Here is a 230686-nt window from a genome sequence, read left to right on the forward strand (position 1 = left end):
AAACCTACAGAACCTGGCTCCAAATCGCTTGACATCAATAGGAGCATCAAATCTCGGACCCACAGTTCAGGCAGGCACGATGACGGTGAGATCGTTGCCTTTCCGCTCCACCCGCATACGGGCGCGCCGCGCGATCGTCGCGACGCCACCGGCGTCATCGGGTTCGGCCCTGGAAGCCGCGAGGATTCGGGCGAGTCTGCCTTTGTGCGCCTTGTTGAAGTGGGTGACCGCCTTGCGGGTGCCGCCGGAGTCTTCGGCGACGACGTCGACGCGCACGGCATCGGCAAGCCTGCCGAGCGAGACGTAGGAGCCGGAGCGTAGATCGACCACCAATTGGGTTTCGGCCAGCTTGGCGAGGACCGGTTCCAACAGTGGTCGCCATTGTGCGGCGAGCGCCGGTCGTCCCGGCAGCTTCGAGGTCGCCGACAGCCGGTATGCGGGAATCGGGTCGTCCGCGCGCAACAGCCCGAAGAGGGCGGAGCCGATGACCAAGCGGTCTCCGGCGCGAGCCGCTGCGGTTCCGCGCAGCGACCCGATGTCCAGCGCGTCGTACAGCACCCCGGTGTAGCGACGGATCGCCGGCAGGGTCGCCGCGGTATGGAGCTCGGCGTTCCGATCGATCTCGGCATCCTGCGATGCCGACAGCCCGAGCGCCTTTCGACACGCTGTGCGGTCGCGCGCCAGTTCCACGAGGTCATCGACCAACGCGGTCCGCACAGGCGTCAACTCGGAACAGCTCAGCGATTCCAGTCGCAGCACTGGTCCGTCGCCGCCGGCTCGCTTGGTCTCCGACGGCGGCAGTAGGACGATCACGCCGCAGAGGTTATCTGGGCGAGCGCCGGGGTCAGGCCGGCGGCATACCTGGTGCCGGCGGTGCGCCGGGCGCGGGAGGTGGCGGCGGCGTCCCCGGAGGCGGCGGCGGAGGAGGAGCGAACGGGTCGCCCGGCGGTGGCGGCGGCGGGGCCATCTCCGGCGCCGGTGGCGGTGGCGGCGGTGCGAACGGATCCGCGGGTGGCGGTGGCGGCGGTGGCGCCATCCCGGGTGGCGCCGGATGTTCTGCTCCCACCAGCACCACGGGGGCCGGCGGCGCGTCGGGAGCCACAGGCTGTTCGGGCGGCATGGGCAGGAACATGTGCTTGGTGAACTGCTTCTGGTATGCGCCTCCACCACCGATCTTCACCCCGCCACCTTCACCAGCGGAGACGGGAGTGCCATCGGGCAGTGTCACTGCGGTGTGTCCGCTGTTCCAGCCGACCACCAGTGCGCCTGGCTGCGCGCCGTACTGAAACCCACGTGCGAGCAGCGCGTTCTCGATGTTCCCGGTGTGGAACCGGTCGCCGTAGATCGGTCGTCCTGTTGCCGCGTTCGTGACCCAAGAGACCAGCCCCGAGCAGTCCGTACCGGCGGGAGAGTCCCCGCCAGTGACGTACGGCGTGCCCGACACCTGGTTCACAAGCGTCAGCAGCGTCGCGATAGCAAACATGCGGCCGGACGTTAACAGAGGAATTTGCCGGGCTGCAAAATCTGTGATGTCCTTCACAAACCACAATGTGTATTGCGCAGTTCACGAATGGCATTGAGTTCAACAGTATTTCGACTTCACATAGCAAAATCGAATACCAGCATCCAATCAGCAGCTCCTTCAAGCCAATTGCATTAGTCCCTGGTTCAGGAGAAATGAAAGTCGTTTTATACCCGATGAATTCGATACCGGAGCAGTATCGGATCAGCCGTACGCGAGCAGAAGAGGCACCATCTGCTCAGCGAACGTCAGCGACCCGTGATGTCCGATCAGCGAGGACTCCATCGGTTCGACATCACGCCGAACCATCGCGGCCGAACCTCGCGCGGCGGCCACCACGTCGCCGATGCGCGGCCTGACCGCATCGCTGACCCGTTCACCGAACCAACCAGCCTCGATCGCCTGGTCCCGAGACACCACCCAGGCTCGATCCGCCAACGTCTCCTGCCAGGTCGCGAGCACGTCGGCCAGCGCACCGTCGTCGACGTAGACGTGCCGGGCCCGCGGCTCACCGCCCACGGCCTCTACACCGTTGATCAGCGCTTTATGGTTATCGATGTCGACGATGTCGTCGGGGTCGACGCTGACCATGCCGTGATCCGCCACGACGGCGAGCAACCCGCCTGGCGGCATCTCCTCGAGAATCGACTCCACCAGCCGGTCGACGTGGCGTAACTGCATCCGCCACGCTGGTGAGCCAGGCCCGTACAGGTGGCCCAGCAGGTCGAGCTCGCTGTGATAGGCATAGCAGAATCCATTGGTGGACAGAGTTTTTCGCACCTTCGATGCGAGGTCGCCGAGAGCATGCACGCCGACGTACTGTCCGCCGCGCAGCGCCGCACGAGTGAGACCCGAATTGGTGAACTGCGCGCCGGAGATGATGTTGACCGCGACACCGGCGGACGTCGCTCTCTCGAACACCGTCGGGTGCGGTTGCACGTCCTCCGGTGGCACGTCACCACGAAGGTCGTCCCCCCACGGGTGCGGTCTCCAACGCAGCGGGTTGATGAGCCCCACATCGGGCAGCCGGAAGGAGTAGCCGACCAGGCCGTGCTCGCCGGAGCGGCAGCCGGTGCCCAAAGTCGTCAGCCCGGCCACCGTCGTCGACGGAAACCCAACCTGCAGCGTCTGCCCTCGCAGCCCCGCCAACACGGGGGCGTCGGCCACATGGGCGTCGAGCAGTTCAGCACCGAGACCGTCGATCAGCAGCACACACGCGCCCGCGATGCCGTCGCGCAGCGGGAGCCGGCGGTCGAACCCCTCACTTCCCATCGCGGCGAGGACGGACGGCACCACGTCGGCCAGGTGAGGGACGTCGGGATCGGGCTGCGGCAGGTCCACGAGCCGAGCCTGCCACAGCCTGCCCGCCAGGGTCTTTGACTAGGCAATCGGCTGCCTTTACCCGGCCTTGACCGTCTGTTGAATCGCCGTACTGACGATGCTCAGGTGATTACGCTTCAACAGGTGGAGCTGGGGGTCCTGGGTCCTCTCCAGGTCCGGCAGTACGGCCTGCCGGTGACCATCCCGGGCGCGAAGCCTCGCGCCGTCCTCACGATGCTCGGATTGCACGGCGGCACGGTCGTGTCCGCAGACGTGCTCCTCGAGTTGCTGTGGGGCGACGAGCCGCCCCGCACCGCCGCGAAGGCCCTGCAGACTCATATCTCTTCACTTCGGCGTGCCCTGGGCGACGGGTTCATCGTCACGGAGGGCGCCGGTTGGACGCTGTGCACGGCGGAGGTCGATGCCACCCGGTACAAGGCGGCGATCAGGAAAGGGCGCGACGCCATCGCCGCCGGAGATGCCGGCCAAGCTGTCGCGCATTTTGACAAGGCGTTGGCGCTCTGGCGCGGCGTTCCCGAACTGCCCGACGGCCCACGTGGAGCGTCCGAGAAGACACGCTGGCTCGAAGGCCACGCCTCGCTGGTGGAGGATCGCGCCGACGCGGTGCTTGCGACGGGGCGGGCCGCCGAGATCATCGGTGAGCTCGAAGCGGCCGTCGCCGAAGCGCCGCTGCGCGAAAGGCGCTGGGGTCAGTTGATGCTCGCCCTTTACCGAGCGGGCAGGCAGGGTGAAGCGCTCGGCGCCTATCAGAGGGCTCGATCGCTGTTGGCCGACGAACTCGGGGTCGATCCCGGCCCGGATCTTCGCCGCTTGGAAGCCGCGATCGTCGCGCAGGACAGCGCACTGGAAGTTCCTGTGGCACCGCAGCTTTCAGTGACACGTGCGGTGACCTTCCTGCTCACCGACATCGAGGGGTCGACGGCGGCGTGGGAGGCTGACGCGGAGGCGATGGCGGTCGCGTTGGCGCGGCACGACGAGATCGTCGAGCAGGTCGTCACCTCCCGCGGAGGGCGGCTGATCAAGACCCGCGGCGAAGGAGATGCGACGTTCTCGGTCTTCGACCGGCCTTCCGGGGCCGCGATGGCTGCTGTCGATCTGCAGGAAGCGATTCGCCTGGAGCCCTGGAATCTCGCGCAGCCCATGCGTGTTCGCGTCGCGCTGCACACCGGCGAGGTCGAGCTTCGCGACGGCGACTACTTCGGTCGAGCGGTCAACCGCGCCGCCCGGCTGCGTTCCCTTGCGACCGGCGACCAGATCCTGTGTTCGGGGGCCACCGCCGAACTGGTCATCGACTCGCTCCCCGAGGACGTTGTGCTGGCCGATCTCGGGACGCGCCAGCTGCGCAACCTCGCGCGCCCGGAGCACGTGTTCGAACTTCGTCTGCAGGCCGACGAATCTCCCTCGGTGACATCCGAAGAGCCCTTCGAACGCCCAGCGCTGCCTGCCGTACTGGCCGGCCGCGGCCCGTTCGTCGGGCGTGGTCACGAGCTCGGTCGACTTCTGAGCTCATGGCAGGTGACGCTCGCCGCAGGCACGCGCGCCGTGCTGATCGCCGGAGAACCGGGTGTCGGCAAGACGCGACTCGCCGGCGAGTGGTCACGCCAGGCCTACGAGCAGGGCGCCGTCGTGCTCTACGGCCGGTGCGACGAGGATCTGGGTGCGCCGTACCAGCCGTTCGCCGAAGCGCTTCGGTCGCTGGTTCCGTCCCTCGGCACCGACCGCTTGCGCGGGCTACGCGGCGTCGAGGCTCTGCTTCCGCTGGTTCCGCGGCTCACCGATGCGTTGCCCGATTTGGCGGCGCCGCACCACGCCGACCCGGACACCGAACGCTATGCGCTCTTCGACGCAGTGGTCGGGCTGCTGGGAATCGCCTCCGCCGCCGCGCCCATCGTCGTGGTCCTCGACGATCTGCACTGGGCCGCCAAACCGACCCTGCTGCTGATGCGCCATCTGCTGCGGTTCGGCGAGCACGCTCGTGTCCAGATTGTCGGCACGTACCGCAGCACCGACCTCGACCGCTCCCATCCACTGGCCGCGATGCTCGCCGACCTTCACCGTGACGGCTCCGCCGATCGCCTCGCGCTCGGGGGACTCGACGAAGACGAGGTCACCGAATATGTCGTCGAGGCCGGCTACGACGAGGAGCTAGCCCAGGCATTGGCGTCGGTCACAGGCGGAAACCCGTTCTTCCTCATCGAGGCACTACGTCACGTCGACGAGAGCGGCGGCCATTGGGATCCCAGCACCTTGCCGCAAGGTGTCCGGGAGGCTGTGAGTCGCAGGCTTTCTCGTCTTCAGTCCGAGACCAACAAGGCACTGGCCGCGGCCGCGGTCGTGGGCAGCAGATTCGCCATCGACCTCGTCGAGCGGGTGATGGATCAGGACCTCGTCGACGCGTTCGACGAAGCGTGCAAAGCCGGCATCGTCATCGAAGAGCAGGGCGGCCGCTACCGGTTCAACCATGCCCTCGTGCGGCAGGGTTTGCTCGCCGAGCTTCCGTCGGTGCGGCGCATGCGGCTGCATCAGCACATCGCCGCAACGCTCGAGGCCGAACCCGGCGCCGACGAGGACCTCCTTGACGAACTCGCCTATCACTACTTCGAATGCGCGTGGGCGGGCAATGCGGCCAAGGCTGTCCACTACTGCCGACGGGCAGCGGACCAGGCGATGGCGCGGCTGGCTTACGAAAGCGCCGCCGATCATTACGACAGAGCATTACACGCACTCGATGAGCTCGACGACGAGCTGCCCGACCGCGACGATTTGCAAGCCGAACTGCTCATTGCTCGCTGTGAAGCACTGCTCGCCGCCGGTGATGTGGTGTCGGCGAAGGGGGCAGTCGCCCAACTGCAGCAGGCCGCAGGCGATTCCGCGCGGCTGGCGGCGTGGGGGACCAGCTTCGATGGTCAGGTCTCGATGCTGACCGACCCGGAGCGTCTGGACGAGATCGAATCGGCAGTCGCCTTGGCCGCCGAAACGCTGGCCGGACTGGACGACGCCGCCGGCGAGGCGAACGCTCACACGGTACGGGCCGGATGCCTAGCTCGCCTAGGGCGAGTTGCCGACTGCGAATCCGCGTTGGACCAGGCTCTCACGGCAGCGCGACGCTCGGGCGAGCACCGGCGGGTCAACGCGGTGCTGGCCGGTGCTCCATTGGCCGCGCTCTGGGGCCCCAATCCGGTTCCGCGCGCGGGCGGGCGGTGTCTGGACGTGGTTCGGCTGCTGCGGATCACGACGGGTTCGCCGGTCGTGGAGGCGACGTCGACCAGGTGCCAGGGGGTGCTGGACGCGTTTCGCGGACGCGCTGCGGCGGGCCGTCACCTGATCGAGTCGGCACGACGGACGCTGACCGAACTCGGTATGCGACACGCATTGTTGGAAGTTGACCAGTTCGCGGGCATCGTCGAACTGGTCACCGACGACCCCGCGGCAGCCGAGCCGTATCTGCGCCGGGCCTACGACGGCTTTCGGCGGATGCGCCTCGATGCCGACACGGCCGAGAGCGCCGCGTTGCTGGCCCGCGCATGCCTCGCACTGGACAGAGCCGCCGAAGCCGACGAACTATGCACGGAGAGTGAACGTCTCGCCGGCCACGCGCTGAAGCCGTCGATCGCCTGGCGCAGTGTGCGAGCACAGTTGCTGGCGCACAGCGGTGCCCACGACGAGGCACGCCGGGTGGCCGAGGAAGCGGTCGCGTTGGCCGGCCGCACCGATGCTCTTGTCGATCACGGCGACGCGTGCCTGGCGCTGGCGACAGTACTGGGAGCGGCCGGCGATGTCTCGGGGGCACGAGCGGCCGCACAGGAAGCGCTGGAGCTATATGAACGCAAAGGCGCCGCGGCACTTGCGGAGAAGGCCCGGACCGCCTTCGGCGCGCAACCTCCGACAGCACCGACTTCTGCGGACACCACGACCGTCGCGCTAGACAACGCCTGCGTGCGTGCGCTTGCCCGGCTGGATGCCGCGATCGCTGAGGGAGCCTGGGACGAAGTCGACCGGCTGGTGTCACAAGGCATCTCCATTGAGAGCCGACGGAAGATCGTCGGCTTTCCCCGTGTCGAACTACGGTCCGTCCCTCAGCGCGAAACCAGTCGCTACCGCGAACTGTTACCGCGCCGACACCGTCGCGTGATTGTTGCCACGCGAGGTGACCGCGTCGCACTGACCCGAGTAGAGCTGCGCACTTCCGACCAGACCCCAGGGGCACCGCGGGACGAGATGCTCCAACTGTTCGCCGTCGATGAAGTGGGCCGCATAGCGCTGTCCGTGTGGTTCGACACCGACGACATGGACGCTGCTGTCGCCGAACTCGACGTTTTGCACACCCGGTTCCAGGCGACAGAACGGCAAGTACCGCTCGAGAACACCGCGACTCGCGTCGATGATCGGTTGATCGGTCTCTATGTCGACAATCGCCTGGACGAGGCCGGTGCACTGTTCGCGGAGAACATGCAGCTCGACGACCGGCGGCAGGGTCTTCGCAGCGTGACCAGCGGCCGCGAAACGATGGTCGAAGATGTTCGCGCGATCGCAGCCTTAGGCGCCAACATCACCAAGACGACGATCGCACTGCGAGGCGATCGTCTCTGCCTCAGCCACATGCGTTTTGAAAAGCCCGCCGCAGGAAGCGCCCCCTTCTGGGCCGAAGCACTCGAGATCACCGAAGTCGGCGCTGACGCGTTGATCGTCGCCAAGATCGACTTGGCGCCCGACGATCTCGATGCTGCCTTCGCCGAACTCGACACTCGATACGCCGCAGGCGAAGCGGCCGAGCATTCAGGCACGTGGTCGACGATCGCGGCTATGTTCGTCGCGCACAATCGGCGCCAACTGCCGTCGATGACAACGGATGTGATCAGCGCCGGGTGGGATTTCGACGAGGGCATCAACGTCTACGTCGAGTCAGTGCATCGAATCAACGAACTCGGCGCCGTTGTCACCTGGACAGCACATGGAACGTCGCACATCGGGTTCAACGCGGAGTGGCGGGGTGTCGACCTGGTGACGGTCGACGGCGGCCTCGTCAGCCGTGCCGAAGTGTTCGACGAGGCAGATCTCGACGCCGCGCTTGCGCGCTTCGACGAACTCAGCCGACCGCCGCAGGTCGTGGAGAACACGGCGGCCCGGGTGCTTGAACGACTATTCGAGTCGTTCGCAGACCGGGACTGGGTCGCCATGGCAAGCCTGTTTGCCGACGACTTCCACGGGCACGACCGTCGATCGGTCGTGAAACTCGATATTCGTGAGCCGGACGCTCTCATCGAAAGTCACCGTGTGGGACTTGAGTTCGGGATCAGTGCGGCGTCGCCAACCACGATAGCGATCCGCGGAGAGCACCTGGCTCTGGCGCACGTCCACTACGGGGTAAGCGACGAACAGCCGGGCGCATTTGAGGTCCATGTTCTGCATTTGGTGGAGGTCGATTCCGATGAGCGGATCGCCGCAATTGTGGCGTTCGATGTCGACGACATCGATGCCGCCATCGCCGAGCTGAATGAAAGGTACGCCGTCGGGAGGCGGCACCGTACGCCGAGACGTGGTCAGTCCTCACACAGGCTTACGAGGCACTCAACCGGCACGAACTCCCGCCCGCAACACCGGGTTGGGCGGACCAAGATCGTCGTCGGATCGCGACGATTCAGTCGGGCGCCATGGCAACATACCTCCGGGACTCCTGGGCTGCCATGTCGCACGGCCGCATGTACATCAAGCGGGTCCATCGGATGACCCAAAACGGAGCGGTCCTGACTCACGCCGGGTACGGAACGACCACCGAAGGCTTCGACGCGGAGTGGCAGGTCATCATCGTTGTCACAATCGACGGGCAGTTGATCGACCGTTGCGAGCTATTCGATGCCGATGACCTCGACGCCGCGCTGGCTCGCTTCGATGAACTCAGTCGACCGGTACCGCGACTGGAGAATGCGGCCTGCCGCGTGGGTGACCGCTTGCTTGCCGCCTACGCAACACGCGACTGGGCCATAGTGGCGGACAAAGTCGCCGACAACTTTCACGGCGACGACCGCCGTCGGGTGGTGAACGCCGGCCTTCATGGCCGGGACGCCTTCGTTGAAGCTCTACGTGCGACCGTCGAACTCGGCGGCCCACAAGCGATATCAGACCCCGTCGCGATCCGAGAAGAACGCCTCGTCCTCACTCGTGTCCGATACGTGCTCGGTGATGACGATCCCGATGCGTTCCGCGTCGATCTTCTGCAGATCGTGGAAATCGACGCCGACGACCGGATCGTAACGGTTGTCACGTTCGACCCGGACGACATCGACGCCGCGTTCGAGGAACTCGACGCGCGTTACCTCGCCGGCGAAGCGGCCCCCCACGCCCGGACGTGGTCAGTGATCGTCAGCGCCTACACCGCCTTCAACCGGCGAGAGATCGCCGCGACGACACCAGAATGGGAAAACGTCGACCATCGTCGCGGAGCGGCCTTCGCCCCCGGCGAGATGGCGGCGTACCTCCAAGCCGCATGGGACGATTCGCCCGACACCAAGATCTACATAGCGGACGTACATCGACTCAGCGATGTCGGAGCGGTTGTCACACATGTCGCGCACGGGCTCTCGCGAGAAGGCTTCGACGCCGAGTGGCGCGACGTTCATCTTGTCAAAGTCGACGGTGATACGGTCAGCCGCTGCGAACTCTTCGATGAGGCCGACATCGACGCCGCGCTCGCGACATTCGACGAACTCGAGCGTTCGGCATCCCTGCCGGAATACGCGGCACACCAGGTGTACGAGCGCTTCAGGGAATGTTTCGCGGCCCGCGACTGGGACGCCATGCGCCAGCTCTTCACTGACAACTTTCTCCTTGACGATCGGCGGCGGACCGTGAACGCCGGTGTACGCCACGGTCCGCACGCCGAGATCGAAGACTTGCAGGCGGCCGCCGAAGTCGGGTTCACCGACATGGCCATGGCCACGATTGCGACCCGCGGTCCACGCCTGGCCCTCGCGCGCGTCCATTGGTCGCGCCAGGACGACCACTCCGAGGCGTTTCACAACGAGTGGCTGGGCGTTTTGGAGATCGATACAGACGAGAGACTCCACGCGCTCGTCATGTTCGATCTCACCGACATCGAGGCAGCCGTTGCTGAACTCGACGCACGTTACCTCGCCGGCGAAGCCGCCGCGCACGCCCGGACGTGGTCGGTGATCGCGGATGCCTACGCCGCATTCAACAGGCACGAGCTGCCCGCAACCACACCTGACTGGGTGAATATCGATCACCGGCGGATGACCTCAATCGCGCCGGGTGAACTGTTCGCATATGTCCAAACCTCGTGGGAGCTCGCACCGAACATCTCCAATCACATTGAAGTTGTGCACCGACTGAACGATCAGGGAGCAGTCCTTACGCGAGTCGCAACGGGAACGTCTCAGGGCGGCTTCAACGCCGAGTGGCGCCTCATTTGTCTTGTCATGTTCGACGGCGAGTTGCTCAGTCGGGTGGAGCTGTTCGATGAGACAGACCTGGACGCGGCGCTCGCGAGATTCGACGAGCTCACCAGAAGGGCATCGCAGCTCGAGAACAAAGCGATCCACAGCCGGCTCTTGGTCGCCGCCGCGTTGAACCGCCGCGACTTCGATGGGGTGATCGCACTCGGCACGGCTGACGGACACTATGAGGATCGGCGTAAGGGTCTGCGTCACGAGGCTCGGGGAACCGAATTGCACAGGGTGACATACGGGTTGAACAAGGTTCCGGCAGGCTGGATACTCGAGGTCGTCCCCCTTGCGACAAGAGGATCGCGCTTAGCGCTGACCCGCGACATTTTCCGCGATACCACGGAGCCCGACCAGCCGATCACGGCCGAGCATCTGACGCTCACCGAAGTTGATGACGGCGGCTTGGTCAGCCGTTCGCTGCTTTTCGATGCCGATGACGTCGACGCGGCATTCGCCGAACTCGAGATCCGCTACCTCGCAGGCGAAGCGGGGGAGTATGCGTCGACATGGTCGGTGATCGTGAGCTCATTCAACGCGGTCACCAACCGTGAGCTACCCCGAGTGACCCAGGACTGGGTGAACATCGATCACCGGCATGGAAGCGCATTCGCGCCAGGGGATCTGATCGCTTTCCTCGGCGCATCGTGGGACGACACCTCCGACATCTGCATCTACATCGAAGCCGTGCACCGCCTCACCGAGGCCGGGGCGGTGATGACCCACGTAACGCGGGGTACCTCACGCATAGGTTTCGAGGCGGAATGGCGGGATGTCAGCCTGCAGACGGTCGACGACGGAATGATCAGCCGCTGCGAACTCTTCGACGTCGCCGACATCGACACAGCGCTCGTGCGACTCGATGAACTCAGCCGGCGCACGACGCCGCTCGTGAACGCCGCCACGCTCGCCTGGACACGGATCGTCGAGGCAACCAACCGCCGCGACGTCGACGGCTTCCTTGCGGTCGCGGCCGCCGACAACCGTTACGAGGATCGGCGAAAAGGTCTACGTGACGAAGGAACAGCTCAGCCGGAAGTGGTGCGCGCGCTGTTCGAGATCACGAAGGGAATGCGGCTGGAAACCGCGCCGCTTGCCATAAGGGGAGCTCGGCTCTCACTGACCCGAGACACATACCGCGATGCCACGGCAACGGATCAACCGATTACCGGCGAGCACCTCACGCTGACTGAAGTTGACGATGACAACCTCGTGCGTACCTCGATACGTTTCGATCCTGACGACATCGACGCGGCCGTCAGGGAACTCGACGCGCGTTACGTGGCGGGCGAGGCGGCCGCCTATTCGGACACCTGGTCAAAAGTCACTGACGCTTACGCCGCACTCAACCGGCACGAACTACCCCTCACCACACCGGATTGGGTCAATCTCGATCACCGCGGTGCGACGGCATTCGCATCCGGTGACCTGGGCCCATACATCCGTGCCGGGTGGGATCTCGGCGAGGAGTTCAAAGTCGACATCGAGGCCGTCCATCGCCTGACCCACCTCGGGGCCGTTGTCACCACGGCGGCTCGGGGGATCTCGGGAACCGGGTTCGACGCAGAGTGGCGGCAGGTGGTCCTGCTGACTTTCGAAGGTAGCCGCATCAACCGACTCGAGGTGTTCGAAGAGCCAGACATCGACGCCGCGCTGGCACGGTTAAATGAGCTCAGTCGGCCCTCGGAACCAGCGGGCAACGCTGCCAGCAAGATGTTCGAGCGGATCTGGATGCACTGCGCCGCACGCGAGTGGGACGCGATGGCAGAGTTACTCGCCGTTGACATATTCGCCGACGACCGCCGGCGTGTCATCAATGACGGGTTCCGACGGGGTAGGGAAGCCTTCGTCGCGAATATGCGTGCGGTTGTCGACATCGGGACGGGTGACATCACATCGGCGGCGGCCGCTACACGTGGGCAGCGCCTCGCCGTCAACCGTGTACGCGCCCAACGGTTTCACACCGAGGTACTCCAACTCGTCGAGCTGGACGCAGACCAGCGCATCGTGACATCCACTGTCGTTTTCGATGTCGACGACACCGACAGCGCCTTCGCAGAACTCGACGCGCGCTATGTCGCCGGCGAAGCGGCGGAGCACGCCCGGACGTGGTCGGCGGTCGCAGGATCAATCACGGCCGTGAACAGTCATCGGCTACCCGACGTGACGCCCGACTGGGTGAGCATTGACCACCGGCGGGGCGCGATCGCGTTCGCACCCGGCGACCTGCAGACGTACCTCCGAACACTCTTGGATGACTCACCGCAGTTCAGGGTCCACATCACGGCCGTGCACCGCCTGAACGGCAGGGGAGCTGTCGTCACCTACACCGGATGCGCAACCTCGACACACGGCTTTGAAGTCGAGTGGCGAGAGATCGCCTTGTCGACCGTCGACGGTGACCGGATCAGTCGATGCGAACTATTCGACGAGATCGATCTCGAATCGGCCCTGGCACAATTCGACGAACTCGACGAGACGGCCTGAACCATTGACATGCAGCCGCCCGGCTGCCTATAGTCACACATGCAGCCAAATGGCTGCGTAAAGCAGGTGATGACATCGATGGATGAGGTGTTCCGGGCGCTCGCCGACCCCAGCAGGCGCCTGCTGCTCGACAACCTGAACGTCCGCAATGGGCAGACCTTGCGCGAGTTGTGCGCGGGGCTGTCGATGGCGCGGCAGTCGGTCAGCAAGCACCTGGCGGTGCTCGAAGCCGCCAACCTCATCACGGTCGTGTGGCGGGGCCGCGAGAAGCTGCACTACCTCAACGCCGAGCCGATCAACGCCATCGCCGACCGCTGGATCAAGCAATACGACCGCGCGCGGGTACACGCCCTTGCAGACCTCAAAACGGCATTGGAGACCGAACAGATGAGCAGCGCCGAATTCGTCTACACCACCTACATCCGGACCACTCCCGAGCGGCTGTGGCAGGCGATCACCGACCCCACCTTCTCGACCCGGTACATGGGACACGCCATGGTCTCCGATTGGCGGAAGGGCTCAACCTACGTCTGGATAACCGACCCCGCCGGACTGGAGATCGCGCACCCCGATCAGGTCATCCTGGAGTCGGACCCGCATCGCAGGCTGGTCTTCACCTTCCACACGTTTGGACCCGAACTGACCGCGGTGGGCCTGGACGAAGAGACCATCGAAAAGGCGGCGGCCGAAAAGCGGTCCCGGGTGTCGTTCGACATCGAACCGGTCGAGAACGGCATGGTCAAGCTGACCGTCATCCACGACGACTTCCCGCCGGAAAGCACTGTCCGCGAACTCATCTCCGGGGGTTGGCCGTGGAAGCTGTCCAACCTGAAGACGGCACTCGAAGCCTCATAGCACCGAAGAAGGAAAGGAGACAGCGCGATGAAAGCACCAGCGATCGTGTCCGCGCAGGAGTGGGAGCACGCTGTGGAGGAGATGCTCGTCGAAGAGAAAAAGGTTCAGCGGGCCCGTGATGCACTGGCCGCGCAGCGGCGCCGGATGCCCTGGACGCCGGTGGACAAGGAGTACACATTCGACGGCCCGGACGGCAAGGTGAGCCTGCTCGACCTGTTCGGCGGTCGGCGCCAACTGATCGTCTACCGCGCGTTCATCGAACCCGGCACCGGCGACTGGCCCGAGCACGGCTGCGTGGGTTGCTCGTTGATGGCCGACCATGTGCCGAACCTCGCTCACCTCAACGCGCGGGACACCTCGTTCGTGTATGTCTCCCGCGCATCGCAGGCCGACCTCGAGCGGATGAAGTCCAAGATGGGTTGGCGCCACCCGTGGTTCACGATCACCGACGACTTCGACAAGGATTTCGGGTGCGACGAGTACCACGCCACCAACGCGTTCATCCGCGACGACGACGGCCGCGTGTTCCGCACCTACCGCATCGACGGCCGCGGCGACGAGGTCTTCGTCAACACCTGGAACCTTCTCGACATGACTGCGCTCGGGCGACAGGAGACCTGGGAGGACTCGCCCGAGGGTTATCCGCAGACCGCGCCCTATGAGTGGTGGATCTGGCACGACACCGGAACCGGTGAGTCGTAGGCCGGCGCCTTGTCGACAGCAGCGAATTCCACGCCAGGGTCGTGATCACTCGAAAATCACAGCCCTAGTGCAGAATTCGCGAGACCCGCTACGACGGCACGCTGGCCAGCGCCTGCGCGACGCACTCCGCCCAGCGTGTGGCGTCAACTGTTTCGAACGCCGTGTCGCCGCCGAACGCACTGGAGATCACGACGTCCGGCTCGAGCGTCCCGAGTAGTTCGACACTCCGTCGGAGCTCCCCGGCGTCACCGCGACCGGGCACCAGGAACGTCGACCACGTGCCCTCCTTGGTGGGAAACATGGTGTCGCCGGTGAACAGATATTTCGCCCCGTCCACTCCGGTCACCAGGTAGCAGGTGCTGCCCGGCGAATGTCCCGGTGTGGGAAGCACTTCCACACCGTTCTCATCGACATGGCGCTCATCGCCCAACGGCACGTCGACGTGACCGTGCGGCGAGATCACCGCCAGCTCGGCCGCGGGCGCATGTAGCCGACGGCCGAACCGCTCGGCGATCCGCGCCAGGTTTGGGCCGGCCTCGTCTTGATGCGAGAGATACTGCGCGCTCACCCCGCCCAGCGCGTCGATCGCCTCGAAGTCTGCTTCGCTGGCGGGGTTGTAGAACAGCACGTTGCCCGTCGGCCCCCGCCACACATAAGCATGCGTGGTCAAACCGGGGAACGGCGAGTCCATTCGGGTCTGGAAGAGGTCGTCGCGAATCTGGGTCAGTGTGTGTGTCGAAGTAGCCATGACCCCACTCTGCGTCCTCAACCATTGTTGAGGTCAAGGGTCAGATCACGAAGCGGCGGCGGCGATTCGGGCAGCCACATCGGTCGCGACCTCCAGCGCCTGCTGGTCTTCGGCGGGGATGTAGCGATCGGCGAGCGGGTCGTGCGCCGCACCGGCGATCGCCGCGTGGTCGGTGTCGAGTTCCACCAGCTCGACGGGCCACTCGTTCGCGCGCAGCACCTCGGCGAAGTCCCGGCTGATCGTCACCGGAACGACATGGTCGCCGACCCCGTGCAGAAGCGTGAACGGCGAAGGCGTCAGCCCCGTGAGGTCGGTGGGCAGTGCTTCACCGGAAATCGGGTCGGCCACGACGAACGCGCCGGCCAGGCACACGGTGTGGGCGAACCGGACGCCGAGCTGGTCGGCGTGCAGCGTCGCGCCCGCTGCCGCCAGCCCGCCCAGCGACCATCCGACGAGCACCAGCGCATCCGGATCGGCGCTGCGTGACCGCGCGAACTCGAGCGACCGCAGCAGATCGGCGCGGCCTCGGTCATCGGCGTTCGAATTCCAGTCGGGCACCACCACCGCGAAGCCGTGACCGGTCAGCCGTTCCGCCAGCGGACCCATCGTCGAGCGGGCGTCGGTCTGGGCACCGTGCCACATCAGGGCCGTTCGTGGTGCGTCTTCGCCCCAGAGGTCGGCGAGTCGGCCCGGGGCGTATTCGGCAGTGTTCATGGGCACAGGCATTCCCCGCCGACGCGGATAACTAACGAACGAGCACGCGACGCACCAGGGCGTCCCGGGTACTTGCGAGCAGATACCTCGCCATCGCGGCCTCCACGCTGCGACCGGGCTTGGGTGTGCGACCCCGGCTGATGCGGCGGATCTGCTCGGTGTACCAGATGGTTTCGGCGGCTCCGGCCAACCTGGGGATACGACCGCGGCGCGGTACGGCGCTGCTGACCGTCTTGTCGGAGGCCAAAAGTCGCTGCGCGATATCGGGTTCCAGCACCAGCGGTCTGGCCACCCCACAGACGTCGATGGCACCCGACTGCAGCGCCGCCTGCATACCCGCAGCGCTTCGCAGGCCGCCGGTGAGCATCAGCGGCATCCGGGCGCGGGCACGGACCCGCTCGGCGTAGTCGAGAAAGTAGGCTTCGCGTGCGCGCGTCGATTCGCCCGCACCGGTCATCATCGCCGTCGACTCGAATGTGCCGCCCGATATCTCGAGCAGGTCGACACCGGCATCGCCGAGGCTGTCCACAACGGCCATCGACTCGTCTTCGTCGAAGCCGCCGCGCTGGAAGTCCGAGCTGTTGAGCTTGACCGCCACCGGCACCTTCGGTCCGACCGCACCACGGACCGCATCGATGACGGCCAGCAGGAAGCGCCTGCGCCGTTCGGGGTCGCCACCCCATGCGTCGTCGCGCTGGTTGGTGAGGGGCGACAGGAACTGCGAGATCAGGTAGCCGTGGGCCGCATGGATCTGCACGCCGTCGAATCCGGCGCGCACCGCGATCTCCGCGCTGCGTGCGAAACGCTGTATCAGCTCCTCGATTTCAGATGCGGCCAACGTTCGTGGCGGGGCGAACCCGCCGCGCAGCGTCGTCATCTCCTGCGCGGACGGCGCCACCGGGCGCCCGGACAGTGTGCGCGGAATCTGGCGGCCCGCATGGTTGAGCTGCATCCAGCAGTGCGCCCCGTCAGCCCGCGCGGCGGTTGCCCAGGTCCGTAACATCTCGATGTCGCGCTCGTCCTCGAGCACGACCTGACGCGGCTCGGAGACCGCGCTTCGGTCGACGATCACGTTCCCGGTGACGATCAGCCCGCATCCGCTGCGCGCCCAGGTGTCATACAGCCGCACGTGCGCAGGCGTGGGCCGACCTGTGACGGTGGCCAGTTGTTCGCTCATCGCCGCCTTCGCGATGCGGTTGGGCAGCATTGCACCGCAGGGCAATTCGAGTGGCTTTGCGAGCGTCATGCCGGTCGAGTGTACCTCTCGACGAACCGTCGCAGGATCGTCTGAGGATGCCGCACATCCCATTGCCGCGCAGCTTTTTTCAATTCCTCTGCGGATTCCGGTGCGAAGTAGCCGTGGTTCTTGTAGACGGTGATGCGGGTGTGGATGCCGTGGATGTCGAGTTCGGGATGAAACTGTGTGGCGTAGACGTTCTCGCCGACGCGGAATGCCTGCACGGGACAGTCCGGCGAGGACGCCAGACACGGCACGCCCGGCGGGAGATCGGTGGCCGCCTCTTTGTGCCCGCCGTACGCGTCGAAGGCATCGGGCAGATCGGCGAACAACGGGTCGTCGCGGCCGGCCGCGGTGACGCTGACGCGCACCCCGCCGACCGGTTCGGTATACGTCCGGTCGACGGTTGCCCCGATCACGGTGCCGAGCGTGCCGACACCGTAACAACATCCGAGAAACGGAAAGTCCTGTTCGACCATGCGCTCGATCAGCGCCAGCAACTCCGACTCAGCGCGTCGCTGCTCGGGGAATTTGGTGTCGGCCGGGTCGCTGATGTTGTACGGCCCGCCACCCAGGATGACGCCGGACCAGTCGGCGAGGTCGACCGGTCCCATCGGGCGGTGAGTCAACCGGATTCGACGCAGGCTGGTGGTGTCCAGGCCGCCGAACCGCATCATCGCGAGGTATTCGTCGTCGGCGGCTTCGTCTTCACCGCGGACGGACAGCAACAGAAAAGGACGCTGTCCAGAACGCACGACACCCCGCGAGCCGGATGAGCCCGCGGGGTGTCGCACCCGTCTATTGTCGGTCAGGCACCGGTGTTACTGGTGCAGGTCGAACCGATCGTTGTTCATCACCTTCGCCCAGGCGGCCACGAAGTCGTCGACGAACTTCTGCTTGCAATCCTCCTGTGCGTACACCTCGGCCAGCGCCCGCAGTTGCGAGTTGTGGCCGAACACCAGGTCGTTGGCGGTCGCGGTCCACTTGGTCTGCCCGCTGTCGCGGTCCACACCCTCGTAGACGTTCTCGGCCGTCGAGCCCTTCCACTCGTACCGCATGTCGAGCAGGTTGACGAAGAAGTCGTTCGTCAGCTTGCCCGGCTGGTCGGTCAGCACCCCGTGCTTGGTGCCGCCGTAGTTGGCGCCCAGCGCACGGAGCCCGCCGACCAGCACCGTCATCTCCGGCGCGGTCAGGTTGAGCATGTACGCCCGGTCCACGAGCAGCCGCTCGACCTGCGTCTTCTCGTTGGGCCGGATGTAGTTGCGGAACCCGTCGGCCCGCGGCTCCAGCACCGCGAACGACTCGACGTCGGTCTGCTCCTGCGAGGCGTCCGTGCGTCCCGGCGCGAACGGCACCGTGACGTCGAACCCGGCGTCCTTGGCCGCCTTCTCGACCGCCGCGGAACCGGCCAGCACGATCAGATCGGCCAGCGAGATCTTCTTGCCGCCGGATGCCGAGCCGTTGAAGTCCTGCTGGATCTTCTCGAGCACGGGCAGCACCTTCGCCAGCTCGGCGGGCTCGTTGACCTCCCAGTTCTTCTGCGGTTCCAGGCGGATGCGCGCACCGTTGGCACCGCCGCGCTTGTCGGTGCCGCGGAAGCTCGCCGCCGCCGCCCACGCCGTCTTGATCAGCTGCGTGCCCGACAGGCCCGACTCGAGAACCTTAGCCTTCAACGACGCGACGTCGGCATCGTCGACCAGCGGATGGTCCACGGCAGGCACCGGGTCCTGCCAGACCCAGGTCTCGTTCGGCACCCACGGCCCGATGTAGCGCGACACCGGACCCATGTCGCGGTGCAGCAGCTTGAACCACGCCTTGGCGAAGGCGTCGGCCAGCTCCTCGGGATGGTCCAGCCACCGCCGGGTGATATCGGCGTAGATCGGGCTTTCCCGCATCGACAGGTCGGTGACCAGCATGGTGGGCTTGCGCTTCTTGTTGGGGTCGAAGGGGTCGGGGATGACCTCTTCGGCGTCCTTGGCGACGTACTGCCAGGCGCCCGCCGGGCTCTTGGTGAGCTCCCACTCGTAGCCGTACAGCGTCTCGAGGAAGGTGTTGTCCCACTTGGTCGGCGTCGGGGTCCAGACCACCTCGAGACCGCTGGTGATCTGGTCCGGGCCCTTGCCGGTGCCGAATGAGCTCTTCCAACCAAGCTGCTGCTGCTCGATCGGCGCGGCCTCGGGTTCGGGGCCGACGAGGTCGGCGTCGCCGGCGCCGTGGGTCTTGCCGAACGTGTGGCCGCCGACGATCAGCGCGGCGGTCTCCTCGTCGTTCATCGCCATGCGGCCGAACGTCTCGCGGATGTCGATTGCCGCCTTGATCGGATCCGGTTCGCCTTCCGGGCCCTCCGGGTTGACGTAGATCAGGCCCATGGTGGTCGCGCCGAACGGTTCGGCCAGTTGACGCTCACCTGAGTAGCGCTTGTCGGTGCCCAGCCAGGTGTCCTCAAAGCCCCACAGGGTCTCCTCGGGCTCCCAGATGTCCTCGCGGCCGAACGCGAAGCCGGCGGTCTTGAAGCCCATGTCCTCGAGCGCGACGTTGCCGGCCAGCACCAGCAGGTCGGCCCAGGACAGCTTGCGACCGTACTTCTGCTTGATCGGCCACAGCAGCCGGCGGGCCTTGTCCAGGTTGGCGTTGTCGGGCCAGCTGTTGATCGGCGCGAAGCGCTGGGCGCCCTGCCCGCCGCCGCCGCGGCCGTCGTGGATGCGGTAGGTGCCGGCGGAATGCCAGCTCATCCGGATCATCAGGCCGCCGTAATGGCCGTAGTCGGCGGGCCACCAGTCCTGCGAGGTCTTCAGCACCTCGGCGATGTCGCGTTTGAGCGCGTCGAAGTCGAGCTTCTTGACTTCCTCGCGATAGTTGAAATCTGCTCCCAGCGGGTTGGCCTTCTCCGTCTGAGCGTGCAATACCGAGACGTCGACCTGGTTGGGCCACCAGTCCTGGTTACGAAGCGGAGCGCCGGCCTTCGGCGTGGGCGATGGGATCGCCGGGTTTTCACTTTCGCTGGTGCTTTGAGTCTTGTCCGCTGAATGAGGCGGGCGAGCGTCGGATGTCACAACATTCCTTCCGGTGGGGTTATCGGGCTGTGATCACGGTTGTGATCGGGAAACATGTGATATCGAGCATTCAGGGCACAGACCCCAGTAGATGACTTCCGCTTCGTCGAGAACGAAGCCGTCGAGCGTGCCGTCGTCAGACGGCGTGAGACAGGGTGCGTCGCCGACCGCACAGTCGACGTCGGTGATGACGCCGCAGGACCGGCACACGATGTGATGGTGGTTGTCGCCGACCCGCGACTCGTAACGCGCGACAGACCCGGAGGGCTGAATCTTGCGCACCAGCCCCGCGCTCGTCAGCGCGGCGAGCACGTCGTACACGGCCTGCCGTGACACATCCGGCAACAACTCGCGGACGGCGCCGAAGATCGTCTCGGTGTCGGCGTGTGGACGCGCATACACCGCCTCGAGAACCGCCAACCGCGGGCGGGTTACGCGCAGTCCGGCCCTCCGGAGCTGATCGGCGTAATCCGAGGTAGAGGACACTCACCCAATATGCCGCCGTATCTGGAATGAGTCAAGAGTTGATCTGCGGGGAGTCGCGCCGCGGCGGCGCGCAACGCCGCACCGAACACTGATTGCTGGTGTCGTCAAAGCACCCGGTTACCAACGATTTTCGCCTTCACCGCGGTCGCCGCACCGGTTTCCGGTGCCGCGATCACGACCCCGGCGCTGGTACCCTGCGAAGCTGCTGTCCGGTGGCGCGGGGGAGGCGCCGACCGGCAGCCAATCGCTCGAATGAACACCCGCCCGTCCTCGCGAAGAGAGTCTTGTGCGCAGCGGAGAGATCAGAGCCCTGTCTGGTCTGCGCATCGTCGCTGCCGTATGGGTGGTGCTGTTTCACTTCCGTCCGCTGCTCGAGCAGGCCGCGCCCGGATTCCGGACGGCGCTGGCGCCCCTGCTCGACTGCGGCGCCCAGGGCGTCGATCTGTTCTTCATCCTCAGCGGCTTCGTACTGACCTACAACTACCTGGACCGCATGGGGCAGACGTGGTCATTGCGGTCGACGCTGCACTTCCTGTGGCTCCGGTTGGCCCGGGTGTGGCCGGTGTACCTGGTGACCATGCACCTGGCCGCGCTGTGGATCATCTTCACGCTCAACATCGGGCATGTGCCGTCGCCCGCTGCCGAGTCGCTCACGGCGATCAACTACATCCGTCAGTTCCTGCTCGTGCAGCTGTGGTTCCAGCCGTTCTTCGATGGTTCGAGCTGGGACGGTCCGGCTTGGTCGATCAGCGCCGAGTGGCTGGCCTACCTGCTGTTCGCGGGCCTGGTGCTGATCGTCTTCCGCATCGCCCGGTCGACCAGGGCCCGCGGCCTGTTCCTACTGGCGATCGCCGCCGCGATGCCGCCGATCCTGCTGCTGTTGGCAACGGGCCAGTTCTATACGCCCTGGAGCTGGCTGCCGCGGATCGTCATGCAGTTCACCGCGGGCGCACTGCTGTGCGCCGCCGTCGTCAAGCTGCAACCCTCGGAGCGGACGCGCCGCCTCGCCGGGTACGGGGCCGTGCTGCTGGCCGGCACGATCGTCGGCAGCCTCTATCTGTTGGACGCCCACCCGCTGGCCAAGATCCCCGATTCCAACGGGCTGGTCGACGTGCTGTTCGTGCCGTTGGTGTTGACGCTGGCGGTCGGCGCGGGCACCCTGCCGGGGCTGCTGTCGATCGGGCCGATGGTCTACCTCGGGCGCATCTCGTTCAGTCTCTACATGGTGCACGAGCTGGTACACACCACATGGAACTGGATGGTCGATCAGTTCGAGCTGCGCCTGCACGCCGACCTCAGCGGCAAGCTGACCATGCTCGCCATCATCGGCGTCGCGTTCGCCGGCGCGGTGCTGCTCTACCATCTCGTCGAGGAACCTGCCCGCCGGTGGATGCGAAGCATGATGAAGGACAACGAGCGGGCGCGCAGGGATTCGGCGCCCGGCAAGCTCGCACCGATCCACGTGCAGCGCGAAGAGCGGGCCAAGACGGTTTCCGCCCGCGCGGTGTGATCAAGGTTCGCGCGTTCGCGCCATACGCTGTACCGGTGAGACGTCTGGTCACCGTCATTACCGCGCTCGCGCTGCTGGCCGGCTTGGGCTGCCCGCCGGCACAGGTCAGTCACAAGGAGATCGTCGCACTGAACTTCGCGCTGAACCGCGTTGCGGTGATCAGCGACTCCTACACCACGGGAGGTGACGAGGGCGGCCTGGGGGAGAAGGGCTGGACCACCCGCGCCTGGCAAATCCTGGCCCAGCAGGGCATCGCCACCACCGCCGACGTCGGCGCCGAGGGCGGGGCGGGTTACGGCACCCGGGGTAACCGTGGCAACCTGTTCGAGGACCTGACCGCCGCGACGGTAGAACCCGACGACACGCTGGTGATCTTCTTCGGCTCGCGAAATGACATGGACGTCAACCCCGCTCAGCTGTCGATCCTGGTGTACGGCACGTTCCAGTTGGCCCGCCGCATCGCTCCTTCGGCGAAGATGTTGGTGATCGGGCCGGCGTGGCCCACCGCGGATCCGCCGGGGCAGATCCTGCGGATCCGCGACATTCTCGCCTATCAGGCCGGGTTGGCCGGCGCGACGTTCGTCGACCCGATCGAGGCGGCCTGGTTCGTCGGACAGCCCGGCCTGATCGGCGCCGACGGCGTGCACCCCACCGATGCCGGACACGTCTACATGGCGGAGAGGATCGCGCCGCTCATCCGCGCTCAGTTGCCGAGGCGGGTGTGACGATGACTCTTCGGGCTCGGCTGTGGGGGCTGCTGACCCGGCTGATGTCGCTGCGGGTCATCGTGATCGTGGCGGCGCTGTCGGTGGTCGCCCTGGTGATCACGCTCGGCGCGTGGGTCTGGTTCGGGGTGACCAACGATCAGTACAGCCAGCTCGACCGGCGACTCGACTCGGTGAGCAGCCTCGGCGACATCTCGGCGATGCTGCGCTCGGCGCAAGAGGACGACGCCGTCGCGCCGGTGCCCAGCGGCGGCCTGGTGCGCACCGCCCGGGTGGGCGGCTCGACGGTGTCGGTTCCACCCGACATCGTGCTGCCGCACTTCGACGTCGGCTACACCAACACCACCATCGACGGTGTCGAGTACCGGGTGCGCACCTTCGCCGCGGGTGACGCGTCGATCGCGGTCGGCGCACCGCTCGCCGACACCCAGCGCCGTATCGACGAACTGCACCGGCGGGTGTTGCTGATCTGCGGCGGCGTCATCATCGGCACCGTGCTGGTGGGCTGGGTGATGTGGCTGATCATGATCAACCCGTTCCGGCTGCTGGCCCAGCAGGCCCGCGCCATCAACGCGCAGTCGGCTCCCGACGAGGTTCAGGTCCGGGGCGTACAGGAGGCGGTGGAGATCGCCGAGGCGGTCGAAGGGATGCTCGCGCGCATCGGTGACGAGCAGCAGCGCACCAGAGCCGCGTTGGAGTCGGCTCGGGACTTCGCCGCGGTGGCCTCCCACGAGTTGCGCACCCCGTTGACCGCGATGCGCACCAACCTCGAAGTGTTGTCCACCCTCGAGATGCGCCCCGACCAGCGCGACGAGCTGATCGCCGACGTGATGCGCACGCAGAGCCGCATCGAGGCCACGCTCACCGCGCTCGAGCGGCTCGCGCAGGGGGAATTGACGACGGTCGACGACTTCGTGCCGTTCGACATCACCGAACTGCTCGACCGCGCCGCGCACGACGCGAGGCGCAACTATCCGGGCGTCGACGTGTCGCTGGCGTCGTCCACGACAGTCCTGATGGTCGGACTCCCCGCCGGGCTGCGCTTGGTCATCGACAACGCGATCACCAACGCGGTCAAACACGGCGGTGCCACCGAAATCCGGCTCAGCGCAGTCACTTCCGGCGAGGGCGTGGAGATCACCGTCGACGACAACGGTACCGGCGTTCCAGAAGAGGAACGCGCGGCGGTGTTCCAGCGGTTCTCGCGGGGGTCTACGGCGGCGAGGTCGGGTTCGGGACTCGGCCTCGCGCTGGTGGCCCAGCAGGCCGAGATCCACGGCGGGACCGCAGCGATGGAAGCCAGTCCGCTCGGCGGCGCACGGCTGGTGTTGCGATTACCGGGACCGCGTTGACGCGCTCGGTCGCTCGTCGCTTCCGGCGGTTCGAGGACACGTCCGCCAGGTGACACCCGAGGTGTTTCAAACCGCCGAACTGCTCGACGAGCTCACAGAATTCAGCAAAGACTTGGTAAGCGTTCGAAACGAGTGCCCGACCGCGCGATATCCCGTGGGACGGGCGTATCGGATTCGCGCCAAGCTAATTAGCGCGTCGTCGCTTATCCCGTGCGCCAACGGGTTTTTGACGTTTTTGTGAAATTTCCGTGTTGATCATGCAAATCGCCGGGTACCCGAGCGGCACTTGACCGGTTGACGCCACAGCCGTCTTCAGCAACGTCGGAGACACGGAGAGGAACTACGGCGATGACGAACCAAGGTTTGACCCCAGAGGAATTGGCGGCGGAGATGGCCGTCGCGCTTCCGGACAAAGAGGTGGTATCCATCCTCGATCTCGACGTCGACGTCGACGTCTTTCTCGATGTCGCGTCGCCGATCGACCTCGCGGTGGCCGCCCAGCTCAACGTCGCCGCGCCGATCGACGCCGCGGCCGGCGCGAACGTGCTGGCGTTCAACTCGACCGCGGGCGCCATGGTCGACCAGACGGCACAAGTCGACCAGATCATCGAGGCCGACGCGTTCGCTGTCGCCGATCAGGACAGCTCGATCGACCAGAGCGACGTCGCCGACGGTGATCCCACGGAGCCGGATGATGACGACGACGGCGACGTGCAGGTCGGCAACCTGAGCACCTTGCAGGGCCCGTTGCTCGACGTGAACGTCAACGTCGATGTCGACACCGATCTGACGGCCCCGATCGCCGGTGCCGTGGCCGCCAACGCCAACGTGGCCGCGCCCATCAGCGCCGCGGTGGCCGCCAATGTGTTGACGATCGATTCCGATGCGGACGCGATCGCCTACCAGGACGCCGTCATCAACCAGGAGTTGCGCGGTACGACCAGCGCCGAGGCGATCCAGGTGTCCGACGTTGCCCAAGGCACCGCGCAGCCTGACACCGACACCGACACCGTAACCGGCACGGCCAGTGGTGAATCCGCCGCCACTGGTGGCGCTGACGGCGGGTCCGACGGCGACGGCGGCGGGTCCGGTGGCGACAGCGCCGGGTCCGGCGGTTCCGGCGGCGACGGCGGCGGTTCGACCGGCTGATCCGCCCCACGTGTGATGAAACCCGCTGAACGTGGGGAGTACTGACGTGACTGTGACGACCGAGGGTATGGGGGCGACTCAAATCGCACCGCGCCGTGCGGACGGTGTCGAGTTGATCGGAGAACTCGCGGGTTCCGGTCACCGAGTCGCCCCCGCCCTCGTTCGTCGCGCCGACGGCCAGACGGTTGCACTGACGCCGTTGTTGTACGCGATGCTTCGCGAGCTCGACGGCGAGCGGACGCCCGCCGACGTGGCCGATGCGGTATCGGCGTCGACGGGCCGAACCGTCAACGCGGACAACGTCTGTCAGCTCGTCGAGCAACGCCTGGCGCCCCTGGGTCTGACTGCCCGTCCCGACGGCAGCCAACCCGAGGTGAAAAAGCGAGATCCGTTGCTGGGCTTGAAGCTACGGCGCACCATCACCGACCCGGCGGCCACCCGGCGTCTCACCGACCCGTTCCGGTTCCTGTTCCGGCCGTGGATGGTCGTCGCCGTACTGGCGGCGTTCGCGGTCGTGTGCTGGTGGGTGTGCTTCCACAAGGGCCTGGCGGGGGCGGCGTACGACGCGTTCGAACGCCCGGGACTGCTGATCCTGGTGTTCGTCGTGACCGTGCTCTCGGCCGGCTTCCACGAGTTCGGTCACGCCGCCGCCGCCAGATACGGCGGCGCGACCCCCGGTGTCATCGGCTTCGCCCTGTACCTGGTGTGGCCGGCGTTCTACACCGACGTCACGGACTCGTACCGGCTCAGCCGCAGGGGACGGTTGCGCACCGATCTGGGCGGGTTGTACTTCAACGCCGTCGTCGCGGTCGCGATCACGGCACTGTGGCTGGTGCTTCGCTACGACGCGCTGCTGCTCGTCGTCGCCACCCAGATCATCCAGATGATTCGTCAGCTCACCCCGCTGGTCAGGTTCGACGGCTACCACGTGCTGGCCGACCTCACCGGCGTGCCCGACCTGTACGGGCGCATCAAGCCGACGCTGCTGGGCATGCTGCCGTGGCGGTGGGGCGAACCGCAGGCCAGCCAGCTCAAATGGTGGGCCCGGCTGGTGGTGACGGCCTGGGTGATCATCGTGGTGCCGTTGCTGATCGGCATGCTGGTGCTGGCCGTCATCGGCCTGCCACGCCTGCTGGGCTCGGCCTGGGCGAGCCTGAACAGGCAGCACGACGTCCTGAGCGGCGCGTGGGCGGACGGCGACCTGGTGCAGGTCATCGCCCGGGTGCTGGCGATGATCGCGATCGTGATCCCGATGGCCGCGATCATCTACCTGCTGTGGCGGGTCGGGCACCGCATCGTCACCACCGCGTGGCAAGGCACCGCGGGCAAGCCGGTGAAGCGTGTTCTGGTCGGCGTGCTCGGCGCCGCCGCGCTGGCCGGTATCGCCTACGCGTGGTTCCCGGACGAGCAGAACTATCGACCGATTCAGGCGTCGGACCGCGGCACGCTCAGCGACATCGTCTACGCGCTGCGGGTCGAGAAAATGGGGGAGCGGCCGCAGCGCGCGGTCGACGACGTGTCGCGTCCGGTCGCTGCCACCCGGTCGCTGGCCGCGGGTCAGCGCGGTGTCATGCAGGCGCTCTGGGACACCCGCACACCGCCGCCGACGTTCAACTCGCCACAGCTCGCCGTCATCGTCGTTCCGCGCAAGGTCACGACCGCCGCCAACGGCGGTGGGTACGGCCCGCCGGCCGCGGCGGCACCGGCTGCCCAAGACGACGTCGGCTGGGTCTTCCCGTTCGACAAGCCGATCGCCCCGGAACCCGGCGACGGCAACAACCAGGCGCTCGCGGTGAACACCACCGACGGCACCATCGTCTACGACACGGCGTTCGCCCTCGTCTGGGCCACCGACGAGGAGTACGCGATGAACATCAACGAGGCGCACGCGTACGCGTCCTGCAATACGTGCGCCGCGGTGGCCGTCTCCTACCAGGTGGTCTTCGTCATCGACCAGGACGAGACGAACGACAACGTGGCGGCGCCGCAGAACCTGTCCGGCGCGCTGAACTACAAGTGCGTCAACTGCATGACGGTCTCGATGGCTCGACAGCTGTTCGTCACGCTCGACGAGGACCTCTCACCGGAGGCGAAGGCCGAGCTCGAGGCGCTGTGGGAGGAGATCGACCAATACGGCGATGACATCGCGGCCGGGAAGGTGCCGTTGAACGAAATCGACGCGCAGCTCGACGAATACACCACCGAGATCATGTGGATCGTCGAGAGGGACCAACCGGGAACCTTCCCGTCGCTCACGCCGACGACCGCCCCACCCAGCCCGACACCGGTCTCCGTTGAACAGCCCACGCCATCGCTGACCAGTCCGCTGCCCAGCAGCACCACCCCGGAACCGACACCTTCCGCGGACCCCACGGAGTCTGCCGAAAGTACCGCCGAGGAAACGGCTTCCAGCCCGACAGCGACGAACGATCCGACACCGACCGAGGATTCGCTTCCGAGCGAACCCACCACCGACACCACCACCGCCGAAGACTCCACCACGACAACGGATTCGACCTCGGATACCACCGACACCACGTCCACTGACGGCACCGGCTCGGACAGCACGACCTCGGACAACTCCGCGTCCGACGGCTCAGGTTCCGACGGGTCGGGCTCCTCTGACGGGTCGGGCTCCGGCGGGGCGACGTAGCGACGTCAGCTCCGGGGCTGATCCTCCTTGCGGATGAGCCGTTGCAGAGCTTCGCGGTCGGGTGCCAGCAGCTCGTCGATGCGCGGCTTGTTCACCTCGGCGACGATGATCTCACCGACCTCCTGGTGCACATCGCTGAAGATGCCGTGCGACTTCATCTTCTCGGTTTGGTAGATGTTGTCCTCGGTGGGCGTGACGTAGTAGACCACCTCCGCCTTGAAGCGGTGGATCAGCCACAGATGGAGGATGTCCATCAGTCGCTTCTGCCGCAGCTTCTCGGCGAAGGTGTTCTGGTCGCGCACCGTCAGGATGCTGCGCCCGTGCCGATCCTTGATCGGATCGACGATCGCGTTGGCCACCTTCTCGCTTCTGCCGTCCTCCCGTTCGCCGTAGATTCCTAGTTCCAGCACGTCGGAGCCCGGACGGGTGGGACGCAGCTGAACACGCAGCGTCTCCTCGAGCTGATAGTGCTTGCCCCACAGCGCCAGCCACTCCTCGAGCAGCTTCTTGGGCACCTCGGTCTGCACGAGGTGCTGATGCTGTGTGGAGCCCTTGCCCATGGCCTTCGTGGTCGCCGTACGGCCCGACGACGCGGCCAGCGCGGCATCGCTACGCGGCCCGCCGACCAGTGTTTGCGGTGTGCGGTAAGGCGATTCGACCAACCGCATCTTCCGCTGCAGCCGCGCCAGCGCCAACATGCCGTCCTGTTTGAGCGCGGTCGCGAACTCCTCGGCTGCCACCCCGTCGACCTGGTGCCCGCCGTAGGTGATGAAGTTGAAGACGAACCCCATCTTGGCCAGTTCCTCAGGGAAGGCCCGCATTTCGTCGTCACTCATCCCCGTGGTGTCCCAGTTGAACGAGGGGGACAGGTTGTAGGCCAGCATCTTGTCGGGAAACTCCGCGTGGATCGCCTCGGCGAACTCCCGCGCGTCGGTCAGATCGGCCGTCTTAGTCTCCATCCAGAGGATGTCGGCGAACGGCGCCGCGGCCAGCGACTTGGCGATCGCATACGGGATGCCGCCACGGACCTGGTAGTAGCCCTCCGGCGTCTTCGCCAGCTCGCAGTCCCATCCGACGGCCGCGCCGATCTCGCGTGCCTTCTCGCGCGCGGTGTACAGCGGAGCGCGTGTCGCGAACTCGCGCCACTCGTCGACGCTGACGTCGAGCGGTTCGCCTTCGCTCTGCCGGAATTCGAGTAGCTCGGCCACCGCCTCGCCGTACGTCATCAGCCCGGCGTCCAGCTGCCAGGCATCGACGAACTGCGACTCGACCTGGTCGAACACGGCGTCGATGGACTGCTGCGCGTCGCTCTGGTAGGTCGCGCACGCCTCGGCGACCGCGTCGGCGATGCCGTGGTGCGCCAACCAGCCGTTCGCGGCCTCATATTCGCCTTCGGGCAGCGCGTAGAGCAGGTGGCCGTTGAGTTCGGTGACGCCCAACTCGTAGAAGCGCCGCATCATCGCCAGGTAGCACGACTTGTAGGACGGAATCCTCAGGTTGGTAACGCCCAGCAGGAACGGCTGGTCCCGCTCGTCGGCGCGGCTGTCGATCAGGTTCGCCGCCTCGGCGTCCGTGCGGGCCACGATGATGCCCGGCACGCCCATCACGTCGAGCTGGAACCGGGCGGTGTTGAGCCGCTTGATCTGTTCGTCCGATGGCACCAGCACCTTGCCACCCTGGTGACCGCACTTCTTGGTGCCCGGGCGCTGGTCTTCGATGTGGTATCCGGGCACACCGGCCTCGACGAACCGGCGGATCAGGTTGCGTACGTGCGGATCTCCACCGTGGCCGGTGTCGGCGTCGGCGATGATGAACGGGCGGAAGTCCGTCGCGGGGGTCGCGGCGCGCTGCTCTTCGGTCATCTGCAGCCGCATGTACCGCTGGTTGCGGTCGGCGGTCAGCAGGGCCCGCACCAGCCCCGCGGCCTCCTCGGGCACCTGGCTCAACGGGTAGCTGGCCAGGTCGGGACCCGGGTCCTCGGTGGTGGACCCCTTCGCCGACGTCGCCCACCCGCCGAGATAGATCCCCTCGATGCCGGTGCGCTTCATCGCCACCGCCTGACCCGGCGAATACGGACCGAAGGTGGTGATGCTCTTCTTCTGGGCGAACAGTTCGCGCAGCCGGGCGTAGAACGCGGTCGCCGCCTCCCGCGCGGTGATGTAGTCGAACGGGATCGTGCCACGCTGCTCGACGACCTGTCGGGCCGTGTAGAGCCGGATTATCCCGTCGAATCGTGGGCTGTCGAAGTACTTCTGAGTGGCGGCAACGTCGCGCTCGAACGGTGTCTGAGGCGCTGCATCCGCTTCCATGATGGCCATGAATTCAGCGTACGGCGCGTGCTTCGACGGCGGTGCGTATTCACTGCGTAATCACGCCGACGGGCCCCGCCACCAACGTGGCGAGGTGCCGTGTGCCCGGCGGAACACCCTGGCGAAATATCCGGGGTCGGCGATCCCGACGCGGCGGGCCACCTCCTGGAGGGGCAGGTCGGTGTCGGCCAGCAGCCGGCGGCTCTCAGCCATCCGGCGCTCGGTGATCCACTCCCGGACGGTGCGCCCGGTGCGGCGGCGCACGATCGTCGTGAGATGGCCCGGCGTCATGCCGACCTCGCGCGCCACGTCTCGCAGCGACAACGGCTCGCAATACCGTCGCTCGATCACCGCCAACACCTCCGCCAGCACCGTCTCGCCGCGGTATCGGAGATGGCCCACCACGTCACCCGCGACGCGGGCCAGGTCGATCAGCAGCAACGTCAGGTGAGCGACCGCGGCCTGCCGGTACCCGTCCCGACGCGCTGCCAACTCGGTCTGGATCGCGCTGACCGCGGCGTCCCATACCGGTCGACGGTCGCGGGGGAGCCGCAGTTCGAGCATGCCGCCGGCCTCGGCATGCAGAAACGGATACAGCAGCGGGTGCCCACGCCACGCCGGCCATGACGCCTTCACGTCCACCCCCAGAGCGGTCGGGTCGAAGAACACCCCGACGCCTTCACTCGAGCGCTCGACCCGGGTCGGGTCCACCACCTCACCGGGCGCCGCCACATAGACCAGGCCGGCCGACGACGCGTACCACAGGGCGGGGAAGTCGTGAATATGCAGACCGCGCTCCAGCACGTCTCCGGTTTCTGCGAACACCACCGACACCGGCGGCGCATCCGGCCCCTTCGGATACGCGTACATCGGCACGCCGCCGCGGTGCCGCAGCAGCCTGGATTGTGCAACCATGGCCCGGGCGCGACGCAAAGCCCGCGGACTGGCCGGGATTCGGTTCGACCGCGGCTACGCCCAAGAGCTTCCGTATGCCGATGGCGAGTTCGACCGCGTGCTGTTGTCGATGATGTGGCACCACCTCGACGACGACGTGAAACCCCAAGCGGCAGCGGAGGTTTTCCGGGTGCTGCGGCCCGGTGGCCGACTGTACCTGCTCGACGTCGGCGGCCCGATGAGCGTCGATGACGGGCGTGCGGCGCCCCGGATGCTGCGCGGAGCGCACCTCGCCGGCAACCTCGGCGACGCGATCCCGCGGCTCATGCGCAGTGTCGGCTTCGACTGCACCCAGATCGACACGCACCAGCAGCGCCTGGTCGGCAGGCTCACCTACTACCGGGCTGTGCGATCGTCGTGACGATGTGCTCGGCGATCGCGAGCGAGGACGTCGCCGCCGGTGAGGGCGCGTTGCGGACGACGACGACACGGTCACGGAAGCTGAGCCGGAAGTCGTCGACCAGGCTGCCGTCGCTGTCGAGCGCCTGCGCCCGCACGCCGGCTTTGCCCGCGACGACGTCGTCGTCGGTGAGTTCGGGTACGTAGGCGCGGGCGGCGGCGAGGAATCTGCGTCGGCTGACCGATCCGTACAACTCGCGGACCCCGGTGCGCCAGTGCTGCCGGGCGAACCGCCAGAAGGCGCCCGTGGCGGCGATCTCGACGAGATCGCGCACCGAGACCGTCGTCCAGGTGTAGCCCTCGCGGGCAAGGGCGAGCACGGCATTCGGTCCGATCAGCACCTCGCCGTCGACGCGCGGGGTCAGGTGCACGCCGAGAAACGGATAGCGTGGATCGGGCACCGGGTATACCAGCCCGTTCACCAAATGGCGCCGCTGCGGCTTCAACGCGTAGTACTCGCCGCGGAACGGCACGATCACCGGGTCGGCGCCGTCACCCACCAGCGCCGCCAGCCGATCGCTCTGCAGTCCGCCGCACACCACGACACGGTCGAACGCGTCATCACGAGCGGTTTGTCCGCACCGTGCGGTGACGATCACCTCGTCGCGCACGGTCCGCATCCCGACGACCTGGTGGCCGAGCAGGATCGTCGCTCCGTCGACGACCGCATCGGCGGCCAGCGCCTCGGTCACCTCCGCGAAGTCGACGATCGATGTCGACGGCGAGTGCAGCGCCGCCACCCCGCTGACGTGGGGTTCGAGTTCGCGCAATTCTCGGGGGCCGATGATCCGCACGCCCGGAACCCCGTTGGCGCGGGCCCGGTCCGCGATGTCGTCCAGCCTGGCGCGTTCGGCGTCGTCGAGCGCGACGAGCACCTTGCCGCAACCGATCCGGCGGATGTCGTGCTCGGCGCAGAACTCCTCGAGCAGGCCGACGCCGCGGCGGCACAGCAGCGCCTTCTGGGAGCCGGGTTGGTAGTACAGACCGGCGTGCACGACGCCGGAGTTGCGTCCCGTCTGGTGTGCGGCCAGCCGGTCCTCTTTTTCGAACAGCGTCACGGCCGAGTCCGGCTGCCGGCGCAGGATTTCGCGTGCGACGGCGACGCCGACGATGCCGCCACCGACGACGGCGATCCGCGAACCTGTCACCACGATCACAATCTTGCCTCATCCGCTGCTTCCCGCCGCGTTCAACGCCGGCCAGGGTCACCGTTCGGTCACGGTCTGGTATCTCATTGGTGTTGTGCCATACCGCAATTGGACTAATTGACACTTCTGGCAGTACAAGTGGACTTACGACTGCTGTGCCCAACGGCGGGCACGGGCTGCTCGCGCCGATGTTCGAGAAAGTTGAATTCCGATGAGACGCATACTGGCCTTGATGCTGGGTCTGGCCATGCTGGGGACAGTGCCGGGTGTCGCGGCTGCTCAGCCGGCGACGCGGTCCGCCGTCAACCAGAAGGCGATCGATTTGGTGATCGCGCGCGGACTCTCGCAGCGCGGCGTGCCGTTCTCTTACGGTGGCGGCGATGCGACCGGTCCGACGCGGGGCAGCGGAACCGCCGAGAACGTCGCCGGACTGGACCCCGATGGCCGCATCGTCGGGCTGGACCCCGCGGTGAGCACCGTCGGTTTCGACGCCTCCGGTCTGATGGTCTATGCGTACGCCGGCGCCGGGGTCAAGCTGCCGCGGTCATCAGGCGCGCAGTACAAGGTCGGCCAGAAAGTCGCGCCGTCACAGGCTCTTCCCGGCGATCTGATCTTCTACGGTCCCGAGGGAACCCAGAGCGTGGCGATGTTCCTCGGCAACGGGCAGATGCTGGAGGCGACCGAACCGGCGGTCACCGTCTCGCCGGTCCGCACCAACAACATGGCGCCGTATTTGGTCCGCATCATCGCGTGAGGACCTCCGGCGTGCGCCATACGTCAGGCTGCACGGGATAGGCGATCGCCGCGCGTACCGAGCCGGCGATGTCGGCGCCCCGTTCGCGGTGCACCAGCCACAGCGCCAAATCGATGCCCGAGGTCACCCCGCCCGCGGTCACCACGGTGCCGTCGTCGACGACACGGTGCCGCCTGACGGTTGCACCGTAGCGCGAAAGCTCCTCCAGCGCAGCGTCGTTGGTCGTCGCATTGCGACCGTGCAGGAGGCCGGCCGCCCCGAGGATCAGCGCGCCGGTGCAGACGGACGCCACCCAGCGCACCGACGGTGCCAACTCGGCGATGACGCCAGGCAGCGCACCGCGCCGAATCTCCTGTCGCACACCGGTATCCGTCGCGTCCACCCAGCCGCCCCCGGGCACCAAGACGGCATCCGGGGTGCCCAGCGTCTCGTCGATCTGCATCCGCAACCCGTACGCCGTGGTCACCGGGCCGGTACCGTCGGCGCGCACCAGGGCCACCTCGAGGCCGGCGTCGAGCGCGGCGGCCCGCACGAACACCTCCCACGGCGCGATCACGTCGAGGGGATCGAACCCGTCGAACACCACGATCTCGATGCGCACAGGTTCTAGTTGAACATGTCCAACACGAGCAGCACGCCGGTTGCGACGAACAACAGCACCGTCGAACCCGGCGGGATCAGCGGCCCCGCCAGTTGGGTTTGCGCCGCTCGCGCCACGCCGTGAGGCCCTCGGCGACGTCCTCGGTGGCCCCGGCCACCTTGCGCATGGTCTCGCCGAAGCGCACCGACTCGATCCATCCCATGTTCTGGGTCCGCCAGGCCACCTCCTTGGTGGCCCGTTGCGCCAGCGGCGCGGCCTCGGTGAGGGTCTGCGCCCACGCCAGCGCCTCGGCCTGCAGGTCGTCGGGTTCGACCAGCTTCCAGACCAGCCCCATCTCCTTGGCCCGCTCGGCGCTGATCGGCTTACCGGTCAGCAGCAGTTCCATCGCGTCGGCCCAACGCACCCGTTGAGGGAGCCGGATCGCGCCGACGATGGTGGGCACGCCGATCGACACCTCGGGGAAGGAGAACGTGGCCTCGGTGCTGGCGATCACGAAGTCGCAGAACAGCACCCCGGTCAGCCCGTAGCCGATACAGGGGCCGTGCACGGCGGCGATGGTCGGCTTGAACAGCTCCATGCCGCTTTCGAAGGAGTTGATCGTCGGTTTCTCCCAGAACGTGCCCGCGAAAGTGCCCACCGAGCCCTCGCCGTCCTTGAGGTCCCCGCCCGCGCAGAACACGTCGCCGTTTGCGGTCAGGATCCCCACCCAGGCGTCCTCGTCGTCGCGGAACCGGTTCCATGCCGCGTTCAGGTCGTTGCGCAGCGCGCCGTTGATCGCGTTGCGGGCCTCGGGACGGTTCAGGGTGATGGTGGCGATGTGGTCTTTGCACTCAAACGTGACGAGGCTCATGGCTGCACCTTAATCTCATGGGACCTTTGCCTGCCGTGATGGGAGTACGCGATGACATCAACTGTGGACGCGACCGATCGGGTGTCCGGGCTGGCCCGCGGCATGCGCGAGCTGGTCGCGGCCGAGGCGGCCGAATCCGAGCGCATGCGCACCCTCACGCCGCCGATCGTCGACGCCATGTGGGACACCGGGCTGATGTCGGCGTTCAATCCGATCGCCGCGGGAGGAGTCGAACCGTCCTTCCCCGAAATGATCGAGACGTGGATCGAAATGGCTTGGCAGGACGGGTCTTTCGGTTGGATCGGCATCGCCAACCTGCCGTCATCGTTCGCCGCCGCCACGTACCTGCCCGACGAGGGATTCGCGGAGGTGTTCACGGCCCACGACAACCGGGTCACTTTGGGCGGGCAGTTCTTCCCCAACGGGCAGGGCCAGGCCGTCGACGGCGGCTACCGGCTGACCGGGTCGTGGAGTTTCGGCTCGGGAACGGGTCATTCCCAGTACGTCGCCGCGGGCTTTCTGCCGATGGACGAGGGGGAGGTGCGCTGGGTCAGCGAGGGGGTGCCCGACATGCAGGTCGCCGTGGTGCCCCGCGACCAGATCAGCTTCAACGACGGCTGGCATGTCCAGGGACTGAAGGGCACCGGCAGCTACGACTACAGCGCCGAGGACGTGTTCGTTCCGGCCTACCGGACTTTCCCGCTGTTCACCCGCGAGCCGCGCCGGGGTTCGTCGCCGGCCACCCGGATGGGACTGATGGGAATGATTGCGGCCGGGCACGCGTCGTGGGCGCTCGGGGTCGCCAAGAGCATGCTCGACGACGTCGAAGAGCTCGCGGCCACCAAGTTCCGGATGAGCGACATGGCGTCGCTGGCCAGTAGGCCCACCTTCCAGAAGGGCCTCGCGCACCATGTGGCGGCGTGGCGCGCCGCGCGGCTGCTGGTGCTGCAGGCGTTCGGTACGGCCGAAACCGCCGTCGCCTCCGGTGAGGAGCTGACGCCGACCCTGCGTGCGGACATGCGGGTGGCCGCCGTCTACGCCACCGACGTGGCCCGCCAGTGCGCCGAATGGGCGCATCTGGTCGCGGGCACCAGCGCGATCCGCGAGGGCACGCGCCTGGAGCGGGCGTTCCGCGACATGTACACCGGCACCCAGCACGCCTTCATCAGCGAGAAGGTCGCCATCGACGCGGCGCAGGTGTGGCTGGGCATCGTCGAGGACCAGTTCGGGCTCTGATCAGCCGGTGCGCGCGACGAATTCGGCGACGACGCGGCCGAGTTCGGCGCCGCGCTGCTCCTGAACGAAGTGGCCAGCACCCTCGATCGTCGTGTGGGGTTGGCCCTTCGCACCAGGAACGTGGTCGGCGAAGACCTTGTCCCATCCGCGTGTCGCCGGATCACCGTCGGAGTACGCCGTGAGAAACGGCCGCCGCCAGTCACCGAGCGCGGCCATCGTCGCGCGCCCGATCGCGGCGCCGGGGTCGTTGCGCGTCAACGGAATCAACGCCGTCATCTGCCGCAGGCCGGCGGTGAACGTGCGGTCCGGGAACGGTGCGTCGTAAGCGGCGAGGACGTCGGGGCAAAGCGGGCCTGCCACCGCGTCGAGGAAGAAACTCGGAACGAGTTCCGGTGAGCGTTGATAGAACGCCACGTAATCGAGGAGGGTCTCCTGGTGGATGACCTGACCGTCGCCGACGGCGTGGTGCGGCCATTCGAGCCGGCCCGCGAGTCCGGGGTCGCAGGTGTGCAGGATCGTGTTGGTCGCGACGACGCGGGCGAACCGGTCGGGCTCGCGCGCGAGCACGCTGAGCCCGATGGGTCCGCCCCAGTCCTGCACGACCAGCGTCATATCGGTCACGTTCAGCCGGACGAGCGCGCTGTGCATCCAGTCGACGTGGCGTTTGAAGGTGTAGTCGGTCGGGTCGGCGGGCTTGTCCGACCGGCCGTAGCCGATGTTGTCGGGCGCGATCACGCGCAGGCCCGCGTCGAGCAGTACGCGGATCACGTGCCGATACAGGTACGACCACGTTGGTTGACCGTGTAGCAGCACGACGACGGGCGCATCAACCGGTCCGGCGTCGACGTAATGCATTCGCAGGGGCGCGATTCCGCGTGTCTCCACGTCGACATAGCTAGGGACGAACGGGTAATCGGGCAGCCCGGCGAAGCGCTCGTCAGGTGTTCTCAGCACAGCCATGTGCTCAGCCGGCGACCGACTCGAAGACGCCGTCGGCGACCATGTTGCGCAAGGCCTTTCGGTCGAATTTGCCGCTCGCCAGGGTGGGGATCTGGTCGCTGGTGACCACGGCCCAGCGGGTGGGCACCTTGTAGGCCGACAGTTGCGCGCGGACGCGTTCGGCCAACGAGCCCACGTTGACGGCGGTGTCGGCGGGCACCACGACGGCGCACACCTGCTCGCCGCGCACCGCGTCGTCGACTCCGACCACCAGGCACTGGGCGACGTCATCGAACTCCTCGATGACCGCCTCGACTTCGAGCGGCGAGACGTTGGCGCCCGCGGCCTTGATGAGTTCGGTGCTGCGTCCGACGTAGAACAGGCGCGGATCGCCGGTTCGGCGGTAGACGCGGTCGCCGGTGTGGTACCAGCCGTCGTCGTCGAAGGTCTCCCATCGCTCGCGTTTGTTGTAGCCCGCCATGACACCGATTCCGCGGACCAGTAATTCGCCGACGGTGCCGTCGGGTACCGGTTCGCCGGCGTCGTCGACGATGCGCATGTCGGTGAACACGAATCCGCCCGCGGTTTCAGACATTGTGCGGTGCACGGGATATCCGTCGGGCACGTCGACCATCGCGACGTCCAGCGGCCCGTCTCGCAGCAGCGGTGCGCTGGACAGGTCGCGGTCGGCGAAGGTCGGGTGGTCACGCAGCTTCTGGGTGAACGCCGGCCACCCGATCACGCCAGTGGCCCGTTCGCGCTCGACGAGGTCCAGCGCGGTACCGGCGTCCAGCCGCGGCATGGCGATCACCGTGACGGGTTCGTGCAGCGCCCCGGTGACCGCGAGCAGCCCGCCGATCCAGAAGAACGGCATCGCCGACAGAATCCGCGGCGGCCCTTCGGATTTGGTGACCAGCCGTACCGCGCTGGGCCAGGTCGACGTCTGGCGGACCAGGGTGCCGTGCGTGTGCAGCACGCCTTTGGGGTCGGCGGTCGAGCCGGAGGTCTGCACCATGACGGCGAGGTCGGCGGGGGAGACCTCGGCCTCGGCCGCGGCCAGCACCTCAGGTGACACGCCTGTGGCGCCGTCGTCGTACCCCGTCGCCCACACCCGCCCGGTATCGGTGGTGAACACGATGCGACGCAGATACGGGGCGGCGGCCAGCGCCAGCCGTCCGCCGGACTGGCCCGACAAGGACGGCCACGCCGTTTCGAAACGCTCGGCGACGTCGATGCTCAGCACCTCGGCGGGTGCCACCAGCAGCGCGATGTCGGCGAGCCTGGCGACTTTGGCGATCTCGGCCGGGGTGTAGAGGGTGCTCAACGGCACCACCAGCGCGCCGATGCGCGACAGCGCAAGCCACCAGGTGACCCACTCGACACCGTTGGGGAAGAACAGCCCCACGCGGGTGCCCTTGCCGACACCCTGGCCGAGCAGCCACCGGGCAATCTGCGCCGAACGCTGCTCGGCCTGAGCGTAGGTGAGCCGTTCGGTCGGGGTGACCAGATAGGTGTGTTGGCCGAACTCATGCGCACCGCGCTGCAGTAGCGCCGGAACGGTCGGTCGGGGAAGCGTCACCTACCGATTGTCACCCCGACCATCTCTCGACGGCTCAGGCGCCCAACGTGCGCTGGATGTCGCCCTTCATCGCGGTCAGCTGCGAACCCCAGTACCCCCACCCGTGGGTGCCGTTGGCGGGGAAGTTGAACGTGCCGTTGGAACCGCCCGCGGCCTGGTACTGCCGCTGGAAGTTCTTGTTGCTGTCCAGGGTGATGCTTTCGAGCACCTGGGCCGGGATGTCGCCACCGCCGCCCAGGTCGCCGGGCCTGCCGCTGCCGCAGTACACCCAGATCCGCGTGCCATTGCTGACCAGCCGTCCGACGGTGGCGGTGGGGTCGTTGCGCTGCCACGCCGATGACCCGCCGGGTCCCCACATCGCGGTGGCGTCGAACCCGCCCGCGTCGCGCATCGCGAAACCGACCAGGGTCGGCCAGAGCCCCTCGGAGAGGTTGAGGAAGCCCGACAGCGAGGCGGCGTAGCGGAACTGGCCGGGATGGTACGCCGCCAGGATCAGCGCCGAGCTACCCGACATCGACAGACCCACCACGGCGTTGCCGGTCGGGGAGACGCCCTCGTTCGCCGACAGGTACGCGGGCAGCTCCGAGGTCAGGAACGTTTCCCACTGGTAGTTGTAGGTGGTGCCGTTGCCGACGGCCGGCTGTTGCCAGTTGGTGTAGAAGCTGGACATGCCGCCGACGGGCATGACGACGGACAGACCCGATTCGTAGTAGTTCTCGAACGCGGCCGTCTCGATGTCCCAGCCACTGTTGTCGTCACGGGCGCGCAGGCCGTCGAGCAGATACACCGCGTGCGGTCCGCCGCCCTGGAACTTCACCGGGATGTCGCGGCCCATCGCCGCGGACGGCACCATCAGCGTCTCGACGGGAAGCCCCGGACGGGAGTAAGCCGACGCGGTCGCGGTCGAACCCGCGACCGCCGCGAGGCCGGGCAGCACCAACGCGACGACCGCCCCGACGAGCAGCCTTCGAACAACGCCGGGCACAAAACTGGATAAGAACGTCATATCTGTGAACCTCGAGAAATGCCGCACGAGGGCGGCGGTGTGCGTGTGAAACGCGGACCGGCGAACCTGGCGGTGCCGGATCAGGGCCGTTGCTTGACGCCTGCCGCGAAATTTTGTCGCAGCCCTCAGCGGACTGCTGCACACCGTTAGTCGGCGATCGCCGTCACCGCGTTACGGCGCGTTCTCGAGTTCAGCAGCCGAGTTCGACGACCGCGGTGCTGACCACATTGCCGGCGGCGGAAATTGACAGACCGAGGTTGTCGCGGACCATGACGACGACATCCGATGCGGGGGTGCCCTGACGGGTGGCATTGCAGATCCGGTTGCCTTCGGCAAGCAATTGCTCGGAGCTCAGAAATGGCAACCGGTCTTGCAGTTTGCGCAGGTATTCGTTTTGATCCGCCGCGGCCTGGGGCGCGAAAATCACCGAAGCGGCAAACAACACGGTCAGCGCGCGCACTAAATGCGCCACACAATCACCTCCGAGGAATGCTTCCCGAACGTCAGATGTCGAACGACGTGAGCGAGTCATACATCTCACAGCCCCGAAAAAAAACGGACTGTTTCGTAGCGCTAACGATATCCGTTCAAATCCGGATTTTGCAATCGACGCATCCGTCACCCGCGAAGCCGAAACTGCGTTCGGGATGAGGCGTCAGTATCCTCCTGATGAATGGCGCATGATCGAATCGGCGGCTCGGCCCGCCTCCGCCGTGGAGTGCAGATTGCGCTTCGCGGGCGGCGTGACCCGGCACCCGTCGCCGGTCAGCGCCGCCGCGCCGCCAGCGGCGTCGACGAGATTCACGCCCGCAAGGTTCTCGACCTGACGATCCGCCTCGCCGAGGTGATGTTGTCGTCCGGGTCGGGCACCGCGGACGTCGTCGCGACCGCGCAGGACGTCGCCCAGGCGTATCGGCTCACCGATTGCGTCGTCGACATCTTCGTCACCACCGTGATCGTGTCGGCCCTGCCGACCGCGGACAGCCCGCCGGTCACCATCGTGCGCAGCGTGCACACCAGGTCCACCGACTACACCCGGTTGGGCGAACTCGACCGGCTCGTGCTGCGCATCACCTCCGGCGGCGTCTCCGTCGAACAGGCTCACGAGGCCATGGACGAGCTGACCGAGCGTCCGCACCCGTATCCACGGTGGCTGGCGACCGTGGGCTGGGCGGGGTTCGCCCTCGGCATCGCCATGCTGCTCGGCGGCACCTGGGTGACCTGCATCCTGGCGGCCACCACCTCGGCGGTCATCGACCAGGTCGGCAGGCGGCTGAACCGCATCGGAACCCCGTTCTTCTTCCAGCACGCGATCGGCGCGGCGATCGCGACCCTGGTGGCCGTCGCGGCGTACTACTTCGGCGGCCAGGGACCGACCGCCCTGGTCGCAACGGGAATCGTGATGCTGCTGTCCGGCCTGACGTTCGTCGGCGCGATGCAGGACGCGGTAACCGGGTACATGCTCACCGCCATCGCCCGGCTCGGGGAAGCGGTGCTGCTCACCGCCGGGATCGTGGTCGGCATCCTCGCGGGGCTGCAGATCGCCACGATGGCGGGCGTCGTCATCGAACTGCACGTCGACGCGACCGAGTCGTTCGTACCGCCCCACGGGGCGTTGGCGATCGCGCTCGCGGTGGGGGGAGCCGGGCTGGCGGGCGCTTCTCTGACCGTGACGAGCTACGCACCGCTGCGGGCGATCGCGACCGCGGGGCTTGCGGCGGCCGCTGCAGAAGTGGTGTTGATCAGCCTCGGAACCGCGGGCGCCGGCCAGGTGTTCGCCAGCGGTGTCGCGGCCGTCGGCGTCGGTGTCATCGCGACGCTGATCTCGATTCGGCGACAGGCGCCGGCCCTGGTCACCGCGACCGCCGGCATCATGCCGATGCTGCCGGGCCTCGCCGTATTCCGGGCGGTGTTCTCCTTCGCCGTCGACGGCAATTTCGACAACGGTCTGCGCCAGATGATGGCCGCGATCGCCACCGCGCTCGCCCTGGGCAGCGGCGTGGTGCTGGGGGAGTTCCTCGGTTCTCCGCTGCGCTACCGCGCCGGCCGCATCGGCGACCTTCTCCGTAAGGAGGGACTGCCCGGCCTGCGTCGTGCCATCGGGCCGGTCGTGCACCTGCGACCGACCGAAGCCGCCCACACGACGAGCACCCACCATCCGCAGTCGCGAAGCGTCGCGCTGGAGCCGACCCCCGCCGACCAGGAGTCGCGCGCCGACGGCGGCGATGAATCCGAATCTCCAGAGGGCCAAGTCGACCGACGCGATGGTCAGCGCGACGAGCAGTAGCGGCAACCGACAAGACGGCGCGCGCCCGAACCGTTAGCCTTGCTCAGATCGGGCCGGACCCATGGAGAGGACAACCGGAATCTCATGACTCGACGACGACGCGCGATGCCCACCGCCGTGAGGCTCGCGGCCGCCAGCGTGCTGATCGTGGGCGGCACGCTGGGCGCGACCGGTCAGGCAGGCGCCGATCCCGTACTGCCCGAGCCGGGTGCACCCACGCCCTCGGGGCAACCCGTGGTGGACACCTCGAACGAGCCGATGGGTCCGCAGCCGCCACCGCCCGTGGGCCCGCCGCCGGTACCGGAGATCGCTCCGGTGTACGGCCAGGGGCAGTCGGAAGGTCAATTCGGTTTCCTGAGGGATATGTGGCACATGTTCCACAGCGGCAATCCGCTGGCCGAGCTGACCGCACCGCCGCCGGTGGCGGCCGGCCCGGGCACATCTCGCTGACGGCTCCGGAGTCGTCCACCCCGCCCGCCTCACCGCCGGGCGCCGCGCCCGAAGCGGTGCCGGCGCCGCCGGTCGAGCAGCTGCCGCCGACGCCGTAACCGGTGCGATGAGTTCTGGGCCCACGCGGGGTCTGGATAGTCATGGTCATTGTCGCCGGACACATCACGGTGGCGCCCACGCAGCGTGAGGCCTATCTCGCGGGGTGTGTGAGCGTCGTCGAACAGGCCCGCCGCGCACCCGGCTGTCTGGACTTCACGATCGCCGCCGACCTGCTTGATCCCGGTCGCGTCAACGTCTTCGAACGCTGGGAGTCACAGTCGGCGGTCGAGCGCTTCCGTGGCGGCGGACCGTCGGATGACCAAGGCGCCGCGATGGTTTCGGCGTCGGTCGCCGAGTATGACGTCGCCGCCGCCCGGTCGTTGGTGGAGTTGGGATAGTCGCGTCAGTTCGCGGCGTCGATGATCTTGATCGCGAAGATCAGCGAGTCGCCGGGCTGGATACCCGCGGCCGGTTGGCCCTCGGGGTAGCCGTCCTCAGGGGTCATCGCCACGCCGACGGTGGATCCGACGGTCTGCCCGGCGATGGCCTTCTGGAAGCCCGGTACGACCCCGGTGAGCGGAAAATCGACCGGGGCGCCCCGCTCGTAGCTGTTGTCGAACACGGTCTTGTCGCGTCCGTTGACGCCCATGTAGCAGACCAGCACCGTGGCCGTATCCGCGACGACCGGTCCGTCACCGGCCTGCAAGGTCTGCACCTGCGTCTCGGAGACGCTGAACGGCGCGTCCACGACGATGTTCGGCGCCGTCGTCTCGGTTGATCCCGTGACCGCGACGTTGCCGGTGTCGCCGGCGAGGTTCCATTCGGCCGGGGCAGCAGCGTCCGGTGCCGCGGTCGGGCATGCGACGGCCGGCTCGGGCGGGGCCGTTTCGGTGGGGGACGGAGCGACCAGTTCGTCGACCGAGGGCGCGCTGGTGGTTGTCGCGGTGGTTTCGGTGTCGGAGCCACATGCGGCCAGCGTGACGGCAAGCGCCGCGACAGAAGCCGTGAGGACGGCGGACGAAGACATACGAGAGAAGTTCACGCTGCGCCACGCTACATCAGCCGCCAAGAACACCTGGACCGATTCCGACTTACCAACGCGTCACCTATTTGAAACAAGTTGAGTACCGTTCTCTTTGAAAATGCAACGTCTTGGCCATAAGGAACGCAAGGGTAGGGTGCGATGGTCCGATGGGGCGGACGGTGGTGGAAGCAACCGGACCAATATGACTGGATCAGCGCTTATCTGGACGAGCGTGGAATTCAGAATGCCTGGCGATACGCGACGTTCGGCTTCACCCTCGCCATAACGGCGTTACCGATCATGCTGCTGTGGAGCCCGGCTGGGCCGAACCACACCGCGACCGTCATCGTTGCGATCGGCGCCGCGGCAGTCGGAGTCGGCGGTGCGCTGCTGTGGTTGGTGCGGTGGCCCACTCGGCGGCAATCGGTGGTGTATTCGTTGGTGGGCGCCTTGGCGGTTGGCGCGATGTGTTTGGCGATGTCCAACCCGTACACGGGATTGATGGGCTGCACCATCTTCACCATCCTCGGTGGCGTCGTCGCGTACTTTCACACCGTTGGACTGATGCTCGCCAATCTCGGCCTGGCCACAGTGTGTTCGGTGATCCTCGCGTACCGGCTCATCGCCGCCACCGGCGACGTCGCGCTGACAATCGGGTCGTTGATCACGGTGGCCGCGCTCAACGTCGGCATCCCGTTCGGCATCCAGTCGTTGATGCACACGTTGCGAACCGACTTGCGAGGCTCTAACCGGGATTCGCTGACCGGGTTGCACAATCGGCGCTCCTTTCACAACACGGTCTATGAACGGATGATGCTCGACCGTGACCGGGGCCTGTATCTGGTGATGCTGATGATCGACCTCGACAATTTCAAGCAACTCAACGACACCCGGGGCCACGCCGCGGGAGATCAAGCCTTGGTGGACGTCAGCGCAGCGCTTGAGGAGAACTGCCGCTCGGCGGCCGTGATCGGCAGGGTGGGGGGAGAAGAGTTCCTGGTTGCCGACATCGATACCGGCCCGAACCCGGCCAAGCTGGCCGAACGGCTCCGTCAGGCGATCGCCGACGTTCCCTCTCCGGTGACGGCCAGTATCGGCACCGCGGGCGCACCGCTCGGAAGCTCCTCGGCCAGAAGCAATCTCAAACTCATCGACGACCTGATTCGCACCTCGGACACGGCGATGTACGAGGCCAAGCGCGCGGGCGGGAATCGTGTCTGCCACCACCCGACGCTGGTGTCAGCCCACGATGCGCTGAACACTCTCGAAGTGCGTGGCGATCAATAATCCCAGACGGCGGGCACGCATCGAAAGACGTCACCGGCAGCTGCTACGCGGCAGACGGACGGGAACGGCAGGTGGGTGGCCACCATCGACTCGCCGGTCGCCGCAAGCTCGCGCAGCAGACCGATGCGGACGCGCACCGACTCCTCGGGATCGTGTTCAAAGCCGTTGTGCCATTCGGGGTTGTCGAACCCTGGCGCGAACACCGCGTCACCGGCGAACGTCAGCCGGTCGCCACCGGAGGCGAGCCGCACAATGCTGTGCCCAAGGGTGTGGCCGCCGGTCCGGGCGACGAGGACACCGGGTGCCACTTCGTACTCCGTCTCGAACGTCCGCATCTGGCCGCGGTATTCGTCGAGAAATTGCGCGGCAACCCTGCGCAGCACCTCCGGCACCGGCGCCGGCATCTCGGTGTGGGAGAAATCTGGCGACTCCCAGAACTCGGCCTCGCGGCTCGCCACGTGGATCTGCAGATCCGGTCGAAACCGTTCTTTGAGCCCCTCGGTGAGCAGGCCGCCCACGTGGTCCATATGCAAGTGGGTGATCACCACGTCGGTCACCGCCGCGGGATCGATGCCGGCGGCCTCCATCCGGCGCGCCAACCGCCCGGCCCGCGGGAAGTCGGGGAACTCCAGGCCCAGCCCGGCGTCGACAAGGATGGTGCGGTCGGCGCTGCGCACCACGATCACGTTCAGCGGCCAGTCGAGCACGTCGGCAGGCAGGAACCGCTCGTCGAGCCAATGGCCGAACGCAGCCGCATCGGCGTTGGTGGCCATCGTCTTGCTAGTGATGGGGAGGACACCGTCGCTGATCACCAGCACGTCGATATCGCCGACCCGCACCGCGTAGCGCGACGGAACCAGCTCGTCGAGCCCCCGAGTACCGAGGGAAATATTGTCCAAGCTCATGGTTCTCCTCCTGAGCGTCCTGAGACGGATTGACCTGTCGTCTCGTAGAACGCCCTGCGGCGCCGGGAATTATCCGGCCGCACAGAAGTGGGTGGCCAGGTTGTCCGGCTGGGGCCGGCATCCGCCATATCGGCGGCCCTAGTGGCGAATCCAACTCATATCGTTGCTGCTACGGCGTGACAGCGGTGATGAAGTTCTGAATCGCCTCAGCGACACGTGCCGGTGCTGCGGCGATCGCGAAGTGCGATTGGTCCGGCCAGGAGACACGCTGCGCATGGGGCAGGGCGGCGGCCAAGCGGTCCATCGCGTCGGGGAGGGGAGGCCAGCTCAGACCGCCCTGCATCAGCAGCACGGGCACGTCGATCGACGCCCATCGCAGGGTGTGATCGGTGTCGGTGGCCATGCTCTCCAGGTCGGCTCGGACGGCGACAGTCGCAGCACGGTTTGCTCCCGGATCTTCTGCAGGCTGCTGAGCTTCCGCCAACACCGCCGGAGGAATACGTGCGGCCTCGCGCGCGAAAAGCTCGAGCGCGCTGTCGAACTGTTCGGCAGCGCAGAGCTGGCGGAACTCTTCGAGCACAGGGATCAGATGCTTACCTGTCTGGAGCAGCGGTGGCTCGAACAGCGCCAGCGACGCGATACGCTCCGAACTGTCAGCCGCGGTGTGAAGCGCCACGGTGGCACCGTAGGAACCGCCGACGACATGCACACGTTGCCCGTTGCGTTCGGCCAAAAGGCCAAGCACTGCTTGGAGATCGGCGGCCTCCGTGGCGAAGCTGTTCGGCGAGGGCCCGGTGCCGCTGGGTGCGTGATTGCGCCGAGCGTAGTACGCGAGCTGATGGCCTGTGAGCCGCGAACCCACATCGGCCCAGGTGTCCAAGCTGCCACCGGTCCCGTGCACGAACAGCACCAGCGGGCCGGCGCCCGTCACCTCCACGACGAGCCGTGTTCCGTCCGGTGCGGTCAGTTCGGTAGCCATAGCGTCCGAGTATCGGCAACGTTGGTGCTCGCGTGCAAGGCGGTTACTGTCGAAAGAAAGTGCAGTTTTTCCTTTGTTTCCAATGTGTTCGAGCAGGCAAACCAGGGAGGAGGGCCATGTCCACGAATCACCTGGCCAGTGACGTGCAGCAAGTCGAGGTCCACGCGGCTGACGCTGACCTCGAAGACCTGCGGGCGCGGTTGGCCGCCGCGAGGCTGCCGGAAGCCGAGACCGTCTATCGCGCCCCACCTGATCCACGCCGATGGGACCAGGGTGTTCCCCTCGCCGACCTCATCGATGTCGTGCACTACTGGCGCACCGAGTACAACTGGAGGGCATTCGAGGAACGGCTCAACCGAATTGGCCAGTACCGCACGGCAATCGACGGCCTGGGAATCCATTTTCTGCACCGTCGATCCGCGCGGTCCGATGCTGTCCCGTTGGTCATGACCCACGGCTGGCCGGGCAGCATCGCCGAGTTCGTCCACGTGATCGACGATCTGGCGGATCCGACGGACGCATCCGCGCCGGCGTTCCACGTCGTGGCGCCGTCGCTACCCGGCTTCGGCTACAGCGACAAGCCGGCCACCACGGGGTGGGGGACCGGGAAGATCGCGGCCGCATGGGTGGAACTGATGGGACGGCTCGGCTATGAGAAGTTCCTCGCCCAGGGCGGCGACTGGGGAGGCAATATCACCACAGTTCTCGCCGGCAGGTATCCGGAGCGTGTTCTCGGCGTCCACTCGACGTTCGCCGAAGCGCCGCCCGGCTTGTCGATGGATGAACTGACGGCAACCGAGCGCAAGTGGGCCGAGGATACGCAGCATTTCTGGCAATACCGCGCGGCGTACGCGAAGCAGCAGGCGACCCGACCGCAGACCATCGGTTACTCGCTCGTCGATTCACCGGTGGGGCTTCTCGCGTGGATCCTCGACAAGTTCGCGGAGTGGTCGGATACCGAAGACAGCCCGTTCGAGTCGATCTCCATCGACAGAGTTCTCGACGACGTCACGCTGTACTGGCTGACGCGGACCGGCGCATCGGCGGCACGCATCTACTACGAGAGCCACAACTCGCTCGACCCCGACCTTCGCGTCGATGTCCCGTCGGCAATCACGATGTACCCCCGCGACATCGAGAAGACGCCGCGGCCCTGGGCGCAGCAGCGGTACCGCAACATGGTGCGGTGGAATTCGCCCCAAGCCGGCGGGCATTTCCCGTCGCTGGAGGTACCCGAGTACTTCGTCAAGGATCTGCAACAGGGGTTCGCAGCGGTGCTGGCCGCCAGCCGCTGAAGGCGTTGACCGATCCGACGCGTTTGCCGATATCCGACGAACCGGAGGCGTTTGTTGTGAGACTCTTGGCCTGTGGTGGAGGTTCCGCGCAGGACGGTGCGTCGTGGCGCGAAGTTGGCGGGACTGCCGGTGCGGGCGGCCGGGCGAGCAGTGCTGGGATGGGGTCAACGACTGGCCGGCGGCGATGCGGACCTGATCGCTGAACAGTGGTCGGCGCGCAGTGCCGAGCAGGTGTTCGCGGTGCTGGGCGAACTCAAGGGTGGCGCGATGAAGTTCGGCCAGGCCATGAGCGTCTATGAGGCGGCCATCCCGGATCAATACGCGGCCCCGTACCGAGACGCGTTGACCAGACTGCAGGCGGCCGCGCCACCGATCTCGGCAGCCCGGATCCACCGAGTGCTGGCAGAGCAGCTGGGGACGCGATGGTCGCAGCGGTTCGCCGAGTTCGATGACGAGCCGGTCGCCGCGGCCAGCATCGGGCAGGTGCACCGGGCGGTTTGGCACGACGGTCGACCGGTGGCGGTCAAGGTGCAGTATCCGGGTGCCGACGTCGCGTTGATGGCAGACTTACGTCAACTCGGACGATTCAGCCGACTGATAGCCCCGTTGTTTCCCGGGCTGGCGGTACGCCCGATGATCGATGAGCTGTCGGCTCGGATGGCCGAGGAACTCGACTATCGCCATGAGGCAGACACTCAGCGCGCGTTCGCCGCGGCCTTCGCCAATGACCCGCAGTTCCTGGTACCCAACGTGGTCGCATCGTCACCCAAGGTCTTGGTAACTGAATGGGTGAGCGGACAACCGATTTCGGAATTGATGAGAACCGGTGATCAAGACACCAAGAACGACGCAGCCAGGCTGCTCTTCGAGTTCAGCGCCGCTTCGATGGCGCTGCTCGGCGCGCTCCACGCTGACCCGCATCCTGGCAATTACCAACTCGACGCAGACGGCCGGCTGGTCGTGATCGACTTCGGCGCGGTGGCCACCGCCGATCGTTCGGCGCTGGTGTTCTTGGACAGCATCCGGCTGACCGAGATCGCCGATTCCGTGCAACTGGTCGACATACCTGATCCGCAGATGCAGGCGTTGGTGTTGTCCGAACTCAACAACGAGCTGAGTGCGCTCGGGTTCAGCGGTTCGAACACCCAGATCCACCCCGAGGATGTGCTGTCCTATTTCGGCCCGTTCACTGAACCGCTTTTGGCGCAGCGGTTTCAGTTCAGCCGAGATTGGCTGCAGCAGCTGGGGCCTCGCGTCCCGGGATTGGCACGCGGCCAAGACTTTCTCGACGGCGCAGTCCTGAGCATTCCACCAGAGCACGCGCTGATGTTCCGCGCCCTCGCCGGCATCGTGGCGGTCGCCTGCCAGCTTGAGGCCGAGGTGGCCTTGCGCGACATCGTCACCCACTGGTACCCCGACTTCGAAACTCCGAAGATCCCGCCGAACCTGGCTGCAGCGCTGGGGATCGACTGATTCAGCCCGATCGGTCAGTTCGTTGTCGACGTTTCATGGATCGACAGCGACGCCATTCGTGGGTACAGAATCGCCGGGCCCAGCCACCGCGCAACGAAGCTGCGCAAGGCGCGTTCGCTCCGCGGCGGTTCTCCGGGGTCGATCAGCATCGACTGCACGGTGCGCAGGGTCATTTCGGCGAGCTCGTCAAGCGCGGCGCTGTCGAAACCGTGAAGCCGCCAATCGACATCGAGTCGGTGGAGGAACGACAGGCAGAATGTTCTCGCGGTATCGGAGGTCAACGAGGTGACGGGTTCGCCCTCCTGTTGCCGGGTCAAAAGACTTTCTAGCTGAGGGTCTCCGGTGAGGGTCTCGACCGCGAACGAAACGCATTCAACCAGCGCGGACACCGGGTCGTTGACGCCGCGGACGTGCTCCACGATCTGGTCGATGAATCCGTCGACCGCGCGCATTGCGCTGGCGATGAGCAGCGCGTCGGCATTGGGGAAGTAGCGGTACACCGTCTGGCGGGTGACCCCGAGCTTGCGTGCGACGTCGGCGAGGCGTATCGCTGATCCGTGTTCGGCGACCACCTCGTCGACCGCATCCAGAATCCGGGCAATGGCCTCCTCATCCGAGGCAGGTGTCACACCTGACCAGCCGCGGCTACGCATGCGCGGTCACATGTCTTTCTCCGTCGAATTGGATCGGAAGCGTTGTCGGACCGGTGATTCCCAACAGCGATTTCCACGGTGCGGGTCCGACGCGACGCGGCGCAACGAGACGGCGGGTCAGGACGACGAGGGCTTCCGCCAGCTCGCGGCGGGCAAGGTTGGCCCCCAGGCAGTAGTGCGCACCACCGCCGAAGGTCAGGATCGGGGGAAGGTCCTTGCGCGTGATGTCGAAGCGGTCAGCATCTTGATAGATTGCCGGGTCGCGATTGGCCGCAAAGGTGTTCACGAGTATGAACGTTCCTGCCGGGAACAGGTAGCCGCCGAATTCGACGTCCTCGATGGCTGCACGCGGCGCGATACTTGCGGCCGGAGAATGGCGCATGCTTTCCTCGACGGCCTGCATCGCCAGCTCGGGATGGTCGCGCAGCTTCGCCCATTGGTCGGGGTGCTCGCAAAGCACCTGCACTGAGGCGGCAAGTTGGTTTCGCGTGGTATCTGTTCCCGCCATCAGGAAGCCGGCCACCAGCATGCGCAGTTCGTCGAGATTCAGTCGGTCGCCGTCGCTTTCAGCGCGAATCAGTTCGGAGAGAAGATCATCGGTCAGGCTGTTTCGGCGGCTGGCGACCATGCCGTCGACGTAGGCGTCGAGTTCGCCCCAGGCACGCATGATCTCGGCCTCGTCGAAGTTGACGTCGGGCTGGAAGTGGAGCGCCTTGAACACTTTTTCGGTCCAATCAACGAAAAGGTGCCAATCCTTCTTGGGCGCACCGATGAGCGCGCACATGATCGGGGTGGGGTAGGGCCGTGCGATGTCGGTCACGACGTCGCAGCGTCCGGCGTCCACCACCCGATCGACCAGTTCGTTAACCACTTCTTGGATCGTGTCTTGAAGACGCGATGTCGCGCGGGGGGTGAACGCCTTGGACACCAGTTTGCGTAGCCGGACATGTGCTTCGCCATCGAGACCCAGCAGACTGTTCGCCATCTTGTCGAACAGTGGACCCGATGTGATTCCCTGTGCGGCCAGAGTGATGCCGGGGGGTAGGCGGAACCGGTTGTCGCGCAGCATATCCCTGGCGAACTCATACGACAGGACCTCGGGACCGAAGGGACCGATGGCGATGGGTGCACGTGCTTGCGCGGCTCGGACGTCGTCGAGAATGTCGTGTGGCGAGGCGGCGAGGGTGTAGCTGAAGCTCGGGAGGTCGGCGTCGAAGACGCTGGGAGCAGTGCTGGTCACGGTCATAGTGGCTCGCCTTCCGCGGGTACCGGACATCTTTGTCTAAAGCGTATGACCATGAACGATGCGCGTCAACGAATTCGCAGAGAATCTCACGATAATCTGTTCCTGCCCCTACACAGGTCATACGAATTGCTAACGAACGTCCCACGATGTTTCTAGCAGCCAGAACCCGTGGGCGCCGCGAGGGTGATCAGCTGGGAAATACTGCTTCATGGCGACCGAAGACGAGGGAAAATCGCTGTATGTCGACCGCGCTCTGGATCATCGTGGCTGTGTTCGCAGTGGGGACGGTGGCCGGTGGGCTGCTGCGGCTGCGGGCGTGGTTGCAGAAGCCGGTGCCTCCTGAGGTGATCGAAGCTGCGCACCGCGACGACGACAAAGACACCGATCGATGACCTCGCATGATCCGCAAGGGAATTCGGCGCTGCCGGCGTGATCCGCTGACTAGGGACCGGGGTCGCGGCTGACGGCTGTAACGTATGCGTATCCCAGAATCGCTGTGCACAGACACGGACGCCACTAGGCTGGCGGCGCGGGCCTTTACGCCAGGCTGACTGCTTGGACGATCAAACGCGAGCTTCTGACGAGCCCGAAGGGGTGCCCATGCATCAATCCGCGGCCATGTCGGAGGCCGACCGCGCATGGATGGTCGACACGCTGGTCGCGCTGCTGGAGACGCCAAGCCCGACGGGTCGTACCGACGCGGTGATGCAGTTGATCGGCGAAATTTTCGATGACTTCGGCTTGCCGTTCACGCTGACTCGGCGCGGGGCGCTGATCGCCGAACTCGAGGGGGAGTCATCGACTCCCCACCGGGCGCTGGTGGTTCACGCCGACACCATCGGCTGCATGGTGCGCGTGCTGAAGGACAACGGCAGGCTGGAGGTTATTCCGGTCGGCTCCTTTTCGGCACGGTTCGCCGCGGGCGCGCGCGTGCAGATTTTCTGCGACGACGTGGGGCAGGTGATCACCGGCACGATCCTGCCGCTCAAGGCCAGCGGGCACGCGTTCGGCGACGAGGTCGACACCCAACCGACGGACTGGCAGCATGTCGAGGTCCGCGTGGACCGCAAGGTGTATATGCAAGACGACCTGGAGCGCCTCGGCATCAAGGTCGGTGATTACGTCGCGCTGATCGCCAGTCCGGAAGTCACCGACGACGGTTTCGTCGTCTCGCGCCATCTCGATGACCAGGCGGGCGTCGCGATCGCGCTCGCACTGACCAAACACATCGTCGAAAACGGCGTGGTGTTGCCGCACCGCACCGCGATCATGATCACCATCTCCGAGGAGGTCGGCTACGGTGCAAGCACGGGGCTGCCCGCCGACATCGCCGAGCTGGTTACGATCGACAACGCGGTGTGCGCGCCGGGCCAATATTCCATCGAGGACGGCGTGACGGTCCCGATGTCCGATCTGCACGGCCCATACGACTACCACCTGACCCGAAACCTGTGCCGGCTCGCCGAGGAGCGGGGAATTCCGTTCGCGCGCGACGTGTTCCGTTTCTACCGCTCGGACGCGGCGGCGGCGATCGAGGCGGGTGCCAGCACCCGGGCAGCGCTGGTCGGCCCGGGCGTCGACGGCAGTCACGGCTGGGAGAGGACTCACATCGAGTCGATGGAGGCGACGTACCGCTTGCTGCAGGCGTGGCTGCAGACACCCCTGACGTTCGCGCATTGGGATGCCAAGCCCTCGGGGACGGGCAACCTGCGCGACTTCCCGTCGTCGAAGCAGCCCGCACCGCGCGGGCGCAGCAGATGACCTCCCACTGGGATCTGGCGTCGAACACAGGGTGCTGCCAGGCGGCCATATGGCGCAAATCACCGACTCTCCCAACCGATCCGGATGCGAGCACCGCGCGTCCCATAGCGACCTGACTACACCCCCGGTGGGCTGGTCGGATCAGATGCCGAGGACCTCACGGGCGCGGTCTATTTCGTCTGGATCGGCGGTTGTCGGGATGAGCCGGAGCTCGTCGAGTCCCGCTTCGCGCGCGCCCTCCACCGCGGCGATGAGCGCCGATGGCCCACAGTTGAGCGTCCCTGCGGTAGGAGCCGTCAGGTAGGAGCCGGCAGGACCGGAGGCGACGACCTCTTGGTCCCAGAAGTCCCGTACATGCTCGCGGAGCTGGCTCTCTGGGTCCGGACCGAGCGCGAACCAGATCGGCGTGGAGAAGTGCGGCTTTTCTGTCCTGCCGGCCGCCTGCCAAGCCTCGATAACGCGCTGACGCTGCGCAGCCAATCCCTCGGCATCGAAGTGAAGTGAATTCGCCGGATCGCTCACCCCGACGGCCCATTGCGCGGCCCGGGCGAGCGCCTTCGGGCCGACCACACCGGCGACGAGGGGGATGCCCGCGGCCTGGTTCGGCGCGGGTCCTACGGGATGGTGTCCCTCGACGGGGGGTTGCTGGGCCCACACCCGGCGCATCGACGCTACCGCTTCGTCCATGCGTTGGCGCTTGCGGTCGAGCGGGCTGCCGACGGCGATGTAGTCCTCATCCCATGCGCCGATGCCAACCCCGAGCGTCAGGCGCCCGCCGGACAGTACGTCTATGGTCGCCAGCTCTTTCGCGAACATGATCGGGTTCCGCATCGGGAGTGTGACGACATCGGTCCAGAGCCGCACGCGCTCGGTCACCGCTGCCGCGGCGGCGAGTTGCGGGACGACCGACCAGCTGTGCGGATAGAGCAGCCGTTCGTAGGTGACCAGCCCGTCCCACGGCCCTTCGTCGATCTTGCGGTACCACGCGAGTTCGGTCTCGCGTCCGTGCGGAAAGAGGGTCGGAAGTCCCATACTGATGCGCATTCGAGCTTTTCGTTCCTTTCCGGGACTGTGGCCAGCAGCGTCGCCGTCGGGCTAGTTCATCAGATCGTCGCGTGCACACATTGCCGTCGGACCACCCAGCGGGAAACGGTGACACTTATTCCAGGATCGCCCGTGCAGCACGCTCCGCGATGAGCATGACTGGCGCGTTGGTGTTGCCGGACGTGATGGTGGGCATCGCCGAAGCGTCGACTACTCGAAGGCCGGCGACGCGGTAGACGCGGCAGTCGGTGTCGAGCACGGCCTCGGCGGATCGTGGAAGACCTTGTGAATCAAAGGCTCCCATCGCACACGTGCCAACCGGATGGAAGATCGTGGTACCGAGTTCGCCGGCGGCCTGCTGCAGGTCTTCGTCGCTCACCAGTTGCGGGCCGGGAAGCATTTCTTCGGGGCGGTAGCGGGCCAGGGCCGGTGCGGCCATGATCTGGCGGGTCATCCGCAGGCCGCGCACCGCGATTTGGCGATCGACGTCAGTGGACAGGTAATTACAGGAGATTCTCGGGTGGGTCAGCGGATCTGCAGCGGCCATCCGCACGTGGCCGCGTGAGGTTGGGCGCAGGTTGCAGACCGAGGGTGTGATCGCTCCGAAACGATGGAGAGGTTCGCCAAACTTGGCCAACGACAGGGGCTGCACATGCCACTCCAGATCGGGACTGGCCAGCGTGGGGTCGCTCTTGGCGAACGCGCCCAGCGTGGAGGGCGGCATGGTCAGGGGCCCTGAGCGCAGCAGTGCGTACTGAAATCCCATGCCCCCACGGGTGATCCAGTTGCGGTACAGGCTGTTGACCGTCCGGGCGCCCCACACCCGGTAGATGGTTCGAAGCTGCAGGTGGTCCTGGAGGTTTTCGCCCACTCCTGGCAGGTCGACGGCCACTGGCACGTGATGCTGGGAGAGTAGCTCGGCCGGGCCCAGACCCGAGACCTGCATGAGATGCGGCGAGCCGATCGCCCCGGCGCTCAGGATCACCTCGCGGTGAGCACGGACGTCGACGATCCGGTTGTCTTTTAGCAGCTGCACGCCGGTGGCGCGGTGTGCAGCCGTGGTCCAGGCACCACGTCGCTGATGCTCGTAGACCTGGTCATCCATTAGCAGGCGCAATGCCTGGGTCTGGGTGTAGACCGTGAGATTGGGTCGGTGGGAGATCGGATGCAGGAACGCATCGGCCATCGACCAGCGCCGCCCGCGCCGTTGATTGACGTGAAAGTATGCGCTGCCGGAGTTGTCGCCTCGGTTGAACTCCTCGATCGGGGCGATACCCAGCTCAGCCGCGGCGGCCTGCCAGGCGTCGAGGATCCTCCAGCGCACCCGGGGCCGTTCGACACGGATCTCACCGCCAGCGCCGTGCCACTCGTCGGCGCCGCCGAAGTAGTCCTCCAAGTCTTTGTAGATGGCCAGTGTCTCGCCGGGCCCGTCCGGGCCGCCCCACAGCCACCGGTCGTCACCGGTGGCCTGCGCCCAGAGCTCGTAATCGCTTGACTGTCCGCGCATGTGGATCATCGCGTTGATCGACGAACAGCCGCCGATCACGCGGCCCCGCGCGTAGTGAATGCTGCGGCCCGCCAGACCTGGATCGGGCTCGGTTTTGAAGCACCAGTCGGTGCGGGGGTTGGCAATCGTGTAGAGGTAACCCACCGGCACCTTGATCCAGAACCAGTTGTCTGTGCCGCCGGCCTCGATCAACAGGACTCGGTGATCCGGGTTGGCGCTGAGCCGATTCGCGAGCAGGCAGCCCGCGCTACCCGCCCCCACGATGATGTAGTCGAATTCGGCCACAGGGCTCATTTGCGGCACCGTTCCTCCTTGCGTCGCGTGTCCTAGTGTGAGCGATGACGGCCCGGTATAAGCGGACGACGTCGAACCTCGGGGAGTCGTCGATCACCGCCAGGTGGCCCAGTCGCTCGACCCGGCCCTAGAACTTGAGGTAGCCGCCATCGATACGCAGCACGTCGCCTGTGTGGTACCGGCTCGCTGCACTGGCCAGGTACACGGCCACGCCGCCGACGTCGTCGGGGGCGCCCCAGCGGCGCAATGGAACCCGTGGCAATACCCGCTCGCGGAACCGCTCGTCGGCCAGGCCCGCCGAGGTCATGTCGGTGTCGAACCAGCCGGGAGCCACCGCGTTTGCGCGGATTCCGTAACGGGCCAGCTCGACTGCCATGCTGTCGATCAGCGACGTGACACCGGCCTTGGAGGCCGCGTAGGCCGGTTGGCGCGGCATACCCTGGAATGCCCCCAAGCTGGACACCGCCACCAGGCTGCCGCCGCGGTCGGCCTCGATCATCTGGCGGGCCGCTTCGCGCAGCGTGACGAATACGCCGTCGAGGTCGACTCGGGTGACTTCCCGGAATGCCTCTAGCGATGTCTCCAGCAGGGGAGTGAAGCCGCCGCGCACCCCGGCGTTGGCGAAACACGAGTCGAGATACCCGAATTCGCTGCGGATCCGGGCCATGGCTGCCGTGATCGCGTCCTCGTCGGCGACATCGCAGACCAGTGGCAGAACAGGTCGGCCGTGGCGGCGGAGTTGTTCGGCGGCGGAGTCCAGCCGGGGGGCGGAGCGGCCGAGTATGGCTACGGATGCCCCTGCGCGGGCCAGGCCGTCGGCGAACCCCAAGCCGATGCCGGAGCCACCGCCGGTGACGACCGCGACGTGGCCGGACAGATCGAAGGGGTTGGTGAGTGCTGTGTCGGTCACGAGCCGACCCTACGCAGCTGTGCGCCGCGCAACCGCCCCGCCCCTAGGTGTTATTCGCGACGTCCGACCGGCTGGGCCGCCCGGACGGTCAGTTCCTCGCGCCGCACGTGGGGATCGCCGCCCAGCAGCTGCACCACCACATCGGTGCCCTTGCCCAGCAACCACACCACCGGGGCGGCCAGGGTCGACATTGAGTTGAGCGGCGAGGCGACGATCACCGCCCACCGGCGCGCGTGCTGCATCACGAGCCGTTTGGGCGCCAGCTTCCCTGCCGCCAGCGTCGATGCCGTGACGATCACCGTCACGACGGCGATGCCGACGACCGGCGCGGCGGACCCGAGGAAGTCCAGTCGGGCGGTCAACGGCTCGGCGAGGGTGACAGCGGCAGTCGCCGAGGCGAGGAAACCCGCGAGCGTGATTCCGGGCTGGATTGTGGCCAGGAAACGGTTGGGTTCCCGCGCGAGTCGTGCGACGAGTAGATCGCGACGCCCGCCGCGGCGTTCCAGCTCCCGGATCTGCCCCTCGCGTCACGAGATGAACGCGGCTTCGCTACCGGCGAGCAGGCCGTTGACCAAGACGAGAAACGCCACCAGCGCGAGATCGAGCCAGTAGCCGTGCACCGGGCGTCAGCCTACCCGCCGCACCGGCTAGCGATGCCTGATCGCCGCTTCCACCTCAACTTCGGGCAGGTCCTTGGTGCAGAAGAACCAGTCCGCACACTCGAGGCCCTCGTCTTCGCCGTCCATCCGGTCCTTGGCGGTACCGCAGGACCCCGCCGGCGGAACGATCACCCGGTCACCCGGACGCCAGTCGGCCGGGGTGGCCACATCGAAGTGGTCGGCGGTCTGCAAAGCCTTGACGACGCGAAGGAGTTCGTCGAAGTTACGGCCGGTGCTCTGCGGGTAGTAGATGATCGTTCGGATGACGGCCTTCGGGTCGATCACGAACACCGCGCGCACGGCCTTCGTGGAGTCCTCGCCGGGCATGATCATGCCGTACTTCCGCGCGACCTCCATCGAGATGTCCTCGATGAGCGGGAACGTGACCTCGACGTCACGCATGCCTTTGAACTCGATCTTGTCCTTGATGGTGCGCAGCCAAGCGATATGACTGTAGAGACCGTCGACCGACAGCCCGACCAGTTCGGTGTTGTAGGCCGCAAACTCTTCCTGCATCGAGGCGAAGGTCATGAACTCGCTGGTGCAGACCGGGGTGAAGTCGGCGGGATGGGAGAACAGGATGACCCACTTGCCCGCGTAGTCGGACGGGAAGTTGATGTCCCCCTGGGTGGTTGCCGCGGTGAACGACGGTGCCGGATCGCCGATCCGGGGCATCGTGAAGGCGGGCGTGGGCGTATCGACGACGGTCATGATGGTCCTCTCTATTGAACTCTCAGTATCGAACCAACCGGTCCCCACCTATATACCCCCACGGGTATATAACGCTAGGGGGTATATGAGGCCGAAAGGCTCTCGTACCACTGGCCGAAAGACACCGGGATCGCGTCGCCGGTTGCCGCCAGACTCACCCCGGACAGCCGACCAGGAGGGAAGGCATGACGACCAAGGAACCGGCAACAGGGCCGATCATCGTGGGCGTCGACGCCTCCGAATCGTCCCGCGCGGCCGTCGCCTGGGCGGCTCACGACGCCGAGTTGCGGGGACTGCCGTTGCGGTTGGTGCAGGCGAGGACCACGCGCCGTTCGACGTGGTCCACACTTTGCTGTCGAACACCTCAAGCGCGCCAAGAGATTGACCCGCATGACGACGCTATCCGTCACGCGCGGTACCGGCTGCGCGACATCGCATTGGTGCGATTGCGTCGAGGTGATCGACCGGTCCTGCTCAATAGTCCAAGGTGAGGATTCTGCCGTTTGTGAACGAGAAGAACTTCTGCTTGTCGGCTAGCTGGATTCCTGGAGCCAAGTCGGCCGCACTCTTTCCCGCTGCGGTGAGGCATCCGGGGCACGCCATCAACGGGACACCCTTGCTGAGCAGTGTCGCGATCTGGGTCTTGGACGACGGGAACTGCGCGTACGTGAGATCCGGGGCGTCAGCAAGGACGACGTTGACGCCGTCGATGTCGAAGTAGACGGCCACGTCGCGGTCCTCGGACATCATCGTCGCCATGTTCAACGCCATCAGCACTCGATGCGGGTCCTCCCGCCCGTGGCTGATGTGAATGAACACGCCGTCGCGGGCGGCAGGATCGGCGCACCCTTCGCGGTCTCTGCACGCCCCGGTGCCCGTCGGGCGTTCGGACCGAGCATCACACCGGTCGCTCGACGGCCAGGACCTGTATTGCGCCCAGCCACGGGGCTGCGGTAAACAGCCGGCCACTCACTCGTACTCGGCCATGGCGGCTACCGAGGCGCCTGAGCTCGTCGCGGGTGAGGTAATCAGCCGTCGAGAACAGGGCGCGGCGGGTGGGCTGGTCGAGCAGCCCCGACAGGCTACCCGAATTAAGGGCGAGGGCGATGATTCGTCCACCGGGGCGGGTGATGCGGTCAAGTTTTGGCGAGAACCATTGGTGTATCGGTGAATTCGAGTGTCGCGATGGTGATCGCCACGTCGGCGACACCGTAGGGTAACGGTAGCCGTCGCCCATCGGCGCAGGCGAGGAGTTGATTCATCCGATGCAATATGCAGTGGTTGACTTGACATAATGTCGCTTATCGGCATTTTATGATTTGGAGGTCGCCAGGTCGCCGGGTTGGTGTAGCGTTCTAACCTTCGCTTGCTTGCGGGCGGAGTCGCTCAGGAGAAGGTTCCATGCCCAACCATCATCCGTCGCGTTCCTGGCGCGGGTGCGCCTTGTGCAAGCCGCACAAGCGTCGCGGCCACGGGCGTTCAACCAAGGATCCCGTGGCGGTCAAGCGCCGGCTCGGCTTCAGCCGACGGTACTCACGTCGCACTATCGAGCGCGACTGACCCCCACCGATTCCCCACCGCCCCTTGGCATTACGTCACTGTGACGAATTGGCTCTTACACGGCGGGAGCGGTCTGCGCTACTCGCATGCGGACCACTCGGCACCCTGAGTGCCGAATGACAGCCACCAGTCCGCTACAACGGTCGGCGCTCGGTTGGCTGAACATGCGAAGCAGTCTCGGTGAACCGTGGGCGAGTCTTTGGCGCGTGGAAGTGCCTGCCACTACCCGACCGCTTCAAGCCCGGGGGCTGCTCATTTCATCACGTGACGAAATCCGGCCTTCGGGCTGCCGAACTCCGCCGAGAAGCCGGCGTGTTCGTCGGGCGGGATCACCGCCGAAATCCGACGTCGCGTCGCTACGATAAGGCGACTCCGCGTGGGCAACACCACGACCTGTGTCTCAAGTCGAAGGAGCACATCGGTGGCAGATTCGACTCTCCGCAGCACAACGCGCGTCGCCGGGTTCGAGGATCCCGAGCTGGATTTTCAGCTGCTCCGCCAACTCGGGGCGGCCGCCTACGGTGGGGCGTCCGTCGGCGAGTGCCTGGCTGCGGCTGCCCGGATCCGCAAGGCCGGCTCGCACAGCTGGACCGATGTCTTCGCCGAACTCGGCGACCGACAACACAGCGATGCCCAGCGACTGGCCGGGCTCGGGCACCGCTTCAGTGCGCGTGATCGCTATCTGCATGCGGCCAACAGCTACCGCGCAGCGGAGTACTTCTCGCCGTTCGGAACGGACAGGCACGTCGAGTTGGGCCTCGCCAGCCGTCGCGCGTTCCTCGCCGCCATGGCCGAAAACCGCACTGACATCGAGGAGTTGTGGCTTCCGTGGCGAGGGCAGCGGCTACCCGGCTACCGCTTCACCCCCGAGAACGCGTCCGGACGCGGGCCCACGCTGATCGCCACGAGCGGATTCGACGGAACACTCGAGGAGACATACTTTCAGGTCGGCGCGGCGGCACTCGAGCGTGGCTTTCGGGTGCTGCAGATCTGCGGACCGGGCCAGATGGATACGGCCCGCACCGAACCGACGACATCCTTTGTTCCGGATACAGAAAGCTGGGTGTCGCCGTGGATCGACGTCGCGCTGGAGCAACCAGGCGTGGACCCCGACCGGCTGGGATTACTCGGCATCAGTTTCGGTGGATACTTCGTGCTGCGGGCCGCCGCCCACGAGCCACGCATTCGCGCTGTGGTGGCGAACTCCCCCATCATCGACCTGCGGGCCTATCTGGTGTCGTTTGTGGCGGGCATGGGCGGAGACCCCGAGGAAGTACTGACACCCGAGCAGGACTTCAGCATCGATGACATCGATCAGATCTCGGACGCGGATATGCCGCCTCCGGTCAAAGAGATGTCCCGATCGTTGATCCGGCGGTTCGGACAAACGATGTTCCTCAACGCTTTTCACTATCTGCGGGAGTTCAACCTCGACCCGGCTTCGATCCGCTGCCCTGCCCTCGCGCTGGTCGGTTCCGGCGAGGGCGGCGAGCCGATGCGCCAGTACGAGGTGTTCGCCGCGCGGTCTGGCGGCCCTGTGACACAGCGGGTGTTCACCCCCGACGAAGGCGCCGACACTCATTGCCAGCTCGGCAACCTGGTCTTGTCCAACGCCGTGACGCTGGACTGGCTGGAGGATGTCCTCGGACGGTAGCTACGGACAACGTGCGCATACTCGCTGACAATTGCAGCGCCGCAACATCATAACGGCAGCGAGCTATGTCGTTGCTCGATCAAGCGGCGCGCTTGGCACCAGCATCCGCTCGAGGAACCTGACCTGATCCTCGACGACGCGCTCGTGCCACTCCGCCCCTGGATACACGTCGAAGTGGTCACACGGATAGTGATGGACCGTCGCTCGCATCCGCGTCGCTGCCGTGGTGGCCGCGGCCGGTGGCGCGGTACGGTCCAGGTCGGCGATCTGTACCAGCGCTGGACAGCGGACACGTTTGGCGCTCGCGATCGGCCGATGGTTGCCCATCACCAACACCATCCGCGCGGCAAACTCGTTGCGCCAGGTGGGCCCGGCGATGCGCAGCATCTCGTCGACAGCTCCCTCCGCACCCAAGCCGGCGACTTCACCGGGCGCACCCACGATCGGGATGAGCACGGGCGGACGGCGCCGCAGCTGCGCCGCGACATCCCGTATGCCCCAAGCCATCACACGCAGCATGTGCCACGGGCCGAACGTGCGCAGCATCTCGGAAACCACGGACAGCCCGTCGGCCGCGGGCGTGAGCGAGATGACCCCGGCCAACTGCGGGTCGTCCGCGGCCACCCGAATGACGTGCCCGCCGGCCAGCGACACGCCCCATGCGACGATCCGGGCCGGGTCCACCCCGTCGAGACGACGGGCATGGTCGATCACCGCGCGATAGTCGGCGACCTGGCCCCCCAGGGAAACCAATTGTCTTGGCTGTCCGGAGGACTCACCGAAATTTCGGTAGTCGAACGTCACGACCTCAGCGCCCGCACCGGCCAGCGCCTCGGCGAAAGCGAACAGCCCGCTGTCCTGGGTGGCGCCGAAGCCATGCGCCATGACGACGCACGGCCGGCCCGCCGGACCGGTCAGCGCATCCGACACCGCGCCGAACCGTCGCGCGACGATGGTGTCGCCGTCGACTTGAACCTGGATCCGCGTGGATGTCATTGCGTAGCCCCTCCGAACAGCGTTGTGTGCCAGATATGGACGATCGCCGCGAGAAGCGGGGCGGCGGCCTCCGGACCGTCATCAGACCGGATGTGCCGGTCGAGCACCCGCTCGTTCATCGAGATCAGCGCGTGGGCAATGGCTTTGGGCTCAGGAATGTCGATCGTGGGCTGAGTCGCGATGAAATCGCAGACGAAGTCCTCGTAGCGCTGCAGCCACTGCTCCCAAATCGCCCGCGCCTCGGGGTCGGAGTCGCGGGCATCGAGCATCGCGCGGAACAGGGTGCGGTGCGCGTGCCACGACTCGAACGTCCGCGTCATGGCCTCCGTCACCGAGGCACGCGGATCGCCACCGCCGGCCAGGAAACCGCCGATGGTGAAGACGTCGTCCTGGAATATCCGGGTGAGCAATTCGGTGACGATTTCGTGCTTGCCGGCGAAGTAGAAGTAAAACGCCGGCCGTTTCAGGCCCGCCGCTTTAGCCACCTCGGCGACGCTGATATCGGCGAGCGAGTGGGTCTGTAGCTGTTCCTCGAACGCCTCGAGAAGCCGCTGCCGCCGCTCGTCGCCGCGCGGTTGCGGTCGGCGCGCGCTGCGCCGTGAGCTGGCCGCCTGCTCAGGCGGCACCGGCCGCCTCACGCGCCCGGCCGGCCAGCTGTACCGGCCCGAACTTCTCGACCCGGCGCCGCCCGGCCGGCAGCTCCCGCGTGCGCATGTTGCGCTCGTAGTGCCAGTAATCGACCTGCTGGGTGTGGCGCGGCTTGTCGACGAAGTGCCCGACGTACCGGCGCTCGTCGGCGGCGATGACGCGCCACATCTCGGTCTCGGACGGCGGCCGGTAGGTGCCTGCGAGATACGCGGCGGCCAACCGGGCCTGGCATTCGACGAACGGGAACAACGTGGGTACCGCCTGTGCGAATCCGATGAAGAGCAGATCGTCGATGCCGGGTTTGAAGATCCGCTTGTACAGCGGGAGCCGGTTGTCGGGCGCCTCGAGGAAGCTGCGGTCGAAGAACGGGAACGTGATGTTGTAGCCCGTCGCGTAGATGATGACATCGGCTTCCACGGTCGAGCCGTCTTCGAACCGCACCGAACGGCCGTCCAGCCGTTCGATGTTCGGCTTCGCGATCGCGTCCCCCGAGCCCAGCCGCATGAGCAGCTCGGCCGACTGTGTGGGGTGCGCCTCGAGGAACCGGTGGTTGGGCTTGGGCAGGCCGTACTTCTGCGGATCGCCGAACATCAGGCGCGCGAACGGCTGCATCGCCCGGCGCTGCCACGACAGCGGGATCACGGGCAGCGAGTGCGCGATCTTGTCCGCCGTCACCCCGAAGATGTACTTCGGTACGACCCACGCACCGGACCGGGTCGACAGGTAAACGGTGTTGCGCCAGGACTTCTGGGAGAGCTCGGAGACGATATCGGCCGCCGAGTTGCCGATGCCGACGACGACGATGCGTTTGCCGCGCAAGTCCAGCGGTTCGGTGGGGTCGATGTAGGCGTGGGCGTGAATGCTCTCGCCGGTGAACTCACCCGGAAAGTCGGGCAGGCGCGGATCCCAGTGATGCCCGTTGGCGACGACCAGGGCGTCGTAGCGTCGCGTCAGCCCATCCGCCGTGTCGAGTTCCCAGCCGCCGTGCGGAAGACGCCGTGCGTGCTTGACGGCGTTCTCGAAGTGGATCCGCTTCAGAAGTCCGAAGGCATCGGCGTAATCGTCGAGGTACTCCTTGATCTCGGAGTGATGCGGGTAGTCGGGAAGGTCGGCGCGCATCGGGTAATCCCGAAACGACAGGCAATCGCGCGAGGTGTCGATGTGCAGCGACCGGTAGGCGCTGGAGTGACCGTTCGGATTCCGAAAGGCCCAGTTGCCCCCGATCCGGTCCGACGACTCGAAGCAGTCGTACTCGATGCCGGCGTCGGCGAGGTTCTTGCCCGTGGTCAGGCCGCTGATGCCGGCCCCGACGATCGCCACCGTGGGTGATGAAGCCATGTTCCCTACCCGTTCTATGAGCTGCGTCACCGACAAGCTACCAAAATTCTGACAGCTGTCAAAGAATGGCGGTTCTCGCGCCCTACGGGACCTGGCGCACTGTTACCGGGTAGATCTCGGCACCCACAAGGATGAGCGCTCGGCACCTAGATAGCCAGCCAGTCGTTGCCAGCGAGGTTCAGCACTGCCACGTCGAGACTCGGCGTGATATCGGACTGCAGTACCACGCCGTGCTTTTCGAGCACCGAACGCAGGGTTTCCGCGGCGTCGATGTTCAGCGGGCTGGAGACCCACATGGCATAAGGAAGGTTGACGAACCGGCTCTCGCGGACCGCCTTGAGGTTCCTGCTGGCCAGGGTGCTGCGCAGCACCTCGATCTTCTCCTCGACGGACTGGCCCGGGTAGTCGACGAACACGATGAGGTCCGGGTCGGCGGTGGCGATCCGCTCCCAGCTCACGGTCGTCCAGGTGTCGTGAATGTCCTCGGTGGCGTTGCGGGCCCCGGCCGCGTCGATGATCCCCTGCGGCCCGCCGAACGCGCCCGACGAGAAGATGGTGTCGGTCCCACTGTCGAACACGAAGACCGTCGGCGTGTCCTCGGGTTGCGGTGCGGCACGCAACCTTTCCAGCCTCGCGGCGATGTCGTCAGCGGCCCGCGCGCCCTGTTCGGCGTTCCCCGTGATGGCGCCGATGTTGCGCAGATCGGTGTCGAGTGCGACCCACGGGTCCATGGTTCCGCGGACCGACTGCCCCTCCACCTGCCGGCACGCCTCGGACAACTGGTACACCGCGATCCCGTGCCCCGCGAGGATCTCCGGAGTGATTCCTCGTTCCTCCCCCATCCCGTAGTTGTAGCCCGCGAAGAGCACCTGCGGCCTAGCCCCGACGATGTTCTCCAGTGACGGCTGCGCAGGCGCCACCTCGTTGAGATCGTCGACCTGCGAACCGAATTCGAGGCGTAGCACGTCGACGTCGCGGGCCATGGAGCTGACGACGCCCATCTGTTCGCGCGCCCCGGCGGCCAGCGCGATGGCGATCATCCCGCCGTCGTTGACGAACAGGCGCTCGAGCGGTTGCTCGAAGCTGACTTCCTCACCGCAGTTGGTGACCGTCACCGTGTCGGTGGCCTCCGAGGTTACGTCCTGCGAGCCGCAACCGGTGACCAAGGCCAGCACAACGCCGAAGATCGCCGGTGTAGCGCATTTCCGTGCCACTGTCATTTTCCTCATCGTTGGTGAAACGCCGGGTACGCGTGAGTGAGCAGAAGGTGGGAGCTACGGCGTCCGGCCCAGCCCGACCGCCTCGGCAACCGTCAGCTCACCAGATGGCCGCTCTTCCTGGCCGACGACGGCGATCGTGCATGCCCTGCGCCGGGCCGGTATCCGGTGCAGATCCTCGCCGTCGATCCGTACCGACCCGTCCGCCGGGGCATCGAGACCCGAAAGCGTCCGCAGCAGCGTCGTTTTGCCCGCGCCGTTCGGGCCGACCACAGCCAGCCGGGTCGCGGCGGGAACCATCACGTCCACACCGGACACGATGGTCCTGGTCCCCCGCCGACACGCGACCCCGTGCGCGCTGAGCACGGATGCGCTCGTATCTGAACGCGAGATACCGGTGGACTCAACGAGAACGGCAGGTCTTCGGACTCGGGATGTTCCGGACTCGACGCCTTCCCGGAAGCCTTCATGACCTCCAGTGACCTGTGTCGAGTCCAACTCCCATACCGCTGCGCGCCAGTCCCGGATTCTCACCGGGTTCCCTGGCATCCGCTAATGGCACGGATGCGACCGTCCTCAGCGGCTGAGCCTATCAAGCCCTGTTATGCGCAAAAACTGTTCTTAGCCGGACCGTGTCAGCTAACCTCTGACAATCGACTACACCGCGGTGAGCTGGCAGGTGAACCGCGATCGGCTCTTGGGGGAAACATGATCAGGCTCTTCGCGGTCGCCGCGGCCACCGCTGCGCTGACCTTCATCGCGGTTCCGACCGCTGCCGCGCAAACCGATCCGAAGATCCCCAATGGGGAGGCCAATTGGTGTCCGGGCGGGCAGAAATCGGGACAGGGCGGGCAACGGTATTGCCTCGGAGAGCCGTTCCCCGATGGCTCGTTCTACTCGCAGACGTGGAGCTTGGGCACGGGCGGCCCCTTCGGACCGGGCTCCTGGAACCGCATGGCGTCCTGCAGCGTGTTGATCAACGGGCAGCCCCAGGGCGGTCGGCCCTACGGCGGTGCGCCCGAATGCGGGGGCGGTCCGCGCGTCATCTACTTCTAGCGCCGCCCGTTCACCGACGCGCGTAGCGCAGGTAGACGACGCCGGTGTCGAAGGTGCGCGTCTCTTGGAGCTCGAGTTCGATTCGTCGCTCCAGCGCGGTGAAGTACGGTGTGCCGCCGCCGAGGACGGCCGGGGCGAGGAAGATGCGGTACTCGTCGATCAAGTCGTGCCGCATCAACGTCGCCGCCAGGTCGGCTCCCCCGACCGCCAGCGGCTCCCCCGGCTCCTGTTTGAGCCTCGCGACTTCCGTCACCGGATCCTCGGTCGAGAGCCTCGTGTTGCCCTCGACCTCCGTCAGCGTGGTCGAATACACGATCTTGGGCAGCTTCTGCCAGATGCGCGCGAACTCGAGTGAATATCGCGGAGCGTCAGGCTCGCGTTCCTCGAAGCCCTCCCAGTAGGTCATCACCTCATAGAGCCGACGCCCGAGCAGATGCCCGCCGAGCGCCGCCACCTGGTCGTTATGAAAGCGGTGCAGCTGTTCGTCCGGTACCGCCCAGTCGTCGTGCTCGCCGCGCGGCCCCGAGATGTAACCGTCGAGCGAGAGTGTCATCGAGTAGATCAGTTTGCGCATGTGCGGGTTCTCTCCTTTGTGGGTGTCCACACGTATGACCTTCCATCCGACCCGAGCTCATCGGACGTCTTCGATAGATTGCCCCTCGGGAGGCACGATGAACATCGACACGGACGTCGCGGTGATCGGCGCGGGACTGGCCGGATTGACGGCCGCACGCGAACTGCGCCGCGCCGGCGTCGACGTCGTCGTATTGGAGGCCCGCGACCGCGTCGGCGGGCGCACGTTGAATCACCGTCTCGGTGACCGATTCGGCGATGCGGTTGTCGAGGTCGGCGGGCAGTGGATCGGACCGAACCACACGCGCATCCGCGCCCTGATCGACCAGCTGGGCATCGCCACCTTCGACACCTACGACGACGGCGCGAAGCTGTGGGAGCACGACGGCCGGGTCCGCCGTTATCGCGGTGAGGTTCCGAAGGCGGGTCTGGTGCGACTGGCCGACGTGCAGATCGCGTTGACGCGGCTGGAGCGGATGGCACGCCGGGTCGATCCCGCGGCGCCGTGGTCGGCCAAACGGGCACTGGACTGGGACCGCCAGACCGTCGCGTCCTGGGTGCAACGTCACGTGCGGACCTCGCTGGGCCGCTCGTTCATCGGCCTGGCGTGTGAAGCCGTGTGGGCCGCCGACGCCGCTGACTTGTCGTTGCTGCATCTGCTGACCTACACCAGCTCCAACCATGGCCTGGCACAGTTGATTTCGACGCGAGGTGGCGCGCAGCAGACCCGCATCGTGGGCGGGGCGCAACAAATCTCGTCAGCGATGGCCGCCGAGTTGGGCGATGCGGTGCACCTCGGTGTCGCGGTGCGCTCGATACGGTGCCGCGACGGCGTCGAAATCCGTGCTGACACTGCGACGGTGCGCGCCAGACGGGCGATCGTGGCCATGAGCCCCGCGCTGGCGGGTCGGCTCAGGTACGACGAGCCGCTGCCGGCCGACCGCGACCAGCTCACCCAGCGCATGCCCAACGGTTCGGTGATCAAATGCATGGCGGTCTACGACGAACCGTTCTGGCGCGCCGACGGGTTGTCCGGTCAAGGGGTGTCGCTGAGCGGGCCGGTGAAGGTGTTCTTCGACAACTCCCCACCGTCCGGCACGCCCGGCGTCCTGCTCGGCTTCCTCGAAGGCAACCAGGCGCGCGCGTACGCGCGCCTCGATCCGGCGGCCCGCCGCGGCGCCGTCGTCGACTGCTTCACCCGGATGTTCGGGTCGCGGGCCGCGCAGCCTCTCGACTACGTCGAAAAGATCTGGGCCGCAGACGAATGGACGCGCGGCTGCTACGGCGCGTTCATGCCGCCGAACACGTGGACGACACACGGCCACGCCCTGCGCGAGCCCGTGGGGCCGATCCACTGGGCCGGAGCGGAGACGGCAATCGAGTCAATGGGCTACATGGACGGCGCTGTGGCCTCGGGTGAACGCGCAGCGGCGGCAGTGCGTGCCGCGCTGTGACGTCCGGATCATCCGGGTTCCTGCGGGACCATGCGTGCCCACCCCTCGGTGAGCCGCACCCGTGAGGGCGGCAACTCCCCTACCCCCAACACGGGTGGAATCGGCACCTCCGGGAACTCCACGTCGTCGTCGTGGACGAACGCCGCGCGCAGCCCCTCGATGAACGGTGCCGGCATCACGGGCACGATCTTCTCGTCGCGCTCGAACCCCAGGATCGGCCCCACCCGGAAGGTCGGCCGCAATCGGGCGAGGGCGGGTTCGATGAAGTCCTTGGGCATCACGATGTTCTTGCGTGGGAGCATCCCGCAGGTGGCGTATATGCCGCCCCGGGCGTCAGCCAGCACGACGAGGTCGAGCGGTTGGTTCGCGGGAAGGTCGAACTCCGAGACCTGGCCGGCGACGAACGGGTGGGTGATCGGCCGAGTTTTCTGGACCCCCGCGCTCGTCACCATCTGGTTGAGCACCGCCTCCTCGGCGGCCTGCAGGCTCGGCGGCGCGAACCGTGCGTCGGCCGGTGTTGCCCCCTCCACGAAGCAACCCAGCACGCCGTCCTCCGGGCGGGTCACATCACCGATGCGTAAGCGCAGCACCGGCAGCGACGATGCATCGGTGATCGTCGATGGTCCCTCTCGTAGCTGTGTGACCGTCGCATCGGACGCTTCGAACACCGCCCTCGCGCGAAGGACAACGACGGGCTCGCCGAGCAGCCGCACGCGACCGTCGGCATGCTTGGGTCCGGGCTCGAGCGTCGACCGGACCGTGTCGAACACGCGAAGCATTGCGGTGAAACCGGTTTCGTGCCAGCCGGGTGCACCCGCCGACACCGCGAGGGTCTGCGCAACCAGCGCCTCGACCAGCCGGCGCAGGGTCTCGTTGGTGATTGCCGCGGTCGACGGCTCTCCGCTGGGCACCGTGACCCACGGCAACGGCGTGAAGCTGACGGTTAGGGTCGCGGCCGCGACCGGAGCCAGGTCGCCGTCGATCGGGTCAGTCGCGGTGATCTGGCCGACCGGTCCACCGTCGGCGTCGTAGACCTCGAGTGCTTGATCCACGAAATCCGGCAGCAGGAAACCGCAGATCGGTGAGACGAACGGAGTGGCCTCGACGTCGGGGGCAGCGGCCGACTGTAGTCGCAGATGGAGCCGCCCCCAGCTGGTGAGCCGGGCAGGAACCGCCGTGGCCCACTCGGGCAGCGGATCCAGCGTCGTGCTGGCGCTCGACCAATCGGCAGAGGCCCCGAAGGTGTCGTAAACGCGGATGCGATTCATGTGCAGGTATCCGCCCTGTTCCCGCTGTCCTTCGGCGGCGAGTGCGTCGTCGAGTCCGGTCAACGAAGCCGACACCACATCGAGCGCGTCGAATGTGCCGGCGTTCACCCCTTGGGGCGCGGGCGTTTTCGGAATCGGATTGCCGTCGGGCCCGTTCACAGTTTCGGTGACAAGTGTCTCGCGCAGCACGTTGGCGACCGTGACGGTCGCGACATGACGCTCCCGCACTACCTGTTCGCGGTCCGGCGCGACGACCGGGTCACGGTCCACCGTCTCGACATGCTCCGGCGGCAGTGTCCACGCGTCGTTGAATCGCTTGCGCCGGTGGGTGGCTTCGGTGTCGAGGAAGAGCGGGCCGTACCAGTCGCGCCACGCCTGGAGCCCGACCCCACTCGGTGGCGTCCCGATCGGTTCGATCGCGCCGATCGCCTCGGCCTGCTCGTCGTCGAGGAGACCGCCGCGGTTGAGCCAGATCGAGCGTGCGGCCGCAGTCAGTTGAGCCGCAGTGGGTTTCCGACCGCGGTCGCCGCTGCGGTGCGCGGTACGCGCCATGATCGGCGCGTTTGCCGCGTCGGCGAGCGCGTGCTCGGCGACCAGACCGGACACCAAATCGGGCACACCCGGGGCGCTGAATGCGCCGCTGTCGGCGAGCAGTTCGTTGCCGAGCACGGTGTGGTTGCCGACGCGCAGACCCACCATCAGCTCACCGGCGAATCGCGTGTCGAGGTGCCCGTCGAGCCGGAAGCGCCCGTCGGCACCGTGCCGGAACTGGCGCTTGGCGCCGTACAGCACGAGGTGCGGCGCCCACGGCCGGTACCACCGTGGGCCGGGGACCTCGAAGAGGTGGTCGGCGTCCGGGAGGTGAATCCGGGCGCCGGCGATCGCGCGATACAGCTCAGCGAGCACGCGATGGCCGGGGTTCTGCGCGATGTCGATGGGGGCGTTCGGATCGCCGAGGTCCAGCCACCAGCCCGCCTGCGCGGGACCCGATCCGTCGGCCGACGGTCCCAGCGCGCTCGGCGCGGCGTTTCGGCGATGGTCCTGCACACGCACCAGCCGGGGGTCGATCGGATGCGTTGCGGTCTGCTGGGCGGCAGCGAACGCTTCGCGGAGATCGCCTATCCAGTCGACGATTTCACTGTCGCTCGGCCCGGACGGCTGCGCCGCAGGGGGTTCGCTGAGCACGGCATCCGCGATCGGGTTCTGCAGCTGATCCGCGGTGGCCGCTGAGATCGCGGCGGACCTCGCCAGCAGGCCGGGCCAGTTTCCCGTTATGGGCGCTGTCGCTGAGCCGCCGAGATCGGCGAGGGCGACGCCGAGGTTCTGCAGGTTCAGCTTCGGGTAGATGTCCAGCCGTGCAAACCATGTCGAGCGACCGGGAACACCCTGGAAGGTGCGGGCATGCTGGGCGCCGGGCAGATCGATGACGCCGCCGGTCGTGCCCGACTGCTGCCCGAGCTTGCCGAGCATCATGTCGAGGTAGTCGACTTCGGTGTCGGCCCCCGTGCGCGCAGCGACTTCTGCCATGGCCCGCTGCAGGTTTGGATACAGGACGACCCCGTCGGTCTTGAGTGACGAGAAGCCGATCAAGCTCGCCTGCCGAACCGGCACGTCGATGATCGAGCCGTGCAGCACGGTGTGAGCCCGGTGTGACTCGGGCATGATGGCGTCGACGACCACGTGTTGTGCTGTGTCACCGCCTGATTGGAAGGCGTTCTTGAGCATCTCCGTGGCTGCGATGCCGGTGCGTAGCAGCTCACCGGTGAGATTGGCGCTGTTGAGCAGCATCGTCGTCTCGGCGGCCGGGGGCGCCGGCATATCCTTGACGCTCAACTGCGGGGTCCACGCCGGCTCCGCACCGGTCTTCCCGGTGGCGACCGGCGCCGCGATCTCGGTGAAGCTCTTCAGTTCGGCGCGGTGCCCGAGTTTGTCGAGCCGACGCAGCAGCCCGCGGTAGAACGGGTCGAACGACGTCGACGAGTACCAGCCGACCACGGCGTAGCTCACAGTCCCCGTGGGTGACGGTCCGAGATCGGCGAGATCGTCGTGGAATCCGAGGCGCCTGCGACAGCTCGGATAGTACGCCGTGGTGAGTTGATCGAACGGTTCGTCGAGGGCCCACTCGCCCCACCCGGACGAGATCCGGGTGAGCACTCCGGGCGCGGTGTGGATGCGCTCGGTTGCGCGGTCCGTCGGCGGCTGCCACTCGGCCAAGGGCGTCACCGTCTCGGCGACCGAGTCGACGATCCACTCCCGGTGCGTGCGCGGCGCATCATCCCGGACGGGGTTGAAGCGCACGACAAGCCACAGGTCGGGAACACCACGGAACCTGGGCGGGCGCGACTCATGCGCGTCTGCTTTGACCAGCGCGTCCGGAAGCGCCCAGTGCAGGTGGATTCCCGGTTCGAGTTCACCGGTCGCGGTGAACGGCAGGTCGCCGAGCATCGGAACGGTCGTCGTGGCGCGGACCACGCGGGCGGCGACGTCGATCGGGATCGCCTTCGTCGGCTTGGACATCGCGGCTTCTCCTCAATCCGTTTCGCTTTGGAAGAGCGCGTGCTCGGCGAATTCCAGCGCGACAAATCGGCCGTTACGCAACCGCAGCCCCTCCGGAGGAGCCGGTTTCGATCCGGCCCGCTCGGCGGTCGGCTGCGTGAACACCTGGATGTAGGGCCGCTGCTCGAGGTGCAGCGCGACGGCACGCGGATCGCCGACAGCAGACCCGGGAACGATGTCGTCGCTCAGCTTGCGGATATCGACCGTTCTGCGTTCCTGATCGTGAAAGCTGATGACGAGCGATGACGGACCGGTCGCCGCGCTCCCGTCGGGATTTCGGCGGTCGACGGTGTATTCCTGCCCGGCGGGACGGTTGTCGTCGAACTCAACGCCGTACCGGACGCCGTCGAACGGCTCACGAAGATGCACCGATGCCGGCTCGCCGTCGAACAGGGCGATGAACACATCACGCGAGACAGGTTCGGCGCGTAGGACATCGACGACGTTCTGGTCGGAATCCTCTTCGGCATCGACAACGCTGTATGCCCGGACGATCATCTTCGGCCAGCGGCGCACAAGCTCGGAGCGGATGAGCATGCCGGTCATCTGCCCCTCGGCCGGGTTCACCTGCTCGCGGATTGCTTGCAGCACCGTGAGCGAGCGGTGAAAGTCCACCGTGCCGAGGTTGGTGTTGGATACCACCCCATCGATGACGCGGTCGACCCACGTCTGGTTGACGTGAAAGAACCTGATCGATTCGGGGGGCAGCAGCAGGGCGTCGGGCACCAGGTAGCTCAGCGGGATGCGCCGGAGCAGGCGGATGTCGGTGAGAAACTCAAGGAGCCCCTCCGACAACTTGATTCCCTGGATGAACCAGTCGGGAGTGCTTGACGGCGAGGCGAATTCGAGGCCGTCAGTGGTCGCGGTGACCGTGTACTCGCCGACCGTTGTCACGACGGCGTCGACGCCGGTCTGCGGCGACAGATGCTGGGTCTGGGCCATGTCGCTACTCCTGTGCCGCTTCGGCGACGTCGGCGAAATCGACCCCGAGTTGATCAGCGGTGATCACGCCGAGATCGATCGCGGTGACCGGTGTGCTCACGACTGCGCCGATGCCGGTCACCGTCGAGACGACGTCCTCGAGGTTCCAGCGATCGAGATGGTCCACCAGTCCGCTCGGGTCGGCGACGCCCTGGTCGAGGAACTGAGCCTCGTTCTTCACCAGGCTTTGGCCGCCGAAGTCCTGCCAGGGCTGGTCGACCCACTGGGGATTCTGCACCCAGTCGGGCTTCTGCAGCGCATCGGGCAACTGGTTGACCAGGCCCGGTGGCTCGATGGGTTGCTTGGCCGTCGCGCGGATGTCGCGAAGATCCTCGAGCACGGCCGGGTTGTTCAGCGCGAGCAGCCGACCCAGCTCGAACGCCGTGGCGTGCGAGTACTCGAGCGGGGCGCCTTGTGGGGCATTTTCGAATTCACTTGGCGCCGCGGCGATCGCGAACGCGGAACTGCGCGGCTGTGGCCCGAACGGCCGCAGCGGCCCACGGTAGGTGGCGACACCGACATCCTGGTCGTGCTCGAGCGGCGTGATGAACGTGCCGCTCGGGTTGAGCAACGATTGGAAGTCGCCCGACAACGGCGCGTCCTCGCCCTCGGAGACGTCGGCCGGGAGATTGCCGAAACGCAGCACACCCCCGTTGGGCCGGTATCGGATCGCCTTCACCACCTGTTCGAAGTCGCCGCCGGCGTGTGGCCGGAATGTCCAGTGGTGCAACACGAGCAGCGTCGTGCTACCCGTGATGATGAGAGGCTGCGGCCCCACCGGGAACAGCTGCGGCCACCGTTCCACCGAGACGAGCACGGCGAGGTGGATCGGTGCCCGCTCCCCCTCTGGCGCGGTGGCGTTGGGCAGCCGGTTCGCGACGACGATCGCGTGGTCGGTTTCGACGCCGTCCACGACGCTGCGTTTGACGTGGCACAGCAGCGGGAGTTCGTTCGGCTTGGGCATCACCTTCCGCAGCACACTGTTGGGTACCGTGAGCGTGCTGACCTGTGCATCACCGGGGATGCCGAGCGTGTTCATGAGGTGGTCACGCGTCGGCTCGGGAGTGTCGACGACCGCGGACTTGTCAACGCTCACCGTCGGCGCCTGGCGCGGTTGACCCCGGAACGGACCGCCTCGGACAGGCGGCGTCGCGGTCGCGAAATCGGTCTCGGAGAACACCAGCAGCGCCAGCCACGGCATCTCCCTCTCCGGTTGCGGCCCCTGCCGTTCCCATGGCAGCGTGCGCCGATTGAACGCGATGTGCGGAAGGAACTCGTCCGGTGAGGTTTCGCTGCCCGGGGCCGGATAGACCCCCGCGATGAGGTCGGCGGTCAGCGAGATCTGGGGACCGTCGATGTGGACGTGGATCGTGTCGGGTCCGGTCAGCTGGAGAAGCGAGCTGTCCTGTGCTTCCGAGGTTTTCGGATCCAACGTCTGTGTCGGCGTGATCGTCACAGGGACTCCGGCACGAGCGACCGGCAACATGCTCGAAAAGACCTGGTTCATGCTCGCGCCTCCACATTCACCTTCGTCAGGCCGTCAGGCGGTGCTATCGCGTCGTCGACGAGGTCACGGCCGGCGCCGCGACGCAGTTCAGCGACAAGGCGGTCCGTACCGCCGGGGACGACCGCGATGCCGTCGAGCCGCCACTCGGGTCCGAGGTCGACCTCGAGGCGCCATGCCCGGTCGGCGGTGACTGCCATCGTGAGGCTCACCGCGTCGGCGCCGACAACGGGAACGAGGTCACGCAGACGTGCACCGATCGCCCGCCAACGCACCTGGCGCTCAGCGGGCCCCGGACGCTCGACGAGGGGAACGACCCGAATGACGAGGACCGCGGCCTTCTTCGTCGCGCGGAACGCCACATCCACCGAACGTGCACCGGCGAAGAGCTCCGCGCCGGGCATGCCGTCGAGCGCGTGAACGACGGTGTGCAGCGGGGTTCGCGTCGTCACGACGCAGCCGGGGGCAACGAAACTTCGGGGGCTGACCGCGAGCAGTGTCGTGTCGCTGTCCACACCGGCCGTGGCGTGCGCCGCCGCGCTTCCCGTTCCGACGAGGACGGCCGTGGTGGTGCCCGCCGGCAGCTTCAGTGCACCGCCGCCACGCGCGTGTCTGTCGAGCAGGACGCCGCCCCCGCCGTCGAACGCGACCGTCCGCACGTGTTGATCACCCGACATGCGAAGCGCCACCGCTGCCGCGCCGCCACCGCCGAATTCGAGCCGCTGGGCTTCACCGGCGGGCAGTTCGACGTCCGTGCGGATCACCCCGCGCGCGCCGGAGGCATCGGTGAGGTGGCGCTCGCTGAAGTTGACCGCCGGCGTGACGGTTTCCAGCTTGCGGTAAGGGGTGGCGTGATCCGAGCGGATCGACAGCACCCTGAGGGACACCGGCTGCAGTTCAAGCGCGCGTGCCGGCGACAGCGGTGGTGAGGTGCGCGGTATGGGTGCGGCCGCGGTACCGGCGACGCTGAACCTGGCTCCGGCGGAAAGTTTTACGGTGTTGAGCAGCGCGGCGCTCTTGAGGTTCAGGGTAAGTGGCCGGCGGGTGCGGCCGCGCAGGGCTGTCAACGCTGAGTTCCGGCGGGATCCACCGCTGGGCAGCGTGGCCTGCAATTGGGTCGCTCCGAAGAAGAAGCGGTCGTTGACGGCGATCAGCGGTCCGGGTGCCTCGTCGCCGAGTGGCAACGGGTAGGCCTCACTGCTGGTGGACTTCTCGGAGCGGGACGCGTTGAGCGCCGGAGCCGGCGGAATCTCGGGGCCGCAGTCGACCATCATGCCCTCGACGAGGGGTACCGACGGCGTGGCCGAGTCGAGCTTCGCCGCGGCCTGAGTTCCGGTCTGTCCGGTGTCGAGCAGCGAAGGCCCGAATGTCGCCGCCGGGTGAAAGTCGGTGATCCAGGAGCGGCCCACTGCATCGGACACCTCGGGATCGTCGAGCGCGGCCGAGGTGACCGCGAAGCGTGAGGTGAGCCCCAGTTGCCGGCAGAGCGGCAGGTTGACCTCACCGGCCACGACGGACGGGAAGGCGTCGCCGTCGCCGGGCACATCGTCGGGGTCGAGCGGAAGACGGGTCCGCACAAGGAAGCTCCACTCGGGGCCGAGCCGAACCGGTGCGGACGGGTCGGTGCCTTCTTGTTGCTCGGCGTCCTCATCCGGTGCCACACCGACTCTGCCGCTGAGGAATTCGACGCGCAGCAGGCCGGGGCTGTCGGCGGTGTTGAAAGCCGGTACCCGCGCGCCGGCTTGTTGAAGTCCGGTCGCGGGCGGCAGTTCGGTGGCGGGTAGTGCCAACTGCTTGCCCATGAACTCGTGAATCGCCGGTGCGGGCGGCTCGGCGATCTCGGCGCCGAACGCCACCTCGAACGAGACGATGGCCAGGTCGATGGTCGCGGTGCCGCCGAACTCCGGTGTGTAGATGTCAAGATGAACACCGATCTCGTGCCTGCCGAAGAACTCGAACCACAACACCACCCCGAGGCCGGCGCGCAGGAAGAACGGGTCCCACGTGATGAGCACGTCGACGTAGACCTCACAGCCCGCGGCGATGCCCATGAACTCGCCCCACAGCGCCGCTTTGGCTCCGGCCATCAGTGCCTGCGGTGTGCAGGCGAAGAACACCTCGACGGACAGATGAACGAATTCGTACAGCGTGGCCTTGGCTCCGACGCGGACGAGCTCGGGGTAATGCTCGGGTTTCTTGAACTCCGGGTGGTACCCGCCGATGCTGAAGAGAAAGTCGCCGTCGTGCGGCGGGGCGTACCACGCGCACAAGGCGATGTCGCCCTGCAGGCTGAAGATGTCGGGATGCAGGATATAGCTGTTGGGCGACAATGACGCCCGCAGCACGAACTTCTCCTCGTCGACTGTGGTGAGGATGCCGATCTCGATGTAGGCGATCGGTTCGAGGCTGAACGAGGCCATGCCGAGGATCGAGAACGAGAACTTGTGGCCGAACGCGATGGCCACGACGACGCGGCCGTTGATGAAGCCGAAGGAGATGAACTGGATGCCCGCGGCGATCCAGAACTGGCCCTCCTCGGCGGCGAACTGCACGCTCAGTTCCTTCAGCGCGGTCGCCGCGTCACCGCTCACCGCAAGCTCGCCCCGCATGACCTTGAGGAACGGATGGTCGAGCATCAGCTCGGGGTTCGGCAGCGCCCGGTTGAAGCCGAAGCCGCCGGCGACTCCGGTCATGAAGAACCACGGTGGCCCGCCCAGCGGCGCGACAAGCGACGCGAAGATGAACAGCGACGGGTCAACGTTGGGCAGCTGGGTGTAGCCGCCGATCGCCGACAGCTCGAAATAGCCTGCGACCGAGACGACAGCACCCCCGACGTAATCGGTCTGGCCCTGCGCTGTCTCCATCGCTGCGAAGAAGCCACCCAGCTTGATCATGTCGGTGTCCATCGCGAGGCCCAGCCCGTGCAGGAACGGTGTCACCGCGCCGTCGTCGAAGCGCACCTCCAGGCCGAGTTCGTAGGCGGCGACCACGATCGGGCCGAGCTCGAACCCGAGATCCAGTCCGATCGCAAGGGACTTCTCGCGCAGATCGACCAGCAGCGCCGCGATCTCGAGTGGGCCCACGGTGCGTTGAATCGGGATCTTTCCGCCACCGGTGAGCGTGATGGGCGGCTCCACCGACGCCGAGTACGCCAATTGGAGGCCGAATCCCGGCATTTCGCGCATGTCGGGGATGAGGCTCGCCACGATGCCGCCGCCGGAGCCGCGGTCACCGAGGCGCATGTTTTCGAAGCCGAGGTGGAATCCGTCGAGTACTCGGTCGTCGCTGCCCAGCACGATGTCGACCCCGGCGCTGAGCTTCCCGATCACCAGATCGGGATTCTCGCCACCGGAGTCGACGGGACCGTAGGCCACGCCGGCGGTGAGGTGGTCGGTCCCTGCGAGATCGAGAGTGAGCTCGACGTCGTCCACCGGTAGTACCACGTCAGTGCCCGAACCGCCGACAGCTTGCGACGCGATTGCGACGAGAGCCGCGAGCAACGTCGGTCCACTGGCCGGCTGGCCGGTGATCGCGTCGTGCACCAGGGCGGCGAGCGCATTGGTGAGCGGCTCGAACTCGGTGCCGTCCGACGCGACGGTGACGATCGAGGACGTGAGGTCGGCGGCCAGCGTCGTCGCATCGGGTGGAAACGAGAGATCGGGGAACGCGGGTGGGGTCTTCAGCACGATTGCAGGCGGCTGGTTCTGTGCGAGCGCGAGTGCGATCGCGAAGTCACCCTGCAGCGGTCCGTCGGCCACAGTGTGGGAGATGAGGGCCAGCTCCCCGGAGGCGAACGCGATCTCGGGTGTGCCGAATCCGATGAGGTCCAGTGGATTCAGTTGCAGAGGCGGACGCGTGAGAGTGGAACCGTCCCACTTGGCGATCGGGATCCGGCACCGCTGCGACGCCGCGTTCCACAGGTCGATCACGAACGTGAAGGCGTCGGGCGGGTCGGTCAGCACGCCCACCCATGCTCCAGCGCCAGGGGCTGCCGGCGGGTACTGCTGGTCGTCCAGCGCATCCGCCATCGTCGGAGGGTTCCCATTCGGTGTTCCGTCGACGAGCGGGAAAAACATTGACCCTGGCCAGAATTGCGGGTCTTCATTGCCGGTCAGCAGCGCGCGCAGATGCCACAGGAAGGTCAGCGGACCGGCTGCGTCCTCCCCCTGAAGGACACTGTCGCTCCAGTCGGTGAAGTCGGCCGGCTGGCCCATCTCGTCGACGATCGGAAAGGGCATGATCGGATCGGGCGGGTCGCCCAGCATCGGAAACAGGTGCTCGAGCACCCGCTCGAAGAAGGGCTCGGTTCCCGTGGCGGCACGCTGCGCGATGAACGCCTTGAGCACGAACACCGCCAACCTCGCGGCGTCCCACCCCAGGATCTCGGGCGAGGTTTGGCCCGAGGTGTACGACATTGTTCGCGCGTCCGGCTCGGGCAGGGTGGCCGCCTCGGTGGTGAGGTCGACCGACACCTCGAGCGGATTCTGCGTGGCGGTGATGGCCCCGTCGATTTCGCCCGAGGCGAGGAAATCGGGCACCGGAAACGTCCCCGCGAACTGCACATCGCCGAGTGCGTGATCGGCGGTCCCGGCGTCGATGCGCAACACCTTCGCAAGCACGGTCAGGCTTACCGGCTGGCCGCCGATATCGCTTGCCTTCGCGCCGATGCCGACGACGAGGGGGTCGTCGACAGGCATGCTCCACGTGATTCCGAAGCCGCCGTTGATCGCGTCGATGATCAGTACGGGTTGCCACTCATGATCAGGATCGTCTTGAGGGCCGGTGAACGGGCCACCTTCCGGCACCGGATCGGGCAACAGGGCCCGCAGCATCGCGCCGATGCGGTGCCGCTGCGCGGGGATCGCCTTGAAGGCCTCTTGAATCGGCCCCCCGAACCAGACCCAGCGCACAGTCCCCTCGTCAGTGCCGTCCGCATCGAAGAATCCGATCAGCTTGCCGAGTTCGATGAGCGCAACAGAGAAGTCGGCCATCAGCGTGCCCCGCTCACGACCTCGACCGTGAAACCCTCACGGCCGGCGTGAAACCCGCGAAGCACCAGCGGCTGACGCGGTTCCTTGCGCCGCACCGCGGTGAGCGCCGCCTCGACCGCGTCGAGCACCGCGTCCCACACGACCCGCTGCAGATCTGCGCCCCACACCTCGGCGAGCGCAAGGGCCTCGGGTGTGGCGGCATTGATCTTCGCCGCCGCACCGGTTCCGCCACCTGACTTGGATGTGCCCAAGCGGTAGACGAGTTCGACCTGCCGCCGCCCCGTCTGGTCGGTTTCGAGTTCGATCTTGACCACCAGCCACCCCTCGAGCAGCCGCGTATGGATGCGGTCGCTCCGCAGGAGAACGGCGTGATCGCCGACCTGCCACACCACAGCGCGCGTTGTGGCACCGACGCCCATCAGCCGCTGCCGAATCCGCGACTCGAGGTCCGTCGCGGCGATCGTGAGCGACCGAGCGCGCATATATTCCTCGACAATCCGTCACATCCTGCCTGTGCACAGCAGTATCGCGTCGGCACACGCGGGGGTATTGGGGTAGTCGACTACCCCATTTTTGGTGCGGCACGGCTGAATTCGGCACCCCGGCATCGCGAAGGGCCGCCAAACCCGGGGCTCGAATTCGCTGTCACGAACCGTTGCAAACAACGACCGGACCGCATCGGCTGGCCAGGGGATCAAACCGGCCGATCCGCGAACATGCACACCTTGCCAACCCGAGCCCCCGATCAGGCGGCTACGCCCACGCCGCATGGTCCCCGCCTTAGGGCCATTGGTCCCTGCGGGGTCCTGCTTTGGTCCCTAGAGAATTCCACGCCCAGTCGGCATAAATGGAGACATGACTCTACGTTGGTATCGACGCCCCCGAATGGTGGTTCTCAAGCCCAGTGACTCGGTGCTCGAAGCGGCTCGCGCCATCGAGCACAACCGCATCGGCGCGGTGGCTGTCCAGAAGGACGGCCGCCTGGTCGGCATCGCGACAGATCGCGACCTCACCGTGCGCGTGTTGGGTCAGGGACTCGACGCGTCCTCGACCGCAATTTCCGAGGTGATGTCGTCGCCCCCGTTGACCCTCTCGCCGCGCGACGACACGGCAGACGCGCTGCGGCTGATGAAGGAGCGCAACGTGCGGCGCATTCCGCTCGTCGAGGACGAGCGAATCGTCGGCATGGTGACGCTCGATGACCTCATCCTCGACGAGGCAGCTCCCCTCGAGGAGATCGCCGAGGTCGTGGAAGCTCAGATCGGCGAGGGCGGTCCCGCCGACAGCGAGCGTGCGCCGGGACGTCGGCGCAGCCTCGTGCGCGCCGAGACGACGCTGAACCGGCTGGTCAATCTCATTCAGGAGGAAGCCGACCTCGACTACCGCGACCAGGCGCGCACTGCCCTCGACGTCGTCGTAGCCGCTCTGGTTCGGCGGCTCAACGCGGGCGAGGCGAAGGACTTCGTGTCACAGCTGCCGTCGCTGCTCAAGCCCCACCTGCGCGCACTACCGCCGGGCCCGGACCGGTCCGTCACCCAGAAGTACATCGAGGCCGAACTCATCAGGCGGGCGGGCATCGAGGAAGACCGCGCCACATCGGTGTTCGTCACGGTGGCCAACACGGTCCTGGACAGCATCAGCCCCGGGGAGGCCGAACAGGTCCGCAGCCAGCTGCCGAAGGAGATGCAGAAGCTCTTCGAAACCTACTCGTAGTTGAGTTCGGCGATCGGGAACTGCCGGGTGCTGAAGTCGATCTGGGCGGCCGGATTGGCCACCGCGGTCACCATTCCCGTGCCGAACGCGCCGTGATGGTCGAACAGCGTCGCGGTGCCGACCGAGATGCCGTCGGCCGCCCAGTGCGAGTCGGCCTGTACGACGAGCCAGTCGTCGAGGGGCAGCCTGGAGAGCGCCACCGTCAGGTCGCCGTTGATGTAGCCGATCCCTTTGGTGCCCAGGTTGGTCACCAGGCTGGTCGATTCGGCGGTCATGACGGCCCGCACGAACGGTGAGTTCTTCTCCCCCGCGACCACAGCGATTCCGTCGTTGAAGAAGCACTTGCGCGACGTGTTCTGGTGCGCGGCCGGCGAGCGCGTCCAGCCGGCCTCCTCGCTGCCGACGTAGGGCAGCATGTCACCGTCCGGCACCGGTGGTTTCGGGACGGCGATGGGTGCGATCCACTCCTCGCCGGGTGGCGGCGCAGAGCGACGGTACTGCAGCAGCGTTGCCCGGGCCACCGTCTTACCCTCCTGGCGCACATCGCATTCCGCGCTGCGGACGCGGCGGCCGTCGCGCAGCACGCGCACCTCGACGGTGGTCGGCACCCCGCGGGCGGCCCTGAACAGATCGGTCGTCAGCCGCGCGGGCATGAAGTCTTCGGACCCGCAGTGGTTCTCCAGCACCCGCGCGACCAGGCCGACGACCGCCGGCCCGTTGAGGTGATCGTCGCCCCAATGGCTCTGCGCGAAGGGGGTCGGCAGGTATGCGCCGTCGTCGGTCAGCGTGAAATGCGCCGGTTCCGTGCTCATTTGCGGATCTTCGCACAGCCGCCGACGGCGGCGGTGATCAGGTGTTGCGCCCGCCGTTGAAGCGCAGGCAGCGGCGATGTCCTCGGGCTATCCCGTCGGCGCAAAGCTAGCCGCTCACCAGCAGCAGCCCGTCCCCGGTGCGGCCGACCGCGGTGCCGAACTCCCGGCTCGTCTGCTCGAGCGTGACGCGCAACCACTCGGCGTCGTCGTGGGGTGCGTGTTCCAGGCGCATCCGCCGCATTCTCATCGGGGTCATCCGGAGTTCGGCGAGCTGGCCGCTGGATCGCTCGACCGACGCGAAGTACAGCAGTCGCAGTTCGTGGCGAATGGCCTCATAGCCGCCGATACCCTCGTAGTCGTCGATCGTGTCGCCGCAGCCGTAGAGGATCAGCTTGCCGCGGTACACCTCGAGGGGACGCGGATGATGCGACGAGTGACCGTGCACGACGTCGACACCCTCGTCGATCAGCCGGTGCGCGAAGCGGATGTGCGCGGGATGGATCTCGTAGCCCCAGTTGGAGCCCCAGTGCACCGAGGCAATCGTGATGTCGCCGTGCCCCTTTGACTCCAGCAGCCGATACGCGAGTGTCGCGGCGGTGCGCTCGGAAAGGTCGGGCAGCAGCGCGACGCCGGGACGGTCGTCGGCGGCGACCCAGCGGGCGGGGATGCCGCTGGACATCGATCCGACCGACGCGATCACCGCATGCCCCGCCACCTTCGCCGGCCGGTTGGCCTGCTCAACGTCCGAACCCGCTCCGGCACAACCGATCTTCGCGTCGGCAAGTGCGGCCAAGGTGTCGGTAAGGCCGCGATAGCCGAAGTCGAGGACGTGGTTGTTGGCCAGCGCGCACACGTCGGGTCGGACCGCGGCCAGGCATCCGACGTTGTCCGGGTGCATGCGGTAGTGCACCGCCTTTCCCGGGGCGAACTCGCTGCTGGTGGTGATGCTCGTTTCCAGGTTGATCAGCCGGACGTCGGGGCGGTGATCGTCGAGAACCTCGAGCGCCTCACCCCACGGATACGCGAAGTCGACCGGAGCGGGTATGGGGCCGTTGACTCGCTCGGCGAGCGACACATACCTTCGCGCGTCCGACACGACGGCTTCGTGCAACGTCGGATCGCCGGGATGCGGCAGGATCTGGTCGATCCCGCGCGCGGTCATCACGTCGCCGGTCAGGAAGGCGACGACTTCGGTGTCCGGCCTCGGCGCCACAACACCAGTATCCGCCGGTTTCCGGCGACTGGTCAGCTCTACGGGCGGCGGGCCCGCACCACCCACACCGGGCGTCGGCCGGCGTCGTCGCTCTCGACCACCGCGTCGCTGAAACCAGCCGTGTGGCATTGCGCGGCAAAGGATTCAGCCTGTTGACGGGTCCATCCGTGGCTGGCGAACCCGGTCGCCCCCGGCTCCGTCTGGCGCTCGATGGCGAGCAGACGCCCACCCGGTGCCAGCACCCGATGCGCCTCCTGCAGCCCGGCGGTGACGTCCTGCCAGTGGTGCACGGTGGCCAGCGACCACAGCACGGTCGCCGACTCGTTGCGCAGCGGGATGTTCTCCGCGGTGCCCTCGACCCAGGTGACGTCGGCCGACCTCGGTGTGACGGCCCGCGCGATGCGCAGAAACATCGACGACGGGTCGACGCCGGTCGCCCGCGCGCCGCGCCGCGCGGCCAGCCGAACCGCGCTTCCCGGCCCGCAGCCGACGTCGACGACGTGGTCGTTCTCCGACACCCCGGCGAGTTCCACCGCGAGGCGCGCGTTCTTGCGCCCCATCAAGAGGAACGCCAGCCCGCACAGCGCCCCGATGACACCGGAGAAGCCGGGGTGGTCAGCGTGATGGTTGACCGGCAATGCTCCCGATGTGTCCATGGGTCCAGCTTGCCTCAATCGCTCCCACGGCCAGGTCATCGCCGCCCACACGGTGAAGACGAGGACCGCCGCGACGACGAGGTACCACGGCCACGGCCCCATCACATCCAACAGCGACGCCGTGGAGGGTTTGCCGTTGAGGAAGCCGTAATTGGATCCGGCGACGGTGTTGAACGTCATCGTGATCGCCACCCACACCAGCGTCACCGTCATCACGATGCGGTAGCTGCGCCAGCGCGGCCGCATGCGCCGGCCCCAGGTGAGATAGATCGCGGTCCACACCACCACCAGATGGATCGCCCAGAACGCCAGGAACCGGTAGTGCGGAAAATCAGGCCCGGTCAGCGCCGGTGAGATCAGCGCCTGCGCACTCAGCACCAGGCCCCAGTAGTAGGTGACCGCGTACGCCCAGTGCTTCTGCGACCACAACGCGTACGCGGCCACGAGGGTGGCCAGGTCCGTCAGCTGCAGCGGCATCGACCAGCGCACGTCGAACGGGACGAGGCCGTAGACCAGCACCCCGGCGTAGATCACCGCGGTGATGGCACCGGCGATGCGCCCGAAGCGACGGGACTGCAGTTCGCTCTGCCGTCTCCCCAGCCACACCAGCAACGCGGCGCCGGCGGCGAAGACGGCCAGCACAGCCCAGTGCGACGGCCCGTACGCGGTGAACTCGTGTTGTGCGGCGATGTCACAAGTCTGGCGGCTGGATGCGTCTGGTGTGTGTCCCCCCTCGACACCGACCGGAAGGAACACACGATGAACGAGATCCTCATTCTCGGCGCCGGCTACACCGGAATGGCCGCGACCATGGGTTTGGCGGGCCGGACCCGACGCCGCGACGACGTGCACATCACCCTGGTGAACCCGCAGGCGCGTTTCACCGAACGGCTGCGACTGCACCAGACCGCGTCCGGGCAGGCGCTCGACGACCTCGAGATCCCTGACCGGCTGGCCGGCACCGGCGTCGACTTCATCCAGGGCTGGGTCACGGGCATCAACGCCGGCGCCCAGACCGTACAGATCGACGACCGCGTCACCCTGCGCTACGACACGCTGGTCTACGCGCTGGGCAGTGTCACCGACACGTCCGGGGTCGCCGGGGTCGACGAGTTCGCGTACACGTTGACCGACGCGCAGCACGCCGTCCTGCTGGCGGCGCGGCTGGACGCGATGTCGACCGGCACGGTCGTGGTGGCCGGCGGCGGCCTCACCGGTGTGGAATCGGCCGCCGAGATCGCCGAGCGGCATCCCGACCTCGACGTGGTTCTGGTGAGCAGGCAGACACCAGGGGCCATGATGGGCGAGAACGCCCGCGCCCGCCTGCACCGCGGGCTGGACCGGCTGGGCGTGCAGATCCGCGCCGGTGCCGACGTCGTCAAGGTGATGGCCGACGGCGTCGCGCTCGCCGACGGTGAGGTCGTCCCCGCGCAGGCGGTGCTGTGGACAACGGGGGTGCGGGTCTCCCCTCTGGCGACGGCGGCCGGCCTGACAGTCGACGACCGCGGCCGCATCGTCACCGACGAATCCCTGCGCTCGGTGTCGCATCCCAACGTGTACGCGGTCGGCGACGCCGCCGCGATCCGGCAGGGCTACGGCGTCATACACGGCACCTGCCAAAGCGGCATCCCCAGAGACGGTGACCTCCAGCCCATGGCAGACCTATCGCCTGATCAACGCGTTTCCCGCCCTGGGCACGGCGACTTGGCGGAGAGGCGGTCGGCTGACCCGATGAACACCGACCAGCAGACCTTCGCCGAGCACCGAAACCTGCTGTTCTCGATCGCCTATCGGCTGTTGGGCTCCGTCGCCGACGCCGAAGACGTGGTCCAGGACGCCTGGTTCAAGTGGTCGGCCGAGGATCGGTCACAGGTCGCCGACCCGAAGGCCTACCTGGCCCGCATCGTGTCCAACCTGGCCATGGAGCGGCTGCGCTCGACGCGGCGCCAGCGCGAGACGTATGTCGGCCCGTGGCTGCCGGAGCCGATCCTGACCGAGTCCGACGTCGCCGAGGACGTCGTCGCCGCCGAGTCGATCTCGATGGCCATGCTCGTCGTGCTGGAGACCCTGAGCCCGCTGGAACGGGCGGTGTTCGTGCTGAAAGAGGTCTTCGACTTCAGCTACGCCGAAATCGCCGAGGCCGTCGAGCGCTCGGAGGCGGCGGTGCGGCAGGCCGCGCATCGGGCACGCGAACACGTCCGGGCCCGACGGCCGCGCTTCGAAGCCGACCATGAGAAAAGACGTGCGGCCACCGAACGGTTCTTCGCCGCGACCATCGGCGGTGACGTCAACGCGCTGATGGAACTGCTCGCACCGGACGTCAAGCTGTGGACCGACGGGGGCGGCAAGGTGCGTCAGGCGATGCGCCCCGTCGTCGGCGCCGCCAATGTGCTGCGCTGGATCGCCGGCAACGTCAAACGACCCTACGAAGGTGTCGAAATCGCCGACATGACAGCCGAACTCGTCGACATCAACGGCGGGCCCGGCATCGTCATGCGCGGCGCGGGACGCATCATCGCCACCATCACCGTCGACCTGGACGCGCAGGGCCGCATCGTCACCGTCCACAACGTCGCCAACCCCGACAAGCTGCGCGCCGTCGCCGAGGGGGCCAGGCGACTGTGACCGCCGCCGCACACCCATAATCGGAAAGAACCGAAGATGAGCTAACGAACGGAGTGGGCGTGGTCGGAGCGGACGCGACGCGCGCCTCGCCCGCCGGTGACCCACCCGTGCGGTCGCCTCGCCTGCTGGTGGCCGGGCTCTCGGTGGTGGTCATCACCGTGGCCGTCCTGCAGACGGCGGTGGTGCCGGTGCTGGGCGTCATCGCCGAACAACTGCACGTCTCCACGATCAACGTGAGCTGGGCCGTCACCGCCAACCTGTTGGCGGCGGTGGCCGCGACGCCGTTGGTCGGGCGCCTCGCCGATCTGCACAGCAAGAAGCGGGTGCTGCTCTGGGTGCTCGGGATCGTGCTCATCGGCTCTGTGCTCGCCGCGACCACCTCCTCGCTGCCGCTGCTGATCGTGGGCCGCATCCTTCAGGCCGCCTCCTATGCCCTCTACCCCGTCAGCATCGCGATTCTGCGCGAGGAGTTGTCGCACCACCGGCTGATGTCGGCGATGGCGGTGATGTCGGGCGCGCTGGGCTTCGGCGGCGGCGCGGGCCTCGTGGTGGTCGGGCTGCTGATGAGCGGCGACGCCGGTTATCACCGGGTGTTCTGGCTGACCACGGCCTTCACGATCATGGTCATCGCGATCGTGGTGCTGGTGGTTCCCCGCCGCCCGCACGCCACCACCGGAACGATCGACTGGCTCGGCGCGGCCGGGCTGGCGGCCGGCCTGTCGGCGGCGCTGCTGGCGATCACGCAGGGCTACACGTGGGGCTGGGCGTCGCCGGCCACGCTGGGCTGCGCGGCCCTCGGCGCCGGTCTGCTCGTCGGCTGGTGGCAGTGGGAGCGACGGGCCCGGCAGCCGCTGGTGTCGACGGCGATGCTGGCCCGGCGACCCATCCTGCTCACCAACCTCGCCACGAACTTCGTCGGCATGGGGTTGTACTTCGCGTTCCTGGGGTTGACGCTGTTCGTCCAGATCCCCAGGGAGACAGCCGGTTACGGTTTCAGTGCGACGGTGTTGGAAGCCAGCGTGGTGTACCTGCTGCCCGGCGCGGTCACCGGCTTTCTGGTCGCGATGGCCGGCGGCAGGTTCATCGACCGGTTCGGCGCCCGGCCGGTGCTCACCGTCGCGGCCGTCGCCGGAATCGCGGGTTTCCTGTTCGTCGCGTTCGCCCATTCGCAGGCCTGGCAGGTCATCGTGGCCGGCATCCTGGCCAACGCCTACATCAGCCTCGGCTACGGCGCGCTGCCCGCACTGGTCGTCAGCGAGGTCGACGCCGGCGAGACCGGTGTCGCCACGGGCATGAACGCGATCGCCCGCACCATCGGCAGCTCGATGGCCGCCGCCGTGGTCGCGATGCTGCTGGCGCGCACGATGGCCGGATCCGATGTACCCGTGCAGAGCAGCTATGTCGCGATCTTCATCGGCGGTGCGCTCACCGCCGCCCTGGCGCTGATCCTCATCGCATTCACGGGTCCACGCAGGCAGGCCGCGAAATCCCTGGAGGCGCAATACGAAACACGCGCCATGCACCACGAGTGGGGCTAGCGCAACGCCGCCAGGTTGTTGACCGACTTGCGGACATCGGATTCGACGACCTTCGCGACCAGGTTCCCGATCCTGGTGTTGAGCAGACCGCCGCTGAGTTCGGCCACCACTCGAAACGTCGTCCCGGGATCGTGGCTCTCGACGTGCAGGCACAGCCGGATGCAGACGCCGCCGCGGCCCTTACCGATCAGCTCGATCAGCTTGGGTTCGTCGTAGCGCGTCACATGCCAGTGGATGACGTTGCGGAAGCCCTTGACCTTGATCAGCGACGACACGCACTTGCCCACCTCGATCTCCGACGGCACCTCGCTGCGCCAGCCGCCGAAGATGGTCAGCCATTCATCGAAGCGCCGCAGGTCTGAGGCCAGCGCCCAGGCCTGATCGGGAGTCAACTCTGAGGACACCGCCACATCCACCGTTGCCATGCCCCTTGCACTACCCGGTGACGCGGGCGGGGTAAACGCCGAACCGACCACGCCGGCGTGGTGGATTCCTTGGACACACCCGACGCCGACGAAGGATTCCATTGTCGTTACGTAAATTCGTTGCGGGATCGCTTGCGAAGGTCCGGCTGATCGGCGATTGTTTACCCACAGCTTTCAGGCTGTACTGAGGAGGATCCCGCTGACCGGCTCACGAACCACCGCGGTAGACAACCCGGCGGGATACGACGGCGCGGCCCGCGCCACGGGTGGGCCGGTCATCGAGATCGACCATGTCACGAAACGGTTCGGTCACTACGTCGCTGTCGCGGACGCCGACTTCGCCATCGCATCCGGGGAGTTCTTCTCCCTGCTCGGACCGTCCGGTTGCGGCAAGACCACGACGTTGCGGATGATCGCCGGGTTCGACGGCCCCACCGAGGGCGCGATCCGGCTCGAGGGCGTCGACGTGTCGCGGGTCCCGCCGCACAAACGCAACGTGAACACGGTGTTTCAGCACTACGCGCTGTTTCCGCACATGTCGGTGTGGGACAACGTCGCCTACGGACCGCGCAGCAGGAAGATGGACAAGGCCCACGGAAAGGGCACGGTGCGCAAGCGCGTCGACGAGCTGCTGGAGATCGTGCGGCTGACCGACTTCGCAGAGCGCCGACCCGCCCAACTGTCCGGTGGCCAACAGCAGCGCGTTGCGCTGGCTCGTGCACTGGTGAACTATCCAAGCGCGCTGCTGCTCGACGAACCACTCGGCGCGCTCGACCTCAAGCTGCGCCAGGTCATGCAGTTCGAGCTCAAACGCATCCAACGCGAGGTCGGGATCACGTTCGTCTACGTGACCCACGACCAGGAGGAGGCGTTGACGATGAGCGACCAGATCGCGGTGATGAACGCGGGCAACGTCGACCAGATCGGCACGCCCACAGAGATTTACGATCGCCCCTCGACGGTGTTCGTCGCCAGCTTCATCGGCCAGGCCAACCTGTGGGCGGGCACCCAGACCGGCCGCGCCAACCGCAACTTCGTCGAGGTCGACGTGCTGGGAACGACGCTGAAGGCCCGCCCCGGTGACACCACGATCGAACCCGGCGGTCACGCGACGCTGATGGTGCGCCCCGAGCGCATTCGGGTGTCGATGGAAGCCCCGACCGGCGATGTCGCGACGGTGGGCGCGACCGTCACCGACCTGACGTTTCAGGGACCGGTGGTGCGGTTGTCGCTGGCCGCCCCGGACGGGTCGACGATCGTCGCGCACGTCGGCCCCGAACAGGACCTTCCCCTGCTGCGGCCGGGAGACCACGTACACGTGTGCTGGGCACCGGACGCGTCGCTGGTCCTTCCCGCCGCCGACATCCCCACCGCCGAGGATCTCGAAGAGATGCTCGACGACACCTGAGCATCGATCCGCCTGTTCCCCCTCGCCCCTCGACGAAAGGCGCCGCCGTCATGCCGTCTCACCACGACGCACTCGACCCCCGGGTGCTCTCCCGGTTCGCGACGAACCGCACCTCGCGGCGCCGCTTCATCGGTGGGAGCGCCGCGGCCGCCGCGATGGTGCTCGGCCCGTCGTTCGTCGCGGCGTGCGGATCCGAAAGCGGCACTTCGGAAACCACCACCCAGGCGGGCGGACCGGCCGGCGGCACCCTGCGGATCTCGAACTGGCCGCTGTACATGGCCGACGGCTTCATCGCCGCGTTCCAGGACTCCTCGGACATCACCGTCGACTACAAAGAGGACTTCAACGACAACGAGGAGTGGTTCGCCAAGGTCAAGGAGCCGCTGTCGCGCAAACAGGACATCGGCGCCGACCTCGTGGTGCCCACCTCGTTCATGGCGACCCAGATTCGTAACCTCAACTGGCTTAACGACTTCACCGAGGGCAGCGTGCCCAACAAGAAGAACCTGCGGCCCGACCTGCTCAACGCCCAGATGGATCCGGGCCGAAAGTTCAGCGCGCCCTACATGACCGGCATGGTGGGGCTGGCGTACAACCGGGCTGCGACCGGACGCGACATCACCACGATCGACGACCTGTGGAATCCGGAGTTCAAGGGAAAGGTGAGTTTGCTCTCCGACGTTCAGGACGGCCTCGGCATGATCCTGCTGTCCCAGGGTGGCGATCCGGCGGCGCCGACGACCGAATCGGTGCAGAAGGCCGTCGACCTGGTCCGCGAACAAAAGGACAACGGCCAGATCCGCCGCTTCACCGGCAACGACTACGCCGAGGACCTGGCCGCGGGCAATGTCGTGATCGCCCAGGCCTATTCGGGTGATGTGGTGCAGCTGCAGGCCGACAACCCGGATCTGCAGTTCGTGGTCCCCGAGTCCGGCGGCACCGACTTCCTCGACACCATGGTGATCCCCTACACCACGCGAAACCAGCCCGCGGCCGAGGCGTGGATCGACTACGTCTACGACCGGGCCAACTACGCCAAGCTCATCGCGTTCACGCAGTTCGTGCCCGTGCTCTCGGATATGACCGACGAGCTCAACAAGATCGACCCGGGATTGGCGAACAACCAGCTGATCAACCCGCCGCAGGAGACCATCGACAAGATCACCGCGTGGGCGCCGCTGGCCGACGAGCAGAAGCAGGAGTACGCCTCCATGTACGCAGCGGTCACCGGCGGTTAGCCGATGGCGGGCGTCGCCGCCAGCGGCCGACAGCGCAGCAGGATCGCTCCCTATCTGATGATCCTGCCCGCGATGGTGTACCTCGCGGTGTTCTTCGTCATCCCGTTCGTCTCACTGGCGCGCATGTCGCTGTCGACCGCCAGCGGCTCGATTTTCCTTCCCACACTGACGTTCTCGTGGGACTTCGCCAACTACGCCGAAGCGTTCAGCAGGTATCAGGACCAGATCCTTCGCTCGTTCGGCTACGCGATCACCGCGACATTGCTGTGCGTGCTGCTGGCCTATCCCCTGGCCTACGTGATCGCGTTCAAGGCGGGCAGGTTCAAGAACCTGATCCTCGGCTTGGTGCTGTTACCGTTCTTCGTGACGTTCCTGATCCGCACCATCGCCTGGAAAACCATACTGGCCGATGACGGTTGGGTGGTCAGCGCGCTGGGCACCGTCGGCCTGCTCCCCGGCGAGGGACGGCTGCTCTCGACGAGCTGGGCGGTGATCGGGGGCCTGACCTACAACTGGATCATCTTCATGATCCTGCCGCTGTATGTCAGCCTGGACAAGATCGACCCGCGGCTGCTCGAGGCGTCCAGGGACCTGTACTCGTCGAACGTGCGCAGCTTCACCAAAGTGGTTCTGCCGCTGTCGATGCCGGGCCTGCTGGCCGGCAGCCTGCTCGTCTTCATCCCGGCCTCCGGTGACTTCATCAACGCCGACTATCTCGGCAGCACGCAGACCACGATGATCGGCAACGTGATCCAGCAGCAGTTCCTGGTGGTCAAGGACTATCCGGCGGCCGCCGCGCTGAGCATGGTGCTGATGGCGATCATCCTGGCGGGTGTGCTGCTCTACACCAGGGCGCTGGGCACCGAGGAGCTGGTATGACGATCTCGGCGGTGGCGTCGGCCACCAGCCCGGCCCCGCCGAAATCCGTCAAGGGCGACCGCAAGTGGGGCGACATCCTGCTGCGGATCGTGGCCGCGCTGGTGCTGCTGTACCTGTTCCTGCCGATCTTCGTGATCGTGCTGTTCTCGTTCAACGACCCGAAAGGCAAGTTCAACTACACCTGGCAGGGTTTCACGCTGGACAACTGGGCGGACCCGTTCAAGTATCCGGCGCTGACACAGGCGCTGATGCTGAGCATCAACGTCGCCGCGGTGTCCACCGCCGTCGCGCTGGTGCTCGGTTCGCTGGTGGCCATTGCCCTTGTCCGGCAACGGTGGCGCGGACAGCGGGCCGTCGACACCTTCCTGGTGTTGCCGCTCACCGCCCCGGAAGTCGTGATGGGGGCCGCGCTGCTGGTGCTCTTCCTCGACCTGGGCTGGGCCACCGGCTATCTGACGATCGTGTTGGCGCATATCGCCTTTGAGGTGAGCTTCATCGCGATGACGGTGCGGGCGCGGGTGCGCGGGTTCGACTGGACGCTGGAGGACGCGTCGATGGACCTGGGCGCCAGCCCGACCCGGACGTTCTTCAAAGTGACGCTGCCGCTGGTGGTACCCGGCATCGTCGCGGCCGCGATGTTGTCCTTCGCGTTGTCGCTCGACGATTTCATCATCACCTACTTCGTCAGCGGGTCCACGGTGACCTACCCGCTGTACGTGAACGCGGCGGTGAAGGCCGCGGTGCCGCCACAGATCAATGTGCTCGCGACGGCCATCCTGGTGATCAGCCTGGCGCTGCTGGCCGCCGGAACGTTGTACCGGCGCAGACGAATCGACGGCTAGCGCCTTACGACCCGACTTCGGCGGGAACGGGCGCGGGCCGGGCGCCTCTGCGTGCCGCGCCGATGCCGGCGGCCACCACGAAACAGATACCGACCACGCCCAACGCGTGCGGCACCTGACCCAGCACCGCCAGGCCGACGAGCATCGCGAACGCCGGTTCGAGCGCCATCAGCGTGCCGAACGCCGCAGTGGTCAGGCGCCGTAACGCCAACATTTCCAGTACGAACGGCAACAGCGGCAGCAGGATCGCCAGGCCGATGCCGATCAGCAGGAGGTCCACCGTCATCCGCGGAATCACCACGGGCCCAACGCCGGCGGTGGTCACCAGGGCGGCCACCGGCATCGACACCGCCAACCCGTTGATGCCCGCGACCTTGTCGCCGACGCGCTGGGTCAGCAGGATGTACCCGGCCCAGCAGACCGCGGCGCCCAGCGCGTACAGCACGCCGACGGCGTCGGCGGCGCCGTCCCACGGCCGGGTCAGTAGCACCACGCCCAGCGCCGCCAGCCCGGGCCACAGCACCCGGTCGCGGCCCCGGCCGTAGGCCACGGCAACGCCGAGCGGCCCGAGAAATTCGATGGCGCTGGCGGTGCCCATCGGGATGCGGTCGAGCGCCGCCATGAACAGCAGCGTGATGCCCGCCGTGACGACCCCGAGCAGCGCGCAGATGCCGAACGTGGCCCAGGTGAACGCCGCCGGGCGCGGCCGGACGACGACGAGGATCAGCACGCCGGCCCACGCCAGCCGCAGCCAGGCGGCCCCCTCCACGCCGATGCGGTCGATCAACGTGACCGCGATGGCCAGGCCCAGCTGGACGGACAGCATCGACGTCAGCGCCATCAGCGCGCCGGTGCGTACCTGCCTGGCAGCCATCCATGCATTGAACGTGACGGGCGCTGCCTGCGTCTACGCGATATCGGTGCCCGCCGGTTGTCGCTGACCGCCGGCTGTCGCGGGGTGGCGCGCGGTGAGGTGCGGCACCAACATCGGCACGCTTCGGCGGTAAAGCTGGTATTCGTTGCCGAGTGTGCCTGCCAGGTCGCGCTCCTCGAGCTGGATGCCCACCAGGATGTAGCCGGTGGTGACCGCGGCGAACAGCAGCCGCCCGCCCGACATCGTCGGCGCGGCCCAGAACGCGATGAGGAACCCCAACAGCAGCGGGTGGCGCACCAACCGGTACAACAGCCGGACCTGGAACGGCACGTCGGTGTAGGGCTGTCCCCGCCACGCCAGATACACCTGCCGCAGACCGAACAGGTCGAAATGGTTGATCAGGAATGTCGCGGCGAACACCATCGCCCAGCCGAGCCAGAACAGCGTCCAGATCGCCAGCCGGCCTGCGCTCGACGTGACGTCCCACACCGCGAACGGCACGGTGCGCCACTGCCAATACATCAGCAGCAGCGCCGCGCTGGCCAGCAGCACGTAGGTGCTGCGCTCGATGGCCGGCGGGATCACCCGGGTCCACCACCGCTTGAAGGCCGGTCGGGCCATCACGCTGTGCTGGACGGCGAACACCGCGAGCAGTGCCACGTTGATCGCCACCGCCTGGCCCAGCGGCGCCGCGATGCCGTGTGACACGCTGCGCGGAACGGCGATATCGCCGACGAACCCGATGGCATACAGGAATGCGACCACGAAAACGGCGTAGCTGACCACGCCGTAGCTGACGATGAGAATTCGGCTCACGGCCTTATTACGGTTCATACGGTGATGTTGGTTCAACGCAGCGCGTCAAAACATGAGGCAAGTGCCTCAAATGCCGCGATCGACCTCGTCGACCAAGCCCTGCTGCAGGGCATACATGCTGGCGCCGATACGGTTTGACACCCCGATCTTGGCGTAGGTGCGCTCGACGTGATTGCGTGCCGTCTTCTCGCTGATCACCAGCGCTTCGGCGATCTCCCTGTTGGAGGCACCGCGGGCGACGAGGCACAACACCTCGATCTCGCGCGGGGTGAGGCCGCCGGGACGGCGCACGGGGCGGTGCGCACGTTGTCCTGCGGCATGCAGAACCGCCTCCACCGCCGTCGCATCGAGTTCGCCCACTCGTACCCGCTCCTCGAGCCTGCGCGCCGCGGATGAGGAGGACAGTTGTTGGCGGTAAGGGCGTGGCTCACAACCGGATTGGTAGCTCACCGCGGCCGCCAGGATGCGGTCGGGTCTGCTGAGCGCGGCGCCGGAGAGGCCGCGCGGATACCCGGTGCCGTTGACACACTCGTGGTGGTTGCCCGCGAGTTGCGCAACGCGTTCCAGGCCTCGCACCTGGCTGAGGATGCGCACCGTCAGATACGGGTGCAGCCGAACCCGCTCGAACTCGGCTGCGGACAAGGGGCCTGGTTTGGACCACACCTGGTTGGACACCCCGATGCGCCCCAGATCGTGGACGTGGCCCGCCCGCCGGGTCATCGCGACCGTGTCGGCATCGAGCCCGCACGCCGCCGCCGCGTCTCCGGCGAGCTGACCCACCCTTCGTGAATGCCCCAGCGTGAACGGACATTTCAAATCGACGAAGTCGCCGAGCGCGATGAGGATCTTGTCCAGCGCGTGCTCATCCAAGCGCTGGCCATGTTCGGGTGCCTCGCGTAGCGCCGCGCCCCACGCATCGCCGGCCGGTGGGCCGGCCAGGATATCGTCGGCGTGCGCGACGAACGTGTCGACAAGATGCGGGTCGAACTGTCCGCCGCGTCTGCGGCGCGCCATCGCGACCGCGCCCTCCACACCCCTGATCCGGTGGTGGACCTCGGCCAGTTCGGCGAGCTGGGCGACGCGCGTCTGCACCGGTATCGCGTCGCCGTGTGCGCCCGCCGGTAACCCGCCGCCGTCGTAGCGTTCGAAGGCGAAAGCCAAGGCCGACTGCACATCCGGGCCCAGCCCGATCCGGTCGGCGAGCAGGGCCGCCGAGGTGCAGTGCGAGTGGATCAGTTGGGACAGGCGCCCTCTGGCGTTGGTGAACAAGGTCGTCATGACGCTCAACCGGTGCATCAACGGCTGACCGCGGCCGACGTTGCTCATCAAGAACCACAGATACGGCAGCCCCGACCAGTCCAGCAGGTGGGAGTCGCGGCGCACGGCGATGTCGTCGCCGAACCAGCCGGCGTACTCGTGGGAGTCCGCGTGGCATCCGATCCACAGGATCAGGGTCGTGTAGTACACGCAGTCGCGTTGGGCGGGGCTCAGACCCAGCCGGTCGGCCAGCCGGGTGGCGATCAACGCCGAACGCAACATGTGCTCGGCGGGCTGCCCGAGGCCGAGGTCGATCGCCACCGACAGCGCGGCCAGAAGCTCCGCCCGGCGCGGCAATTCGGCCGTCTCCGATTCCGGCCGGTGCAGTGCCATGGGCTGATTGTGCACGTCTCGGCCGGTGTTGATCACCGGATCGAGATCGTGGTTTCGGCGGCCCGGTGCCGTGCCGGGTCGAACGACTCGAAATGCCCGGAGCCGACGACGAAGATCCCGCGCTGCGGAGGACGAAAATCGGCGAGCCGATCCTGCCGGTCGAGCGGCCCCACCGGTCCCAGGTCCTCACCTCGCCACAACGCGCGTGACCCGGCCACCGCCCACAACTGCGTCGGCGCGATCATGAACCGCTGACCGTTGGGAGCAAGACCGGCAAGCCTGACCCGCCCGCTGCGTAGCACCGGCCCGGCGACCCGCCCGAGCACCGCGAGCGCCGACCGGTTCGTCCAGGTCCCGGCCGGCAGCCGCCGTCCGATGCTGCTCATCAGCCGCGTGCCGGGGGTCGTCTCCAGCTCGATCGTCCAGTCGAGCAGCCCCGCGATCCGCACCAGCAGCGACCACGGCGTCAGCCAGGCGACGTCGATGTCGCATTCGATCGGGTCCCGCGTCGCGGCGCTGAAGTACCGCGAGCAACTCTGCTGGCCGGGCGTGGTGGCATAGAACGACCACTCTCCTGACGGATCGCGATGCCACACCGATCGGTAGGCGGGTGAGAACGAGGTCGCCGGGAAATCCCGCAGGGCCAGGTAGTGCCCGCTTCTGAACGGCAGGCCCATCACGCCGTAGCCGACAAACCGTTCGTCGTCGCCCGGGGGCAGGGTGGCGTTGCGCACGACGGCCCCGGCCGCCTCTGAGGGTGTGAGTGTGTTCGTCATACCCCGCATGGTCGGCCGCCCGCCGGCCGCGGCGCATGGGGCGTCTGCCTCATCTCGGGATGACGGTAGCTACGGAGATCTGCATGACGGCTGCGATCGCCCGCCGGTTCACGACCCCTTCGCAGATCTCGCGGCGATGCTGCTCCGTCAGGCGACCTGGCCCGCAGCACCGCGGCGGTGCGTGTCCGTCGACCACAGATGGGCGCAGCCCGGGCACTGCATGTGCACCACGGTGGCGTCGTTGCCCAGCAGGTATTGCCAGTGCTCCGAGCAGTTGCGGCCATTCTCGCAATCCGCGCATCCCACGCCGTGGCGGCAGTTGGGACAGTCAAGCCAGACCCGACGGGCGCGGTCGGCGGTGGGATCAATCGGCAGCATGGTCCACCGTCCGATCGGGCAGCACCCCGGCAGCGACCAGGTCGTCGTAGATCCGCTGCTGGTCGGCATCCAGATCGGAGTACAGCATCTCGTATGCGCGCTGTTCCTCGGCGAGCACCGCGATGGGGTCCCAGTCGTCGCCGACGGCCTCCAGCACCGCGGTCCGCCGCCTGGCCTCGTCGAGGGTCAGGTCATAGACGAAGTCGAGACCTGCCATACCGGTACCTCCAAACCATTCGTGAATACAGCGAAAGGTTAGGGTGCCCTAACTAGAGGTGGCCGGGCAATGACGCACGTCACATGTCATCGCCGATTGCGTCACACGTGGGCGGTCAGCCAGTGCCGCTGACGGCGGACGAACTCCGCGTCGACGACGGCGCCGTGGCCGGGCACGTAGATCGCGGCGGTGCCGCCCACCTCGAGCAGCCGCTCCAGCGTGACGGGCCAGGCCGCCGGATCGGAGTCGTCGTCGATACAGGGGTCGCCGGATTCCTCGACGAGGTCACCGCAGAACACCACGGTGACCTCGGATGCCGGCACGATCGCGATCAGATCGTGGTCGGTGTGACCCCGCCCGGGGTGGCCGACTGTGACGGTGACGTCTCCCAGGTCGACGGCGGCGCTGTGGACAAGGTGTCGCGGTTCGGGCAGAGCGGCGATCGCGCGGTCCACCTCTGCGGCGTCGGCACCGTACCTGGCGGCGTCGGTGCGCAGGTGGTCACGACGATCCGCCATGGTCGCCGCCACCTGCGGCGCGCAGTAGATCTCCGCGTCCGCAAATGCGCCCGATCCGAGGATATGGTCAAAGTGGTTGTGGGTCAGCAGGATATGGCTGACGGCGCGGTGTCCCATCGCCTCGACGTCGGCGGCGATGGCGTCGGCTTCGGTCAGGGTGGTGCCGGTGTCGATCAACAGGGTCCCGGCGCTACCGGCCACCAGCCCGATGGTGACGTCGAGAAACGGTAGGCGGCAGCGGAATACGGCGTCCGCCAGACGCTCCCACGCGTAGTTCACCGCAGCGTCAGCGGTTGCGCCGAGCGGTATTGGTCGAGCACCTGCGGAGCGGGTTCGGCGGTATAGGGCGTCGTCACGCCGTATGACCATACCGGTGGTGAATCCTGTTGTGTCAGAGTCCACGCCGCCTGCCTGGCCGCGCCGAGCGCGACGTACTCGGCGGGTTCCGGCACGTGGACGGGCCTGCCCCACACCGCGGGCGCGATGCGGCGAACGGCTTCCGAGCGCATGGCGCCACCGACCAGGATGAGACGCCTGACGTCGACGCCCTGCGCGGAGATCTTTTCGAGGCAATACGCCATCGAGGCGAGCAGGCCCTCGACCGCGACGCGGGCCACGTTGGCCGGCACCAGGTTTCGCGTGGTCACGCCGTGCAGCGCACCCGCCGCTTCCGGCAGGTTCGGTGATCGCTCACCCTCGAAGTAGGGCACCAGCGTCAGCCCCTCCGCGCCGGGCGGCGCCGACAACGCCAGCCTGTCGAACTCCGCGAAGTCCACGTTGAGCATGCGCGCGACCGCGGCCAACACGGGTGCGCCGTTCAGCGTGCACACCAGCGGCAGTTGCCGTCCGGTGGCGTCGCCGAACCCGGCGACCAGACCTTCGGCGTCGTGCGGGGCGGCCTCGCTGACCGCGCTGACCACCCCCGAGGTGCCCAACGACACGACGCCGTCGCCCAGCGCCGCCCCGAGCCCCAACGCCGCGGCGGCGTTGTCCCCGGCTCCCGGTCCGAGCACCGCCCCGGAGGCCAGGCGCCCGGCTTCGTCGTGCGGACCCAGCACGGTCGGCATCAACGGGCGTCGCCCCCGCATCGCCAACTCGAGCAGATCAGGCTGGTAGGCGTCATGCTCGGCGGAGTAGTACCCGGTCCCGCTGGCGTCGCTGCGGTCGGTACGCAGTTGCGCGATATCGGTGGACCCGCTCAGCCGCCACGTCAGCCAGTCGTGCGGAAGGCACACCGCCGCCGTCGCGTCGGCGTGCGCGGGTTCGTGATCGGCCAGCCACCGCAGCTTGGCGGCGGTGATCGCCGCGACCGGCACGACGCCGACACGTTTGGCCCATTCGTGTGCCCCACCAAGCTCGCGGACCAGTTCTTCGGCCGCGGTGCTCGACCGAGTGTCGTTCCACAGCAACGCATCTCGAACTGTGCGCCCGGTGACGTCCAGGCACACCATGCCGTGTTGCTGGGCGCCCACGGACAACGCCGCCACGTCGTCGAGGCCGCCCGCGGCGTTGACGGCTGCCTGCAGGGCGGACCACCACAGCCGGGGGTCCACCTCGGTACCACCCGGGTGTGGTGAGGTCGCCGATCTGATGATCTCGCCGGTGTCGGCCCGGCACACCACCACCTTGCACGACTGGGTGGACGAATCGACACCGGCGACGAGATCCACCCCAACGAACCTACCCCGGCGATCGGGGGTGAATGCATGATCGCCGTGCAGCGTGTCCGTGGTGCTGCGAGAATCGACGGGGTGGACATCGAGCACCCCGCTGGGGTCGAGCGCTGGGACGAGAACCGTAGAGAGTCGGAAGCCCAACGGCTGGTCCGCAATTGGTCGAGCTTGTTGCAGGAGCTGAGGGTCGCCCAGACCGGTGTCCAACTTCTGACCGGTTTCCTGTTGATCCTGCCGTTCTACGAGCAGTTCGGCGATCTCGACAGCGTGATGCGCGGGGTCTATCTGGCCACGGTCGCGGGCTCGATCGGGGCGACCGTTCTGCTCGTCGCACCGGTGATCCTGCACCGGATCCTGTTCCGCCGCCACCGGCTCCAGACCCTGGTGGCCACCTCCCACCGCTACGCCATGGCGGGAACACTGCTGTTGGGCATCACGCTGGCCGGCGTGGCAACCATCATCTTCGACGCCGTGATAGACCGGACGTTCGCCTGGATCGCCGGTGGGTGCACACTGTCCGCCCTCGGCGTGTTCTGGTACGCGATACCGCTGCTGCGACGCCGCACTCCCGAGGTCGACCCATACTGAGCGTTTGTCAGGCCGCGGGCCGGGGAACACACGGTTCATGTTGATCCGACGAATCGCGCGCCCCATGCTTGCAGCGGCGTTCATCACCCGGGGCGTCGACGCCCTCCGCAGCCCTAAGCCAGCGGCCGACGCCACCCGCCCAACCCTCGAGGGGTTGAGCAAGCTGCCCGACCCCGTCGGCACGAACGTTCCGTCCGACGCCGAGACGGTCGCCCGAATCAATGCCGCCGTACAGATCGGCGGCGGACTGTTACTGGCGACCGGCAAACTGCCACGGTTGGCGTCGGGCGTGCTGGCTCTCAGCGTGATACCAAGCAGCCTTGGCGCGCATGCCTTCTGGGAGGAGACAGACCCCCAGCGCAAGGCCGACGAACGGCGGGCCTTCGTCACCGAGATCAGCCTCATCGGCGGGCTGATCATCGCTGCCGTCGACACCGAAGGCAAACCGTCGCTGGGATGGCGCGGACGCCGCGCCGCCCACAAGGTCACCGAAGCCGTCGGCGCGGCGCTGCCTGCGGGGGCCGCCACCGGCGGAGCGCTCGCCGACAGCGCACTGGCCGAGAAGGTCGGCCACGGGCTTCAGGTCGGCGCCGAGCGGGGCCGCGAACTAGCCCACGTCGCGCTCGAGCGTGGCAGTGAGTTGGCCGAGGCGGCGCGCGAACGCGGACCCGAGTGGGCCGAGGCGGCGCGCAAGCGCGGCGCCGAACTGGCCGAGGTGGCGCGCGAACGCGGGCCAGAGTGGGCCGAGGCGGCGCGCAAGCGCGGCGCCGAACTGGCCGAGGTGGCGCGCGAGCGCGGTACCGAATGGGCCGAGGTCGCGCGCGAACGCGGACCCGAACTCGCCGAGACCGCCCGCAAACGGGCGCCGGAACTCGCCGAGACCGCGCGCAAACGGGCGCCGGAGTTGGCCGCCACCGCCCGCAAGCGCGCCCCGGAACTGGCCGAGACCGCGCGCGCCCAGGCCAAACAACGCCGCGGGCGTAAGCGCTGACGTCACGCCACCATCCACAGCGCCAGCGCCAGGACGAACGCGCTGAGGCCCAACGTCGTCTCCATGACCGTCCAGGTCTTCAGCGTCGTCTTGACGTCCATCCCGAAGAACCGGCTGACCAGCCAGAAGCCGGAGTCGTTGACGTGTGAGAGCACGGTCGCGCCCGCGGCGATCGCGATCACCATCAAGGAGAGCTGGAAAGCGCTCAAGTCGGCCTGGGCCGCCGCTGCGCTGAGCAGCCCTGCCGTCGTGGTCAACGCGACGGTGGCGGAACCCTGCGCCACGCGCAACACCGTGGCGACGATGAAGGCCTGCACGATCAGCGACATCCCGAGGTCTGACAGCGAGTCGGACAGCGCGTCGCCGATGCCGCTGAGCCGCAGGACTCCGCCGAACATGCCGCCGGCGCCGGTGATCAGGATGATCGAGCAGATCGGGCCGAGCGCGTCGTCGAGGATCGTGGTGATGTCGGCCATCGCGTGTTCGCGCAAGCCCAGCACGACGATCGCGACGAGCACGGTGATCAGCAGCGCCACCGTCGTGTTGCCGAGCAGCATCAGATAACGCGCCCAGGTGGCGTCCTCGGCGATCACGCCGGCGGTGATGAGCGTGTTGAGCACCGTGTTGAAGGAGATCAGCACCATCGGCAGCAGCAACATCGCGAGCACCGTCGGGAATGCCGGCGCCGTCCTGGTTTTCGTCTGTCCGCGCCTACCGACGCCGGAGACGTCGTCGCGGTCCGTGTCCTCGTCGCGTCCGCCGTTCAACTTTCCGAAAAGCGCCTCGGGGACGTCGACGTGCACGCGCCGTCCGAGGACCCGCGAAACGAGCATCACGCCCACGTACCACGACGCGACCGCGATGGGCGCGCCGACGAGCAACGTGAGCCCGATGTCGGCTTCGAGCGCCTCGGCCGCAGCGACGGGTCCGGGATGCGGCGGCACCAAGGCGTGCATCGCGGCGAACGCCCCGGCGGCCGGCAGGCCGTAGAGAAGGAGCGAACCGCCGAACCGGCGCGCGACGGTCATGATGATGGGCAGGAACACGACCAGGCCGGCGTCGAAGAAGATCGGAAACCCGAAGAGCAACGCGGCAACGCCGAGCGCCAGCGGTGCCCGTTTCTCACCGAACCGGCCGATGAGCGTGTCGGCGAGCACCTGCGCGCCGCCGGTGATCTCGAGCAGCCGGCCGAGCATGATGCCGAAGCCGACGAGCAGGGCCACGGCGCCGATGGTGTTCGAGAAGCCGAAGGCGAGCGCGTCGGGGATATCCCCCACCGGGATGCCCGCGGCAACCGCCGTCAGCACGCTCACCAACACCAGCGCCACGAACGCGTGCAGCTTCACCTTCATGATCAAGAACAGCAGGAGGGCCACCGCCGCCACGGCGATCAACAGCAGCGTGATGGCGCCGTATGCCGGTTGAATCGCTTCCACAAGACCTCCGTACTGAACTCGTCGATGCTCTTATTCGTTTGTGTGCGTTGTTGATTCGGCCACGTAGGTTTCGATGATGGAGTCGATGCTCTGGTCGACGTCGATGGTGATGCCGTCCTCGTCCGGTTCGAGCGGTTCCAGCGTGGCGAACTGGGACTCCAGCAGCGACGCGGGCATGAAGTGCCCAGGGCGGCTGGCCTGGCGCCTGCCGATGACCTCGGGTGTGCCGCTGAGATGGACAAATTCAACGTGTGGGCAATGACGGCGCAACTGGTCGCGGTACATGCGCTTGAGCGCCGAGCAGCTCATCACGCCGCCGCGCTCGCCCCGCTCGGCCAGCCACTCCCCGATCGCATCCAGCCACGGACGGCGGTCATCGTCATCGAGCGGTTGGCCGGACGTCATCTTGGCGATGTTGGCCGGTGGGTGGAAATCGTCGGCATCGGCGAACGGCACCCGGAGTCGCTGCGCCAACGCCGCCCCGACGGTCGACTTCCCCGATCCCGATACGCCCATCACGACGATTGGCAACGTCATCAGTTGCACCTACCCGGTTGTGGTTGACGTCACTCAGCATGACGTAATCGTCATATGATTGCAATACTGCTACAGAAAGATATGTCTTTAGTCTTGGTGATGTGGTTATGACAAGATGTATGCGTGTCGTCGGAATCAAACGTCGGCGCCCTGCACGCCAGCCTGCTCACCGCGCTGGGCACCGCGATCGTGTCCGGTGAGTATCCGGCCGGCCACGTGCTCACGCTCGACGGGGTGAGCGCACAACACGGTCTGTCGCGCAGCGTCGCCCGGGAAGTCGTACGCGTGCTCGAATCGATGGGAATGGTCGAATCCCGTCGGCGGGTAGGCATCACGGTCCTGCCGGCGGAGAACTGGAATGTCTTCGATCCCATGCTTATTCGCTGGCGCATCGACGCCGGCGACCGCGCCGCCCAGCTGGTGTCGCTGTCCGAGCTGCGGCGCGGCATCGAACCCGCGGCGGCGGCCCTTGCCGCACGCCGCGCCAATCCCGACCAGTGCCGGACCATGGCCGCGGCGGTCTCAGACATGGTGGTGCACGGCCGGTCCGGCGACCTCGAGGCATACCTGGAGGCGGACAAGCTCTTTCACCGAACCCTGCTGGAGGCCAGCGGCAACGAGATGTTCCGCGCGCTGAATGGCGTCGTCGCCGAAGTGCTCACCGGCCGTACCCACCACGGCATGATGCCCAGCACCCCCGACCCGGCCGCCATCGAACTGCACGACGAGGTGGCCCGCGCGATCAGGACGCGCGATGAAGCCGCCGCGGAGAAGGCGATGCGCGCCATCATCGATGAGGCGGCGGTGGATCTGAGCCGTGAGCTCAATGGTTAACTGCCACCGTGGACAGGGAACCGAAACTGGCGCGGCGTTTCTTCGACCGAATCGAACCCGTGCACGCCGTCACGTACTTCGCCCCCGAAGCCCGCGCAGCCCTCGACGGGCTTGGCTTCAAAGGGTTCTGGATGGGTTATTTCGCGGCCCGGTCGGCCCCGTTCGGAGTCGTGCCGCCGCAGGTGGTGACCGCGGCGTTCTACAACTTCGCACCGCACCGGGTCGCCAAGGCCCTTCCGGCGGCATGGGACATCGCCACACCGGCCGATGCCCTGCGCGCCCGGTCTGAGGCGGCACTGGCGGCGCTGCGCCGCTACGGTGTTGACGGCGACGACGAGAAGGTGCGGGTGGCGGCCGACCTGGCCGCCAAGGCGGCACGCAGCGCGCCGCTGGACGGGCGGCCGTTGTTCGCCGCCAACGTGGCGTTGGACTGGCCGGACGAGCCGTTGGCCAAGTTGTGGCATGCGACCACGCTGCTGCGTGAACAACGCGGCGACGGCCATGTCGGCGTGCTGGTGTCCTGCGGGATCTCGGGGCGCGAGGCCAACGTGCTGCACGCGGCCGCGGGCCGGGTGCCCAAGGAGATGATCATGCGCAGCCGCGACTACGACGATGAGCAGTGGCGGCTGTACAGCGACCGGCTGGCCCAGCGCGGGCTGCTCGACGGCGAGGAACTGACCGCCGCCGGTCGTGAACTCAAGGCGCACATCGAGGACCGCACCGATCGGCTGGCGCTGTCCGCGCTCGAGGCGTTGACCGACGACGAGATCGAGACGCTGTTTCGGGCGTTGACACCGCTCACCCGGATGGTGGTCGCGGGCGGTGATCTACCGGCCGCGACGCCGATGGGACTGAACCGCGACGACCTCGACAACGACTCCGCGCACTGACTCGTCCTCTTCCGGCGAGCGTGCGTGTTTGAGGGCGACACGCCGAGCCTTAGCAGGAGTTCACGCACGCTCGCGGCAGGCTGGAGCCGTGACGGTGATCAAGTCGATGCTGTTGTTCGTGCTCGCCGCGGTGCTGGAGATCGGCGGGGCCTGGCTGGTGTGGCAAGGGTTCCGCGAACACCGCGGTTGGCTGTGGATCGGCGTCGGCGTCATCGCGCTGGGTGCCTACGGGTTCGTCGCGGCATTCCAGCCCGAGGCCCACTTCGGCCGGGTGCTCGCCGCGTACGGCGGTGTGTTCGTGGCCGGCTCGCTGGCGTGGGGCATGGTCGCGGACGGGTTTCGGCCTGACCGCTGGGATGTCGCCGGGGCGGCGATCTGCCTGCTCGGTGTCGGCGTCATCATGTATACGCCGCGGTGACGCCAAGCAACGCGCCCGAGCGTGCGCAAACTCGCGCGATGTCTCGGCGTGTCGCCCTCAAACACGCACGCTCGCCGAAAAGGCGGGTTATGCGGGCGGTTGGTTGCGGTTCCACTCCAGCCACCCGACACCGGTGCGGCCGTCGGCGGTGGTGACCGTCGCCCACGCCCGCGGGAAGTGGCTCACCCGACCGTCGGGCGAGGTCAACAGCACCGGTGCGTGACCACGGACCTCGATGGTCGCGGTGACGTCGCCCGGGGCGAGCGTGACCGTCGTCTCCAGCGGTAACCCGTTGTCGCCGAACTCTTCTCGGGCGGTCACCGCCTGCAGCTCGATCAGCGACTCGCCGGGCTGCTGGATGTAGCCGATGCCGACCGGTGGCGCGCCGGGGATCCGGACGTCGACGCCGTGAAGGTGAGTGCCGTCCTCGAGGTGCAACGCGCTCCACACCCACTCCATGGACCACCAGTCGCGCACACCCCACGAGTGATCACGCTGTCCCGGCACCGAATCCAGTTGGTAGCTGCGGCCGTCGGCGGTCACGGTGCCCGACACCGTGCACGGGATCTCGTAGCGCGGGGTGATGCGGTACTGGTACGGCACACCGTCGGTGTCGAACACCAGATCCATCGTCAGCTCGGTCGGCCGCCCGGCTTCGCCGCGCAGCAACGCGGCCGGGTCGTCGTAGGCCTGCGCTGACCCGCGCAGCTTCACGCGGTAAGTCTGCAGCGGCTCGGTGATTTCCATCGTGAGATCGGCTGCCGCACAGTGCACTTGCATCGGGTCATCCGGCAGCGGGGCTTCGAGGTCGGCAATCGCGATGGTCGGCATGTCCGGTCCGCACAGCAGCCCGTTGATCCACGCGACGTTCTCGTTGGGCATCAGCCCCAGCCGGATCCAGCCGCCGATATTCTGCGCGGGGTCGACGAAATCGAAGTACCAGCTCTCGTTCCACAGGTCTTCGGAACCTTGAGCGTGGGCGCCTTCGTCGGTGGGCTCGGGCCGTAGCGGTTCGAGTCCAACGGGTTCGGGCAGGATGGCCGTGGCGTCGGTGTCCAGCACGTGGTGGCAGTGCCGATCCAGCATGGTCATGAACATCTGGTCGCCGCGCTCGGTGCGCTCGACCAGCATCGAGGACACGATCGCCATGACCACCCCGAAGAAGCTCTGCCTGCGCACCCCCTCGCGGACGTCGTCGAGGGTCAACGGCGCGTCGGGGCCGAGCGCCTCGTGGTAGGCCCGCACCAGCGCGTCGTAGTGGTCACGACGGTCCTGGACCGGCAGCGCGCAACCGAGGAAGTAGGCGACGTCGGTCAGCGCCGGCCCCCAGGTGACGGTCTGCCAGTCCACGACGGTCAGCGCGCGGTCGGCGCCGGGTTCGCCGAAAAGCATGTTGTCCAGCCGGTAGTCCCCGTGGACCAGGCCCATCGGGCGCTGCGGATCGGCTTCCAGGGCGAGGTAGCCGTCGAAGCTGGCGACCAGCCGCTCGCACACCTCACGTTGTTCGTCGGTGATCTGGTCGGCGAAGCGCTCGGCGAACCCGGCGTAGAGCTGGCCGATCAGCGCCTGGTTGATCGGCGCGTCGCGGTTGAGCCAGTCGGCTTGGGCGGCCGCCGCGTCACCGAGCATCGGGGCGTGCACCCGGCCCAGTTCGGCCAGCGCCAGTTTCGCCTGCTCGATCGTGGCACCGCGGATTTCATCGCCGACGGTGGCCGGCGCCGCGTCGCCGAGCAAGAGGTGAAATGCTCCGGTCCCGCTGTCATAGCCGGCGGAATGGCACGGTGCCACCGGTCCACCGATGCGCGGCGCGATGTCGGTGTAGAACCTGACCTCGCGTTCGTAGAGGCCCAGAGTCAGGCCGGCCTGGCGGCTCGCGGAGTCGGTGGCGGCGACCTTCAGCACCACCGACGGTGGGCCGTCCGCGCCGTCCGCGTAGGTCAGCGTCACGCGGTAGCACTCGCTCATCTGGCCGGTGCCGATGCGTTCGGTGGCGAAATCGGTGACGGTTCCGGCGCCGATGGTCGCGGTGAGCCAGTCGGCGTTCAGGTCGGTGGGCCGTTCGATCACGGCGTTCTGCGTGGGGGCCATACCTGGCAACCTAGCAGTGGGCAAAATCACAATGTTGACGGGTGTCAAAAATCGTCGGATTTGCCGACAAACTACCTGCTGGCCAGCGAAAACCCTTCCCAGGCCTGCCTGCGGGCGGCGTGCGGATCGAACTCAAGGCGGGGCCGGTGGTCGAACACCATCACCGCCCGCTCGTCGGCGGCGTAGCCGGGCCAGTCCTCCTTCGGCACCCCGGTGCGCGCGAAGGCGTGCCAACGGCCCTGGATGTCGTCGCTGACGCGCAACGCGGTGCGACGGTCGGCGACGGCCGTCAGCAGCCGTCCGACGCCGCTGCGGTAGACGTCGAACACCGCCAACAGCTCGGTGGCGTGGGTGGCACCCAGCCCCGACCATCGCAGCGTGCGCGGGGCGTAGTCGTAGCGGTACAGGTAGGTCGGGGTGTGCACGCTGTGCGACTCCGCGATCTGCCATGCGGCCGACCCGAACGCGAAGTCGCCGCCGAACTGGACACACGCGCGCGAATCCGGATAACCGGGATATGCGGCGGTGATGCGTTCACGTTCGGCCGGATCAGCCTGCGCCAGAAGGCGTTCGATCATCGGCTCGGTCATCGGCAACAGCTTGAGGAACCGGCCGAACAGCAGGGCCTCGTCGGCGTTGGTGCCCACGATCAGCGGTACCCGGTGGGCCTTGCCGCGGCGCATCGCCTCGACCGGATCCAGCGGCAGATAGTCGCCGCCGCTGGTGGGGCCCGCCGCGAACGCGCCGAGCATCTCGCGCTGGCCCTGTTTGATCAGCCGTTCGAACGCGGTCACCAGTTCGGCCGGGCGCGCGGCCATCACCGCGTTGGCGCCGTCGGACCTCCGCGCGCCGAGCAGCGCGGCGAACCGCTCGGCGTACTGCACCGCGACGTCCTTGGTGCGCACCATCCCCGCCGCCGGGCTCTCTGAGATCGCTTGGGCGAAAAGTCCTTTGGCTTCCGGAACGGCGAGCAAAGTGGCGACGGCGTGTGCGCCCGCGCTTTCACCGAAGATCGTCACGTTGTCGGGGTCACCGCCGAACACGGCGATGTTGTCGCGCACCCACCGCAGCGCCATCACGAGGTCGCGCAGGTAGAGGTTGTCGTCGAAGGTGAACTCGTCGTTGGACAGCGACGACAGGTCCAGGCAGCCCAGCGCGCCGAGGCGATAGTTGACCGAGACGTAGACGCAGCCGTTGCGGGCCAGTGCGGCGCCGTCGTAGATGGGGGTGGCCGACGTGCCCATGAAGTATCCGCCGCCGTGGATGAACACCATCACCGGAAGCGGCGCCTCAGGCGGCCTCTTGGCCGCGACCACGTTGAGCGTCAGGCAGTCTTCGCTCATCGGCTGGTATTTGCCCGGCGCCAGCATCGTGTACATGCGCCGCTGCGGTGCAGCGTTGCCGAAGCCGTGGCAGTAGCGCACACCGCGCCAGGGCTGGACGGGTTGTGGCGCACGCAGCCGCAGCGGCCCCACCGGCGGGCGGGCGTAGGGAATGCCACGCCAACGGTTCACTCCATCGCGGGTGAAACCTTCGATGATGCCGGCATCGATCTTTGCGCGGACGGTGTGTTCGTGCATCACCCGACGGTAGCGAACGGCCCTCCGCCGCCGCGCCTGGCCGGTCAACACGTTTCGGGCGGCTAACCTGGCCGGTATGCGCATGGCTGGGCTGATCGCGGTCTTGGTGCTGCTAACCGGTTGTTCCCAGTCGGTGGGCGGCGAGGCCGAACGGATCGAACCGATTCCGCCCAGCCCGAGCCGCAGCACCACGACGACGCCGACCACGACGAATCCCGCCGAGCCTCCCCAGGCCGGCGCCCCCGTCTCCGATGTCATCGCCTGGATCGAGGCGGGCGAGCCGGCCGACGCCGCCCAGTACCACGTCGCGTTCCGCGACGGCGTCACCACAGAACTCGGCGACGACGTGGCGTTCCGGACACCGTCGAGCACATCGCAGTGCATGACCGACTCCAAGAACGGCGACGGCGCGCTGGCCTGCCTGGTCGACCTGGCCGACCCGCCGCCGCGGCCCGCGGATGCGTACGGGGAGTGGAAGGGCGGCTGGGTCGACTACGACGGCGCCACGGTCATCGTCGGTTCCGTGCACGGCGACCCGGGGCGCTTCACGGCCGGAGTCGGCCCGGAACTGCCCTACGGCCAGGTGCTGGAGTTCGGCGATTACCGTTGCCGCGCCGACACTGTCGGGCTGTTCTGCGCCAGCGCCGCCCACCAGTCGGCGGTCCGGCTCAGCGACGCGGGCGTCGAACCGTTCGGATGTCTGCAGCCGGCGACGGCGCCGGAGCAGGTCGGCCAGATGTTCAGCTGTTGAGCCTGGCGGCCGAGCGCGCGCGCTGCGGGTAGATGTGCGTCATGCCCACTGCGCCGACGATCACCACGACGGGGATCACCGCCTTGGTCCAGTGCACCGTCGATGGCGCGGCGACGGCGACGTAGCCCAACATCGCGATGAGCGCGAACACCAACGCCCACATCAGCGTCAGCACCTGGTTGGTGCGCCGAAACGCCACCTTCTCCCACTCTTCTCGCGGCGCCGAAGCCGGCGCGTACTGCTGGGTGCTAACGCCAGCCGTCGGCGGCCTTGGCGGCCGTCATCAGCGCCTCGCACAGTTCGCGCAGTTCGTCGCCGTCGGCCCCTTCTTCGACAGCGGTCGCGACATCCTCGGCGGCGCACCTGAACTGATACACCCGGTCGGCGAGTTCGACCGCCTCCTCGGCGGTGAGCACCACCGCGTCGGGCGCCAGGGATGTTCCCTTGACCAGGGTGCGTTGTTCATAGGCGCGTTGCCGACACGACTGCCGGCAGTACTGTCGTCGTCTGCCGAGGCCGGTATCGGCGACTTCACGGCCGCACCAGCGACAGGATTGGGGACGTAAACGCCGTGCCACGGAACCTGACTGTAAACCTAGAGACCCGTCGATCCCGGTATCATCAGCGGTCGAGTCGGGAACTACGTGGTGTGTCGCCGCGTTGTCTATCCGGACTGAACCAGGGTTATTGAGGAGTGTTTGACGATGGCTGATCGTGTCTTGAGAGGCAGTCGCCTCGGAGCCGTGAGCTACGAGACCGACCGCAACCACGACTTGGCGCCGCGTCAGGTCGCCCGGTACCGCACCGAAAACGGTGAAGAGTTCGACGTCCCGTTCGCCGACGACGCCGAAATTCCCCACACGTGGCTGTGCCGCAACGGCATGGAGGGCACGCTGATCGAGGGTGACGCCCCCGAGCCGAAGAAGGTCAAGCCGCCGCGCACCCACTGGGACATGCTGCTCGAGCGCCGTTCCATCGAGGAACTCGAGGAACTGCTCAAGGAGCGCCTGGAGATCATCAAGGCCCGTCGCCGCGGCAGCAGCTAGCGGGTGACACCGACCCCGCGGGCGCGGTCGAAGCGCCCGCGGATGCCCCATTCCGCGACCTTGAACAGCGCTTCGCGGATGTTGGATCCGCTCATCTTGGACTGCCCGAATTCACGCTCGGTGAAGGTGATGGGCACCTCGACCACGACAAACCCGTTGTTGATGGTGCGCCAGGTCAGATCGATCTGGAAGCAGTAGCCCTTCGACTCGACCGCGCCGAGGTCGATCTTCTCCAGCACCTCGCGCCGGTAGGCGCGGTAGCCGGCGGTGATGTCGTGGATATCCACCCCGAGCAGGATGCGTGAGTACCCGTTGGCGGTGCGCGAGAGCAGCAGCCGCCGCTTGGGCCAGTTGCGGACCTCTCCCCCGGGCACGTAGCGCGACCCGATGACCAGGTCGGCGCCGGCGTCGATGGCGTCGAGCAGGCGGTGCAGCTGTTCGGGTGGGTGACTGCCGTCGGCGTCCATCTCGACCAGGACCGAGTACTCGCGGTTCAGCCCCCACTCGAAACCGGCGAGGTAGGCCGCGCCGAGGCCGCCTTTCGCGGTGCGGTGCATGACGTGCACCTGGTCGGGCTCGGCCAGCGCCAGCTCGTCGGCCAGGTCGCCGGTGCCGTCGGGGCTGCCGTCGTCGACGATCAGGATGTGCACGTCGGGGCACGCTTCCCTCACCCGCCTGACGATCAGCGACAGGTTCTCCCGCTCGTTGTAGGTGGGGATGATGACCAGCGTGCGCTGGCTTGGGCGTTCCGCCGGGTCCCGGCCCGTCGTCATGAGGCTCCTCTTTCTTGGTCGCCGCGGTGTCGACGGCGCGCAAAGCTCCAATTGTGCAGCATCGCGGTGACCAGACCGCCCACGCCGACGGCCACGAGCAGGCCCTTGATCACCGGCCCCCACCGCGTCGCGACCGTGAGCTGCGTTTTCAGCCGTACCGCGGTGTCGAGGTAGGCGGGTTCGAAGAACCGGGTGCGAGCCAGCTCACGTCCGTCGGGCGCGACGACCGCGCTGATCCCGGTGGTGCCCGCGACCAGCGTGTAGCGGTCGTGCTCGACCGCGCGCAGCCGGGCGAACGCCAGCTGCTGTTCGCTCATCGCCTCGTCGAACGTGGCGTTGTTGGAGGGCACGGCCAGCAGTTGCGCGCCGTTGCGCACCGATTCGCGAGGAGCGCGGTCGAAGATGACCTCCCAGCAGGTCGCCACGCCGACCGGCACCCCCGCGGCCTTGACCACCCCGTCGCCGTCGCCGGGGATGAAGTAGCCCGCGCGGTCGGCGTACGGCGACAGATGGCTGAAGAAGCTGCGCCACGGCAGGTACTCGCCGAACGGCTGCACGATCTTCTTGTCGTGGCGGTCCGCTGGGCCGCCGTCGGGGTTCCACACGATCACCGAGTTCGTCGACAGCGGGTTGTCGGGGCTGTAGTCGGGTGCCGCCACCACCGCGCCGACCAGGATCGGGGCGTCGACGGCCGCGGCGGCGCCCGAGATCAGCTTGTTGGCGTCGGGGTTTCCCAGCGGGTCGATGTCCGACGAGTTCTCCGGCCAGACGACGAACATCGGCTGCGGTGCCCGCCCGGCGCGCACGTCGGCGGCCAGCCGCATCGTTTCGCGCACGTGGTTGTCGAGCACCGCGCGCCGCTGGGCGTTGAAGTCCAGCCCGAGGCGCGGCACGTTGCCCTGCACGACGGCGACGGTGACCGGCGGGTGGTCCTCGGCGCCCGCACCGGACTGGCGCACCTGCGGCGCCACCAGCGCGGTCGCCAGCAGCACGGCGGCGATGCACACCCCCGGCAGCACCACGGCCGGCGGGCCCGCCTCCTGCGCGTCGTCGCGCCGCCACCACTGCACCACTTCGAAAACAAGTGCGGCGAAGCTGAACCCGGCCAACACGACGGCGAACGTCAGCAGCGACGCCCCGCCGATTCGCGCCAGCGGCAACAGCGGCGCCTCAGTCTGGCTGAAAGCGACGACCCCCCAGGGGAATCCACCGAACGGCGCGGTGGACTTGAGCCACTCCTGGGCGGTCCACAGTCCCGCGAACCACAGCGGCCAACCCGGCAGCCGCCGGACCACCACCGCCAGCGCGCCGAACAACGCCGGAAACAGCGCCTGCACGAGCGACAGCGCGACCCACGGAAGCGCGCCGACCAGCCCGCTGATCCAGGGCAGCAGCGGCAGGTAGAACGCCGCCCCGAAGAGGAACCCGTAGCCGAATCCGCCTGCGATCGTTGTGGTTTGACGGGTCAACACCCAAGCCAGCGACCCGAACGCGACGACCGCGAGATACCACCAGCCGAACGGCGGGAAGCTCAGGCACAGCAGCAGGCCCGCGACGATCGCGACCGTGAGCTGCGGCAGCCGGGCCAGTACCGGCTGACCGAACCGCTTGCCCCGGGTGCGCCACTTCGACGGCTCAACCATGGATGGCGACACCACGATGGACCGTCTGTCGGCAGCGAGGCAGTTCGCGATCGAGCCGCGGCAGCGCCGGAACCCGCGAACGCTGATCCGTCGACCAGCGTTGCACTGCGTTGTCAGGTGCGTGCACCTCGGACTCGTCGGTTTCCCACACCGCATACGACGCGACGGCGCCGGGCACCAGGGTGCCGATGATCCCGTCGCGCACGCCTGCGGCCCGCCACGCGCCGCGGGTGGCGGCGGTGAACGCCGCGCGGGCCGACAGCGCGCTGCCGGGGGTTCGGTGCTGGGTCGCCGCGCGCACCGTCTTCCAGGGATTCATGCTGGTGACGGGAGTATCCGAGCCGAAGGCGAGGGGCACGCCTTGGGATGCTAACAGCGCGAACGGGTTGAGCGTCCCGGCTCGCTGCCGGCCGAGGCGCTGGGTGTACATGCCGTCGTCGCCGCCCCACAGCGCGTCGAAATTCGGCTGCACGCTGGCGAACACGCCCCACGCGCCGAGCCGGCGGGCCTGCTCCTCGGTGACCATCTCGAGATGTTCGAGCCGGTGCCCGCATCGGGCCACCGCGGGTGCGCCGAAGGTGTCGACGACGCGTTCGAGCGCGTCCACGGCGGCGGACACGGCCGCGTCGCCGATGACGTGGAAGCCCGCGGTGATGCCGGCCTCGGTGCAGGCGTGCAGATGCGCGCTTATCGCCTCGGCGTCGAGATAGGTGTTGCCACAACAGTTCTCAGTATCGCTGTAGGGCTCGTGCAGCCAGGCGGTACGGGAGCCGATGGCGCCGTCGACGAACAGGTCGCCGGCCAGGCCGCGCGCTTTGGTGCGCTCGATCAGCGCGCGGGCCTGTTGTGCGTCGTCGACCGGTTCGCCCCAGTAGCCGACGATCTCGACACCGTGCTCGATACCGCGGATCTCGTCCCAGTCCTCGAGGCCGCCGATGTCGGGGCCCGCGCATTCGTGCACCGCGACGATGCCAAGCGAGGCCGCGGTGTCCAGCGCGGCCGCGCGGGCCTTGCGTCGCTGCTCGGCGGTCAGCAGGCCGCGGGCGACCGAACGCACGCGGTGATGAGCGTCGCCGCTCAGCGGGTGCTGGGCGGCGTATCCGGGCGCGTCGGGCAGGCCGGGGGCGAGCCGGCGCAACGCGCTGGACGCGGCCGCGGAATGAACGTCGACGCGGGCCAGGTAGGCGGGCCGGTCGCCGACGGCGGCGTCGAGGTCGTCGGTGCTGGGTGGTCGGCGTTCGGGCCATGCGGTCTCGTCCCAGCCGTGGGCCCAGATCACGCCGTCGGGCTGGGCGCGGGCGTGGTCGGCGAGCAGCCGCAGGCAGTGTTGCAGCGAGGTGGCGGCGCGCAGATCGAGGCCGGTCAGCGCCAGGCCGGTGGCGGTGAGGTGGACGTGGCTGTCGACGAACGCCGGCGCGACGAAGGCGCCGTCGAGGTCGGTGATCCGCGCGTCGGGAAACTGGGCGCGGCCGACGTCGTCGCTGCCGAGCCAGGCGATGACGCCGTCGCGCACCGCGAGCGCGGTGGCGTCGGGCATGGCGGGGCTGTACACCCGCCCGTTGAGCAGCAGGTGGGTCACTTATTCGGGCTTGCGCTCGACGGCGTACGGATCGGTGTCGACCACGTCGATCACCTCGCCGTCGATGTAATCACCCCGCCGCTGCGCGGTGTATCCCCACCCCGCGGCTCCGATGGTGACCAGCGGCATCCGCCGCGCGGCCAGGGCGGTGACCAGCGGACGGGCCGCCCGCCTGGTGAGCGGCACCAGCAACAGCGCGCCGAGGACCGAGCTGGCCAGCCCGGGAATGACGACGAGCACGGTGCCGAGCGCGACGAGAAGGCTGTCGGTGGCCGCTTCCGGCACGGCGGCGGCGGTCAGGCCGGCCCGCAGTCGACGCAGGTGGCGGCGCAGTTGGGAGCCGGCCAGCACGAGACCGGCGGTGAAGGTGGCGACCAGCAGCAGGAGGGTCCAGCCGAGGCCGATGGCCGCGGTCAGCGCCACGATCACCGCGATCTCGAGAACCACGTACAGGAGGAACAGCCGCATCGCCATAAAGGTGGAACGTCGGAAACCGCCGATCGAGTTCCGTAGATTCACGACGTGACGAAAATCAAGGTCGAAACGCCCGACGGCCCGATCGATGCGCTGCTCGGCGTTCCGGACGGCGACGGTCCGTGGCCCGGGGTCGTGGTGGTGCACGACGCGATCGGTTACGGGCCCGACAACGAGGCGACCTCGGCGCGGATCGCGGCGGCCGGCTACCTCGCCGTCACACCCGACCTGTATTCGCGCGGTGGCCGGGCACGCTGCGTGACCAGGGTGTTCCGTGAGCTGCTCAGCCAACGCGGCCGCGCGCTCGACGACGTCCTGGCCGCCCGCGATCATCTGACGTCCATGCCGCAGTGCACCGGCGCGGTCGGGATCGCCGGGTTCTGCATGGGCGGCCAGTTCGCATTGGTCCTGTCCCCCAAGGGTTTCGGGGCCTCTGCCCCGTTCTACGGCACACCGCTGCCGCGCAATCTCAGCGAAACCCTGGACGGGGCGTGCCCGATCGTCGCCAGCTTCGGCAGGCGCGATCCGCTCGGCATCGGGGCGCCCGCGCGGCTGCGCGAGGTCGTCGCGGCCAAGAACATCCCCGCCGACATCAAGGTGTATCCGGACGCCGGACACAGCTTCGCCAACAAACTGCCCGGTCAACCGCTGCTGCGGATCACCGGGTTCGGCTACAACGAGGCCGCCACCGAAGACGCCTGGCGACGCGTGTTCGCGTTCTTCGCCGAGCACCTGACGGATTAGGCCCGCGCGACCTCGACGCCGATGTGCAGTTTGTCGATGCCGCCTCGCAGCAGACGGGTGCCGGGCATTCTCATGCCGCCTTCAGTTCGACCGTCACGTTGTTCTTCATGCCGCCGCGCAGCTTGCTGAACAAGTTGAACGTCTTGCCGAGCAACCCGTAGCGCTTGCCGATCGCGTCATACGTCGCGGCGTTGGCCGACTTGTCCAGGATCGCCGCCACGGCTTCGACCGCCTCGCCCTTGGGGTTGCCGCGCATGTCGCATGGCGCGATCGTCACCCGCGGGGTGTTGCGGATCCGCTTGACCTTCCACGACTTGTCCTGCGTGATGACCACCAACCGGTCGCCGTCGGGTGCCGCCCAGACCGGCGTCGGCTTGGGCCTGCCGTCCTTGGTGAACGTCGTCAGCAGGATGTATTCGGATTTCGCGACATCGGCGAACGTGGCAGACACGTCATCCAACTTACTGGCCGCGCCGGGGTTGCCTCAGCCTTCGAGTTCACCCTCGGTTTCGAGCAGCACCTGCCGCAGGCCCTCCAGCGTGGCCTGGTCGGGTTCCGCCCACATGCCGCGGTCGACGGCCTCCAACAACCGCTCTGCCATCCCGTGCAGGGCCCATGGGTTGGATTCGGCCATGAACTTGCGGTTCTCGTCGCTCAGCACGTATTCGGCGGTGAGCTGCTCGTACATCCAGTCGGCCATCACCCCCGCGGTCGCGTCGTAGCCGAACAGGTAGTCGACGGTGGCGGCCATCTCGAAGGCGCCCTTGTAGCCGTGCCGCCGCATCGCGTTCATCCAGCGCGGGTTGACCACGCGGGCACGGAACACCCGGGTGGTCTCCTCCGACAGCGTGCGGGTGCGCACCGCGTCGGGCCGGGTGTTGTCGCCGATGTAGGCGGCCGGGTCCTTGCCGGTCAACGCCCGAACCGTGGCGACCATCCCGCCGTGGTACTGGAAGTAGTCGTCGGAGTCGGCGATGTCGTGTTCGCGGGTGTCGGTGTTCTTGGCGGCCACCGCGATCCGGCGATACTGCCGGCTCATGTCGTCGGCGGCCGGGGCGCCGTCCAGACCGCGACCGTAGGCGAACCCACCCCACGCGGTGTACACCTGGGCCAGGTCGGCGTCGTCACGCCAGTTGCGGCTGTCGATCAGCTGCAGCAGCCCGGCGCCGTAGGTTCCCGGCTTGGAGCCGAAAATCCTTGTGGTCGAGCGGCGTTGGTCACCGTGCTCGGCGAGGTCGGCCTGCGCGTGGGCGCGTACGTAGTTGTCCTCGGCCGGCTCGTCGAGCCCGGTGACCAGCGCGACGGCGTCGTCGAGCATGGTGACGACGTGCGGGAAGGCGTCGCGGAAGAACCCCGAGATCCGCACCGTGACGTCGATGCGCGGCCTGCCGAGCTCGGCCAGCGAGATGGGCTCGAGGTTCACCACCCGTCGCGACGCCTCGTCCCACATCGGGCGAACACCAAGCAGCGCGAGCACTTCGGCGATGTCATCGCCGGCGGTGCGCATCGCCGAGGTGCCCCACACCGACAGACCGACCGATCGCGGCCACTGCCCGTAATCCTCGCGGTAGCGCGCCAGCAGCGAATCGGCCATCGCCACACCGGTTTCCCACGCCAGCCGCGACGGCACCGCCTTGGGGTCGACGGAGTAGAAGTTGCGCCCGGTCGGCAGCACGTTGACCAGCCCCCGCAGCGGAGATCCCGACGGTCCCGCCGCGATGAACCGGCCGTCGAGCGCGCGCAGGATCTGGTCGATCTCGTGGGCCGTGCCCGCCAGGCGCGGCACCACCTCGGTGGCGGCGAACCGCAGCACGGCGGCGACGTCGGCGTTGTCGGTCAACGTATCGACCGCGTCGGGGTCCCAGCCGGTTGACTGCAGCGCGGCGACGAGTTCGCGCGCCTGCGCCTCAGCCGCGTCGATGGCCGCGCGCTCGTCCGTGCCGTCCTCGGCCAGCCCCAGCGCCTCACGCAGCCCGGGCACCACCTGCTCTCCCCCGAACAGCTGCCGCGCCCGCAGCACCGCCAGCACCAGGTCGAGTTCGGCTTCGCCCGTTGGTGTTTCACCGAGGACGTGCAGACCGTCGCGGATCTGGACGTCTTTGATCTCGCACAGCCAGCCGTCGACGTGCAGCAGCATGTCGTCGAAGGAGTCCTCGTCGGGGCGGTCCTCGAGGCCCAGATCGTGATCCATCTTGGCGGCCCGCATCAGCGTCCAGATCTGCTGGCGGATGGCGGGCAGCTTGGCGGGGTCGAGCGCGGCGATGTTGGCGTGTTCGTCGAGCAGCTGCTCCAAACGTGCGATGTCGCCGTAGGTTTCGGCCCTGGCCATGGGCGGGATCAGGTGGTCGACCAGCGTCGCGTGCGCGCGGCGCTTGGCCTGTGTGCCCTCGCCGGGGTCGTTGACGAGAAACGGGTAGATCAGCGGCAGGTTGCCCAGCGCGGCATCGGAGGCGCAGGACGCCGACATGCCGAGGGTCTTGCCCGGCAGCCACTCCAGGTTGCCGTGCTTGCCGAGGTGCACGACCGCGTCGGCGCCGAAGCAGGCGTCGATCCAGTGGTAGGCGGCCAGGTAGTGGTGGCTCGGTGGCAGGTCCGGGTCGTGGTAGATGGCCACGGGGTTCTCACCGAATCCGCGTGGCGGCTGCACCATCAGCACCACGTTGCCCGCCCGCCAGGCCGCGATGACGATCTCGCCGTCGGGGTTCCGGCTGCGGTCGACGAACACCTCGCCGGGCGGCGGGCCCCACTGCGCGGCCACCGCATCTTTGAAGTCCGCGGGCAGCGTGTCGAACCAGTCGCGATAGTCCTTGGCGGACAACCGGATCGGGTTGCCCTCGAGCTGGCCGGTGGTGAGCCAGTCGGGGTCCTGGCCGCCGCGTTCGATCAGCGCGTGGATCAGCGCGTCACCATCGCCGGAGGCGATGATGGTGCCGAGGTCGCCGGGAGCGTCCATCTCGCCGATCACGTATCCGGCCTCGCGCATCGCCCGCAGCAGCGCCACCGCGCTCGCGGGCGTGTCGAGGCCGACGGCGTTGCCGATGCGGGCGTGCTTGGTGGGATAGGCGGAGAACACCACCGCCACCCGCTTCCGCGCGGCCGGGATGGAGCGCAGCCGGGCGTGGCGCACCGCGAGCCCGGCCACCCGGGCGCACCGCTCAGGGTCGGCGACGTAGGAGATCAAGCCTTCGTCGTCGATCTCCTTGAACGAGAACGGAACGGTGATGATGCGCCCGTCGAACTCCGGGACGGCGACCTGGCTGGCGACGTCGAGCGGGGAGAGCCCGTCGTCGTTGTCCTGCCACTGCGTCCGCGAACTGGTCAGGCACAGGCCCTGCAGGATCGGGATGTCGAGGGCGGCCAGGTGCGCGACGTTCCAGGTGTCGTCCTCGCCGCCTGCCGTGACGGCCGCCGGGGTGGCGCCGCCCGCGGCCAGCACGGTCGTCACCATCGCGTCCGCGGCGCCGAGCACGTCGAGCAGCTCGGCGTCGGCCGTGCGCAGCGACGCGCAGAACACCGGCAGCGCCCGCCCGCCGGCCTCCTCGATGGCGTCGCACAACGCGTCCACGTACGCGGTGTTGCCCGCCAGATGCTGGGCGCGGTAGTACAGCACCGCGACGGTCGGCCCGTCCGGGTTTGCCACCGGGCGCTCGATGACGCCCCAGTTCGGCGTCGTCACCGGCGGCGCGAAGCCGTAGCCGGTCATCAGCAGCGTGTCGCACAGGAACGCGTGCAGCTGACGCAGGTTGTCCACCCCGCCGTGCGCGAGATACAGATGCGACTGCACCGCCACCCCGGCCGGCGTGGTGGAGTGCTCCATGAGCTCGGCGTCCGGCGTCTGCTCCCCGCTGACCACCACGGTCGGCAGGCCGCTGGCGACCACCGTGTCGATGCCGTCCTGCCACGCGCGGTAGCCGCCGAGGATTCGCACCACGGCGATATCGGCCGCGCCGAGTAGCTCCTCCAGCTCGCCGTCGACCAGCCGGGACGGGTTCGCCCACCGATAGGTCGCGCCGCTGGCGCGGGCGGTGATCAGGTCGGTGTCGGAGGTCGACAGGACGAGGACGGTGGGGTCACGCAGGGGCTGAGCCACCCACCATTACTACCCCATGGCGGAACCGGGTCAGCGACGGTGCCAGCGGTCGAAGGTGCTCTGCGGGTACGGCAGACCCAGCGCGCCGATGAGGACGAGCAGCAGGGTCCCGAAGATCAGGAGTTCGAACATCGTTGTTCCTTCCGTGACAGCGTTGTTGCACACGAGTTCAGTAGTGCAGAAGCTACGACGGAAACCGCCGCTCGTGACCGACTTGTGCGGGACGGATCACCGGCCCATGAATTGTGGTCGCCGTCACAGCCGGTCCATCTCGCGTTCCATGAGGGCCTTCTCGAGGAAGACGTGCCGCTTGGGATAGCGCCGCCGCGCCGGCTTCTGCTTCTTCGCGGGCCGCCCGGCTCGCGCGGCCGCGGTGGCAAAGGCCACCTCCTGCTCGGTGATCAGGACCGGCTCGGCAGCGGGCGCCTCAGTAGGTGTGGTTGACGGGTTCAAACGCGTTGACGTACTGCTCATTTCATTCTCTCCACCGTGTTCGCCCGGCATGGTGCCGAGCCGTGATGAGAGAAGTCTCGACCGCGCGCACGCACTGGTCATGCGTAGTCGACTACCTGTCCTGGCCTCGTCGGCCCGAGAACCTCGTCGGCGTACCGTGAGCCCATGGCCCGAAACCGCGAGCACGACGCCTGCCCGGGCGCCTTGCACGTGCACCGCGCGGCCGACGGAGCCCTGGCCCGGGTCCGGCTGCCCGGTGGATCGATCACCCCCGCACAGTTGCAGGCGCTGGCGACGGCGGCGACGCGGTGGGGTTCTGCCACTTTGGAACTCACGTCGCGCGCCAACATCCAGGTTCGCGGCATCGACGACGACGCGACCGCTGCGGTCGCCGACGCGGTGGCGGCGGCCGGGCTGCTGCCGTCCCCGACGCACGAGCGGATCCGCAACATCGTCGCCTCGCCGCTGTCGGGCCGGGTCGGCGCGACCACCGACGTCCGCGCCACGGTCGCCGAACTCGACGAGGCGATCCGGGCGCGGCCCGGACTGGCGGCGCTGCCGGGCCGGTTTCTGTTCGGCGTCGACGACGGCCGCGGCGACATCTCCGGGCTGGCCGCCGACGCCGGTGTGCACGTCGACGGCGATTCGGCGGCGTTGCTGCTGGCCGGCCGCGACACCGGCGTCCGGCTCACGCTGCCGCAGGTCGTGCCCGCCCTGGTCGACGTCGCACAACGCTTCACCGAGATCCGCGAAACCGCCTGGCGGGTGGCCGAACTGGGCGACCCGGCGCGGCTGCTCACCGACCTACCGGTGACGGCGCCCGCCGGTGCGACGTGGGAAACGGTCACCCGCCCACCCGTCGGCTGGATCGAGCAGCGCGACGACCGCATCGCGTTGGGTGCCGCGGTGCCGCTGGGCGTGCTGCCCGCGCGCACGGCCGAGTTCCTGGCCGCCATCGACGCGCCGATGGCGATCACCCCGTGGCGGTCGGTGCTGGTCTTCGACCTCGACGAAGCACGCGCCGACACCGCGCTGCGGGTGCTCGCCCCGATGGGACTGGTGTTCGACGAGCGGTCGCCGTGGTTGTCGATCAGCGCGTGCACCGGCAGCCCCGGCTGCGCGCACTCGGCAGCCGACGTGCGCGCCGACGCGGCAGCCGCGGCAGCCGCCGGGCCTGCGGCCGGTCACCGTCATTTCGTCGGTTGCGACCGCGCCTGCGGCAGCCCGGGCGTCGGCGAGGTGCTGGTGGCCACCGGAGACGGATATCGGCCGCGCAGCGCGTCACCGTAGGGTGAGCGGGTGCTCGACTACATTCGCGACGCCGCCGAGATCTACCGGCAGTCGTTCGCGACCATCCGCGCCGAGGCCGACCTGGCGCGCTTTCCCGCCGACGTCGCCAGGGTGGTGGTGCGGCTGATCCACACGTGCGGGCAGGTCGACGTCGCCGAGCACGTCGCCTACAGCGACGGTGTGGTCGCCAAGGCGCACGCCGCGCTCGCCGCGGGCGCACCGGTGCTGTGCGACTCGTCGATGGTGGCCGCGGGCATCACGAAGTCGCGGCTGCCCGCCGACAACGAGGTGGTCTCGCTGGTCGCCGACCCCAGGGCACCGGAACTGGCGGCCCGGCTCGGCACCACCCGTTCGGCCGCCGCGGTGGACCTGTGGGCCGAGAAGCTCGGCGGTGCCGTGCTGGCCATCGGCAACGCGCCGACGGCGTTGTTCCGGCTGCTCGAACTGCTCGACGACGGCGCCCCCACCCCGGCGGCGGTGCTGGGCGGTCCGGTCGGTTTCGTCGGCTCGGCACAGTCCAAACAGGAACTCATCGACCGCCCGCGCGGGATGTCCTATCTCGTCGTGACGGGTCGTCGCGGCGGCAGCGCGATGGCCGCCGCGGCCGTGAACGCGATTGCCACCGAAGAAGAATGAGCGAAGTTCCAGGGAGACTGTGGGGTGTCGGGCTCGGACCCGGCGACCCCGAACTGGTCACGGTCAAGGCCGCGCGGGTGATCAGCGGGGCCGACGTCGTCGCCTATCACAGCGCGCGGCACGGCCGCAGCATCGCGCGCGGCATCGCCGAGCCGTATCTGCGGCCGGGCCAGATCGAGGAGCATCTGGTCTATCCGGTCACGACCGAGACCACCGACCATCCCGGCGGTTACGCCGGCGCGATGGAGGACTTCTACCGCGAGGCCGCCGACCGGATCGCCGCCCATTTGGAGGCGGGCCGCGACGTGGCCCTGCTCGCCGAGGGCGATCCGCTGTTCTACAGCTCCTACATGCACATGCACACCCGGCTCACGAAGCGGTTCGACGCCGAGATCGTGCCCGGTGTGACGTCGGTGAGCGCCGCGTCCGCCGCCACCGGCACGCCGCTGGTGCAGGGCGACGAGGTGCTGTCGATCCTGCCGGGCACGCTGGGCGTCAGCGAGCTCACGCGTCGTCTCGCCGACACCGACGCTGCCGTGGTGCTCAAGCTGGGCCGCTCGTATCCCGCGGTGCGCGAAGCGCTTTCGGCGGCCGGGCGACTGGATGAGGCGTTCTACGTCGAGCGGGCCAGCACCTCCCGGCAGCGGGTGCTCGGCGCGGGCGAGGTCGACGACGACACCGTCCCGTACTTCTCGCTGGCGATGCTGCCGGGGCGGTCTCGGGGCGCCCAGAGCATCGGCAGCGTCGCCGTCGTCGGCCTTGGCCCCGGCGACAGCGACTGGATGACGCCGCAGAGCCGCCGCGAGCTCGCCGCGGCCACCGATCTCATCGGCTACGGCCCCTACCTGGACCGCGTCGGGTCCCGGGAGGGACAGCGTCGCCACCCGAGCGACAACACCGACGAACCGGCCCGCGCGCGGCTGGCCTGCACGCTGGCCGAGCAGGGCCGCGCGGTCGCGGTGGTGTCCTCGGGGGATCCGGGGGTGTTCGCGATGGCGACCGCCGTGCTCGAGGAGGCCAAGCAGTGGCCGGGCGTCGACGTGCGGGTGATCCCCGCGATGACGGCCGCGCAGGCCGTGGCCAGCCGGGTGGGTGCGCCGCTGGGCCACGACTACGCGGTGATCTCGCTGTCGGACCGGCTCAAGCCGTGGGAGGTGATCGCCGCGCGGTTGACCGCGGCCGCCGCGGCCGATTTGGTGCTGGCCATTTACAACCCGGCCTCGAAGAGCCGCACCTGGCAGGTCGGCGCGATGCGCGAGTTGCTGCTCGAGCACCGCGATCCCGGCACCCCGGTGGTGATCGGCCGCGACGTGTCGGGACCCGCCGAGGAGGTCAAGGTGGTGCGCCTGGCCGACCTGGACCCGGCCGAGGTGGACATGCGCTGCCTGCTGATCGTCGGGTCGTCGCAGACCCAGTGGTACGGCGACCGGGTGTTCACCCCGCGCCGCTACCCCTGCTGAGGAGTGACGTCGATGACCCCGTGCGCACCGCGTTCGGCGTCGACCATCGCGTGGGTCACGAACGGGTAGTGCCCGGGCTCGGGAAAGCTCAGCTCCACGAATCCGCCTTGGGCTGCGGATAATCCGAGTGTCTGCGCGCCGCCGGGGCCTGGCCGCAGCCGGTGGTCGCCTTCGGCCCACACGGTGTCGAACTGGCCGCCGACGACGTGAAAGGAGGTGCCGCGGTTGGGTCCGGCGGCCAGCACCCAGATCCGCACCCGCTCCCCGACGGCCGCGGTCAGCGGCGCGTGGTCGTACTGGTTGGCGTAGCCGTTGAAGACCACGAGGTCGGGCTTGTCGGCGGCGACCTTGGCGGCGTCGGCCTCACCGCCGGGCGGGCCGAGGTAGAACTCGGACTGCACGAGCAGATATTCGCGGTCGACCGGCGCCAGGTCCGGCGGGTCGATGATCACCGCGCCGAACATGCCGTTGGCGATGTGCACCGACATCGGCATCGTCGAGCAGTGATACAGCCACACCCCGGCCTTCGTCGCGGTGAACCGGTACACCAGGCGTTCGCCCGGTTGGATCGTGCGCATCGGCACGTCGGGGGCCAGCGCACCGGCGTGGAAGTCGATCGAATGCCCGATGGTGCCGTCGTTGACGAGGGTGATCTCGAAGACGTCGCCGACCTTGCCCCGCAACGTGGGACCCGGTGCCGAGCCGCCGAATGTCCACAGCCGCTGGGTGATTCCCGGCGACACTTCGTGCTCGCTCTCGGTGACCGGCAGGGTGATCCGGTGGTCCGGTGTCGCCGCGGGCAGCACGGGGTCATGCGGCACGAAACCCGCGTCGGGCCGCTCGGCGAGGCTGCGGGCGACGTCGTCGCCGGTGACCGATCCCGCCGCCTGGTCATGATGGCCGGCGTGCGTGGGAGGCGCCGACGCGCCGACCGCGCGCACCGTCATGGTCATGCCCATCTGGCGGTGCCCGGCCACCGAGCACCAGCCGTCCAGGTCGGACCCGACCACGCCGGCGTCGAGCACCGCCGTCTCGCCCGGGGCGATGCGACCGGTGCGAGTTCCGTTGGCCAGCACCAGATCGTGGCGGTCGGAGCCGGTGTTGACGAGCGTGACCACCAGCTGGTTCCCTGCGGGCACCTCGATGGTGTCGGGCACGTAGCGCATGCCCTCGATGTGCACCTCGACCCGGGTGGTCTGGCCGGTGGCACTCACCGATACCTGCGGGGCGTCGGCGAATCCGACGGCGGCGGGGTCGGCGGCCACCGCGGCCGCGGCCGTCAGCACCACCACGCCCAGCCCGGCGGCGGCGACCCCGAGCCGGTGTCGTACCGGCGGGCCGGAGGGCGGCGGTCCCGGCGTGGACGGCGTATCGCGATACTTCCGTGCCTGCCACACCGCCCGCACCAGCAGCGGCAGGAACGCGGCGTACGCCACGAGCACCAGCACCGACGCGGCGACGCGCACCAGGCTCGGCGTCGGCACCACGCACAGCAGCAGCGCGAAGTTGGCCACCGCCAGCCGCCAGGGCGCGCCGCGTTCGAGTTCGGTGGTCGCCGCGATCGCGGCGGCCCGGCCGCCTACCACGATCGTCATCAGATACGACAGCGCGCCCAGCAGCACCTGCACCAGAAATCCGGCGAGCACGGGCGCGGTCAGCAGGGCGGCCCGGTCCAGCAGCACCGTCCACGTCTCCGCGGTGGCGAAGGCGACGACGGCGTAGCCCAGCGAGCCCAGCAGCCATACGACGCCGCAGAGCACGGACAGCGTCGCGAACGTGCTCGGCCGTTTGCGACGCACCTCGTCGAGGTGGGGCCGCAGCACATAACCGGCCGCGAGAAGGTAGCCGAGCGCGCCGGCGGCGGTCAGCACCGGCGAGCCGAGCACCGCTGCAAGCGCGCCCACGCCCAATCCGCTTACCAGAGCGGGCAACCCGCGTCGGGCGGCCACCTCGACTCCGTCGGCCATCCTGGTGCGCAGCATCGTCGGCCACAGCGTGACCAACGTGCCGAGCACCGAAAGCCCGACGAACCCGAACACGTTGATCGCCGCATGGGCGAGAACGATCCGCTCATGGATGGTGCCGGGCAGGCTCGCGTTGGCCATCGCGACGCCGAGCCCGGCGCCGGCCGAAAGCAACGCTGCCGCGGCGACGTAGTAGCGCACGGTGTCACCGAAGCGCGACGGCAGTGCGCTGCGCAGTTGGGTGATCAGCGTGACGGCGTGGGCCAGCGCGACGGCGGCCACCGCGATGCCGCCGGCCAGTACCGCGGGCCAGAAGCCGACGAGCATGCCGGTCACCACCGCGACCGCGCCGGCGTTGAACACCGCGATGCGCCAGGCCTGTCCGGCTCGTGACGGGTCCGGCGGGCGGCGCAGCAGCGCATCGGTGAAATGGCGGCTCCAGATCAGGATCGCGTTGCCCGCCGCGCCCAGGCCCAACAGATGGACGAGCAGCCAACCGGAGATCGGCACCGAACGGTGCACCAGCGCCACCACGACAAGCGCTGCCAGCCAGGCGAATACGATCGCTCCGACGCGCAGATGCCATCGACCGCGGTTCATGCGGGCACCTCGATTCGGCGGCGTGACGCCGAATGGACGGCGACCACGGCGAAGGCGAGCACCGCCACGATGTTGAGCACGCCGCCGGCCTGCAGCGCCCACGGCGCGTCGCGCATATCGCCGATCGCCACCCGCAGCAGCAGCGAAACATGCAGCAGGACAACCGGACCGTACATCCACGGGGTGTAGGGCAGCGGTCGGCGCACCACCGCGGGCAGGATGACCGGTGCGTGCGCCATGATCATCGACAGCACGAACCCGAGCATCACCGCGTGCACGACCGCGTCGTAGCCGCCACCCGAACGCACCGGGCCGACCAGCAGCCACATCAGCCCGGGCACCGCCAACCAGGCGTAGCCGGCCAGCAGGCACACCGCCACGTAGCGGGTGAGCCCGCTCGTGTGGACCGTGCGCCTGGCGACGTCGAACCGGAAGAGCCAGAACGTGATTCCCAGAACCGCGGCACCCAGCAGCGCGTAACCGACTGTCGGCCAGAGAAGTTGGGCAAGCGCGCCGAGCGTCATCGTTGCTGTCGCCGCGCCGAGCAGAAGTTCGGCGGATGTGCCCGCCATCGCCACCCGGGCCAGCTCGAGGCGTTCGCCCGCGATGGTCAGGATGAGGAACCCGGCCAGCCAGCCCAGCACCTCCGACACCGGCAGCCCGGCCGCCCACAGCAGCGCCGCCCCCGTCGCCAGCACCGCCCCGGCGGCCTGCACCAGCACGGCCGTGTCCCAGCTGCGCCGCCACAGCGGGATGTAGACCGCCACGAGCAGCGCGGCCCCCGTCAGCAGCGCGACCTCGGCGAGCTGTCGGGGCGCGGGGCTGACGAGCAGGATCGCGCCCAGACCCAACGACGCAGGGGCGCCGTAGCACCACCGGCGGCCCGACGCGACGGCACGTTCCACGGCGATCAGCGTGCCGACGAAGCCGAGCACCAGCACGACGCCGTGCACGTCGGCAAGCCGTCCCGTGTCGACAGGCGCGGGCAGCCCGAGGCGCAGCAGCCCGGCGTCCAAACCCGCAAGCAGCGCGACACCGCCGGGCACCAGCAGCAACGCCCGGGGTGGGATTCGGTTCTCAGTCACGGGATCTCACCACGGGATCCGGCAGGAACAGCCGGCAGGCGCCGGGTTCGGCGAACGGAATCAGGTCGAGGCCGGGACCGGTGGGCGCGTCGATGCTCTGCAACAGTCCCTCGACGATGCCGAGGTGGACCTGGCAGACGACCGCCGGATAGCGGCGGGCGGCCTCGAGCAGCGGACAGCGGCGCAGGGCGACGCCGCGCTCGGCACCTTCGTCCTCGGGCGCGAAGCCGAGCCGGGTCAATGCGTCGAGCACGGCCTTTCGCTGGTCACCGTCGGAGCGGGCGGACCCCTCGATCAGCTCGCGTCCCCACTCCACGCCGGCCGCGCGGGCGTCGCGCTCCGGATCGGCGCTGGTGCGGGCGAGATGCCCGGCCAGCGCAGTGGCGAGGCCCGCGTAATCGCGGGCCAGCAGGGTGGGGTCGGCGGGTGAGGGCCGATACAACGCGGCCGGCCGCCCGCGTCCGACGGCGGGTTCGGTGGCACGCTCGACGAGGCCGAGGTCGACGAGCGCGTCGAGGTGTTCCCGAACGGTGTTGCTGTGCAGTCCCAGGCCGGCGGCCACGTCGCTGGTCCGCACCGGGGCGTGCGCGCGCACGTGCTCGAGCACCCGCAACCGCTGGCCGGACAGCGGGACCTGGCCGGCCGCCGAGGGTGCCGGCGCGGGACCCAGAGGCGACGCGCTATTTACCACGGAAATTATTGTAGTAAATTGCCAGGTGTCGGACCAGTACCGCGGAAAGGAACCCATCATGACCGTCAACGAGGTGATCGTCGCGTCCACGTCTGCCGACGCAGAGGCGGCCGAAACGGTCAAGAACCATCACGCTGAGCTGGCCGGACATCTGCAGGCGCTCACCGAGACGATGCTGACCGCCGCCGAGCGCGGCACCGACTTCGAGCCCGCGCGCGCGGCCGCGGTCCAGTTCCTCACCGGCGAGCTGCTGCCCCACGCCGCCGCCGAGGAGGACCGCCTGTATCCGGCCGCCGCCCGCACGGAGCGGGCCAGGCCGCTGATCGAGGCGATGATCGCCGTACACCGCATCATCGCCGGCCTGGTGGATCGCATCCGCACCGAGACGTCCCCGGTGCGTGCCGCCGCGGCCGGTGATGCGCTGCGGGTGCTGTTCGAGGCCCACCTCGTCGACGAAAATGACCGGATCCTGCCGATCGTGGCCGCCGACCCCGACGTGTCGCTGGCCGACGCCCTCGATGGGATGCACGAACTGCTCGGCGGGCACCACCACGGCGCCGAGGGCGGGCACAAGTGCGGCTGCGAGCACGACAACGAGGAGCCCGTGCTCGACGTGCGGGAGGTGCCGCACTCGATCCGCCACGCGACGGTGTTCGGCGCGTTCGACGCGGTTCCGGTCGGCGCCAGCATGGTGCTGGTCGCGCACCACGACCCGATCCCGCTGCTGCACCAGCTACACGACCGCACCTCGGGCCGGATCGCGGTGGAATACCTCGAACGGGGGCCCGAGGCCTGGCGGCTGCGGCTGGCGCGGCTCTGACCGGCCGAACAGCCGCGAGGTGTTAATGTTCGGCGCGTGACCGGCATTCCACGTGGACCCGAAAATGTAACGCCCGACTGGTTGGGTGCGACGCTCGGCGTCGACGTGGCGGCCGTCGACGTGGCCCCGATCGGCACTGGACAGACCGGCGCGACCTACCGGTTGACGGTGACCTACGCGACGGAGCAGACCGCGCTGCCCAAGACGTTCGCGATCAAGCTGCCCGCCCAGGACGACACGGTCCGGGAACGCGTGGCGCTCGGCTACCGCTCGGAGGTCGAGTTCTACACCGACGTCGCCGACAAGGTGGCCATCCCGGTCCCCGACTGTTTTCACAGCGACATCACCGAGAGCGGAACGGATTTCGTTCTGATCCTCGCCGACATGGCGCCCGCGGTGCAGGGCGACCAGATCGCCGGATGCACCGAGCAGGAGGCTCGGTTGGCGGTCGAGGCCCTCGCCGGCCTGCACGGCCCGACCTGGCGCGACGACGCTTGGATGCAGCTGTCGGGGATCGCGATGCCCAAACCGGGTGACGAACCCGCAGCCACCGGGATGGGTGAGGTGTGCCGGATGGCCGCCGAGATCACCATCGACAAACTCGGCCAGTCGATGAGCGCCGAGGACCGCGAAACCCTCACCTCCGCAATGGCGTTGGTGACCCCGTGGCTGCTGGCGGAACCGAACCGGTTCGCCGTCATGCACGGTGACTACCGCTTGGACAACATGCTGTTCGACCCCGACCACAAGCGCATCAGCGTCGTGGACTGGCAGACCGTCGGGATCGGGTTGCCCGCCCGCGACCTCGCGTACTTCACCGCGACCAGCCTGCTCCCCGAGATCCGGTCGACGATCGAACGCGACCTGGTCCGCCGCTACCACGAGGCGCTGACCGGTCACGGCGTCAAGGACTACGACCTCGAAACCTGCTGGCGCGACTACCGGTTGGGCGCGGTGCAGGCCCCCGTGCTCACCGCGCTGGGATACGCGTTCGCCTCGTCGACCGAACGCGGCGACGAGATGATCCTGACCATGTTGAGCCGAGGCTGTCAGGCCATCCGCGAACTCGACACGCTCGCGCTGATCACACCGTAGCCGTCGACTTCACCCACACGACCGCGTCGTCGACGGTGACCACGGTGGTCACCCCCGTAGGCAGCGGCGGACGGTCGACCATCACCACCGCGACACCAAGGGCCGCAGCGGCATCCAGCTTCGGCCGGGTCATCTGCCCGCCGCTGTTCTTGGTGACCAGCGCGTCGATGCGGTGCTCACGCAGCAACTGCAGCTCGTCGTCGTAGCGGTACGGGCCGCGCGACAGCAGCACCTCATGGCGGCGCGGCAGTTCCGCCGCGTCGGGCGGGGTGACGGCACGGACCAGAAACCAGGCGTCCAGCTCCGCGAACGCCGCGATACCGGATCGCCCGGTCGTCAGGAAGACCCGCGAATAGCCGTTTTCGACAACCGTTTTCGCCGCCTCCGTGTCCGAATCCACCAGGATCGCGTCGCCGGGCGGCCAGGCGGGGCGGGCCAGCAGCAGATGGGGCACCCCGAGTTCAGCGCACACCCGGGCGGCGTGCGCTGTCATGGTCGCGGCGTACGGGTGGGTGGCGTCGACGACGGCGTCGACGGGGTGGTCGCGCAGCCAGCGCCGCAGCCCCTCGACCCCGCCGAACCCGCCGACCCGCACCTGGCCGACCGGAAGCGCCGGATCGGGCACCCGGCCCGCCAACGAGCTGATGACCTCGACGTCCGGATGCAGCCGCGCAGCCAACGCGCGAGCCTCGGATGTCCCGCCCAGCAACAGGATTCGCATCAGTGCCGCCCCCTGCGGACCCGGCCCGACGAGTACAGATAGCTGTCGGCGAACCCTTCGGCGCCGAGCACGTCGCCGACCACGATGACCGCGGTGCGGCTGATCCCGGCCTCGTGCGTGCGCTCGGCCAACTCACCGAGCGTGCACCGGATCACCTGCTGCTGCGGCCAGGAGGCGAACGCCACTACCGCGCAGGGTGTTTCGGGCCGATATCCGCCGGCCAGCAGCTCCGGCACGATCGTGTCGACCTGCGCGGCGGCCAGGTGCAGCACCAGCGTCGCACCCGCTTTCGACAGCGTCCGCAGGTCCTCGCCCGGCGGCATCGCGGTCGACAGCGTCGCCACCCGGGTCAACGTGACGGTTTGGGCGACACCGGGAACCGTCAGCTCACGGCCCAGCGCGGCGGCCGCCGCGGCGAACGCGGGCACCCCGGGCACGATCTCGTAGCCGATGCCCAACGCGTCGAGGCGGCGGCACTGTTCGGCCAGCGCACTGTAGATCGACGGGTCACCCGAGTGCAGCCGCGCCACGTCTTTACCCGCGGCGTCGGCGTCGGCGAGTTCGGTGACGATCTCCTCCAGCGTCAGCGGCCCGGTGTCGACGATCCGGCCGTCCGAAGGGCACAGCGCCAGAAGATCTTCGGGCATGATCGAGCCGGCGTACAGGCAGACCGGGCAACGGCTCAGCAGGCGTTGGCCGCGCACCGTGATCAGGTCGGCCGCGCCGGGGCCCGCGCCGATGAAGTAGACGGTCATCGCTTGGTCACCGACCACTGCGTGACAGGAAAGGCGGGCCGCCACCCCGTGTATCCGCCCAGCGGCTCACCGCGGTAGGTCTGGTAGCGCCGCAGCTCGCCGCCGAGCCGGCAGTACCACGGCACCAGGAGCGCCTCCGATTCCGCGGTCACCGCGTTGGCCACCAGCCGGCCGCCGACCGGCAGCCGCTCGTAGCAGGCGTCCAGCAGGCCACCCTGGGTGAGCCCGCCGCCGATGAAGATCGCCGCCGGGGCGGGTACGAAGGCGAACGCCTCCGGCGCGTCGAAGTGCACGTCGACGTCGACCCCGAACGCGGCGGCGTTGTCGGTGATGCGCTTGCGCCGCCGTTCGTCGCGTTCGAAGGCCACTGCCCGGCAACCGGTTCCGCTGCGACACCACTCGATCGCGATGCTGCCCGACCCGGCGCCGACATCCCAGAGCAACTCCCCCGGCCTCGGCGCCAGCGCCGCCAGCGTGATCGCGCGCATCGGTTGTTTGGTGATCTGTCCGTCGTTTGCGTAGGCGTCGTCGGGCAGCACGCCGAACTGCCGCGCGTCGGGAAGATAGTGCACCGCAATCACATTGAGGTCGTCCACGTCCTGCGGCGGGTGCGCGGCCCATTGCCGTGCGGTCGCCGAGCGGAGCCGCTCGGCCGGCCCGCCGAGTTGTTCGAGCACGGTCATCTCCGAGTCGCCGCGCCCGGTGTCGGTGAGCAGTCGCGCCAGCGCCGCCGGGGTGTCGCCGTCGCGCGAAAGCACCACCGCCGCGCCTCCGCGCCGCACCGCGGTGTGCGGTTCGGCGGTGACGAGGCTGATCACCTCGGTGTCCTGGACCGGCCATCCGAGCCGCGCGCACGCCAGCGTCACCGACGACACGTGCGGCAGCACGGTGACGCGATCCGCTCCGTGCAGCCGGATCAGCGAGCTACCGATCCCGTGCAGCAGCGGGTCCCCACTGGCCACCACGTGCACGTCGCCGTCGGCGTCGTCGAGCAGCGTGCGCAGGGCGGGCAGCATCGGCGACGGCCACTCGCGCCGCACCGCGGTCACCGTGTCGTCGAGCAGGCCCAGTTGCCGTGGTGATCCGTAAATGACGGTGGCCCTGGCTAATTCGGCGCGTGCGGCGGGCGCCAGGCCGGCCATGCCGTCCGCCCCGATCCCGACGACGACGATCACCTCGGCAACCTCCGCCACACGGACTGCGGCAGCAACCGCATCCCGGCGAACACCGGCCGCAGGATCGCGGGCACCCACACCGTGCGGCGCCGCTTGGCCAACGCGCGCGCCGTGGCCGTCGCGACCTGGGCCGGGGTGCTGGAGAACGGCGCGGGTTCCATGCCCGCGGTCATTCGGCCGATCACGAACCCGGGTCGCACGGTCAGCAGATGCACACCGGTGCCGTGCAGCGCGTCGGCCAGGCCGCTGCAGAAGCCGTCCAGCCCCGCCTTGGCCGAGCCGTACACGTAGTTGGCCCGCCGCACCCGCACCCCGGCGACCGACGAGAACACGACGATGGCCCCGGACCCGGCCGAGCGCATGGTGGCGGCGAGCACCGTCAGCAGGCTGATCTGCGCGATGTAGTCGGTGTGCCCGATCGCCACCGCGTGGGCCGGGTCCTTCTCGGCGAGCGCCTGGTCGCCGAGGATGCCGAACGCCAGCACCGCGGTGCCGATCGGGCCGTGCTCGGCGACGATCGACTCCACCAGCGGGCCGTGTGACGCCAGGTCGTCGGCGTCGAACTCGCGGACGGCGACGGCGGTGGCGCCGGCGGCCCGCACCGCGGCGACCTGCTCGTCGAGTTCGTCCGCGCGGCGGGCCGCCAGCAGCACCCTCGCCCCGGGTGCCAGCCGGGTCGCCAGCTCGAGCCCGATCTCACTGCGGCCGCCGAAAACCACGACCAGCGCCGCACGGGTGTCGGCCGTGTCCTTCATGGCTGCGATTATCGCCTGCACGACGAGCAGCGGTTTCCACCAGCCACCCCGGTCGACGATTTCGCCGCCGGATTCCGCTGGCGCAAGCTGATGCCGCTCTACGATTCGCGTGGAGGAGATCGTGATCCGGTTCGGCATCCTGGGTCCGCTGGAGGTGCGTGACGACGGGCAGATCGTCGACGTCGGCGGCCCACGTCAACGCACGGTGCTCGCGCGCCTGCTCCTCGATCCGGGCCGGGTCGTCAGCGCCGACCGACTGATCGAAGACGTCTGGAACGGTCACCCGCCACGGTCGGCGGCCAAGACGCTGCAGAAGTACATCTGGCAGTTGCGCACGGTCCTGCCGGACCCGGTGCTGCACACCCGCGGCGCCGGTTACCTGCTCGACGTCGACGTCGACGGCCTGGACGCCCGCATCTTCGAGCGGCTGCTCGATGCCCACGACTACTCCGCGGCGCTCGAGCTCTGGCGCGGTGATGTGCTCAGCGACCTGCCGAACCTGGCATGCGCCGAGGCCGAACGGGCACGCCTCAACGAACTGCGGATGTTCGCCATCGAGTCGCGCCTCGGCGACGACCTGGCGGCGGGTCGTCACGCCGAGGCGGTCGGCGAACTGTCCGAACTCGTGGCGGAGCATCCGCTGCGTGAGCGGTTCACGTCGCTGCTGATGCTCGCGCTCTACCGCTCGGGCCGTCAGGTCGAGGCGTTGCAGGCTTTCGATCGGCACCGACAGAAGCTCCTCGATCAGCTCGGGGTTGATCCGGCTGTCGACGTGCGCAGTCTCCAGGGCGCAATACTTCGCCACGACCCGGGCCTGAAGCCGCCGGTTCCCGACGACGAACGGGCGGGAAACCTGCCGCTGATGCTGTCGTCGTTCGTGGGTCGGATCGACGAGATCGCATCCGCCGCAGGCGTGCTCGGCAAGCACCGCCTCGTCACCTTCATCGGGCCGGGCGGCGTCGGCAAGACCCGCCTGGCCGTGGAGTTGGGCAAACATGTCGCCGAGCGCTTCCCCGGCGGGGTGTGGCTGGTCGACCTCGCCGGCGTCCAAACCGCCGACGTGATCCCGATGACGCTGGCGTCGGCGCTCACGATCGACGCGCGCCATGCCCCCGACGAGTTGACGGCGGTCACGGCCGGGCTGGGGCAACGCCCTCCGTGCCTGGTCATCCTCGACAACTGCGAACATGTCGCCGAAGGCGCCGCCGCCGCGGCGATGAACCTGCTGCGCAACGCCAAACAGGTGCGGATACTCGCCACCAGCCGGCGCAGCCTCGGCGTCGACGGCGAGTTCGTCCGCCCGGTGCGGCCTCTGCCAGACGACGACGCGACGGCGCTCTTCGCCGAGCGGGCCCGACTTGCCGCCGGCGGCGACCCCGATGTGTCGCCCGAGGTGGCGCAGGAGGTCTGCCGCCGGGTGGACGGCCTGCCGCTGGCGATCGAACTGGTGGCGAGCCAGCTGCGGGTGCTCCACGCCGATGAGCTCATCGACAGGCTTGCCGACACCCTCACGTTCCATCGCCCGGCGGCGAACGCGTCGCCGCGTCAACACACCCTCGCCGACACCGTGCAGTGGAGCCACGACCTGTTACCGCAGGCCGTCCGGGACACCTTCGCGCGCCTCGGGGTGTTCGTGTCCTCCTTCACGCTGCACGCCGCCGAAACGGTGTGCGGCCACACGGGCACCGCGGTAGCCGATGTTCTCGGCCACATCGCCACGCTCGTCGACCATTCACTGTTGGTGCGTGACGACGCCGCGGCGGCACCGTCGCGATACCGACTGCTCGAGCCACTTCGACTGTTCGCGGTCGCGCGACTGACCGAGACGGGCCGTGCACATCACGTCCACCGCGCCCACGCCGAGTTTTTCCTCGCCGCCGTGGGAGAACATGCCGACCGGCTGTACGGGCCGCGCGAGATGCGTGCCCGCGCGGACATCGAGGGCGAGGAACCGAACATCCACGCGGCGCTGGATTGGGCTCGCGACCACGACCCCGCGCTCGCGCTGCGGTTCGCGATCGCACTGCGTCCGTACTGGGAGATGCGATGGCGGGAGCGGTACGGCCTCGGCTACCTCGAGTCGGTGTTCGATCGTGACCCGGAGGTGCCTGACGACCTGCTGGCTTGGGCGTTGACGGCGTTCGCGGCGATGGCCGCCGGGCCTGGCGAGGCACGCCGGGCGATTCCCCGCGCCGTACAAGCCGTCGATGCGTTTCGTCGTCTCGGTGACCCGCGCGGGCTGTGCGAGGCCCTGACCGCTCTGGGTGCCGCACTGGGAAATCAGGGACGTCTCGACGAAGCCGACGCAGCGCTCACGGAGGGGCTTTCGCTGTCTCGTCGGCTCCACGACGACCGAATGACCGCCCGCCTTCTGCATGCGGCCGACTTCGTCGCGCGTCGCCGCGGCGAACATGCGCGTGCGGCCCACCTCAGCCGCGAGGAGGTCGCACTGTGGCGCGGGCTGGGCAGCCGACGCGGGGAGGCCACCGCCCTACGCTGCCTTGCCGTCTCGATGCACCATCTCGGCGACGGAGCCGAAGCCACGGCACTGTGTCATCGAGCCCGCGACGTGTGGGCGAGCCTGGACGACTCGGCCGCGATCGCCCACGTGCAGGCGACGCTGGCCGACTTCGCCCTGGCGAGCGGCTCTCTCACCGAGGCCGCACGGCAATACGACGCTGCCCTGGTCGGCCTGCGCGCGGTCGGCGACCGTCGTTGTACGGCATCGACATACAAGAACCTCGCCGCGATCGCCGCTCACCGCGGTGAGAACCGCCGCGCGGCAACATTGTTCGCCAAGAGCATCGGGCTGCGCCACGACCTCGGCGACGAAGCCGGGCTCGCCGAGCTGTTCGACGGGCTCGCACATCTCGCGGTGCTGGATGGCCGCGCCGACGATGCCGCCACACTCGGCGCCGCGGCCGCCGCCCTGCGTGACCGCACCGGGGTGGCGGCATCCGTCGAGGAGTCCGAAGCCGCAGGCCGGACACTGTCCGCGGCCGAAGCCGAGCTCGGCGCACAGCGCTTTGCCGCCAGCTGCCTTCGAGGGCAGTCGATGTCGATGGCCGAAGTCGTCGATTTCGCCCTCGGACAGTCCTGATCTACCGGTTCTCTACCAGTCGGATACCGCCGAGGGGCACCGTCGACCACGTCGACTGACGTTGAACGACAAGGAGACCGAGGACCATGACCAATACACTCCAACTCGGCGACGAGGCCCCGGATTTCACCGCGGAGACGACGCAGGGCACCATCCGATTCCACGACTGGCTCGGCGACAGCTGGGGGCTGTTGTTCTCGCATCCGAAGGATTTCACCCCGGTGTGCACCACCGAACTCGGTGAAGCCGCCCGGCTCAAGCCGGAGTTCGACCGGCGCGGCGTCAAGGTGATCGGGCTCAGCGTCGACACGTTGGACGCCCATGCGCGCTGGTCGCGCGACATCGAGGAGACCCAGGGGCACCTACCGAACTTCCCGATGATCGCCGACCCCGCCAGGAAGGTTGCCGACCTGTACGGAATGGTGCACCCCGGCGTCGACGACAGCGCCACAGTACGAAGCGTTTTCGTCATCGGACCCGACAAGAAGGTGAAGTTGACGATCACCTATCCGCAGAGCACCGGACGTAACTTCGACGAGATCCTGAGGGTGATCGACTCGCTCCAACTCACCGCCGCCCACCAGGTCTCGACCCCGGTGAACTGGAAACAGGGCGAGGACGTGATCATCATCCCGGCAGTCTCCGACGAGGAGGCCCGCGACCGGTTCCCGGACGGCTGGAAGGCGCTCAAACCCTATCTGCGGATCGTCCCCGCGCCGACGCCATGACGATCGACAGCGGGCCCCGTCTCGACACCGACCTCATCCGTGAGGTCTACCGGAGAGGGGCCGAGGCCTACGACGACATCTGGAGCCCGGTGATCCTCGCGCCCGCCGGATCGATGCTCGCCGCGCTGGCCGTCGAGCACGCACGCGTCGTCCTCGACGTCGGCGCGGGCACAGGCGCTCTCACGCCGGCGCTGCGCCGCGCCGCACCGAGTGCGGTGGTGCTGTCGCTGGATGCGTCGACGGAAATGCTGGCGGTGGCGCGGTCCCGCCACAGCGCGACCACGATCGTCGGGGACGCCGCGAACCTGCCACTGCCGGCCGACGTGGTCGATGCCGTGGTGCTCGCCTATGTGCTCTTCCATCTGCCCGATCCGCGGCAGGCGCTGCGCGAAGCCCGCCGAGTGCTCCGCCGGGGCGGACGGCTGGGCACCGTCACCTGGGCGCACGAATGGCCGTCGGTCGCGCACCAGAGATGGGACGAATGGCTCGCCGAACTGGGACTGGCCGCCCGCGGCTCGACCAGCGAGCACGCCGGGCTGAACACGACAACCGACATCGAGATACTGCTCGGCGGCTGCGGGTTCAGCACCGACCGGGTTTGGCACGAACCCGTCGACGTCGTGTTTACACGGGAGCGCTTCTGGCGGTTACGTGTGATGCACAGCGCACTTGCGGTACGGCTGGCCGAACTCGACCCGACCCGGCGCGACCGGGTGCTGAGCGAACTCCACTGCAGGCTGCGACGTCTCGACGAGCAGGCCTTCCACCATCGAGGCGACGTCATCTGCGCGGTGAGCACCAGGGGTTGACACGCCAGCCGCCAAGACGGTCCGCGGCCGGTGAACTGTTAGCGTGGGGACCGATGGCGAAGGCAAGTCGCCGGGCGACTACCCGGCTCAACAGCGACGCGTTGGCGTTTCTGTCCGAACGGCATCTGGCGATGCTGACGACACTGCGCGGGGACAACTCCCCGCACGTCGTGGCCGTCGGTTTCACGTTCGACCCGATGACCCACATCGCGCGCGTCATCACCAGCGGCGGCTCGCAGAAGGCGGTCAACGCCGAGATGCAGGGCGTCGCGGTGCTCAGCCAGGTCGACGGCGCGCGGTGGCTGTCGCTGGAGGGCAAGGCCACGGTCAACACCGACGCCGACGCCGTCCGCGACGCCGAGCTGCGGTACGCGCAGCGCTACCGCACCCCGCGGGTCAACCCCAAACGCGTGGTGATCGAGGTGCGCGTGGAGCGGGTGCTGGGCTCGTCGGACCTGCTGGACCGCACCGAGAGCTAGCCGCCTCACGCCGCGAGTGTGCGGTTTCATCCGCAACACGCCGGGCAGGGCGTATGCAGACGCACAATCGCGACAGTCGGCCGCGCTACGAGGCGGGGACCGGCACCACCATCAGCTCGTGGGGGCGGTTGTTGACCGGTTCGGCGCCGTCATCGGTCACGATGACGATGTCCTCGATCCGCGCGCCCCATTGCCCGGGGAAGTAGATGCCCGGTTCGACCGAGAACGCCATCCCCGGCTCGAGCGACAAGTCGTTGCCCGCGACGATGTAGGGCTCCTCGTGCACCGAAAGCCCGATGCCGTGGCCGGTGCGGTGCACGAACGCCTCAGCCAAACCCTCGGCGGCCAGCACCTCGCGCGCGGCGGCGTCCACCTGCTCGGCGGTCACCCCGGGACGTACCGCGTCGACGGCCGCGCGTTGCGCGCGCTGCAGCACCGCGTAGCGCCGCGCGACGTCGGGGTCGGGCTCGCCGATGCTGTAGGTGCGTGTGCAGTCGGAGTTGTACCCGGGCTCATACGGGCCGCCGATGTCGACGACGACGATGTCGCCGACGCGCAGTTCGCGGTCGGAGCATTCGTGATGCGGGTCCGCGCCGTGCGGGCCCGACCCGACGATGATGAACGCCACCTCCGAATGCCCTTCGGAGACAATCGCTTCGGCGATGTCGGCGGCGACGTCGGCCTCGGTGCGGCCGGGCACCAGGAACTCGGGCACCCGGGCGTGCACCCGGTCGATCGCCGCGCCCGCCTTGCGCAGCACGTCGATCTCCGCGGGGTCCTTGATCATCCGCAGCCGTCGCAGCACATCGGTCGCCAGCACGGGCACCGCGCCGAGCACGTCGGCCAGCGGCAGCAGGTGCAGCGCGGGCATCGAGTCGGTGACGGCGCACTTGAGCGTGCCGCCGCCCAGCGCATCGCCCATCACGCTGGCCACCAGCTCGTACGGATCGTCGCCGTCGACCCAGTCACGCACCGACAGGCCGAGTTCGGGCACCGCCGACTCTTTGAGCGCGGCCAGCTCCAGCCGCGGGACCACGACGGTCGGCTCCCCACCGGCGGGCAGCACCAGCGCGGTCAGCCGCTCGAACGTCTGCGCACGCGAGCCGACCAGGTAGCGCAGGTCATATCCCGGGGTGATGACCAGGCCCGCGAGGCCGGCATCGGCGGCCGCCGTGGCCGCGGACTGCAGCCGCCGGGCGTAGACGTCGGCGCTGAATCGACTGGCGGTCATGGCTTTCAGGCTAGTGCCCCCTGGCAGGATGAGAAGCATGCCCGCTCCCCTAGTGCTGCTCGACGGCGCCAGTATGTGGTTTCGGTCGTACTTCGGCGTGCCGTCCTCGATCACGGCGCCCGACGGTCGACCGGTCAACGCGGTGCGCGGTTTCCTCGACGCGATGGCGACCGTGATCACCCGTAAGCGCCCCGAGCGGCTGGTGGTGTGCCGCGACGACGACTGGCGCCCGCAGTGGCGGGTGGAGCTGATCCCGTCGTACAAGGCGCACCGGGTGGAGGAGCCGCAACCCGAGGGGGTGCCCGACATCGAGGTGGTGCCCGACGACCTGACCCCGCAGGTCGACATGATCCTGGAGATCTTGGAGGCGTTCGGCATCCCCACCGCAGGCGCGGCGGAGCACGAGGCCGACGACGTGCTGGGCGCCCTGGCGTTTCGGGAGCGGCGCAGCCCGGTCGTGGTGGTCAGCGGGGACCGCGACCTGCTGCAGCTGGTGGCCGACGACCCGGTGCCGGTGCGGGTGCTCTACATCGGGCGCGGGCTGTCCAAGGCGACGTTGTTCGGACCGCAGGAGGTCGCCGAGACCTACGGCGTGCCCGTGCACCGCGCGGGGCCGGCCTACGCGGAACTGGCATTGCTGCGCGGCGATCCGTCCGACGGGCTGCCCGGGGTGCCGGGGGTCGGCGAGAAGACCGCGGCCACGCTGTTGGCCCAGCACGGGTCGCTGGAGAACATCCTGGCCGCCGCGCACGACCCGAAGTCGAAGATGTCCAAGGCGTTTCGGACCAAGCTGCTGGCGGCCATCGACTACATCGAGGCGGCGGGCCCGGTGGTGCGGGTGGCCACCGACTGCGACGTCGACTTCTCGACGCCCGACGACACGCTGCCGCTGTCCGCCGAGGATCCGCGCAGGGTCGCCGAACTCGCTCAGGCCTACGGTGTCACGTCGTCGGTCGGTAGGCTGCAGACCGCGCTGGACGGCATGCCTGCGCGCTGACGGCCGCTACTTGGGCCGACCCACCTCGTAGGTGCCGTCGTCGTCCTGGAACGTCACGGTGACCTGACGCTTGGTGCCGTCGATGCTGACCTCGCAGTTGAAGCTGGCGCCCTTCTCGACGGTGGGGTTCTGGCCGTCGTTGCACTTGACGTCCTTGACGTTCTTGGCGCCGTAGCCGTTGGCCTCGTCGGTGAGGATCTGTTGCACCCCGCGCTGGGCGGAGTCGATGTCGAGCTTGGTGGTCACGAAGAAGCCGGGCTTCCAGAACCCGAGGACCAGCACCACCGCGACGATGATCGCGGCGAGCAGGCCGATCACGCCGCCGATGACCGCCATCGAGCGCTTCGAACCCTCGTCACCGCCGGGCTGGCCGTAGGGCGGGTACTGACCGAACTGGCCGGGCTGCTGACCGTACTGCCCCGGCTGGCCGTACGGCGGCTGCTGGCCGTAGGGCTGACCGTACTGACCGGGCTGACCCGGCTGCCCGTACTGGGCGGGCTGTCCGGGTGGCGGATAGGCCTGCGGGTTGTACTCGGTCGGCTGCTGCCCGTACTGCTCGGTCGACGGGTACTGCTGCGGCGGCGGCTGATAGGCGGGCTGCTGGTACTGCGGGTACTGCTGCGCCTGCTGGGGGTCATAGGCGGGCGGCTGCCACCCCGCGCCGGTCTGCTCACCGGTGGGCGGCTGCTGCCACTGCTGATTGGCCTGGTCCCCCGACGGGTCGCTCGATGGCTGGTCCGTCGGCTGTTCCGGCTGCTGGCCGGGCCACGGCTGCGTCGGATCAGATCCCTGCGGTCCGCTCATCTCACTCCTTCACCCGCGGCCGCGCCGCGGTTTGGTTCCCGTCTGTCTGCGCACACACTACCGCGCTTCAACTGCCACGACGCCGCGTCGAATGTCGCTGATTGCGCGTTTCGCCGCTGCGCGCACCGCGGGGCTGGGGGCGGCGTTGCGCACCTGGTCGAGCAGGTCGAGCACTTGACGGCACCAGCGCACGAAATCGCCCGCTGAAAGCGGAGAACCCGAGCCGGTGGCATCGCTGGCGACGAGCGCGCTGGTCAGGTCGCCCGTGGTGGCCCAGCGGTAGATCGCTGGGACGAAGCCGTTGTCGGGTTCGCGGCTCTGCGCGATGCGGTGGCGCTGCTCGTCGGCGCGCAGCTCCGACCACAACCACCTGGTCTGATTCAGCGCGCGGCGCAGCCGGCCGGTGGGCACCTCGACCGCCTCGGAGGAACCGGGCGTGTCACCGCGCGACTCGTAGAGCACCGCCGAAAGCACCGCCGCCAGCTCAGCGGGCTCCAGTCCCTCCCAGGCGCCGGTGCGCAGCGCCTCGGCCACCAGCAGGTCGCTTTCGCTGTAGATCCGGGCCAGCAGGCGGCCGTCGTCGGTGACCTTCGGATCCTCCTTCGGGCCGACGATGTAGCCACGCTCGGTGAGCAACACCACGATCCGGTCGAAGGTGCGCGCCAGCGAATTGGTCGCGGCGGCCACCTTCTGCCGGATCTGCTCGTTGTCGCGCTCGATGCGCAGGTACCGCTCGGCCAGCCGGGCCTTCTCCTCCCGGTCGGGCAGCCGGTGGGCGGGATGGTTGCGTAGTCGCTCCCGCAGGGCCGCCAGTTCGGGGTCGACGTCACGTTCCTTCGGCGGCCCGCTGCGTCTGCCCTTCGCCGACGGCACGTCCAACCCGGCTGCGGCGGTCCGCAGCGCCGACGCCAGGTCGCGCCGGGCCCGCGGGTTGCGGTGTTCGACGCGTTTGGGCAGCGACATCTTCCCAAGCGGCTCCGAGGCGCCCGTGTAGTCGGCCGACGAGATCCGGCCCGCCCACCGGTGTTCGGTGAGCACCAGCGGGCGGGGATCATCCTCGTCGCGCGCCGGTTCGAGCACCACCGCCAGGCCGCTGCGACGGCCGTGGCTGATGTCGATGATGTCCCCGCGTCGCAGCGCGTACAGCGCGTCGTTGGTGGCGCGGCGGCGCTGCAGCCGCGACGCCCGCGACTGCGCCTTCTCCCGCGCCGAGATCTCCTGACGCAGCCGCACATAGTCGAGAATGGGCGCGTCGTGGGCGCCGTCGAGTTCGGCGGCGATCTCGTGGAGCATCCGCTCGCCCCGCTCGATACCGCGCCGCAGACCCACCACCGAGCGGTCGGCCTGGTACTGCGCGAACGAACTCTCCAGCAGCTTGTGCGCCTGCGCCGGGTTCATCTGCTGCACCAGGTTGATCGTCATGTTGTAGGACGGCGCGAACGAACTGCGCAGCGGGAAGGTGCGGGTTGAGGCCAGCCCGGCGACCTCGGCGGGCTCCACATCCGGATGCCACAGCACCACCGCGTGCCCCTCCACGTCGATGCCGCGGCGCCCCGCACGACCCGTCAACTGGGTGTACTCCCCCGGCGTCAACGGCACATGCTGCTCGCCGTCGAACTTCACCAACCGCTCCAGCACCACCGTGCGCGCGGGCATGTTGATGCCCAAAGCCAGTGTCTCCGTGGCGAATACGGCTTTCACCAAACCGGCGGAGAACAGTTCCTCCACGGTGTGCCGGAACACCGGCAGCATCCCCGCGTGGTGGGCGGCCAGCCCGCGCAGCAGCCCCTCTCGCCATTCGTGATAGTCCAGCACGATCAGGTCCGCTTCGGGCAGGTCGCCGCAGCGTCGCTCGACCACCTCGGCGATCGCGTCCCGCTCCTCGTCGGTGGTGAGCCGTAACGGCGAGCGCAGGCACTGCTTGACCGCGGCGTCGCACCCGGCGCGCGAGAAGATGAACGTGATCGCGGGCAGCAGTCCTTCGCGGTCCAGCGTGGCGATCACATCGGGCCGCGTCGGCGGGCGGTACATGGTGGGCCGGCCGCGACGGCCCCGGCCGCGGGGTTGCCAGTCGGCCAGCCGGTCGGCTTCGCGCCGATGGGCGAGGTGACGCAACAGATCCGGATTGACCAACAGCTCACGCTTGGATTTCGCCGCTTTGGCGGCGCGGGGGTCGAACAGGTCGAACAGCCGCTTGCCCACCAGCACGTGCTGCGACAGCGGGACCGGGCGGTGTTCGTCGACCACGACGGTGGTGTCCCCGCGCACCTCCTGCATCCAGCCGCCGAACTCCTCGGCGTTGCTCACCGTCGCCGACAGGCTCACCAGCAGCACTTCGTCGGGCAGGTGCAGGATCACCTCTTCCCACACCGCCCCGCGCATCCGGTCGGCCAGGAAGTGCACCTCGTCCATCACGACGTAGGAAAGCCCGTGTAGCGCAGGAGAGTTCGCGTAGAGCATGTTGCGCAACACTTCGGTGGTCATCACGACGATGTCGGCGTCGCCGTTGATGGACTGGTCGCCGGTGAGCAACCCGATCTTCTCCGGGCCGTAACGGCGCACCAGGTCGCTGTGCTTCTGGTTGCTCAACGCCTTGATCGGTGTGGTGTAGAAGCACTTTCCGCCCGCTTCCAGCGCCAGGTGCACCGCGAACTCCCCCACCACGGTCTTGCCCGCGCCGGTCGGTGCGCACACCAGCACGCCGTGTCCGTTCTCCAGGGCCTGGCAGGCGGTTCGCTGAAAGTCGTCGAGCGCAAACGGCAGCTGTTCGGTGAACGCGGCCAGTTGCCCGCTACGTTGCATCGTCATCGACCACGGGCCGCGTCGACGTCGGCACAGCGGTCGGCGGTTCGATCGGTTCCGCTACCGGTTCGGGGCTGCCGATCGGCGCCGCCTGGTCTTCGGGTACCTCGTCCAGCGCTGCGCGGCGGGCCTTGCGTTTGTCGTGGACCCGGGCGATCTGGATCGCGATCTCGAGCAGCGCCGTCAACGCCAGCGCCAGGGCCAGCATCGAGAACGGGTCGGAGCCCGGGGTGAAGATCGCGGCGAACACGAACAGCGCGAAGATCAGCCCGCGCCGCCACGCCGCCAGCCGCTGGTAGGTCAGGACGCCGACCATGTTGAGCATGATGATCAGCAGCGGGAACTCGAAGCTGAACCCGAACACCAGCAGCAGGTTGATCAGGAACCCGAAGTACTGGTCGCCCGACAACGCGGTCACCTGCACGTCGCTGCCGACCGTCAGCAGGAAGCCGAGGGCGGTGGACAGCACCACGTAGGCGAGCACCGCGCCCGCGACGAACAGCACAGCGCCGACGGTGACGAACGCGACGGCGAACCGGCGTTCCCTGCGGTACAGGCCCGGGGTGATGAACGCCCACAGCTGATGCAGCCATACCGGGCAGGCCAGCACGATGCCCGCGGCCAGCGCCACCTTCAGGCGCAGCATGAACTGGTCGAACGGCGACGTCGCGAGCAGGCGGCAGCTGTCGTCGACAGTGATGTCGGCGCGCGACGACGCGGGCAGCTCGCAGTAGGGGCCACGCAGCCATTCGCCGAGGCTGGGCAGTCCGAAAACCCCGTGGCTGTACCAGAGGAACCCGACGATCGTGGTCAACACGATCGCCGCAACCGAGATCAGCAGCCGGTTGCGCAGTTCTTGCAGATGCTCGACCAGCGACATGGTGCCGTCCGGGTTGACCCGGGAACGGCGCTGACGAGGATCGAGTTTCTTGAGTATCGCTGGGGGCTGCACGGCAGGCCTATCGACGCGGCATCATGCCGCGGTCGGCGTCGTGGGTGTCGGTCAGGCTGGACGTTTGTCCGAGGGCTGCTCGGGGGCCTGCGTCGAGTCGTCGACGCGTTCCGAGGCGATCGGCGTGGCCTGTTGCGTCGGGGTGTCGTCCTGCTTGGAGTCCGACTGCATCTCCTTGATCTCCGACTTGAAGATTCGCATCGACTTACCAAGCGAACGCGCCGCGTCCGGGAGCTTCTTGGCACCGAAGAGCAGCACGAACACAGCGATGACGATTACCCAGTGCCAGGGTTGTAGACCGCCCAATTTGGTCACCTCCAGACGTCTCGGCCAGTCTACCGCTCTCCCGCGCCGGCCTCGTAGGCGCGCAGCGCCGCGGCGGCCGTTTCCCGGACCTGACGCGCCAGGGTCTGCGGTTCGAGCACCCGCACGGCCGGGCCGAAGCCGAGCACGAACCGCGCCATCCAGTCCTCGGAGGCGTAGGTCATCGCGGCCTCGACGGCGCCGTCGGGCAGCTCGCGGATCTCGCGCAGCGGGTAGTAGTCGAACATCCAGGCCGCCGACGGGGCGATCAGCAGCGTCGCTGAGGGAAGCGACGGGTCGGCGTCGAACAGCGACGTGTCGGGTTCGTCCTGCACGGCGGGCGGCGGCGGCGACGACGGTTCGTCGAGCACGTGCGCGTCGACGATGCGGTCGAACCGGAACAGCCGCACCCCTTCGGCCGACCGGCACCACGCCTCCAGATAGCTGTGATCGCCGACCAGCACGACCCGGATCGGGTCGACGGTGCGGCTGGACAGCATGTCGTGCGACGCCGAGTAGTACTCGAGGGTCACGGCACGGCCGTCGCGCACCGCTTGGCGAACCGCGGCGGCGGCCTCGCTTTCGATCGGGGCGCGCTCGTCGACCGCGGCCACCGTCGCGCCGGTGCCCTGCCCCAACGCGCCTGCGGCCGATTCGATCTTGGCGATCGCGCTGCGCGCGGCCTCCGGGTCGAGGATGCCGGGCACATCTGCCAGCGCCCGCAGTGCCACCAGCACGCCCGTCGCCTCCGGCGAGGTCAGCCGCAGCGGATGGTCCATACCTGCCGAGAACGTGACTTCGATTGTGTCGCCGGAGAATTCGAAGTCGATGAGGTCACCTGGCCCGTAGCCGGGCAGCCCGCACATCCACAGCTGGTTGATGTCGTCGCGCAGTTGTTTGACGCTGACCCCCAGGTCGGCCGCCGCCTCGGCGTAGGTGATCTTCGGGTTGGCCTGGAAGTACGGCACCATGTTGAGCAGCCGCACCAGCCGCGAGGAGACGGCGCTCATGCCCGCACCTCGGGCACCGGCTCGGCCTGCGCGCGCAGCCGGGCCAGCACGTCGTCGCGCAGCGCCTCGGGCTCGAGTGCCACCGCGTCGGGTCCGTAGCTGGCGACTTCGCGGGCCAGCCGGTCGAGCATGCCGATGTCCACGCTGATCTCCTCGCCGGCGCGGCCGTCGAGCTCGCGCGGGCCGATGACCGTCGCCCGCCTGCGCAGCGCCGTGGCCCGGCCGTCGGCGACCCACACCCGCGCCTGGCCGCTGCTCGGCCACTCCCCGACGGCGCGGTCGACGATCTCGCGCAGGTTCACTCCCTCCGGCCGCTTCACCGCCCCGACCGGCCCGATCGGCGTCACCTCGGCGCCGATGCGGGACAGCCGGAACGTGCGCGTCGCGTTGCGGTCGCGGTCATGGCCCACCAGATACCAGCGGCCCTTGGTGGTGAGCACGCCCCACGGCTCGACGGTGCGGGTGGTGTAGGGCTCGCTGCGCGACGACCGGTGCGGGAACTGCACCGCTTGGCCGGAGTCGATGGCGGACAGCAGCATTCCGAGCACGTCCTCGGAGCCGCGCAGGCCGGGCAGCGCCCCCGTGGAGGTGATCGAGACGCCGGCGTCGACGGCGTCGATGTCGACACCCGCGGCACGCAGTTTGAGCAGCGCGCCCTGGGTGGCGGTGATGAGCTCGGGTGATTCCCACAGCTGGGTGGCCACCGCCACGGCCGCGGCCTCGTCGGCGGTCAGCTCGACGGGGGTCAGCGCGTAGGCCTCGCGGTTGATGCGGTAGCCCTCGGTCGGGTCGAACTGCGACACCCGGCCGGTCTCCAGCGGGATGCCGAGGTCGCGCAGCTCGTTCTTGTCGCGCTCGAACATCCGCGAGAACGCCTCGTCGCTGGCGTGTTCGGAGTAGCCGTAGACGGTCTCGCGGATGCGCTCGGCGGTGATGAAGGTGTTGGTGGACAGCAGCGCGATGACGAGGTTCATCAACCGTTCGACTTTGGAGATCGCCACTGGGATCAGCTTACTGGGACACGGCCTAGTCACATGCTGGCGATCAGGCGCTTGACCCGTTCGTCGACCGAGCGGAACGGGTCCTTGCACAACACCGTGCGCTGCGCCTGGTCGTTGAGCTTGAGGTGCACCCAGTCGACGGTGAAATCGCGCCCGGCTTCCTGCGCCGCGGCGATGAACTCACCGCGCAGCTTGGCGCGGGTGGTCTGCGGCGGGGTGTTGACCGCGGCTTCGATCTCCTCGTCGGTGGTGATCCGGGCCGCCAGCCCCTTGCGCTGCAGCAGATCGAACACGCCGCGACCGCGTTTGATGTCGTGGTAGGCCAGGTCGAGCTGGCTGATCTTCGGGTCGGACAGCTCCATGTTGTAGCGGTCCTGATAGCGCTGGAACAGCTTGCGCTTGATCACCCAGTCGATCTCGGTGTCGACCTTCGCGAAGTCCTGGCTCTCGACCGCGTCGAGTTGGCGTCCCCACAGGTCGACCACCTGCTGGATCTGGGTGTCGGGTTCGCGGTTCTGCAGGTACTCGACCGCGCGCGCGTAGTACTCGCGCTGGATGTCCAGCGCGCTGGCCTGCCTGCCGCCCGCCAGCCGCACCGGGCGCCGCCCGGTGAGGTCGTGGCTGACCTCGCGGATGGCGCGGATCGGGTTGTCCAGCGAGAAGTCGCGGAACGCGATGCCCGCCTCGATCATCTCCAGCACCAGCGACGCGGTACCCACCTTGAGCATCGTGGTGGCCTCGCACATGTTGGAGTCGCCGACGATGACGTGCAGCCGTCGGTACTTCTCGGCGTCGGCGTGCGGTTCGTCGCGGGTGTTGATGATCGGCCGGCTTCGGGTGGTGGCGCTGGAGACGCCCTCCCAGATGTGCTCGGCGCGTTGGCTCAAGCAGAACGTCGCGGCCTTCGGCGTCTGCAACACCTTGCCCGCGCCGCAGATCAACTGGCGGGTGACCAGGAACGGCAGCAGCACGTCGGAGATCCGGGAGAACTCCCCTGCACGCACGATCAGGTAGTTCTCGTGGCAGCCGTAGGAGTTGCCCGCCGAGTCGGTGTTGTTCTTGAACAGGTAGATGTCGCCGCCGATGCCCTCGTCGGCCAGGCGCTGCTCGGCGTCGATCAGCAGGTCTTCGAGCACCCGCTCGCCGGCCCGGTCGTGGGTGACGAGCTGGGTGAGGCTGTCGCATTCGGCGGTGGCGTATTCGGGGTGGCTGCCCACATCGAGGTACAGCCGCGCGCCGTTGCGGAGGAAAACGTTGGAACTGCGGCCCCACGACACCACGCGCCGGAACAGGTAGCGGGCAACTTCATCGGGACTGAGTCGACGATGGCCGTGGAACGTGCAGGTGACACCGAATTCTGTCTCGATGCCCATAATTCGTCGCTGCACGTCATCGAGACTACTGGTTGTCCGCGGGCAAAGGCGGGCCGCCGCGCGGAAACAGTGAGTCGGAACGCCGCACGCCGGTATCGTTCTGCCATGGCGGAGACGTCTTACGCCGCCTGCGGCGATCTCAGCCTCGCGTATCAGGTATTCGGCGACGGCCCGGTCGACGTCGTCTACGCGGGGTCGTTCGTCAGCCATGTCGAGTTGTTCTGGACCATGCCCGAGTTCGAGTCCTTCATGAACCGGCTGGGAACGTTCTGCCGCATCGTCATGTTCGACAAGGCCGGGGTCGGCCTGTCCGATCCCGTGCCGCGAGTTCGCACTCTGGATGACCGAGCGGCCGAAATCGAGGCCGTCATGGATGCCGTCGGCTTCAGAAAGGCGGTCCTCTTCGGTGTCAGCGAGGGCGGCCCGGCCGCTCTGGTGTTCGCCGCGACCCGACCCGAACGCACGCAGGCGTTGATCCTTGTCGGCACGAGTTCATTCACCGGCTTCTTCAACGGGTGGGAGGACGTCGACCGCGACCCGGCCGAGATGCGGCCGCGGATGTTGCGCGAACTGGGTGAGGACTACACGCCGACGACGGAACAGATCGCCCACTGGCTGGAATTCGCCCGCGCCACCCGCTCACAATGGGGCACCGGTACGGCACTCAGCGTTCTGGTGCCATCGACCAACGCCTCGATGCGTCAGCTCGCGATGCTCGAGCGGATGAGCGCCAGCCCCGGGATGGCGCGGGCGACGCTGGAAGCGGTGTGCCGGATGGATGTGCGACCGATCTTGCCGGCCATCACCGCGCCCACGCTCGTCATTCACGCACGGCACGACTTCGTTCCCGTGCAGGGCGGCCGGTATCTGGCCGACCACATTCCCGGCGCGCGGATGCTGGAAGTCGACAGCCGGGACCACGCGCCGTGGATCTCCGACCCCGACCGGATAACCGCCGAGATCGAGGAGTTCCTCACCGGCAGCCATGCCGCGCCGTCACAGGCACATCGCGCGCTGCGCACCGTGCTGTTCACCGACATCGTCGCGTCGACGGAGCATGCCGCGGCGACCGGCGACGAGCGGTGGCGCACGCTGCTGCACCGCTTCGGCGAGATCACCACCGAACTCACGGGACGCTACGGCGGCACCGTGGTGAAAAGCACCGGCGACGGACACCTCATCACGTTCGACGGCCCGACCCAGGCCATCCGCTGCGCCGAGACCCTGCAAGCAGAGGCCGAGAGCCTCGGCATCCGGATTCGCATCGGTGTCCACACCGGCGAATGCGAGCTGCTCGACGGCGACATCGGCGGGATAGCGGTGCATATCGCCGCGCGGATACTCGCCCGGGCCGGCGCCGGCGACATTCTGGTCTCCAGCACTGTCCGTGACCTCGTCGTGGGCTCGGGGACCGGGTTTGAGGACCGCGGCAGCGTCGAATTGCGTGGTGTGCCGGGTATCTGGCAACTCCTGGCGGTCGCTCGCCACGGTGCGCAAGCGGGGTCGGCCGAAGCCAATCTGATCGCCACGCCCACGCCGGGCCCTCGATCCGTGATGCGCCGGTCAGACCGCGCCGTGGCCGTGTTCGCCAGACGAACGCCGTGGGTACTCCGCGGGTTCGCCCGCGGTCAGGCACGCCGGCGGGCCGGCGCAAGAGCGTCGTGATCCGGGCCTGAAGATCACCGGCGAGCAGACGCAGAAGCGTGTCGCGATGTCGAGAAAAACCCCTTTTGCGTCTGTTCGCGCTACAAACCCGGCGAAAATGGGCCGATGTGGTCGCGCAGCGCCCCGGTGGACGGGTTCCGGCTGGCCTTCGACCGGTTCGGCACCCCCGGCGCGCCGCCGGTGGTGCTGCTGCACGGCTGGCCCGGCAACCGGCACGACTACCGCCACGTCGTACCGCTGCTGGCCGACGCCGCCGACGTCATCGTGCCCGATCTGCGCGGTTTCGGCGGGTCTGACAAACACGCCGTCGCGGTGCGGCATTTCTACAGCGCGACCGCGCAGGCCAGCAGCATCATCGGGCTGATCCGGGAACTCGACCTGCCGCCGGTGGTGCTCGCCGGATACGACGTCGGCAGCCGCGTCGCGCAGAGCGTGGCCCGGATGCAGCCCGACCTCGTCGCGGCGCTGGTGCTGTCGCCGCCGCTGCCCGGCGCCGGGGACCGGGTGCTCAGCGCGCACGCCCAGAGCGAGTTCTGGTACCAGGCCTTCCACCAGCTACCGGTTGCCGCGCAACTGATCGACGGCAATCCCGACGCGGTGCGGGACTACCTGCGCCACTTCTGGGTTCACTGGTCGGGCCCGAACTTCACCCTGCCGGAGGAGGAATTGGAGCGGCTGGTGGGCGACTACGCGCTGCCCGGCGCGTTCGCCGCGTCGATCGCGTGGTACCGCGCGGGCGCCGGGATGATCGCTCAGGCGCTCACCGAGCTACCGCCGGAGCGGGCCATCAAGATTCGCGTGCCCGCCGAAGTGTTGTGGCCCCAGCACGATCCGCTGTTTCCGCGGGAATGGTCCGATCGGCTCGAGCACTACTTCACCGACGTACAGGTCAATTTCGCGTTCGACTCCGGGCATTTCACCCCGCTGGAGTGCCCGCGGCAGTTCGCCGAGTTGATCCTCATCCGCGCTGCGCCCGACGCGGAGCCGACGGCGCCCTAGGAGCTGCCGGCCTGATCTTCAGGGTCTTCGGGCAGCAGCCCGTCGAGCGCCGAGCCGGTGATCCGGCGGAAGGCCCGCCGCGGCCGGTTGACGTCCAGGATCGCCACTTCCAGCGTCGCAGGCCCGAGGTTCCGCGGTTCCCCGTTGGTGTCGACCTTCTTCAGCGCATCGACCGCGATCTTCACCGCGTCGGCCAGGCTGGCGTTCTCCCGATAGGACTCGTTGAGCGCCGTGGTGATCGGATCGGTGGTGCCACCCATCACCACGAAGTGCGGCTCGTCGGCGATCGACCCGTCGTAGGTGATGCGGTACAGCTCAGGCGGTTTGGACTCGCCGTAGTGTGCGACCTCGGCGACGCACAGCTCGACCTCGTACGGCTTGGCCTGCTCGGTGAAGATCGTGCCGAGCGTCTGCGCGTACACGTTGGCCAGCTGGCGGCCGGTGACATCGCGGCGGGCATACGCATAACCGCGGGTGTCGGCGAACTGGATACCGCCACGCCGCAGGTTGTCGAACTCGTTGAAGCGGCCGACCGCGGCGAACCCGACCCGGTCATAGAGTTCACTGACCTTCTGCAGTGAACGCGAGGGGTTCTCGGCGACGAACAACACCCCGTCGGCATAGGCCAGCACCACCACGCTGCGGCCCTTGGCAATTCCCTTACGTGCGAGCTCCGAACGCTCGCGCATCGCCTGCTCGGGCGAGATGAAGTATGGAAAGCTCACGTGTCTCCCCGCGCGTCGGTCGACCGGTGGGTGGCATCCGGACCGAAGGTGTCGGTGCGCGAACGGTTTTCGATGACTTGGCGCGCGATCTCGGCGATCCGTTGTTCGGGCACCTCCTCGGCGCCGTCTGCGCTGATGATCACCGCCGTCGGATAGATCCCGCGCACCAGATCCGGCCCGCCGGTCGCCGAGTCGTCGTCGGCGGCGTCGTAGAGCGCCTCGACGGCCACCCGCAGCGCCGAATCGCCGTCGCGGACTTGGGAGTACAGCTTCTTCATCGACGACTTGGCGAAGATCGAGCCCGATCCCACCGACTGGTAGCCCTCTTCCTCGTAGTTCCAGCCGCCCGCGGCGTCGAACGACACGATGCGCCCGGCCGCCTGGGGGTTGGGGTCGTCGAGGTCGTATCCGGCCAGCAGCGGCAGCGCCACGAAGCCCTGCAGGGCTGCGCCGAGGTTGCCGCGCACCATCGTGGACAGCCGGTTGACCTTCCCGGCGAACGTCAACGGCACGCCTTCGAGCTTTTCGTAGTGCTCGAGTTCGACCGCGTAGAGCCGGGCGAACTCGACAGCGATCGCCGCGGTACCCGCGATACCGGTCGCGGTGTAGTCGTCGGTGATGTACACCTTCTGCACGTCGCGGCCCGCGATCACGTTGCCCTGGGTGGAGCGGCGGTCGCCGGCCATCACCACGCCGCCGGGGTACTTCAGCGCGACGATCGTGGTGCCGTGCGGCACCGCGTCGGTGGCGGCGACCTGGGTGTTCACGGGTAGGAGCTCCGGCGCCTGACGGCGCAACAGGTCAGAGAAGGACGACAGGTCCATGGATACAGAGGGGGCTACCGGGATGGAATGAAAAAAGGGGGTGGGCGTGGCCGGCTTTTCGCGGTCGGGCCAGCTCACTGTCCACCTTTCTGGACGTACGCGCGCACGAAGTCCTCGGCGTTCTCCTCCAGAACGTCGTCGATCTCGTCGAGCAGATCGTCGGTTTCCTCCGCCAGCTTCTCGCGACGCTCCTGCCCGGCGGCCGTGCTGCCGGTGAGGTCGTCGTCCTCGCCGCCACCACCGCCACGCTTGGTCTGCTCCTGAGCCATCGCTGCCTCCTGCTATGTCTATAGCCGTCGCGGGCGGGCCTACTGCTGCCCGCCGTGCCTCCACAGTACCGGTCGGCACGCGAAATGCCGGGCTTAGTGTGATCAGGTCGTGAGCTGTTCAACCAGTTCGACGGCGCTGTCCACCGAGTCGAGCAGGGCGCCGACGTGCGCTTTGCTGCCGCGCAGCGGCTCGAGCGTGGGGATCCGGACGAGTGAATCGCCGCCCAGGTCGAAGATGACCGAGTCCCAGCTGGCGGCCGCGATGTCGGCCCCGAACCGCCGCAGGCACTCACCACGGAAGTACGCGCGGGTGTCGGTGGGCGGGTTGTCGACGGCGTCAAGCACCTGCTGCTCGGTGACCAGCCGTTTCATCGATCCGCGCGCCACCAGCCGGTTGTAGAGGCCCTTGTCGAGGCGCACATCGGAGTACTGCAGGTCGACGAGGTGCAGCCGCGGCGCCGACCAGGCCAGGTTCTCCCGCTGCCGGAAGCCCTCCAGCAGCCGCAGCTTGGCGGGCCAGTCGAGGATCTCCGCGCACTCCATCGGGTCGCGCTCCAGCAGATCCAGCACGTGCGCCCACGTCTCGACGATGTCGTTGGCGCGCGGGTCGGGATCGCGGCTGTCCACCAGCTTGGCCACCCGGTCGAGGTAAATGCGTTGCAGCGCAAGTCCGGTCAATTCGCGGCCGTCGGCGAGCGCCACGGTGGCGCGCAGCGACGGGTCGCGGCTGAGCACATGCACCGCGTGCACCGGCCGCGCCAGCGCCAAATCGGTGAGGTCAGCTCCGAATTGTGGGCCCTCTTCGATGAGGTCGAGCACCAGCGCGGTGGTGCCGAGCTTGAGGTAGGTCGACGTCTCCGACAGGTTGGCGTCGCCGATGATCACGTGCAACCGGCGGTACTTGTCGGCGTCGGCGTGCGGCTCGTCGCGGGTGTTGATGATGCCGCGTTTGAGCGTGGTCTCCAGGCCGACCTCGACCTCGATGTAGTCGGCGCGCTGTGAGAGCTGGAAGCCCGGCTCGTCACCGGAGGGCCCGATGCCGACCCGTCCCGAACCGGTGATCACCTGGCGCGACACCAGGAACGGTGTCAGGCCGGCGATCACCGCGGAGAACGGCGTCTGGCGCGACATCAGGTAGTTCTCGTGCGAGCCGTAGGAGGCGCCCTTGCCGTCCACGTTGTTCTTGTAGAGCTGCAGTTTGACGGCCCCCGGCACGCTGGCGACGTGCCGCGCGGCGGCCTCCATCACCCGCTCACCGGCCTTGTCCCAGATCACCGCGTCGAGCGGGTCGGTGGTCTCCGGCGCCGAATACTCCGGGTGGGCATGGTCGACGTACAGCCGCGCGCCGTTGGTGAGGATCATGTTGGCGGCGCCGACCTCGTCGGCGTCCACGATCGGCGGCGGCCCCGCCGAGCGGCTCAGATCGAATCCGCGGGCGTCGCGCAGCGGCGATTCCACCTCGTAGTCCCAGCGGGTGCGCTTGGCCCGCTGGATCCCGGCGGCGGCCGCATAGGCCAGCACCGCCTGCGTCGACGTCAGAATCGGATTCGCGGTCGGATCGGACGGCGACGAGATGCCGTACTCGACCTCAGTGCCGATAATCCGTTGCATGTCGCCCAGCGTAGGCGACGCCGCGCAGTAGCCTGCCACCGTGCCGTCCAATCGCCAGGCCAAAAAGGCCGACGAGGTCGCGCTCCGACGCGCCGCCGATGCGTGGTTCCTCGACCACGGACTGCCCGCCGTGCTGCGGCCGGGCGCCCTGGTCCGGCGGGTCTGGCCGCGTTCGGCGCCTGCGCTGGCGGCGTTCGCGGTGTTCATGGTCAATTCCGCACTCGTGGTATCGGTCACCGGCAAGCACACCATCGACATCGACGGGCAGCCGACCCGCACCGAATGGTTCGTGCTGGCGCTGGTGATCCTGGTGCTGCCTGCCGCGGCGTTGGTCGGCTGGCTGGTGTCACGCATCCGCACGGTGTCAGGACGCACCGTGGCCGCGACGGTGTCGCTGGCCGTCGCCGTCGCGGGCGGCGTCGTCGGCGGCCCCGGCCCGCGGGTGATCGGGGACTTGATCTTCATGGCGATCGTCGTCGCGGTCACCCTGGCGGCCACCGCATCCGGCACCGGTTCGATCATGAGCTGGACGGCGCGGATGACGTTGTCGCACCTGGCCGCTGCGGGTTCGCTGGTGATCCGGGCCCTACCGGTGCTGCTGCTGACGATTCTGGTGTTCTTCAACTCGCCGGTGTGGTTGATGGCGGCCAAGATCTCGCGGGAGCGGATGTGGCTGGTGCTGGTGTTCCTCGGGTTGATCGCCGCGACCTTCCTGGTCTCGGTGACCGGCGACAGGTTCCGCCCGCTGATGGAAACCCAGGGCCTGCTCGACGGCCGTGAAGCACACTTGGACGCAACACCTTTCGAGGCGATGCCGGATCCGCCCGACACCCTCCCGCTGCGCAGGCCCGAGCAGGCCAACGTGATGTTCGTGTTGGTGGCCTCCCAACTCGCGCACATCTTCGTCGTCGCCGTCGTCACGGCGCTGATCTTCCTTGTGCTGGGGCTGATCGTGCTCTCCCCCGACGTGTTGGCCGCCTGGACGCAGCACGGGTCAAGCGACGGAACACTTCTCGGCATGACGATCCCCGTGCCGCAGGCGCTGATCCACGTCACCATGTTCTTGGGCGCGTTGACGTTCATGTACGTCAGCGCCAGGTCGGTCGGCGACAGTGACTACCGGACGCAGTTCCTCGACCCGCTGACCGAGGGTCTGCGGCTGACGTTGGTGGCGCGCAACCGCTACCGGGCCTACGTCGCGGCGCGCTGAACCCCTGAGCCGGGCAGGCGAGCGTGCGGGTCTGAGTGCGACACGCCGGGTACTTTCACGATTTCGCGCACGCTCGTCGCGGCAGCACCGCTACGTTCGCGGGTATGTCCGACGACATCACAACGACGACCGACGTCTTCGGGAAGCGCTACGGCGAGGTCCTGCTGGTGCGCAACGGACCGAACGGTCCGGAAGCCACTGTCTACAACACCTTTCCGCTCAACGACTGTCCCGCCGAGCTGTGGGAGAAGCTCGACGCGCAGGCCATCGCGGCGGACAACGGCGCGGTCGCCGCGCTGCTCAACGGGCCCCGATACTGGCTGATGAGCAGCATCGGCAAACGCGGCCGAGAAGCACTGGAACGCAAGACCTTCGGCGGCATCGAGATGATCCGCCAGGCGACCGTGCAGATGGCGTCGATGAACCCGGCGCCGTACCACGTCAACCGGGTGGACCGCAAAGCGGTGTTCACCTTCGACGCCGGCCGCGAGATCTACGAACTCGTCGACCCCGACGGCCGCACCTGGGTGATGCAGACCTGGAGCCAGACGGTGGATCCGTCGCTGTCGCTGGCCGACCTGCCCGGGCTGGCCGCCCGGCTGTCGCTGCCTGCGGGCTGGACCTATCGGTCGCGGGTGCCGACGTCGCCGTTGGTGGTCGACACCGCGACCGAGGACGCCTGTGTGACGCAGGACGACCTGGCCAACAGCTACTCCCTGCAGACCTGATCGACCCACGGCGCGAGCGTGGGCTACAGGTACTGGCCCAGGTTGCTCTCGGTGTCGATCGCCCGGCTGGCCGACGACGTCTTGCCGGTGACCAGCGTGCGGATGTAGACGATCCGCTCGCCCTTCTTGCCCGAGATCCGTGCCCAGTCATCGGGATTGGTGGTGTTGGGCAGGTCCTCGTTCTCGGCGAACTCGTCGACGATCGAATCCAGCAGATGCTGGATCCGAAGACCGGGCTGACCGGTCTCCAGCACCGACTTGATCGCGTACTTCTTGGCCCGGTCGACGACGTTCTGGATCATCGCGCCGGAGTTGAAGTCCTTGAAGTACATGACCTCTTTGTCGCCGTTGGCGTAGGTCACCTCGAGGAACCGGTTGTCGTCGATCTCGGCGTACATCCGGTCGACGACCTTCTCGATCATCGCCTTGATGGTCAGCGACCGGTCGCCGTTGAACTCGGCGAGGTCGTCGGCGTGCACCGGCAGGTCCTCGGTCAGGTACTTGCTGAAGATGTCCTGCGCCGCTTCGGCGTCCGGCCGCTCGATCTTGATCTTGACGTCCAGGCGGCCGGGCCGCAGGATCGCCGGGTCGATCATGTCCTCGCGGTTTGAGGCGCCGATGACGATGACGTTCTCCAGCCCCTCGACGCCGTCGATCTCGCTGAGCAGCTGGGGCACGACCGTGGTCTCCACGTCCGAGCTCACGCCCGTGCCGCGGGTGCGGAAGATCGAGTCCATCTCGTCGAAGAACACGATCACCGGGGTGCCCTCGGACGCCTTCTCGCGCGCCCGCTGGAAGATCAGCCGGATGTGGCGCTCGGTCTCGCCGACGAACTTGTTCAGCAGCTCCGGGCCCTTGATGTTGAGGAAGTAGCTCTTGGCCTCCCGGGCGTCGTCGCCGCGCACCTCGGCCATCTTCTTGGCCAGCGAGTTGGCCACCGCCTTGGCGATCAGCGTCTTACCGCAGCCGGGCGGACCGTAGAGCAGCACGCCCTTGGGTGGACGCAGCGAGTACTCCCGGTACAGCTCCTTGTGCAGGAACGGCAGCTCGACCGCGTCGCGGATCTGCTCGATCTGGCGGCCCAGCCCGCCGATGTCGTTGTAGCTGACGTCGGGCACCTCCTCGAGCACCAGGTCCTCGACCTCGGCCTTGGGAATCCGCTCGAAGGCGTATCCGGCCTTGGTGTCGACGAGCAGCGAGTCGCCCGGCCGCAGCCTGCGGGGCCGGCCGTCGTCAGGTGCGCCGTCGTCATCGGGCAGGTCCCCGGCCGAGACCAGTGGCTCGGCCAGCCAGACGATGCGCTCCTCGTCGGCGTGACCCACGACGAGTGCGCGATGACCGTCGGCGAGAATCTCACGCAGCGTGCTGATCTCACCGACCGCCTCGAAGTTGCCGGCCTCCACGACCGTCAGCGCTTCGTTCAGCCGGACGGTCTGGCCCTGCTTGAGCGTCTTGGCGTCAATGTTCGGCGAGCACGTCAGGCGCATCTTGCGGCCGGAGGTGAACACGTCGACGGTGTCGTCGTCCTGCACTCCGAGCAGCACGCCGTAACCGCTCGGCGGCTGGCCGAGGCGGTCGACCTCCTCGCGCAAGGCGAGCAGCTGCTGGCGAGCCTCTTTGAGAGTTTCCATCAACTTGGCGTTTCGAGCCGCAAGCGAATCGATGCGCGCCTCGAGCTGATGCACATCACGCGCGCTGCGCAGCCCGCTCTGCGAGCCCACCGAGTTCTCCAACTGCTCCCGCAGAAGCGCGGCCTCCCGGCGCAGCTCCTCGAGCTCAGCGGCATCTTCGCTGGACATGCCTGATTCGCGGCTGCCGAAACCCTCTGGGTAGGGTTCGGAACGCTCGGATTCACTCATGTTGCGCCCCTTCCCGCACCGGAAGTTGGTGCAGTAACAACATCAACGCTACCGGCGATTCACGCATCGTGTGCGGTGTAGCAATTCGACACACCACCACTACTTGTTAACCTCTCTGCTCAGTTGGGCCGATCGAAAGGACAATCGTGACCCTGAAAACCCTCGTTACCGGCGTGGCAGCGGCTGCTGTCGTGGGCGGTGCGGCGGCGGGTGTGGCTTCCGTTGCATCCAATGTGAATTCTGCCGCGCCGACCGTGCAACCGGTGGTATGGGACACCCCCATGCCGCAGGCGCCGGCCCCGGAGCTCGAGGGCCCGCTGCTGACGACGCTCAACGCGCTGGCCGGTGGAGGCTCCTTCCGTGGCGCCAAGGAGGCCTACATTCAGGGCGGCATCGGGCGCATCGAGGCCATCACCGCGGACCGTGCGTTCAACAACGCCGCGGAGCGCGGCGTATTCCCGCTGTCCTTCACCCTCTCCGGAATTGAGCAGAACGGCGGGTCGGCGACCGCGAACGTCACCGCCACGGCCGCCAACGGCTCGGTGGCCACCCAGAACGTCCTCTTCGTCGCGGGTCCGAGTCCGACCGGCTGGCAGATCTCGAAGTCGTCGGCCCTGGCCCTGCTGTCGGCAGCCGGCTGATCCGTCCGGTGCGCCGCACCACGCACTTCCTCGTCCTGAGCGCCGTCGCGATCGCGGCGGCGCTCGGGCTGGGCGCGTGTGGCTCGGACGAGCCGCCCCCTCCCGCGGTCAGCGAGACGCTGCCGCCCATCACCAAACCTCCGACGGTGCCGCCGTCCGAGCCCGCCCCAGCCGCGGCCCCGCTTCCGCCCGACACCGCGCTGACCGACGTGATCTACCGGTTGGCCGATGCGGCCGTGCCCGGCACCGAGAAGCTCACCCTGGTGCAGCACGCCACCCCCGACGACGCTGCCGCGCTGGACAAGTTCGCCCGCGCACTGGCCGACGGCGGCTTCGTCCCGCTGACCGTGGAGGCGCACGACATGCACTGGTCGCAGGGTGAGCCCGGTGGCATCATCGCGCGCATCGTCATCAGGCCCGCCGACCCGCAAGCCGGCGAGTTCGCCTTTCCGATGGAGTTCAGCCCCGCCCAAGACAGCTGGCAGCTGACCCGACAGACTGCCGACGTGCTGCTGTATGCGGACAAGGACCCGTCCCCGACACCCACGCGCTGACCGATGTGGATCGGCTGGCTGCAGTTCGACCTCATGCTCGGCGACGTGCGGTCGCTGAAGCAGAAGCGGTCGGTGATCCGGCCCGTCATCGCCGAACTGCAACGCCGGTTCGCCGTGTCGGCGGCCGAGACCGGCGCCCAGGACCTGTATCGACGCGCCAACATCGGCATCGCGGTGGTGTCCGCGGACCGCAAGCACGTGGTCGACGTGCTCGACGCCGCCGAGCGGATGGTGGCCGCCCGCCCCGAGATGGAGCTGCTGTCGGCGCAGCGGGGTCTGCTGCGCAGCACCGACGCTTAGTCCGCGCGCCGAGTCCGACGCTTTGGTCGTTTCGCGCGGGCCGATTTCGACCATTGCGTCGGTCTCGGGGCGATCGAGCTAGATGCCGCTGCCGAGTTGACGTTTGCGCCGCGCCGGCATCGGCGCCACCGCGCCGGGCGCCAGTCTGCGCGCACTGATGAGAAACGCCGTGTGTCCTCGCATCGTGTGCTGCGGGCGCACCGCGAGCCCGACGACGTGCCATCCGCGCTGCATGCTCTCCCAGGCCCTGGGCTCGGTCCAGCACTGCTGCTCGCGCAGCGCCTCCACCGCGCGCGACAGCTGGGTCACCGTCGCGACGTAGATCATCAGCACACCGCCCGGCACCAACGCGCTCGCGACCGCCTCCAGCACCTCCCACGGGGCCAGCATGTCCAGGACGACGCGGTCGACCTCGGGGCCCGCGTAGTCGGCGAGGTCGCCGATCACCAACTCCCAGTTGTCCGGCCGCTCGCCGAAGAAGGTGGCGACGTTGCGAGCCGCGTGCTCGGCGTGGTCCTCGCGCACCTCGTATGACGTGACCCGGCCCTCGCGTCCGACGGCGCGCAGCAGCGAGCACGTCAGCGCGCCGGATCCCGCGCCGGCCTCCAACACCCTGGCGCCCGGGAAGATGTCGCCCTCATGCACGATCTGGGCGGCGTCCTTCGGGTAGACCACCTGCGCGCCGCGCGGCATCGACATCACGTAGTCGACCAGAAGCGGGCGCATCACCAGGAACTGGTCGCCGCTGGTCGACTTCACGACGCTGCCCTCGGGAAGCCCGATCACGCCGTCGAGCGAGATGACGCCGCGATGGGTGTGAAACTCACCGCCGGGCGTGAGCACCATCGTGTAGTGCCTGCCCTTCGCGTCGGTGAGCTGAACGCGATCGCCCACGGCGAACGGACCGGTCCGCGAATTCCCTGCCACAGCCTTTCAGCGTGCCAGTCGACGCGCCGCCACGACTGCCCGGGGTTGTCAGAGCCGGGTCATAGGCTGCTCCCATGACCGACGTGCCCGCGCGCAGCCAGCCGGACGGGCCGGATCAGACGATCCGGCGTCCGGCGTTGTCACCGTCGCGCGCGGCCGACTTCAAGCAGTGCCCGCTGCTGTATCGGTTCCGCGCGATCGACCGGTTACCGGAGCCGCCGTCGCCCGCGCAGGTGCGTGGCTCGGTGGTACACGCGGCCCTGGAGCGGCTCTACGGGCTGCCCGCCGCCGAACGGCACCGCGAGACGGCGCTGACGCTCGTCGTCCCGGCCGCCGAGCAGCTGGTGGCGGCCGACCCCGGGCTGGCCACGCAGATAGACCACACCCTGCTGGACGAGGCGCGGGCGTTGTTGTCGGGCTATTACCGGCTGGAGGATCCGAGGCGGTTCGACCCGCAGAGCTGCGAACTGCGAGTCGAGGTCGAGCTCGAGGACGGCACGCTGCTGCGGGGTTTCGTCGACCGCATCGACGTCGCGCCCACCGGGGAGCTGCGGGTGGTCGATTACAAGACCGGCAAGGCGCCGCCGGAGGCGCGCGCGGCGGCCGAGTTCAAGGCCATGTTCCAGATGAAGTTCTACGCGGTGGCGCTGTTGCGCTCACGCGGTGTGGTGCCTACCCGGTTGCGGCTGCTGTACCTGGCCGACGGCCAGATCCTGGACTACACCCCTGACACCGAAGAGCTGCTGCGATTCGAGAAGACGCTGATGGCGATCTGGCGGGCCATCCAAGCCGCCGGGGCCAGCGGCGATTTCCGGCCCAGCCCGTCGCGGCTGTGTGACTGGTGCGCCCACCACGCGCACTGCCCGGTGTTCGGCGGCACACCTCCCCCATATCCGGGCTGGCCGCAGGTGCCCGACGAAGGTGAGGGCCCGGCAACCGAGGTGGTGCTGCACCGCGCGGAGCCGGCCGCGTGATCGACTGCCACTACCGCCGAGCCGGCGTCGACGGCGAGTTCGCGGTCTTCGATTCCACCGACGGCACCCGCAGCAACTGGGATCCCGAAATCCAGCACGGCTCACCGCCGCTGGCGCTGATGACCAAGCACATCGAAGCGCTCGCGGGCGATTCCGGGTTGCGCATCGGGCGGCTGACGCTCGACATCCTCGGCGCGATCCCGGTGGCCCGGGTCCGGGTGCGGGCCTGGGTGGACCGGCCGGGTAAGCGGATCTCGTTGATGGTCGCCGAGATGTCCGCGCAGCGGCCCGACGGCGACTATCGGGTGGTTGCGCGCGTCACGGCGTGGCTGCTGGCCACCAGCGACACCGCCGACGTGGCCACCGATCGCTATCCCCCGCTGGTCGAGGGCGAGGCGTTGGCGGTGCCGCACGGCTGGCATGGCGCACCGGGCTACCTCGAGACGGTGAGCTGGCGCAGACAGTCCGACACCGGTGACACCGGAAACGTGATCTGGCTGAGCCCGCTTGTCGCGCTGGTGGATTCCGAGCCGACGACGGATCTGCAGGCCCTCGCGATGGTGGTCGATTCGGCCAACGGGGCCGGGGCGGCGCTCGACCCCGAACGGTTCGTGTTCATGAACACCGACACCGCTGTGCATCTGCACCGGTTACCGGTGGGCACCGACTTCGCGTTGCGTAGCCGCGGCTCGATCGGGCCCGACGGCATCGGGGTGACCACCGCGGAAATCTTTGACCGCCAGGGCTTTATCGGCACGTCGGCGCAGACGCTGCTGGTGCAGCGCCGCTGAGACCGTATATACGCTTACGTCTATATAGATGATGTGCAATACTTGCGGGCATGGACGTCTTCGAAGCGGTCGCCGAACCGAGTCGGCGCGCCCTGCTCGATGCGCTCATCGACGGCGAGCGCACCGCCGGTGAACTGGTCGCGACGCTGCCCGAGCTGACCCAGCCGACAGTGTCCCGGCACCTGCGGGTGCTGCGCGAGGTCGGGTTGGTCGAGGTTCGCCCCGACGCCCAGCGCCGGATCTATGCGCTGCGCGCCGACGGCCTGGTCGCCATCGACAAGTGGATCGAACGCTATCGGCAGTACTGGGCCGATCATCTGGATGCCCTGGAGCGTCATCTTCACGAAACCCACGGGGACCGGAAATGACCGCGCGCGAAGGCAAACTCACCGTCGACGGTGACCGCGCCGTGCTCACCTTCGAGCGTCACCTGCCGTACTCGGTGGAGGCGGTGTGGTCGGCGATCACCGACCCGGGCGAGCGTCGCCAGTGGTTCGGTGAGACGACGATCGATGCGCGCGAGGGCGGCTCGATCGACATGGTCGCCACCGGCCCGCCGCTTCCCCCCGAGCGCAAGCGAATGACGGGCCGCATCCTGGTGTGGGATCCGCCAAGAGTCCTTGAGCACGAATGGAAACAGCCGATCGTCGAGGACGGCGTGGTGCGCTACGAACTGATCCCCGACGGCGACGGCACGCTGCTGCGGTTCACCCACCGCGGCCTGGGTGTGGGCAATGCCAAGGGATTTCGCAGCGGCACCCACGCGTTTCTCGATCGGCTCGAAGCCTACCTCGCGGGCGACGCGTTGCCGGATTGGATGACGCGCCGTCAAGAGATCACCGGATCAACACGATTGGAGTTCGACTGACATGACGCACAACGGTTCTGACATCGCAGCGCCCGCGCTGGCGGTCGCCTACCAATCCGGGTTCGGGCACACCGCGGTGCTCGCCGACGCTGTCGCCGCGGGCGCGCGGGAGGTCGGCGCGGACGTCACGGTGATCGCCGTCGACCGGATGACCGAGACCGACTGGGACGTCCTGGACGGCGCCGACGGGATCGTGTTCGGCAGCGCGACCTACATGGGCAATGTCTCGGCGGGTTTCCAGGCGTTCGCCGAGAAGACCGGCAGGCGCTGCGTCGAGGGCACCTGGCGGGACAAGACCGCCGCCGGCTTCACCAACTCGGGCGCCAAGTCCGGCGACAAGCTCAGCACGCTGATGTCATTGGCCGTGTTCGCGGCGCAACACCACATGCACTGGGTCAACCTGGGACTGCCCCCGGGATGGAACAGTTCACGCGGCAGCGAAAGCGATCTCAACCGGTTGGGCTTCTGGCTGGGCGCGGGCGCGCAGACCGACGTGGACGCCGGAACCGACCGGGTTCACGCCGCCGATATCCAGACCTGCCGTCACCTCGGGGCGCGGGTAGCGCTGGTGACCCGGCAGCTCAACATCGGACGTTCGGCTACGTCAGCGGGGTCATCTCCTGCAGCATCGTCGGCACCAACTCGCTGACCGTGGGGTGGATGTGCATGGTGCGCGAGATCGCGGTGTAGGGCTCGTCGACGGTCATGATGTCGAGGATCGCGTGGATGACCTCGTCGCCGCCGACGCCCAGGATCGCCGCGCCGAGGATCTTCTCGGTTTCGGCGTCCACCACCACCTTCATGAACCCCTGGGTCTCGCCCTTCTCGACGGCACGCCCGACCCTGGTCATCGGCCGCTTGCCCACCAACGCCTTTCGGCCTGACCGGCGTACCTGCTCGGCCGTCATACCGGCCCGGCCCAGCGGCGGATCGATGTAGAGCGCATAGGTCAGCACCCGATCGCTGACACGGCGCGGATCGTCGTCGAGCAGGTTGGCCGCGACGATCTCGTAGTCGTTGTACGACGTGTGGGTGAACGCGCCTCGGCCGTTGCAGTCCCCCAGCGCCCAGATGTGGCCGACGTTGGTGCGCAGCTGATCGTCCACCACGATATGGCCCCGCTCGTCGGTTTCGACGCCGGCCTTGTCCAATCCGAGGTCGTCGGTATTGGGCTGCCGACCCACCGCCATCAGCAGATGGGTGCCCGAGACGGGTTGCGCGCCGTCGCGGGGGATCACCTCGAAACCGTTGTCGCGCTTTGCGAACCGGATGGCGGTCGCGTCAACGACCACCTCGATGCCCTCGGCTTCCAGGATCTCCTTGATCGCGGCCGAGACGTCCTCGTCCTCCCTCGACGTCAGCCGTGGCCCCTTCTCGATCACCGTGACCTCGGCACCGAACCGCCGGTACATCTGCGCGAACTCCAACGCGATGTAGCTGCCGCCGATGATCACCAGATGCTCTGGCACCGTGTCGAGTTCGAGGATCCCGACGTTGGTCATGTAGTCGATCTCGGACAGTCCGGGCATGTCGGGAGCCACGGCCCGGCCGCCGACGTTGAGGAAGATCCGGTCGGCCTCCAGCACGCGGTCGTCGACGCGGATGGTGTGCGGGCTCTCGAACCGGGCGTGACCCCGGATCATCGTGCATCCGGGCATGCCCTCCAGCCAGCCTTCCACCCCTCGGCGGTCGCCGTGGACAATGTCGTCCTTGCGGGCCTTCACTTTTCGCATGTCGACGGTGACATCGCCTGTGGTGACACCGTATTCGGCGCCACGTCGCGCCAGGTGCGCCGCGTGCGCGCTGGCCACCAGCGTCTTGGTGGGGATGCAGCCGTAGTTGACGCAGGTGCCGCCGACGAGTTTGCGCTCGATCACCGCGACCTGTTGCCCGGCCTCGGTCAGCCGGCCCGCCAGCGGTGGGCCCGCCTGACCGGCGCCCACGATGATCGCGTCGAACTTCTCTGTCATGTGCCGCTCAGACCAGGCTGACGAGGAACGCGATCAGGAATCCGCCGCCGACGGCGACGATGTCCTCGAGAATGGCGCCGGGGCGGTCCTGTCCGTCGCGCAGCGACGCCAACCGCTCCCGCGCGGCCGCGCCCGCCAGGGTGCCCAGCACCGCACCGATGATTCCGGCGCCCAGCGCGCTGAAGGTGTGGAAGAACGCACTGCCGATGACGGCACCGGCGAAGCCGCCCATGAGGAGCCTGGTGAGGAACTGAAGGGCCGTCTTGCGGCTCGGCGTCTTCGGCAGTTGGTCGGTCACCAACTCGACCAGGAGAAGGATCGTCAACACCGTGACGGTGATCGGGTGCGCCATCCACTCAGACCACTTGTCGCCCACGTCGATCCAGCCCAGCACTGCGCCCCATGAGACGATCGCGGGCGCCGTGAACGCACGCAGACCGGCGATGACACCGATCAGCAGAGCGAGCAAGAGTACGAGGGCTTGTGTCATGTCGACCTCCGACCGGTGATAACGACATTCGGACGCTAACACGGCCCCCGCGCGCCGTCAGGGTGAATCAGATGCGGCAGAACCGGATGTCGGAGGCCAGGATCGCCTTGGCGCCGATGGATCCCAGCTCGTCCATGATGGCGTTGACGTCACGACGGGGCACCAGCGCGCGAACGGCCACCCACGCGGTGTCGGCCAGCGGGGCGATGGTGGGTGACTCCAGCCCGGGTGTGACAGCGATCGCGTCGTCGAGGGCGCTGCGCGGACAGTCGTAGTCCAGCATCAGATACTGCTGGCCGAACACCACACCCTGCACACGCCCGGCCAATTGGTCACGCGCCGAGCGGTTGTCGTCGGAGGCGTCGACGCGTTCGATGAGTACGGCCTCTGAGTCGCACAGCGACTCGCCGAACGCCACCAGGTTGTGCAGGCCCAGGGTGCGGCCCGAACCCACCACGTCCGCGATCGCGTCGGCGACGCCGAGTTGTACCGAGATCTCAACCGCCCCGTCCAGACGGATCACGGTCGCGTCAATCCCCTTGTCCGCCAAATCTTTCCGCACCAGATTTGGAAACGCCGTCGCGATCCGCTTGCCCGCGAGGTCCTCGACCCGCCACGGACGACCGGCCGGCGCGGCGTAGCGGAACGTCGAGTACCCGAACCCCAGCGCGAGGCGTTCGCGCACCGGTGCCCCGGATTCGGCCGCCAGATCGCGCCCGGTGATGCCGAAGTCGAGTTCTCCGGACCCGACGTAGATGGCGATGTCCTTGGGCCGGAGAAAGAAGAACTCGACGTTGTTGGCCGGGTCGACGACGGTCAGGTCCTTCGAGTCGGTGCGACGGCGGTATCCGGCTTCCGACAGGATCTCGGAGGCCGGTTCCGAAAGCGTGCCCTTGTTGGGTACCGCGACCCGCAGCATCTCGGTCACAGCTTCGCGTACACGTCGTCGAGCGTGAGCCCACGCGCGATCATCAACACCTGCGTCCAATACAGCAATTGGCTGATCTCCTCGGCCAGGGCCTCGTCGCTCTCGTGTTCGGCGGCCAGCCACACCTCGCCGGCCTCTTCGAGGATCTTCTTACCGAGCCCGTGCACGCCGCCGTCGAGCGCGGCGACGGTTCCGCTGCCGGCGGGCCGGGTCCGCGCGCGCTCGGACAGTTCGGCGAACAGGGCTTCGAAGGTCTTCACGGCCTGCGATTGTTTCACGCCGGACCGGTGCGGGTCACGCGGGTTATTTCGCGTAGGTTGCCAGACTGCGTGTTGCTGCCATGCAGCGGCGGGCCGATTCTGCGGGTGCCATGGCGACTCTGTCGTCGCTTTCCGGCCGAGCCCCCAGGGCGTCGCCGACGGGCGGGCGAGCCCCGCGGCTGTCGGTTCTCACTCGTCCTGCTGTATCAGAACCGCACTTCAAGATCCTGGTTGACGAGCCTGCGCACTCCCCAGAAGTAGGTGATCAACGGCATCGTGCACCACAGCAGGTTGATGAGGACGAACTTGACCCACATCTCCACCGGAGACGACATGCTTTCCAGGTTGTTCGCGATTTCGGTGCCGAAGTAGACGGCGGGCAGAGTCACCTCGACGATCATGCCGGCCATGATCAGCGACAACTGATGGCTGGTAAATCGTTTGCCGTTTCGGAAGAACTGGAACAGCGCATAGGCCTCGAATATCCCGACGAACAGAGCGATCCATTCCATGCAGACGATGAGGGGATCTCCGGTGAGGTAGCGCGCGTCGCCGCCGAGCAGGATGGGCGCCCACATGTAGGTCCACAGCGCCCCGTTCTCGACGCCCTCCACGATCTGATCGAAGAGCAGCAGCCACGGAAGTTCCCAAATGAAACGTGGGGATGAGTGCGATGAAGACCCACACGATCACCATCGCTCCCAAACGGTCGGCCCGTGTCCAATCCCGGCGGTCTCCGACTCGGAGCCAGGGCAACGCAAGCGCCGTCACGAAGCAGCCGACCACGACGACCACCATCACCGTCGAGGCAACAGGCTGAGGGACCCCCGCACGAGTTTCGAGGTACCAGAACACCGGGTGGATCGCGAAGAAGAAGGCAAGCACTCCGAAGAGCGACTTCTGCAGTGAGGAGAGTCCGCGTCGCACGGGCGCCTCCCCTGCCCCGCCGTGTCTGATCGTCTCTGTCATGAGCGATGGCCTCCGCATCGAGGGTTTCGCCGACCGGAACGTCCGACGCGACGATTGGAGTGGATGTGCGCCGCACGTATCACCGAACTCTAGTTTTAGAGCACATGCGATGTTGTAACATTCGATAGTTTTTGGGAGGTTTCTGGAAGAGGGTGCAGGGGCGAAGTCACCGGCAACAGGCCGCGATACGTTGGTGGAGTCGCGTTGCCCCCCAACACCTTCGAGCCACCCCCTCGTTTACGTGAGCAGATTGTCACCTGGAGTAAAAGGGCGTTTGGTGGGAACACAGTGGGGGCGGCACACGAAGGTTCGTGTGGCCGCAGCACTCTTGCCGACCGCCACGGTCACATCGACCGCGCCGCGCGGGGTCCGATGATGGTGCCGCCGTACTCGGAAATAGTCTGCGCGGCAACGGGAATGCCCTCGCCAAAGGCCTTGCGGCCCAGATCGGTCACCTGGGTGCCGTCAACCCCACGTCCGCAAGCTCACCGCCACCGGCGACCCATCGACGCGTCTCAACGCCGCACACGAATAAGCACGAATAGGATCGACGCGTGCGGCTCGTGAACACCACCCCACTGGCAGAACTCCGGCCATTGCCCGTTGGGCGTGCCGAGCGTCGTCGCAGCCGCACCGAGACACCGCTGACACGAGTCGCAAACCGATGACAGCCAAATCCCCACGCGGTTCAACGCCACGACGGTCCCGCCACAGAAGCCAAGAACGCGCAGACCGCACACGCGAGCTGGTCATCGAAGAAACCATCAGGTGTATACGCGAAGAAGGCTTCGCCGCGGCCAGCACCCGACACATCATCGAACGTGCCGGCGTCAGCACCGGCGTCGTTCAATACCACTTCGGAGACCGAGACGGCCTACTCACCGCCGTCATCGACCACGCCGTCACCACCTTGGTCACCTCGATCAACGATCTCGTCAACGAAGTCGAAGGCATCAAGGACACCGAAACCCGCATGCGGGCACTCACCGATGCCGCCTGGAAAGTCTTTCTCAACCCCGCCAGCCTGACAGCGATGGAAATTCTGATCGCCACCAGATCATTTCGTTCCAAACTCGGAATGGAGCAACTCGTCAGCCTCCAACCAGGGCTCGAACGCATCGCCTCGCTCCTCGGCACGTCCTCGCCCCACGTCACCGCAATCACCGACCTTCTATGGGCAGCACCCGTGGGCCTCATGGTCGGCCAAATGGTCGCAGACGTCCCCCTGCCGACAGAGCCACAACGTCAAGCCATGGCACAGCTCATGATTGATCACCTGCGCATCAGCCAAGGCGGCCCTGCACCGCGTGGCGGCCGAAGCGCCCGCAAGCACTGACACCGAGACCGACCGCTGATTCCCAGCCGGTCACGCGGGTTTAGCCGGCGGGCTGTTCGTGCGGCCGGGTGTCGCGTTGCATGTCCTCCAGGTGCATGCCCTTGGTCTCCTTCACCCAGCGCAAGACGAACACGAACGACAGCACGGCGCACACCGCGTAGAAGCCGTAGGCCCCGCCCAGCATGTCGCGCAGACCCGGGAACGTCACGGTGATCAGCCAGTTGGCCACCCACTGCCCGGCCGCGGCCAACCCGAGTGCCGCCGCGCGGATCCGGTTCGGGAACATCTCGCCGAGCAACACCCACACCACCGGGCCCCACGACATGCCGAACGAGACCACGAACAGGTTCGCCGCGATCAGCGCTATCGGCCCGGACGCACCGGAGAGCACGGGCTGTTCCTGGCCGTCGACGATCTCGATGCCCGCGGTCGCGAAGATCACCGCCATCGTGCTCAGGGTCACCGCCATGCCCGCCGAGCCGACCAGCAGCAGCGGCCTGCGCCCGACCCTGTCGATGAGCGCGATCGCGATCAGCGTGGTGACGATGTTGGTCACCGACGTGATCACGGTGATGAGGAACGCCTGGCTCTCGTCGAAGCCGACGGCCTCCCACAGGATGTTGGAGTAGTAGAAGATCACGTTGATGCCGACGAACTGCTGGAAGACCGACAACGCCAGCCCGACCCACACGATGCCGTAAATGCCGCCGGTCGGCTTGCGCAGATCCCGCCATGACGGCGGTTTGTCCGCCTTCAGCGACTCCTGGATCCGGGAGATCGTCAACTCCAGGTTCTTCTCCCCGAGCAGCTTGGTGAGCACCCGGCGCGCCTCCGGAATCCGGTAGTTGGCAACGAGATAACGCGGTGACTCGGGAATCGTGAACGCCAGCGTCCCGTACACGACGGCCGGGACCGCCATCATGAGGAACATCCAGCGCCACGCCTCCAGGCCGAGCCACAGGACCTCCCCGGAACCGCCGGCCAGATGGGCCAGCAGATAGTCGATGGCCAGCGACAAGAAGATGCCCGTGACGATCGCCAACTGCTGCAGGGAGCCGAGCCGGCCCCTGATCCGCGGCGGCGACGTCTCGGCGATGTACATCGGGGCGATCACCGACGCGACGCCGACCCCGACGCCCCCGACGATGCGGAACACCACCAGCATCCACAGCCCGGAGGGCAACCCGAGGTAGTGATCGTCGTTTCCGCCGATGAAGTTGAACGCCAGACCGGTGCCGAACGCGCTGATCAGAAACAGCAGTGCCGCCAGCTTCATGACCGCCAGCCGGCCGATCTTGTCGGCCAGCCCGCCCGCGGTCATCGCGCCGAGCGCCGCACCGAGCAACGCCGACGCCACCGCGAAGCCCAGACCCAGACCGCCGACGACGAACTCGTCCTCGATCGCGGCGACAGCGCCGTTGATCACGGCGCTGTCGTATCCGAAGAGCAACCCGCCCAGCGCTGCCACCGCGGCGATCCGCACGACTCGGCCGGCGTGTTCGGTTTCCTCGTAGTCCACCCCGGATTCGGCTCCACCGGCGGGTGCGTGGGTCATGTGGGCGCCTTTCCGCAGGATGCGTGACGAGAGTCACATTCAATCACTCACGCCCACGTCAGGCGCTGCGTTCGCCCAGTTCTCCCGTCAGCTGCGCGTAGACGCTTCGCAGCGTCGCGGTGTCCAGGCCCGCGAGGGAGCTGGCGTGTCGACGCCCTGGCCCGCCCGGCACCTCGACGTCGTTGGGCACCACCAACACCGGGCAGCCCGCGCTCTCGGCCGCCGCGGCGCCGGTCACGGAATCCTCGACGGCAAGGCATTCCACCGGCGCCACCCCGAGCAGCGCGGCCGCGCGCCGATAGGCGTCGGGCGCCGGCTTGCCACGCCGCACTTCGTCGCCGCAGACGGTCACCGAAAAGTAATGCCTGCCAATGCTCTTCAATGCGCGCTCGGTCAGCATGCGCTGCGTATTGGTGACCAGTGCCATCGGGATTTCTTCGGCGGCAAGGGCTTCCAGCAATTCACGCGCGCCGTTGCACCACTGCAGCCCGTCCTCGAACAGGTCGGCGGTGTAGGCGTGCAGCCAGCGGTCGGACTCGGCCATCGCGGCCGGGTCGGGCTCGAGCGCCAGATTGGCGTACACGGCGCGGATGGTGTCCTCCGCCGAACTGCCCACCAGCGACGCCCTGACCTCCGCGGTCAACTCGCCACCGAGTTCGGTGTAGAGCGCGGCCAGCGAGACGTCCCAGAGTTTCTCGGAGTCGACGAGGGTGCCATCCATGTCGAACAGCACGGCCTGCATGTGCGACCCCTCCCCTCCAACGTGAGCTTATGCTCGATTTTCCGGTGACTTTTCGTGCACGAGTTCACGTTCGCGGGCAAAGCGCCGGCGTCGCCACCTCAGTCCTCCGGGTTGTAGCTGAGGTTGGAGCTCAGCCAGCGCTCGGCCTCCTTCAGCGTCCAACCCTTGCGCTTGGCGTAGTCGGCGACCTGGTCCTGGGCCACCCGGCCGACCACGAAGTACTGCGACTGCGGGTGCGAGAAGTACCAGCCGCTGACGGCCGCGCCGGGCCACATCGCCATCGACTCGGTCAGCTCGATGCCGGTGCGGCTGTGGACGTCCAACAGCCGCCACAGCGTGGCCTTCTCGGTGTGTTCCGGGCAGGCCGGATAGCCGGGGGCAGGCCGGATTCCGACGTACTTCTCGGCGATCAGCGCGTCGTTGTCCAGCTGTTCCTCGCGCTGATATCCCCAGAATTCGGTGCGAACCCGTTGATGCATCCGCTCGGCGAACGCCTCCGCCAACCGGTCGGCCAGCGACTCCAGCAGGATGGCGCTGTAATCGTCGAGGGCCGCCTTGAACTCCATGATCTTGTCCTGGCTGCCGAGCCCCGCGGTGACCGCGAACGCGCCGATGTAATCCCGCAGGCCCGTTTCTTTGGGGGCGATGAAGTCGCCCAGCGACCGATTCGGAATACCCTGACGATGCTCACCTTGCTGGCGCAGGTTGTGCAGCGTCGCCAGCACCTCGGTGCGGGTGTCGTCGGTGTAGACCTCGATGTCTTCAATGCCGGAGCCGACCGCGTTGGCCGGGAAGAACCCGATCACCCCGTTGGCTGTCAGCCACTTCTCCTTGATCAGGGTGTCGAGCATCGTCTGGGCGTCGTCGTACAGCTTGCGGGCGGTTTCGCCGGTGGCCGGGTTGTTGAGGATGTCGGGGAAGCGGCCCTTCATCTCCCAGGCGTTGAAGAACGGCTGCCAGTCGATGTACTCGCGCAGCTCGGCCAGGTCGTAGTCATGGAAATCCCATATCCCGGTGCCCTGCGCGGGCACCGGCGGCGTGTAGCCGTCCCAGTCGATCGGGGTGCGGTTCGCCCTGGCCTTCTGCAGCGTCAGCATCGGCCGCTCGTTCTTCTGGGCGTGCCGCTCACGCAGGGCGGCGTAGTCCTTCTCGGTCTCCTCAAGCAGCGCCGCGCGCTGCTTGTCGTCCAGCAGCGCGGCCGCGACCGGCACCGAGCGGGACGCGTCCTTGACCCACACCACCGGACCGCTGCGCCGCGGCGCCACCTTCACCGCCGTGTGCGCGCGCGACGTGGTCGCGCCGCCGATCAGCAGCGGGATCTGCAGTCCTTCGCGTTCCATCTCGACGGCGAAGTTGACCATCTCGTCCAGTGACGGGGTGATCAGGCCCGACAGACCGACGATGTCGGCGTTGTGCTCCTCGACCGCGGCCAGGATCTTCTGGGCGGGCACCATCACCCCGAGATCGATCACGGTGTAGTTGTTGCACTGCAGCACGACGCCGACGATGTTCTTGCCGATGTCGTGGACGTCGCCCTTGACGGTCGCCATCACGATGGTGCCGTTGGTGTGCTCCGCGTCGCCGGGCTGCTTCTCGGCCTCGATGAACGGAAGTAGGTAGGCCACAGCCTTTTTCATCACCCGGGCCGACTTGACCACCTGGGGCAGGAACATCTTGCCGGAGCCGAACAGGTCACCGACGACGTTCATGCCGTCCATCAGCGGGCCCTCGATCACCTCGATCGGGCGCCCGCCGGCGGCGGCGATCTCGGCGCGCAGCTCCTCGGTGTCGTCGTCGACGTGGGCGTCGATGCCCTTGACCAGCGCGTGGGTGATCCGCTCCCGGACCGGCAGGCTGCGCCACTCGGCGGCGGACGAATCGTCGGATTTCTCGGTGCTGTTGAACCGTTCGGCGATCTCGAGGAGCCGTTCGGCGGCATCGGGGCGACGGTTCAGCACGACGTCCTCGATGCGGTCCCGCAGCTCGGGGTCGATCGAGTCATACGGCACCAGCGCACCGGCGTTGACGATGCCCATGTCCAGGCCGGCGTTGATCGCGTGGTACAGGAACACCGCGTGGATCGCCTCGCGGACCGGGTTGTTGCCCCGGAACGAGAACGACACGTTCGAGATCCCGCCGGACAGGTGCACGCCGGGCAGGTTCTCCTTGATCCAGGCGCAGGCCTCGATGAAGTCGATGCCGTAGGTCGCGTGTTCCTCGATGCCGGTTGCCAGCGCGAAGCAGTTCGGGTCGAAGATGATGTCCTCGGCCGGGAAGCCGACCTGCTCGGTCAGGATCCGGTAGGCGCGCCCGCAGATCTCCTTACGGCGCTCCAGGTTGTCGGCCTGCCCCTGCTCGTCGAAGGCCATCACGACGACGGCGGCCCCGTACTTGCGGCACAGCCGGGCATCGTGGACGAACTTCTCCTCGCCCTCCTTCAGCGAGATCGAGTTCACGATCGGCTTGCCCTGGACGTTCTTCAGGCCCGCCTCGATGACCTCCCACTTGGAGGAGTCGATCATCACCGGGACGCGGCTGATGTCCGGTTCGGAGGCGATCAGCCTGGTGAACCGGTCCATCGCGGCGACGCCGTCGATCATGCCCTCGTCCATGTTGATGTCGATGACCTGCGCACCGGCCTCGACCTGCTGCAGGGCCACCGACAGCGCGGTGTCGTAGTCCTCGGCTTTGATCAGGTTGCGAAACCGGGCCGAGCCGGTGATGTTGGTGCGCTCACCGATGTTGACGAACAGCGAGTTGTCATCGATGTTGAGCGGTTCGAGGCCCGACAGACGGGTGGCCACCGGGATCTCGGGGACCTGACGCGGCGGCTTGCCCTCGACGACCTCGGCGATCTCGGCGATGTGCGCCGGGGTGGTTCCGCAGCACCCGCCGACCAGGTTGACGAAACCGGCCTCGGCGAAGTCGGCGACGTAACCGGCCTGACGCTCGGGGGTCTCGTCGTATTCGGCGAACGCGTTGGGCAGCCCGGCGTTCGGGTAGCAGGACACGAAAGTGTCTGCGATGCGCGCTATCTCGGCGATGTAGGGCCGCATCTCCGGCGCGCCCAGGGCGCAGTTGAGGCCGACCGCGAGTGGCTGGGCGTGGCGGATCGAGTTCCAGAACGCTTCGGTGACCTGACCGGACAGCGTCCGCCCGGACGCATCGGTGATGGTGCCCGAGATGATCACCGGCCAGCGGCGGCCGCGCTCCTCGAACAGCGTCTCGATGGCGAACACCGCGGCCTTGGCGTTCAGCGTGTCGAAGATCGTCTCGACGAGGAGGATGTCGGCGCCGCCGTCGACCAGGCCTTTCGCCGCTTCGAGGTAGGCGTCGACCAGCTGGTCGTAAGTGACGTTACGGGCCCCGGGGTCGTTGACGTCCGGTGAGATCGACGCGGTCCGCGTCGTCGGCCCCAGCGCCCCGGCGACGTAACGCGGCGCGTCCGCGGTGCTGCATTCGTCGCAGGCCGCCCGGGCCAGCGCCGCGCCGGCGTAGTTCAGCTCGTAGGCCAGATCCGCCATGCCGTAGTCGGACAGCGAGACCGCGTTCGCGTTGAACGTGTTGGTCTCGATGATGTCGGCGCCGGCCTCGAGGTACTCGCGGTGAATCCCCGCGATGATCTGCGGCTGAGTCAGGTTGAGCAGGTCGTTGTTGCCCTGCAGATCACTCGGCCAGTCCTCGAACCGCTCGCCGCGGTAGCCGGCCTCGTCCGGCCGGTCGCGCTGGATCGCCGTGCCCATCGCACCGTCGATCACCATGATGCGCTGCCGCAGCGTGGACGTCAGAGCGTCGGTGCTGTCTGGGCGGATGTTGGGCTCAAATGTCACGTGCGCTCCTTCCGTAACGGAAGGCGTCCTTGACTTCGCCGAGCGTGGCGGACACTGAGCGGGGACCCTGTCCCCCAGGTATCCGTTGCAACGCCTCTCGACGTGAAGAGTCTACGTCGTCTCCCGATCGCCGTCTGGACGCCCCGCCGTGCCGTTGAGCGACAGCACGCACATCTCGACGGCAACATGTTGGGCAACTCCTGACCACCCTTGGTCAACCGGATTACCGCCGAACGTATTTCGTCCCGATGACGTCTGGCCCGGGGGTTGTCGAGAACCTCGTTGCAGCCGCGACCGCTAGCTGGGCGCCGTGCGCGCAACGCTTCACATCAGCCACATCGACAGGGTAGTCCGGCTAGGCAAGCAGGCTTGTGAGGTGATGGTCCTCCCCACCCGCTGATAGGCCTTACGCTGGCGGTGTGACCTCGTCGCAAACGGACGGCCACGGAGAGTCTGGCCTGCCCGAACTCAACGACACGATCGTCGTGGCGGCATTCGAAGGCTGGAACGACGCCGGTGATGCCGCCAGCGACGCCCTGGAGCACCTCGAGGCGGTCTGGGAGGCCGAACCGATCCTGGAGATCGACGACGAGGCCTACTACGACTACCAGGTCAATCGCCCGGTGATCCGGCAGGTAGACGGCGTCACGCGGGAGTTGGTGTGGCCCTCGATGCGCATCTCGCACTGCCGGCCGCCGGGTTCGGACAGCGACATCGTGCTGATGAACGGGGTCGAGCCCAACATGCGCTGGCGCACGTTCTGTGCGGAGTTGCTGGCGATCGCCGACAAGCTGCACGTGCAGACCGTGGTGATCCTGGGCGCGCTGCTGGCCGACACGCCCCATACCCGGCCGGTGCCGGTGTCCGGGGCGGCCTACTCGCCCGACTCGGCGCAGACGTTCGGGCTGGAGGAAACCCGTTACGAGGGCCCGACGGGGATCGCGGGGGTGTTCCAGGACGCCTGCGTGCAGGCGGGCATCCCGGCGGTGACGTTCTGGGCCGCGGTACCGCACTACGTGTCGCAGCCGCCGTGCCCCAAGGCGACCGTGGCCCTGCTGCGCCGCGTCGAGGATGTGCTCGACATCGAGGTGCCGCTGGGCGATCTGCCCGCGCAGGCCGAGGAGTGGGAGCAGCTGGTCTCCGAGATGACGGCCGACGACGACGAGATCGCCGAGTACGTGCAGTCCCTCGAGCAGCGCGGCGACGCCGAGGTCGACCTGCACGAGGTGCTGGGCAAGATCGACGGCGACGCGCTGGCCGCCGAGTTCGAGCGCTACCTGCGCCGCCGCGGCCCGGGGTTTCGCGGCTAGTCAGGTCTTGACCACCTGCGGCGGCTTCCAGGTGCCGTTCAGCGCGTCGGGTTTGGGCCAGTACAGCCGCATGATCATCTGGAACGGGCTCTTCGGGGCCGGAAGCCAGTTGGCCTCCTTGTCCGGTCCTGGTGACTCGTTCTGCACATAGATGGTGTATCCGCCGTCGGGGTCGGGGACCAGACTGGGCACCATCGACGAGTTGATCAAGTAGCGCTGGATCGGATTCTGCACCAGCAGGCTCTGCGGCATCTCATACATCGTCACCGACCAGAAGGCGTTGACCGGCGGCAGCTGGCCGGCGGGAAGCTTCACGACGTAGTTGATGGCGCCGGTCAGCGGCGCCCCCGTGGAGTCGACGGCCAGAGCCGGGTACAGCGCCTCGGCCGCGGTGTTGCCGAAGATGCCGAACACCGCGCCCGCCATCCGGTAGAGATAGTTGCCGTCGAGATCCTTTGCGGTGCCGAAGAAGTCCGCCGAGGTGACCTCGCCGGTCTCGATCTTGTCCTTGGTCAGCTTGTCCAGTTCGGCCCAGGCGTCGGCCATTCCGCCCTCGACGGCCGCGCGCATCTCAGGTGAGAGCTTGTCGGCGTCGAAGTCGCCGTCAGGCCCGATCCCGATGGACGCGAACCGCTCTCGCATCTGCTTTTCGTCGGGCAGCACCGGCATGGTCCGCAGCGTGAAACCGAGAACCTCGAAGAATTGCGGCGACGTTCGCTCCTGCTCCGGGCTGAGCGGGGGCATGAAGTCGATCGGAGGGGCCGCGGGCGGCGCCGGCTGGTTCAGGAACACCGACAGCGGCGTCGCCTGATAGCCCTCCTGAATCTTCTTGACGTTCTCCAGGTCCGACGGCCCGAACAACTGGGTGCGGTAGATGACCGAGCCGAGCTCGGTGTCGAACCGGATGACCTCGTCGATACCTTCGGGCTTCTCACCGTCCCAGTTCGGCCCGGCCAGCAGGTATCTGCCGCCGCCGTTGCCGGTGGTGCGGCTGCCGACGTAGGCGACGTTATAGGTGTAGCCGTCGATGAACTGCAACGAGTAGTAGCGGTCCTGTTCGATCGGCGGGACGGTCAGCACCAACGGTTCGGTGCGCAGGTCCACGCCCAGCATCGAGTACGGGGTGTCCGCGTTCGGCGTCTGTACCGCCTTGTCCTCGGGGGTGAAAAGCCTTGCCTCACTGTGCACTTCGTTGAAGCCGCCGCGGTACTCGGGATCGTGCTTGTCGACGAAGTACGAGTACTGGATCCGGTAGCTGTCGACCAGCGGGAAGCCGTAGATGTAGGCCTCTTTGGCGATCGCCCGCGCCTCTTGCAGGCTCACCGGCTCGGTGCTCGGCGGTGGCTGCGACGTCGTCGTGGCCTCCTCCGATCCGGTGGTAGTGCAGGCCGCGAGAAGCGCTGCGGCGAAGGCTGATACCGCGATCCGGCGGATCACCGCTTTTTCAGCGCTTCGGTGCGCGCGCTCATCGACCGGCCCAGCGCGGCCACCTCGGCGTCCATCCGCGGCAGCAGTTCGGGAACCGACTTGGCCGTGGTCTTCTCGACCAGCGGCGTCGCCAGCAGCGGCTTGAGCCAGCGCATCAACCCGACCCAGCGCGGACAGTTGATCTGGCGTTTGCGCTCCTCGATGCCCTTGACGAAGATCTCACCGCACTCCTGCAGCGAGGTAGTCTTGCCCAACGGCCCGGGCAGCCCGCGCAGCATGTCGCGGAAGGCCGCCGAATCGGCCTTGCCCTCGCGCACCAGCGGGGTGTCGATCCACAGCATGTGCGCCGAGCCGACGTCGACGCCGCGATGTGCGACCTCCATACGCAGCGCGTTGGCGAAATGCTCGACGGCGGCCTTCGACGCGTCGTAGGGCGCCATGCCCGCCGAGGCCGCGTAGGCCGCCGCCGACGACACGATCAGCACGTATCCGCGCCTGTCGATGACCGACGGGAGCGCGGCGCGCACCGTGTTGAAGACCCCGACCACGTTGATGTCGATCAGCGTCTTGAACGCCTCCGGGTCGACGCCCAGCACCGACCCCGCGGTCGCGATGCCCGCGTTGGCGATCACGATGTCGATGCCGCCGAACCGCTGGACGCCCTCGTCCACGGCGGACTGCATCGCGGCCAGGTCGCGTACGTCGGCGACGGCCGTCAACACCCGGTCACCACCGAGTTGCGCGGACACCTTCTGCAGTTGTTCTTTGTCCAGATCGGTCAGCACCAGGCTGGCGCCCCTGGCGTGCAGGCGCTGCGCCACCTCGGCCCCGATGCCGTTGGCGGCACCGGTGATCAACACGACTTTGCCGTTCACAGAGCTCATGGAGCCAAGTTACCTGGCTACAGCGCGACTCCCAGCAGCGCGTCCACCGCGGTCGCCACGGCGCGTGGCGCCTCGGTGTCATGTCCGCCGTACTCGAGGGCGTCGGTGGTCCAGCCGTCGAGCGCGGCGAGCGCCTTCGGGGTGTCCAGGTCGTCGGCGAGGTAGCGCCGGACCCGCGCGACCACGTCGGTGGCGTCGGGCCCCGCGGGCAGCGCGGTCGCCGTGCGCCAGCGATGCAGCCGGTCGTTGGCGTCGGCGAGCACGTTGTCGCTCCAGTACCTGTCGGAACGGTAGTGCCCAGCGAACAGACCCAGCCGGATCGCGGAAGGATCCACGCCTTCGGCGCGCAGCCGCGACACCAGCACCAGGTTGCCGCGGCTCTTGCTCATCTTGTGCCCGTTCCAGCCGATCATCCCCGCGTGCACGTAGTGCCGGGCGAAGCGGCGCTCCCCCGTGACGGCTTCGGCGTGGGCCGCCGAGAACTCGTGGTGCGGGAAGATCAGGTCGCTGCCGCCGCCTTGAATGTCGAGTCCGGTGCCGATGCGGCTCAGCGCGATCGCGGTGCACTCGACGTGCCAGCCGGGCCGCCCCGGTCCGAACGGCGAGGGCCAACTGGGTTCGCCCGGCCGCGCCGCGCGCCACATCAACGCGTCGAGTGCGTCGTGCTTGCCGGGCCGGTCGGGGTCGCCGCCGCGCTCGCCAAACAGGGCCAGCATGGTGTCGCGGTCGTAGCCGGACTCGTAGCCGAACTGCTGGGTGGCGTCGGCGCGGAAGTAGATGTCGGGATAGGCGGGATCGTCGACGACGTAGGCCGCGCCGGAGGCCAGCATCTTCTCGACGAGCTCGATGACCTCGGCGATGGCGTCGGTGGCCGCCACGTAGTCGTGCGGGGGCAGCACCCGCAGCGCCGCCATGTCGTCGCGGAACAGTCGGGTTTCCCGCTCGGCGAGGTCGCGCCAGTCGACGCCGTCGCGCTCGGCGCGCTCGAACAGCGGGTCGTCGACGTCGGTGACGTTCTGCACGTAGTGCACGCGGTGGCCGCCGTCCAGCCACACCCGGTGCACCAGATCGAACGCGAGGTAGGTGGCCGCGTGGCCCAGGTGGGTGGCGTCATACGGGGTGATCCCGCACACGTACATGGTGGCCGTTTCACCGGCGCCGACCGGGCGGATCTGCCGGTCGGCGCTGTCGTAGAGCCGCAGTTGCGGGCCCCGCCCCGGAAGCGCCGGGACGACGGGCGCCGGCCACGATTTCATGAGCTCGACTCTAGGCATCGGTGTGTCCGACAACGCAGGGGGCCGATTCATTCCCGTCCGCTCCGAAACCGGCTGCCGTAGGCCGACCAGATGCCCTCGAGCAGCACATCGCGCAGTTCCGGGCGACACATCAGCAGATCGGGCAGGTAGGGGTCGGGCCGGTTGTAGACCAGCTCGGAGCCGTCGATGCGCGACGCGTGCAGCCCGGCCGCCTGCACCACCCCGGCCGGGGCGGCCGAGTCCCACTCCCACTGGCCGCCGGCGTGCAGATAGGCGTCGACGTCACCGCGGACCACCGCCATCGCCTTGGCGCCCGCGGATCCGATGCGCACCAGTTCGATGTCCATCAGCTCGCGCAGCCACCACAGCACCGCCGGCGGCCGGGTGGCGCTGGCGGTGATCAGGATGGGGCCGTCGTCGCGGCGCGGCGGCGGCGGGGTGACCGTGTCGCTGCGATAGACCTCCCCGCGCGCCGGCAGCGCGACGGCCGCATCGGTGATGGCGCCGTTCGGGCCGCCGTCGCGGCGCCACAACGCGATGTGCACGGCCCAGTCGGTGCGGCCCGGGGTGGAGAACTCGCGGGTGCCGTCGACGGGGTCGACGATCCAGACCCGGTCGGCGTCCACCCGCGACAGGTCGTCGACGGCCTCCTCGGACAGCACCGCGTCGTTCGGCCGGGCCCGGCGCAGCCGGTCCAGAATCACGACGTTGGCTCGCCGGTCGCCGACGTCGCCGAGGCCGTAGGGGTCGTAGAAGCCGACCTCCTCACGGATGCTCAGCAGCGTCTCGCCGGCCGCGGCGGCCACCTCGGCCGCCAGCGCCGCATCCGTCAAGCTCACCGGCTCAGTAGATCACGAGACCGGCGGCCATCGAACCCGTGCACCTCGCCTAGAACGCCGGCCACGGGATCGGGCGGTGCCGCTCGGGCGTCGGCATCACCGGATTGGCCAGCAGCTCAACGGCTCTGGCTTCCAGCGCGACGATCTCCCGGCGGGTGATGTGCTCAGAGAGCTGTTCCCGCAACCCGTTTCGCAGCGCTTCGCGCAGCCGGGTGACCGACTCGAGTATCTGATCGTCGACGGGTTTACCGGCCCACCCCCACAGCACCGTGCGCAGCTTGTCCTCGGCGTGCAGGGTCACTCCGTGGTCCACGCCGTACACGTGCCCGTCGACACCGCACAGGATGTGACCGCCTTTGCGGTCGGCGTTGTTGACCAGCACGTCGAAGACGGCCATCCGCCACAACCGGATGTCGTCGGCGTGCACCAGAGTCACCTCGTCGCCGGCGTAGTTGTAGGCCTGCAACACCGGTAGGTATCCAGGCGGAATACGCCCTGCGGGCAGCAGATCGATGAGATCGGGGCCGGACGCCGGTTCATCGTCGGGGTCGTCGCCGGGCTGATCCACCCACAACTGCAACATGCCCCGACCGGCCGGTCCATCGCGAATGATGGTGTAGGGCACGATGTTCCAGCCGAGTGCCGCCGAGATCAGGTACGCGCCCCGTTCCCGGCCCGCCAGCGTGCCGTCCGGGAAATCCCACAGCGGCGCCTCGCCTTTGATCGGCTTGTACACGCAATGCGCTTGGCGCTCACCGAGATGCGCCTCGCACAGGAACGTGGCGTTGCTCGCCGAGCGGATGCGGCCGATGACCGTCAACTCGCCGCGCCGCAGCACCTCTTCGGCGTCAGGTTTCGACGTCATCGTCGGACTCTGCGAAGGCGCCGCGCCGGTAGCCGTTGGTGCGCACGCAGAGGTGGCCTTCCGGATCCAGCGGTTCGTCGCACAGCGGACACGGCGGTCGGCCGGCCGAGATGACCCGGTTGGAGCGCGCCGCGAACTGGCGCGCCGACTCCGGCGTCAGGAACACGCGCACGGCGTCGGGCCCGTCTTCGGCGTCGTCGAGCACCACCGAGGCGTCGAACTCGGTTTCGGAGACCGCGAGAAGTTCGACGACGACGGTCTGGGCCTCGGAGTCCCAGCCCAACCCCATGGTCCCGACCCGGAACTCGGCGTCCACCGGCGTGATCAGCGGGCTGAGGTCGTCCACCTCGTCGGTGTCCGGCGGGATCGGGGTGCCGAAGCGACGGTTGATTTCGACCAGCAGCGCGGAGATCCGCTCCGCGAGCACCGCCACCTGCTGCTTCTCCAACACCACCGACACCACCCGCTTGTCGTGGACGGCCTGCAGGTAAAAGGTCCGGTTGCCCGGCTGCCCAACAGTTCCGGCCACGAATCGGTCGGGTGTGCGGAATACGTGAATTGCGCGGGCCATGGCATCTCCCAAAATACCGGCAACGGTTCGCCGGCCGTAATCGCTACGAGCCGGTGGATCCCCCGACGACGGCGTCGTCCGGCGGCACTTCGTCGTCGTTCTCTCCTTCGGCCTTGGGCGGTTTGGCGAGCAGTGCGGAAGTCAACTGGGCGCCAGTGTGGTTGACGTGGATAACGAAGGGCCGCACCGCGGTGTAACGGATCACGCTCATCGACGCCGGGTCGGCGGTGATGCGCTGAAAACTGTCCAGGTGGGTGCCGAGCGCGTCGGCGACGACGGCCTTGATCACGTCGCCGTGCGTGCAGGCCACCCACAGCGCGTCGCCGTCGTGCAGCTCGGCCAGCCGGCGGTCGTGTTCACGCACCGCGGCCACCGCGCGTGCCTGCACGGCGGCCAGCCCTTCGCCGTCGGGGAACACCGCCGCGCTGGGCTGCTGCTGCACGACGCTCCACAGCGGTTCCTTGACCAGCTCACCGATCTTGCGGCCGGTCCATGCGCCGTAATCGACCTCGCTGATCCGCTCTTCGACGATCGGCTGCAGGCCCAGCGCCGCGGCCAGCGGTTCGACGGTCCGTTCGCAGCGCAGGAGCGGTGAGCGCACGATCGCCCGGATCGGCAGTTCACCGATGCGGGCCACCAGCGCCCGGGCCTGTTCGCGGCCACGGTCGTCCAGGTCGACCCCCTCGGAGCGGCCGGCCAGGGTGTGGGCGGTGTTCGAGCTGGACCGCCCGTGCCGCAGCAGGATGACGGTCATGTCGCGGCCATCACCCCCGTTCCGAGCAGGATCAGCACCACCGTGCCGAGCGCGATCCGGTAGCCGACGAACCAGTACATGCTGTGGCGGACCAGGAACCGCAGGAACCACGCCACCGCGGCGAAGCCGACGACGAACGCGATCAGCGTCGCGACCAGTAGCTGGGGCCCGCTGGCGCTCATCCCCGTGCCGACGGGCTTGAACGCATCGGGCAGCGAGAACAGGCCCGAGGCGAACACGGCCGGGATCGCGAGCAGGAAGCCGAAGCGCGCCGCCAGCTCACGGTTCTGTCCGAGAAACAGTCCGGCGCTGATCGTGGCCCCGGAACGCGAGACGCCGGGCAGCAGCGCCAGACACTGCGCCAGCCCGACGATGATGCCGTCCTTCCAGGTGAGCTGTTCGATCCGACGGGTTTGGCGGCCGAAGTACTCGGCGGCGGCGATCACGACGGAGAAGACGATCAGCGCGGTCGCGATCGCCCACAGATTGCGTGCCCCGGTACGGATTTCGTCCTTGAACAACAGGCCGAACACCCCGATCGGGATCGTGCCGATGATGACGTACCACCCCAGCCAGTAGTCGGGGGTGCGCTGCTCAGCTGCGAACAACCCGGTGAACCATGCCTTGACGATGCGGCCGATGTCCCTGGCGAAGTAGAGCAGGACGGCGAACTCGGTGCCCAGCTGGGTGACCGCGGTGAACGATGCGCCGGCGTCGTCGGTGAAGAACAGCCGGGAGGCGATCGCCAGGTGACCCGATGACGACACCGGCAGGAATTCGGTCAGGCCCTGCAATATCGCGAGAACGACCACCTGCAGCCACGACATCGCCGCCACGTCCGTCACGACGACGACCGTACCGTGGGGTCAGATCAGCGCCCGTTCCGCGACACCGGTTGTGCGGCGGCCACCGCATCGCGCACGGCGGCCGACAGGCTGCGCTTGTCGGTGAGGTCGATGTCGGTCAGCTTGTGGCTGCCCACGGCCACGACGTCCTCTTCCTGCGGCACCAGCGCGGTCAGCCGCGGGCGGTACACCTCCACGACCAATTGGTGCCGTTCGACGCGGAAGGAAAACGTACGTCCGTCGCCGACTTGGCCAAATCCGCTGGCGTGCACACCAGTGGAGATGTCCTCGATAGCAAACTTTCGATGGTCCAATTCATGGTCCGCCGCGAGGGTCATGACCGCACCATACCGCTAATGAATCCAAACCGTGTGCACCCCCCGCCGACTGCTCTGCGATTTGCGATGACGCGTCTGCATAGACTGAACTTTCGAATCGGGATTCCCTTCACACGAACCGAGAGCTACCCCTTGCCGCTTTCCGTAAAACTGCCAGCGCAGGCCTTTCGCATCTGTGCGTTCGTGGTGGCTATCTTTTCGTTTTCGGGATGTTCGGCGAACCCGGTGGACGCGCCGCCGCCGACGATTCCCCCGGCGCAGGCCGCCGACGCGCCGCCGGTCACCGCCGAACCCGCCGGGGTCGTGCATCCGCTGCGCGGCCGTGCAGTTACCGCGAACTTCGATGCGGCCACCGACGCGCTGGCGGTGCTGAGCCCGGGACCGGCCGAGACGTCGGTGCTGTCGGTGATGGCGCCGACGGGCGCCACCCGCGAGGTGCCGCTGCCCGGTGCGGCGACCGCGATGACCGGCGACGGCGAGGGCCGGGTGTATCTGGCCACCCGCGGTGGCTACCTCGTGGTCGACCTCGCGACGGGCGAGAGCACCCCGGTCGGCGTGGAAGGACAGCAGGACACCGACTTCACCGCGATCACCCGCGGCGACGACGGCAGGATCGTGCTCGGCAGCGCCGACGGCGCGGTGTACACCCTCGGGCCGGATGCCACCGTCGCCGCCGAGGTCAAGATGTTCGCCCGGGTCGATGCGCTTGTCACCCAGGGCGACACGGTCGTCGTCCTCGATCGCGGACAGACCTCGGTGACCACGTTGTCCGACGACGGAACCGGGGCCGGGCAGGCGCTGCGGGCCGGTGACGGCGCGACGACGATCGCGGCCGACCCCGCCGGCCGCGTCCTGGTCGCCGACACCCGCGGCGGTGAGCTGCTGGTGTTCGGCACCGATCCGCTGATGTTGCGGCAGCGCTATCCGGTGCCCGACGCGCCGTACGGGCTGGCCGGCTCCGCCACCCTGGCGTGGGTGTCGCAGACCGCGAGCAACACCGTCGTTGGCTACGATCTGGCCACCGGCATCCCCGTCGAGAAGGCGCGATATCGAACCGTGCATCAACCGAACTCCCTGGCCTATGACGAACGGTCTGGCACCCTGTATGTGGTGTCGGGCTCTGGAGCGGGTGTGCAGGTGATCTCCAACGCGGGGGTGTCTGGGTGAGCGCCATGCATCGCGGCAGGATGCCCCCCGGCTGGGACAAGGATCTGTCCGACGACTACGAATGGATCCCGCTGCGGCTGCCGCCGGATGTGACGCGCATCAGCGCGTCGACCCGGCTGTCGATCGAGGCCGAGTACCGCGGGTGGGAGCTGACGCGGGTCAGGCTCTACACCGACGGCTCCCGGCGGGTGCTGCTGCGCCGCAAGAAGACGCCGGCCGACCGGGCGGGCATTGCGGAGCAGCCCGCGCTGTGAGGCGCTGATGTACGGCGCGTTGCGGCGGTCGCTGTTTCTGGTCGCGCCCGAGCGCATCCACACCTGGGTGTTCACGGTGCTGCGTGCGCTCACCGCCCCGCGGGCGACGCGGCGGGCGCTGATGCGCTGGCTGGCGCCGCGCGATCCGGTGCTGGCCAGCACGGTGTTCGGGGTGCGGTTCGCGGGCCCGCTCGGGCTGGCGGCGGGGTTCGACAAGAACGGCAGCGGCCTGCACGTCTGGGGGGCGTTGGGGTTCGGCTACGCCGAGGTCGGCACGGTCACCGCGCAGGCCCAGCCCGGCAACCCGGCGCCGCGGTTGTTCCGGCTGCCCGACGACCGCGCCCTGCTCAACCGGATGGGGTTCAACAACCACGGCGCCGGTGAGCTGGCGCTTCGACTGGCCCGGCACGTGCCCGACGTGCCGATCGGGGTGAACATCGGCAAGACCAAGACCACCCCGCCCGAGCGCGCCGTCGAGGACTACGCCGAAAGCGCGCGGCTGCTCGGGCCGCTGGCGGCGTACCTGGTGGTCAACGTCAGCTCACCGAACACCCCGGGGTTGCGGGACCTGCAGGCGGTGCAGTCGCTGCGGCCCATCCTGGAGGCGGTGTTGGCGCAGACGTCGACGCCGGTGCTGGTGAAGATCGCGCCCGATCTGTCCAATCAGGACGTCGACGAAATCGCTGACCTGGCAGTCGAATTGGGGCTGGCCGGCATCGTCGCCACCAACACCACGGTGTCGCGCGAAGGGTTGCTCACCCCCGGCGTCGACGAACTCGGACCCGGCGGCATCTCGGGGCCGCCGGTGGCGGCGCGATCGCTGCAGATCCTGCGCAGGCTCTACCGGCGGGTGGGTGACCGCCTGGTGCTGATCAGCGTCGGCGGCATCGAGACCGCCGACGACGCGTGGGAGCGCATCACCTCGGGCGCGTCGCTGCTGCAGGGCTATACCGGGTTCGTGTACGGCGGCGGGCTGTGGGCCAAGCACATTCACGACGGCATCGCACGCCGCCTGCACGACGGCGGTTTCACCGCCCTAACCGACGCGATCGGCTCGGCCCTCCCCCGCGAGCCCCACCCCGGCGAGCTGGGCCGCCACTCCGACGAGCAGACGTGAAATCCCCTACATTCGGGCGATTTCGGGGGTTTTCACGTCTGCTCGCGGGAAGGTGCGGGAAGGTGACGCGCTACTTCTGCTCGTAGGTGCCGTGGATGACCGCGCGGGCGATCGCGTTCATGAACAGGTTGAAACCCAGGTACGCCGGGCTGGCGTCGCCGTCGAGTTCGAGCTTCTCGACCTTGACCGCGTGCACGGCGATGAAGTAGCGGTGCACGCCGTGTCCGGCGGGCGGGGCGGCGCCGATGTAGCGCTTCATGCCGGCGTCGTTGGCCAGCGTCAGCGCGCCGCCGGGCAGGTCGCTGCCGTCACCGGCGCCGGCGGGCAGCTCGGTGACGGTGGCGGGCAGGTTGGCCACCGCCCAGTGCCAGAACCCCGAGACTGTCGGGGCGTCGGGGTCGTAGACGGTGACCGCGAAGCTGCGGGTTTCCTCGGGGAACCCCGACCAGCTCAGCTGCGGTGAGATGTCGGATCCGCCGGCCCCCATGATTCCGCTGACCTGGTCGTTGGCCAGCGGTTGGCCGTCGGTGACCGAGTCCGACGTCAGCGTGAACGACGGCAGCTTGGGCAGGAAATCGTATGGGTTGTACGGAAAAGCCACGGTGGAACCCTTTCTTTGATTGTGATCAACAGTGCAGCAGGAAATGCTCGAGAACTCTGGTGCCGAACTTCAACGCGTCAACGGGTACCCGCTCGTCGACGCCGTGGAACAGCGACGCGAAATCCAGGTCCGGCGGCAGCTTCAGCGGCGCGAACCCGAAACACCGAATTCCCAACCGCGCGAAGTGTTTTGCGTCAGTACCGCCGGACAGCATGTAGGGCACGGTGCGGGCGTCGGGGTCGGCGGACAGGATCGCGGCGTTCATCGCGTCCAGCAGTTCGCCGTCGAAGGTGGTCTCATACGACGGCAGGTTGGTGATCCACTCCCGGGTGACGTCGGGGCCGATGAGCTCGTCGACCTCGCGTTCGAAGGCGGCCTGCCGCCCCGGCAGCACGCGGCAGTCCACCACGGCTTCGGCGGCGCCGGGAATGACGTTGGCCTTGTAGCCAGCCTTGAGCATGGTGGGGTTGGCGGTGTCGCGCAGCGTGGCGCCGACGATCTTGGCGATCGGGCCGAGCTTGGCGATCGCGCCCTCGATGTCGGGTGAGTCGAAGTCGAAGGTGTAGCCGGACTCCTCGGCGACGGCGGCCAGGAACTGCTCAACGGAGTCGGTCAGCACGATCGGGAACTGGTGGCGACCCAGTTTGGCGACGGCGTCGGCGACGGCGGTGACGGCGTTGTCGTCGTTGATCATCGAGCCGTGGCCGGCGCGGCCGTGCGCGGTCAGCCGCATCCACATCATCGCCTTCTCGGCGGTCTCGATCAGGTACAGCGTGCGCTCGCCGCCGTCGCGGCGCGGAATGGTCAGCGAGAAGCCGCCGACCTCGCCGATCGCCTCGGTCACGCCCTCGAAGAGGTCTGGCCGGTTGTCGACGAGCCACTTGCAGCCATAGTTGCCGCCCGCCTCCTCGTCGGACACGAACCCGAACACGATGTCGCGGGGCGGCACGATGCCGGCACGTTTGAAGTGGCGGGCAACGGCGATCATCATCCCGCACATATCCTTCATGTCGACCGCGCCGCGGCCCCACACGTAGCCGTTCTCGACCGCGCCGGAGAAGGGGTGCACGCTCCACTCCGAGGGATCGGCGGGCACCACGTCGAGGTGGCCATGCATCATCAGGGCCCCGCGACCGCGGTCGGCGCCCTCGAGCCGGGTGAACACGTTGCCCCGCCCCGGCGCGCCTGCCTCGATGTATTCGGTCTGGTAGCCGACCTCCTGCAGCTGCTCGGCCACCCAGTGGGCGCACTCGGCCTCGCCCTTGGTGGTTTCCGGCTCACCGGTGTTGGTGGTGTCGAACCGGATGAGGGTGCTGACGATGTCGACCACTTCGGCTTCGGCGTGCGACGGCGAGGACACGCCACCATTCGTACCATTGAGGTGATTGGTTCGGTTTGGGTCCGGCATCGGTGATCCGATAGCCTTAGCTGCCAGAACTGGTCCGAGTGGCGGAATGGCAGACGCGCTAGCTTGAGGTGCTAGTGCCCTATTAACGGGCGTGGGGGTTCAAGTCCCCCCTCGGACACCACCGGCGACACGACTCAGGTCGCCCAGCTCTGCGTACATCCGCGCACGTTTCGAGCCGGATCTTCTCGTTGTTCACCGCCTGATCGTCACGGAATGGCGTTGTCGATGAGGACGGCGGCGATGGCGGCGGCCGTCGGGAACGATTCGGTGTTGAGCACCCGCGTGCGGGTTGAGGCGCCGTCGAGGAGCAACGCCAGTTGCTCGCCGAGCTCCTCGGGGTTGGTTGCGCCGGCATCGCGGGCGGTTTCGGCGAACCGCGCGGCGACCGTGAGCTTGTACTCGCGTGCGTATTCGGATGCCGGGTGATGCGGGTCGTGGACTTCCACGGCCGCCGCGATGTAGGGACACAGGGGCGTGACGTCCTGGGTGCCAGACATGGGCACCTCGAAAGCTGCGAGGAGCTTCTCGCGCGGGGTGAGGTCGGTGCGATCGAACACGTCGCCCATGACGTTCGGATCGAACCGTCGCAGGTATTCGGCGACCAGTTCGTCCTTGCCCGCGAAGTGTTGGTAGGCCGTGCGCTTCGACACCTGGGCCTCCGCGCACAGCTGATCCATGCCGGTGCGGTTGATGCCCTGTTCGCGGAACAGGCGTTGTGACGCACGCAGGATTCGCTCGCGTGCGCCCCTGCCCCGGCGCAGGCGTTGGGGGCCCTTCTCCAGCTCCGTCATGCGTCCAGTATAGAACTGTTGGTAACGATCGGTGTACATAGCTTGCGCACACACCGACCGTCCGCTAGATTACGCACACTGATCGGTTTACATAGTGGTTCCGGACAGTTCTGGACGCAACATCTATTCAACGGAGTGATCATGGGAAAGCTCGATGGCAAGGTAGCGGTAATCACCGGCGCCTCAACGGGATTGGCGCTGGCCGGCGCGAAGTTGTTCGTCTCCGAAGGGGCTCATGTCTTCATCACGGGCCGCAGGCAGGAAGCGCTGGATCAGGCGGTCGAGTCGATCGGCCGCAATGTCACCGCCGTGCGGGGCGATGCGGCCGACCTCGACGACCTCGACCGGTTATATGACACGGTCAGGCGGGAAAAGGGCGCGATCGACGTGCTGTGGGCCAGCGCCGGGGACGCCGAGTACGGAAAACTCGGCGAGATCACCGAGGAACAGTTCGACGCCACCTTCTGGCTGAACGCGCGCGGCATGTTGTTCACCGTGCAGAAGGCATTGCCGCTGTTCAACGACGGTGGCTCGATTTTCATGACCGGTTCGAACGCCTCGATCAAGGGTTATCCCGGCTGGAGCGTTTACGCCGGGAGCAAGGCCGTGCAGCAGGCCTGGGCCCGCGTATGGCTGGCCGAGTTGAAGGACAGGCGGATCCGGGTGAATGTATTGAGCCCCGGCCAGGTCGCGACCGCCAAGCAGGAAGAACTGTTCGACGAAGAGACGAAGCGGCAATTCGAATCCCTGATCCCGCGCGGTGAAATGGGCCAGCCTGACGAAATCGCCTCAGTCGCAATGTTCCTCGCCTCCGACGACTCGAGCTATGTGAACGGGATGGAGCTGGTTGCCGACGGCGGCACCGCGGCGATCTGAAGACGACAACCGCCAGCCGCCCTCGACCTGCAGGCTCGTCTTGCTCAACCCGTCCGGGACGTGACCTGGACCTCAGTACACGTCACGCACGTAGCGTTTGGCGACCACCAGCTCACGTTTGTAGTCGTGGGCCTGCTGGTGGGACATCCGCCCGTGGCGCTCGATGATCGTGGTCAACGCGGCGTCGACGTCCTTGGCCATCCGGGCGGCGTCACCGCAGACGTACAGATGCGCCCCGTCGTCCATCCACCGCCACACGTCGGCGCCGTAGTCGAGCATCTTGTGCTGGACATACACCGGTTTGGCCTGGTCGCGGGAGAACGCCAGGTCGAGCCGGTTGAGCAGGCCGTCACGGGCCATGTCCTCGAAATCGTCTCGGTAGTAGAAGTTCTCGCGGCGGTGCCGCTCGCCGAAGAACAGCCAGTTAGCCCCGGTGTGCCCGCGGGCGCGCCGCTCCTGCAGGAACCCGCGGAACGGCGCCACCCCGGTACCCGGGCCGATCATGATCATCGGCGTCGTGCCGTCCTCCGGGGGCCGAAAGTGCGGCGAGCGCTGCAGGAACACCGGCGCAGACGTCGCCCGGTCGGCCAGAAACGTCGAGCAGACCCCGCCGCGCGGGCCGCCGTCGGCGCCGCGGTAGCGCACCACCGACACCGTCAGCTGCACCACGTGCGGGCTCACCAGCGGGCTCGACGAGATCGAGTAGCTGCGCGGGGTCAGCCGCACCAGCACCCGCTGCCATTCGACCGGGTCCGCGTGCACGACGAACTGCTGCACCAGATCCAGCCCGTTTCGGCCCACCAGCCACTTGTCACGCTTGTGCCCCGACGCGCGCAGCGGTTTGGCGTCGCGGCTGTGGTCGGCGATGAACCGGATCAGGTCCGGGGTGACCCGGCAGATGTCGTAATGTGCGGTCAACGCCTCGCGCAGCGTCATCTCGGACCCGTCCACCTCGACGACCTGCCCGCCGCGTAGTCCGGTGGCGGTCAGCCATGCCTCCACCACGGCGGGATCGTTCTCGGCGAACACCCCCAGCGAGTCGCCGGTGGCGTAGCTGACGTCATGCGCCGAGACGTCAAACCCGAACTGACGCACTTCTTTTCGCGACGCCGGCGCGGTCAGCAGGGTGTTGCGAACCATGGGGACGACGATGGGATGCGCGCGGGTGAACGGTTCGGCGACCACGGTCGACGGTGCCGGCGAGCCGCCCAGCAGCGACGCGGCAGAGTCGGTCCACCGCCGAATCAGTTCGTCGTCATGGGCTTCACACTCGGCGCGCTCGATCATGGGTATCGCCCCCAGCGCGGCGAACCTCGTGTCGATCGATCTGGCGTGCCCGCAGAAGTTCGAGTAGGAGCGGTCCCCGATTCCCAGCACCGCATACCGGATGCCGTCCAGCGCCGGGGCGTCCGGTGCGTCCAGGCGTTCCCAGAAACCGGCGCCGTTGTCGGGTGCCTCGCCGTCGCCGAACGTGCTGGTGACGACGAGCACGTCGCGCCCGGCCGCGAGGTCGGTCAGCCGCGCGTCGTTCATGTTGACCAGATGCGCGCCGCCGAGCCGGTCGGCCAACCGGGCGGCGACGCCCTCGGCGGTGCCGGTCTGCGACGCCCACAACACCAACGGGCCGTCCGCGGCGTGCGAGCGCGGCGGTGCTGCAACGGGTTTGGGGGCGGGCGGCGGGGCCACCGGGCGGAGGTCGACCGCGCACACCTTGAACTCCGGCTGCAGTGACTCGGGGTCGACGGCGTCGCTCGTCAGCGCGTTGACGGTGAGCAGCTCACCGTGTTCGTCGTTCCAGTGAAACGGCGCGAAGCAGTTGCCCGCCCGCACCCGGTCGGTGAGCACCGCCGGGAGCACTGCGCACCCGCGGCGTGAAATCAGCTCGACGGGTTGACCTTCGGCGATGCCACGCTCGGCTGCGTCGGCGGGGTGGATCTCGACGAACGGCCGGCCGTCCAGCTTGTTGAGCGCGGCGACCTTGCCGGTCTTGGTCATGGTGTGCCACTGGTGCTGCACCCGTCCGGTGTTCAGCACGAAAGGGTAGGCGTCGTCGGCGGATTCGGCCGGGTCGACGTGCGGGCGGGCCAGGAATCGTGCGCGTCCGGACGGTGTCGGGAACCGCAGTGTTCCGCGCTGGACGTAGCGGATCGGGTTTCGGGCGTCGCCGTCGGGCGGGCAGGGCCACTGCAGCGGGGTGTGCCGCAGCCGCGCATAGCTGACGCCGCGCAGGTCGTACCCGGTGTCGAGGTTGGTGAAGCCGCGGATCTCGTCGAAGATCTGCTCGCTGGAGTCGTAGCGGAAGTGTTCGGCGAAGCCCAGATGTGCGGCGACGTCGCAGATCAGCTGCCAGTCAGGGCGGGCCTGCCCCGGCGGCGTGATCGAGCGCTGCAGCAGGGTCATGGTGCGCTCCGAGTTGACCATCACCCCGTCGGATTCGGCCCACAGCGCGGCGGGCAGCACGATGTCGGCGTAACGGTTGGTCGCGGTGCTGCGGTAGGTGTCCTGGGTGACGACGAGCTCGGCGCGCTGCAGCGCGGCGATGACAGTATCCCGGTTCGCCACGGAGGCAACGGGATTGGTGCAGATGATCCAGCAGGCCTTGATCTCGCCGTCGGCGGTCCGGCGGAACATGTCGATGGTGCCGGTGCCGACGTCGGACCTCAGCGTGTCGGGCGGCAGGCCCCACCGGTGCTCGACGAAGGCGCGGTCCGCCGCCGACGTCACCGCGCGCTGACCGGGCAACCCCGGTCCCATGTAGCCCATTTCGCGACCGCCCATGGCGTTGGGCTGGCCGGTCAGCGACATCGGGCCGCTTCCGGTCCGACAGATCGCCCCGGTCGCCAGATGCAGGTTGCAGATCGCGTTGGTGTTCGCGGTGCCGTGCGTACTCTGGTTGAGCCCCATGGTCCAGCAGCTCATCCACTCCCCCGCGTCGGCGATCATGCGGGCGGCGGTGCGGATGTCGGACTCGGCCAGTCCGGTGATCTCGGCGACGACGGCGGGCGGATAGTCGGCGAGGAAGGCAGGCATGTCCTGCCAGCCCTCGGTGTGCTCGGCGATGAATTGTTCGTCGATGTCGCCGTTTTCGACAAGTAGGTGCAGCAGCCCGTTGAGCAGCGCGAGGTCGGTTCCCGGTTTGATCTGTAAGAACAGGTCCGCGCGTTCCGCGGTGGCGGTGCGGCGCGGGTCGACGACGATCAGCTTGGCGCCGGTCTTGATCCGGTCGACCATCCGCAGATACAGGATCGGGTGGCAGTCGGCCATGTTGGACCCGATGACGAAAAACAGGTCGGTGCAGTCGAAGTCGGCGTACGACCCGGGCGGTCCGTCGGCGCCGAGGGACTGTTTGAAGCCGGTACCTGCGCTGGCCATGCAGAGCCGCGAGTTCGACTCGATGTTGACGGTGCGCAGAAAGCCTTTCGCGAGTTTGTTCGCCAGATACTGGGCCTCGATGGACATTTGGCCCGACACGTACAACGCCACCGCGTCCGGGCCGTGCTCGTCGACGATGGCGCGCAACCGTCGCCCGGCCTCGGCGACCGCCTCGTCGACGGCCGCGGGCGCGAGTTCATCGTCGCGGTGACGGCGCATCAGGGCGCAGGTCAGCCGGTCGTCGTCGGCGCGCATCATCTCCGCATGCGTGGCGCCTTTGGTGCACAGCCGACCGGTGTTGGTGGGATGCAGTCTGTCGCCGGCGATTCGGGTGATGACGGGCCGGCCGCCGTCGCCGTCGGCGCGGGTGTGCACTTCGACGCCGCAGCCGACACCGCAGTAGGAGCACGCGCTCCGAGTCACCGTGTCCGTCATGGGTGGCGTCAAGTCGCGGGCACCGGCGCCGGCGTCTGGCCGATGTGCTCGCCCGCACCGGCCCGCGCGGTCTGGATGCGCAGGAACACGAACCAGGTGACGATCGCGCAGACGACGTAGAAGCCGAGGAACACCCAGAAGGCGTTGGTGGCCGACTTCGCGTCGCTGACGTACGAGGCGCGCAGCACGACGTTGATGAACACGCCGCCGAGCGCGCCGACCGCCCCGGCGAACCCGATCAGCGCACCGGACATGCTGCGCGACCAGGCCGCTTTCTGCTCGCGACTCCAGTCGTCGCGGCCCTGGGCCTTGGCCTCGAAGATCGACGGGATCATCTTGTAGGTGGACCCGTTGCCGATGCCGGAGAGGATGAACAGGCAGATGAAGCCGGCGACGTAGGCGGTCATCTGCGCGCCGGTGGCGGCTCCGGCGGTGCGGTCGTCGAGCATGCCCGCGGTGACGAGGATTCCGGCGGCGAGGATCATCGCCACGAACGTGTACAGCGTCACCCTGCCGCCGCCCATCCGGTCGGACAGCTTGCCCCCGAACGGCCGGGAGATCGAACCCAACAGCGGGCCGATGAACGCGATCTGGGCGGCGTGCAGTGAGGCCTGCGCGGGACTGTCGCCGCCGGCAAGGAAGTTGATCTGCAACACCTGACCGAACGCGAACGAGAACCCGATGAACGATCCGAAGGTGCCGATGTAGAGGAAGCTCATCACCCAGGAGTGCTTGAACCGCAACGCCTCTGCCATCGCGCTCAGGTTGGACCGCTGATTGCCGAGGTTGTCCATGAACAGCGCGGCGCCGGCGGCAGCCAACGCGATGAGGACAAGGTAGATGGCGCAGACGATTTCGGGTGCGGTGTTGCTGACCGTGGCGATCACCAGCAGACCGACGAGCTGGATCACCGGGACGCCGATGTTACCGCCGCCGGCGTTGAGGCCCAGCGCCCAGCCCTTGAGCCGCTGCGGGTAGAAGGCGTTGATGTTCGTCATCGATGACGCGAAGTTGCCTCCGCCGAGACCGGCGAACGCCGCGACGACCATGAAGGTGGTGTACGACGTGTCGGGGCGCCTCATCACCCAGAGGGTCAGCAGGGTCGGGATGAGCAGCAGCAGGGCGCTGACGACCGTCCAGTTGCGGCCACCGAACTTGGCGGGCGCGACCGTGTACGGGATGCGCATCACCGCGCCGATCAGGGTGGGTATCGCGACGAGGTAGAACTTGCCCGCCGCGTCGATGTGGTACACGTCCTGCGGCATGAACAGCACCATCACCGACCAGATCGACCACACCGAGAACCCGACGTGCTCGGCGAAGATCGACCAGATCAGGTTGCGTTTGGCGATGTGCTTGCCCGGCGGTGAACCATGCTCCCAGGCCTCGACATCCTCAGCGTCCCAGTGCTCGATGGTGCGCGCGCGGCTCAACGTCTTCACGGGAAAAGGCTGACGCGAGCCCATTCCGCGACCGTTGCACCGTCATGTCACCAACATCAAAACGCGCTCACTTCTGCGCAGCAGGCGGATGCGCGGTCGAGGAAACCCGTCCGAAACAATTGCGAGCTGGATCACCTCGCCCGCAACGCGCGCCGAGACCGACGCTATGGCTGGTTTGCGGCCACCGAATCGACCATTGCGTCCGTTTCGAGGCGAAAAATGGGCGAACAATAGTCGTAGGCTGACAGGGTCCCCGACAACGAAGTGACGGCGATGAGCGGATGGCGCGGGCTGTCCCGGCGGAACTCCGGGCGGATCTTTTCGAATCGGCAGGAAGCCGGCGAGGTGCTCGCTGAGGAGTTGGCGCCCTACCGCGACAAGGACAACGTGCTGGTACTCGGCCTGGCCCGCGGCGGGGTTCCGGTCGGATGGCATGTGGCGTCGGCGTTGCGTGCGCCGCTGGACGTGTTCCTGGTGCGCAAGCTCGGTGTGCCGCACTGGCGAGAATTGGCGATGGGGGCGATCGCCAGCGGCGGCGGTGTCGTGATCAACGACAGCGTGGTTCGCAGCCTGGGCATCACTGATGAACAGCTACAGGAGGTCATCGAGCGCGAGACCGAGGAGCTGCACCGGCGCGAACGCGTTTATCGGGGCGATCGTCCGCCGGTCGACCTCGCCGGGCGCATCGTGATCCTCGTCGACGACGGAATCGCCACCGGCGCCAGCATGCTCGCCGCCGTCCGCGCGGTGCGCGCGTGCGACCCGGCCCGGGTGGTGGTCGCGGTCCCGGTGGGACCGCCGTCCGCGTGTCGTGAGCTGGGGGCCGAAGCCGACGAGGTGGTGTGCGTGACGATGCCGCCGGGCTTCGAGGCGGTCGGGCAGGTGTTCGAGGACTTCCGTCAGGTCAGCGACGACGAGGTTCGCGAATTGCTCGCCACCCCAACGGTTTAGCGGTTGTTCTCGCCGCTGCTGTACTCGTCTTCGGCCTGTTCGACGACCGAGGTCTCGGCGTCGTCTGCTGGCACGTCCGCGACGTCGTCCTGTGGGTATTCGGCGTCGAACTGCTCGGGCTCCGGGGGCGCTTCCTCCTCGTCGACGCGGTCGACGCGGCCCCGCGACCGTTCGCGCACCGCGTCGACGATCAAGAGCAGCACGCCGACGGCGCTGGCGGCGATACACACCCAGGCGATCAACTCATTGCTCGTGACGACGGCGGTTACCAGTGCGGCCAGGCCGATGACGGCGAGCACGAGCGCAACGATCAGCATTGATCAACCCTAGGTGGAAGGATTCCTCGGCGCTTTAGTTATTGCCCCGATTGAACTGGTTGAAGCTGGCGCCCTCGCTGTTGGCGCCGGAGTCGACCGGCGCGGCCGAGCCACGCTGGCCGAGCTCTTCGAGCTGGGATTCCAGGTAGGTCTTCAACCGGGTGCGGTACTCACGCTCGAACGTACGCAGTTGTTCGAGGCGGCCTTCCAACACGGTGCGCTGCTGGTTGATGGTCCCCATGATCTCCGAGTGCTTGCGCTCGGCGTCGGCCTGCAACGCGTCGGCCTTCTCCTGGGCCTGACGCAGCTGCGCCTCCGACCGGGTCTGCGCGTCGGCGAGCATCGCATCGGCGCGCTGGCGCGCCTCGGCGACGGTGGTCTCCGCGGTCTGGCGCGCCTCGCTGATCATGGCGTCGGCCTGCGCGCGTGCGTCGGCGAGCATCTTCTCGGCCTCGGCCTTGGCGCTGCCCGTCAACCGGTCGGCGGTGTCCTGGGCCAGGCTGAGCACCTTGGCCGCCTTGAGATGCTGGTCTTCGGTGGTGGCCGCCGGCGCCTCGTATGCGGCTTGCGCGGCAGACTCGGGGGCAGCCTCGAAGGCCGGTGCGGGTTGCCCGGACCGGGCCGCGGCCAGCTCCTGTTCCAGCTCGGAGTTGCGCTGCCGCAGATCGGTGTTCTCTTCGATGAGCCGGGCCAGCTCGTTCTCGACCAGATCGAGAAACGCGTCGACCTCGTCCTCGTTGTAGCCGCGCTTGCCGATCGGTGGCTTACTGAACGCGACGTTGTGGACGTCGGCTGGTGTGAGCGGCATCGTCTGCCCCCTTGGAGTCTGGACCGTCAACCGATCTCAAAGTGTAGAGCCTAGCTTTAGCACTGGACGTAACTGGCGTCCATCCTGTCACACCAGACCCGACCGTTGCGGGTGAGGTTGAAATTAAGAGCGAATTTCAAACATTCCCGGATCGTCTTGACACCATTCCCTGCCGGGAATCAGCCGGGCAAATCCGCACTCAGGCAGCGGCGCCGAACGCCAGTTGCATTCCGATGAACGCCAGCAGCAACAGCACCATGATCGACAGGTCGAACCGCACCGCACCGATCGTGAGCTGCGGAATCAGCCGTCGCAGCAGCCGCACCGGCGGATCGGTCACGGTCATGATCAGCTCGAGGATCACCACAGTCAGGCCCTTGGGATGCCAGTCGCGGGAGAACGAGCGGATGAACTCCACCACGACGCGGGCGATGAGCAGCAGCCAGAACACGAACAGCGCGAAGCCAAGGATCTGGAAGAACTGCGACAACGGAGCGACCTCGCTACGGACGGGTGACGTTTGGCAGGGACGGGTGCCCTCGGCTGGTCACAGCTTCGAGCGCGACGCCAGCCTACCTGTCCGGCGGACCGGGCCTACTGATAGGCGTAGAAGCCCACCTCCGCGATGCGGCGCCGCTCCTCGGCGGTGACGTCGATGTCTGCCGGCGAGAGCAGGAACACCTTGGTGGCGACCTTGTCGAACGAGCCGCGCAGCGCGAACGCCAAGCCTGCCGCGAAGTCCACCAGCCGCTTGGCGTCCGCGTTGTCCATCGTCACCAGGTCCATGATCACCGGGGTGCCGTCGCGGAACCGTTCGCCGATGGTCCGCGCCTCGCTGTAGTCCTTGGGCCGCAGCGTGGTGATCTTCGACAGCGGGCTGCCGGCATCGAAAAGTTCGGCCATCCGGCGGGGGTCCATCGCCAGGGCGCCGCGGGTCGAGCCGCGCATCAAGCCGCCGAAGCGCGGTGCCGGCCGGTCGAATTCACGCGGGCTGCGCAGCCGCTCGAACCGGCCCTCGTCGGCGTATCCGCGACGGTAGCCGCCGGGCTCGTCGAAGTCGCGGTCGTCATAGCCCCGTGGCGCAGGGTCGTAGTCGTCGTCGAACCGGTCGTCGCGGGTACGACGCGAGTACCCCCTGGCGGGACCGCGGTCCTCGTCGTCGTAGTACTCGTCGTCGTAGTCATCCATCGGCGCCATGCCGAAGTAGGCCTTGACCTTGTGCAGTGTGCTCATCGCTCGACCCTTCTGGTGACTCAGGCTCTGGTGTCTGTGATGAAGATGTGACTGGAGTGACTACTCAGGGAGACGTTAGAGGACGTTGCCCCAATAGCGCGGTACCGACACGCACACACGTGGACCCGTGTTTGATCGCCGCCTCGAGGTCGCTGGACATTCCTGCCGACAGCTCGAGCCGCTGGTGATAGCGGTTTTGTACCCGCTGATGCTCGCGGTGTAACCGGGCGAACGCGGCTTCGGGGTCGGCGCCGAGCGGCGGAATCGCCATCAGCCCGGCGAGCTGAAGCGCCTCTGCGGCGTCGGCTGCCGCACACATTTCGTCCACGAGATCCGGCCTTTCCACATAGATGCCGCCACGTCGTTCGTCGCCGTCGAGGCTGAGTTGGATGTAGATGCGCAACGGCGCGGTGCGTTGACCGGCGGCCAGCGCCTCGCCCGCGGCGCGGTCGAGCGCGTCGAGCACCCGGCGGCTGTCGACGGAGTGCGCCGCGTAGGCCCACCCGGCGATCGAGCGCGCTTTGTTGCGTTGAATCCGGCCGACCATGTGCCAGCGAATCGGTGGTGCGTCCGCCATTTCGCGCAATTCCGCGACTTTTCTCGACGCCTCTTGTTCGCGCGATTCACCAAAAGAGCGGCAGCCCAATTGCGCCAATATCAGAACGTCGGATGCCGGAAAGAATTTGGTGACCGGAAGCAATTCAATTTCGTCGGCGCTGCGTCCGGCCGACTCGGCGGCACGGGCGATCCTTGCCCGCACGGCGCTGAGCGCCTCGGCCAGTTCGAGTTCGCGCGTCGTCGCCACGGTCGCCGTCATTCCATCCACACCAACGACGCAAACCGACCCGTCGGCGCGTCGCGTCGGTGGCTGAACAGGCTGGTGTCCTCGACGGTGCAGCGCGGGTCGATGTCGATGGCGGTGATTCCCAAATCCGTTAGCTGCCGGGCGATTCCGGCCCGCAAATCAAGACCCGGGGTGTTCTTGGCGGTGACGGTGCGGCTGCCCGGGAGCGCGGCCTCCACCTCGTCGGCCATGGCCGCGGGTACCTCGTAGTTGCGTCCGCTGACCGCCGGGCCCAGCAGCGCCGAGATGTCCTCGACATGCGCGCCCAGACCGAGCATCGCTTCCACCGCACGCACCACGACGCCCTTCTGCGCGCCGACGCGTCCGGCGTGCACGGCGGCCACCACGCCCGCGCGCGCGTCGGCCATCAACACCGGAACGCAATCGGCGGTCACCACCGCCAACGCCAACCGCGGCGTCGCGGTCACCAAGGCGTCGGTGTCATCCACGGCGGCAGTGGACTTCGGTGGACCGTCGACCACCTCGACGTGGTCGCCGTGCACCTGGTTCATCCAGACCACCCCGTGTTCGCCGAGGCCGATCGTGGTGGCAAGCCGCTTGCGGTTCGCCGCCACCGCGGCCGGGTCGTCGCCCACATGGTCGCCCAGGTTGAAGGTGTCGAACGGCGGCGCGGACACGCCGCCGGCGCGGGTGGTGATCACGCGCCGAATGCGAACCGTCACGGTCGCCAGTATTGTTCCGCGCTCAGCGGCGCATGAAGGGTGGCACGTCGACGTCGTCATCGGCGATGCCGTCGTCGCCACCGAGACTGACCGTCGCGCCGTTGGTGTGCGCCGGCACGCTGGCCGCGTCGGCGGGCTCGAACAGCGAGGTGCTCACCTTGCCCGCCTTGCCCGGCTCGATGGGCGAGGTGTCCGACGAGCTCACCACCGGCTTGCGGCCGGGCCCGCTGGTGTCGAATCCGGCGGCGATCACCGTGACGCGGACCTCGTCGCCCAGCGAGTCGTCGATCACCGTGCCGAAGATGATGTTGGCGTCCTGATGGGCGGCGTCCTGCACCAGCGAGGCGGCTTCGTTGATCTCGAACAGGCCCAGATCGGAGCCGCCGGCCACCGACAGCAGCACGCCCTGGGCGCCTTCCATCGAGGCTTCCAGCAACGGCGAGTTGATCGCGATCTCGGCCGCCTTGAGCGCACGCCCGTCGCCGCGGGCGGACCCGATCCCCATCAGCGCCGTGCCCGCACCGCTCATCACGCCCTTGACGTCGGCGAAGTCGACGTTGATCAGGCCGGGTGTGGTGATCAGGTCGGTGATGCCCTGCACGCCGTTGAGCAGGACTTCGTCGGCGCTGCGGAACGCGTCCATCAGGGACACGGCGGCATCGCCCATCTGCAGCAGCCGGTCGTTGGGGATCACGATGAGCGTGTCGCAGCTCTCCCGCAGCGCGGTGATGCCCGCCTCGGCCTGCTGGCTGCGGCGCTTGCCCTCGAACGAGAACGGCCGGGTCACCACGCCGACGGTCAGCGCGCCCAGCTTGCGCGCGATGTTGGCGACGACCGGCGCGCCGCCGGTGCCGGTGCCACCGCCTTCACCGGCCGTGACGAACACCATGTCGGCGCCGCGCAGCAGTTCCTCGATGTCGTCCTTGGCGTCCTCGGCCGCCTTGCGCCCCACTTCGGGGTCGGCCCCGGCGCCCAGGCCGCGGGTGGAATCGCGGCCGACGTCGAGCTTGACGTCGGCATCGCTCATCAACAGCGCCTGGGCGTCGGTGTTGATCGCGATGAACTCGACGCCTTTGAGGCCCTGCTCGATCATCCGGTTGACGGCATTGACGCCGCCACCGCCGATGCCGACGACCTTGATCACGGCGAGGTAGTTGTGCGGGGGGGTCATCGATCGCCTTCCTCCCTGGTTGCCGGTGGTGACGCCGAACGGCTTGAACACATCCAGTAAACTCTCAACCTCAACCAGAGGGTTATAGTTATGTCAAGTTGTTCCGCGCAACCAGAACGGTAGGACGTGCCCGCTAGGGATCCAGGCAGGCGCGCCGATTGGCGTGTCGGGTTTTTTGTGGCGCTTCGCGCCCCGGCGGGCCGGGCGGCTACTTGACCGTAGGCAAATCCGGGCTGGACACGTCGTAGATGTGTCCGGGCTGGGTGAGCAGGGCCGCCAGCGTGACCGCCTTCTCCTCCGTGCGGTCGGTGGTACCCCACACCACTTCCCGGCCGTCGATCAGCTGCAGCGTGATCGCTGCGACCGACGGCGCCGAGATCCGCGCGATCTGTGCGGTCACGTCCGGCGGAAGCGAGGTCATCACCTGCAGCGCGGCCCTCGTGGGCGGGTCGTCGGGCCCGGGTGTCTCGGTGTCGAGGTACGGCACCCCGGCCGGCGGCACTTCGGTCGCGAAGTCCACGCCGTCGCGGTCGAAGAGGTGCGGTCCGTCCGGATAGTCCTTGACGACGACCGGCACGCGTTCCTCGACGGTGATCCGCAGCGTCGACGGATACTGCCGCTGCACGCGCGCGCTGGCCACCCGGCGGATCGTCGCGACACGCTCGGCGACGGTGTCGGTGCTCACCTGCAGCAGCGGCGTACCGGGCGTGACGGCCGCGGCGCCGACGACCTCCTCCTCGGGTATGACGTCCAGCCCGACGACCGCGATGGTGCGCACCGACATCAGCGGCGTGAAGTACAGCAGCAGGCCGAGACCGACCACGATGACGCTGATCAGCGCCGACCACATCAACGCCTTCAGTCCCCGAACCGTGCCCCTGCCAAGCTTTTTCGTCTCGTCCGCCGGTTGACCCATGGCGCGGCGTTTGGCCTCGCGCCTGGCCTGCTCGATCGCCATGGCGCGGGCCTGGGCCGCGCGGCGTTGTTCGCGTTCCCGCCGGGCCCGCCGGCGGGGCCCCTCGTAGTCCGGTGCCGCGGCGGGCAGGATCGGCTCGGCGGCCGCATCCGGCGGGGTCGGGTCCTCGGGGCCGGGGGCGGCGTCGTCGCCGGTGTTGGTGTCTGTCGGCTCGGTCATCGCAGCGCGGTTCCGGATCGGCCCGGCGCGCTGCGGTTGACCTTGGCCTGCAGCGCGGCCAGGATTTCGGTGCCCAGCATGGTCACGTCGCCTGCGCCCATGGTGACCACGACGTCGGCGGGTTCGGCGATCTCGGCGACCTGTTCGGCGACGGCCGAGAAGTCGGGGATGTATCGCACCGGCACGCTGACGTGTTCGGCGACGCTGGCTCCGCTCACCCCCGCGATCGGCTGTTCGCGCGCCGCGTACACGTCGAGCACCACGACCTGATCCGCGCCGTCGAGGGCCTTTCCGAACTCGTGGGCGAAAGTTTCGGTGCGCGAATACAAGTGGGGCTGAAAGACGACGATCGAACGGCCTCCCCCGGCCTGCTCGGTCACCGTGCGCACCGCGCTCAGCGTCGCGCGCACCTCCGTGGGGTGGTGCGCATAGTCGTCGAAGACGCGGACGCCGCCCGCTGTCCCCACCAACTCGAAACGCCTGCGGACGCCCTCGAATCCGGCCAGACCGTCGAGGACCGCGTCGACCGGCGCGCCGACCTGCATCGCGGCCAGCAGCGCGCCGAGCGCGTTGAGCGCCATGTGCCGTCCGGGCACCGCAAGCCGCATCACCCGCGGATGCGGCTCATCGGCCAGTTGGACGTGGGCCACCGCGCCGGTGTCGTGCTGCTCCCAACTCAGCAGGGTGGCCTCGAGGGACTGACCGGGATCGCTGCCGTAGCGCAACACCCGGATACCCAATGCCGCGGTGCGCTCGCCGAGCGCCACCGCGCCGGGATCGTCGACGCAGACGACAAGGGCTCCACCGGGTTTGAGCCGTTCGACGAAGTCATCGAACACCGCTCCGTAGGCGTCGGCGCTGCCGAAGTAGTCCAGATGGTCGGCCTCGATGTTGGTCACCACCGCGACGTCGGGGGTGTATTCCAGCAGCGAGCCGTCGCTCTCGTCGGCCTCGGCGACGAAACAGTCGCCGCTGCCGTTGTGTGCGTTGGTGCCCGCTTCCCCCAGGTCGCCGCCGACGGCGAACGACGGGTCAAAACCGCTGTGCTGCAACGCCACAATGAGCATCGACGTGGTGGTCGTCTTGCCGTGGGTGCCGGTCACCATCAACGTGGTGTGCCCCGCCATCAGCTTGGCCAGCACCACCGGGCGCAGCACCACCGGGATCCCCCGCCTGCGGGCCTCGACGAGTTCGGGGTTGGTCTTGGGGATCGCGGCGTGGGTGGTCACCACCGCCGTCGGCCCGCCGGGCAACAGGTCCAGCGACGACTCGTCGTGGCCGATGCGAATCTCGGCCCCGCGGGCCCGCAACGCGACGACGCCGCGGGATTCCTTGGCGTCGGAACCCGACACCATGCCGCCGCGGTCCAACAGGATGCGGGCGATGCCCGACATGCCCGCTCCCCCGATGCCGACCATGTGCACCCGCTGCAGGTCTTCAGGCAGCTTCACCGCTCACCCTTCCGGCCCGCCCGCGCGACGTCGATGGCGATCTGGGCGACGCGCTGCGCGGCATCGCGGTGCCCGGCGAGGGCTGCCGCGGCGGTCATCGACTGCAGCCTGCCGGCGTCGGTGAGCAGACCCGCCACCGTGTCGGCGACGAAAGCCGGTGACAGCTCGGCGTCGTCGACGATCAGCCCGCCTCCTGCGTCGACGACGGGCAGCGCATTGAGCCGTTGTTCACCGTTGCCGATGGGCAACGGCACATACACCGCGGGCAGGCCGACGGCGGTCACCTCAGCCACCGTCATCGCCCCGGAGCGACAGATCGCCAGATCGGCTGCGGCGTAAGCCAAATCCATCCGGTTCAGGTAGGGAACCGCGACGTAGGGCGGGTCGCCGTCGGCGGGCTCGCGAAGGTCGAGGGTGTTCTTCTTGCCGTACGCGTGCAGCACCGAAATCCCCGCGGCGGCCAGGTCTTTGGCGGCCGCGGCGACCGCGCGGTTGAGCGATTGGGCCCCCTGGGACCCGCCGAAGACCAGCAGCACCTTCGCGTCGTCGGCGAACCCGAAATATGCTCGCGCCTCGGTTCGCAACGCCATCCGGTCCAACGCGGTGATCGCCGCGCGCACCGGCACGCCCACCACCTCGACCTGGCTGCGCAGCCCGGGGTCGGGAACCGCCGAGAGCACGCGGCGCGCCGAGCGTGCGCCCACCCGATTGGCCCAGCCAGCGCTGGCGTTGGCCTCGTGCACCACCACCGGGACGCGGCGCCGGCGCAGCCCGCCGCGCGCGGCCAGGTACGCGGGCAACGCGACATATCCGCCGAAGCCCACGACGACGTCGGCGTCGACGTCGTCGAGCACCGCGCGGGTCTGCCGCACCGCACGGCGCACCCGGAGCGGCAGGCGTACCAGATCGCCTGAGGGTTTACGCGGCAGCGGCACCGGGGTGATCAACTCCAGGTGGTACCCGCGTTCGGGCACCAGCGTGGTTTCCAGCCCGCGCTCGGTGCCCAGCGCGGTGATCCGCACCGAGGGATCGAGCGCGGTCAGGGCGTCCGCGACCGCCATCGCCGGTTCGACGTGCCCCGCGGTTCCACCGCCCGCGAGCACCACAGAGACCCCCCGGTCGTCCCCCTGCCCTACGGGCGGGCGGTACCCCCACCGCTCGCCCCCTCGGGACACCGAGCCATTCACCCGTAACGCTGACCTTCCAATGTGCGAGACCGTCGGCTCTTCTCCGTTCGGCCGCCTCCATGATGCCTTGAGGCCCGCACCGGCCGAGCAGCCACGTGGGCTTTGCGCCGGTTCTCGGCGGCGGGCTTGCGCGCGGGTTTCGCCGCGGGCCGGGCGGCCTTGGCGGCCCGGGAGCGTTGTTTCTGGTTGGTCTTCTGCTTGTGCAGCCGGTCGCGCAGCGCCTCGGTGCGGCTCGGCACGTACGGCGCGGGCAGGGGCAGTCGCAACAGCCGGTTCATCCGGTCGTCGCGCCCAGCGCGCAGGGCGGCCACCGCCTCGGGTTCGTGCCGCGCCGCGTTGGCCATGATGCCGATGATGAACAGCGTTGTCGCCGTTGACGTTCCACCGGCCGAGATCAGCGGCAACTGCAGTCCGGTGACCGGCAGCAGGCCGACGACGTATCCGACGTTGATGAAGACCTGGCCCATGATCCACAGCGTCGCGGTCGCGGTCACCAGCCGCAGGAAGGGGTCGGCCGAGCGCCGGGCGATCCGCATCCCGGTGTAGGCGAACAGCCCGAACAGGCACAGCAGCCCGGCCGCACCGATGAAGCCGAGTTCTTCGCCGATGATCGCGAAGATGAAGTCGTTGTGCGCGTTGGGCAGGTAGTTCCACTTGGCCGCGCCCTGGCCCAGCCCGTCACCGAAGAACCCGCCGTTGGCCAGCGCGAACCGCGCCTGCTTGGCCTGATATCCCGAACCCTGCGTGTCGAGGGTGGGGTTCAGCCAGGACATCACCCGCTCGGAGCGGTACCCCTCGACCATGGCCAGCGCGGCGGCCGACATCACGATCGCGAGCAGCGACGACAGGAACACCCGGAGCGGCAGGCCGGCGTACCACAGCAGCGCCAGCAGGATGATGCCCAGCGACACCGTCTGCCCGAGGTCGGGCTGGGCGACGATGAGCGCCAGCGCGATGACCGCGGCGGGCACCAGCGGGACCAGCATCTCGCGCAGCGAGGCCTGCTCCATCCGGCGGGCCGCCAACAGGTGCGCACCCCAGATCGCGAACGCGATCTTCGCCAGCTCCGATGGCTGCATGGAGAAGCCGCCGAACACGAACCAGCCGCGGGATCCGTTGGCCACCTTGCCGATTCCGGGTACCAACACCAGGATCAGCAACACGATGGTGATGGCGAACCCGGTGAACGCCAGGGTGCGCATCATCTGCACGGGCATGCGCAACGCGATGTAGAACCCGCCGAGGCCGACGACGGTCCACAGCACCTGCTTGCCGAACACCGCCCACGGCGACCCGTCCTGGTCGTAGGAGTACACGCCGGAGGCCGACAGCACCATCGTCAGACCGAGCATGGTGAGCAGGGCCGCGACGGCGATGATGAGGTGAAACGACGTCATCGGCCGGCCCAGCCAGTTGCCGAACCGGGTGCGCGGCGCCCGGCCGTCGGAGGACTGTTCGGCAGGGTTCGGGGAGGCGCCGGTCCTGCGATGCCGCAACCGGGCCAGGATGCTGCTCATCGGCGCTACCGGGACAGGGCGCGTACGGCCTCGGCGAACGCGTCGCCGCGGTGTCCGTAGCTGCTGAACTGGTCGAAGGATGCCCCGGCGGGCGCCAACAGCACGGTGTCTCCGGGTGTGGCCAGGTCACGGGCGGCGGCCACGACGGCCGACATCACCGCCCGCCCCGTCTCATCTGTCCCATTTGCCCCAAGCATCCCAAAATCCTCCCCCGTCACAGGCGTAACGACGGGGACATTCGGTGCGTGTCGCGATAACGCATTGGCAATGAACTCGCGGTCGCGTCCGATCAGCACGGCTCCCACCAGCCGGTCTGCCACCGATGCCACGAGATTCTCGACCGAGGCGCCCTTGAGCAGGCCGCCGGCGATCCACACCACCCGCGGATAGGCGGCGATGGAGGCCTGCGCGGCGTGGGGGTTGGTGGCCTTGGAGTCGTCGACGTAGGTGACGCCGTCGACCGTCGCGACGACCTCGGCGCGGTGCCTGCCCACCTCGAACCCGCTCAGCGCGGCGGCGATGGCCCCGGCAGGTACGTCGACCGCGCGGGCCAACGCCGCGGCGCCCAGCGCGTCGAGCACACCGATCGGGCCGGCGAGCGGGATCGAGGCCGCCTCGGCCAGCCGAACCTGGTCCCCGAACGCGTTGTCGATCAGCATCCCGTCGCGCACGCCGAGCTCGCCGGGGCCCGGCTCCCCCAGCCGGAACCCGGTGCGCACCGGCGCCGCGGCGGTCTCGAGCAGGCTCGCCGCCACCGGGTCGTCGAGGCCGACGACGGCGACCCGTCCGTCGAGCACCCGGGCCTTGTCGCGCGCGTAGGCCGCCAGCGAGCCGTGCCAGTCCAGATGGTCTTCGGCCACGTTGAGCACCACGCCCGCGTCCGGTCGCAGCGACGGCGCCCAGTGCAGCTGGAAGCTGGACAGCTCGACGGCCAGGATGTCCGACGGCTCGGCGAGCACGTCGAGCACCGGGTTGCCGATGTTGCCGCACAGCACGGCGCGCCGTCCCGCCGCGACCAGCATGGCGTGCAGCATCGAGGTGGTGGTGGTCTTGCCGTTGGTGCCGGTCACCACCAGCCAGCGTCGCGGCGGGCCGAACCGGCCCGCGCGATCCAGCCGCCACGCCAGTTCGACGTCGCCCCAGATCGGCACGCCCGCGCGTGCCGCCGCGGCCAGCACCGGTGTCTCCGGGGAGAAACCGGGGCTGGTGACCACGAGCGCGTAGTCGCCGATATGGGCCTCGGCCTCGGCGGTGGTCACGACGGTGGCGGGCGTGATCAGCCGCTGCAGCGCCAACGGGTCGTCGTCGCAGATCGTCAACCGCACCCCGGTCGGTTCCAGCACGGCACTCACCGAACGGCCGGTCAGCCCGGCGCCGGTGACCAGCACCCGGGCACCGCGCACCAGCGGGGCGAGCTCGGTCATGTCAGGCCCCGACGGTGGCGAGCCATTCGCTGTAGAAGAGCGCCACCCCCAGCCCGCAGGCGATCGCCGTCAACAGCCAGAACCGGATGATCACCGTCGTCTCCGCCCAGCCCACCAGCTCGAAGTGGTGGTGGAACGGCGCCATTCGAAACACCCGGCGTCCGGTGGTGCGGAACGCCATGATCTGCACGACGACCGAGACCACCTCGGCGACGAACAACGCGCCGAGCACGACCGCCAGCATCTCGGTGCGGCTGGAGACCGAAAGCCCGGCGATGATGCCGCCGAGGGCCAGCGAGCCGGTGTCGCCCATGAAGATCTTGGCCGGCGCCGCGTTCCACCACAGAAAACCGATGCACGCCCCGGCGGTGGCCGCCGCGACGATCGCCAGGTCCAACGGGTCGCGCACGTTGTAGCAGCCGAGCCCGGGGGTGATCGCGCAGGCGTTGCGGAACTGCCAGAACGTGATCAGCACGTAGGCCGCACACACCATGGCCATCGCCCCGGCCGCCAGCCCGTCCAGGCCGTCGGTCAGGTTCACCGCGTTCGACCAGGCGCTGACGATCAGGACGCAGAACAGCACGAAGATCGCGGGCGGCAGCGTGACCGTGGCGATCTCGCGGACGTAGGACAGCTCGGCGCTGCCCGGCGTCAGGGCGTCGGCATTGGGGAACTGCAGCGCCAGCACCCCGAAGATCACCGCGGCGGCCAGGATCCCCACAGATTTGGCGGTCTTGTTCAGGCCGAGGTTGCGCGCCCGCCTGATCTTGATCAGGTCGTCGAGGAAGCCGACCAGGCCGAGCGCGGTGGCCAGGCTGAGCACCAACAGGCCCGACGCCGACGGGCCCTTGCCGTCCATGACGATGCCGACCAGGTGGGTGCCCAGATAGCTGGCCCAGATGCCCGCGACGATCGCCACCCCGCCCATCGACGGGGTGCCCCGCTTCTTGTGGTGGCTGGGCGGCCCGTCCTCGCGGATCTCGTGGCCGAACCCCTGCCGGGTGAACAGCCGGATCAGCACCGGGGTGAGCAGGATCGACACCGTCAGCGCGATGCCGACGGCGATGAGGATCTGCCTCATCCGTTGGCCCCATCGGTGGGCCCGGCGGCTTCGGTGACCAGCGCGTCGGCCAACGGGCCGAGCCCCGCCGCGTTGGACGCCTTCACCAGCACCACGTCGCCGGGCCGCAGCTCGGCCCGCAGCAACGCCAGCGCGGCGTCGGCGTCGGGGACCATGGTGACCTCAGAGCCCCACGATCCCTCCATGACCGCCCCGTGGTGCATGGCGCTCATAGCCCTCCCGGTTCCTACGACGATGAGTCGTGACACATCTAATCGCACGGCCAGCCGGCCGATGTTGTCATGCTCGGATATCGCGTCGTCGCCCAACTCGGCCATCTCGCCGAGCACCGCCCAGCTGCGCCTACCCCCGCCTTCGCGCGCCATCCAGGCCAGCGCCTTCAACCCGGCCCGCATCGAGTCCGGGTTGGCGTTGTAGGCGTCGTTGACGATCGTGACGCCGTCGTCGCGGGTCACGACCGCCATGCGGTGCTTGGACACCGGGCCCGCCGAAGCGAGCGCGGTGGCCACCTGCTCGAGGGTGGCGCCGCATTCGAGCGCGACGGCCGCCGCACACAAGGCGTTGGACACCTGATGATCGCCGTGCACCGCAAGCGCGACGTCGACCTGCCGGCCGCCGGCGTGCAGGCGGAAACGCGGCCGCGCCAACGCATCCAGCGTGACCGCCTCCGCCCACACGTCGGCGTGTGATCCCGGCTCGCGGCTGACCCGCACCACCCGGGCCCGGGTCTGCTCGGCCATCGCGGCCACCGCGGTGTCGTCGGCGTTGAGGATCACCGCGCCCTCAGGCGGAACCGCTTGGGGCAGTTCGGCTTTGGTTTCCGCGATGGCCTCTCGCGAGCCGAACTCGCCGAGGTGCGCGGTGCCGACGTTGAGCACGACCGCGATCGACGGGACCGCGATCGCGGCCAGCTCGGCGATGTTGCCCCGACGCCGCGCGGACATCTCCAGCACCAGAAAGTCGGTGGATTCGGTGGCGCGCAACACCGTCCAGGGATGGCCGAGTTCGTTGTTGAACGAGCCGGGCGGCGCGACCACCTCCCCGAGCGGGGCCAGCACCGCGGCCACCAGATCCTTGGTGGAGGTCTTTCCCGACGAGCCGGTGATCCCAATGACTTTCAGCCCACCGTCGACCAGTTCGGCGGCCACCGCGGCGGCCAGTTTGGCCAGCGCCTCCAGCACCGCAGCGCCCGCGCCGTAGGCGTCGTGTTCGAACACCAGACCGCCGCGGTCGGTCGTCGCGGGCGTCGGCGTCACGACAATGGCGGGCACCCCGACCGGCCGAGCGGCCAGCACCGCGACCGCACCCGCGGCGACGGCGGCCGCGGCGTGATCGTGCCCGTCGGAGCGCGCGCCGGGAAGCGCGAGGAACAGCCCGCCGGGTGTGACTGCGCGCGAATCGAACTCGACGGTTCCGGTGACCCGGGTGGTCGCAGCGTCCTCCGCGCTGATGTCGACGAGCCGGCCCCCGACGATGTCGGCGATCTGGGCTAGCGACAAGGCGATCATGTGCGGTGCTCCAAAGCGTCCAGCGCGTCGGCCAGCACGCTGCGGTCGTCGAACGGACGGGTCTGACCGCGCCTGGTCTGCCCGGCCTCGTGGCCTTTGCCCGCCACCAGAACGACGTCGCCCGGCCGCGCCCAGGCCACCGCGTGCTCGATGGCCTCGCGGCGGTCGCCGATCTCGACCACCTCGGCGGCGCCACCGGCCGCGCCCGCCACAATCGCCGCGCGGATCGCCGCGGGATCCTCGTCACGCGGGTTGTCGTCGGTGACCACGACCAGGTCGGCCAGTTCGGCTGCCACTCGGCCCATCGGTGCGCGCTTGCCGGCGTCCCGGTTGCCGCCCGCGCCGAACACCACCGCCAGCCGGCCGGTGCTCTGCCCGCGCAGCATTTCGAGAACGGCCTGCAATGCGCCGGGTTTGTGCGCGTAGTCGACCAGCGCGAGGAACTTCTGGCCACGGTCGATGGCCTCCAGCCGGCCCGGCACCGTCGCCGTGCGCAGCCCGGGCGCCGCCTGCTCGGGTGACGCGCCGACCGCGTCCAGCAGCGCCACGGCCAACAGGCAGTTGGCCACGTTGTAGCGGCCGGGCAGGCCGACAGCCAGCCGGTGATGCACACCCGCGGGGTCGACGGCGGTGAACTCCTGCGCGGCAGCCGCGGAGCCCGCGTCGACCGCGCGGATGTCTTCGGCGCGCCAGTCGGCGTCGGCGCCGGTGCTGCTGACCGTCACCGGGTCCTGCGCGCGGGCGGCCATCTCGCGTCCCGCGTCGTCGTCCACGCACACGACGGAAATGTCTGCACGCGTGGGTGATTCGGGGTCGAACAGCCGCGCCTTGGCTTCGAAATAATCGTGCATCGTCGGGTGGAAGTCCAGGTGGTCGCGCGACAGGTTGGTGAAGCCGCCGACCGCGAAACGCACCCCGTCGACCCGCCCCAGCGACAGCGCGTGGCTGGACACCTCCATCACCACCGTGTCGACGCCGGCTTCGTGCATCACCGCCAGCAGCGCCTGCAGGTCGGGGGCCTCCGGGGTGGTCAGCACACTGGGCTGGTCGCGTCCACCGATTCGGATGCCGACGGTGCCGATCAAGCCCGCCACCCGGTCGGCCGCCCGCAACCCGGCCTCGACCAGATAGGTGGTCGTGGTCTTGCCCGACGTCCCCGTCACGCCGATGACCCTCAGCTTCTCCGACGGGTGCCCGTACACGGTGGCGGCCAGCTCCCCCAGCACCGTTCGAGGCGCCGGATGCACCAGGACCGGCACGGCGACGTCGGCACCGATGTGCTCGAGGCCGGCCGGGTCGGTGAGCACCGCGGCCGCGCCGCGCCGCACCGCCTCGGCGACGTGGCGCCCGCCGTGTGACGCCGCGCCGGGAAGCGCGGCGAACAGGTCACCGGCCTGCACATCTTTGCTGCGCAGCGTCACTCCGGTCACCCTCAGGTCGGGTGCGGCCGACGGGGTGGCCGCGGCCACCTGCTGAGCGAGCTGCCCGAGCGCGGCGCCGGCGGGATGGGTGGGACGCAGGTTCATGGCGCTCACACAGTACCGGCCTGGCCGGGGCGAGCCGCCGCAAGCGGGGCGGGCCCGGCTCAGTCGGCGACCAGCACCAGCGGGGGGCCCGGATCCTTGGACAGTGGGACGTTCTGGCTGCGCAGCAGCCAGGACATGATGTTGTGAAACAGCGGCGCCATCGAGCTGCCGGGCTCACCGTCGGCCGTGCGGTCCGGGTCGTCGGCCATGACGCCCACTACGTAACGCGGGTCCTCGGTGGGCGCCATGCCCGCGAACGTGATCCAGTAGACGTCGCTGTAGTAGCAGCCGCAGGCGGGGTTGATCTTCTGCGCGGTGCCGGTCTTGCCCGATACCTGATAACCCTCGATGGCGGCCTGCGGCCCGGTGCCCTGCTGCACACCCCGCGGGTCGCGCTGCACGGGGGCGCGCAGCATCTCGCGCACGGTCTTGGCGGTCTGCGGCGACACCACCCGCACGCCTTCTGGACGCGGGTCGTCGGTGCGGGTGCCGTCCGGTGCGATCGTGGTCTTGACGATGCGCGGCGGAATCCGCACGCCGTCGTTGGCGATGGTCTGATACATCGCCGTCATCTGCAGCAACGTCATCGAAAGACCCTGGCCGATCGGCAGGTTCGAGAACGTGCTGCCCGACCACTGGTCGATGGGCGGAACGATGCCGGCGCTCTCACCGGGCAGGCCGACGCCGGTGCGCTGCCCGAGGCCGAAGCGGTGCAGCAGTTCTGCGAACCGCTCCGGGCCGAGCCGCTGCGCGAGCATCAGCGTGCCGACGTTGGACGACTTCCCGAACACGCCGGTGGTGGTGTAGGGCATGACGCCGTGCTCCCAGGCGTCGCCGACGGTGACCCCGCCCATGTGGATGGAGCCGGGCACCTGCAGCACCTCGTCGGGCGTGGACAGACCGTGCTCGATGACACCTGCGGCCGTGACGATCTTGTTGACCGAGCCGGGCTCGAACGGCGCCGACACCGGCGGGTTGCCGAGCTCGCGATTCTCCTGGCGCCCGATGTCCTGAGACGGATCGAAGGTGTTGTCGTTGGCCATCGCGAGCACCTCGCCGGTCTTGGCGTCCAGCACCACGGCCGACAGGTTCTTGGCGCCCGACAGGTTCTTGGCCTGCTGCACCTGCTGCTGCACGTAGAACTGGATGTCGTCGTCGATGGTCAGCATGACCGTGGAGCCGTCGACCGCGTCGTGCCGGTTGCGGTAGCTGCCGGGGATCACCACCCCGTCCGAGCCGCGGTCGTAGGTGATCGATCCGTCGGTGCCCGCGAGGGCGGCGTCGAGCGAATCCTCGAGCCCCAGAAGGCCGTGCCCGTCCCAGTCGATCCCGCCGACGATGTTGGCGGCCAGCGAGCCGCCCGGGTACTGGCGCAGGTCCTGGCGCTCCGCGCCGACCTCCGGATACTTGTCCCTGATCGCCTCGGCGATGGCCGGGTCGACCGCGCGCGCCAGGTAGACGAACGTCTCGTTGCTTCTGAGCTTCTTGAGCACCGTCGTCGAATCGGGCTTGTTGTTCAGCCGCGAGGCGACCTCTCTGGCGATGTCACGCAGCCGTTCGTCGGGGTCGGGCGCGTCGGGGGTCTTCGCCCTGGCCTCCTCCAACTCCTTGCGCACCTTGAGCGGCTGAAACGTCAACGCCCGTGCCTCGATCGTGAACGCCAGCTTGTCGTTGTCGCGGTCGACGATCGCGCCCCGGACCGCCTTGTCGACGTCGGTGACCTTGAGTTGGCCGGCGGCCTCGGCACGCAGGCCCGCCGCGCGGGGCACCTGAAGGTTGAACAGCTGGGCGGCGGCCACGACCAGCAGCAGGAAGATCACCGCGTTGCCGGTGCGGTGCCGGAACACGAACGACGCGCTGCGCAGGCCCGTGTCGACGATGGGTGCGCGGGTGCGACGCGCCTTGGCCGACCGCTCCTGCGTGGCGGCCGCACCCTTGGCCGGGCGGGCCGTCGGTTTCGCGCCGCGCCGGGTCTTGCGGTCGCCGCGGCTCATGCCGGAGCGCCCACCGCGGGCGCGGCCGCCGGAAGCGGTTGTTGGGCACCGGGCATCGGGCCGGGGAGCCCCTGCGCCGGCATGTGCAGTGCCTGCCCGTCGGCCGGGGCGAGCGCGGGCGGCTGGGCGGGCACCGCATGCTCGGGTATCGGCGGGGCCACCGCGTACGGGACCTCGACGCCGGGCGGGACCGTCGTCGGCGCCCCGGGCAGCTGCGCCTGGGGTACGGCGGCGCCGGGAACCTGCGCCTGCGGTACGGCACCGGGGACCTGCGCCTGCGGGGTGGCGCCGGGGGTCTGCTCGGTCGTGGACGGCAGCCGGACCGAACGCTCCAGCGGCTCGATCACGCGGGGTCCCGGCGCGGCGGATGGGGGCGGCGACGGGGTGGCCTCCGGCAGCGGGGTGTTCAGCGGTGGCGGCGGAACCCCCTCGGCGGGTTTGGGCGTGCCGACCACGATCCAGTTGCCCGCGGGATCCTGCACGAGGTGCGCGGTGTCGCGCGACGGAATCATGCCCAGATCGCGGGCCGCCTCGGCCAGCGCGGGCGCGGCCTGCGCTTCGAGCACATCGCGCTCCAGGGCTTCCTTCTGCTGCAACAGCGCCTGATTGGTCTGGCGGGCGTTGCCGAGCTGGTAGGAACGCTCGGCGGCGTCGGTGGACAGCCAGAGCGTGATGCCCAGACCGAAGCCCAGCGATCCGATGACCAGCACCACGAACGGCACCCTGGCGACCAGCGTCCGTGGGTTGAGGTCGATCGACGCGAGCTTGACGATGAGCCGCTCGCGAAGCGGCGGGCGGACGACCTTGGGTGCCTTGGCCTTACGTGCCTTCGCCCGAGCCTTGGCCTGGCTGGTGTTCTTGGGCCGCGCCGGCCGCTCGGCAGGACGCCGAATCGGGCCGGTCTGCGGCGCCGACCGCATGGGCCGTTGTTCCCGGGTGGCTTTGCGCCGCGGCGGCGCGTCGGCCGAGCGGCGCTGTCCGGCGCGGGCATTACGGGGATCGCGGGCGTTGCGTGCGGTGCGTCGATGCTCGTCGCCGTCACGCACCGGCGCCTTGCCCTTCGCTTGCTTGGGTCTCACGCGGCTCCCTCCACCTTTTCCAGCGCTCGTAGCCGCACCGGAGCACTACGCGGGTTGCGTGCAACCTCCGCCGGTGTTGCGCGCTCGGCGCCACGGGTCAACGCGATGAACTGCGGTTCGTGGCCGGGCAACTCGACGGGCAGATCCTGGGGCGTGCGGGAGGCCGTTGCGGCGGCGAACGCCTGCTTGACGATGCGGTCCTCGAGGGACTGGTAGGCCATCACGACGATCCGGCCGCCCGGCGCCAACGCGTTCAGCGCCGCGGGCAGCGCCGCCCGCAGCGAGTCCAGTTCGCTGTTGACGACGATGCGCAACGCCTGGAAGGTGCGCTTGGCAGGGTGTCCACCGGTGCGCCGCGCCGGCGCGGGGATCGCCTCATACAGCAGTTCGACCAGTTCGCCGGTGGTGGCGAACGGTCGCCGGGCGCGGCGGCGGATGATCTGCGCGGCAATGCGATTGGCGAATCGCTCCTCACCGAACTCGCGCAACACCCGGGTCAGTGACTTCTCGTCGTAGGTGTTGACGACCTCGGCGGCGGTCAGCGTCGCGTCCGGGTCCATCCGCATGTCCAGCGGCGCGTCGACGGAATAGGAGAAGCCGCGTTCGGTGCGGTCGAGTTGCATCGAGGACACGCCGAGGTCGAACAGGATGCCGTCCACTTTGTTTGAGTAGCCGGTTTCGGTGAGCACGCCTTCGATGCCGTCGTAGCGGGTGCGGACGAGCATCACCCGATCGCCGAAGGGGGCCAACCGCTCTCCGGCGATCCGCAGGGCGTCGGGGTCGCGATCCAGCCCGATCAGTCGCAGGCCGGGAAGTTCGGTGAGGAACCGCTCGGCATGACCGCCGGCGCCCAGGGTGGCGTCGACCAGCACGGCGCCGGTGCCGTCGGGGCTGTGCCGGGTCAGCGCCGGTTTGAGGAGTTCGACGCACCGGTCGAGCAGGACCGGCACGTGTCCGTGTGGTTCCCCGGCCATCGCCATACCTCTCGCAACTGCCACCGAGTCGCCGTTTCCGACCGGCGTGCCCGCTGCACCGGGGTCCCTGTCCGAGAGCGCGGACCTGGCGTTGGGGAAGTACGCCAGGGCCGGTTCGGGCAGAGGCCGCGATGCACGGGCACCGTGCCAGTCGGCCGCCACCGAGTCAGATGATGTCGTGCAGAGCTTCATCGGTGGCCGCGGAGAAGTTCTCTTCGTGGGTCTGCTGGTACTCCTGCCATGCGGCTGAGTCCCAAATTTCCAGGTAGTCAACCGATCCGATGACCACGCAGTCCTTCGAGAGGTTCGCGTAGCGACGGTGATCGGCCGACAGCGTGATTCGGCCTTGTGAGTCGGGATGCTGTTCGTCGGTGGCGGCGGCGAGGTTCCGCAGGAACGCGCGAGCTTCCGGGTTGCTCCGCGAGGCCTGCGATGCCCGTCGTGCCAGCTTTTCGAACTCGGCGCGCGGGTAGACGGCAAGGCTGTGATCTTGGCTTTTGGTGACCATCAACCCTCCTGCCAGCGCGTCGCGAAATTTGGCGGGCAGCGTGAGCCGCCCCTTGTCGTCGAGCTTCGGCGTGTAGGTGCCGAGAAACATCTCGCCAACCTCCTGCCGATCAACGGAACCCCGGTCGCTCCGCTGTCCGCCACTTTACCCCACAATCCCCCACTTTGCCCCCAAAGGCAGGTCACAATGTCGTGGTGTCCCCACCTAGCGCCACCGCTGCCCCAAACCGGCGGCGAGGCGAACGACAAAACCCCAGCTCACACCTGGTGGGGAGCAGTGGGGAGCAGGCCGGCGACCCGCCCCGTCAGCGAGATATCCAGGCGTGCCCCGTCAGGTGGGGCGCGGTGGGGAAGCGTCGACGCGACGAGCGCAAGGATTCAGAGGACAAAACAAAAGGGGCGGCCCGTGCGGGCCACCCCTTGACCGGTGATGGTCTATTCGTCGAACCGACGGCGGAAGCGGTCTTCCATCCGGCTGGTGAACGAGCCGCCGGAGCCCTTGACCCGCTTCTGGCGCGGCGCGCCCGCCTCGGGCGCGCGATCGCGGCCGCCGACGATGCGCGGACCGGTGATGGCGAACACCACGCCGCCGAACATCACCATGAAACCGAGGACGGAGAGAATGGGAAAACCGCTGATCTGCGTGGCTGGAAACGCGACACCCGAGACCAGCAGCGCCAGGCCGACCACGAAAAGTGCGGCACCCTGCAGGCGGCGCCGCGCCGAGGGAGCGCGCAGAGTCCCACCACGAACGCTCGACGCGAACTTGGGGTCCTCGGCGTAGAGCGCGCTCTCGATCTGGTCGAGCATGCGCTGCTCATGATCGGAGAGTGGCATTCGTCCCTCCCTCGAAACCCGGGGCCGACCCGGCCATCTCACATTAAACGTGCGCACCCGCCTCAACGGGCACCTAACAGTCATGATACGAGGTCAATCTGAGCCGTACCACCTAGTTGGATCCTCGATTGTATGCGGACACCGCCGCTGGGAGGCAGGGGCATGTTCCCCGAATAATGGAATGAACCACACCACCCGATCCTCGGAGAGGCGAGAACCGTTGGCGACATTTCTCATCGATCTGTCGCCGAGCGATATGCAACGCCGGCTCGGTGACGCGCTCGCCGTGTACGTCGACGCCATGCGGTATCCGCGTGGCACCGAGGCGCAGCGGGCGTCGATGTGGCTCGAGCACACCCGCAGGCGGGGCTGGAAGGCCGTCGCCGCGGTCGAAATCCCCGACCAGCGCGCCGAGCACGGCACCCCACCGGACATCGACGAACTCGTCTCGGCGCCGCTGCTCGGCATCGCCTACGGCTACTGCGGCGCCCCTGACCAGTGGTGGCAACAGCAGGTCATGGCCGGCCTGCACCGGGTGGGTGCCGACCGCGCACGGATCTCCGAGTTGATGACGAGCTACTTCGAGCTAACCGAGCTGCACATCCACCCGCGTGCCCAGGGCCACGGGCTCGGTGAGGCGTTGGCGCGCCGGTTGCTCGCCGGCCGCGACGAGTCTCACGTGCTGTTGTCGACACCGGAGATCAACGGCGAGGCCAACAGGGCCTGGCGGCTCTACCGCCGGCTCGGCTTCACCGACATCATCCGCGGTTACCACTTCGCCGGCGATCCGCGGGCGTTCGCGATCCTCGGCCGGCCGCTGCCGCTGTGATCGTGCGATGCGGCGAGACGCTTCGGCCGCCGTGCCGGTCTGGCACGATGACCACGTGCCGGCCCTCTTGACCCGCGGCAGCAGAACCCGCCTGCTCGCCATCGTCATGTTGTTGCTCGTCGTGTTGCCGACGGCCGTCGGGTGCGTCCGGGTCCGAACATCGCTCACCGTCTCCCCCGACGACCGGGTGTCCGGGCAGATCGTCGCGGCGGCCAAGCCGCGCAACGCCGACGACAAGGGTCCGCAGCTGCTCAACAACCTGCCGTTCTCCAACAAGGTGGCGGTCTCGGAGTACGAGCGTGACGACTACGTGGGCTCGCGGGCGGTGTTCTCCGACCTGACATTCGCCGAGGTCCCGCAACTGGCCAGCATGAACCGCGACGCGGCGGGTGTCGACATCTCGCTGCGCCGCGCCGGCGACCTGGTGATCCTCGAGGGCCGCGCCGACCTCACGTCGCTCAACGATCCGGAAGCCGACGTGTCGTTGTCCGTGTCGTTCCCCGGCGAGGTGACGTCCACCAACGGTGAGCAGGTCTCCACCGAGATCGTCGAGTGGAAACTGCGTCCGGGGGTGGTCAGCACGATGAACGCCCAGGCGCGCTACACCGATCCCAGCGCCCGGTCGTTCACCGGCGCCGCGATCTGGTTGGGCTTGGGATCGTTTCTGGTGGCGGGCATCATCGGTGTGCTGGCCTATCTGAACCGCGACCAGTCCCCCCGCGTCGGCGAACGCCAGCCGTAGCCACCGCCGGACCGCGCCTGAGTTGCTCAAGGCCGCACGGCAGGCTCTACTCTGAATGCGATATCGGGCCGGTCGAGCGCACAGAGAAAGGGGCGCCCTCTGAGCGTGCATACAGCGGCACCGTCAGCCGCGGAATTGGCCGGCGCCGTCACCGAGCAGCTGCGCCAGGTGCTGGCCGAACGCGCCAAGGACGGTGCCTACATGGGCGCCGCGTACGGCGAACTGACCGCCGCACTGGAGGAATTCGTGCTGCGTGGCGGTAAGCGGCTGCGGCCCGCGTTCGCCTACTGGGGCTGGCGCGCGGTCGCCGATCACCGCGACGATCCGCTCGACCCCCGGGCGCTGCGGTTGTTCTCCGCGCTCGAGCTGCTGCACGCCTGCGCGCTGGTGCACGACGACGTCATCGACGCCTCGGCGACGCGCCGCGGACAGCCCACGGTGCACCGGATGTTCGCCGACCGGCACCGCGACAACGGCTGGCACGGCTCCTCTGAGCAGTTCGGGATGTCGGCGGCCATCCTGCTCGGTGATCTCGCGCTGGTGTGGGCGGACGACATCGTCGCGACCGTGGAGCTGCCGGTCGACGCGCAACGACGCGTGCGCCAGGTGTGGGCCGCGATCCGCTCGGAGGTGCTCGTCGGCCAGTACCTCGACATCGTCACCGAGGCCAGCGGCGCCGACACGGTGGAGTCGGCGATGACGGTCAACATGTACAAGACCGCCTCCTACACGATCTCGCGGCCGCTGCAGCTGGGTGTGGCCGCGGCCGCCGACCGGCCCGACGTCGCCGTGGCCTTCCACGAGATGGGCACCAACCTCGGCGTGGCGTTCCAGCTTCGCGACGACGTCCTCGGCGTCTTCGGCGACCCCGCCGTCACCGGGAAACCCTCGGGTGACGACCTGCGTTCGGGCAAGCGCACGGTGCTGCTGGCCGAGGCGATCGAGCTGGCCGAGAAGAACGACCCGGCAGCGGCCGAGCAGTTGCGGGCCGCCATCGGCACCGAGCTGTCCGACGCCGCGGTCAAGGAGCTGTGCCAGACGATCGAGTCGGTGGGCGCGCTGGCCGCCGTCGAGCAACGGATCGACGAGCTCACCCGCCGGGCTCTGGAGATCCTCGACGGGGCCCCGATCGACGAGCAAGCCAAAGCCGGCCTGACCGAGCTCACCAGATTGGCCGCCAACCGGTCCGCCTAGAAAGCCATGACAACTCCGACATCGACCCACCCGTCCAGAAGCGGGCTCACCCAACATATTTCCCGATTGGTGTCGTTCGCGACGTCGCCGCAGGCCCAGCCGGCCCGGTTGGGCTTCGTGGGTGCGGTGCTGATCGCGGCGGGCGGGCTGGGCGCAGGCAGCACCCGACTGCACGATCCGCTGCTGGAGTCGCTTCACCTGTCGTGGCTACGTTTCGGGCACGGGCTGGTGCTGTCGTCGGTGCTGCTGTGGGGCGGTGTGGCGCTGATGCTGACGGCGTGGCTGTGGCTGGGTCGCCGTGTGATCGACCGCACCGCAACGGAATACACGATGGTCGCCACGACAGGGTTCTGGCTTGCGCCGCTGTTGTTGAGCGTTCCCCTGTTCAGCAGGGACACCTACTCGTACCTGGCCCAGGGTGCGCTGCTGCGGGACGGTCTCGATCCCTACGCCGTCGGCCCCGTCGACAATCCGAATTCGTTGCTGGACAACGTGAGCCCGATCTGGACGACGACGACGGCGCCGTACGGGCCCGGCTTCATCCTGATCGCCAAGTTCGTCACCCAGCTGGTCGGCGAGGACATCGTCGCGGGCACGATGCTGCTGCGGCTGTGCATGTTGCCCGGTCTGGCGCTGTTGATCTGGGCGGCGCCGCGGGTGGCCCGTCACGTCGGCGCCGACGGCCCGACCGCGCTGTGGATCTGCGTGCTCAACCCGCTGGTGATCATCCACCTGATGGGCGGCGTGCACAACGAGATGCTGATGGTCGGGCTGATGATGGCGGGCATCGCGTTGTCGCTGAAGGGCCGCCACGGCTGGGGAGTCGGTCTCATCGCCGCCGCCGTGGCGGTGAAAGCCACCGCGGGGCTGGCGCTTCCGTTCATGGTGTGGGTATGGGCCCGCGATCTACGGACCCGACGTGGCTACGGCGCGCTCAAGGCCTTCGTCGTGGCCACGGTGGCGTCCGCGGTGGTCTTCGTCGCGGTGTTCGCGATCCTGTCGCTGATCGCCGGTGTTGGGCTGGGCTGGCTGACCGCACTCGCCGGCTCGGTGAAGATCATCAACTGGCTGACCCTTCCGACCGCGGCGGCGAACCTTATCAACGTCATCGGCAGCCTGATCACCCCGGTGAACTTCTACGCCGTGCTCGACATCACCAGGATCATCGGCATCACGATCATCGCGGTCTCACTTCCGTTGTTGTGGTGGCGTTTTCGCCATACCGACCGGGAGGCCCTGCTCGGCATCGCCTGGGTGATGGTCGTCGTGGTGCTGTTCGTGCCCGCGGCGTTGCCCTGGTACTACACCTGGCCGTTGGCGGTGGTCGCGGCGCTGGCGCAGACCCGTCAGGCGGTCGCGGTGATCGCAGGGTTGTCGACGTGGATCACCGTGGTGTGGAAACCCGACGGCGCGCACGGGATGTACTCGTGGACCCACGTGTTGCTGGCCACGGCGTGTGCCGCGGTGGCGTGGTATGTGCTCTACCGGGCGCCCGACAGGCCGCGACAGCGGGACATCAGTACGCCATCGCCTGGGCCCGACGAACCACCTCACGGGCCTGGTGAGAATGAAGTGCGTCAACCGGCCGGGCGTTGACCTGGTTCTCGGCGCTGCCGTCGCGGCGGATGCTCAGCGACGGGTCGGGAGTGAACAACCACCGCATGATCTCGGTCTCGTGATATCCGCCGTCCTGCAGGACGACGAGCAGCCCGGTCAGGCACTTGACCACATGGCCGGTGTCGTCGAAGAAGATCTTGGGCACGACCACCTTGCCGTCGCGTCGCACCCCGATCAGGTGGCCCTCTTTGAGTTGCTGGTTCACTTTGGACACCGGTACACCGAGCATGTCGGCGACCGTGGGAAGGTCGTATACGGCCTCGTCGGGATCGAGAACATCTTCGGCAGCCGGGATGGTGCTCACCGCATCGAGTCTAAGTCTCCCGCGCCGTCTCGTTAACATGTCTTCGGTGGAAGCCAACCCGCAGGTGGATCCCCTCGCCGGAACCGTGCTGGACGGTCGGTACCGGGTGGACACGATCATCGCCACCGGCGGCATGTCGGCGGTCTACCGCGGCCTGGACTTGCGCCTCGACCGGCCCATCGCGGTGAAGATCATGGATTCGCGCTACGCCGGCGACACCCACTTCCTCACCCGCTTCCAGCGCGAGGCGCGCGCGGTGGCCCGGCTGAGCGACCCCGGGTTGGTCGCCGTCTACGACCAGGGCCTCGACGGCCAGCAGCCGTTTCTGGTCATGGAGCTGGTCGAGGGCGGCACCCTGCGGGAACTGCTGCGCGAGCGCGGCCCGATGCCGCCGCACGCGGCGGCGGCGGTGCTGGCACCGGTGCTCGGCGGCTTGGCCGTGGCTCACCGGGCCGGGCTGGTCCACCGCGACATCAAACCGGAGAACGTGCTGATCTCCGACGACGGCGACGTCAAGATCGCCGACTTCGGGCTGGTCCGCGCGGTCGCCGAGGCCAAGATCACCTCGACCAGCGTGATCCTGGGCACGGCGGCGTACCTGTCGCCGGAGCAGGTCGCCACCGGCGACGCGGAGCCACGCAGCGATGTGTACGCCGTCGGCGTCCTGCTCTACGAGTTGCTCACCGGCGTCACGCCGTTCACCGGTGACAGCGCCCTGGCCGTGGCGTATCAGCGAATGGACAACGACGTTCCCGCTCCCAGCACCGTGATCACCGGTGTCCCAGCACAATTCGACGAGCTCGTCCTGCACGCCACCGCCCGCGATCCGGCACAGCGGTACGCGGACGCCGGAGACATGGCCGACGAACTGGCGGCCGTCGTCGACGAACTCGGGCTGCCTCCCTTTCGGGTGCCCGCGCCACGCAATTCGGCTCAGCACGCGTCAGCGGCGCTGCACCACAGCCGATTGGCCGGACCGCACACGGCCACCGAGGTCACCGGCGGGCCGCCCGTGCCGGTGGCGCCGCCGCCGCGGCAGCACACCCGCGAGTTCACCCGCGACGACTTGCCGCCGGTGGAGTCCGAATATCAGCCTGTCACAGGCCAATTCGCCGGTATCGACCTCGACCAGTTCTACTGGGATCGGCAGCGCGCCAAGCGAGCCGGGTGGTTCTGGCTGCTCACGGTGCTGACGCTCACCGGCCTGACCGCCGCCGCCGCATGGACGTTGGGCGCCAACATCACCGTGCTTCTCTGACGCGGGTGACTAGTCGCGCAGCATCTCGGCGACCAGGAACGCCAACTCCAGGCTCTGCTGGGTGTTGAGCCGCGGGTCGCAGGCGGTTTCGTAGCGGCCCGCCAGGTCGGTGTCGGAGATGTCCTGCGCCCCACCGAGGCACTCGGTCACGTTCTCGCCGGTGATCTCGACGTGGATACCGCCCGGGTGAGTGCCCAGCGCGCGGTGCACCTCGAAGAACCCCTGCACCTCGTCGACGATCCGGTCGAAGTGGCGGGTCTTGTACCCGTTGGACGACTCGTGGGTGTTGCCATGCATCGGGTCGCACTGCCAGATCACCTGGTGGCCGGTGGCCTGTACCTTCTCGATGATCGGCGGCAGGACATCACGGACCTTGTTGTTGCCCATCCGGGTGACCAACGTCAGCCGGCCGGGCACATTGTTCGGGTCGAGGCGCTCGACGTACTCGACGGCCAGTTCCGGCGTCATCGTCGGGCCGATCTTGACGCCGATCGGGTTGGCGATGACCTCGGCGAACGCGATGTGCGCACCGTCGAGCTGGCGGGTCCGCTCCCCGATCCACAGGTAGTGCGCGGACAGGTCGTAGAGCTTGGGTGAATGCTCACCGGCCGCGCCCTCGGCGTCCTCGGTGGACAGCCGCAGCATCGCGCGCTCGTAGTCCAGCACCAGCGCCTCGTGGCTGGCGTAGATCTCGGCGGTCTGCAGGTTATGGTCGTCCACACCGCAGGCGCTCATGAACGTCAACGCGCGATCGATCTCGCCGGCCAGCGCCTCGTAGCGGGCCCCCGCGGGCGAGGTGCGGACGAACTCGCGGTTCCAGTCGTGCACCTGGTGCAGCGAGGCCAAGCCCGACGAGGTCAGCGCCCGCACCAGGTTCATCGCGGCGCTGGCGTTGGCGTACGCGCGCACCAGGCGCGACGGGTCGTGCTCGCGGGCGGCGGCCTCCGGCGCGAAGCCGTTGACCATGTCGCCGCGGTAGGACCTCAGCCCCAGCGCGTCGATATCCGAGGACCGGGGCTTGGCGTACTGCCCCGCGATCCGGGCCACCTTGACCACCGGGACACTGGCGCCATAGGTCAACACCACCGCCATCTGCAGCAGGGTGCGGATGTTCGCGCGGATATGCGGCTCGGTGTTGTTCACGAAGGTCTCGGCGCAGTCGCCGCCCTGCAGCAGGAACGCCTCGCCCCGGGCCACGTCGGCGAGCAGGCCCTTGAGCCGCTCCACCTCGGCAGGCACCGTCACCGGCGGAACGCTCTCCAGCACCGTGCGCATGGTCTTGGCCTGGTCCGCGTCCCAGCTGGGCTGTTGCACCGCCGGCTTGGCCAGGGCGGCGTCCAACCGCTGCCGCAGGTCATCGGGCAGTGGCGGCAGCGCGGGCAGCTGGTCGATGGGGATGTCGACGGTCCAGTTCACCCGTTCATGGTAGCGAGCCGCGAGGTCGGCATTTCTACCGTTGAGCGGGTCCTCCCCCACCCCCCGGGACCTCGGTGATCACCCGGAACCGCAGCAGGGCGTCCCGCGCGTCGACCAGGGCGTCATGCGCGTCGCCCGCCCGCGGCGGCAGCGGCGGCGAACCTCGGTCCTCCCATAGCTGGCGCAGTTCGCGGGTGAAGCGGGGCATCGCCCGCGGTAGTTCGGTCATCGGGCCCCACAGCTGGCACAGCACCACGTGGTCATAGGCACCGATCCAGGCCCACAACTCGATCGGCTCGTCGCCGTGGACGCCGAGGAAGTCCTCCAGATCCGAGCGGATCTGCTGACGTGAACGCCACACCGCCGACGACGGCGACGGCAGCTTGGGCAGGACATGCTTGCGGACCCACCTGCCCGCCCGGCCGGCATCGAATTCAGTTGAGACAGCGTAGTACTCACGCCCGTCCTCGGCGACGACACCGATCGAGATCAACTCGATGGTCCTGCCATCGTCGATGAACTCGGTGTCGTAGAAGTAGCGCACTAGGCAGGTTCCTTGTCGAGTTGTCGGGCGGCGGCCCGGGAACGCGGTGCCGGGGCGGCACGGATTTCGCGATCGAGTTGTTCGTTGACCTTGGCATCGTCGGGAAATCTCGGCATCCCGGCGATGGCGTCCTGCAGCCACAGTTTGGCCTGCACCACGGGTCGCCGCAGCCACCTTTCCCGCTCCAGCGCGCGATGCATCTTGTGGGGCCGGTTGGTGTAGCGCCAGCGTGCCCACGGCGCATGCGGGCGCGACAACCGGATGGCACCCACGACCAGCAGGGGCGTGACGAACATGCCGATCAGGCCGGTCCACACCTTGCCCTTGAGCAGCACGACCACGGCCAGCAGCAGGGTGAGCACCGCGATCGCGACGACGCTGGCCCGCGCGGCGAACGAGTGGTTCTCGCGCCAGATCCCGATGTCGAAGAACGACAACGGGTTGAAACCCAGGATCAGCAGGCCGGCCACCGCCACCGCGGCGAACACCGCATCCACCGACGTCCGGCCGTCCTCGCTCCAGTACACATCCTCCAAATGCAGGATCAACGCGAACTCGTCGAGCACCAGCGCAGCGCCGATTCCGAAAATGATTGCCGCCGCCGTGAATTCGGGTACTCCCCCGTCAACCGCCAAAGTCACCATCGTCACCCCGGAGATCATGACCAGGATCACGCCGATGACCACGTGGTGGATGTGCAGCCCACCCGTGCCGATGTTGCGCGGCTGCCACCACTTGCGGGGTGCATCGCTGCCCGCGTGGCTGCGGATGTACCGCACGATCGTCCGCGTGACGAAGAACGTCACGATGAAGGCGAGCAGGCAGAACGCCAGCGGCATCCGCCCCGGCGGGATGGCGAAGTCGAAGTTCAATCTGGCGGGCACGCAGAGAACCTACGCCGACGCGGCGGTGACACGGCCGGGATACCAGCCGACGCGCCGCTGCGCCCCGATAGTCTGGGCGGCAACATGAGGATTCGGCGGTCGCCCGGCGGGGCTGGTTGGGGGCCAACGCTCACTTGGAGGCTGTTTCAGCTGCTCACCGTGGCGGCACTGGGCTGGGCAGGCTGGCGGCTGCTGGGCGGGATGCCCTACCGCATCGACGTCGACGTGTACCGGATGGGCGGCCAGGCCTGGCTGGACGGCCGGGCGTTGTACGCCGACGGCGCGATGTTCGCCACCCAGGGCGGGCTGGACCTGCCGTTCACCTATCCTCCGCTGGCCGCGATCGTGTTCTCCCCCTTTGCCCTTCTGTCGCTGGACCTGGCCGGCGTCGCGATCACGATCACCACGCTGGTCCTGCTGATCGTCGCGATGACGATCGTGCTGACCGCCCTCGACGTGTGGCCGCGGAGTTCGGTCAGCACCGAGCCGGTGTGGCTGCGCCGGGCGTGGTTGGCGGCGGCGGTGGTGGCACCCGCCGTGGTCTACCTCGAGCCGATCCGGTCGAACTTCGACTTCGGCCAGATCAACGTGGTGCTGATGACGTTGGTCATCGCCGACTGCGTGCCCCGCAAGACCCCGTGGCCGCGGGGCATGCTGCTGGGCCTGGCGATCGCGCTCAAGCTCACCCCGGCCGTGTTTCTGCTGTACTTCCTGCTGCGCCGCGACACCCGGGCGTTGCTGGTCAGCACCGCGTCCGCCGTCGCCGCAACGCTCGTCGGCTTCGCGTTCGCCTGGCGCGACTCGATCGAGTACTGGACCGAAACCGTGCGCAACACCGACCGGATCGGCACCGCGACGCTGAACACGAACCAGAACATCGCGGGTGCGCTGGCTCGGCTCGGGCTGGGCGAAGGCGTCCGGTTCGTGTTGTGGACGCTGGCGTGCTTCGCGGTCTTGGCGCTGACGGTGTGGGCGGCGCGACGGGTGCTCAAAGCCGAGCCGGTGCTCGCGGTGATCTGCGTGGCGATGTTCGGCCTGGTGGTGTCGCCGGTGTCGTGGTCGCACCACTGGGTGTGGGCCCTGCCGACCGTGTTGGTGACCGGCGTGGTGGCCTATCGTCGGCGGCACGCCGCCCTGGCCGTGGTCGCCCTGGCCGGGCTGGCCCTGATGGTGTGGACGCCGATCCCGCTGATGCCCGAACACCACGAGACCGCGGCCCCGCTGTGGCGCCAGCTCGCCGGCGGTTCCTATGTGTGGTGGGCGATCGCGGTGATCGTCGCGGCGGGCACGGTCTCCGCGCACCGCCAACCGCGCGGTTCGGTGCTCGCGGAGCAGGCCACCCCGCCGGTGCCCGCGGTGAACTAGCCGGCGGCTACTTCCGGCATCCGCGCCGAGGGTTTGGCGTTTTCGTCCGCCTTGCCTTCTTTGACGTCGGCGGCGTAGAGGTCGACGTATTCCTGCCCGGACAGGCGCATGAGCTCGTACATCACCTCGTCGATCACGGCGCGCTCGATGAACCGATTACCGGCCATGCCCTCGAACCGGCTGAAGTCCATCGGCTTGCCGAACTTGACCTGGACGCGGCCGAACCGCCACATCTTGGTCCCCGGCGGGTTGACGACGTCGGTGCCGATCATCGCCACCGGGATCACCGGAACACCGGTCTGCAGGGCCAACCGCGCGAGCCCCGTCTTGCCCTTGTACAGGCGGCCGTCGGGCGACCGGGTGCCCTCGGGGTACATCCCGAGCAGCTTGCCCTCGCTCAGAATGCGTGCGGCCGTGTCCAGCGCGCTCTGAGCGCTGTCCGCGTCGGTCCGGTCGATGGGCACCTGGCCGGCCACGGTGTAGAACCACCTGGTGAACCACCCTTTGATACCGGTTCCGGTGAAGTACTCGGCCTTGGCCAGGAACGTGATCCGGCGGCTGACCACCAGGGGAAGGTAGAAACTGTCGGCCACCGCGAGGTGATTACTGGCGAGGATGGCCGGGCCTGACTGCGGAACATGCTCCAGCCCTTGCACTTTGGGCCGACCCAACAAAAACAGCAAGGGTCCCATGAAGATGTACTTGAACAGCCAATACCACATGGGGCCTCCCGGTGATCGAACACCGGCCGGTGTTCTCGGACAACTTTACCTACGTGCTGTGGATGCGACCACAGCACAGGTGCGGGCAACCGCCCGTCATTTTCGTCATTCCTCG

204 protein-coding genes, 1 tRNA gene, 4 pseudogenes and 1 riboswitch (1 of these 210 cut by a window edge) are annotated in these 230686 nt (G+C 68.1%); of the genes and pseudogenes, 75 read left to right on the plus strand and 134 right to left on the minus strand.

Annotated features, from left to right (window positions below):
• Window positions 1-66: 66 nt before the first annotated feature.
• From yaaA to MELE44368_RS00015, 3 genes are all read right to left on the minus strand, one after another.
• A complete protein-coding gene (yaaA, locus tag MELE44368_RS00005) occupies window positions 67-813 on the minus strand; it encodes a peroxide stress protein YaaA (RefSeq protein WP_128106593.1) in 747 nt (248 codons plus the stop codon).
• Between the two features lie 31 nt (window positions 814-844).
• Window positions 845-1483, minus strand: a complete 639-nt coding sequence (locus MELE44368_RS00010) for an NlpC/P60 family protein (protein ID WP_128106594.1) — start codon at window positions 1481-1483, stop codon at window positions 845-847.
• Between the two features lie 243 nt (window positions 1484-1726).
• Complete coding sequence (locus tag MELE44368_RS00015) at window positions 1727-2863, minus strand: alkaline phosphatase family protein (RefSeq protein WP_164889987.1); 1137 nt, start codon at window positions 2861-2863, stop codon at window positions 1727-1729.
• Window positions 2864-2986: 123 nt separating this feature from the next.
• Here MELE44368_RS00015 and MELE44368_RS27585 point away from each other — a divergent pair, with 123 nt between their 5' ends.
• The 4 genes from MELE44368_RS27585 (at window position 2987) to MELE44368_RS00030 (ending at window position 14367) form a co-directional block, all read left to right on the plus strand.
• Complete coding sequence (locus MELE44368_RS27585; RefSeq protein WP_441338874.1) at window positions 2987-8590, plus strand: ATP-binding protein; 5604 nt, start codon at window positions 2987-2989, stop codon at window positions 8588-8590.
• Window positions 8587-12810 (plus strand): hypothetical protein, encoded by a 4224-nt coding sequence (locus tag MELE44368_RS27590; protein WP_441338875.1) that lies wholly within the window; start codon window positions 8587-8589, stop codon window positions 12808-12810. Before MELE44368_RS27585 ends, MELE44368_RS27590 begins: the two co-directional genes overlap by 4 nt.
• Window positions 12811-12888: 78 nt before the next feature.
• Window positions 12889-13665: an ArsR/SmtB family transcription factor gene (locus MELE44368_RS00025; RefSeq protein WP_128106977.1), complete on the plus strand. Its 777-nt coding sequence runs from the start codon at window positions 12889-12891 to the stop codon at window positions 13663-13665.
• A gap of 27 nt (window positions 13666-13692) precedes the next feature.
• Window positions 13693-14367 carry a DUF899 domain-containing protein gene (locus MELE44368_RS00030; protein ID WP_128106595.1) on the plus strand — a complete coding sequence of 225 codons (675 nt, stop codon included), beginning with the start codon at window positions 13693-13695 and terminating at the stop codon, window positions 14365-14367.
• An 88-nt stretch (window positions 14368-14455) separates the two neighbouring features.
• On the opposite strand, the gene MELE44368_RS00035 is transcribed toward MELE44368_RS00030, so the two are convergent.
• Genes MELE44368_RS00035 through MELE44368_RS00060 form a run of 6 tightly spaced genes read right to left on the minus strand, consistent with a single transcriptional unit; the run spans window position 14456 to window position 20605 of the window.
• Window positions 14456-15115 carry an MBL fold metallo-hydrolase gene (locus MELE44368_RS00035; protein WP_128106596.1) on the minus strand — a complete coding sequence of 220 codons (660 nt, stop codon included), beginning with the start codon at window positions 15113-15115 and terminating at the stop codon, window positions 14456-14458.
• Window positions 15116-15160: 45 nt separating this feature from the next.
• Window positions 15161-15829: an alpha/beta hydrolase family protein gene (locus MELE44368_RS00040; RefSeq protein ID WP_128106597.1), complete on the minus strand. Its 669-nt coding sequence runs from the start codon at window positions 15827-15829 to the stop codon at window positions 15161-15163.
• Between the two features lie 31 nt (window positions 15830-15860).
• Window positions 15861-17075, minus strand: coding sequence for an NADH:flavin oxidoreductase/NADH oxidase family protein (locus MELE44368_RS00045; protein ID WP_128106598.1), 1215 nt, complete (start codon window positions 17073-17075; stop codon window positions 15861-15863).
• Window positions 17072-17860, minus strand: a complete 789-nt coding sequence (locus MELE44368_RS00050; protein WP_128106599.1) for a glutamine amidotransferase — start codon at window positions 17858-17860, stop codon at window positions 17072-17074. The genes MELE44368_RS00045 and MELE44368_RS00050 overlap by 4 nt, the downstream gene beginning before the upstream one ends.
• Window positions 17861-17887: 27 nt before the next feature.
• Window positions 17888-20119 (minus strand): catalase/peroxidase HPI, encoded by a 2232-nt coding sequence (katG, locus tag MELE44368_RS00055; protein ID WP_128106600.1) that lies wholly within the window; start codon window positions 20117-20119, stop codon window positions 17888-17890.
• Window positions 20120-20152: 33 nt separating this feature from the next.
• The gene (locus tag MELE44368_RS00060) at window positions 20153-20605 is read right to left on the minus strand and encodes a Fur family transcriptional regulator (RefSeq protein ID WP_128106601.1); all 453 of its coding nucleotides are present in this window, start codon (window positions 20603-20605) and stop codon (window positions 20153-20155) included.
• Window positions 20606-20891: 286 nt separating this feature from the next.
• On the opposite strand from MELE44368_RS00060, the gene MELE44368_RS00065 reads away from it, so the two are divergent.
• The 5 genes from MELE44368_RS00065 to MELE44368_RS00085 all read left to right on the plus strand — a co-directional run bounded on the left by MELE44368_RS00065 (window position 20892) and on the right by MELE44368_RS00085 (window position 27994).
• A complete protein-coding gene (locus MELE44368_RS00065) occupies window positions 20892-22115 on the plus strand; it encodes an acyltransferase family protein (RefSeq protein ID WP_128106602.1) in 1224 nt (407 codons plus the stop codon).
• A gap of 35 nt (window positions 22116-22150) precedes the next feature.
• Window positions 22151-22840 carry an Rv0518 family GDSL lipase gene (locus MELE44368_RS00070; protein WP_128106603.1) on the plus strand — a complete coding sequence of 230 codons (690 nt, stop codon included), beginning with the start codon at window positions 22151-22153 and terminating at the stop codon, window positions 22838-22840.
• A gap of 2 nt (window positions 22841-22842) precedes the next feature.
• Complete coding sequence (locus tag MELE44368_RS00075) at window positions 22843-24192, plus strand: sensor histidine kinase (RefSeq protein ID WP_128106604.1); 1350 nt, start codon at window positions 22843-22845, stop codon at window positions 24190-24192.
• 348 nt (window positions 24193-24540) lie between these two features.
• Window positions 24541-25341 carry a peptidoglycan-binding protein gene (locus MELE44368_RS00080; RefSeq protein ID WP_128106605.1) on the plus strand — a complete coding sequence of 267 codons (801 nt, stop codon included), beginning with the start codon at window positions 24541-24543 and terminating at the stop codon, window positions 25339-25341.
• Between the two features lie 46 nt (window positions 25342-25387).
• Window positions 25388-27994, plus strand: coding sequence for a hypothetical protein (locus MELE44368_RS00085; protein WP_241566418.1), 2607 nt, complete (start codon window positions 25388-25390; stop codon window positions 27992-27994).
• Between the two features lie 5 nt (window positions 27995-27999).
• Here the strand turns inward: MELE44368_RS00085 and aceA are convergent, their stop codons facing one another.
• Window positions 28000-30312, minus strand: coding sequence for an isocitrate lyase ICL2 (gene aceA / locus MELE44368_RS00090; RefSeq protein ID WP_128106606.1), 2313 nt, complete (start codon window positions 30310-30312; stop codon window positions 28000-28002).
• A gap of 51 nt (window positions 30313-30363) precedes the next feature.
• The gene (locus MELE44368_RS00095) at window positions 30364-31218 is read right to left on the minus strand and encodes a helix-turn-helix transcriptional regulator (RefSeq protein WP_128106607.1); all 855 of its coding nucleotides are present in this window, start codon (window positions 31216-31218) and stop codon (window positions 30364-30366) included.
• Between MELE44368_RS00095 and MELE44368_RS00100 the strand changes: the two genes are divergently transcribed.
• Window positions 31217-31618, plus strand: coding sequence for a class I SAM-dependent methyltransferase (locus MELE44368_RS00100; RefSeq protein ID WP_128106608.1), 402 nt, complete (start codon window positions 31217-31219; stop codon window positions 31616-31618). The genes MELE44368_RS00095 and MELE44368_RS00100 overlap by 2 nt on opposite strands.
• Here MELE44368_RS00100 and lhgO read toward each other — a convergent pair.
• Window positions 31587-32804: an L-2-hydroxyglutarate dehydrogenase gene (lhgO, locus tag MELE44368_RS00105; protein WP_128106609.1), complete on the minus strand. Its 1218-nt coding sequence runs from the start codon at window positions 32802-32804 to the stop codon at window positions 31587-31589. The genes MELE44368_RS00100 and lhgO overlap by 32 nt on opposite strands.
• 211 nt (window positions 32805-33015) lie before the next feature.
• On the opposite strand from lhgO, the gene ripD reads away from it, so the two are divergent.
• Entirely contained in the window at window positions 33016-33558 is a 543-nt protein-coding gene (gene ripD / locus MELE44368_RS00110; RefSeq protein WP_128106610.1) for an NlpC/P60 family peptidoglycan-binding protein RipD, read from the plus strand.
• Here the strand turns inward: ripD and MELE44368_RS00115 are convergent.
• Complete coding sequence (locus MELE44368_RS00115) at window positions 33548-34159, minus strand: DJ-1/PfpI family protein (RefSeq protein ID WP_128106611.1); 612 nt, start codon at window positions 34157-34159, stop codon at window positions 33548-33550. The genes ripD and MELE44368_RS00115 overlap by 11 nt on opposite strands.
• Window positions 34160-34235: 76 nt before the next feature.
• Window positions 34236-35009: an enoyl-CoA hydratase/isomerase family protein gene (locus MELE44368_RS00120; protein WP_128106612.1), complete on the minus strand. Its 774-nt coding sequence runs from the start codon at window positions 35007-35009 to the stop codon at window positions 34236-34238.
• A 51-nt stretch (window positions 35010-35060) separates the two neighbouring features.
• Between MELE44368_RS00120 and MELE44368_RS00125 the strand changes: the two genes are divergently transcribed.
• A complete protein-coding gene (locus MELE44368_RS00125) occupies window positions 35061-36245 on the plus strand; it encodes an acyl-CoA dehydrogenase family protein (protein WP_128106613.1) in 1185 nt (394 codons plus the stop codon).
• Here MELE44368_RS00125 and MELE44368_RS00130 read toward each other — a convergent pair whose 3' ends face one another.
• The 4 genes from MELE44368_RS00130 to MELE44368_RS00145 all read right to left on the minus strand — a co-directional run bounded on the left by MELE44368_RS00130 (window position 36246) and on the right by MELE44368_RS00145 (window position 40241).
• Window positions 36246-37205 (minus strand): haloalkane dehalogenase, encoded by a 960-nt coding sequence (locus tag MELE44368_RS00130; RefSeq protein WP_128106614.1) that lies wholly within the window; start codon window positions 37203-37205, stop codon window positions 36246-36248. It lies immediately after the preceding gene.
• A 4-nt stretch (window positions 37206-37209) separates the two neighbouring features.
• The gene (locus MELE44368_RS00135) at window positions 37210-38763 is read right to left on the minus strand and encodes a class I adenylate-forming enzyme family protein (protein ID WP_128106615.1); all 1554 of its coding nucleotides are present in this window, start codon (window positions 38761-38763) and stop codon (window positions 37210-37212) included.
• A gap of 34 nt (window positions 38764-38797) precedes the next feature.
• Window positions 38798-39769, minus strand: a complete 972-nt coding sequence (locus tag MELE44368_RS00140; protein WP_128106616.1) for an alpha/beta hydrolase — start codon at window positions 39767-39769, stop codon at window positions 38798-38800.
• 190 nt (window positions 39770-39959) lie between these two features.
• On the minus strand, window positions 39960-40241 hold the full coding sequence (locus tag MELE44368_RS00145) for a DUF732 domain-containing protein (RefSeq protein ID WP_241566419.1): 282 nt from the start codon (window positions 40239-40241) through the stop codon (window positions 39960-39962).
• A gap of 201 nt (window positions 40242-40442) precedes the next feature.
• On the opposite strand from MELE44368_RS00145, the gene MELE44368_RS00150 reads away from it, so the two are divergent.
• From MELE44368_RS00150 to MELE44368_RS00160, 3 genes are all read left to right on the plus strand, one after another.
• Complete coding sequence (locus tag MELE44368_RS00150) at window positions 40443-42056, plus strand: threonine/serine exporter family protein (RefSeq protein ID WP_128106617.1); 1614 nt, start codon at window positions 40443-40445, stop codon at window positions 42054-42056.
• A gap of 105 nt (window positions 42057-42161) precedes the next feature.
• Window positions 42162-42506: a hypothetical protein gene (locus MELE44368_RS00155; protein ID WP_128106618.1), complete on the plus strand. Its 345-nt coding sequence runs from the start codon at window positions 42162-42164 to the stop codon at window positions 42504-42506.
• 140 nt (window positions 42507-42646) lie between these two features.
• Window positions 42647-42943, plus strand: coding sequence for a putative quinol monooxygenase (locus MELE44368_RS00160; protein ID WP_128106619.1), 297 nt, complete (start codon window positions 42647-42649; stop codon window positions 42941-42943).
• A gap of 5 nt (window positions 42944-42948) precedes the next feature.
• Here the strand turns inward: MELE44368_RS00160 and MELE44368_RS00165 are convergent, their stop codons facing one another.
• Window positions 42949-43572 carry an FKBP-type peptidyl-prolyl cis-trans isomerase gene (locus MELE44368_RS00165; RefSeq protein ID WP_128106620.1) on the minus strand — a complete coding sequence of 208 codons (624 nt, stop codon included), beginning with the start codon at window positions 43570-43572 and terminating at the stop codon, window positions 42949-42951.
• A gap of 156 nt (window positions 43573-43728) precedes the next feature.
• On the opposite strand from MELE44368_RS00165, the gene MELE44368_RS00170 reads away from it, so the two are divergent.
• A complete protein-coding gene (locus tag MELE44368_RS00170) occupies window positions 43729-44856 on the plus strand; it encodes a GGDEF domain-containing protein (RefSeq protein WP_128106621.1) in 1128 nt (375 codons plus the stop codon).
• Here MELE44368_RS00170 and MELE44368_RS00175 read toward each other — a convergent pair.
• Together MELE44368_RS00175 and MELE44368_RS00180 are read right to left on the minus strand one after the other, a co-directional pair.
• Window positions 44850-45761 carry an MBL fold metallo-hydrolase gene (locus tag MELE44368_RS00175; RefSeq protein WP_128106622.1) on the minus strand — a complete coding sequence of 304 codons (912 nt, stop codon included), beginning with the start codon at window positions 45759-45761 and terminating at the stop codon, window positions 44850-44852. The genes MELE44368_RS00170 and MELE44368_RS00175 overlap by 7 nt on opposite strands.
• 169 nt (window positions 45762-45930) lie before the next feature.
• A complete protein-coding gene (locus MELE44368_RS00180) occupies window positions 45931-46740 on the minus strand; it encodes an alpha/beta fold hydrolase (RefSeq protein ID WP_128106623.1) in 810 nt (269 codons plus the stop codon).
• Window positions 46741-46856: 116 nt separating this feature from the next.
• Between MELE44368_RS00180 and MELE44368_RS00185 the strand changes: the two genes are divergently transcribed.
• Window positions 46857-48035 (plus strand): epoxide hydrolase family protein, encoded by a 1179-nt coding sequence (locus tag MELE44368_RS00185; RefSeq protein ID WP_128106624.1) that lies wholly within the window; start codon window positions 46857-46859, stop codon window positions 48033-48035.
• A 72-nt stretch (window positions 48036-48107) separates the two neighbouring features.
• Window positions 48108-49508 (plus strand): ABC1 kinase family protein, encoded by a 1401-nt coding sequence (locus MELE44368_RS00190; RefSeq protein WP_128106625.1) that lies wholly within the window; start codon window positions 48108-48110, stop codon window positions 49506-49508.
• Window positions 49509-49522: 14 nt separating this feature from the next.
• Here the strand turns inward: MELE44368_RS00190 and MELE44368_RS00195 are convergent, their stop codons facing one another.
• Window positions 49523-50161, minus strand: a complete 639-nt coding sequence (locus MELE44368_RS00195; protein ID WP_128106626.1) for a TetR/AcrR family transcriptional regulator — start codon at window positions 50159-50161, stop codon at window positions 49523-49525.
• Window positions 50154-51407, minus strand: a complete 1254-nt coding sequence (locus MELE44368_RS00200) for a cytochrome P450 (RefSeq protein ID WP_128106627.1) — start codon at window positions 51405-51407, stop codon at window positions 50154-50156. Before MELE44368_RS00200 ends, MELE44368_RS00195 begins: the two co-directional genes overlap by 8 nt.
• 239 nt (window positions 51408-51646) lie before the next feature.
• Between MELE44368_RS00200 and MELE44368_RS00205 the strand changes: the two genes are divergently transcribed.
• Both MELE44368_RS00205 and MELE44368_RS00210 read left to right on the plus strand, forming a co-directional pair.
• Window positions 51647-51799, plus strand: coding sequence for a hypothetical protein (locus MELE44368_RS00205; RefSeq protein ID WP_128106628.1), 153 nt, complete (start codon window positions 51647-51649; stop codon window positions 51797-51799).
• A 208-nt stretch (window positions 51800-52007) separates the two neighbouring features.
• On the plus strand, window positions 52008-53168 hold the full coding sequence (locus MELE44368_RS00210) for an osmoprotectant NAGGN system M42 family peptidase (RefSeq protein WP_128106629.1): 1161 nt from the start codon (window positions 52008-52010) through the stop codon (window positions 53166-53168).
• A 141-nt stretch (window positions 53169-53309) separates the two neighbouring features.
• Here the strand turns inward: MELE44368_RS00210 and MELE44368_RS00215 are convergent, their stop codons facing one another.
• From MELE44368_RS00215 to MELE44368_RS00235, 5 genes are all read right to left on the minus strand, one after another.
• Window positions 53310-54200 carry an LLM class flavin-dependent oxidoreductase gene (locus MELE44368_RS00215; RefSeq protein ID WP_164889988.1) on the minus strand — a complete coding sequence of 297 codons (891 nt, stop codon included), beginning with the start codon at window positions 54198-54200 and terminating at the stop codon, window positions 53310-53312.
• Window positions 54201-54327: 127 nt separating this feature from the next.
• Window positions 54328-56013 (minus strand): GMC family oxidoreductase, encoded by a 1686-nt coding sequence (locus MELE44368_RS00220; protein ID WP_164889989.1) that lies wholly within the window; start codon window positions 56011-56013, stop codon window positions 54328-54330.
• 127 nt (window positions 56014-56140) lie between these two features.
• Entirely contained in the window at window positions 56141-56923 is a 783-nt protein-coding gene (locus MELE44368_RS00225; RefSeq protein WP_128106632.1) for an SDR family NAD(P)-dependent oxidoreductase, read from the minus strand.
• Between the two features lie 50 nt (window positions 56924-56973).
• Window positions 56974-57438, minus strand: a complete 465-nt coding sequence (locus MELE44368_RS00230) for a CNNM domain-containing protein (RefSeq protein WP_306439133.1) — start codon at window positions 57436-57438, stop codon at window positions 56974-56976.
• Between the two features lie 132 nt (window positions 57439-57570).
• The gene (locus MELE44368_RS00235) at window positions 57571-58293 is read right to left on the minus strand and encodes a peroxiredoxin (protein WP_206613633.1); all 723 of its coding nucleotides are present in this window, start codon (window positions 58291-58293) and stop codon (window positions 57571-57573) included.
• A gap of 185 nt (window positions 58294-58478) precedes the next feature.
• Between MELE44368_RS00235 and MELE44368_RS00240 the strand changes: the two genes are divergently transcribed.
• The gene (locus MELE44368_RS00240; RefSeq protein ID WP_128106633.1) at window positions 58479-58784 is read left to right on the plus strand and encodes a universal stress protein; all 306 of its coding nucleotides are present in this window, start codon (window positions 58479-58481) and stop codon (window positions 58782-58784) included.
• On the opposite strand, the gene MELE44368_RS00245 is transcribed toward MELE44368_RS00240, so the two are convergent.
• Window positions 58768-59262: a DsrE family protein gene (locus MELE44368_RS00245; protein ID WP_306439123.1), complete on the minus strand. Its 495-nt coding sequence runs from the start codon at window positions 59260-59262 to the stop codon at window positions 58768-58770. The genes MELE44368_RS00240 and MELE44368_RS00245 overlap by 17 nt on opposite strands.
• A 1012-nt stretch (window positions 59263-60274) precedes the next feature.
• On the opposite strand from MELE44368_RS00245, the gene MELE44368_RS00255 reads away from it, so the two are divergent.
• Window positions 60275-61507: an alpha/beta hydrolase family protein gene (locus MELE44368_RS00255; RefSeq protein ID WP_164889990.1), complete on the plus strand. Its 1233-nt coding sequence runs from the start codon at window positions 60275-60277 to the stop codon at window positions 61505-61507.
• A gap of 63 nt (window positions 61508-61570) precedes the next feature.
• Here the strand turns inward: MELE44368_RS00255 and MELE44368_RS00260 are convergent, their stop codons facing one another.
• The 5 genes and pseudogenes from MELE44368_RS00260 to MELE44368_RS00280 form a co-directional block, all read right to left on the minus strand.
• On the minus strand, window positions 61571-62503 hold the full coding sequence (locus MELE44368_RS00260; protein WP_128106636.1) for an alpha/beta hydrolase: 933 nt from the start codon (window positions 62501-62503) through the stop codon (window positions 61571-61573).
• Window positions 62500-63141: a TetR/AcrR family transcriptional regulator gene (locus tag MELE44368_RS00265; RefSeq protein WP_241566421.1), complete on the minus strand. Its 642-nt coding sequence runs from the start codon at window positions 63139-63141 to the stop codon at window positions 62500-62502. Before MELE44368_RS00265 ends, MELE44368_RS00260 begins: the two co-directional genes overlap by 4 nt.
• Complete coding sequence (locus MELE44368_RS00270; RefSeq protein WP_128106637.1) at window positions 63119-64489, minus strand: flavin-containing monooxygenase; 1371 nt, start codon at window positions 64487-64489, stop codon at window positions 63119-63121. Before MELE44368_RS00270 ends, MELE44368_RS00265 begins: the two co-directional genes overlap by 23 nt.
• Before the next feature lie 146 nt (window positions 64490-64635).
• The gene (locus MELE44368_RS00275; RefSeq protein ID WP_128106638.1) at window positions 64636-65709 is read right to left on the minus strand and encodes an ABC transporter substrate-binding protein; all 1074 of its coding nucleotides are present in this window, start codon (window positions 65707-65709) and stop codon (window positions 64636-64638) included.
• Between the two features lie 57 nt (window positions 65710-65766).
• Window positions 65767-66015 (minus strand): annotated as a pseudogene (locus tag MELE44368_RS00280) (ATP-binding cassette domain-containing protein); the annotation flags it as partial.
• An 88-nt stretch (window positions 66016-66103) separates the two neighbouring features.
• Window positions 66104-66296, minus strand: a riboswitch (cobalamin riboswitch).
• 118 nt (window positions 66297-66414) lie between these two features.
• On the opposite strand from MELE44368_RS00280, the gene MELE44368_RS00285 reads away from it, so the two are divergent.
• A complete protein-coding gene (locus MELE44368_RS00285; RefSeq protein ID WP_128106639.1) occupies window positions 66415-66762 on the plus strand; it encodes a hypothetical protein in 348 nt (115 codons plus the stop codon).
• 10 nt (window positions 66763-66772) lie between these two features.
• Here MELE44368_RS00285 and MELE44368_RS00290 read toward each other — a convergent pair whose 3' ends face one another.
• Window positions 66773-67336 carry a dihydrofolate reductase family protein gene (locus MELE44368_RS00290; RefSeq protein WP_128106640.1) on the minus strand — a complete coding sequence of 188 codons (564 nt, stop codon included), beginning with the start codon at window positions 67334-67336 and terminating at the stop codon, window positions 66773-66775.
• Between the two features lie 97 nt (window positions 67337-67433).
• Here MELE44368_RS00290 and MELE44368_RS00295 point away from each other — a divergent pair, with 97 nt between their 5' ends.
• Window positions 67434-68789, plus strand: coding sequence for a flavin monoamine oxidase family protein (locus MELE44368_RS00295; RefSeq protein ID WP_164889991.1), 1356 nt, complete (start codon window positions 67434-67436; stop codon window positions 68787-68789).
• A gap of 8 nt (window positions 68790-68797) precedes the next feature.
• On the opposite strand, the gene MELE44368_RS00300 is transcribed toward MELE44368_RS00295, so the two are convergent.
• From MELE44368_RS00300 to MELE44368_RS00320, 5 genes are read right to left on the minus strand one after another with little or no spacing between them, the layout of a single operon-like run.
• Window positions 68798-72574, minus strand: coding sequence for a hypothetical protein (locus MELE44368_RS00300; RefSeq protein WP_128106642.1), 3777 nt, complete (start codon window positions 72572-72574; stop codon window positions 68798-68800).
• Between the two features lie 12 nt (window positions 72575-72586).
• Window positions 72587-73555: a hypothetical protein gene (locus tag MELE44368_RS00305; RefSeq protein ID WP_128106643.1), complete on the minus strand. Its 969-nt coding sequence runs from the start codon at window positions 73553-73555 to the stop codon at window positions 72587-72589.
• 4 nt (window positions 73556-73559) lie between these two features.
• A complete protein-coding gene (locus tag MELE44368_RS00310; RefSeq protein WP_128106644.1) occupies window positions 73560-75050 on the minus strand; it encodes a hypothetical protein in 1491 nt (496 codons plus the stop codon).
• 47 nt (window positions 75051-75097) lie between these two features.
• Complete coding sequence (locus MELE44368_RS00315; RefSeq protein WP_128106645.1) at window positions 75098-80089, minus strand: DUF6603 domain-containing protein; 4992 nt, start codon at window positions 80087-80089, stop codon at window positions 75098-75100.
• Window positions 80089-80571 carry a hypothetical protein gene (locus tag MELE44368_RS00320; protein WP_128106646.1) on the minus strand — a complete coding sequence of 161 codons (483 nt, stop codon included), beginning with the start codon at window positions 80569-80571 and terminating at the stop codon, window positions 80089-80091. Before MELE44368_RS00320 ends, MELE44368_RS00315 begins: the two co-directional genes overlap by 1 nt.
• A gap of 403 nt (window positions 80572-80974) precedes the next feature.
• Here MELE44368_RS00320 and MELE44368_RS00325 point away from each other — a divergent pair, with 403 nt between their 5' ends.
• Window positions 80975-81802 carry a CBS domain-containing protein gene (locus MELE44368_RS00325; RefSeq protein ID WP_241566422.1) on the plus strand — a complete coding sequence of 276 codons (828 nt, stop codon included), beginning with the start codon at window positions 80975-80977 and terminating at the stop codon, window positions 81800-81802.
• Here the strand turns inward: MELE44368_RS00325 and MELE44368_RS00330 are convergent.
• The 4 genes and pseudogenes from MELE44368_RS00330 to MELE44368_RS26840 all read right to left on the minus strand — a co-directional run.
• Complete coding sequence (locus MELE44368_RS00330; protein ID WP_128106647.1) at window positions 81793-82614, minus strand: thioesterase family protein; 822 nt, start codon at window positions 82612-82614, stop codon at window positions 81793-81795. The two genes, MELE44368_RS00325 and MELE44368_RS00330, sit on opposite strands and share 10 nt — an antisense overlap.
• Before the next feature lie 106 nt (window positions 82615-82720).
• Window positions 82721-83827 carry a CapA family protein gene (locus MELE44368_RS00335; protein WP_264031900.1) on the minus strand — a complete coding sequence of 369 codons (1107 nt, stop codon included), beginning with the start codon at window positions 83825-83827 and terminating at the stop codon, window positions 82721-82723.
• Window positions 83828-83865: 38 nt separating this feature from the next.
• Window positions 83866-84483, minus strand: coding sequence for a class I SAM-dependent methyltransferase (locus MELE44368_RS26835; RefSeq protein ID WP_206613645.1), 618 nt, complete (start codon window positions 84481-84483; stop codon window positions 83866-83868).
• Window positions 84484-84501: 18 nt separating this feature from the next.
• Window positions 84502-85173, minus strand: a pseudogene (locus tag MELE44368_RS26840) (YwaF family protein); the annotation flags it as partial.
• Window positions 85174-85242: 69 nt separating this feature from the next.
• Here MELE44368_RS26840 and MELE44368_RS26940 point away from each other — a divergent pair.
• On the plus strand, window positions 85243-87108 hold the full coding sequence (locus MELE44368_RS26940; RefSeq protein ID WP_241566423.1) for an RNA polymerase sigma-70 factor: 1866 nt from the start codon (window positions 85243-85245) through the stop codon (window positions 87106-87108).
• Between the two features lie 59 nt (window positions 87109-87167).
• The gene (locus MELE44368_RS00355) at window positions 87168-88646 is read left to right on the plus strand and encodes an MFS transporter (RefSeq protein ID WP_128106650.1); all 1479 of its coding nucleotides are present in this window, start codon (window positions 87168-87170) and stop codon (window positions 88644-88646) included.
• On the opposite strand, the gene MELE44368_RS00360 is transcribed toward MELE44368_RS00355, so the two are convergent.
• Window positions 88643-89071, minus strand: a complete 429-nt coding sequence (locus MELE44368_RS00360; RefSeq protein ID WP_128106651.1) for a type II toxin-antitoxin system Rv0910 family toxin — start codon at window positions 89069-89071, stop codon at window positions 88643-88645. The genes MELE44368_RS00355 and MELE44368_RS00360 overlap by 4 nt on opposite strands.
• A gap of 277 nt (window positions 89072-89348) precedes the next feature.
• Between MELE44368_RS00360 and MELE44368_RS00365 the strand changes: the two genes are divergently transcribed.
• The 4 genes from MELE44368_RS00365 to MELE44368_RS00380 are packed head-to-tail and all read left to right on the plus strand — an operon-like array spanning window position 89349 to window position 93438.
• The gene (locus MELE44368_RS00365; protein ID WP_128106986.1) at window positions 89349-90479 is read left to right on the plus strand and encodes an ABC transporter ATP-binding protein; all 1131 of its coding nucleotides are present in this window, start codon (window positions 89349-89351) and stop codon (window positions 90477-90479) included.
• 50 nt (window positions 90480-90529) lie between these two features.
• Entirely contained in the window at window positions 90530-91717 is a 1188-nt protein-coding gene (locus tag MELE44368_RS00370; protein WP_128106652.1) for an ABC transporter substrate-binding protein, read from the plus strand.
• 3 nt (window positions 91718-91720) lie between these two features.
• Window positions 91721-92596: an ABC transporter permease gene (locus MELE44368_RS00375; RefSeq protein ID WP_128106653.1), complete on the plus strand. Its 876-nt coding sequence runs from the start codon at window positions 91721-91723 to the stop codon at window positions 92594-92596.
• Complete coding sequence (locus tag MELE44368_RS00380; RefSeq protein WP_128106654.1) at window positions 92593-93438, plus strand: ABC transporter permease; 846 nt, start codon at window positions 92593-92595, stop codon at window positions 93436-93438. Before MELE44368_RS00375 ends, MELE44368_RS00380 begins: the two co-directional genes overlap by 4 nt.
• A gap of 4 nt (window positions 93439-93442) precedes the next feature.
• Here MELE44368_RS00380 and MELE44368_RS00385 read toward each other — a convergent pair whose 3' ends face one another.
• The 8 genes from MELE44368_RS00385 to MELE44368_RS00420 form a co-directional block, all read right to left on the minus strand.
• Entirely contained in the window at window positions 93443-94312 is an 870-nt protein-coding gene (locus tag MELE44368_RS00385) for an EamA family transporter (RefSeq protein ID WP_128106655.1), read from the minus strand.
• Window positions 94313-94345: 33 nt separating this feature from the next.
• A complete protein-coding gene (gene mddA, locus MELE44368_RS00390; protein WP_276050653.1) occupies window positions 94346-95146 on the minus strand; it encodes a methanethiol S-methyltransferase in 801 nt (266 codons plus the stop codon).
• 48 nt (window positions 95147-95194) lie between these two features.
• Window positions 95195-96778 (minus strand): HD domain-containing phosphohydrolase, encoded by a 1584-nt coding sequence (locus MELE44368_RS00395; RefSeq protein WP_128106656.1) that lies wholly within the window; start codon window positions 96776-96778, stop codon window positions 95195-95197.
• A 32-nt stretch (window positions 96779-96810) separates the two neighbouring features.
• Window positions 96811-97554 carry a hypothetical protein gene (locus MELE44368_RS00400; protein WP_128106657.1) on the minus strand — a complete coding sequence of 248 codons (744 nt, stop codon included), beginning with the start codon at window positions 97552-97554 and terminating at the stop codon, window positions 96811-96813.
• Window positions 97555-97701: 147 nt separating this feature from the next.
• Window positions 97702-97932, minus strand: a complete 231-nt coding sequence (locus MELE44368_RS00405; protein WP_128106658.1) for a hypothetical protein — start codon at window positions 97930-97932, stop codon at window positions 97702-97704.
• The gene (locus tag MELE44368_RS00410; RefSeq protein ID WP_128106659.1) at window positions 97919-98149 is read right to left on the minus strand and encodes a DUF6400 family protein; all 231 of its coding nucleotides are present in this window, start codon (window positions 98147-98149) and stop codon (window positions 97919-97921) included. The genes MELE44368_RS00405 and MELE44368_RS00410 overlap by 14 nt, the downstream gene beginning before the upstream one ends.
• Window positions 98150-98250: 101 nt before the next feature.
• On the minus strand, window positions 98251-98946 hold the full coding sequence (locus MELE44368_RS00415; RefSeq protein WP_128106660.1) for an MBL fold metallo-hydrolase: 696 nt from the start codon (window positions 98944-98946) through the stop codon (window positions 98251-98253).
• The gene (locus MELE44368_RS00420; protein WP_128106661.1) at window positions 98943-100337 is read right to left on the minus strand and encodes a xylulokinase; all 1395 of its coding nucleotides are present in this window, start codon (window positions 100335-100337) and stop codon (window positions 98943-98945) included. The genes MELE44368_RS00415 and MELE44368_RS00420 overlap by 4 nt, the downstream gene beginning before the upstream one ends.
• Window positions 100338-100373: 36 nt before the next feature.
• Here MELE44368_RS00420 and MELE44368_RS00425 point away from each other — a divergent pair, with 36 nt between their 5' ends.
• Both MELE44368_RS00425 and MELE44368_RS00430 read left to right on the plus strand, forming a co-directional pair.
• A complete protein-coding gene (locus tag MELE44368_RS00425; RefSeq protein WP_241566424.1) occupies window positions 100374-100928 on the plus strand; it encodes a DUF6328 family protein in 555 nt (184 codons plus the stop codon).
• Between the two features lie 37 nt (window positions 100929-100965).
• Window positions 100966-101919, plus strand: a complete 954-nt coding sequence (locus MELE44368_RS00430; protein ID WP_128106662.1) for a DoxX family protein — start codon at window positions 100966-100968, stop codon at window positions 101917-101919.
• 2 nt (window positions 101920-101921) lie between these two features.
• Here MELE44368_RS00430 and MELE44368_RS00435 read toward each other — a convergent pair whose 3' ends face one another.
• Both MELE44368_RS00435 and MELE44368_RS00440 read right to left on the minus strand, forming a co-directional pair.
• A complete protein-coding gene (locus MELE44368_RS00435; RefSeq protein ID WP_128106663.1) occupies window positions 101922-103355 on the minus strand; it encodes a GntP family permease in 1434 nt (477 codons plus the stop codon).
• Between the two features lie 30 nt (window positions 103356-103385).
• Window positions 103386-103892 (minus strand): gluconokinase, encoded by a 507-nt coding sequence (locus MELE44368_RS00440; protein ID WP_128106664.1) that lies wholly within the window; start codon window positions 103890-103892, stop codon window positions 103386-103388.
• Between the two features lie 123 nt (window positions 103893-104015).
• On the opposite strand from MELE44368_RS00440, the gene MELE44368_RS00445 reads away from it, so the two are divergent.
• The 3 genes from MELE44368_RS00445 (at window position 104016) to MELE44368_RS00455 (ending at window position 106034) form a co-directional block, all read left to right on the plus strand.
• A complete protein-coding gene (locus MELE44368_RS00445) occupies window positions 104016-104726 on the plus strand; it encodes a FadR/GntR family transcriptional regulator (RefSeq protein ID WP_128106665.1) in 711 nt (236 codons plus the stop codon).
• Between the two features lie 8 nt (window positions 104727-104734).
• Window positions 104735-105616, plus strand: coding sequence for an SCO6745 family protein (locus MELE44368_RS00450; RefSeq protein WP_128106666.1), 882 nt, complete (start codon window positions 104735-104737; stop codon window positions 105614-105616).
• A gap of 88 nt (window positions 105617-105704) precedes the next feature.
• Window positions 105705-106034: a YnfA family protein gene (locus MELE44368_RS00455; protein WP_409366083.1), complete on the plus strand. Its 330-nt coding sequence runs from the start codon at window positions 105705-105707 to the stop codon at window positions 106032-106034.
• An 87-nt stretch (window positions 106035-106121) separates the two neighbouring features.
• On the opposite strand, the gene MELE44368_RS00460 is transcribed toward MELE44368_RS00455, so the two are convergent.
• Window positions 106122-108122 carry a DUF7064 domain-containing protein gene (locus tag MELE44368_RS00460; protein ID WP_128106667.1) on the minus strand — a complete coding sequence of 667 codons (2001 nt, stop codon included), beginning with the start codon at window positions 108120-108122 and terminating at the stop codon, window positions 106122-106124.
• 71 nt (window positions 108123-108193) lie between these two features.
• A complete protein-coding gene (locus MELE44368_RS00465; RefSeq protein WP_128106668.1) occupies window positions 108194-109702 on the minus strand; it encodes a carboxylesterase/lipase family protein in 1509 nt (502 codons plus the stop codon).
• A gap of 76 nt (window positions 109703-109778) precedes the next feature.
• Between MELE44368_RS00465 and MELE44368_RS00470 the strand changes: the two genes are divergently transcribed.
• Window positions 109779-110453, plus strand: a complete 675-nt coding sequence (locus tag MELE44368_RS00470; protein WP_128106669.1) for a hypothetical protein — start codon at window positions 109779-109781, stop codon at window positions 110451-110453.
• Here the strand turns inward: MELE44368_RS00470 and MELE44368_RS00475 are convergent.
• Window positions 110443-110652, minus strand: coding sequence for a hypothetical protein (locus tag MELE44368_RS00475; RefSeq protein ID WP_241566425.1), 210 nt, complete (start codon window positions 110650-110652; stop codon window positions 110443-110445). The two genes, MELE44368_RS00470 and MELE44368_RS00475, sit on opposite strands and share 11 nt — an antisense overlap.
• Window positions 110653-110701: 49 nt before the next feature.
• The gene (locus MELE44368_RS00480) at window positions 110702-111031 is read right to left on the minus strand and encodes a hypothetical protein (RefSeq protein WP_128106670.1); all 330 of its coding nucleotides are present in this window, start codon (window positions 111029-111031) and stop codon (window positions 110702-110704) included.
• Window positions 111032-111157: 126 nt separating this feature from the next.
• Here MELE44368_RS00480 and MELE44368_RS00485 point away from each other — a divergent pair, with 126 nt between their 5' ends.
• Entirely contained in the window at window positions 111158-111499 is a 342-nt protein-coding gene (locus tag MELE44368_RS00485; RefSeq protein WP_046753854.1) for an RNA polymerase-binding protein RbpA, read from the plus strand.
• Here the strand turns inward: MELE44368_RS00485 and MELE44368_RS00490 are convergent.
• Genes MELE44368_RS00490 through MELE44368_RS00505 form a run of 4 tightly spaced genes read right to left on the minus strand, consistent with a single transcriptional unit; the run spans window position 111496 to window position 115968 of the window.
• Window positions 111496-112272, minus strand: coding sequence for a polyprenol monophosphomannose synthase (locus tag MELE44368_RS00490; protein WP_128106671.1), 777 nt, complete (start codon window positions 112270-112272; stop codon window positions 111496-111498). The genes MELE44368_RS00485 and MELE44368_RS00490 overlap by 4 nt on opposite strands.
• A complete protein-coding gene (lnt, locus tag MELE44368_RS00495) occupies window positions 112269-113915 on the minus strand; it encodes an apolipoprotein N-acyltransferase (RefSeq protein WP_128106672.1) in 1647 nt (548 codons plus the stop codon). The genes MELE44368_RS00490 and lnt overlap by 4 nt, the downstream gene beginning before the upstream one ends.
• The gene (locus tag MELE44368_RS00500; protein ID WP_128106673.1) at window positions 113908-115494 is read right to left on the minus strand and encodes an amidohydrolase; all 1587 of its coding nucleotides are present in this window, start codon (window positions 115492-115494) and stop codon (window positions 113908-113910) included. Before MELE44368_RS00500 ends, lnt begins: the two co-directional genes overlap by 8 nt.
• Complete coding sequence (locus MELE44368_RS00505) at window positions 115495-115968, minus strand: FxsA family protein (RefSeq protein WP_128106674.1); 474 nt, start codon at window positions 115966-115968, stop codon at window positions 115495-115497.
• A 48-nt stretch (window positions 115969-116016) separates the two neighbouring features.
• On the opposite strand from MELE44368_RS00505, the gene MELE44368_RS00510 reads away from it, so the two are divergent.
• The gene (locus MELE44368_RS00510; RefSeq protein ID WP_128106675.1) at window positions 116017-116712 is read left to right on the plus strand and encodes a dienelactone hydrolase family protein; all 696 of its coding nucleotides are present in this window, start codon (window positions 116017-116019) and stop codon (window positions 116710-116712) included.
• A 70-nt stretch (window positions 116713-116782) separates the two neighbouring features.
• Here MELE44368_RS00510 and MELE44368_RS00515 read toward each other — a convergent pair whose 3' ends face one another.
• The 3 genes from MELE44368_RS00515 to MELE44368_RS00525 form a co-directional block, all read right to left on the minus strand.
• Window positions 116783-117163 (minus strand): PPOX class F420-dependent oxidoreductase, encoded by a 381-nt coding sequence (locus MELE44368_RS00515; protein WP_128106676.1) that lies wholly within the window; start codon window positions 117161-117163, stop codon window positions 116783-116785.
• A gap of 33 nt (window positions 117164-117196) precedes the next feature.
• The gene (gene cobN, locus MELE44368_RS00520; RefSeq protein ID WP_128106677.1) at window positions 117197-120802 is read right to left on the minus strand and encodes a cobaltochelatase subunit CobN; all 3606 of its coding nucleotides are present in this window, start codon (window positions 120800-120802) and stop codon (window positions 117197-117199) included.
• Window positions 120803-121057: 255 nt separating this feature from the next.
• The gene (locus MELE44368_RS00525; RefSeq protein WP_128106678.1) at window positions 121058-121276 is read right to left on the minus strand and encodes a hypothetical protein; all 219 of its coding nucleotides are present in this window, start codon (window positions 121274-121276) and stop codon (window positions 121058-121060) included.
• A gap of 144 nt (window positions 121277-121420) precedes the next feature.
• Here MELE44368_RS00525 and cobG point away from each other — a divergent pair, with 144 nt between their 5' ends.
• From cobG to MELE44368_RS00540, 3 genes are read left to right on the plus strand one after another with little or no spacing between them, the layout of a single operon-like run.
• Window positions 121421-122545, plus strand: coding sequence for a precorrin-3B synthase (gene cobG / locus MELE44368_RS00530; protein WP_128106679.1), 1125 nt, complete (start codon window positions 121421-121423; stop codon window positions 122543-122545).
• Between the two features lie 9 nt (window positions 122546-122554).
• Complete coding sequence (locus tag MELE44368_RS00535) at window positions 122555-123181, plus strand: precorrin-8X methylmutase (RefSeq protein ID WP_128106680.1); 627 nt, start codon at window positions 122555-122557, stop codon at window positions 123179-123181.
• Window positions 123178-124641: a precorrin-2 C(20)-methyltransferase gene (locus MELE44368_RS00540; RefSeq protein ID WP_128106681.1), complete on the plus strand. Its 1464-nt coding sequence runs from the start codon at window positions 123178-123180 to the stop codon at window positions 124639-124641. The genes MELE44368_RS00535 and MELE44368_RS00540 overlap by 4 nt, the downstream gene beginning before the upstream one ends.
• On the opposite strand, the gene MELE44368_RS00545 is transcribed toward MELE44368_RS00540, so the two are convergent.
• From MELE44368_RS00545 to MELE44368_RS00555, 3 genes are read right to left on the minus strand one after another with little or no spacing between them, the layout of a single operon-like run.
• Window positions 124629-127205, minus strand: a complete 2577-nt coding sequence (locus MELE44368_RS00545; RefSeq protein WP_128106682.1) for a multicopper oxidase domain-containing protein — start codon at window positions 127203-127205, stop codon at window positions 124629-124631. The two genes, MELE44368_RS00540 and MELE44368_RS00545, sit on opposite strands and share 13 nt — an antisense overlap.
• A complete protein-coding gene (locus MELE44368_RS00550) occupies window positions 127202-128290 on the minus strand; it encodes a DUF8744 domain-containing protein (RefSeq protein ID WP_241566426.1) in 1089 nt (362 codons plus the stop codon). The genes MELE44368_RS00545 and MELE44368_RS00550 overlap by 4 nt, the downstream gene beginning before the upstream one ends.
• Entirely contained in the window at window positions 128283-128981 is a 699-nt protein-coding gene (locus MELE44368_RS00555; protein WP_409366084.1) for a helix-turn-helix transcriptional regulator, read from the minus strand. Before MELE44368_RS00555 ends, MELE44368_RS00550 begins: the two co-directional genes overlap by 8 nt.
• A gap of 58 nt (window positions 128982-129039) precedes the next feature.
• On the opposite strand from MELE44368_RS00555, the gene MELE44368_RS00560 reads away from it, so the two are divergent.
• Both MELE44368_RS00560 and MELE44368_RS00565 read left to right on the plus strand, forming a co-directional pair.
• Entirely contained in the window at window positions 129040-129801 is a 762-nt protein-coding gene (locus MELE44368_RS00560) for a DUF2249 domain-containing protein (RefSeq protein ID WP_128106683.1), read from the plus strand.
• 36 nt (window positions 129802-129837) lie between these two features.
• Window positions 129838-130896 (plus strand): phosphotransferase family protein, encoded by a 1059-nt coding sequence (locus MELE44368_RS00565; RefSeq protein WP_128106684.1) that lies wholly within the window; start codon window positions 129838-129840, stop codon window positions 130894-130896.
• Here MELE44368_RS00565 and MELE44368_RS00570 read toward each other — a convergent pair.
• Genes MELE44368_RS00570 through MELE44368_RS00585 form a run of 4 tightly spaced genes read right to left on the minus strand, consistent with a single transcriptional unit; the run spans window position 130886 to window position 134302 of the window.
• Entirely contained in the window at window positions 130886-131617 is a 732-nt protein-coding gene (locus MELE44368_RS00570; RefSeq protein ID WP_128106685.1) for a cobalt-precorrin-6A reductase, read from the minus strand. The two genes, MELE44368_RS00565 and MELE44368_RS00570, sit on opposite strands and share 11 nt — an antisense overlap.
• The gene (cobM, locus tag MELE44368_RS00575; RefSeq protein ID WP_128106686.1) at window positions 131617-132372 is read right to left on the minus strand and encodes a precorrin-4 C(11)-methyltransferase; all 756 of its coding nucleotides are present in this window, start codon (window positions 132370-132372) and stop codon (window positions 131617-131619) included. The genes MELE44368_RS00570 and cobM overlap by 1 nt, the downstream gene beginning before the upstream one ends.
• Entirely contained in the window at window positions 132369-133547 is a 1179-nt protein-coding gene (gene cbiE, locus MELE44368_RS00580; RefSeq protein ID WP_128106992.1) for a precorrin-6y C5,15-methyltransferase (decarboxylating) subunit CbiE, read from the minus strand. The genes cobM and cbiE overlap by 4 nt, the downstream gene beginning before the upstream one ends.
• The gene (locus MELE44368_RS00585; protein WP_128106687.1) at window positions 133544-134302 is read right to left on the minus strand and encodes a decaprenylphospho-beta-D-erythro-pentofuranosid-2-ulose 2-reductase; all 759 of its coding nucleotides are present in this window, start codon (window positions 134300-134302) and stop codon (window positions 133544-133546) included. Before MELE44368_RS00585 ends, cbiE begins: the two co-directional genes overlap by 4 nt.
• Before the next feature lie 109 nt (window positions 134303-134411).
• Between MELE44368_RS00585 and MELE44368_RS00590 the strand changes: the two genes are divergently transcribed.
• The 4 genes from MELE44368_RS00590 to MELE44368_RS00605 all read left to right on the plus strand — a co-directional run bounded on the left by MELE44368_RS00590 (window position 134412) and on the right by MELE44368_RS00605 (window position 139418).
• Window positions 134412-137402 carry an AfsR/SARP family transcriptional regulator gene (locus MELE44368_RS00590; RefSeq protein WP_128106688.1) on the plus strand — a complete coding sequence of 997 codons (2991 nt, stop codon included), beginning with the start codon at window positions 134412-134414 and terminating at the stop codon, window positions 137400-137402.
• 86 nt (window positions 137403-137488) lie between these two features.
• The gene (locus MELE44368_RS00595; RefSeq protein ID WP_128106689.1) at window positions 137489-138130 is read left to right on the plus strand and encodes a peroxiredoxin; all 642 of its coding nucleotides are present in this window, start codon (window positions 137489-137491) and stop codon (window positions 138128-138130) included.
• Window positions 138127-138939, plus strand: a complete 813-nt coding sequence (locus MELE44368_RS00600; protein ID WP_128106690.1) for a class I SAM-dependent methyltransferase — start codon at window positions 138127-138129, stop codon at window positions 138937-138939. The genes MELE44368_RS00595 and MELE44368_RS00600 overlap by 4 nt, the downstream gene beginning before the upstream one ends.
• 53 nt (window positions 138940-138992) lie before the next feature.
• Window positions 138993-139418 carry a F420-dependent biliverdin reductase gene (locus MELE44368_RS00605; protein ID WP_128106691.1) on the plus strand — a complete coding sequence of 142 codons (426 nt, stop codon included), beginning with the start codon at window positions 138993-138995 and terminating at the stop codon, window positions 139416-139418.
• A gap of 85 nt (window positions 139419-139503) precedes the next feature.
• On the opposite strand, the gene MELE44368_RS00610 is transcribed toward MELE44368_RS00605, so the two are convergent.
• Complete coding sequence (locus MELE44368_RS00610) at window positions 139504-140649, minus strand: M24 family metallopeptidase (protein ID WP_128106692.1); 1146 nt, start codon at window positions 140647-140649, stop codon at window positions 139504-139506.
• A 37-nt stretch (window positions 140650-140686) separates the two neighbouring features.
• Between MELE44368_RS00610 and MELE44368_RS00615 the strand changes: the two genes are divergently transcribed.
• Window positions 140687-141646, plus strand: a complete 960-nt coding sequence (locus tag MELE44368_RS00615) for a 5'-3' exonuclease (protein WP_128106693.1) — start codon at window positions 140687-140689, stop codon at window positions 141644-141646.
• 6 nt (window positions 141647-141652) lie between these two features.
• Here MELE44368_RS00615 and MELE44368_RS00620 read toward each other — a convergent pair whose 3' ends face one another.
• From MELE44368_RS00620 to pafA, 7 genes are read right to left on the minus strand one after another with little or no spacing between them, the layout of a single operon-like run.
• Window positions 141653-142450, minus strand: a complete 798-nt coding sequence (locus MELE44368_RS00620; RefSeq protein WP_128106694.1) for a DUF4333 domain-containing protein — start codon at window positions 142448-142450, stop codon at window positions 141653-141655.
• A 57-nt stretch (window positions 142451-142507) separates the two neighbouring features.
• Window positions 142508-145258: a DEAD/DEAH box helicase gene (locus MELE44368_RS00625; protein ID WP_128106695.1), complete on the minus strand. Its 2751-nt coding sequence runs from the start codon at window positions 145256-145258 to the stop codon at window positions 142508-142510.
• Complete coding sequence (gene tatC / locus MELE44368_RS00630) at window positions 145242-146204, minus strand: twin-arginine translocase subunit TatC (RefSeq protein ID WP_128106696.1); 963 nt, start codon at window positions 146202-146204, stop codon at window positions 145242-145244. Before tatC ends, MELE44368_RS00625 begins: the two co-directional genes overlap by 17 nt.
• 51 nt (window positions 146205-146255) lie before the next feature.
• On the minus strand, window positions 146256-146510 hold the full coding sequence (gene tatA / locus MELE44368_RS00635; RefSeq protein WP_128106993.1) for a Sec-independent protein translocase subunit TatA: 255 nt from the start codon (window positions 146508-146510) through the stop codon (window positions 146256-146258).
• A gap of 29 nt (window positions 146511-146539) precedes the next feature.
• Window positions 146540-147517 carry a helix-turn-helix transcriptional regulator gene (locus MELE44368_RS00640; RefSeq protein ID WP_128106697.1) on the minus strand — a complete coding sequence of 326 codons (978 nt, stop codon included), beginning with the start codon at window positions 147515-147517 and terminating at the stop codon, window positions 146540-146542.
• Window positions 147514-148518: a helix-turn-helix transcriptional regulator gene (locus MELE44368_RS00645; RefSeq protein WP_206613635.1), complete on the minus strand. Its 1005-nt coding sequence runs from the start codon at window positions 148516-148518 to the stop codon at window positions 147514-147516. The genes MELE44368_RS00640 and MELE44368_RS00645 overlap by 4 nt, the downstream gene beginning before the upstream one ends.
• A 29-nt stretch (window positions 148519-148547) precedes the next feature.
• Window positions 148548-149906 carry a Pup--protein ligase gene (pafA, locus tag MELE44368_RS00650; RefSeq protein ID WP_109747108.1) on the minus strand — a complete coding sequence of 453 codons (1359 nt, stop codon included), beginning with the start codon at window positions 149904-149906 and terminating at the stop codon, window positions 148548-148550.
• A gap of 90 nt (window positions 149907-149996) precedes the next feature.
• Between pafA and MELE44368_RS00655 the strand changes: the two genes are divergently transcribed.
• Both MELE44368_RS00655 and MELE44368_RS00660 read left to right on the plus strand, forming a co-directional pair.
• Window positions 149997-151556 (plus strand): adenylate/guanylate cyclase domain-containing protein, encoded by a 1560-nt coding sequence (locus MELE44368_RS00655; protein WP_128106698.1) that lies wholly within the window; start codon window positions 149997-149999, stop codon window positions 151554-151556.
• 105 nt (window positions 151557-151661) lie between these two features.
• Window positions 151662-152555, plus strand: coding sequence for an alpha/beta fold hydrolase (locus tag MELE44368_RS00660; protein ID WP_128106699.1), 894 nt, complete (start codon window positions 151662-151664; stop codon window positions 152553-152555).
• Here MELE44368_RS00660 and prcA read toward each other — a convergent pair.
• The 4 genes from prcA to dop form a co-directional block, all read right to left on the minus strand.
• Complete coding sequence (gene prcA / locus MELE44368_RS00665) at window positions 152552-153280, minus strand: proteasome subunit alpha (RefSeq protein ID WP_128106700.1); 729 nt, start codon at window positions 153278-153280, stop codon at window positions 152552-152554. The two genes, MELE44368_RS00660 and prcA, sit on opposite strands and share 4 nt — an antisense overlap.
• The gene (prcB, locus tag MELE44368_RS00670; protein WP_206613636.1) at window positions 153277-154182 is read right to left on the minus strand and encodes a proteasome subunit beta; all 906 of its coding nucleotides are present in this window, start codon (window positions 154180-154182) and stop codon (window positions 153277-153279) included. Before prcB ends, prcA begins: the two co-directional genes overlap by 4 nt.
• Window positions 154179-154373, minus strand: a complete 195-nt coding sequence (locus MELE44368_RS00675) for a ubiquitin-like protein Pup (protein WP_003887572.1) — start codon at window positions 154371-154373, stop codon at window positions 154179-154181. Before MELE44368_RS00675 ends, prcB begins: the two co-directional genes overlap by 4 nt.
• A 102-nt stretch (window positions 154374-154475) precedes the next feature.
• Window positions 154476-155984, minus strand: coding sequence for a pup deamidase/depupylase (gene dop, locus MELE44368_RS00680; RefSeq protein WP_164889992.1), 1509 nt, complete (start codon window positions 155982-155984; stop codon window positions 154476-154478).
• A 40-nt stretch (window positions 155985-156024) separates the two neighbouring features.
• Between dop and MELE44368_RS00685 the strand changes: the two genes are divergently transcribed.
• Window positions 156025-157194, plus strand: a complete 1170-nt coding sequence (locus MELE44368_RS00685; RefSeq protein ID WP_128106702.1) for a hypothetical protein — start codon at window positions 156025-156027, stop codon at window positions 157192-157194.
• 104 nt (window positions 157195-157298) lie between these two features.
• Window positions 157299-157922 carry a hypothetical protein gene (locus MELE44368_RS00690; protein ID WP_128106703.1) on the plus strand — a complete coding sequence of 208 codons (624 nt, stop codon included), beginning with the start codon at window positions 157299-157301 and terminating at the stop codon, window positions 157920-157922.
• Window positions 157923-157945: 23 nt separating this feature from the next.
• On the opposite strand, the gene arc is transcribed toward MELE44368_RS00690, so the two are convergent.
• The gene (arc, locus tag MELE44368_RS00695; protein WP_128106704.1) at window positions 157946-159781 is read right to left on the minus strand and encodes a proteasome ATPase; all 1836 of its coding nucleotides are present in this window, start codon (window positions 159779-159781) and stop codon (window positions 157946-157948) included.
• A gap of 146 nt (window positions 159782-159927) precedes the next feature.
• Here arc and MELE44368_RS00700 point away from each other — a divergent pair, with 146 nt between their 5' ends.
• From MELE44368_RS00700 to MELE44368_RS00710, 3 genes are read left to right on the plus strand one after another with little or no spacing between them, the layout of a single operon-like run.
• On the plus strand, window positions 159928-160422 hold the full coding sequence (locus MELE44368_RS00700) for an MTB12 family secreted protein (RefSeq protein WP_128106705.1): 495 nt from the start codon (window positions 159928-159930) through the stop codon (window positions 160420-160422).
• Between the two features lie 8 nt (window positions 160423-160430).
• Entirely contained in the window at window positions 160431-160976 is a 546-nt protein-coding gene (locus tag MELE44368_RS00705) for a lipoprotein LppK (RefSeq protein ID WP_206613637.1), read from the plus strand.
• Between the two features lie 3 nt (window positions 160977-160979).
• Window positions 160980-161276, plus strand: coding sequence for a DUF503 domain-containing protein (locus MELE44368_RS00710; RefSeq protein WP_128106706.1), 297 nt, complete (start codon window positions 160980-160982; stop codon window positions 161274-161276).
• Between the two features lie 78 nt (window positions 161277-161354).
• On the opposite strand, the gene MELE44368_RS00715 is transcribed toward MELE44368_RS00710, so the two are convergent.
• Complete coding sequence (locus MELE44368_RS00715; RefSeq protein WP_128106707.1) at window positions 161355-162203, minus strand: tRNA (adenine-N1)-methyltransferase; 849 nt, start codon at window positions 162201-162203, stop codon at window positions 161355-161357.
• Window positions 162204-162277: 74 nt separating this feature from the next.
• On the opposite strand from MELE44368_RS00715, the gene MELE44368_RS00720 reads away from it, so the two are divergent.
• Genes MELE44368_RS00720 through MELE44368_RS00740 form a run of 5 tightly spaced genes read left to right on the plus strand, consistent with a single transcriptional unit; the run spans window position 162278 to window position 165485 of the window.
• Window positions 162278-163177: a RecB family exonuclease gene (locus MELE44368_RS00720; RefSeq protein ID WP_128106708.1), complete on the plus strand. Its 900-nt coding sequence runs from the start codon at window positions 162278-162280 to the stop codon at window positions 163175-163177.
• Entirely contained in the window at window positions 163174-163968 is a 795-nt protein-coding gene (locus MELE44368_RS00725) for a thioesterase family protein (protein ID WP_128106709.1), read from the plus strand. The genes MELE44368_RS00720 and MELE44368_RS00725 overlap by 4 nt, the downstream gene beginning before the upstream one ends.
• Window positions 163969-164018: 50 nt before the next feature.
• The gene (locus tag MELE44368_RS00730; protein WP_128106710.1) at window positions 164019-164336 is read left to right on the plus strand and encodes an ArsR/SmtB family transcription factor; all 318 of its coding nucleotides are present in this window, start codon (window positions 164019-164021) and stop codon (window positions 164334-164336) included.
• Window positions 164333-164836, plus strand: coding sequence for an SRPBCC family protein (locus MELE44368_RS00735; RefSeq protein ID WP_128106711.1), 504 nt, complete (start codon window positions 164333-164335; stop codon window positions 164834-164836). Before MELE44368_RS00730 ends, MELE44368_RS00735 begins: the two co-directional genes overlap by 4 nt.
• A 1-nt stretch (window position 164837) precedes the next feature.
• Complete coding sequence (locus MELE44368_RS00740; RefSeq protein WP_128106712.1) at window positions 164838-165485, plus strand: flavodoxin family protein; 648 nt, start codon at window positions 164838-164840, stop codon at window positions 165483-165485.
• Here MELE44368_RS00740 and MELE44368_RS00745 read toward each other — a convergent pair.
• The 5 genes and pseudogenes from MELE44368_RS00745 to MELE44368_RS00765 all read right to left on the minus strand — a co-directional run bounded on the left by MELE44368_RS00745 (window position 165436) and on the right by MELE44368_RS00765 (window position 169453).
• Entirely contained in the window at window positions 165436-166806 is a 1371-nt protein-coding gene (locus tag MELE44368_RS00745; protein ID WP_128106713.1) for an FAD-containing oxidoreductase, read from the minus strand. The genes MELE44368_RS00740 and MELE44368_RS00745 overlap by 50 nt on opposite strands.
• Window positions 166807-166813: 7 nt before the next feature.
• Window positions 166814-167296 carry a DUF4126 family protein gene (locus tag MELE44368_RS00750; protein WP_128106714.1) on the minus strand — a complete coding sequence of 161 codons (483 nt, stop codon included), beginning with the start codon at window positions 167294-167296 and terminating at the stop codon, window positions 166814-166816.
• Between the two features lie 67 nt (window positions 167297-167363).
• Window positions 167364-168215, minus strand: coding sequence for an ATP phosphoribosyltransferase (hisG, locus tag MELE44368_RS00755; RefSeq protein ID WP_128106996.1), 852 nt, complete (start codon window positions 168213-168215; stop codon window positions 167364-167366).
• 5 nt (window positions 168216-168220) lie between these two features.
• Entirely contained in the window at window positions 168221-168502 is a 282-nt protein-coding gene (locus tag MELE44368_RS00760; protein ID WP_128106715.1) for a phosphoribosyl-ATP diphosphatase, read from the minus strand.
• A gap of 188 nt (window positions 168503-168690) precedes the next feature.
• Window positions 168691-169453, minus strand: a pseudogene (locus MELE44368_RS00765) (hypothetical protein).
• 664 nt (window positions 169454-170117) lie between these two features.
• Between MELE44368_RS00765 and MELE44368_RS00770 the strand changes: the two are divergent.
• On the plus strand, window positions 170118-170789 hold the full coding sequence (locus MELE44368_RS00770; RefSeq protein ID WP_128106716.1) for a TetR/AcrR family transcriptional regulator: 672 nt from the start codon (window positions 170118-170120) through the stop codon (window positions 170787-170789).
• 40 nt (window positions 170790-170829) lie between these two features.
• Here MELE44368_RS00770 and MELE44368_RS00775 read toward each other — a convergent pair whose 3' ends face one another.
• The 3 genes from MELE44368_RS00775 to metH form a co-directional block, all read right to left on the minus strand.
• Window positions 170830-172344 (minus strand): sugar porter family MFS transporter, encoded by a 1515-nt coding sequence (locus tag MELE44368_RS00775; RefSeq protein WP_128106717.1) that lies wholly within the window; start codon window positions 172342-172344, stop codon window positions 170830-170832.
• Between the two features lie 58 nt (window positions 172345-172402).
• Window positions 172403-173086, minus strand: coding sequence for an HAD family hydrolase (locus tag MELE44368_RS00780; RefSeq protein ID WP_128106718.1), 684 nt, complete (start codon window positions 173084-173086; stop codon window positions 172403-172405).
• Between the two features lie 98 nt (window positions 173087-173184).
• On the minus strand, window positions 173185-176916 hold the full coding sequence (gene metH / locus MELE44368_RS00785) for a methionine synthase (protein ID WP_128106719.1): 3732 nt from the start codon (window positions 176914-176916) through the stop codon (window positions 173185-173187).
• Window positions 176917-177335: 419 nt separating this feature from the next.
• Here metH and MELE44368_RS00790 point away from each other — a divergent pair, with 419 nt between their 5' ends.
• Window positions 177336-178226, plus strand: coding sequence for a PAC2 family protein (locus MELE44368_RS00790; protein ID WP_128106720.1), 891 nt, complete (start codon window positions 177336-177338; stop codon window positions 178224-178226).
• On the opposite strand, the gene MELE44368_RS00795 is transcribed toward MELE44368_RS00790, so the two are convergent.
• Genes MELE44368_RS00795 through MELE44368_RS00835 form a run of 9 tightly spaced genes read right to left on the minus strand, consistent with a single transcriptional unit; the run spans window position 178227 to window position 186006 of the window.
• Entirely contained in the window at window positions 178227-179663 is a 1437-nt protein-coding gene (locus MELE44368_RS00795) for a DUF1254 domain-containing protein (protein ID WP_128106721.1), read from the minus strand.
• Window positions 179660-180538: an SDR family oxidoreductase gene (locus MELE44368_RS00800; RefSeq protein ID WP_128106722.1), complete on the minus strand. Its 879-nt coding sequence runs from the start codon at window positions 180536-180538 to the stop codon at window positions 179660-179662. Before MELE44368_RS00800 ends, MELE44368_RS00795 begins: the two co-directional genes overlap by 4 nt.
• A gap of 17 nt (window positions 180539-180555) precedes the next feature.
• Window positions 180556-181794 carry a cysteine--1-D-myo-inosityl 2-amino-2-deoxy-alpha-D-glucopyranoside ligase gene (gene mshC, locus MELE44368_RS00805; RefSeq protein ID WP_128106723.1) on the minus strand — a complete coding sequence of 413 codons (1239 nt, stop codon included), beginning with the start codon at window positions 181792-181794 and terminating at the stop codon, window positions 180556-180558.
• 47 nt (window positions 181795-181841) lie between these two features.
• On the minus strand, window positions 181842-182633 hold the full coding sequence (locus MELE44368_RS00810) for a 3'(2'),5'-bisphosphate nucleotidase CysQ (protein ID WP_128106724.1): 792 nt from the start codon (window positions 182631-182633) through the stop codon (window positions 181842-181844).
• Between the two features lie 49 nt (window positions 182634-182682).
• Complete coding sequence (locus tag MELE44368_RS00815) at window positions 182683-183498, minus strand: Rv2133c family protein (protein ID WP_128106725.1); 816 nt, start codon at window positions 183496-183498, stop codon at window positions 182683-182685.
• Window positions 183482-184069, minus strand: a complete 588-nt coding sequence (locus tag MELE44368_RS00820; RefSeq protein ID WP_128106726.1) for an Rv2134c family protein — start codon at window positions 184067-184069, stop codon at window positions 183482-183484. The genes MELE44368_RS00815 and MELE44368_RS00820 overlap by 17 nt, the downstream gene beginning before the upstream one ends.
• A 43-nt stretch (window positions 184070-184112) precedes the next feature.
• A complete protein-coding gene (locus MELE44368_RS00825) occupies window positions 184113-184823 on the minus strand; it encodes a histidine phosphatase family protein (protein ID WP_128106727.1) in 711 nt (236 codons plus the stop codon).
• Complete coding sequence (locus tag MELE44368_RS00830; RefSeq protein ID WP_128106997.1) at window positions 184820-185650, minus strand: undecaprenyl-diphosphate phosphatase; 831 nt, start codon at window positions 185648-185650, stop codon at window positions 184820-184822. The genes MELE44368_RS00825 and MELE44368_RS00830 overlap by 4 nt, the downstream gene beginning before the upstream one ends.
• A gap of 44 nt (window positions 185651-185694) precedes the next feature.
• Window positions 185695-186006, minus strand: a complete 312-nt coding sequence (locus MELE44368_RS00835; protein WP_128106728.1) for a hypothetical protein — start codon at window positions 186004-186006, stop codon at window positions 185695-185697.
• 132 nt (window positions 186007-186138) lie between these two features.
• On the opposite strand from MELE44368_RS00835, the gene MELE44368_RS00840 reads away from it, so the two are divergent.
• Genes MELE44368_RS00840 through MELE44368_RS00850 form a run of 3 tightly spaced genes read left to right on the plus strand, consistent with a single transcriptional unit; the run spans window position 186139 to window position 188544 of the window.
• Window positions 186139-187173, plus strand: coding sequence for an NHL repeat-containing protein (locus MELE44368_RS00840; RefSeq protein WP_409366085.1), 1035 nt, complete (start codon window positions 186139-186141; stop codon window positions 187171-187173).
• Window positions 187170-187427: a DUF5703 family protein gene (locus MELE44368_RS00845; RefSeq protein ID WP_046752189.1), complete on the plus strand. Its 258-nt coding sequence runs from the start codon at window positions 187170-187172 to the stop codon at window positions 187425-187427. Before MELE44368_RS00840 ends, MELE44368_RS00845 begins: the two co-directional genes overlap by 4 nt.
• Before the next feature lie 7 nt (window positions 187428-187434).
• Window positions 187435-188544: a quinone-dependent dihydroorotate dehydrogenase gene (locus MELE44368_RS00850; protein ID WP_128106998.1), complete on the plus strand. Its 1110-nt coding sequence runs from the start codon at window positions 187435-187437 to the stop codon at window positions 188542-188544.
• 70 nt (window positions 188545-188614) lie between these two features.
• Here MELE44368_RS00850 and MELE44368_RS00855 read toward each other — a convergent pair whose 3' ends face one another.
• Window positions 188615-189145, minus strand: a complete 531-nt coding sequence (locus MELE44368_RS00855; RefSeq protein WP_128106730.1) for a YbhB/YbcL family Raf kinase inhibitor-like protein — start codon at window positions 189143-189145, stop codon at window positions 188615-188617.
• A 25-nt stretch (window positions 189146-189170) separates the two neighbouring features.
• Entirely contained in the window at window positions 189171-190553 is a 1383-nt protein-coding gene (locus tag MELE44368_RS00860; RefSeq protein WP_128106731.1) for a M20/M25/M40 family metallo-hydrolase, read from the minus strand.
• Between the two features lie 32 nt (window positions 190554-190585).
• Between MELE44368_RS00860 and MELE44368_RS00865 the strand changes: the two genes are divergently transcribed.
• A tRNA-Leu gene (locus tag MELE44368_RS00865) sits at window positions 190586-190674 on the plus strand.
• Window positions 190675-190759: 85 nt separating this feature from the next.
• Here MELE44368_RS00865 and MELE44368_RS00870 read toward each other — a convergent pair.
• Window positions 190760-191344 carry a TetR/AcrR family transcriptional regulator gene (locus tag MELE44368_RS00870; protein WP_128106732.1) on the minus strand — a complete coding sequence of 195 codons (585 nt, stop codon included), beginning with the start codon at window positions 191342-191344 and terminating at the stop codon, window positions 190760-190762.
• A gap of 141 nt (window positions 191345-191485) precedes the next feature.
• Between MELE44368_RS00870 and MELE44368_RS00875 the strand changes: the two genes are divergently transcribed.
• On the plus strand, window positions 191486-192220 hold the full coding sequence (locus MELE44368_RS00875) for an SDR family NAD(P)-dependent oxidoreductase (protein ID WP_128106733.1): 735 nt from the start codon (window positions 191486-191488) through the stop codon (window positions 192218-192220).
• Between the two features lie 72 nt (window positions 192221-192292).
• Here the strand turns inward: MELE44368_RS00875 and MELE44368_RS00880 are convergent, their stop codons facing one another.
• Together MELE44368_RS00880 and MELE44368_RS00885 are read right to left on the minus strand one after the other, a co-directional pair.
• On the minus strand, window positions 192293-196027 hold the full coding sequence (locus tag MELE44368_RS00880; protein WP_128106734.1) for a bifunctional nitrate reductase/sulfite reductase flavoprotein subunit alpha: 3735 nt from the start codon (window positions 196025-196027) through the stop codon (window positions 192293-192295).
• Window positions 196028-196035: 8 nt separating this feature from the next.
• A complete protein-coding gene (locus tag MELE44368_RS00885) occupies window positions 196036-197493 on the minus strand; it encodes a nitrate/nitrite transporter (RefSeq protein ID WP_128106735.1) in 1458 nt (485 codons plus the stop codon).
• A gap of 249 nt (window positions 197494-197742) precedes the next feature.
• On the opposite strand from MELE44368_RS00885, the gene MELE44368_RS00890 reads away from it, so the two are divergent.
• Window positions 197743-198420 (plus strand): phosphoribosyltransferase, encoded by a 678-nt coding sequence (locus MELE44368_RS00890; RefSeq protein WP_128106736.1) that lies wholly within the window; start codon window positions 197743-197745, stop codon window positions 198418-198420.
• On the opposite strand, the gene MELE44368_RS00895 is transcribed toward MELE44368_RS00890, so the two are convergent.
• The 19 genes and pseudogenes from MELE44368_RS00895 to MELE44368_RS00990 all read right to left on the minus strand — a co-directional run bounded on the left by MELE44368_RS00895 (window position 198417) and on the right by MELE44368_RS00990 (window position 219696).
• Window positions 198417-198737: a DUF308 domain-containing protein gene (locus MELE44368_RS00895; RefSeq protein ID WP_128106737.1), complete on the minus strand. Its 321-nt coding sequence runs from the start codon at window positions 198735-198737 to the stop codon at window positions 198417-198419. The two genes, MELE44368_RS00890 and MELE44368_RS00895, sit on opposite strands and share 4 nt — an antisense overlap.
• 34 nt (window positions 198738-198771) lie before the next feature.
• Complete coding sequence (wag31, locus tag MELE44368_RS00900; protein ID WP_128106738.1) at window positions 198772-199545, minus strand: DivIVA-like cell division protein Wag31; 774 nt, start codon at window positions 199543-199545, stop codon at window positions 198772-198774.
• Window positions 199546-199744: 199 nt separating this feature from the next.
• Complete coding sequence (locus MELE44368_RS00905) at window positions 199745-200035, minus strand: YggT family protein (RefSeq protein ID WP_046752178.1); 291 nt, start codon at window positions 200033-200035, stop codon at window positions 199745-199747.
• A gap of 104 nt (window positions 200036-200139) precedes the next feature.
• Complete coding sequence (locus tag MELE44368_RS00910; RefSeq protein WP_128106739.1) at window positions 200140-200778, minus strand: cell division protein SepF; 639 nt, start codon at window positions 200776-200778, stop codon at window positions 200140-200142.
• 64 nt (window positions 200779-200842) lie between these two features.
• Window positions 200843-201595: a YggS family pyridoxal phosphate-dependent enzyme gene (locus tag MELE44368_RS00915; RefSeq protein WP_128106740.1), complete on the minus strand. Its 753-nt coding sequence runs from the start codon at window positions 201593-201595 to the stop codon at window positions 200843-200845.
• A complete protein-coding gene (pgeF, locus tag MELE44368_RS00920; protein WP_206613638.1) occupies window positions 201592-202305 on the minus strand; it encodes a peptidoglycan editing factor PgeF in 714 nt (237 codons plus the stop codon). Before pgeF ends, MELE44368_RS00915 begins: the two co-directional genes overlap by 4 nt.
• 22 nt (window positions 202306-202327) lie before the next feature.
• Window positions 202328-203476, minus strand: a complete 1149-nt coding sequence (gene ftsZ, locus MELE44368_RS00925) for a cell division protein FtsZ (protein ID WP_128106741.1) — start codon at window positions 203474-203476, stop codon at window positions 202328-202330.
• Between the two features lie 208 nt (window positions 203477-203684).
• On the minus strand, window positions 203685-204611 hold the full coding sequence (locus MELE44368_RS00930; RefSeq protein ID WP_128106742.1) for a cell division protein FtsQ/DivIB: 927 nt from the start codon (window positions 204609-204611) through the stop codon (window positions 203685-203687).
• Window positions 204608-206029: a UDP-N-acetylmuramate--L-alanine ligase gene (gene murC, locus MELE44368_RS00935; protein ID WP_128107000.1), complete on the minus strand. Its 1422-nt coding sequence runs from the start codon at window positions 206027-206029 to the stop codon at window positions 204608-204610. Before murC ends, MELE44368_RS00930 begins: the two co-directional genes overlap by 4 nt.
• Window positions 206030-206058: 29 nt before the next feature.
• On the minus strand, window positions 206059-207168 hold the full coding sequence (gene murG, locus MELE44368_RS00940) for an undecaprenyldiphospho-muramoylpentapeptide beta-N-acetylglucosaminyltransferase (protein ID WP_206613639.1): 1110 nt from the start codon (window positions 207166-207168) through the stop codon (window positions 206059-206061).
• A 77-nt stretch (window positions 207169-207245) separates the two neighbouring features.
• Window positions 207246-208766, minus strand: coding sequence for a putative lipid II flippase FtsW (gene ftsW, locus MELE44368_RS00945; protein WP_128106744.1), 1521 nt, complete (start codon window positions 208764-208766; stop codon window positions 207246-207248).
• Between the two features lie 5 nt (window positions 208767-208771).
• Window positions 208772-210190, minus strand: coding sequence for a UDP-N-acetylmuramoyl-L-alanine--D-glutamate ligase (gene murD, locus MELE44368_RS00950; RefSeq protein WP_128106745.1), 1419 nt, complete (start codon window positions 210188-210190; stop codon window positions 208772-208774).
• A gap of 1 nt (window position 210191) precedes the next feature.
• A complete protein-coding gene (gene mraY / locus MELE44368_RS00955; protein WP_128106746.1) occupies window positions 210192-211271 on the minus strand; it encodes a phospho-N-acetylmuramoyl-pentapeptide-transferase in 1080 nt (359 codons plus the stop codon).
• On the minus strand, window positions 211268-212779 hold the full coding sequence (locus tag MELE44368_RS00960) for a UDP-N-acetylmuramoyl-tripeptide--D-alanyl-D-alanine ligase (RefSeq protein WP_128106747.1): 1512 nt from the start codon (window positions 212777-212779) through the stop codon (window positions 211268-211270). Before MELE44368_RS00960 ends, mraY begins: the two co-directional genes overlap by 4 nt.
• Window positions 212776-214305 (minus strand): UDP-N-acetylmuramoyl-L-alanyl-D-glutamate--2,6-diaminopimelate ligase, encoded by a 1530-nt coding sequence (locus MELE44368_RS00965; RefSeq protein ID WP_128106748.1) that lies wholly within the window; start codon window positions 214303-214305, stop codon window positions 212776-212778. Before MELE44368_RS00965 ends, MELE44368_RS00960 begins: the two co-directional genes overlap by 4 nt.
• A 59-nt stretch (window positions 214306-214364) precedes the next feature.
• Window positions 214365-216382: pseudogene (locus MELE44368_RS00970) on the minus strand (peptidoglycan D,D-transpeptidase FtsI family protein).
• 992 nt (window positions 216383-217374) lie between these two features.
• The gene (rsmH, locus tag MELE44368_RS00980; RefSeq protein WP_409366086.1) at window positions 217375-218544 is read right to left on the minus strand and encodes a 16S rRNA (cytosine(1402)-N(4))-methyltransferase RsmH; all 1170 of its coding nucleotides are present in this window, start codon (window positions 218542-218544) and stop codon (window positions 217375-217377) included.
• Window positions 218519-218950: a division/cell wall cluster transcriptional repressor MraZ gene (gene mraZ, locus MELE44368_RS00985; RefSeq protein ID WP_046753976.1), complete on the minus strand. Its 432-nt coding sequence runs from the start codon at window positions 218948-218950 to the stop codon at window positions 218519-218521. The genes rsmH and mraZ overlap by 26 nt, the downstream gene beginning before the upstream one ends.
• Window positions 218951-219294: 344 nt before the next feature.
• Window positions 219295-219696 carry an SCO2097 family morphological protein gene (locus tag MELE44368_RS00990; protein WP_046753977.1) on the minus strand — a complete coding sequence of 134 codons (402 nt, stop codon included), beginning with the start codon at window positions 219694-219696 and terminating at the stop codon, window positions 219295-219297.
• Between the two features lie 220 nt (window positions 219697-219916).
• On the opposite strand from MELE44368_RS00990, the gene MELE44368_RS00995 reads away from it, so the two are divergent.
• From MELE44368_RS00995 to MELE44368_RS01010, 4 genes are all read left to right on the plus strand, one after another.
• Window positions 219917-220525 carry a GNAT family N-acetyltransferase gene (locus tag MELE44368_RS00995; protein ID WP_164889994.1) on the plus strand — a complete coding sequence of 203 codons (609 nt, stop codon included), beginning with the start codon at window positions 219917-219919 and terminating at the stop codon, window positions 220523-220525.
• A gap of 106 nt (window positions 220526-220631) precedes the next feature.
• On the plus strand, window positions 220632-221267 hold the full coding sequence (locus MELE44368_RS01000) for an LppM family (lipo)protein (protein ID WP_046753984.1): 636 nt from the start codon (window positions 220632-220634) through the stop codon (window positions 221265-221267).
• Window positions 221268-221372: 105 nt separating this feature from the next.
• On the plus strand, window positions 221373-222461 hold the full coding sequence (idsA2, locus tag MELE44368_RS01005; RefSeq protein ID WP_128106754.1) for a bifunctional (2E,6E)-farnesyl/geranyl diphosphate synthase: 1089 nt from the start codon (window positions 221373-221375) through the stop codon (window positions 222459-222461).
• Window positions 222462-222467: 6 nt separating this feature from the next.
• Window positions 222468-224057 carry an alpha-(1->6)-mannopyranosyltransferase A gene (locus MELE44368_RS01010; protein ID WP_128106755.1) on the plus strand — a complete coding sequence of 530 codons (1590 nt, stop codon included), beginning with the start codon at window positions 222468-222470 and terminating at the stop codon, window positions 224055-224057.
• Here the strand turns inward: MELE44368_RS01010 and MELE44368_RS01015 are convergent.
• Complete coding sequence (locus MELE44368_RS01015) at window positions 223978-224382, minus strand: Rv2175c family DNA-binding protein (protein WP_128106756.1); 405 nt, start codon at window positions 224380-224382, stop codon at window positions 223978-223980. The two genes, MELE44368_RS01010 and MELE44368_RS01015, sit on opposite strands and share 80 nt — an antisense overlap.
• A gap of 37 nt (window positions 224383-224419) precedes the next feature.
• Here MELE44368_RS01015 and MELE44368_RS01020 point away from each other — a divergent pair, with 37 nt between their 5' ends.
• Window positions 224420-225640, plus strand: coding sequence for a protein kinase domain-containing protein (locus tag MELE44368_RS01020; RefSeq protein WP_128106757.1), 1221 nt, complete (start codon window positions 224420-224422; stop codon window positions 225638-225640).
• Window positions 225641-225649: 9 nt separating this feature from the next.
• On the opposite strand, the gene MELE44368_RS01025 is transcribed toward MELE44368_RS01020, so the two are convergent.
• From MELE44368_RS01025 to MELE44368_RS01035, 3 genes are read right to left on the minus strand one after another with little or no spacing between them, the layout of a single operon-like run.
• Window positions 225650-227056 carry a class II 3-deoxy-7-phosphoheptulonate synthase gene (locus MELE44368_RS01025; RefSeq protein ID WP_128106758.1) on the minus strand — a complete coding sequence of 469 codons (1407 nt, stop codon included), beginning with the start codon at window positions 227054-227056 and terminating at the stop codon, window positions 225650-225652.
• Between the two features lie 34 nt (window positions 227057-227090).
• The gene (locus MELE44368_RS01030; RefSeq protein ID WP_128106759.1) at window positions 227091-227600 is read right to left on the minus strand and encodes a polyadenylate-specific 3'-exoribonuclease AS; all 510 of its coding nucleotides are present in this window, start codon (window positions 227598-227600) and stop codon (window positions 227091-227093) included.
• Window positions 227600-228439, minus strand: coding sequence for a hypothetical protein (locus tag MELE44368_RS01035; RefSeq protein ID WP_164890007.1), 840 nt, complete (start codon window positions 228437-228439; stop codon window positions 227600-227602). The genes MELE44368_RS01030 and MELE44368_RS01035 overlap by 1 nt, the downstream gene beginning before the upstream one ends.
• A gap of 129 nt (window positions 228440-228568) precedes the next feature.
• On the opposite strand from MELE44368_RS01035, the gene MELE44368_RS01040 reads away from it, so the two are divergent.
• On the plus strand, window positions 228569-229849 hold the full coding sequence (locus tag MELE44368_RS01040) for a glycosyltransferase 87 family protein (protein WP_128106761.1): 1281 nt from the start codon (window positions 228569-228571) through the stop codon (window positions 229847-229849).
• Here the strand turns inward: MELE44368_RS01040 and MELE44368_RS01045 are convergent.
• Both MELE44368_RS01045 and MELE44368_RS01050 read right to left on the minus strand, forming a co-directional pair.
• Window positions 229846-230571, minus strand: coding sequence for a lysophospholipid acyltransferase family protein (locus MELE44368_RS01045; RefSeq protein WP_128106762.1), 726 nt, complete (start codon window positions 230569-230571; stop codon window positions 229846-229848). The genes MELE44368_RS01040 and MELE44368_RS01045 overlap by 4 nt on opposite strands.
• 105 nt (window positions 230572-230676) lie before the next feature.
• Window positions 230677-230686: the final stretch of a hypothetical protein gene (locus MELE44368_RS01050; protein WP_128106763.1), read on the minus strand. 374 nt of this gene lie beyond the right edge of the window; only the last 10 of its 384 coding nucleotides appear in the window; its start codon lies beyond the right edge, outside the window; its stop codon occupies window positions 230677-230679.

Source organism: Mycolicibacterium elephantis DSM 44368 (assembly GCF_004014805.1).
In the GTDB taxonomy this organism is placed as follows: Bacteria; Actinomycetota; Actinomycetes; order Mycobacteriales; family Mycobacteriaceae; genus Mycobacterium; species Mycobacterium elephantis.

Excerpts from the sequence above, each read along its gene's own strand:
- MELE44368_RS00210 (WP_128106629.1), top strand. The coding sequence starts at position 52,008 with ATGCATCAATCCGCGGCCATGTCGGAGGCCGACCGCGCATGGATGGTC.
- MELE44368_RS00540 (WP_128106681.1), top strand. The coding sequence starts at position 123,178 with ATGAGCGAAGTTCCAGGGAGACTGTGGGGTGTCGGGCTCGGACCCGGC.
- MELE44368_RS00375 (WP_128106653.1), top strand. The coding sequence starts at position 91,721 with ATGGCGGGCGTCGCCGCCAGCGGCCGACAGCGCAGCAGGATCGCTCCC.
- MELE44368_RS00850 (WP_128106998.1), top strand. The coding sequence starts at position 187,435 with ATGTACGGCGCGTTGCGGCGGTCGCTGTTTCTGGTCGCGCCCGAGCGC.
- MELE44368_RS00185 (WP_128106624.1), top strand. The coding sequence starts at position 46,857 with ATGTCCACGAATCACCTGGCCAGTGACGTGCAGCAAGTCGAGGTCCAC.
- MELE44368_RS00270 (WP_128106637.1), bottom strand. The coding sequence starts at position 64,489 with ATGGCTTCATCACCCACGGTGGCGATCGTCGGGGCCGGCATCAGCGGC.
- MELE44368_RS01040 (WP_128106761.1), top strand. The coding sequence starts at position 228,569 with ATGAGGATTCGGCGGTCGCCCGGCGGGGCTGGTTGGGGGCCAACGCTC.
- murC (WP_128107000.1), bottom strand. The coding sequence starts at position 206,029 with ATGGTCGGCATCGGGGGAGCGGGCATGTCGGGCATCGCCCGCATCCTG.
- MELE44368_RS00770 (WP_128106716.1), top strand. The coding sequence starts at position 170,118 with ATGACAGCCAAATCCCCACGCGGTTCAACGCCACGACGGTCCCGCCAC.
- MELE44368_RS00215 (WP_164889988.1), bottom strand. The coding sequence starts at position 54,200 with ATGGGACTTCCGACCCTCTTTCCGCACGGACGCGAGACCGAACTCGCG.
- MELE44368_RS00040 (WP_128106597.1), bottom strand. The coding sequence starts at position 15,829 with ATGAACACTGCCGAATACGCCCCGGGCCGACTCGCCGACCTCTGGGGC.
- MELE44368_RS00395 (WP_128106656.1), bottom strand. The coding sequence starts at position 96,778 with ATGGCACTGCACCGGCCGGAATCGGAGACGGCCGAATTGCCGCGCCGG.
- MELE44368_RS00385 (WP_128106655.1), bottom strand. The coding sequence starts at position 94,312 with ATGGCTGCCAGGCAGGTACGCACCGGCGCGCTGATGGCGCTGACGTCG.
- MELE44368_RS00165 (WP_128106620.1), bottom strand. The coding sequence starts at position 43,572 with ATGTCTTCGTCCGCCGTCCTCACGGCTTCTGTCGCGGCGCTTGCCGTC.
- MELE44368_RS00640 (WP_128106697.1), bottom strand. The coding sequence starts at position 147,517 with ATGAGCGCCGTCTCCTCGCGGCTGGTGCGGCTGCTCAACATGGTGCCG.
- MELE44368_RS00815 (WP_128106725.1), bottom strand. The coding sequence starts at position 183,498 with ATGACGTCGAAACCTGACGCCGAAGAGGTGCTGCGGCGCGGCGAGTTG.
- MELE44368_RS00625 (WP_128106695.1), bottom strand. The coding sequence starts at position 145,258 with ATGACGATGCAACGTAGCGGGCAACTGGCCGCGTTCACCGAACAGCTG.
- MELE44368_RS00870 (WP_128106732.1), bottom strand. The coding sequence starts at position 191,344 with ATGACGGAGCTGGAGAAGGGCCCCCAACGCCTGCGCCGGGGCAGGGGC.
- MELE44368_RS00045 (WP_128106598.1), bottom strand. The coding sequence starts at position 17,075 with ATGACGCTCGCAAAGCCACTCGAATTGCCCTGCGGTGCAATGCTGCCC.
- MELE44368_RS00260 (WP_128106636.1), bottom strand. The coding sequence starts at position 62,503 with ATGACATCCACGCGGATCCAGGTTCAAGTCGACGGCGACACCATCGTC.
- cobM (WP_128106686.1), bottom strand. The coding sequence starts at position 132,372 with ATGACCGTCTACTTCATCGGCGCGGGCCCCGGCGCGGCCGACCTGATC.
- MELE44368_RS00605 (WP_128106691.1), top strand. The coding sequence starts at position 138,993 with ATGGCGAAGGCAAGTCGCCGGGCGACTACCCGGCTCAACAGCGACGCG.
- MELE44368_RS00460 (WP_128106667.1), bottom strand. The coding sequence starts at position 108,122 with ATGGCCCCCACGCAGAACGCCGTGATCGAACGGCCCACCGACCTGAAC.
- MELE44368_RS00610 (WP_128106692.1), bottom strand. The coding sequence starts at position 140,649 with ATGACCGCCAGTCGATTCAGCGCCGACGTCTACGCCCGGCGGCTGCAG.
- MELE44368_RS01010 (WP_128106755.1), top strand. The coding sequence starts at position 222,468 with ATGACAACTCCGACATCGACCCACCCGTCCAGAAGCGGGCTCACCCAA.
- MELE44368_RS00195 (WP_128106626.1), bottom strand. The coding sequence starts at position 50,161 with ATGCGTAGCCGCGGCTGGTCAGGTGTGACACCTGCCTCGGATGAGGAG.
- MELE44368_RS00175 (WP_128106622.1), bottom strand. The coding sequence starts at position 45,761 with ATGAGCTTGGACAATATTTCCCTCGGTACTCGGGGGCTCGACGAGCTG.
- MELE44368_RS00965 (WP_128106748.1), bottom strand. The coding sequence starts at position 214,305 with ATGAACCTGCGTCCCACCCATCCCGCCGGCGCCGCGCTCGGGCAGCTC.
- MELE44368_RS00860 (WP_128106731.1), bottom strand. The coding sequence starts at position 190,553 with ATGCCGGACCCAAACCGAACCAATCACCTCAATGGTACGAATGGTGGC.
- MELE44368_RS00025 (WP_128106977.1), top strand. The coding sequence starts at position 12,889 with ATGGATGAGGTGTTCCGGGCGCTCGCCGACCCCAGCAGGCGCCTGCTG.
- MELE44368_RS00990 (WP_046753977.1), bottom strand. The coding sequence starts at position 219,696 with ATGCCACTCTCCGATCATGAGCAGCGCATGCTCGACCAGATCGAGAGC.
- lnt (WP_128106672.1), bottom strand. The coding sequence starts at position 113,915 with ATGGTTGAGCCGTCGAAGTGGCGCACCCGGGGCAAGCGGTTCGGTCAG.
- MELE44368_RS00130 (WP_128106614.1), bottom strand. The coding sequence starts at position 37,205 with ATGGCTGTGCTGAGAACACCTGACGAGCGCTTCGCCGGGCTGCCCGAT.
- MELE44368_RS00800 (WP_128106722.1), bottom strand. The coding sequence starts at position 180,538 with ATGAGCTCTGTGAACGGCAAAGTCGTGTTGATCACCGGTGCCGCCAAC.
- MELE44368_RS00830 (WP_128106997.1), bottom strand. The coding sequence starts at position 185,650 with ATGTCGTGGCTGCAGGTGGTCGTTCTCGCGATATTGCAGGGCCTGACC.
- MELE44368_RS00330 (WP_128106647.1), bottom strand. The coding sequence starts at position 82,614 with ATGAGCACGGAACCGGCGCATTTCACGCTGACCGACGACGGCGCATAC.
- MELE44368_RS00220 (WP_164889989.1), bottom strand. The coding sequence starts at position 56,013 with ATGAGCCCTGTGGCCGAATTCGACTACATCATCGTGGGGGCGGGTAGC.
- MELE44368_RS00200 (WP_128106627.1), bottom strand. The coding sequence starts at position 51,407 with ATGACCGTGACCAGCACTGCTCCCAGCGTCTTCGACGCCGACCTCCCG.
- MELE44368_RS00595 (WP_128106689.1), top strand. The coding sequence starts at position 137,489 with ATGACCAATACACTCCAACTCGGCGACGAGGCCCCGGATTTCACCGCG.
- MELE44368_RS00780 (WP_128106718.1), bottom strand. The coding sequence starts at position 173,086 with ATGCAGGCCGTGCTGTTCGACATGGATGGCACCCTCGTCGACTCCGAG.
- MELE44368_RS00545 (WP_128106682.1), bottom strand. The coding sequence starts at position 127,205 with ATGAACCGCGGTCGATGGCATCTGCGCGTCGGAGCGATCGTATTCGCC.
- MELE44368_RS00410 (WP_128106659.1), bottom strand. The coding sequence starts at position 98,149 with ATGGCAGGTCTCGACTTCGTCTATGACCTGACCCTCGACGAGGCCAGG.
- mraY (WP_128106746.1), bottom strand. The coding sequence starts at position 211,271 with ATGAGGCAGATCCTCATCGCCGTCGGCATCGCGCTGACGGTGTCGATC.
- MELE44368_RS00820 (WP_128106726.1), bottom strand. The coding sequence starts at position 184,069 with ATGGCCCGCGCAATTCACGTATTCCGCACACCCGACCGATTCGTGGCC.
- MELE44368_RS00560 (WP_128106683.1), top strand. The coding sequence starts at position 129,040 with ATGACCGTCAACGAGGTGATCGTCGCGTCCACGTCTGCCGACGCAGAG.
- MELE44368_RS00675 (WP_003887572.1), bottom strand. The coding sequence starts at position 154,373 with ATGGCTCAGGAGCAGACCAAGCGTGGCGGTGGTGGCGGCGAGGACGAC.
- MELE44368_RS00910 (WP_128106739.1), bottom strand. The coding sequence starts at position 200,778 with ATGAGCACACTGCACAAGGTCAAGGCCTACTTCGGCATGGCGCCGATG.
- MELE44368_RS00720 (WP_128106708.1), top strand. The coding sequence starts at position 162,278 with ATGACCGACGTGCCCGCGCGCAGCCAGCCGGACGGGCCGGATCAGACG.
- MELE44368_RS00735 (WP_128106711.1), top strand. The coding sequence starts at position 164,333 with ATGACCGCGCGCGAAGGCAAACTCACCGTCGACGGTGACCGCGCCGTG.
- MELE44368_RS00125 (WP_128106613.1), top strand. The coding sequence starts at position 35,061 with ATGACATCAACTGTGGACGCGACCGATCGGGTGTCCGGGCTGGCCCGC.
- MELE44368_RS00490 (WP_128106671.1), bottom strand. The coding sequence starts at position 112,272 with ATGACGACGGGCCGGGACCCGGCGGAACGCCCAAGCCAGCGCACGCTG.
- MELE44368_RS00465 (WP_128106668.1), bottom strand. The coding sequence starts at position 109,702 with ATGCACGAACACACCGTCCGCGCAAAGATCGATGCCGGCATCATCGAA.
- MELE44368_RS26835 (WP_206613645.1), bottom strand. The coding sequence starts at position 84,483 with ATGGACACATCGGGAGCATTGCCGGTCAACCATCACGCTGACCACCCC.
- MELE44368_RS00380 (WP_128106654.1), top strand. The coding sequence starts at position 92,593 with ATGACGATCTCGGCGGTGGCGTCGGCCACCAGCCCGGCCCCGCCGAAA.
- MELE44368_RS00930 (WP_128106742.1), bottom strand. The coding sequence starts at position 204,611 with ATGACCGAGCCGACAGACACCAACACCGGCGACGACGCCGCCCCCGGC.
- MELE44368_RS00570 (WP_128106685.1), bottom strand. The coding sequence starts at position 131,617 with ATGCGAATCCTGTTGCTGGGCGGGACATCCGAGGCTCGCGCGTTGGCT.
- MELE44368_RS00915 (WP_128106740.1), bottom strand. The coding sequence starts at position 201,595 with ATGACGGCGACCGTGGCGACGACGCGCGAACTCGAACTGGCCGAGGCG.
- MELE44368_RS00290 (WP_128106640.1), bottom strand. The coding sequence starts at position 67,336 with ATGCGCAAACTGATCTACTCGATGACACTCTCGCTCGACGGTTACATC.
- MELE44368_RS00095 (WP_128106607.1), bottom strand. The coding sequence starts at position 31,218 with ATGGTTGCACAATCCAGGCTGCTGCGGCACCGCGGCGGCGTGCCGATG.
- MELE44368_RS00825 (WP_128106727.1), bottom strand. The coding sequence starts at position 184,823 with ATGACCGTCATCCTGCTGCGGCACGGGCGGTCCAGCTCGAACACCGCC.
- MELE44368_RS00235 (WP_206613633.1), bottom strand. The coding sequence starts at position 58,293 with ATGACCGTCGTCGATACGCCCACGCCCGCCTTCACGATGCCCCGGATC.
- MELE44368_RS00120 (WP_128106612.1), bottom strand. The coding sequence starts at position 35,009 with ATGAGCCTCGTCACGTTTGAGTGCAAAGACCACATCGCCACCATCACC.
- MELE44368_RS01035 (WP_164890007.1), bottom strand. The coding sequence starts at position 228,439 with ATGCCGCTGGCGTTCTGCCTGCTCGCCTTCATCGTGACGTTCTTCGTC.
- MELE44368_RS01045 (WP_128106762.1), bottom strand. The coding sequence starts at position 230,571 with ATGTGGTATTGGCTGTTCAAGTACATCTTCATGGGACCCTTGCTGTTT.
- MELE44368_RS00370 (WP_128106652.1), top strand. The coding sequence starts at position 90,530 with ATGCCGTCTCACCACGACGCACTCGACCCCCGGGTGCTCTCCCGGTTC.
- MELE44368_RS00400 (WP_128106657.1), bottom strand. The coding sequence starts at position 97,554 with ATGACGAACACACTCACACCCTCAGAGGCGGCCGGGGCCGTCGTGCGC.
- MELE44368_RS00170 (WP_128106621.1), top strand. The coding sequence starts at position 43,729 with ATGGTCCGATGGGGCGGACGGTGGTGGAAGCAACCGGACCAATATGAC.
- arc (WP_128106704.1), bottom strand. The coding sequence starts at position 159,781 with ATGAGTGAATCCGAGCGTTCCGAACCCTACCCAGAGGGTTTCGGCAGC.
- MELE44368_RS00155 (WP_128106618.1), top strand. The coding sequence starts at position 42,162 with ATGCCCACCGCCGTGAGGCTCGCGGCCGCCAGCGTGCTGATCGTGGGC.
- MELE44368_RS00655 (WP_128106698.1), top strand. The coding sequence starts at position 149,997 with ATGGCGGAGACGTCTTACGCCGCCTGCGGCGATCTCAGCCTCGCGTAT.
- MELE44368_RS00895 (WP_128106737.1), bottom strand. The coding sequence starts at position 198,737 with ATGCTGATCGTTGCGCTCGTGCTCGCCGTCATCGGCCTGGCCGCACTG.
- MELE44368_RS00835 (WP_128106728.1), bottom strand. The coding sequence starts at position 186,006 with ATGACCCTCGCGGCGGACCATGAATTGGACCATCGAAAGTTTGCTATC.
- aceA (WP_128106606.1), bottom strand. The coding sequence starts at position 30,312 with ATGGCCATCATGGAAGCGGATGCAGCGCCTCAGACACCGTTCGAGCGC.
- MELE44368_RS27590 (WP_441338875.1), top strand. The coding sequence starts at position 8,587 with ATGACCCAAAACGGAGCGGTCCTGACTCACGCCGGGTACGGAACGACC.
- MELE44368_RS00285 (WP_128106639.1), top strand. The coding sequence starts at position 66,415 with ATGATCAGGCTCTTCGCGGTCGCCGCGGCCACCGCTGCGCTGACCTTC.
- MELE44368_RS00880 (WP_128106734.1), bottom strand. The coding sequence starts at position 196,027 with ATGACGGACACGGTGACTCGGAGCGCGTGCTCCTACTGCGGTGTCGGC.
- MELE44368_RS00360 (WP_128106651.1), bottom strand. The coding sequence starts at position 89,071 with ATGGCAACGGTGGATGTGGCGGTGTCCTCAGAGTTGACTCCCGATCAG.
- MELE44368_RS00035 (WP_128106596.1), bottom strand. The coding sequence starts at position 15,115 with ATGGCTACTTCGACACACACACTGACCCAGATTCGCGACGACCTCTTC.
- MELE44368_RS00485 (WP_046753854.1), top strand. The coding sequence starts at position 111,158 with ATGGCTGATCGTGTCTTGAGAGGCAGTCGCCTCGGAGCCGTGAGCTAC.
- MELE44368_RS00300 (WP_128106642.1), bottom strand. The coding sequence starts at position 72,574 with ATGTCCAAGCCGACGAAGGCGATCCCGATCGACGTCGCCGCCCGCGTG.
- murD (WP_128106745.1), bottom strand. The coding sequence starts at position 210,190 with ATGACCGAGCTCGCCCCGCTGGTGCGCGGTGCCCGGGTGCTGGTCACC.
- mddA (WP_276050653.1), bottom strand. The coding sequence starts at position 95,146 with ATGAACCGTAATAAGGCCGTGAGCCGAATTCTCATCGTCAGCTACGGC.
- MELE44368_RS00405 (WP_128106658.1), bottom strand. The coding sequence starts at position 97,932 with ATGCTGCCGATTGATCCCACCGCCGACCGCGCCCGTCGGGTCTGGCTT.
- MELE44368_RS00730 (WP_128106710.1), top strand. The coding sequence starts at position 164,019 with ATGGACGTCTTCGAAGCGGTCGCCGAACCGAGTCGGCGCGCCCTGCTC.
- rsmH (WP_409366086.1), bottom strand. The coding sequence starts at position 218,544 with ATGAAGCTCTGCACGACATCATCTGACTCGGTGGCGGCCGACTGGCAC.
- MELE44368_RS00150 (WP_128106617.1), top strand. The coding sequence starts at position 40,443 with ATGGCGCATGATCGAATCGGCGGCTCGGCCCGCCTCCGCCGTGGAGTG.
- MELE44368_RS00620 (WP_128106694.1), bottom strand. The coding sequence starts at position 142,450 with ATGAGCGGACCGCAGGGATCTGATCCGACGCAGCCGTGGCCCGGCCAG.
- MELE44368_RS00305 (WP_128106643.1), bottom strand. The coding sequence starts at position 73,555 with ATGGCCCAGACCCAGCATCTGTCGCCGCAGACCGGCGTCGACGCCGTC.
- MELE44368_RS26940 (WP_241566423.1), top strand. The coding sequence starts at position 85,243 with ATGAACGAGATCCTCATTCTCGGCGCCGGCTACACCGGAATGGCCGCG.
- MELE44368_RS00690 (WP_128106703.1), top strand. The coding sequence starts at position 157,299 with ATGTCCGACGACATCACAACGACGACCGACGTCTTCGGGAAGCGCTAC.
- MELE44368_RS00440 (WP_128106664.1), bottom strand. The coding sequence starts at position 103,892 with ATGACGTTGCCAATCGTCGTGATGGGCGTATCGGGATCGGGGAAGTCG.
- MELE44368_RS00960 (WP_128106747.1), bottom strand. The coding sequence starts at position 212,779 with ATGATCGCCTTGTCGCTAGCCCAGATCGCCGACATCGTCGGGGGCCGG.
- ripD (WP_128106610.1), top strand. The coding sequence starts at position 33,016 with ATGAGACGCATACTGGCCTTGATGCTGGGTCTGGCCATGCTGGGGACA.
- MELE44368_RS00775 (WP_128106717.1), bottom strand. The coding sequence starts at position 172,344 with ATGACCCACGCACCCGCCGGTGGAGCCGAATCCGGGGTGGACTACGAG.
- MELE44368_RS00075 (WP_128106604.1), top strand. The coding sequence starts at position 22,843 with ATGACTCTTCGGGCTCGGCTGTGGGGGCTGCTGACCCGGCTGATGTCG.
- MELE44368_RS00320 (WP_128106646.1), bottom strand. The coding sequence starts at position 80,571 with ATGCGCGCTCGGTCGCTCACGATCGCCGCGACGGACCTCGAGTCGCGG.
- MELE44368_RS00660 (WP_128106699.1), top strand. The coding sequence starts at position 151,662 with ATGTGGTCGCGCAGCGCCCCGGTGGACGGGTTCCGGCTGGCCTTCGAC.
- MELE44368_RS00240 (WP_128106633.1), top strand. The coding sequence starts at position 58,479 with ATGACGACCAAGGAACCGGCAACAGGGCCGATCATCGTGGGCGTCGAC.
- MELE44368_RS00315 (WP_128106645.1), bottom strand. The coding sequence starts at position 80,089 with ATGGCCGACTTCTCTGTTGCGCTCATCGAACTCGGCAAGCTGATCGGA.
- MELE44368_RS00325 (WP_241566422.1), top strand. The coding sequence starts at position 80,975 with ATGGTGGTTCTCAAGCCCAGTGACTCGGTGCTCGAAGCGGCTCGCGCC.
- MELE44368_RS00425 (WP_241566424.1), top strand. The coding sequence starts at position 100,374 with ATGATCGCCGTGCAGCGTGTCCGTGGTGCTGCGAGAATCGACGGGGTG.
- MELE44368_RS00275 (WP_128106638.1), bottom strand. The coding sequence starts at position 65,709 with ATGACAGTGGCACGGAAATGCGCTACACCGGCGATCTTCGGCGTTGTG.
- MELE44368_RS01000 (WP_046753984.1), top strand. The coding sequence starts at position 220,632 with ATGTTGTTGCTCGTCGTGTTGCCGACGGCCGTCGGGTGCGTCCGGGTC.
- MELE44368_RS00885 (WP_128106735.1), bottom strand. The coding sequence starts at position 197,493 with ATGGGCTCGCGTCAGCCTTTTCCCGTGAAGACGTTGAGCCGCGCGCGC.
- MELE44368_RS00080 (WP_128106605.1), top strand. The coding sequence starts at position 24,541 with ATGACGAACCAAGGTTTGACCCCAGAGGAATTGGCGGCGGAGATGGCC.
- MELE44368_RS00180 (WP_128106623.1), bottom strand. The coding sequence starts at position 46,740 with ATGGCTACCGAACTGACCGCACCGGACGGAACACGGCTCGTCGTGGAG.
- MELE44368_RS00010 (WP_128106594.1), bottom strand. The coding sequence starts at position 1,483 with ATGTTTGCTATCGCGACGCTGCTGACGCTTGTGAACCAGGTGTCGGGC.
- MELE44368_RS00160 (WP_128106619.1), top strand. The coding sequence starts at position 42,647 with ATGGTCATTGTCGCCGGACACATCACGGTGGCGCCCACGCAGCGTGAG.
- MELE44368_RS00615 (WP_128106693.1), top strand. The coding sequence starts at position 140,687 with ATGCCCGCTCCCCTAGTGCTGCTCGACGGCGCCAGTATGTGGTTTCGG.
- MELE44368_RS00600 (WP_128106690.1), top strand. The coding sequence starts at position 138,127 with ATGACGATCGACAGCGGGCCCCGTCTCGACACCGACCTCATCCGTGAG.
- MELE44368_RS00295 (WP_164889991.1), top strand. The coding sequence starts at position 67,434 with ATGAACATCGACACGGACGTCGCGGTGATCGGCGCGGGACTGGCCGGA.
- mshC (WP_128106723.1), bottom strand. The coding sequence starts at position 181,794 with ATGAAATCGTGGCCGGCGCCCGTCGTCCCGGCGCTTCCGGGGCGGGGC.
- ftsW (WP_128106744.1), bottom strand. The coding sequence starts at position 208,766 with ATGAGCAGCATCCTGGCCCGGTTGCGGCATCGCAGGACCGGCGCCTCC.
- MELE44368_RS00750 (WP_128106714.1), bottom strand. The coding sequence starts at position 167,296 with ATGACACAAGCCCTCGTACTCTTGCTCGCTCTGCTGATCGGTGTCATC.
- wag31 (WP_128106738.1), bottom strand. The coding sequence starts at position 199,545 with ATGCCGCTCACACCAGCCGACGTCCACAACGTCGCGTTCAGTAAGCCA.
- MELE44368_RS00205 (WP_128106628.1), top strand. The coding sequence starts at position 51,647 with ATGTCGACCGCGCTCTGGATCATCGTGGCTGTGTTCGCAGTGGGGACG.
- MELE44368_RS00505 (WP_128106674.1), bottom strand. The coding sequence starts at position 115,968 with ATGGCGATGCGGCTGTTCCTCCTGTACGTGGTTCTCGAGATCGCGGTG.
- cobG (WP_128106679.1), top strand. The coding sequence starts at position 121,421 with ATGGCCCGAAACCGCGAGCACGACGCCTGCCCGGGCGCCTTGCACGTG.
- MELE44368_RS00745 (WP_128106713.1), bottom strand. The coding sequence starts at position 166,806 with ATGACAGAGAAGTTCGACGCGATCATCGTGGGCGCCGGTCAGGCGGGC.
- ftsZ (WP_128106741.1), bottom strand. The coding sequence starts at position 203,476 with ATGACCCCCCCGCACAACTACCTCGCCGTGATCAAGGTCGTCGGCATC.
- MELE44368_RS00470 (WP_128106669.1), top strand. The coding sequence starts at position 109,779 with ATGCGCATGGCTGGGCTGATCGCGGTCTTGGTGCTGCTAACCGGTTGT.
- MELE44368_RS00030 (WP_128106595.1), top strand. The coding sequence starts at position 13,693 with ATGAAAGCACCAGCGATCGTGTCCGCGCAGGAGTGGGAGCACGCTGTG.
- MELE44368_RS00430 (WP_128106662.1), top strand. The coding sequence starts at position 100,966 with ATGTTGATCCGACGAATCGCGCGCCCCATGCTTGCAGCGGCGTTCATC.
- MELE44368_RS00710 (WP_128106706.1), top strand. The coding sequence starts at position 160,980 with ATGTGGATCGGCTGGCTGCAGTTCGACCTCATGCTCGGCGACGTGCGG.
- MELE44368_RS00140 (WP_128106616.1), bottom strand. The coding sequence starts at position 39,769 with ATGACGTTCTTATCCAGTTTTGTGCCCGGCGTTGTTCGAAGGCTGCTC.
- mraZ (WP_046753976.1), bottom strand. The coding sequence starts at position 218,950 with ATGTTTCTCGGCACCTACACGCCGAAGCTCGACGACAAGGGGCGGCTC.
- MELE44368_RS00890 (WP_128106736.1), top strand. The coding sequence starts at position 197,743 with ATGAGCGGATGGCGCGGGCTGTCCCGGCGGAACTCCGGGCGGATCTTT.
- MELE44368_RS00740 (WP_128106712.1), top strand. The coding sequence starts at position 164,838 with ATGACGCACAACGGTTCTGACATCGCAGCGCCCGCGCTGGCGGTCGCC.
- hisG (WP_128106996.1), bottom strand. The coding sequence starts at position 168,215 with ATGCTGCGGGTCGCGGTACCCAACAAGGGCACGCTTTCGGAACCGGCC.
- MELE44368_RS00875 (WP_128106733.1), top strand. The coding sequence starts at position 191,486 with ATGGGAAAGCTCGATGGCAAGGTAGCGGTAATCACCGGCGCCTCAACG.
- MELE44368_RS00585 (WP_128106687.1), bottom strand. The coding sequence starts at position 134,302 with ATGAAGGACACGGCCGACACCCGTGCGGCGCTGGTCGTGGTTTTCGGC.
- MELE44368_RS01020 (WP_128106757.1), top strand. The coding sequence starts at position 224,420 with ATGTCTTCGGTGGAAGCCAACCCGCAGGTGGATCCCCTCGCCGGAACC.
- MELE44368_RS00525 (WP_128106678.1), bottom strand. The coding sequence starts at position 121,276 with ATGAGCAGTACGTCAACGCGTTTGAACCCGTCAACCACACCTACTGAG.
- dop (WP_164889992.1), bottom strand. The coding sequence starts at position 155,984 with ATGCAACGGATTATCGGCACTGAGGTCGAGTACGGCATCTCGTCGCCG.
- MELE44368_RS00100 (WP_128106608.1), top strand. The coding sequence starts at position 31,217 with ATGGCCCGGGCGCGACGCAAAGCCCGCGGACTGGCCGGGATTCGGTTC.